Annotated in this window: 195 protein-coding genes, 1 tRNA gene and 1 pseudogene (2 of these 197 cut by a window edge); 83 read left to right on the top strand and 114 right to left on the bottom strand. The window is 67.0% G+C overall.

Translation table 11 applies throughout. From position 1 onward, the window contains the following. Both FDK12_RS02080 and FDK12_RS02075 read right to left on the bottom strand, forming a co-directional pair. Positions 1-62 carry the 5' portion of a P-loop NTPase fold protein gene (locus FDK12_RS02080; protein ID WP_137367989.1) on the bottom strand. Its footprint begins 2,011 nt before the window's first position, so the window shows 62 of its 2,073 coding nt (coding positions 1-62); the start codon lies at positions 60-62; its stop codon lies beyond the left edge, outside the window. Positions 63-417: 355 nt separating this feature from the next. After that, positions 418-1,509, bottom strand: coding sequence for a hypothetical protein (locus FDK12_RS02075; RefSeq protein WP_223263028.1), 1,092 nt, complete (start codon positions 1,507-1,509; stop codon positions 418-420). Positions 1,510-1,960: 451 nt separating this feature from the next. Between FDK12_RS02075 and FDK12_RS02070 the strand changes: the two genes are divergently transcribed. The 3 genes from FDK12_RS02070 to FDK12_RS02060 all read left to right on the top strand — a co-directional run bounded on the left by FDK12_RS02070 (position 1,961) and on the right by FDK12_RS02060 (position 5,564). After that, positions 1,961-2,653, top strand: a complete 693-nt coding sequence (locus FDK12_RS02070; protein WP_137367987.1) for a hypothetical protein — start codon at positions 1,961-1,963, stop codon at positions 2,651-2,653. Between the two features lie 65 nt (positions 2,654-2,718). Next, on the top strand, positions 2,719-3,165 hold the full coding sequence (locus FDK12_RS02065) for a hypothetical protein (protein WP_137367986.1): 447 nt from the start codon (positions 2,719-2,721) through the stop codon (positions 3,163-3,165). After that, the gene (locus FDK12_RS02060; RefSeq protein ID WP_137367985.1) at positions 3,153-5,564 is read left to right on the top strand and encodes a hypothetical protein; all 2,412 of its coding nucleotides are present in this window, start codon (positions 3,153-3,155) and stop codon (positions 5,562-5,564) included. The genes FDK12_RS02065 and FDK12_RS02060 overlap by 13 nt, the downstream gene beginning before the upstream one ends. A 412-nt stretch (positions 5,565-5,976) precedes the next feature. On the opposite strand, the gene FDK12_RS15430 is transcribed toward FDK12_RS02060, so the two are convergent. Then, positions 5,977-7,158 carry an HNH endonuclease gene (locus tag FDK12_RS15430; RefSeq protein WP_223263062.1) on the bottom strand — a complete coding sequence of 394 codons (1,182 nt, stop codon included), beginning with the start codon at positions 7,156-7,158 and terminating at the stop codon, positions 5,977-5,979. 409 nt (positions 7,159-7,567) lie between these two features. Between FDK12_RS15430 and FDK12_RS15425 the strand changes: the two genes are divergently transcribed. From FDK12_RS15425 to FDK12_RS02045, 3 genes are all read left to right on the top strand, one after another. Continuing rightward, positions 7,568-7,696 carry a helix-turn-helix domain-containing protein gene (locus FDK12_RS15425; RefSeq protein WP_411266148.1) on the top strand — a complete coding sequence of 43 codons (129 nt, stop codon included), beginning with the start codon at positions 7,568-7,570 and terminating at the stop codon, positions 7,694-7,696. A gap of 94 nt (positions 7,697-7,790) precedes the next feature. Then, complete coding sequence (locus tag FDK12_RS02050) at positions 7,791-8,081, top strand: hypothetical protein (protein ID WP_137367983.1); 291 nt, start codon at positions 7,791-7,793, stop codon at positions 8,079-8,081. A 1,688-nt stretch (positions 8,082-9,769) separates the two neighbouring features. Further along, positions 9,770-10,363, top strand: coding sequence for a recombinase family protein (locus FDK12_RS02045; protein ID WP_137367982.1), 594 nt, complete (start codon positions 9,770-9,772; stop codon positions 10,361-10,363). Positions 10,364-10,516: 153 nt separating this feature from the next. Here the strand turns inward: FDK12_RS02045 and FDK12_RS02040 are convergent, their stop codons facing one another. Beyond that, entirely contained in the window at positions 10,517-12,160 is a 1,644-nt protein-coding gene (locus FDK12_RS02040) for a recombinase family protein (RefSeq protein ID WP_137367981.1), read from the bottom strand. Further along, positions 12,132-13,082: pseudogene (locus tag FDK12_RS02035) on the bottom strand (CpaF family protein); the annotation flags it as partial. The pseudogene FDK12_RS02035 and the gene FDK12_RS02040, both read right to left, overlap by 29 nt. A 319-nt stretch (positions 13,083-13,401) precedes the next feature. Between FDK12_RS02035 and FDK12_RS02030 the strand changes: the two are divergent. Both FDK12_RS02030 and FDK12_RS02025 read left to right on the top strand, forming a co-directional pair. Continuing rightward, positions 13,402-16,173: a hypothetical protein gene (locus FDK12_RS02030; RefSeq protein ID WP_137367980.1), complete on the top strand. Its 2,772-nt coding sequence runs from the start codon at positions 13,402-13,404 to the stop codon at positions 16,171-16,173. Between the two features lie 395 nt (positions 16,174-16,568). Then, a complete protein-coding gene (locus FDK12_RS02025) occupies positions 16,569-18,665 on the top strand; it encodes a GH25 family lysozyme (RefSeq protein ID WP_223263026.1) in 2,097 nt (698 codons plus the stop codon). 604 nt (positions 18,666-19,269) lie between these two features. On the opposite strand, the gene FDK12_RS02020 is transcribed toward FDK12_RS02025, so the two are convergent. Then, positions 19,270-20,190: a glycosyltransferase family 2 protein gene (locus FDK12_RS02020; RefSeq protein WP_137367978.1), complete on the bottom strand. Its 921-nt coding sequence runs from the start codon at positions 20,188-20,190 to the stop codon at positions 19,270-19,272. A gap of 105 nt (positions 20,191-20,295) precedes the next feature. Continuing rightward, positions 20,296-21,159 carry a glucose-1-phosphate thymidylyltransferase RfbA gene (gene rfbA, locus FDK12_RS02015; RefSeq protein WP_137367977.1) on the bottom strand — a complete coding sequence of 288 codons (864 nt, stop codon included), beginning with the start codon at positions 21,157-21,159 and terminating at the stop codon, positions 20,296-20,298. A 150-nt stretch (positions 21,160-21,309) separates the two neighbouring features. Between rfbA and FDK12_RS02010 the strand changes: the two genes are divergently transcribed. Continuing rightward, positions 21,310-21,993 carry a glycosyltransferase family 2 protein gene (locus tag FDK12_RS02010; RefSeq protein ID WP_189636249.1) on the top strand — a complete coding sequence of 228 codons (684 nt, stop codon included), beginning with the start codon at positions 21,310-21,312 and terminating at the stop codon, positions 21,991-21,993. 4 nt (positions 21,994-21,997) lie between these two features. After that, positions 21,998-22,351 (top strand): DUF2304 domain-containing protein, encoded by a 354-nt coding sequence (locus tag FDK12_RS02005; RefSeq protein ID WP_137367976.1) that lies wholly within the window; start codon positions 21,998-22,000, stop codon positions 22,349-22,351. A 39-nt stretch (positions 22,352-22,390) separates the two neighbouring features. On the opposite strand, the gene FDK12_RS02000 is transcribed toward FDK12_RS02005, so the two are convergent. After that, positions 22,391-23,275, bottom strand: coding sequence for a glycosyltransferase family 2 protein (locus FDK12_RS02000; protein ID WP_137367975.1), 885 nt, complete (start codon positions 23,273-23,275; stop codon positions 22,391-22,393). Positions 23,276-23,470: 195 nt separating this feature from the next. Here FDK12_RS02000 and FDK12_RS01995 point away from each other — a divergent pair, with 195 nt between their 5' ends. The 4 genes from FDK12_RS01995 to FDK12_RS01980 are packed head-to-tail and all read left to right on the top strand — an operon-like array spanning position 23,471 to position 27,371. Continuing rightward, entirely contained in the window at positions 23,471-24,199 is a 729-nt protein-coding gene (locus FDK12_RS01995) for a glycosyltransferase (RefSeq protein WP_137367974.1), read from the top strand. Next, the gene (locus tag FDK12_RS01990; protein WP_137367973.1) at positions 24,192-25,181 is read left to right on the top strand and encodes a glycosyltransferase; all 990 of its coding nucleotides are present in this window, start codon (positions 24,192-24,194) and stop codon (positions 25,179-25,181) included. The genes FDK12_RS01995 and FDK12_RS01990 overlap by 8 nt, the downstream gene beginning before the upstream one ends. Beyond that, a complete protein-coding gene (locus tag FDK12_RS01985) occupies positions 25,178-26,089 on the top strand; it encodes a glycosyltransferase (protein WP_189636233.1) in 912 nt (303 codons plus the stop codon). The genes FDK12_RS01990 and FDK12_RS01985 overlap by 4 nt, the downstream gene beginning before the upstream one ends. Positions 26,090-26,147: 58 nt before the next feature. Beyond that, the gene (locus tag FDK12_RS01980) at positions 26,148-27,371 is read left to right on the top strand and encodes a lipopolysaccharide biosynthesis protein (protein ID WP_137367971.1); all 1,224 of its coding nucleotides are present in this window, start codon (positions 26,148-26,150) and stop codon (positions 27,369-27,371) included. 54 nt (positions 27,372-27,425) lie between these two features. Here the strand turns inward: FDK12_RS01980 and FDK12_RS01975 are convergent, their stop codons facing one another. The 5 genes from FDK12_RS01975 to glf form a co-directional block, all read right to left on the bottom strand. Further along, positions 27,426-29,405: a DUF6541 family protein gene (locus FDK12_RS01975; protein WP_137367970.1), complete on the bottom strand. Its 1,980-nt coding sequence runs from the start codon at positions 29,403-29,405 to the stop codon at positions 27,426-27,428. A 78-nt stretch (positions 29,406-29,483) separates the two neighbouring features. Beyond that, positions 29,484-30,215, bottom strand: coding sequence for an ABC transporter ATP-binding protein (locus FDK12_RS01970; RefSeq protein WP_137367969.1), 732 nt, complete (start codon positions 30,213-30,215; stop codon positions 29,484-29,486). A 2-nt stretch (positions 30,216-30,217) separates the two neighbouring features. Then, positions 30,218-31,108, bottom strand: coding sequence for an ABC transporter permease (locus FDK12_RS01965; RefSeq protein ID WP_189636255.1), 891 nt, complete (start codon positions 31,106-31,108; stop codon positions 30,218-30,220). Position 31,109: 1 nt separating this feature from the next. Continuing rightward, positions 31,110-33,119: a glycosyltransferase gene (locus tag FDK12_RS01960; protein ID WP_137367967.1), complete on the bottom strand. Its 2,010-nt coding sequence runs from the start codon at positions 33,117-33,119 to the stop codon at positions 31,110-31,112. Beyond that, entirely contained in the window at positions 33,116-34,303 is a 1,188-nt protein-coding gene (gene glf / locus FDK12_RS01955) for a UDP-galactopyranose mutase (protein ID WP_137367966.1), read from the bottom strand. The genes FDK12_RS01960 and glf overlap by 4 nt, the downstream gene beginning before the upstream one ends. Positions 34,304-34,626: 323 nt before the next feature. On the opposite strand from glf, the gene FDK12_RS01950 reads away from it, so the two are divergent. After that, complete coding sequence (locus tag FDK12_RS01950; RefSeq protein WP_137367965.1) at positions 34,627-38,856, top strand: FtsK/SpoIIIE domain-containing protein; 4,230 nt, start codon at positions 34,627-34,629, stop codon at positions 38,854-38,856. On the opposite strand, the gene FDK12_RS01945 is transcribed toward FDK12_RS01950, so the two are convergent. After that, positions 38,831-39,253 carry a hypothetical protein gene (locus tag FDK12_RS01945; RefSeq protein WP_137367964.1) on the bottom strand — a complete coding sequence of 141 codons (423 nt, stop codon included), beginning with the start codon at positions 39,251-39,253 and terminating at the stop codon, positions 38,831-38,833. The genes FDK12_RS01950 and FDK12_RS01945 overlap by 26 nt on opposite strands. Positions 39,254-39,493: 240 nt before the next feature. Between FDK12_RS01945 and FDK12_RS01940 the strand changes: the two genes are divergently transcribed. After that, positions 39,494-39,742: a WhiB family transcriptional regulator gene (locus FDK12_RS01940; RefSeq protein WP_055769355.1), complete on the top strand. Its 249-nt coding sequence runs from the start codon at positions 39,494-39,496 to the stop codon at positions 39,740-39,742. A gap of 116 nt (positions 39,743-39,858) precedes the next feature. On the opposite strand, the gene FDK12_RS01935 is transcribed toward FDK12_RS01940, so the two are convergent. The 4 genes from FDK12_RS01935 to FDK12_RS01920 form a co-directional block, all read right to left on the bottom strand. After that, complete coding sequence (locus tag FDK12_RS01935; protein WP_104117069.1) at positions 39,859-41,337, bottom strand: sensor histidine kinase; 1,479 nt, start codon at positions 41,335-41,337, stop codon at positions 39,859-39,861. Positions 41,338-41,472: 135 nt separating this feature from the next. After that, on the bottom strand, positions 41,473-46,311 hold the full coding sequence (locus FDK12_RS01930) for an NAD-glutamate dehydrogenase (RefSeq protein ID WP_137367963.1): 4,839 nt from the start codon (positions 46,309-46,311) through the stop codon (positions 41,473-41,475). 47 nt (positions 46,312-46,358) lie between these two features. Continuing rightward, the gene (locus tag FDK12_RS01925) at positions 46,359-47,684 is read right to left on the bottom strand and encodes a CpaE family protein (protein ID WP_137367962.1); all 1,326 of its coding nucleotides are present in this window, start codon (positions 47,682-47,684) and stop codon (positions 46,359-46,361) included. Continuing rightward, complete coding sequence (locus FDK12_RS01920) at positions 47,681-48,337, bottom strand: hypothetical protein (RefSeq protein WP_223263025.1); 657 nt, start codon at positions 48,335-48,337, stop codon at positions 47,681-47,683. The genes FDK12_RS01925 and FDK12_RS01920 overlap by 4 nt, the downstream gene beginning before the upstream one ends. Before the next feature lie 183 nt (positions 48,338-48,520). On the opposite strand from FDK12_RS01920, the gene FDK12_RS01915 reads away from it, so the two are divergent. After that, entirely contained in the window at positions 48,521-48,748 is a 228-nt protein-coding gene (locus FDK12_RS01915; RefSeq protein WP_104117073.1) for a helix-turn-helix domain-containing protein, read from the top strand. 56 nt (positions 48,749-48,804) lie between these two features. On the opposite strand, the gene FDK12_RS01910 is transcribed toward FDK12_RS01915, so the two are convergent. Continuing rightward, complete coding sequence (locus tag FDK12_RS01910; protein WP_137367961.1) at positions 48,805-49,365, bottom strand: hypothetical protein; 561 nt, start codon at positions 49,363-49,365, stop codon at positions 48,805-48,807. 222 nt (positions 49,366-49,587) lie between these two features. On the opposite strand from FDK12_RS01910, the gene FDK12_RS01905 reads away from it, so the two are divergent. Together FDK12_RS01905 and FDK12_RS15155 are read left to right on the top strand one after the other, a co-directional pair. After that, on the top strand, positions 49,588-50,388 hold the full coding sequence (locus FDK12_RS01905; RefSeq protein WP_137367960.1) for a LysM peptidoglycan-binding domain-containing protein: 801 nt from the start codon (positions 49,588-49,590) through the stop codon (positions 50,386-50,388). Between the two features lie 200 nt (positions 50,389-50,588). After that, on the top strand, positions 50,589-51,200 hold the full coding sequence (locus FDK12_RS15155; protein WP_223263024.1) for an Rv3235 family protein: 612 nt from the start codon (positions 50,589-50,591) through the stop codon (positions 51,198-51,200). Here the strand turns inward: FDK12_RS15155 and secA are convergent, their stop codons facing one another. The 7 genes from secA to mtrA form a co-directional block, all read right to left on the bottom strand. Next, complete coding sequence (gene secA / locus FDK12_RS01895) at positions 51,201-53,909, bottom strand: preprotein translocase subunit SecA (RefSeq protein WP_137367959.1); 2,709 nt, start codon at positions 53,907-53,909, stop codon at positions 51,201-51,203. It lies immediately after the preceding gene. Positions 53,910-54,028: 119 nt separating this feature from the next. Further along, positions 54,029-55,240, bottom strand: coding sequence for a winged helix-turn-helix domain-containing protein (locus FDK12_RS01890; protein ID WP_137367958.1), 1,212 nt, complete (start codon positions 55,238-55,240; stop codon positions 54,029-54,031). A gap of 94 nt (positions 55,241-55,334) precedes the next feature. Further along, the gene (gene hpf, locus FDK12_RS01885) at positions 55,335-56,069 is read right to left on the bottom strand and encodes a ribosome hibernation-promoting factor, HPF/YfiA family (protein ID WP_137367957.1); all 735 of its coding nucleotides are present in this window, start codon (positions 56,067-56,069) and stop codon (positions 55,335-55,337) included. A gap of 106 nt (positions 56,070-56,175) precedes the next feature. Continuing rightward, positions 56,176-57,231: a ComF family protein gene (locus FDK12_RS01880; RefSeq protein ID WP_189636232.1), complete on the bottom strand. Its 1,056-nt coding sequence runs from the start codon at positions 57,229-57,231 to the stop codon at positions 56,176-56,178. Positions 57,232-57,292: 61 nt separating this feature from the next. Beyond that, positions 57,293-59,047 carry an LpqB family beta-propeller domain-containing protein gene (locus FDK12_RS01875; protein WP_137367955.1) on the bottom strand — a complete coding sequence of 585 codons (1,755 nt, stop codon included), beginning with the start codon at positions 59,045-59,047 and terminating at the stop codon, positions 57,293-57,295. Beyond that, entirely contained in the window at positions 59,034-60,932 is a 1,899-nt protein-coding gene (gene mtrB, locus FDK12_RS01870; RefSeq protein WP_223263023.1) for an MtrAB system histidine kinase MtrB, read from the bottom strand. The genes FDK12_RS01875 and mtrB overlap by 14 nt, the downstream gene beginning before the upstream one ends. Continuing rightward, entirely contained in the window at positions 60,904-61,581 is a 678-nt protein-coding gene (gene mtrA, locus FDK12_RS01865) for an MtrAB system response regulator MtrA (protein ID WP_104117081.1), read from the bottom strand. Before mtrA ends, mtrB begins: the two co-directional genes overlap by 29 nt. A 170-nt stretch (positions 61,582-61,751) precedes the next feature. Between mtrA and FDK12_RS01860 the strand changes: the two genes are divergently transcribed. The 6 genes from FDK12_RS01860 to FDK12_RS01835 all read left to right on the top strand — a co-directional run bounded on the left by FDK12_RS01860 (position 61,752) and on the right by FDK12_RS01835 (position 68,493). After that, positions 61,752-63,176 (top strand): hypothetical protein, encoded by a 1,425-nt coding sequence (locus tag FDK12_RS01860; protein ID WP_137367954.1) that lies wholly within the window; start codon positions 61,752-61,754, stop codon positions 63,174-63,176. A gap of 127 nt (positions 63,177-63,303) precedes the next feature. Continuing rightward, positions 63,304-63,951, top strand: a complete 648-nt coding sequence (locus FDK12_RS01855) for a DUF4129 domain-containing protein (protein WP_189636231.1) — start codon at positions 63,304-63,306, stop codon at positions 63,949-63,951. 158 nt (positions 63,952-64,109) lie between these two features. After that, entirely contained in the window at positions 64,110-65,273 is a 1,164-nt protein-coding gene (locus FDK12_RS01850) for a DUF4350 domain-containing protein (protein ID WP_137367952.1), read from the top strand. Next, the gene (locus FDK12_RS01845; protein ID WP_137367951.1) at positions 65,270-66,364 is read left to right on the top strand and encodes an AAA family ATPase; all 1,095 of its coding nucleotides are present in this window, start codon (positions 65,270-65,272) and stop codon (positions 66,362-66,364) included. Before FDK12_RS01850 ends, FDK12_RS01845 begins: the two co-directional genes overlap by 4 nt. Positions 66,365-66,427: 63 nt before the next feature. Continuing rightward, complete coding sequence (locus tag FDK12_RS01840) at positions 66,428-67,720, top strand: DUF58 domain-containing protein (protein WP_137367950.1); 1,293 nt, start codon at positions 66,428-66,430, stop codon at positions 67,718-67,720. Positions 67,721-67,824: 104 nt separating this feature from the next. After that, positions 67,825-68,493, top strand: coding sequence for a DUF4166 domain-containing protein (locus tag FDK12_RS01835; RefSeq protein WP_137367949.1), 669 nt, complete (start codon positions 67,825-67,827; stop codon positions 68,491-68,493). A gap of 31 nt (positions 68,494-68,524) precedes the next feature. Here FDK12_RS01835 and FDK12_RS01830 read toward each other — a convergent pair whose 3' ends face one another. Genes FDK12_RS01830 through FDK12_RS01815 form a run of 4 tightly spaced genes read right to left on the bottom strand, consistent with a single transcriptional unit; the run spans position 68,525 to position 72,386 of the window. Beyond that, positions 68,525-69,556, bottom strand: coding sequence for a hypothetical protein (locus tag FDK12_RS01830; RefSeq protein WP_137367948.1), 1,032 nt, complete (start codon positions 69,554-69,556; stop codon positions 68,525-68,527). Continuing rightward, positions 69,549-69,977, bottom strand: a complete 429-nt coding sequence (locus FDK12_RS01825; RefSeq protein WP_223263022.1) for a chorismate mutase — start codon at positions 69,975-69,977, stop codon at positions 69,549-69,551. Before FDK12_RS01825 ends, FDK12_RS01830 begins: the two co-directional genes overlap by 8 nt. A gap of 43 nt (positions 69,978-70,020) precedes the next feature. Continuing rightward, entirely contained in the window at positions 70,021-71,163 is a 1,143-nt protein-coding gene (mnmA, locus tag FDK12_RS01820) for a tRNA 2-thiouridine(34) synthase MnmA (protein WP_137367947.1), read from the bottom strand. Beyond that, positions 71,160-72,386 (bottom strand): cysteine desulfurase family protein, encoded by a 1,227-nt coding sequence (locus FDK12_RS01815; protein WP_137367946.1) that lies wholly within the window; start codon positions 72,384-72,386, stop codon positions 71,160-71,162. Before FDK12_RS01815 ends, mnmA begins: the two co-directional genes overlap by 4 nt. A 105-nt stretch (positions 72,387-72,491) precedes the next feature. On the opposite strand from FDK12_RS01815, the gene folP reads away from it, so the two are divergent. Both folP and FDK12_RS01805 read left to right on the top strand, forming a co-directional pair. Beyond that, positions 72,492-73,436, top strand: a complete 945-nt coding sequence (folP, locus tag FDK12_RS01810) for a dihydropteroate synthase (protein ID WP_223263021.1) — start codon at positions 72,492-72,494, stop codon at positions 73,434-73,436. Next, positions 73,433-74,176 (top strand): pyrimidine reductase family protein, encoded by a 744-nt coding sequence (locus FDK12_RS01805; RefSeq protein WP_189636230.1) that lies wholly within the window; start codon positions 73,433-73,435, stop codon positions 74,174-74,176. Before folP ends, FDK12_RS01805 begins: the two co-directional genes overlap by 4 nt. 27 nt (positions 74,177-74,203) lie before the next feature. Here FDK12_RS01805 and FDK12_RS01800 read toward each other — a convergent pair whose 3' ends face one another. Next, positions 74,204-74,914 (bottom strand): hypothetical protein, encoded by a 711-nt coding sequence (locus tag FDK12_RS01800; protein ID WP_137367944.1) that lies wholly within the window; start codon positions 74,912-74,914, stop codon positions 74,204-74,206. 335 nt (positions 74,915-75,249) lie between these two features. Between FDK12_RS01800 and FDK12_RS01795 the strand changes: the two genes are divergently transcribed. From FDK12_RS01795 to FDK12_RS01775, 5 genes are all read left to right on the top strand, one after another. Continuing rightward, positions 75,250-76,224 carry a J domain-containing protein gene (locus tag FDK12_RS01795; protein WP_137367943.1) on the top strand — a complete coding sequence of 325 codons (975 nt, stop codon included), beginning with the start codon at positions 75,250-75,252 and terminating at the stop codon, positions 76,222-76,224. Positions 76,225-76,233: 9 nt separating this feature from the next. Continuing rightward, positions 76,234-76,701, top strand: a complete 468-nt coding sequence (locus FDK12_RS01790; RefSeq protein WP_137367942.1) for a tRNA (cytidine(34)-2'-O)-methyltransferase — start codon at positions 76,234-76,236, stop codon at positions 76,699-76,701. A gap of 19 nt (positions 76,702-76,720) precedes the next feature. Continuing rightward, positions 76,721-77,542 carry a class I SAM-dependent methyltransferase gene (locus tag FDK12_RS01785; protein WP_137367941.1) on the top strand — a complete coding sequence of 274 codons (822 nt, stop codon included), beginning with the start codon at positions 76,721-76,723 and terminating at the stop codon, positions 77,540-77,542. 177 nt (positions 77,543-77,719) lie between these two features. Then, a complete protein-coding gene (locus FDK12_RS01780; RefSeq protein WP_137367940.1) occupies positions 77,720-78,337 on the top strand; it encodes a sigma-70 family RNA polymerase sigma factor in 618 nt (205 codons plus the stop codon). 16 nt (positions 78,338-78,353) lie between these two features. Further along, positions 78,354-79,208: an anti-sigma factor gene (locus FDK12_RS01775; protein ID WP_189636229.1), complete on the top strand. Its 855-nt coding sequence runs from the start codon at positions 78,354-78,356 to the stop codon at positions 79,206-79,208. Positions 79,209-79,311: 103 nt separating this feature from the next. On the opposite strand, the gene FDK12_RS01770 is transcribed toward FDK12_RS01775, so the two are convergent. From FDK12_RS01770 to FDK12_RS01755, 4 genes are all read right to left on the bottom strand, one after another. Then, positions 79,312-80,064, bottom strand: a complete 753-nt coding sequence (locus FDK12_RS01770; RefSeq protein WP_137367938.1) for a PIG-L deacetylase family protein — start codon at positions 80,062-80,064, stop codon at positions 79,312-79,314. A 3-nt stretch (positions 80,065-80,067) separates the two neighbouring features. Further along, positions 80,068-81,015, bottom strand: coding sequence for an electron transfer flavoprotein subunit alpha/FixB family protein (locus FDK12_RS01765; protein ID WP_137367937.1), 948 nt, complete (start codon positions 81,013-81,015; stop codon positions 80,068-80,070). A 40-nt stretch (positions 81,016-81,055) separates the two neighbouring features. Continuing rightward, on the bottom strand, positions 81,056-81,883 hold the full coding sequence (locus FDK12_RS01760) for an electron transfer flavoprotein subunit beta/FixA family protein (RefSeq protein ID WP_189636227.1): 828 nt from the start codon (positions 81,881-81,883) through the stop codon (positions 81,056-81,058). Between the two features lie 230 nt (positions 81,884-82,113). Beyond that, entirely contained in the window at positions 82,114-83,691 is a 1,578-nt protein-coding gene (locus tag FDK12_RS01755) for a S1C family serine protease (protein WP_137367936.1), read from the bottom strand. A 309-nt stretch (positions 83,692-84,000) separates the two neighbouring features. Between FDK12_RS01755 and FDK12_RS01750 the strand changes: the two genes are divergently transcribed. The 3 genes from FDK12_RS01750 (at position 84,001) to FDK12_RS01740 (ending at position 88,453) form a co-directional block, all read left to right on the top strand. Continuing rightward, on the top strand, positions 84,001-86,106 hold the full coding sequence (locus FDK12_RS01750; protein WP_317616701.1) for a TPM domain-containing protein: 2,106 nt from the start codon (positions 84,001-84,003) through the stop codon (positions 86,104-86,106). A 57-nt stretch (positions 86,107-86,163) separates the two neighbouring features. Beyond that, complete coding sequence (locus FDK12_RS01745) at positions 86,164-86,958, top strand: PspA/IM30 family protein (protein WP_137367935.1); 795 nt, start codon at positions 86,164-86,166, stop codon at positions 86,956-86,958. Between the two features lie 106 nt (positions 86,959-87,064). After that, a complete protein-coding gene (locus FDK12_RS01740) occupies positions 87,065-88,453 on the top strand; it encodes a cryptochrome/photolyase family protein (protein WP_137367934.1) in 1,389 nt (462 codons plus the stop codon). 208 nt (positions 88,454-88,661) lie between these two features. Here the strand turns inward: FDK12_RS01740 and FDK12_RS01735 are convergent. From FDK12_RS01735 to FDK12_RS01725, 3 genes are all read right to left on the bottom strand, one after another. Beyond that, positions 88,662-88,735: transfer RNA gene (locus FDK12_RS01735), tRNA-Met, on the bottom strand. A 67-nt stretch (positions 88,736-88,802) separates the two neighbouring features. After that, positions 88,803-91,745, bottom strand: a complete 2,943-nt coding sequence (locus tag FDK12_RS01730; protein WP_137368260.1) for a UPF0182 family protein — start codon at positions 91,743-91,745, stop codon at positions 88,803-88,805. 340 nt (positions 91,746-92,085) lie between these two features. Further along, a complete protein-coding gene (locus FDK12_RS01725; protein ID WP_223263020.1) occupies positions 92,086-93,180 on the bottom strand; it encodes a PDZ domain-containing protein in 1,095 nt (364 codons plus the stop codon). A gap of 367 nt (positions 93,181-93,547) precedes the next feature. On the opposite strand from FDK12_RS01725, the gene FDK12_RS01720 reads away from it, so the two are divergent. Then, on the top strand, positions 93,548-95,029 hold the full coding sequence (locus tag FDK12_RS01720) for a zinc-dependent metalloprotease (protein ID WP_137368258.1): 1,482 nt from the start codon (positions 93,548-93,550) through the stop codon (positions 95,027-95,029). Positions 95,030-95,127: 98 nt separating this feature from the next. On the opposite strand, the gene FDK12_RS01715 is transcribed toward FDK12_RS01720, so the two are convergent. Genes FDK12_RS01715 through nudC form a run of 3 tightly spaced genes read right to left on the bottom strand, consistent with a single transcriptional unit; the run spans position 95,128 to position 98,754 of the window. Continuing rightward, a complete protein-coding gene (locus tag FDK12_RS01715) occupies positions 95,128-95,703 on the bottom strand; it encodes a M48 family metallopeptidase (protein ID WP_223263019.1) in 576 nt (191 codons plus the stop codon). Then, on the bottom strand, positions 95,690-97,798 hold the full coding sequence (locus FDK12_RS01710; protein WP_137367933.1) for an ATP-dependent DNA helicase UvrD2: 2,109 nt from the start codon (positions 97,796-97,798) through the stop codon (positions 95,690-95,692). The genes FDK12_RS01715 and FDK12_RS01710 overlap by 14 nt, the downstream gene beginning before the upstream one ends. Then, a complete protein-coding gene (nudC, locus tag FDK12_RS01705) occupies positions 97,798-98,754 on the bottom strand; it encodes an NAD(+) diphosphatase (protein ID WP_137367932.1) in 957 nt (318 codons plus the stop codon). The genes FDK12_RS01710 and nudC overlap by 1 nt, the downstream gene beginning before the upstream one ends. 162 nt (positions 98,755-98,916) lie before the next feature. Here nudC and FDK12_RS15390 point away from each other — a divergent pair, with 162 nt between their 5' ends. Further along, positions 98,917-100,398, top strand: coding sequence for a phosphotransferase (locus FDK12_RS15390; protein ID WP_317616700.1), 1,482 nt, complete (start codon positions 98,917-98,919; stop codon positions 100,396-100,398). Positions 100,399-100,449: 51 nt separating this feature from the next. Here the strand turns inward: FDK12_RS15390 and FDK12_RS01695 are convergent, their stop codons facing one another. Genes FDK12_RS01695 through FDK12_RS01685 form a run of 3 tightly spaced genes read right to left on the bottom strand, consistent with a single transcriptional unit; the run spans position 100,450 to position 107,827 of the window. After that, positions 100,450-103,851, bottom strand: a complete 3,402-nt coding sequence (locus tag FDK12_RS01695) for an ATP-dependent helicase (RefSeq protein ID WP_137367930.1) — start codon at positions 103,849-103,851, stop codon at positions 100,450-100,452. A gap of 11 nt (positions 103,852-103,862) precedes the next feature. Then, positions 103,863-107,309, bottom strand: coding sequence for an ATP-dependent helicase (locus FDK12_RS01690; RefSeq protein WP_223263018.1), 3,447 nt, complete (start codon positions 107,307-107,309; stop codon positions 103,863-103,865). A gap of 29 nt (positions 107,310-107,338) precedes the next feature. After that, positions 107,339-107,827 carry an MGMT family protein gene (locus FDK12_RS01685; protein WP_137367929.1) on the bottom strand — a complete coding sequence of 163 codons (489 nt, stop codon included), beginning with the start codon at positions 107,825-107,827 and terminating at the stop codon, positions 107,339-107,341. A 74-nt stretch (positions 107,828-107,901) separates the two neighbouring features. On the opposite strand from FDK12_RS01685, the gene FDK12_RS01680 reads away from it, so the two are divergent. After that, positions 107,902-108,699 (top strand): 3'-5' exonuclease, encoded by a 798-nt coding sequence (locus FDK12_RS01680; RefSeq protein ID WP_137367928.1) that lies wholly within the window; start codon positions 107,902-107,904, stop codon positions 108,697-108,699. A gap of 170 nt (positions 108,700-108,869) precedes the next feature. On the opposite strand, the gene hemL is transcribed toward FDK12_RS01680, so the two are convergent. From hemL to hemE, 8 genes are all read right to left on the bottom strand, one after another. Continuing rightward, complete coding sequence (gene hemL / locus FDK12_RS01675) at positions 108,870-110,195, bottom strand: glutamate-1-semialdehyde 2,1-aminomutase (protein WP_104117282.1); 1,326 nt, start codon at positions 110,193-110,195, stop codon at positions 108,870-108,872. Between the two features lie 37 nt (positions 110,196-110,232). Beyond that, positions 110,233-111,219 (bottom strand): porphobilinogen synthase, encoded by a 987-nt coding sequence (gene hemB, locus FDK12_RS01670; RefSeq protein WP_137367927.1) that lies wholly within the window; start codon positions 111,217-111,219, stop codon positions 110,233-110,235. Beyond that, positions 111,216-112,067 (bottom strand): uroporphyrinogen-III synthase, encoded by an 852-nt coding sequence (locus tag FDK12_RS01665; RefSeq protein WP_189636226.1) that lies wholly within the window; start codon positions 112,065-112,067, stop codon positions 111,216-111,218. Before FDK12_RS01665 ends, hemB begins: the two co-directional genes overlap by 4 nt. Before the next feature lie 27 nt (positions 112,068-112,094). Continuing rightward, positions 112,095-113,042, bottom strand: coding sequence for a hydroxymethylbilane synthase (hemC, locus tag FDK12_RS01660; RefSeq protein WP_137367925.1), 948 nt, complete (start codon positions 113,040-113,042; stop codon positions 112,095-112,097). A gap of 13 nt (positions 113,043-113,055) precedes the next feature. Then, the gene (locus tag FDK12_RS01655) at positions 113,056-114,210 is read right to left on the bottom strand and encodes a ferrochelatase (RefSeq protein ID WP_137368255.1); all 1,155 of its coding nucleotides are present in this window, start codon (positions 114,208-114,210) and stop codon (positions 113,056-113,058) included. 47 nt (positions 114,211-114,257) lie between these two features. Further along, entirely contained in the window at positions 114,258-114,977 is a 720-nt protein-coding gene (gene hemQ / locus FDK12_RS01650) for a hydrogen peroxide-dependent heme synthase (RefSeq protein ID WP_137367924.1), read from the bottom strand. A gap of 72 nt (positions 114,978-115,049) precedes the next feature. Beyond that, entirely contained in the window at positions 115,050-116,573 is a 1,524-nt protein-coding gene (gene hemG / locus FDK12_RS01645) for a protoporphyrinogen oxidase (RefSeq protein WP_137367923.1), read from the bottom strand. Positions 116,574-116,575: 2 nt separating this feature from the next. After that, positions 116,576-117,652, bottom strand: a complete 1,077-nt coding sequence (gene hemE, locus FDK12_RS01640) for a uroporphyrinogen decarboxylase (protein WP_137367922.1) — start codon at positions 117,650-117,652, stop codon at positions 116,576-116,578. 183 nt (positions 117,653-117,835) lie between these two features. Between hemE and FDK12_RS01635 the strand changes: the two genes are divergently transcribed. Then, positions 117,836-119,230 (top strand): glutamyl-tRNA reductase, encoded by a 1,395-nt coding sequence (locus FDK12_RS01635; RefSeq protein WP_137367921.1) that lies wholly within the window; start codon positions 117,836-117,838, stop codon positions 119,228-119,230. Between the two features lie 78 nt (positions 119,231-119,308). On the opposite strand, the gene moeB is transcribed toward FDK12_RS01635, so the two are convergent. Continuing rightward, positions 119,309-120,577, bottom strand: a complete 1,269-nt coding sequence (gene moeB / locus FDK12_RS01630) for a molybdopterin-synthase adenylyltransferase MoeB (protein WP_137367920.1) — start codon at positions 120,575-120,577, stop codon at positions 119,309-119,311. A 143-nt stretch (positions 120,578-120,720) separates the two neighbouring features. Here moeB and FDK12_RS01625 point away from each other — a divergent pair, with 143 nt between their 5' ends. After that, positions 120,721-121,350: a TetR/AcrR family transcriptional regulator gene (locus tag FDK12_RS01625; RefSeq protein WP_104117120.1), complete on the top strand. Its 630-nt coding sequence runs from the start codon at positions 120,721-120,723 to the stop codon at positions 121,348-121,350. A 48-nt stretch (positions 121,351-121,398) separates the two neighbouring features. Then, complete coding sequence (locus tag FDK12_RS01620) at positions 121,399-121,623, top strand: DUF3107 domain-containing protein (protein WP_104117121.1); 225 nt, start codon at positions 121,399-121,401, stop codon at positions 121,621-121,623. Between the two features lie 146 nt (positions 121,624-121,769). On the opposite strand, the gene FDK12_RS01615 is transcribed toward FDK12_RS01620, so the two are convergent. After that, a complete protein-coding gene (locus FDK12_RS01615; RefSeq protein WP_137367919.1) occupies positions 121,770-122,621 on the bottom strand; it encodes a ferritin-like fold-containing protein in 852 nt (283 codons plus the stop codon). A gap of 159 nt (positions 122,622-122,780) precedes the next feature. On the opposite strand from FDK12_RS01615, the gene FDK12_RS01610 reads away from it, so the two are divergent. The 4 genes from FDK12_RS01610 to FDK12_RS01595 all read left to right on the top strand — a co-directional run bounded on the left by FDK12_RS01610 (position 122,781) and on the right by FDK12_RS01595 (position 127,827). Continuing rightward, on the top strand, positions 122,781-123,227 hold the full coding sequence (locus FDK12_RS01610; RefSeq protein ID WP_137367918.1) for a YdeI/OmpD-associated family protein: 447 nt from the start codon (positions 122,781-122,783) through the stop codon (positions 123,225-123,227). A gap of 71 nt (positions 123,228-123,298) precedes the next feature. Continuing rightward, the gene (locus tag FDK12_RS01605) at positions 123,299-124,870 is read left to right on the top strand and encodes an RNB domain-containing ribonuclease (RefSeq protein ID WP_317616699.1); all 1,572 of its coding nucleotides are present in this window, start codon (positions 123,299-123,301) and stop codon (positions 124,868-124,870) included. 275 nt (positions 124,871-125,145) lie between these two features. Further along, positions 125,146-126,951 (top strand): DEAD/DEAH box helicase, encoded by a 1,806-nt coding sequence (locus FDK12_RS01600; protein ID WP_411266143.1) that lies wholly within the window; start codon positions 125,146-125,148, stop codon positions 126,949-126,951. A gap of 6 nt (positions 126,952-126,957) precedes the next feature. Then, positions 126,958-127,827: a DNA-methyltransferase gene (locus FDK12_RS01595; protein ID WP_411266142.1), complete on the top strand. Its 870-nt coding sequence runs from the start codon at positions 126,958-126,960 to the stop codon at positions 127,825-127,827. 15 nt (positions 127,828-127,842) lie between these two features. On the opposite strand, the gene FDK12_RS01590 is transcribed toward FDK12_RS01595, so the two are convergent. The 3 genes from FDK12_RS01590 to FDK12_RS01580 form a co-directional block, all read right to left on the bottom strand. Then, positions 127,843-128,685 (bottom strand): PHP domain-containing protein, encoded by an 843-nt coding sequence (locus FDK12_RS01590; RefSeq protein ID WP_137367916.1) that lies wholly within the window; start codon positions 128,683-128,685, stop codon positions 127,843-127,845. 96 nt (positions 128,686-128,781) lie between these two features. Next, positions 128,782-129,216, bottom strand: a complete 435-nt coding sequence (locus tag FDK12_RS01585; protein ID WP_137367915.1) for a DUF1772 domain-containing protein — start codon at positions 129,214-129,216, stop codon at positions 128,782-128,784. Continuing rightward, positions 129,213-129,809: an NmrA family NAD(P)-binding protein gene (locus FDK12_RS01580; RefSeq protein ID WP_137367914.1), complete on the bottom strand. Its 597-nt coding sequence runs from the start codon at positions 129,807-129,809 to the stop codon at positions 129,213-129,215. Before FDK12_RS01580 ends, FDK12_RS01585 begins: the two co-directional genes overlap by 4 nt. Before the next feature lie 290 nt (positions 129,810-130,099). Here FDK12_RS01580 and FDK12_RS01575 point away from each other — a divergent pair, with 290 nt between their 5' ends. Then, a complete protein-coding gene (locus FDK12_RS01575) occupies positions 130,100-131,074 on the top strand; it encodes an AraC family transcriptional regulator (RefSeq protein WP_137367913.1) in 975 nt (324 codons plus the stop codon). Between the two features lie 85 nt (positions 131,075-131,159). Then, positions 131,160-132,740, top strand: coding sequence for an aminopeptidase P family protein (locus FDK12_RS01570; protein ID WP_411266141.1), 1,581 nt, complete (start codon positions 131,160-131,162; stop codon positions 132,738-132,740). Between the two features lie 121 nt (positions 132,741-132,861). On the opposite strand, the gene FDK12_RS01565 is transcribed toward FDK12_RS01570, so the two are convergent. Next, complete coding sequence (locus FDK12_RS01565) at positions 132,862-133,773, bottom strand: general stress protein (RefSeq protein WP_189636225.1); 912 nt, start codon at positions 133,771-133,773, stop codon at positions 132,862-132,864. 177 nt (positions 133,774-133,950) lie between these two features. On the opposite strand from FDK12_RS01565, the gene FDK12_RS01560 reads away from it, so the two are divergent. From FDK12_RS01560 to FDK12_RS01550, 3 genes are read left to right on the top strand one after another with little or no spacing between them, the layout of a single operon-like run. Beyond that, entirely contained in the window at positions 133,951-135,234 is a 1,284-nt protein-coding gene (locus FDK12_RS01560) for a magnesium transporter MgtE N-terminal domain-containing protein (protein ID WP_137367912.1), read from the top strand. After that, positions 135,227-135,826 (top strand): DUF1003 domain-containing protein, encoded by a 600-nt coding sequence (locus tag FDK12_RS01555; RefSeq protein ID WP_137367911.1) that lies wholly within the window; start codon positions 135,227-135,229, stop codon positions 135,824-135,826. The genes FDK12_RS01560 and FDK12_RS01555 overlap by 8 nt, the downstream gene beginning before the upstream one ends. Continuing rightward, a complete protein-coding gene (locus FDK12_RS01550; protein WP_137367910.1) occupies positions 135,823-136,953 on the top strand; it encodes an Mrp/NBP35 family ATP-binding protein in 1,131 nt (376 codons plus the stop codon). The genes FDK12_RS01555 and FDK12_RS01550 overlap by 4 nt, the downstream gene beginning before the upstream one ends. Before the next feature lie 29 nt (positions 136,954-136,982). Here the strand turns inward: FDK12_RS01550 and FDK12_RS01545 are convergent, their stop codons facing one another. From FDK12_RS01545 to sigE, 3 genes are all read right to left on the bottom strand, one after another. Further along, positions 136,983-137,384, bottom strand: coding sequence for a Sec-independent protein translocase TatB (locus tag FDK12_RS01545; RefSeq protein WP_137367909.1), 402 nt, complete (start codon positions 137,382-137,384; stop codon positions 136,983-136,985). Between the two features lie 125 nt (positions 137,385-137,509). Beyond that, entirely contained in the window at positions 137,510-138,469 is a 960-nt protein-coding gene (locus FDK12_RS01540) for an anti-sigma factor family protein (protein WP_137367908.1), read from the bottom strand. A gap of 5 nt (positions 138,470-138,474) precedes the next feature. Next, positions 138,475-139,122: an RNA polymerase sigma factor SigE gene (gene sigE / locus FDK12_RS01535; RefSeq protein WP_137368251.1), complete on the bottom strand. Its 648-nt coding sequence runs from the start codon at positions 139,120-139,122 to the stop codon at positions 138,475-138,477. 329 nt (positions 139,123-139,451) lie between these two features. On the opposite strand from sigE, the gene FDK12_RS01530 reads away from it, so the two are divergent. Then, positions 139,452-140,090, top strand: a complete 639-nt coding sequence (locus FDK12_RS01530) for an O-methyltransferase (RefSeq protein ID WP_104117133.1) — start codon at positions 139,452-139,454, stop codon at positions 140,088-140,090. Positions 140,091-140,231: 141 nt separating this feature from the next. Here the strand turns inward: FDK12_RS01530 and FDK12_RS01525 are convergent, their stop codons facing one another. The 5 genes from FDK12_RS01525 to FDK12_RS01505 all read right to left on the bottom strand — a co-directional run bounded on the left by FDK12_RS01525 (position 140,232) and on the right by FDK12_RS01505 (position 143,725). Beyond that, a complete protein-coding gene (locus tag FDK12_RS01525; protein WP_104117134.1) occupies positions 140,232-140,399 on the bottom strand; it encodes a DUF3117 domain-containing protein in 168 nt (55 codons plus the stop codon). Between the two features lie 164 nt (positions 140,400-140,563). Further along, positions 140,564-141,802, bottom strand: a complete 1,239-nt coding sequence (locus tag FDK12_RS01520) for a hypothetical protein (RefSeq protein WP_223263016.1) — start codon at positions 141,800-141,802, stop codon at positions 140,564-140,566. After that, entirely contained in the window at positions 141,799-142,407 is a 609-nt protein-coding gene (locus FDK12_RS01515) for a DNA-3-methyladenine glycosylase I (RefSeq protein WP_137367907.1), read from the bottom strand. Before FDK12_RS01515 ends, FDK12_RS01520 begins: the two co-directional genes overlap by 4 nt. Further along, entirely contained in the window at positions 142,404-142,811 is a 408-nt protein-coding gene (locus tag FDK12_RS01510; RefSeq protein ID WP_137367906.1) for a DivIVA domain-containing protein, read from the bottom strand. The genes FDK12_RS01515 and FDK12_RS01510 overlap by 4 nt, the downstream gene beginning before the upstream one ends. Before the next feature lie 35 nt (positions 142,812-142,846). Continuing rightward, on the bottom strand, positions 142,847-143,725 hold the full coding sequence (locus tag FDK12_RS01505; protein ID WP_137367905.1) for a TIGR00730 family Rossman fold protein: 879 nt from the start codon (positions 143,723-143,725) through the stop codon (positions 142,847-142,849). A gap of 117 nt (positions 143,726-143,842) precedes the next feature. Here FDK12_RS01505 and FDK12_RS01500 point away from each other — a divergent pair, with 117 nt between their 5' ends. The 4 genes from FDK12_RS01500 to FDK12_RS01485 all read left to right on the top strand — a co-directional run bounded on the left by FDK12_RS01500 (position 143,843) and on the right by FDK12_RS01485 (position 147,138). Further along, a complete protein-coding gene (locus tag FDK12_RS01500) occupies positions 143,843-144,619 on the top strand; it encodes an amino acid ABC transporter ATP-binding protein (protein ID WP_137367904.1) in 777 nt (258 codons plus the stop codon). Between the two features lie 58 nt (positions 144,620-144,677). Beyond that, complete coding sequence (locus tag FDK12_RS01495; RefSeq protein ID WP_137367903.1) at positions 144,678-145,520, top strand: glutamate ABC transporter substrate-binding protein; 843 nt, start codon at positions 144,678-144,680, stop codon at positions 145,518-145,520. A gap of 77 nt (positions 145,521-145,597) precedes the next feature. Then, on the top strand, positions 145,598-146,275 hold the full coding sequence (locus FDK12_RS01490) for an amino acid ABC transporter permease (RefSeq protein ID WP_137367902.1): 678 nt from the start codon (positions 145,598-145,600) through the stop codon (positions 146,273-146,275). Then, a complete protein-coding gene (locus FDK12_RS01485) occupies positions 146,272-147,138 on the top strand; it encodes an amino acid ABC transporter permease (protein ID WP_137367901.1) in 867 nt (288 codons plus the stop codon). Before FDK12_RS01490 ends, FDK12_RS01485 begins: the two co-directional genes overlap by 4 nt. A 159-nt stretch (positions 147,139-147,297) precedes the next feature. Here FDK12_RS01485 and dapE read toward each other — a convergent pair whose 3' ends face one another. Then, the gene (gene dapE, locus FDK12_RS01480; protein WP_137367900.1) at positions 147,298-148,389 is read right to left on the bottom strand and encodes a succinyl-diaminopimelate desuccinylase; all 1,092 of its coding nucleotides are present in this window, start codon (positions 148,387-148,389) and stop codon (positions 147,298-147,300) included. A gap of 33 nt (positions 148,390-148,422) precedes the next feature. Between dapE and dapD the strand changes: the two genes are divergently transcribed. Both dapD and FDK12_RS01470 read left to right on the top strand, forming a co-directional pair. Continuing rightward, on the top strand, positions 148,423-149,400 hold the full coding sequence (dapD, locus tag FDK12_RS01475) for a 2,3,4,5-tetrahydropyridine-2,6-dicarboxylate N-succinyltransferase (protein WP_137367899.1): 978 nt from the start codon (positions 148,423-148,425) through the stop codon (positions 149,398-149,400). Positions 149,401-149,466: 66 nt separating this feature from the next. Further along, positions 149,467-150,282, top strand: a complete 816-nt coding sequence (locus FDK12_RS01470; protein ID WP_189636224.1) for a hypothetical protein — start codon at positions 149,467-149,469, stop codon at positions 150,280-150,282. Between the two features lie 51 nt (positions 150,283-150,333). Here the strand turns inward: FDK12_RS01470 and FDK12_RS01465 are convergent, their stop codons facing one another. After that, on the bottom strand, positions 150,334-150,948 hold the full coding sequence (locus FDK12_RS01465) for a hypothetical protein (protein ID WP_137367897.1): 615 nt from the start codon (positions 150,946-150,948) through the stop codon (positions 150,334-150,336). A 125-nt stretch (positions 150,949-151,073) separates the two neighbouring features. On the opposite strand from FDK12_RS01465, the gene galE reads away from it, so the two are divergent. Next, positions 151,074-152,099: a UDP-glucose 4-epimerase GalE gene (galE, locus tag FDK12_RS01460; protein WP_137367896.1), complete on the top strand. Its 1,026-nt coding sequence runs from the start codon at positions 151,074-151,076 to the stop codon at positions 152,097-152,099. Between the two features lie 122 nt (positions 152,100-152,221). On the opposite strand, the gene FDK12_RS01455 is transcribed toward galE, so the two are convergent. The 3 genes from FDK12_RS01455 to fdxA all read right to left on the bottom strand — a co-directional run bounded on the left by FDK12_RS01455 (position 152,222) and on the right by fdxA (position 155,140). Beyond that, a complete protein-coding gene (locus tag FDK12_RS01455; protein ID WP_137367895.1) occupies positions 152,222-153,505 on the bottom strand; it encodes a citrate synthase in 1,284 nt (427 codons plus the stop codon). A gap of 154 nt (positions 153,506-153,659) precedes the next feature. Continuing rightward, entirely contained in the window at positions 153,660-154,814 is a 1,155-nt protein-coding gene (gene dapC, locus FDK12_RS01450; protein ID WP_223263015.1) for a succinyldiaminopimelate transaminase, read from the bottom strand. Continuing rightward, complete coding sequence (gene fdxA, locus FDK12_RS01445) at positions 154,814-155,140, bottom strand: ferredoxin (RefSeq protein ID WP_137367894.1); 327 nt, start codon at positions 155,138-155,140, stop codon at positions 154,814-154,816. Before fdxA ends, dapC begins: the two co-directional genes overlap by 1 nt. Before the next feature lie 144 nt (positions 155,141-155,284). Between fdxA and FDK12_RS01440 the strand changes: the two genes are divergently transcribed. Continuing rightward, a complete protein-coding gene (locus FDK12_RS01440; protein ID WP_317616698.1) occupies positions 155,285-155,542 on the top strand; it encodes a hypothetical protein in 258 nt (85 codons plus the stop codon). A gap of 17 nt (positions 155,543-155,559) precedes the next feature. Here the strand turns inward: FDK12_RS01440 and FDK12_RS01435 are convergent, their stop codons facing one another. Further along, entirely contained in the window at positions 155,560-155,826 is a 267-nt protein-coding gene (locus tag FDK12_RS01435) for a hypothetical protein (RefSeq protein ID WP_137367893.1), read from the bottom strand. A 199-nt stretch (positions 155,827-156,025) separates the two neighbouring features. On the opposite strand from FDK12_RS01435, the gene FDK12_RS01430 reads away from it, so the two are divergent. Further along, positions 156,026-156,520, top strand: coding sequence for an ArsR/SmtB family transcription factor (locus FDK12_RS01430; protein ID WP_137367892.1), 495 nt, complete (start codon positions 156,026-156,028; stop codon positions 156,518-156,520). Between the two features lie 10 nt (positions 156,521-156,530). On the opposite strand, the gene FDK12_RS01425 is transcribed toward FDK12_RS01430, so the two are convergent. The 7 genes from FDK12_RS01425 to FDK12_RS01395 all read right to left on the bottom strand — a co-directional run bounded on the left by FDK12_RS01425 (position 156,531) and on the right by FDK12_RS01395 (position 166,909). After that, complete coding sequence (locus FDK12_RS01425; protein WP_137367891.1) at positions 156,531-156,935, bottom strand: hypothetical protein; 405 nt, start codon at positions 156,933-156,935, stop codon at positions 156,531-156,533. A gap of 94 nt (positions 156,936-157,029) precedes the next feature. Then, complete coding sequence (gene typA, locus FDK12_RS01420; protein ID WP_104117152.1) at positions 157,030-158,946, bottom strand: translational GTPase TypA; 1,917 nt, start codon at positions 158,944-158,946, stop codon at positions 157,030-157,032. Positions 158,947-159,154: 208 nt separating this feature from the next. Further along, positions 159,155-160,918, bottom strand: coding sequence for an ABC transporter ATP-binding protein (locus FDK12_RS01415; RefSeq protein ID WP_223263014.1), 1,764 nt, complete (start codon positions 160,916-160,918; stop codon positions 159,155-159,157). Further along, on the bottom strand, positions 160,915-161,991 hold the full coding sequence (locus FDK12_RS01410) for an ABC transporter permease (RefSeq protein WP_137367890.1): 1,077 nt from the start codon (positions 161,989-161,991) through the stop codon (positions 160,915-160,917). The genes FDK12_RS01415 and FDK12_RS01410 overlap by 4 nt, the downstream gene beginning before the upstream one ends. After that, positions 161,984-162,910 (bottom strand): ABC transporter permease, encoded by a 927-nt coding sequence (locus FDK12_RS01405; protein ID WP_137367889.1) that lies wholly within the window; start codon positions 162,908-162,910, stop codon positions 161,984-161,986. Before FDK12_RS01405 ends, FDK12_RS01410 begins: the two co-directional genes overlap by 8 nt. A gap of 135 nt (positions 162,911-163,045) precedes the next feature. Then, positions 163,046-164,683, bottom strand: a complete 1,638-nt coding sequence (locus FDK12_RS01400) for an ABC transporter substrate-binding protein (RefSeq protein ID WP_137367888.1) — start codon at positions 164,681-164,683, stop codon at positions 163,046-163,048. A 396-nt stretch (positions 164,684-165,079) separates the two neighbouring features. Next, positions 165,080-166,909, bottom strand: coding sequence for an ABC transporter ATP-binding protein (locus FDK12_RS01395; RefSeq protein WP_137367887.1), 1,830 nt, complete (start codon positions 166,907-166,909; stop codon positions 165,080-165,082). A gap of 86 nt (positions 166,910-166,995) precedes the next feature. On the opposite strand from FDK12_RS01395, the gene FDK12_RS01390 reads away from it, so the two are divergent. Next, on the top strand, positions 166,996-167,622 hold the full coding sequence (locus FDK12_RS01390) for a PH domain-containing protein (RefSeq protein WP_137367886.1): 627 nt from the start codon (positions 166,996-166,998) through the stop codon (positions 167,620-167,622). An 8-nt stretch (positions 167,623-167,630) separates the two neighbouring features. Here the strand turns inward: FDK12_RS01390 and FDK12_RS01385 are convergent, their stop codons facing one another. The 3 genes from FDK12_RS01385 to FDK12_RS01375 form a co-directional block, all read right to left on the bottom strand. Further along, positions 167,631-168,665 (bottom strand): ABC transporter permease, encoded by a 1,035-nt coding sequence (locus tag FDK12_RS01385; RefSeq protein ID WP_137367885.1) that lies wholly within the window; start codon positions 168,663-168,665, stop codon positions 167,631-167,633. Further along, positions 168,662-170,203, bottom strand: coding sequence for an ABC transporter permease (locus tag FDK12_RS01380; RefSeq protein WP_137367884.1), 1,542 nt, complete (start codon positions 170,201-170,203; stop codon positions 168,662-168,664). Before FDK12_RS01380 ends, FDK12_RS01385 begins: the two co-directional genes overlap by 4 nt. Before the next feature lie 233 nt (positions 170,204-170,436). Next, a complete protein-coding gene (locus FDK12_RS01375; RefSeq protein ID WP_137367883.1) occupies positions 170,437-172,233 on the bottom strand; it encodes an ABC transporter family substrate-binding protein in 1,797 nt (598 codons plus the stop codon). A 369-nt stretch (positions 172,234-172,602) separates the two neighbouring features. Between FDK12_RS01375 and FDK12_RS01370 the strand changes: the two genes are divergently transcribed. Then, positions 172,603-172,917, top strand: coding sequence for a hypothetical protein (locus FDK12_RS01370; RefSeq protein WP_104117161.1), 315 nt, complete (start codon positions 172,603-172,605; stop codon positions 172,915-172,917). A gap of 63 nt (positions 172,918-172,980) precedes the next feature. Here the strand turns inward: FDK12_RS01370 and FDK12_RS01365 are convergent, their stop codons facing one another. Further along, positions 172,981-174,399, bottom strand: coding sequence for a glycosyltransferase family 39 protein (locus tag FDK12_RS01365; RefSeq protein ID WP_189636223.1), 1,419 nt, complete (start codon positions 174,397-174,399; stop codon positions 172,981-172,983). A 653-nt stretch (positions 174,400-175,052) separates the two neighbouring features. On the opposite strand from FDK12_RS01365, the gene FDK12_RS01360 reads away from it, so the two are divergent. The 4 genes from FDK12_RS01360 (at position 175,053) to FDK12_RS01345 (ending at position 176,916) form a co-directional block, all read left to right on the top strand. Continuing rightward, positions 175,053-175,568: a tetratricopeptide repeat protein gene (locus tag FDK12_RS01360; RefSeq protein ID WP_223263013.1), complete on the top strand. Its 516-nt coding sequence runs from the start codon at positions 175,053-175,055 to the stop codon at positions 175,566-175,568. Positions 175,569-175,804: 236 nt separating this feature from the next. Beyond that, entirely contained in the window at positions 175,805-176,428 is a 624-nt protein-coding gene (locus FDK12_RS01355; protein ID WP_137367881.1) for a maleylpyruvate isomerase family mycothiol-dependent enzyme, read from the top strand. Positions 176,429-176,470: 42 nt separating this feature from the next. After that, on the top strand, positions 176,471-176,782 hold the full coding sequence (locus FDK12_RS01350; RefSeq protein ID WP_137367880.1) for a hypothetical protein: 312 nt from the start codon (positions 176,471-176,473) through the stop codon (positions 176,780-176,782). Then, the gene (locus FDK12_RS01345; RefSeq protein ID WP_137367879.1) at positions 176,761-176,916 is read left to right on the top strand and encodes a DapH/DapD/GlmU-related protein; all 156 of its coding nucleotides are present in this window, start codon (positions 176,761-176,763) and stop codon (positions 176,914-176,916) included. The genes FDK12_RS01350 and FDK12_RS01345 overlap by 22 nt, the downstream gene beginning before the upstream one ends. Before the next feature lie 202 nt (positions 176,917-177,118). On the opposite strand, the gene FDK12_RS01340 is transcribed toward FDK12_RS01345, so the two are convergent. After that, positions 177,119-177,742 (bottom strand): DUF7010 family protein, encoded by a 624-nt coding sequence (locus FDK12_RS01340; RefSeq protein ID WP_137367878.1) that lies wholly within the window; start codon positions 177,740-177,742, stop codon positions 177,119-177,121. Between the two features lie 1,837 nt (positions 177,743-179,579). Continuing rightward, positions 179,580-180,665 (bottom strand): redox-regulated ATPase YchF, encoded by a 1,086-nt coding sequence (gene ychF / locus FDK12_RS01330; RefSeq protein ID WP_104117173.1) that lies wholly within the window; start codon positions 180,663-180,665, stop codon positions 179,580-179,582. Between the two features lie 84 nt (positions 180,666-180,749). On the opposite strand from ychF, the gene rmuC reads away from it, so the two are divergent. Continuing rightward, a complete protein-coding gene (gene rmuC / locus FDK12_RS01325) occupies positions 180,750-182,087 on the top strand; it encodes a DNA recombination protein RmuC (protein WP_137367876.1) in 1,338 nt (445 codons plus the stop codon). 14 nt (positions 182,088-182,101) lie between these two features. On the opposite strand, the gene FDK12_RS01320 is transcribed toward rmuC, so the two are convergent. Then, on the bottom strand, positions 182,102-183,199 hold the full coding sequence (locus FDK12_RS01320; RefSeq protein ID WP_137367875.1) for a 4-hydroxy-3-methylbut-2-enyl diphosphate reductase: 1,098 nt from the start codon (positions 183,197-183,199) through the stop codon (positions 182,102-182,104). Between the two features lie 61 nt (positions 183,200-183,260). Continuing rightward, the gene (locus FDK12_RS01315; protein WP_137367874.1) at positions 183,261-184,103 is read right to left on the bottom strand and encodes a hypothetical protein; all 843 of its coding nucleotides are present in this window, start codon (positions 184,101-184,103) and stop codon (positions 183,261-183,263) included. A 199-nt stretch (positions 184,104-184,302) separates the two neighbouring features. Between FDK12_RS01315 and xseA the strand changes: the two genes are divergently transcribed. Both xseA and FDK12_RS01305 read left to right on the top strand, forming a co-directional pair. Continuing rightward, positions 184,303-185,598, top strand: coding sequence for an exodeoxyribonuclease VII large subunit (gene xseA, locus FDK12_RS01310; RefSeq protein WP_223263012.1), 1,296 nt, complete (start codon positions 184,303-184,305; stop codon positions 185,596-185,598). A 144-nt stretch (positions 185,599-185,742) separates the two neighbouring features. Next, positions 185,743-185,979 carry an exodeoxyribonuclease VII small subunit gene (locus FDK12_RS01305; RefSeq protein WP_137368244.1) on the top strand — a complete coding sequence of 79 codons (237 nt, stop codon included), beginning with the start codon at positions 185,743-185,745 and terminating at the stop codon, positions 185,977-185,979. Positions 185,980-186,018: 39 nt separating this feature from the next. Here the strand turns inward: FDK12_RS01305 and FDK12_RS01300 are convergent, their stop codons facing one another. The 9 genes from FDK12_RS01300 to FDK12_RS01260 all read right to left on the bottom strand — a co-directional run bounded on the left by FDK12_RS01300 (position 186,019) and on the right by FDK12_RS01260 (position 194,852). Beyond that, positions 186,019-186,393 carry a VOC family protein gene (locus tag FDK12_RS01300; RefSeq protein WP_137367873.1) on the bottom strand — a complete coding sequence of 125 codons (375 nt, stop codon included), beginning with the start codon at positions 186,391-186,393 and terminating at the stop codon, positions 186,019-186,021. Positions 186,394-186,484: 91 nt separating this feature from the next. Next, positions 186,485-187,339, bottom strand: a complete 855-nt coding sequence (locus tag FDK12_RS01295; protein WP_411266140.1) for a PPK2 family polyphosphate kinase — start codon at positions 187,337-187,339, stop codon at positions 186,485-186,487. Positions 187,340-187,383: 44 nt separating this feature from the next. Further along, entirely contained in the window at positions 187,384-188,601 is a 1,218-nt protein-coding gene (locus FDK12_RS01290; RefSeq protein WP_137367872.1) for a pyridoxal phosphate-dependent aminotransferase, read from the bottom strand. Positions 188,602-188,693: 92 nt separating this feature from the next. Beyond that, positions 188,694-189,662, bottom strand: coding sequence for an ABC transporter substrate-binding protein (locus tag FDK12_RS01285; RefSeq protein WP_137367871.1), 969 nt, complete (start codon positions 189,660-189,662; stop codon positions 188,694-188,696). Next, positions 189,659-190,405, bottom strand: coding sequence for an ABC transporter permease (locus FDK12_RS01280; RefSeq protein WP_223263011.1), 747 nt, complete (start codon positions 190,403-190,405; stop codon positions 189,659-189,661). The genes FDK12_RS01285 and FDK12_RS01280 overlap by 4 nt, the downstream gene beginning before the upstream one ends. Beyond that, the gene (locus tag FDK12_RS01275; RefSeq protein WP_137367870.1) at positions 190,405-191,100 is read right to left on the bottom strand and encodes an ABC transporter permease; all 696 of its coding nucleotides are present in this window, start codon (positions 191,098-191,100) and stop codon (positions 190,405-190,407) included. The genes FDK12_RS01280 and FDK12_RS01275 overlap by 1 nt, the downstream gene beginning before the upstream one ends. A 2-nt stretch (positions 191,101-191,102) precedes the next feature. Next, on the bottom strand, positions 191,103-192,221 hold the full coding sequence (locus FDK12_RS01270; protein WP_137368241.1) for an ABC transporter ATP-binding protein: 1,119 nt from the start codon (positions 192,219-192,221) through the stop codon (positions 191,103-191,105). Positions 192,222-192,509: 288 nt separating this feature from the next. Further along, positions 192,510-193,496, bottom strand: a complete 987-nt coding sequence (locus FDK12_RS01265; RefSeq protein ID WP_137367869.1) for an N-acetylglucosamine kinase — start codon at positions 193,494-193,496, stop codon at positions 192,510-192,512. 114 nt (positions 193,497-193,610) lie between these two features. Further along, a complete protein-coding gene (locus FDK12_RS01260; RefSeq protein WP_137367868.1) occupies positions 193,611-194,852 on the bottom strand; it encodes an MFS transporter in 1,242 nt (413 codons plus the stop codon). A 168-nt stretch (positions 194,853-195,020) separates the two neighbouring features. Here FDK12_RS01260 and FDK12_RS01255 point away from each other — a divergent pair, with 168 nt between their 5' ends. Together FDK12_RS01255 and FDK12_RS01250 are read left to right on the top strand one after the other, a co-directional pair. Then, positions 195,021-195,503 (top strand): Lrp/AsnC family transcriptional regulator, encoded by a 483-nt coding sequence (locus FDK12_RS01255; RefSeq protein ID WP_223263010.1) that lies wholly within the window; start codon positions 195,021-195,023, stop codon positions 195,501-195,503. A 34-nt stretch (positions 195,504-195,537) separates the two neighbouring features. Beyond that, positions 195,538-196,410: a metal-dependent hydrolase gene (locus FDK12_RS01250; RefSeq protein WP_137367866.1), complete on the top strand. Its 873-nt coding sequence runs from the start codon at positions 195,538-195,540 to the stop codon at positions 196,408-196,410. A gap of 42 nt (positions 196,411-196,452) precedes the next feature. Here FDK12_RS01250 and FDK12_RS01245 read toward each other — a convergent pair whose 3' ends face one another. The 4 genes from FDK12_RS01245 to galU all read right to left on the bottom strand — a co-directional run bounded on the left by FDK12_RS01245 (position 196,453) and on the right by galU (position 200,438). Further along, the gene (locus FDK12_RS01245) at positions 196,453-197,736 is read right to left on the bottom strand and encodes a phosphotransferase family protein (protein WP_137367865.1); all 1,284 of its coding nucleotides are present in this window, start codon (positions 197,734-197,736) and stop codon (positions 196,453-196,455) included. Between the two features lie 62 nt (positions 197,737-197,798). After that, positions 197,799-198,782, bottom strand: a complete 984-nt coding sequence (locus FDK12_RS01240) for a hypothetical protein (protein WP_189636222.1) — start codon at positions 198,780-198,782, stop codon at positions 197,799-197,801. Positions 198,783-198,899: 117 nt separating this feature from the next. Then, positions 198,900-199,505, bottom strand: coding sequence for a GNAT family N-acetyltransferase (locus FDK12_RS01235; protein WP_411266139.1), 606 nt, complete (start codon positions 199,503-199,505; stop codon positions 198,900-198,902). A gap of 30 nt (positions 199,506-199,535) precedes the next feature. Further along, positions 199,536-200,438: a UTP--glucose-1-phosphate uridylyltransferase GalU gene (galU, locus tag FDK12_RS01230; protein ID WP_104117188.1), complete on the bottom strand. Its 903-nt coding sequence runs from the start codon at positions 200,436-200,438 to the stop codon at positions 199,536-199,538. A 56-nt stretch (positions 200,439-200,494) separates the two neighbouring features. Between galU and FDK12_RS01225 the strand changes: the two genes are divergently transcribed. The 3 genes from FDK12_RS01225 to FDK12_RS01215 all read left to right on the top strand — a co-directional run bounded on the left by FDK12_RS01225 (position 200,495) and on the right by FDK12_RS01215 (position 202,375). Next, complete coding sequence (locus tag FDK12_RS01225; protein WP_189636221.1) at positions 200,495-201,148, top strand: 5-formyltetrahydrofolate cyclo-ligase; 654 nt, start codon at positions 200,495-200,497, stop codon at positions 201,146-201,148. A 111-nt stretch (positions 201,149-201,259) separates the two neighbouring features. Beyond that, positions 201,260-201,595, top strand: a complete 336-nt coding sequence (locus tag FDK12_RS01220) for an FmdB family zinc ribbon protein (RefSeq protein WP_137367862.1) — start codon at positions 201,260-201,262, stop codon at positions 201,593-201,595. A 108-nt stretch (positions 201,596-201,703) separates the two neighbouring features. Beyond that, positions 201,704-202,375, top strand: coding sequence for an RcpC/CpaB family pilus assembly protein (locus FDK12_RS01215; protein WP_137367861.1), 672 nt, complete (start codon positions 201,704-201,706; stop codon positions 202,373-202,375). A gap of 34 nt (positions 202,376-202,409) precedes the next feature. Here the strand turns inward: FDK12_RS01215 and FDK12_RS01210 are convergent, their stop codons facing one another. From FDK12_RS01210 to FDK12_RS01165, 10 genes are all read right to left on the bottom strand, one after another. Continuing rightward, positions 202,410-206,495, bottom strand: coding sequence for a DUF4011 domain-containing protein (locus FDK12_RS01210; RefSeq protein WP_137367860.1), 4,086 nt, complete (start codon positions 206,493-206,495; stop codon positions 202,410-202,412). Between the two features lie 93 nt (positions 206,496-206,588). Beyond that, positions 206,589-208,175: a glutamine-hydrolyzing GMP synthase gene (gene guaA, locus FDK12_RS01205; protein WP_137367859.1), complete on the bottom strand. Its 1,587-nt coding sequence runs from the start codon at positions 208,173-208,175 to the stop codon at positions 206,589-206,591. A gap of 102 nt (positions 208,176-208,277) precedes the next feature. Continuing rightward, a complete protein-coding gene (locus FDK12_RS01200) occupies positions 208,278-208,784 on the bottom strand; it encodes a DUF3817 domain-containing protein (protein ID WP_223263009.1) in 507 nt (168 codons plus the stop codon). After that, entirely contained in the window at positions 208,777-209,682 is a 906-nt protein-coding gene (locus FDK12_RS01195) for an SURF1 family protein (RefSeq protein WP_223263008.1), read from the bottom strand. Before FDK12_RS01195 ends, FDK12_RS01200 begins: the two co-directional genes overlap by 8 nt. Positions 209,683-209,789: 107 nt before the next feature. Further along, positions 209,790-210,281, bottom strand: a complete 492-nt coding sequence (locus FDK12_RS01190) for a PTS sugar transporter subunit IIA (RefSeq protein WP_223263007.1) — start codon at positions 210,279-210,281, stop codon at positions 209,790-209,792. A 19-nt stretch (positions 210,282-210,300) separates the two neighbouring features. After that, complete coding sequence (locus tag FDK12_RS01185) at positions 210,301-211,440, bottom strand: GuaB3 family IMP dehydrogenase-related protein (protein ID WP_137367856.1); 1,140 nt, start codon at positions 211,438-211,440, stop codon at positions 210,301-210,303. Positions 211,441-211,571: 131 nt separating this feature from the next. Next, on the bottom strand, positions 211,572-212,066 hold the full coding sequence (locus tag FDK12_RS01180; protein ID WP_137367855.1) for an FBP domain-containing protein: 495 nt from the start codon (positions 212,064-212,066) through the stop codon (positions 211,572-211,574). Between the two features lie 336 nt (positions 212,067-212,402). Next, positions 212,403-214,232: an ABC transporter ATP-binding protein gene (locus FDK12_RS01175; RefSeq protein ID WP_137367854.1), complete on the bottom strand. Its 1,830-nt coding sequence runs from the start codon at positions 214,230-214,232 to the stop codon at positions 212,403-212,405. 57 nt (positions 214,233-214,289) lie between these two features. After that, positions 214,290-215,816, bottom strand: coding sequence for an IMP dehydrogenase (guaB, locus tag FDK12_RS01170; RefSeq protein ID WP_137367853.1), 1,527 nt, complete (start codon positions 215,814-215,816; stop codon positions 214,290-214,292). Between the two features lie 119 nt (positions 215,817-215,935). After that, entirely contained in the window at positions 215,936-217,990 is a 2,055-nt protein-coding gene (locus FDK12_RS01165) for an acyltransferase family protein (RefSeq protein WP_223263006.1), read from the bottom strand. 304 nt (positions 217,991-218,294) lie between these two features. On the opposite strand from FDK12_RS01165, the gene FDK12_RS01160 reads away from it, so the two are divergent. Next, on the top strand, positions 218,295-219,929 hold the full coding sequence (locus FDK12_RS01160) for a ribonuclease J (RefSeq protein ID WP_137367852.1): 1,635 nt from the start codon (positions 218,295-218,297) through the stop codon (positions 219,927-219,929). A gap of 192 nt (positions 219,930-220,121) precedes the next feature. Here the strand turns inward: FDK12_RS01160 and groL are convergent, their stop codons facing one another. Both groL and groES read right to left on the bottom strand, forming a co-directional pair. After that, complete coding sequence (gene groL / locus FDK12_RS01155) at positions 220,122-221,735, bottom strand: chaperonin GroEL (protein WP_137367851.1); 1,614 nt, start codon at positions 221,733-221,735, stop codon at positions 220,122-220,124. A gap of 74 nt (positions 221,736-221,809) precedes the next feature. Then, complete coding sequence (gene groES, locus FDK12_RS01150; RefSeq protein WP_055768411.1) at positions 221,810-222,106, bottom strand: co-chaperone GroES; 297 nt, start codon at positions 222,104-222,106, stop codon at positions 221,810-221,812. A 326-nt stretch (positions 222,107-222,432) separates the two neighbouring features. Between groES and FDK12_RS01145 the strand changes: the two genes are divergently transcribed. The 6 genes from FDK12_RS01145 to FDK12_RS01120 all read left to right on the top strand — a co-directional run bounded on the left by FDK12_RS01145 (position 222,433) and on the right by FDK12_RS01120 (position 228,271). Further along, entirely contained in the window at positions 222,433-223,380 is a 948-nt protein-coding gene (locus tag FDK12_RS01145) for a siderophore ABC transporter substrate-binding protein (protein WP_137367850.1), read from the top strand. A gap of 33 nt (positions 223,381-223,413) precedes the next feature. Continuing rightward, entirely contained in the window at positions 223,414-224,427 is a 1,014-nt protein-coding gene (locus FDK12_RS01140; protein ID WP_137367849.1) for an ABC transporter permease, read from the top strand. Between the two features lie 46 nt (positions 224,428-224,473). Then, the gene (locus FDK12_RS01135; protein ID WP_137368238.1) at positions 224,474-225,430 is read left to right on the top strand and encodes an iron chelate uptake ABC transporter family permease subunit; all 957 of its coding nucleotides are present in this window, start codon (positions 224,474-224,476) and stop codon (positions 225,428-225,430) included. Continuing rightward, positions 225,427-226,185: an ABC transporter ATP-binding protein gene (locus FDK12_RS01130; RefSeq protein ID WP_137367848.1), complete on the top strand. Its 759-nt coding sequence runs from the start codon at positions 225,427-225,429 to the stop codon at positions 226,183-226,185. The genes FDK12_RS01135 and FDK12_RS01130 overlap by 4 nt, the downstream gene beginning before the upstream one ends. A 9-nt stretch (positions 226,186-226,194) precedes the next feature. Beyond that, positions 226,195-227,409, top strand: a complete 1,215-nt coding sequence (locus FDK12_RS01125; protein WP_137367847.1) for a class I SAM-dependent methyltransferase — start codon at positions 226,195-226,197, stop codon at positions 227,407-227,409. Between the two features lie 148 nt (positions 227,410-227,557). Continuing rightward, a complete protein-coding gene (locus FDK12_RS01120) occupies positions 227,558-228,271 on the top strand; it encodes an HAD family hydrolase (RefSeq protein ID WP_137367846.1) in 714 nt (237 codons plus the stop codon). A gap of 72 nt (positions 228,272-228,343) precedes the next feature. On the opposite strand, the gene FDK12_RS01115 is transcribed toward FDK12_RS01120, so the two are convergent. Then, on the bottom strand, positions 228,344-228,637 hold the full coding sequence (locus FDK12_RS01115) for a DUF503 domain-containing protein (protein ID WP_137367845.1): 294 nt from the start codon (positions 228,635-228,637) through the stop codon (positions 228,344-228,346). Between the two features lie 250 nt (positions 228,638-228,887). On the opposite strand from FDK12_RS01115, the gene ybaK reads away from it, so the two are divergent. Next, positions 228,888-229,382: a Cys-tRNA(Pro) deacylase gene (ybaK, locus tag FDK12_RS01110; RefSeq protein ID WP_137367844.1), complete on the top strand. Its 495-nt coding sequence runs from the start codon at positions 228,888-228,890 to the stop codon at positions 229,380-229,382. 119 nt (positions 229,383-229,501) lie between these two features. After that, the gene (locus FDK12_RS01105) at positions 229,502-230,071 is read left to right on the top strand and encodes a GNAT family N-acetyltransferase (protein WP_262983223.1); all 570 of its coding nucleotides are present in this window, start codon (positions 229,502-229,504) and stop codon (positions 230,069-230,071) included. 25 nt (positions 230,072-230,096) lie between these two features. Here FDK12_RS01105 and FDK12_RS01100 read toward each other — a convergent pair whose 3' ends face one another. Then, a protein-coding gene (locus FDK12_RS01100) for an APC family permease (RefSeq protein WP_137367843.1) crosses the window boundary here: on the bottom strand, positions 230,097-230,686 show its end. 865 nt of this gene lie beyond the right edge of the window; only the last 590 of its 1,455 coding nucleotides appear in the window; its start codon lies beyond the right edge, outside the window; its stop codon occupies positions 230,097-230,099.

The following is a 230,686-nucleotide window of genomic DNA, read 5'->3' as shown; positions in this document are numbered from 1 at the left end:
GCCAGCTTCACGTACTCCCCGCGCACTTTGTTGATGTCCGGTGGAGAAAAGCCAATACTCATCAGTGCCGCTTTCGTCTAGAATCATGTCCAGCCAACCATCGCCGTCACGGCTTAGGTAACTCTATCTAAGGGATCGGAGCCATGGCGGCTCATATTGCAAGGATGCAGCAGTCAGAGTTAAGCTCTGTCGCCAAGGAATAGCTCAAGAACGGGCCCGTCCGCTCGTCATCCTCTCACGTCAAGTCGCGCGCGCCGGGCGCATCCAGGAAAGCACCGGTCGATGTTCAATAGCACTTCACCTCAGGCTCAAGATCCTGCTGACGGTCTGGTGAGCCTGTCATCTTTGGTAGTCCGGGGTTCAGGCTGCTTCTAAGATGCATTCAGGGCCGTTACCGGATCTGAACGGCCGAGCAGATCAAACAGGCGGCACGACCGCGAAGCCCTCTGTGTCCGTTAGCGGGTGGGCGAGGGTTATGCCCACGGAATGGATAAGCTCGACGAGATCGCCCGCTGGCGCGGCCGGAAACAGGACGACCGGTGTTGCGTCGATGCTGAAGCGTCGCGCTACGTGCACGTAGTCGAGAACCTGACCGATTGCGGTACGGACATGAGCCCGGCTGACTGAGCGTTTGGCCTCCACGATCCAGCCCTGGGTGGGCACGTACAAGTCAGGCTCAATAGCAGAGCCATCGATCGGCAAACTGAGGCGCTTGGGCGCGTGTCCCGTTGTCGTCAGCCATTGGCCGAAGCCACTCTGAAGCTTGAACTCAGTCCGGGAAACAGTACGCCCCTCAGGCCCGACCGGGAGCTCACCGCCCTCCACGACTATGTCTGAGAAGTTGGGAGGGAACCAGTCCCTCATCGCGGGCGACGTAAGTTCCTCGCCGCCGTATGCCGGCAACAGCTGCGTGTCGGCATCGATGGGTTCGAGGTTGAAGATGTACCCGCGGCGATCATCACCATTGATGTCCGGAATTGTGGACTCCCAGTAAGCGGGTTCGCCCAGAGTGAAAGAACCGACATAGGTGGCATAGGTCTTTTTCGTGCGGAACAGGCGGATGATGCGCCCTTGCGCAGCGGACCGAATAAGCGCGGCATTTCCGCGCTTATCGATCACTTGGTCGCCGACCTGGCCCTCTCCGGTGTAGGAATAGTTTCCGTCTTCGCGGAGACCCTCGAACTTGTCATACCCGTACCTCGCACCCTTGTCGGGGTCGGTGAAGATGAACACGTCAGAAGTGGACTTGGGGGTTGAAATTCCTCCTTGCTCCTGCCCTCCGAAGGCGGCATGAAGAGAAACGCGCAGGACCTCATCGCCCGGCTGAAGAACCCACTTCCGCTTACCAGAGTGGGCGCCTACACGAGCACGGACTGCGTCGGCCTGATCTGTGTCGAGTAGCCAGCGAGTTTTCTCGGGCGGGAGTTTATCGAAGTGTTCACGCAACAGGGCGCGGACATACCTGTCAGTGACGTTGAGCTCAAGGGCGAGCTGCGCGGGAGTGATCATGACTTCCTCTGGGTAATAGCTGCTAACGCGATGCTGCAGCGGCGGCGACACCATCGGATGAAACCTGACCGGCCGAGATCTGCGCTTCCGCTGCCGGAGCCCCATCCAAATGAGGACTCTGACGAGCTGATCCTCCTTTGCTGCGTCTGAGCTGCCGGTACATCGTATGCGGGGGAAGGCGCACAAACAGATAGGACGTGGCGCCGCTGCGCGTCGCACAAAGCGGGCTCGACTAACTCTCGAGCCTCTCATCGCTGCTGGCAGTTTCGCATTTCCGGCAGCCCGAAGATTGCTTAGGCGCGCTTCACGCAAGGAGCCGACGGCAGGGCGCTATCGCGCCAGCCCGAGAGATGAGCGCATCCTCAGCGGTGGTCGTCGCGTTCTCCTTTCTCAACTTTATGCGTAAGACAAGCCGCCTTCGTGGGCCTCTTACGTCGCATACGATGACCGAGTGAGCGTCTCAACTCTTGATGAACAAGCACGTGCCCTTATTGCCTCGTACCGCGCCGACGCCGACAGGTATCGAGATCGGGCGCGAGCCGTCGCCACTTTGCTTGCCACCGCCGCAGGAGCTCTGGCAGCGGGCCTCGTTTTCTCCGCCGAGGGCCAATCACTCCCGACGGCAGTGAGGCTAGCCGGCTATGTCGGGATCGTCCTCCTCTCCATCGCCGTCTGCTTGTTTCTCAGTGCATCCATGTACAGCCTCCGCGCAAAGAGTGGGGACGGAAGGCCGTCACCCGATACAGTCGCTGGAGAGTCAACCCAGCAAACAATCGATTCTTCCGAGGAAAATGTCGTCAAGGTAGTAAACGCCATTTCGCGTCGAATGAATTTTGGAAAGTTTTTCGGGCTTGCTGGACTACTAGCATTGATTCTGATGCCGCCGATTGGCGCCGTCTTCCCCGACGACCAAATCAATGTTTCCATCCAAATCACCGAACTCCCTCCGGATGCTTCGGAGACATGCCCAGCGATCACAGACAATATCGACGGCACAGTAGCTCGCGATGACCTAAAAGGTATAGCAGCACTCATTCCTATCGAGGTCAGCTCTCAAGAATGCGGCAATCCTGAACACGACTCGAAAGCGGTGCTATACCTCGATCGGAGCAAGGTCATTGTGACGGTCTTGGCGGAATCGTGACAAGCTCTAGGCCGATTGTCCACTATCGCGTCCTACTTATGCTCGGGATAGAGTGGGAGGAAGCAATGGAAGATGCGGCCGCAGTTGTTCAATCAGACGTCCATCCAATAAAGCTGGACTCGCAGACGGGACGAAACGCTATTCTGCACTTTCTTCTCTACCCGGCCAGCACTCACGATACGATTGCTAGTGGCAGTTATCTAGAGGATGCTCTAAGTCATTTTGATTTGGAGTCTCAGGCACGCGTCGTATTGGTTGCATGCCAGCCCGCCTATCCTTCGCTAGAGGAAGATTCCATTGCTGCCTTGGCACACACGAAACTTAGCCACGTGATCAAGAAAAATGTTCTTCGAGTTCTAGAGCCACAGCAGATGAAAGTACAGGCAGAAAAACACATTCGACTAGCCCTACGTCAACTCGGCACGGTGAGCGCACAGTCGAGTGAAACACAAAGCATAGAAGAGGACTACGTTTCACTGATGGGTTATGAGAGGGCACCATGGAGAATTTAGGAGACGGAGCATGGATCGCTGCTATCGCTGCACCGTGGGCGATAGCCCCGCATCCGAACTTCTCCGACGAGACAGTTACTGGTCCAAGTCTTTTGGCCTTGGTGGCTCAATCCAGACTGGTAGATCTCGACCAACATAGGAGTCGACTATCCGAAGGGCATGCGGGCTGGATGCTCGAACTAGTCGACGCTGCACAAAGGTCGGTCAAGTACAACACCGTCCGCAGCGGCGCCGATGATCTCTGGATACTTGCTGAGAACGAGACGATTACACCAGGCGGCCGCATAGGAGCGGCCCTGTTCGCCGCCGTCGCTGAGGTAGAGCTAGATGAGCTTGGTGTCGCAATTGAGCGGCTGCAGTCGCTCGCCGCCGGTCTGCAAGATGTCCCATCGTCCAAGAGTTCCGCTCTCGCCTTAGCCTTGTTGCACCAGCAAATTGCTGCGCGTCAATTCGAGCTATTTGACTACGCCGAGGCAATGGAGACTCTTAGAAAAATAGACATCTTCCTCGGGGTGGAGGGCGAATGGGACGCCTATTTGGTGTCACTGGGCATCAGTTGGGACTCTTCGCGAGTTCAGGATGACATCCATCGTTCCATAACGGCGCACAGCACACAGTTGCGTGCTCGTATGGAGGGTTTTCAAGGAACCACCTGGGTAGACGTCGTTAAAGCGCGATCCACCTGGCCCGACCACCGAGTGGCGCTAGCGGCCGGAACTCGTGACCGTAAATTCGTCGAGCAGATGTTCGAACAGGCAATCGGATCTCAAGTTAAGCGACGCACTTGGTCTACTACCGACCCTGTACTCTCGCCCGCCCTCGAGACGCTCCTCGTTTCGGAATTGTCCGGCGACGCTAATGCGTTCATGAGAGGGAGGGAGGCCCTCGCCCAGCATAGAATTCTACAAATCCTTCGTAATCCCACAGATGACGCCCCCTGGGCTGTACAGGACGCAATCCGATTATTTAGAAGAGCGAGGGCTAAAGACAGCTTAAAGCGCGTGCTGGAATGGATCTATCTTCAAGGACCAGAGGCTGCATTGTTCAATGATGCTTCCATGATCCTTGAACGTAGAGATTTTCCCCGAGACGCATCGGCTTTGGACTTCATGGTACTTTCTTGGGCAGCGCAATATTTGTCTACCGACATGTTAAGCAGAGCTTTAGGCGGGGCGTTCGAATATATTCGGGCGCCTAAGGGCACCCCTGGCGCCCAGTCCGAGAACGAACGGATTGTTTGGAGCGCCATCGTCAAACTCCTACCGGGCAGCGGAAAGGATAATGAAACGGCTCAGGTGGCATTTGACGCCACCAAACAGACATCTTCCCTCGAGTTGGTTGAGAGAGACTTTGTCAGGCTAATGGATCTAATTGACTGGGACGAAGTGGACCCAGATCTGATTTCCGCATGGAGAACCTGGGGTGCACAAAACGTCGAACGGTTCGCTGTGCGAGATCTAGCCCGCCGGGCCCGCGGACTGCAGGACACACTCGATCACGAAGAGATCATTAGCGAACTGACCGGTCAAGATCTAGTCCTTTATTTGGTCAATGGTAATGTGGGCGCTGCCTCACTTACGGCAGAAACGCTGTTATCTGCTGATGCAACTTGCATAAAGGACCTTGATAGGACGCGTGAAAGCGCTAGTAAAGGAACCTTCTCCTATGGTGGTGTGGACACTGGAGAGTTGAGCATTGTTTATGCAAAGACTTATGCTCGGCCAGCAGTATGGGATTCTTTAACCTCATTCTTGACTGACCCGAACGTCCCGCGTGAGTTCAAGGCGAGATCTCTTAGCCGCGTTGCTGAGTATGGCATGGAAGGCGTGCCGGACAGCGTTAGGTCAAGTTTGGCGTCTACTTGGCACGCTGTCGTTGCGTCGAGCCAAGTGGATATGTTTTCGGATCCAGACCCTCGCTCCAAGTTTAGTGAGGCTCTCCGCGCTGGGGCTGTCCTCGGTATTCTAAGTCGAGATGAAGCCTTGGCTTCGGCTACCGAATTGGCGGGAAGCACATTGTCTGAGGAACGAATTGCTGCTTGTGGGATGCTGCCCGACGTCGCTGCCTTCCACGGGTCATGGGAGTGGGCGCAGCTACTACTGCTTCATCTGACTCAAGACGCTGATGCGACTGTGCGTTCAGAGGCTGCTAAACAACTAGCATTTGTCGGCAATATACCTACTGGCATCAGATCCCTCGTGCACGCCGCAATACTCAAGGCGTTGGGTAGCGGCGGCGTCCGGACTCCGTTGCTAACGCTTCACGGGTTGCAGAAGCTCTCGAAGGATGAGGACTGGAGGCAGTATGGGGCGGAGGTCGCCTGTGTAGTCGAGGCGTTGGCGACAAAACATCGTGCTCGTGTAATCAGGGAAGCGGCGGGTCACCTGATCGCCTCCTGAGTTTAAGTTGGCACCACTGAAGACACCGAGTTCTGAACACCTGGACCCCGTTGGCGCCACAGACTCTCAAGAACGGCAGCCTAGGACCTACTGCAGCACACTCAAAATAGGCTAACGAACCTCCAGAACTACTCTCCCGATAGGGCTTCCGCGGCCTTGATTACCCTATTGCACCTCCGCATCGTGCCAGCCACGCTCAGTCTTTGGAGAGCGTCGCAGGCGCCAGGGCTGGCGGTAGCAGCATTCGGCATCGCACTACTCAGCTTCGTCAGGAGCGTAATCGGCACGCTCCTTCGTTTTTCTTACATCCACGTGGCAGCTTCGCCGAATGCTTGGTAAACGCCAAAGCCGTCAAGTGCACCCCCGACCTAATCGTAAGTAACACCGGGGCGGAGTATGCCCCCCACTCCTCCTAGGCCCGCCAGGTGACGTTATCTCGGATGTTAGTGATCACCGTTTTCGTCACACCGTACTCCCGAGCAAGGCGCGCGATCGTTCCACGGGGGCCGGGCAGTTGAGCGCGGATTGCCCTAGCCTTCTCCTGCGTTAGTTTCGCGTTGGCGTGATTTTCACCTCTCGGCACTGTTCCGTGCCGCAACCTGTCGCGCCCTATGTTCTCCAAGGGTGTGGCCCAACGAAGGTTGTCAGCTCTGTTATCCAGCGGGTTCCCATTGTAGTGGGCAGCGTGCATCCCAGGTGCGGGGGGCGGACCGTGCCATGCTTCGCATACGAGCGCATGTACCCCCTTTGGGTTTGAACGCCCGCAGTGCACAACCGCGTAGCCGGCTACAGTGATGTAAGGCTTGAGGACCGTTTTCGTCCGACCGCGAACCCGCCCGAGGGAACTGACCCAATATCCGTCAAACCGAGTTTGCCGCCACTCTTCCCCCTCGATCTCATCCTCTGGATGGATAGTCGCGGTGATTTCGACAATCCGGGTTCGGCGGGCCTGAGCCTTGGTCTTCTGCTCCAAATTGGCCAGCACGTGTTGTGAGGGAACTGTCGTTGGTTTAGACCTCAGCTTCCCCTCGGCAATCAAGCGCACGTAGCCTCGAGTGCACTCGAACATTCCGGCGATGTCCCCAAAATCAACTCCGCGGCCAATCATGCTTCGTATGTGGGCGACGTCTTCGTCACTGAATCGGGCAAAGGGGTTGTTCGCTCCCCGGGATGTGTTGTAGTGGCCTCGGGCCTTTCTGTCCGCCATGTTCTCCTCGTGTGTTCCTATCCTCAGGTGCGTAATTTCTACGCAGAGGCGGGTGTCACAGGAGTGCAGCACGAATTGGTCGGAAGACAGCACTTCGCCGTGCGTCAACATCCATGCAGCTCGATGGGCTGAAATCGTCTTCCCATGCAGCGAAAATTTCCCATACCCCGCAGTGGTTACACCGGCAGTCCACAGCAGGCAGCCGCTCTCCGCAGGGGAAGTCTTTTCGTAGAACCGAGCCCGGTCCGAAGCGCTGAACTGGTTCGCCCCGGGGATCTCGCTTGACCGGGGTGCAATCTCGCAGTCTTCCGCATCCCTGCCCGATCTCGTCGAGGAGACGGAGTCGGGACCTACGGACACGGTTGCCTTCACTTGACCGGTTTCCATCGTTTGCACCCGACCTTACGCTCCGCTCGCACCTGATGCGCCTGCCTGTGGCACTAGTAGAGCAGAGGGGTCCGACACTATCCGCTGACACAGGTTGAGGCCCTCCGCCCGCACCAGTCTTACAAGGAGCAAACACGCAAGTGGGCAACGGAGAAAACCTGTGACGTGAGTCGAGTAGCGGCGAATCGCTTGCGCCCCTTGTGCCGACCTGTCTCGCATCGTGAGACTTTTCGGGGTGATGTTCTGTTTCCGAGTTCTGAACAGTATTTACCTATTGACAGCAGCTGCCTACGGGCGAGTGCTGTGGCCTGCGTTAGACAACCGAGAACAACAAACTTGAGAGGAGGAACCCTCGTTGCCATCACTACGGGGTGAGTCTCACCCGTCCGCGAAACTCTCGGATGACGCCGTGCGTGCGATCCGCGGGAGCTATAGCCCAGGGCTGATCAGTCAGCGCGACCTTGCCGAACTGTTCGGCGTCACACAGCAGATGATTGCCCGGATTCTGACCGGGCGTGCGTGGGCCCACGTGTCCTAAGCGCTGCACGTTCTACTGCCACTACTGGCCGGGTTCCTCCGCTGAGGAGCCGGCCTTTTTTATGCCTTCAACTTGACCAGGAGCAACCATCACGATGTTCACCAACGACTACCGGGACCGCTGGCGCGCCGCCGTGTGCGGTGATCCCACCCTCTCCCCGGCGATAGAGTCGGTCGCCTCCGTCCTGGCCGCGGCGACTGCCACAGGGACTATCGCCATGACCAACTTCCGGCGATGCAATCAGGCACTAGGACGGCCACACAATGATGGGGCCGTGTTCTCGTCCGTGCGAGAGCTACGCGACGCAGGCTATCTCGGTTCCTACCGGTCCTCGGGACCGGGGTACAGCAACGGCTGGGAACTGACCCTGCCAATGGAGCAGTGACAGAGGCACCGCTGAAGACTCGTGTTGCCCGGTACTGCCCCGAGCGATACCTTGCCATAGTCCAGGGTTCTCCTGTCTCACCGTCCGTGCAGCGGACGCTGACCGCGTTGATCAACTATGCCGACCGTTCCGGGGAAACGTTCGTAAGTCGCGAGACGGTAGCGCGGAGCGTGGGTCTCACCAGCGTCCGCACAATCACACGGCATTGGGATGCCGCCCGGGACGCAGGACTCTTGCAGAGCACTCCACGGTTCAACTCCAGCAGTATCCACGTCCTCGTTATACGGGAAGCCGTTCCCGATGGTGAGACGATCACGGGCTGTTTGGGACTGGATTGGTTTGTAGAGAACCCCGGGTGGTTCAACACCGACACGTGGACACTCCCCGGTAAGCACGACCCGATCCCGCCATGGATCACGGACCAGGGTGCCCCGCCGTTCTGACCGGCGGTCACACCGAATGTCCTCCTATCTATAAAGACCTAAACGGCTCACTCTCGCTCGCCGAGGCTGGCCCCCAAGGCCAGCCCTTCCCGTGCAGAGGCTGGCCCGCAGGCCAGCGTTCTGCTGGCTCGTCCCTCACCTACCAGAACCAGGGAAACGGCGGCATCACCGCCGCTACTCCGCTTGGGCTCCGTAACGGCTGAGGTAGAAGCCTGAGACGTCATTCGCCTACGCCTTGAGGGCTCCGACCGTGACCACGTAGGAGCCAAGCGGAGCGCCGCGTAGCCCGCAGGGCGGAGCAAGCTCCGCGTCTCTCACCGATCTTCCTTCCATCACTCAACCTGAGAGGGTCCTATGACCAACCCCAAAAACACCAGCACGCTCAGCGCCGCACGCGAGTGGGACAAGACCAAAGCTCATTACATGCGTCTTGGTCTAGACAGCCGTTGTGCGGCCCAAGCCGCTTACGGCTCCCAGGACGGGTTTGCCGAGATTCATCCTCCGTGTGGAACCTGTCTCTCCGTCGTCAGCACCTTCCCCACCAAGGAGCCGGGGCTATGGCGCAGCCACAGCCGTAGGCACAGTCGTAGGCACGGCAGGGCAATGCCCCGGATCATGCCGTCAACGCCCGAGGGCTCGTACTTTAAGGGTGGACGTTACGCCTCCCCCCTCCCACCACCCCACTAACGCCCAGTCCACCCTCATTTCCCCATACCTCACCAACTTGGTGGCTGAAGATAATCACCAAGACGACCGGCGTGAGGTTGATCCTCGCGAGATCAACTGCCGGGGCTCGTCGTGGAAGATCTCCTACGTGGGACCGACTCGTGCACGAGTCGGTCCCCAAGGCGCTAAGGGCTCCCCCTAGCGCCGTCCGTTCCATCGGACGAAGAGTCTGGCAGGACCGTCGGCTTCGGGCCAGTGCTTCCGCCCATCCATACACGTGCCAGGGAGCCCGAAAACTTTTCATCCTGTAAGCGACCGGAGCGGCTAGGACGGCCGGGGCCAGCGGGTGATCGAGGGGGGTGTACCCCCCCCTCCTAAATGGGCCGTTCGACAGAACGATCCCTTCCCTGGTTGCCCATACCATCTGTCTTTCAACCCAAGAGAACTGAGACACTTTGGTTAAGAGACAGATATGCCCTGAGGGTAGGCCCGAAAGCGTCTCGCTGGACTGTCTCGCAAGTTCTTGCTACGTTCGGTGTAGTCGAACACTGTTGCGAGACACATCAAGGAGGAGCGGGCATGGGAAAGCTCATCGGGTACGCGAGGGTATCAACCCGGGCGCAGGACACGGATCGACAGGAGAGCGACCTGCTGGCCGCTGGTGTGCGGCGAGACGATCTCTACGTGGATCACGGCGTCAGTGGTGCGAAGGCCTCTCGGGTGGCGCTCGATAAGGCGTTGGCTGCCCTGCACGAGGGAGACACTCTGGTCATTACAACGCTGGACCGCTTGGGGCGCTCCACTGGAAACATGCTGGCGCTGGCTGAGGAGATTAGGGACAGGAGCGCAGGGCTCCGCGTACTGAATCTCGGCGGGGGTGACGTAGACACCGGCACGCCGATGGGTGGCATGGTTTTCACAGTGCTGGCGGCGCTGGCTCAAATGGAGTTGGAGATCAAGAAGGAGCGGATCACGGACAGCGTGTCCAAGCGACGTGCGGCGGGCAAGGATCTCGGTGGACGTAAGGCCAAGTTCACGGACTCGCAGATCAAGAAGGCGGCACGCCTGATCGCATCCGGCGAATCAGCGGCAGGGGTGGCACGTGATCTAGGAATGTCCAGGGCAACCCTGTATCGACGCCTGGATGCCCTCGAAGCGAAGGCAGGGGCATAACTGCGGGGCGGGCTCGACAGCCCACCTAACACGCCCCCACTGCCCCTGCAGGGGGCCTAGGAACGCTCAGGCCCCCTGCCCTTCATGGGACAGCGGAAGGCTATGTGCGGCCCTCTACGGGGCGTACATGGCGATCGGTAGGGCTGTAACAGCTTATTCCCTGCGCCCCGCGTCGCCTGAGCGCGCAACGAACGTCAGCCCTTGAAACAACTCAGAGCCAGAAGGGGGCGGCTGGTTGACGCCATCGTCCAGACGATAGGTGAATTCCTCGCCGTCTCCGTGGAAGGTGATGAAGACGCCGTCGCCTACACCCCTGAAGTTCTCCCTTCTGGTCCTCAGTCGCTGAATCTGACGCTCCTCCAGAGGCCCCTGGCCCTCCCCCGGGGCCTTCACTACTACCTGTACGGTATCGCGATCAAAAACCTTCGTAGAGCTCTTCCCATGTGGAAGTAACACGACGTTGCAGACGCGGCGCAGGTAGTCCTTGCGGTCATCAATGTGCATGCTTATCCACTCCGCAGCTTCGGGGCTGTTCATGGAGACTGGGCGAATGTCTTCCTCTGCTGGCACATGACGAGCCGCGGCCTCCTCCAAACGGACCATCGCCGCCGTCACAGCCTCCAGTTCCCTTTCTATGACGGCGTTGATGCTTCCAAGCATCTGCATCGGTATCTGTCCCAGCGCAGCCTGGACCCCTGCCTCTTCTTGGCGCTTGCGAAGCGCCGTAGCTTCTACCTGCAGTTGTTCGGCTTCCGGGTCCGGTCCAGTCGGGGCTTTCTTCGTCGCGGCCTCTGCGGCCCTTACTGCGATGATCGCCGTGTTTACGACGTCATCGACGAAAGCTACCCGCTTACTCACATGTCCGGAGCCTCGCACCGGGCATCGGTAGATCTTGTGCCGCGTGCCGTCGCGTGCAGTAACACCAGCCGTCCGAACGTAAGCACCACAGTGGCATTGGGCTATGCCTGCCAGTAGGTGTACTGCTTTGTTGGACTGCGAGCGCCTTCGAGCAGGATCGCGAAGGACAGCGCAGACTCCCCGCCATACGTTCTCGGACACGATCGCCGGGAAGGTCGACTCTCCAACAATCTCCCCGTGGTAGGACGCTAAACCAGCGTTCCGGGGGCGCTCCAGCGCCTGAGCTAGCTGTGCGTATCCCCACGGTTTTCCCCGTGTGGTGGTCAAGCCTTGATCGTTCATCTCCCGAATGATCGACCCTAAGCTGTCCCCCCTGAGCACGCGAGCGCAGGCGCTTGCGATCGCGGCAGACTCCTCAGGATGCAGCGCAGGAGTGCCATCCGTTATCGTCCAGCCGAAAGGGCGCGTGCCACCCGTCCATTTCCCTGCTCGGGTCGCTTGCTCCGAGGCTCTGCGAATCCTCGTCGCCTTCGTATCCGATTCATACCTTGCCGCAGCCCCAAGCATCCTCGCTATCATCTGCCCCGCGTCCGTAGCGAGGTCCATCTCACCGGCTTTCACGGACAGCGTGATCGCCTTGCCGTCACGGCATGCGTCTATGTAAGCCTCCAGTTCGACCGGACGCCTATGGAGCCGGTCAGGGTGCCAACACAGCACAGCGTCCACCTCGCCAGTCGCAACCCGTGCCACCATCGCTGAATACTCCGGACGGGCCTTGCCTGAGTAGGCACTGATGTCGTTGTCCTGAAAGACGCGAACTACCTCGTAGCCCTTCTCCTCCGCCAGTGCCCGGCAATCCTCCTCCTGGCGCTGCACGCCAAGCTTCTCCCCTGTCTTGTCGTCACTGATCCGGCAGTAGATGAAGGCTTTTGACCGCATTGGAGCAGCTTACTTTGTGCTGTGTGTGAGACATAATCGGGAACCCGCTGTTCAGGGCGATCAGCATGTCGAGGCTCTCGGCCTCGCGGACCTCGCCGACGATCAGCCGGTCGGGACGCATCCTGAGCGCCTCCTTCACGAGTCGCCGCAGTGGTATCTCTCCGTGGCCTTCGAGGTTGGGTTGCCGACACTGCAGTCCGACGACGTCCCGCAGCGGCAGTTGCAGTTCGAAGATCTCTTCGACGGTGATGACCCGCTCGCGGGGCCCGATGGACGCGCCGAGGCAGTTCAACAGGGTGGTCTTGCCAGCCTGCGTAGCCCCCGAGACGAGGATGTTGAGCCCGCTCGCGACCGCAGCTCCCAGGAATCGCGCCGCTTGGGGGGACAGCGATCCCAGCTCCACGAGGTGCTCGAGCCTCGAGGCACGTGCAATGAACTTCCTGATGTTCACCGACCAGTGGTTGCGTGTGATGTCGGGAATCACGACGTGCAGGCGCGAGCCGTCAGGAAGGGACGCATCGACGAACGGCGACGACAGGTCGAGGCGACGCCCGGACGACTTCAGCATCTTCTCGACCAGATCACGGACCTGCTGATCGGTCAGGGAGAGGGTCGTGAGCTCCGATTCGCCGTTTCGGGCGATGTACACCTCAGCAGGAGCGTTGATCCAGATCTCCTCGACAGTCGAGTCGTCGAGGAACGGCTGCAGTGCGCCGAAGCCAGCAACGGCGTCGTATATCTGTTTCCGTGCGAGATCGAGCCTGCCCAGGGGCGGAAGAACGCCGAGCGCCGATCGTTCCTCGTAGTCGGCTACGGCGTCGTTCACGAGGAGTTGCACCTCGGTCATCTCGCGGGCGGGGTCCAGTCCGCGTCTTCGGACGAGCTCACGCACCTCGCCCTCGACCAAGCGCACTGCATCCATCGATGTCCCCCAACATGTCTGCGCGCTGCGGTCGGCATGGTGCCGTTGCCCCGTCAGCTTCTGCTGCCACCACCCTACTGATGGTCACCCTCCACGACCAGAGTGCAGGCGCCCTGTGCATAAGTGCTCGAATCTCACGAACGCAGGGGCATGAGGGCTTGCGGCGACGCGACACGCGCAGCGAAATACTGCGACACGCGCAGGTTTTACTTAAGATTCCTCTTTCACTTCCGAATCGTTAGTCACACCAGTAACAGGAATGTAGGCTTCTCGGGATTCACTCAGCTGGCTGACGCCCGGATTTCGCTGGAGAAACCTCGTGACCTTGCCCTTCCCCGCCCGGCTTCTTTATGCCGCTGCGCTGTCCTTCGGTCTCCTGGCCGGCGCAGTGCCTGCAGTGGCGAATGACGCGGTACCTGCACCCTCACCCTCCGCGACCGCTGCGCCTCTTGCCCCCGCCGAGCAGGAGCCCACCGCTGCGCCGGAAACTGCGCCGACCGCTCCGAGCAAGGCGCCCGAGGCCCACGTCGGCGGAGAGAGCACCGCGTCGACCTCTGAAGAGCCTGCTACCGAGCCCGCGCCGACTTCCGCAGCGCAGGACGACGTCACTTCCTTCGTTCCTGACCTGAACTGGAACCCGCTGGACGACCCGAATTCGAATGCACGGTATGGCGAGCACTTCGCGCAGCCCGTGACCCCGATGAAAGCGGCCTCGCCACTGGCTACCGACGGCAGCATGGGAACCGCAGCCATCGGTCCCCGCACAGGGGACTTCAAAGTCACCCTCGTCACTGTGCAACTCTCCGGTAAGACGGTCGCTGATACAGACGCCATCAACATGACAGCGGCGCGCAACTCGATCACCAGCGCGAGTGCGTACTGGAAGTCGGTGTCGGACAACCGGCTATCGATGACCAAGGTGAATGAATACCGTCATGTGTCCGCGGCCAGGATCACCGATTCGTACGGAACGATCATGGCCACTGTGACGCGTGAGCTGAACTGGCAGTACCGTCCCTACGAAGCCCTCGTCATCTTCGTTCCGCATGCGGACCTGAACTACAACGGCTCCTGGGGCATCCTCGGTGGAGGCTTCACGGACAGCGCGACCAGCGGCCGCGTGATCATGCCCTACCCGTCGGCGCTGACCAACAATGTTGTTACCCATGAGTTCGGCCACGTCCTCGGACTGCACCACGCGAACTCCCTCGCCTGTTCCAACGGCCGTTTCGACGTCGCGCGGTCCGGCGCCTCCTGGGCCGACACCGCCTGCTACTCCTCGGAATACGGCGACACGACCGATCTCATGGGATTCGCACAGATCAGTTCGCCCGTGATCAACGCGTTCATGTGGGAATACGGCGGATTCGGCCGCGGCGACGAGATCCGCAACCTGGGAGATGCGTCGGGATCGGTACAGCACGTTCTGAGGCCCTGGGCCGGAACGGAGCCTGGTCGGGCCGTGAAGTTCACCGACCCGGTCAGCAAGGAGGTCTACTACCTGGAGCACCGCGCACCGGTGGGGTATGACGCGGCGACGGCCAAGAACGGCAATCAGGGCGTCAAGATCACCAAGAAGGACATTCTCGGCTGGAGCGGCAACGCGTCGGTGGTCCTCACTCCGAACAGCAAGGTCTCCGGATACAACAACCCGAACCTCACCTGGCAGGCCGGCCAGACCTTCACCACGCACAGCGGCACGAAAGTGCGCGTCGATTCGGTCGACGGCGCCAGCGCCCGCGTGACTGTCACAGCACCTGGAGCCAGCGCTTCGAATGGTAGTGCTGAGATTGCTGCTGTGGCTGCGCGTACTTCTGGTCTGGGTGCGGCTACCTCGGGCGTGGTGTGCGGACTCGTCAACGGCGGGTGCTTCCAGGACTACAGTGGCGGCGCGGTCATCTGGTCCCCCGCGACAGGAGCGCACGCGAGCCTGAACGGCGGCATCCGCTCCACGTGGAAGAACACAGGCTATGAGACCGGGCCCCTCGGCTACCCCACCGGAGCCCAGGTCTGCGGCATCCGAGACGGCGGCTGCTACCAGAACTTCCAGGGCGGGGCAATCCTGTGGTCTCCCGCAACAGGAGCCCACATCAGCACCAACGGAGCGATCCGCACCGCCTACCAGGGCAGCGGCTTCGAGAACGGGCCCCTGGGCTACCCGACCGGTAGCCAGGTCTGCGGGATCCGCGGCGGCGGGTGCTACCAGAACTACCAACGCGGAGCGATCCTCTGGTCAGCCTCTACCGGAGCCCAGATCAGCCCCAACGGCCCTATCCGCACCACCTACGCCGCGAACGGGTACGAAAACGGCGGTCTCGGCTACCCCACCGGACCCCAGATCTGCGGCATCACCGCCAATGGCTGCTATCAGGACTTCCAGGGCGGCGCCATCCACTGGACCGCGGCCACCGGAGCACACGCAACCGGCGGAGAGATCCGCCGAGCCTGGGCCCGGACCGGCTTCGAAACAGGCAACCTCGGATTCCCCACCAGCGCCGAGACCTGCGGACTGATCAATGGCGGCTGCTCCCAGAACTTCCAGGGCGGCGCCATCCACTGGACCCCGACCACCGGAGCCCACGCCACCGTCGGAGACATCCGCCGCACCTGGGCCAGTACCGGCTACCAGAACGGAACCCTCGGCTACCCCACCGGACCGGAAACCTGCGGCATCCGCGGCGGCGGCTGCTTCCAGAACTACCAGCACGGAGCCATCCTATGGTCTCCCGCTACCGGAGCCCAGATAAGCCCCACGGGCCCCATCCGCACCGCCTACCAGGCAACCGGATTCGAAGCAGGGAACCTCGGCTACCCCACCGGCCCCCAAACCTGCGGCATCAAGAACAACGGCTGCTACCAGAACTTCCAAGGCGGAGCAATCACCTGGAACCCCACCGCAGGAGCACACCCCACCGGCGGAGAAATACGCCGCACCTGGGCATCCACCGGCTACGAAAACGGACGACTCGGCTACCCCACCACCAACGAAACCTGCACCACAACCACAACCACAACCCGCTGCACCCAAACCTTCGACGGCGGCACCATCACCTGGACACCCACCACCGGAGCCACCATCCAATACACCTGAACCACCCCATGAGCCCGACCAGAACCCCTCAATCAGCCAGAACCCGCACCGCACACTTGGAGATCCTCGTGACACCCTTCAAAGTCAGGACAGCCGCAGCGCTCGTTGCATTGAGCGCTGCGATCATCCTCGGACCCAGCCCGGCGGTCGCGCAGACGCAACCTTCGCCAGCTCCAAGCAACGGCGATCAGACTGCACCACCAGCCGCTCCAGTCGATCCGACCAAACAGGCGATTCCTCCGGCCTCACCGCAACCGGCCGCCACGTCGGTTACTGAGGCCCCTAGCGCATCCACGAATACGAATACAGAGGGACCGGAAGGCGCGCTCTCCGACGAGCAAATGCTCGCAAACAAACGCGCGGTTGCCAGCCAGATAGGTTCCGACGGTGCTTCCTTGGGTCAGGGCGTCCTGCGATTGTCACGGACGGGTGATCCTCAGGTTCCCGCCCCCGAGGAAGAAGGCTCCACAGCGATCGAGGAAGACGGCGGGGGCGGTCTGGCCGCAGTCAATTACTGGAAACCCAGCGGTGTGCTAGGGGTGGACGTCAGCAGCCACCAGGGCACCGTCAACTGGCAGGCAGCGTGGAATGAAGGCGCCCGCTTCGCTTACACCAAAGCGACGGAATCGACCAACTACCGAAATCCCTTCTTCGGCGAGCAATACCAGGGCTCGACGAACGTCGGGATGCTTCGCGGCGCCTACCACTTCGCGATACCGAGTGTGAGCTCAGGAGCCGAACAAGCCAACTACTTCGTCAACAACGGCGGAGGCTGGTCGGCAGATGGAAAGACCCTTCCTCCCCTGCTCGACGTCGAGTACAACCCCTACTCAACGCTCGGCAACTCCTGCTACAACATGTCACCGGTTCAGATGGTGAACTGGATCCGCGATTTCTCCAACACGGTGCTCGCGCGCACGGGACGCGTTCCCATGATCTACACGACGGCCGACTGGTGGAACACCTGCACAGGCCGCTCCACAGCTTTCGGGAACCATCCCCTGCATCTTGCGAGTTACAGCAACGCCGCTCCGACCACCATGCCTGCAGGATGGTCGGGCTACGAGCTGTGGCAATACACGAGCCAGGGGCCTGTCGTCGGTGACTGGAACCAGTGGCCAGGCACTCTTTCCGCACTTCAAGCTTTCGCGCGGAACAATCAGGCGGCCGCTTCGAATGGTAGTGCTGAGATTGCTGCTGTGGCTGCGCGTACTTCTGGTCTGGGTGCGGCTACCTCGGGCGTGGTGTGCGGACTCGTCAACGGCGGGTGCTTCCAGGACTACAGTGGCGGCGCGGTCATCTGGTCCCCCGCGACAGGAGCGCACGCGAGCCTGAACGGCGGCATCCGCTCCACGTGGAAGAACACAGGCTATGAGACCGGGCCCCTCGGCTACCCCACCGGAGCCCAGGTCTGCGGCATCCGAGACGGCGGCTGCTACCAGAACTTCCAGGGCGGGGCAATCCTGTGGTCTCCCGCAACAGGAGCCCACATCAGCACCAACGGAGCGATCCGCACCGCCTACCAGGGCAGCGGCTTCGAGAACGGGCCCCTGGGCTACCCGACCGGTAGCCAGGTCTGCGGGATCCGCGGCGGCGGGTGCTACCAGAACTACCAACGCGGAGCGATCCTCTGGTCAGCCTCTACCGGAGCCCAGATCAGCCCCAACGGCCCTATCCGCACCACCTACGCCGCGAACGGGTACGAAAACGGCGGTCTCGGCTACCCCACCGGACCCCAGATCTGCGGCATCACCGCCAATGGCTGCTATCAGGACTTCCAGGGCGGCGCCATCCACTGGACCGCGGCCACCGGAGCACACGCAACCGGCGGAGAGATCCGCCGAGCCTGGGCCCGGACCGGCTTCGAAACAGGCAACCTCGGATTCCCCACCAGCGCCGAGACCTGCGGACTGATCAATGGCGGCTGCTCCCAGAACTTCCAGGGCGGCGCCATCCACTGGACCCCGACCACCGGAGCCCACGCCACCGTCGGAGACATCCGCCGCACCTGGGCCAGTACCGGCTACCAGAACGGAACCCTCGGCTACCCCACCGGACCGGAAACCTGCGGCATCCGCGGCGGCGGCTGCTTCCAGAACTACCAGCACGGAGCCATCCTATGGTCTCCCGCTACCGGAGCCCAGATAAGCCCCACGGGCCCCATCCGCACCGCCTACCAGGCAACCGGATTCGAAGCAGGGAACCTCGGCTACCCCACCGGCCCCCAAACCTGCGGCATCAAGAACAACGGCTGCTACCAGAACTTCCAAGGCGGAGCAATCACCTGGAACCCCACCGCAGGAGCACACCCCACCGGCGGAGAAATACGCCGCACCTGGGCATCCACCGGCTACGAAAACGGACGACTCGGCTACCCCACCACCAACGAAACCTGCACCACAACCACAACCACAACCCGCTGCACCCAAACCTTCGACGGCGGCACCATCACCTGGACACCCACCACCGGAGCCACCATCCAATACACCTGAACCACCCCATGAGCCCGACCAGAACCCCTCAATCAGCCAGAACCCGCACTGCACGATTTTTGAGCGCCTTCCGCTTGTTCGGTAGGCATCAGGTCTGCGCTAACTGCTAGTAAACTGCTAGTAGTAGGGGAGGAGGGCTTGAGGGGACAAGCACTGCCCCTGCCCGCGGCTACAACGGAGACCTCCGAAGACAACGCTTGAACGGAGGTCTCCGATAACACAGGCTGGCACATGTGGGACCTGCGCCTCGTCCATTCTTTAGGGCACGCATCATCGGCAATAGGAAGTGCCTGCATCATCTCGACGGACTCCGGGAGACAGGGACTAGGCCGGGCGCAGTACCGAAGCTGCTCGCTTCGTAGGTGGTCGCTGTGCGGACGGGATCTGTAAATGCCATTTTGCTGCATCGCATATAGGCGCTCCGCCTAGCACGACTCCTTGCGACGCTGCTGCCGGAACCCGCGCGCACAACACCGTTGGCAAGCCACGCTCAGAACGGTGGCCGGCACCCCCTGCACCGTCTAACAATCGGAGCACCTAGCGCAGCCCCCACCGTGACTTTGGATGAAGCACCCAGCGGGAGACGTCTGTGCCGGAAACACGATCAGGGAAGAATTTCAGATCGGCGATGCGCAGGAAGCGACCGAACGAGCGACCCGACCGGCTCTTCACGGGGTTTGCGGAAGAGCGCTTCGAAAATACCCTTGGCAATCGATCTGGCCCATAGCCCCTTGTCCGCGGCGTGCGGACCTTGCCCCAAGGCATGGACAACGTAGAACGTCGAATCGAAGATTTTCCGCGGAAGTGACAGTTCCGGGTTGCTCTTGATTACCCAGATCTGATTCCGAAGGTGGTAGAAGAGGCGGCCCTTCATGTCCTTCGAGCCGCCGGCGTTCATTGGGTGCTTGATAGTGCTCTTGCTGACCATCACTGCGGGAGCAAGTCGCGATAGCCTCAGCGTGTACTCCATGTCATCGATCCAGATGAAGTAATCGCGCTGCGGCAGGTGTGTCGTGCGGGCGACTGCCACATTGACGAGAACTCCCACGAAGGTTGCAGCGCGGACCGCAATGGTACCGTTCCTCTGCGCCTTCAGCTGATGCTGCATGTCAGTGCTCAGCACCGGGAGGTTCCCGACATTCGGTGTGCCCGTGTCATGAGTAGTGACCATTGAGGCAGCGAACGAGAGAGTGTCGTCACTGGTTTCCACTGCCGCCATCAACTCCTCGAACGAGTTGAGATCGGGCTCTCCATCGTCATCCATGAGCCAGACGTAGTCGTGCCCTCGTTCAGCCGCGAGCTCTACGCCCCAGGCAAAACCCCCTGCCCCGCCCAGATTCGCCCCGGTCTCGAAGAGGAAGACTCCAGGATATAGCTTTCGCACCATGTCTGGACCACCATCGGTCGATCCGTTGTCGACGACAATGATCTCGTCGAGCGGGCGCGTCTGCTGTGTGAGAGCCGATATACACTTCTCAAGCAGTTCTCTCCGGTTGTAGGAGACAACAACTGCTGCGTTCGACATAATTTCCTTCGCTTTTCCCTTGCATCAACGCTTCGATACTAACGGGCTGAGGGCGCGCACGGCGCCACCGCCGGGCACACCGGGTCGACAGGTGCGCGCATACTGCTACTGCGACAGAAGGCTCATCAAATACTGCCCATAGCCGCTTTTCACCAGCGGCCTCGCACGTTCCAGGAGTTCGTCGTCCGAAAGGTTGCCGAGGCGCCAGCTGATCTCTTCAGGACAGCCGATGGACAACCCTTGGCGTTTTTGGACCGTTCTGATGAAGTCCGATGCTTCGTTCAGGGAATCGAAAGTGCCGGTATCGAGCCAGGCAGTACCTCTGGGCAGGATCTCCACGTGCAACGCGCCCCGGTCGAGGTACGCTCGGTTGATGTCGGTGATTTCCAGTTCCCCACGGGGGGACGGTTTGAGATTCGCCGCTATGTCGATGACGTCGTTGTCATAGAAGTAGAGTCCAGGAACTGCGAAATGGCTCTTGGGGTGCTCCGGCTTTTCTTCCAGCGATACCGCTCGCCCCTCGGCATTGAACTCAACGACACCGTATGCTGTCGGGTCCGCAACCCAGTAGCCGAAGATTGCTCCGCCGTCGATATCGGCGAACCGGCGGAGCTGCGTTCCCATGCCCTGACCGTAGAAGATGTTATCGCCAAGCACGAGGGCGACCGGACCGGATCCGATGTGATCCGCCCCAAGCACGAACGCTTGGGCCAAGCCGTCAGGGGAAGGCTGCTTCATGTAGGTAAGGCTTACGCCGAAGCGGCTGCCATCCCCCAGCAATCTCTCAAACTGCTCGGCGTCGTGGGGCGTCGTGATGATCAGGATGTCCTTGATGCCTGCGAGAATCAGCGTGGACAGCGGATAGTAGATCATCGGCTTGTCGTAAACAGGAACCAGCTGCTTGCTGACGCCTAGTGTGATGGGGTGCAGCCGGGACCCTGTTCCGCCGGCAAGGATGATTCCACGCATAGCCGCCATCATTCCGGTGAAGGAGCACTAACAGCAAGTCGCCACCAGCAGAGGGCTGCGGGTCATGGTCGCTAGGAACCAAGGAGCGACCGGGGACTACTGCCATGCGAGCTCCGTCCGAGCGGTCGCGCTGACGGCCAGATGAGGGCGATGTGGGATACTGAGGCAGTGAATCGCACCTGGGTCGTTATCCCGATGTACAACGAAGCAACTGTGGTCCGCTCGGTGATCGAAAGTCTCAGGCCAGTCTTCCCGAATGTCGTGTGCGTCGACGATGGAAGTTCTGATGGATCTCAGGAGATTGCTCGGGCAGCCGGAGCTGTGGTCGTGCAGCACCCCATCAATCTCGGGCAGGGGGCCGCCCTTCAAACCGGCATAGAGTTCGCCCTCCAGGATCCGGACACGCGAAATATTGTCACGTTCGACGCCGACGGCCAGCATCGCGTCGTCGATGCCGCGGCGATGGTTGCCAGGCTGGACGCAGGGGAAGCCGACATCATCCTCGGGTCTAGATTCCTGGACGACAGGACCCAGATCGGCCCCATGAAGAGGCTTGTGCTGAAGACAGCTGCCGTCCAATCCCGTCTGGCGACCGGACTGGATCTGACGGACGCCCACAACGGGCTGCGGGCTCTGAATCGTGACGTTGCATCGAAGATCCACCTCACGCAGAACCGCATGGCCCACGCGTCCGAACTGGTTCACCAGATCGCAGAGATCAAGCCTCGCTGGGCCGAGCACCCTGTCGAGATCATCTACACCGATTACTCGAAGTCCAAGGGTCAGTCGCTGCTCAACTCCGTCAATATCCTCGCCGAACTCTTCTTTAGGTGATCCCGTGCTGCTGATCGTCCAAATCGTCCTGGTACTCGCCGTCATCCTGGTGTCACTGGTGCTGATGCGCGGGGGGGCCAATGCCCGGCATCTGGCAATCCGCCGCATCATGCTCATGATCTTTGCCGTCGCTGCGGTCGCTTCGATCTTCCTCCCCGAAGTGCTGACAGCAGTGGCTTCGTTCCTCGGGGTGGGGCGAGGCACCGATCTGGTCCTCTACGCCACGATCGTGAGCTTCTTCGTTTTCATGGCAACGACCTACCAGCGCTTTCGGCATGCCGAGAACGCCCTGACAGCTTTGTCCCGCCGTATCGCACTGGACGAAGCCCCGAAGCCCTGGATCGACGGGCGTAGCTGAGACCGCGTACCACTGCCGGAACGACGGCGGTGGGAAGACTCAGCTGAGGACGTGACGCGTAAGGCTCGAAATCGATGCCTTGCGCCCCTTGAGGAGTGAGCTTGCGAGCAGCGACACCGCGTTCAGCCGCGAGGTAATGTGCAGCGATGCCGCTCGGGCTGCCTTGGGCCATCCGAGGGCCGCGAATCGCTCAGCCTCGATCTCGAAGAACCGGCGTTCCTCGTCGAACCGCCGGCCGTCGAGTGCCCGTACCGATGAGTCCGACCCGGAGTGGCGGCGGTACAGGAAGGCCAATTCGGGCTGTAGCACCATCGTCCCTCCGTCGGCTGCGATGTCGAGCAGTAGCGCAAGGTCCTGCACGACGTCGAACTCGGGACGGAAACCGATGCGCGTGATGGTCTCGGAGCGCCATGCAAGGGAGGGGAAGTAGTGCCAGCCCGCATGCAGCAGGCTCGTGGCGAGACGCTCGCCCTGCAGCACGGTCGGCGTCGTAGCGTTGGGCATCGCGATGCTCTTGACCCTATCCACGAGAGGCGCGACAACCGCTCCATTCTCGTCGATCACCTGCACGCCGGGCTGCACTACGTCGGCAGTGGGATAGGCGGAGAATGTGTCGACCACCGTCTGCAGGTAGTTCGGCAGCATCAGGTCGTCCGCGCCCATGATGACGGCGATGGGTGCCTCGACGAGCTCGAGTGCGCGCCTGTAGTTCCCGTTCGCGCCCAGATTCGACTCATTCCGCTGGTAGGAAACCCGCTCGTCGTGGATTTCCCCGAACCAACGGGCTGGTTCAGGATCGGGGTAGCCATCGTCCACCACAACCAGCCTCCAGTCCTGGAATTGCTGGCTCATCACGCTACGTGCGGCCTTCTTCATGAGATCGACATCCCCGTAGTAGGGAAACAGGACGTCAACGGAGGCCATGGCAATCTTTCTGCAGTGGGACGGCGGCGGGGACGGATGCGTCCCAACGACACCTCAACTATAGAGAGGCGGGTTGTGCGAAGTGAAAAAGCCGTTCGGTAGACTCGTTCGGGATCATTGGCAGCTAGGACGGGAATGGGCATGGGACCGGACACACACTCCGGCGATGAGCGCGTGATTCGCGCTAGCGTATGTATGGCCGTCTACAACGGCGCCGCTCATGTCACTGAACAGCTCGATTCCATCGTGGCGCAGCTGGGACCTGACGACGAGGTGATCGTCGTTGATGACGCCTCGACCGACTCGTCCCTCGACATCATCGAGGATTTCAAGGACGACCGGATCCGGCTCGTTCGCTCCGCGGTCAATCGCGGTTATGTCCGCACGTTCGAAGCGGCGCTGACAGCGAGCCGGGGCAGATACATCTTTCTCTCGGATCAGGACGATGTGTGGCTACCGGGACGGCTGGACGTCATGATCGATGCAATGAGCACGTCATCCGTCGTCGCGAGCAATTTCTCGTTCTTCGGTCAGCAGCCGAGATCCATAGAATCGCTGAGGTTGAGGGCGGTCGACAGCTCGAGGAAAAGGACAAATCTGCTGCTCCTGTGGGTTGGAGTACGCCCTTATTACGGGTGCGCAATGGCATTCCGTCGGGACGTCGCCCCGCTCATACTGCCGTTCCCTCAGTCCCTTTACGAGACACACGATCAGTGGATCGCTCTAGTGGGGAACCTGGCCGGCGAAATGCGTCACATCGAGCAGGACACGTTGTCCCGGCGCCTCCATGACACCAACACCACCCCGAAGAAAGCTCGATCCCCCTTCCTCATCGTGCGTTCCCGATTGATGCTTGCCCGAGCCTTCTTCGTAGCTGCCCGACGCATTCGCAAATATCGCAGCGGGGGAAACCCCAATGACTAGTGTCGGGTTCGGCTTCGGGATAGTGGCTCTTGCTGCTTACCAACCGCCTGCACAGCTTTTCGCCCGCCAGCTGTTGTCGATCCAAGCCCAGACGTACTCGAACTTCCGTTGCCTCATATCCGTGGACGGTGACCACGAGGATGTAGCTGCGACTGTCCGGAGCATCTGCGGGGACGACGATCGCTTCGAGGTTGTCGGCTTCGCCGAGCGCCTGGGATTTTACGGGAACTTCGAAAGGGTCCTCGCGGCAGTTCCGTCGACCGCACGTTGGATCGCTCTGAGCGACCAGGACGACTACTGGTATCCGGAGAAGCTGGCGACACTTCTTCCACACCTGGACGGACACTCGCTCGTGTCCGGCCAGGCACGTGTGACTAGAGACAACGGCGAAGTACTCACCGCAGGGACTGAACGACGTCAAGTGCCGCTTGTCGACCTCTTCAGCGAGAATCAGGTGACCGGTTCGCTCAGCGTGCTCCGGACCGAACTACTGTCCGTTGCGCTTCCATTCCCCCAACTGAACACGCCGGCGCAGTACCACGATCACTGGCTTGGGGTTTGCGCCGGGGCATCGCAGGGCTACTTCGTGGTCGAGACTCTCGTTCAGGACTACATTCAGCACCAGGACAACGTCGTCGGTGAGAATCGCACCGGCCTGAGGAACATCGCAGGCAGAGTGAGGACGCTGGCGCGCACCTTCGAGGGTTCGGCCTCGCCACCAGCGCTGGCTCGGTTCCTGTACAAGGCTGGCATCGGCTGGAGGAAGGTCATGGCCGACACTCTCGCCACAAGAACGCCAGCTGGTTCGGTTGAATTGGCCGGCGTGGTGGCGGCCTACTCGTCCAGTGCCGTGCCCGGAGCCGCGGCCGTCGCGGTAGTTCGTGGAGTCCGACGGAAGACAGTCCCGCTACGCCGAGCGGTCGAGCTCCTAGCCAGTCTCGCAGCAGCCGTCGCCGTCGGCCCTGGAAGGACGACCCCGTGAGCGATCCGGTCGTCGTCGCGGTGATCAGCAGCTTTCGTCCGTCTCTCGCGCTCGTCCATCGGTATACCGCCCTGGTCGGCCAGGTGTCCGCGGTCGTCGTTGCTGATGACGGGTCCGGGCCAGACGCAGAAGCAGTTCTCTCCCGATTGGAAGCACTCGGAGCCCATGTCATCCGGCGCGGTAGCAATGACGGGATCGCGGTCACGCTCAACGAGGGCATTGCGTGGGCGCGCGAGTACCATGCCGAATTCGTTCTGACCCTCGATCAGGACACCGACCTCGAACCCGGGTACGTCGATCACCTCCTGGACACCGCACACGAAGCGCGCAGGGCCGGGCTACCCGTAGGGACGGTCTCCTATGCTCGACAGAACCAGCGGCCAGTAGCCCTCTCAGGAGCGGAGCGAGGATTCGGCCTCGCCTACGATCCGATGCAGTCGGGCCTCCTGATCCCGGCGTCCACCCTCGACGCTGTCGGAGCGCTCCGCGACGACCTATTCATCGACTGGGTGGATACGGAATTCAACGAACGCGTGCGCGCAGCTGGTCTTTTCACCCTCGTCGCCGCCGGCACCAATCTGGAACATTCCCTCGGCTCCATGCGCCCACTGACCATTCTTGGACGGCCGCTGAGCCGGGCCGGGAGACAGCTGTCGATCGCCTACCATCCGCCCTTCAGAACCTATTACATCGCCCGCAACGGTGTACTGGTTGCGCGAGAGTCGTTTCGGCGCGCTCCTGGCTGGACCTTCTCGCGGCTTGGCCATGATGTCGTCGGGCACCTAGCCAGGGTGGCTCTAGGCCCGCAGCGCGGCAAGCACGTCCTCGCCCTCGCTCGCGGCACCGCGGACGGAGTGCGGGGCCGGACCGGAAAATTGCCTGGACATCTGCAGCGTCGCTTGACCTGACCGGCTCCAGGGCGCACAGACAAGGCAACGCCATATTCAGCACTATGAAGGGCACTCTGTGGGAGGGTTGATAGCGCGGCTTGGCTCCTATACCGCGGCCGTTGCGATCACGAGCATCATCGGGCTGCTTGCTATACCCGTCGTCGTCACGCAAGCAGGCGACGACGTGTGGGGCATCATTGCCGTCGCGCAAACACTTGCCGCGCTTCTGGGTGTCCTGGTGTCATTCGGTTGGGGCACGACGGGCCCGGCCATGGTTGCGGGGATGCCAGCCGAGGACCGGCCCCGGATGTTTCTCGATTCCTTAGTGTCCAGAGTGTATCTGGCAGCCCTCGTCGCTCCTTTCGCGGTATTGATACCGTTCGGTCTGACGACCGCGGAGTATCGCAGCGAGATGATCGTGGGATGCCTCGTCTACCTTCTGCCCTTCCTCGGAGGTACCTGGTATTTCGTGGGCGAGGCACGTCCGAAGCGGCTGATCCTCTGCGACGCGCTTCCCATAAGCATCGGTACCCTCGCCGGCGTAGCGGGCATCCTACTGACCCAGAACGTGTTCGTCTTTCTCGCTTGTCAGGGAGTCTTCAACCTGATCGCCGTCGTGGCCACCGCCCTGGTCATCAGCAATTCGGCACGTGAGAAACGGTCACCCGATCTGTCTGTTGCCGCAGCCTTCAGGCGTTTGCCCTCGCAACTCCACGGCGTCATCACGGCTGCCACGTCCTCGCTCTACGTCGGCGCACCACTGATCATGATCTCGGCATTCCTTCCCTCGGCGCGTGAAGTTTACGCCATGGCTGACAGGTTCATCCGGTACGGCCAGATCGCACTCGGGCCGGTAGTGCAGGTGCTGCAGGGCGCGATAGCCTCTCCTGACAAGGCTGTCCAGCGCCACCGCATCAAGCGGACAACCCTGATGGCGCCCTTCATAGGACTACTGGGCGGCGCCGGTCTTGCGGTCGTCCTGCCCTCGGGGAGCCGGCTCTTGTCCAACGGTCGCATCATCGTCGATTTCAGTCTCAGCGTTCCTGTAGGAGCGGTATTCGCTGGTATCGCGGTGTCCTCCGTCGTCGGCCTCGCCTGCCTGATCCCGCTTGGCCAAGGACGTGCGCTCGCTGCCTCGACAGTGCTGGGAGCTGCCGTCGGCGTTCCGCTGATCATCGTCGCCGCGGTGTTCGTGGGTCCAGTTATGGTCGCCTGGGCCGTTGCGGTCTCGGAACTGGTAGTCGCGTCCTATCAGTTAGCAGTTGTCCGTCGCGCTCTCGACGAGGGAACCCCACGGTAGACGACCTCTTTCATCCGGCATGCCAGCGCAACTCGCAGCCGCCACAGTGCCGAATCAGTCGACGCCACATGCTGTCACCTGGTAGAGCTTGGCTCTCCCGACGGACTCAACAAGCTCGACCGCATCACTCGTTTCGAGTTCTTCGAGGCCTGGGTGAGCGTGGTATCCGCCGTGCACCTCCCGATCACCGAAGTCCAGCACGTACTCGACTCCCTCCTCGAGAATTGCTGCACACGCTTCTGGATCCGTATCGGCGTCTCGCAGATCAGCGTAGACCTCCAGCGCCTCGGGCGGCAGTATCGCCAAGGTGTGGAGCTGCAGGGGACGGCGATCCGCGAAGGCGTATGCAAGGGAGCTCCCGGTCCAAGGATTGCCCGCGATCACCGCATCCTCCGGAATCAACTCGTCGAGTCGCTGCATCAGCTCGTACTCGTCGGACGAGACCAAGAGCGAGTCGGACGTCAGCTGGTATCCGGCCGCCGCGCTCCGAGCCGCCGCTCGGATGTTCTCGCCTTGCGTGAGGAGAGTCCCTGTCGCTACCAGAACACCGGCTGCAGCGACTGAGACGGCCACTTGCCAACGTCCCTCCGGACGGGGCGCATCGACACGGCGCCAGATTGAGATTGCCCACTCCACAAGTAGCCCTGCAATCGCGCCTCCTCCCACCGCCGCGATCGGGATGGTGACAATCGGCAGGAGCGACGCGAGCCGAACGGTATCGGTGTACCAGGCGCCAGTGATCAGGTCCCGGAAATCTCCATCAGGAGCCCCAGTGGCCACCACGAAGAGCCCGGCGCCCACGATATAGACACCAACCATCCACAGATGCCTCACCTGCGAGATCAGAACGCCGAGCCCGACCGCGGTCATGACGGCCACAGCCCAGATAGGGGGTGCTCCCAGCGGCCCAGCCAGCAGGAACTCCCCCACAGCCTGAGGCTGGGTCTGTACCGGCAGCCAGATCAACGACTCCTCCGCAGGCCGCAGGAGACCCCACACGATTGTCAGGAGGTACCAGAACACGGCGAGTGAAGCGACAGCGACCAGGGCGGAGACCAGGGACCGGCGGCGGGTAGAGCGCTGACGTAGCAGGGCCTTGGCGAAGACGACCAGAGCGAGTGGAACGGAGAACGCGATCAGGGCCGCGACAGCACTCGGGTGGGACAGGGCCAACCCCGGTAGCGAGGCCAGGAACAGGACCCACACGATCACACGCGGAGTTGCACCGGATGCGAGGCCAAGAGCATTGACCAGCAGAGCCAGGACGGCCGGAAGGAGGCAGACGCCGAGGAAGTTCGGGTAGAGCACGCCGAAATCCAATAGCAGGAGCGGGAAAGAGCCGAATGCGGCCGACAGGACACCCGTCAGCAGGAGCGTCGCCCACCGTGCCCCGACCATCGACTGCACCAGGTACAGACACCCTGCAGGCCAGACCACAGCGGCGACCACGAGGTTCACGGCGTTGACGCTGACGGGAATCGAACTTCCCGCGAGCATGTGCACAAGGGAGACGACGCCGTGCCAGCCAGCGGGGTAGAAATCGATGCCGGTCATGTCGCCGAGCGTCAGGGAAGAAGCTGATTTTGTCTGCGCGATGTACTGGATCGCGTTCAGATGAAAGATGTTGTCGAAGGTCTGCGAGAAGTTCTCGGGGCTGCCGAATGCGAAGAACAGCCGGCGTGCCAGGAGGAACACGGCGACTGCCAATCCCGCGAGGGGTAGGAGAAGATCACGACCGCTCAATGCTTCGCGCGGTTTCTCTGTCTTCCGGAGTGCCAGCAGAGGAACCAAGCCGACGAGCAGCGCAACGACCATCAGCACGACGACCGGCAGGAGAGACCAGTCGATGCCCGCAAGATCGGCCGCGATTGCCCCCAGTGCGATGAAGGACATCGACAGCAGTGGCGCCACCGCGAGGGCATTGAAGCCACGAAGACCGAAACCTGCGACGCCGACCGTCAGTCCCGGGAGGAAAAGGACTCCCAGAGCCAGGAGTATCTCCGGTACCGCTGCGGCCCACATGCCGTTCCCCATTCATTAGCTCATCGTTACTACCTGCCGTTTGACCCTGCTAGGTCCCTGTGCCGCCGTGCGACCGATGGCCGCGGCGCTTCAGTCGTTTCCGCGCAGCCTTGCGACGACCTCGTCGACCGGCCCATCCATCAGGAGGCGGCCGTGCTCCAGAAGGACGCCACGCTTGCAGATCTGCGCCACCAGGTCGAGGTCGTGGCTGACTACCACCAGCGTCTTGCCGTCGTCCGCCAGTTCTTTGATGCGGGCGATGCACTTCTTCTGGAACGGCTCGTCCCCTACCGCGAGGATCTCGTCGACGAGGAACACTTCGGGATTCGTATGGACCGCTACCGAGAACGCAAGCCGAAGATACATTCCGGAGGAGTAGAACTTCACCTCGGTGTCGATGAACTGCCCGATCTCGGAGAATTCGAGGATGTCATCAAAGCGCTCCTCGATCTGCTCCTCACTCATGCCCAGGATGGCGCCGTTGAGGTACACGTTGTCGCGACCCGACAGGTCAGGATGGAAACCGGCACCGACCTCGATCAGCCCTGCAACCCTTCCCCTGGTCTGCACCGTTCCCACGTCCGGCAGCATCACTCCGGAGATGTGCTTGAGTAGCGTGGATTTTCCCGATCCGTTCAGACCGAGCAATGCGACGGACTCGCCCTGCTCGATGGTCAGGCTCACGTCGCTGAGCGCATGGAACTTCTTGGAGAGATCCCCCTTGCGCCCCTTCATGATCCACACGAAGGCTTCCTTGATGGAGCGGGTATGCCTCAGGACGAATTCCTTCGATATCCCCCTGACCTCTATTGCCGTCGTCATAGTCAGAGCTCCTGAGCGAAACGGCCCTCGAGCCGCCTGAAGGTGAACTGGCCGAGGACGATCACGAGGACCGAGATCACGACCCCGATGGGCATCCATAGGTCGAGCAGGTTCGGCGGGACGGCTGTCAGCGGATCTGTCACGCCGCTCGTGGTCGGCATCCAGAAGGCGAAGTGGAACAGTTCCACAGCGATGGTGAGCGGGTTGACCTGGTAGATGGTGTGCAGGATTCCGCCGGTCCCCGCGCCGAAAGCATCGAAGAGTCCGTCCCGAACCATCGTCCACGAGTAAAGGACTGGCGACGCCCAGGTCGCGATCATCAACAACATGTCGACGAAGTTCTCGGAATCGCGGAAGTAGACATTGACGGAGCCGAAGAACAGTCCGAGGCCGATCGCCAACAGCGCGACGATGAGGAAACCGATAACAGCTGCACCGATCTGCACTACCCCTGGTGTCCAGCCCGCGATGAAGCAGGCAACGAGCAGGACGAACAGTTGCGGCACGAAGTGAATTGCGGATACCCAGACAGAGGCCACCGGGAACAACTCCCGGGGAAGATATATCTTCTTGATCAACCCGCCGTTGCCGACGATGGATCGAGACGCGTTGCTCAACGCTTCGTTGAAGAAGTTGATCAGGACGATGCCGGAGAACAGGTAGATCGGGTAGTTCTCCGTGTTGCGATTCATTCCCAAGAAGATTCCGAGGGCGAACCAGAACACGACGAACTGCACGCCCGGTTTCACATAGGACCACAGCAGACCGAGGACCGAGCCTCGGTAGCGAACCTTCAACTCCTTCTGCACCAGGAGCTTCAGTAGGTACCGCGACCGCAGCACATCCTTGAGACCACCTCCCAGGCCGGGGGTGGTCAGGTCGATCGTGCTCAATCTACTTGCCTTCCCCGGAATGCTGGTCGAAGGTCTTCTTCCAGGACTCGAAGGACGTGATGTCGTCGAGCGACGCCCGGTATTGTTCCCGGAGTTGTGGCCACTTCCTGAGGATCTCCGCATTCAGCCGACCAGCCTCAGCGAGGAGTGCACGAAGCTGCTGCGGGTCCCTGCGGTACCAGGACGCCCCGGTTCCTTCAGCATTCGAGACGATCGCGCTGTCGTATTGCGACATCCGCCACCACTTGTTGTCCTGGTGCGCGACGAATGCCTGGGGCCGCTCCTTGCTCTCCGAAGCGACCGGCTTGCTCAACTGGCGCGCAATCGTCTTCACTGCCCACGGCACGAGTGTCGTGTAGGAAGGAGCCTTGAAACCCTGTCCGTGACGCGGCGGTTTGTCCATTTTCGGAGCCGGAAAGTCGTCGGGGTTCGGCTTGAGCTGCGCATCGGAGTGCCCCTTACTCAGGGCCCGGATCTCGGGAAGCTTCGTCGCGAGAATGGCGTGCAGCTGATCGGGACCACGCAGGACATCGCGCATGGCCATCACGCGGCCACGAGCTGTGTAGTACTGCATCGACACGAGGTGCTTCACGTCCGAGTACCCGGACTCGCGGATCACCCTGCCCCCCCGTTCGTACGGGCTGTGGATCAAGGCCGCGATCATGCGGTTGCGAGTGTGGAAGTAAGCCTGCCACCCCACCATGTCGTCCTTGTCGATCCAGGAGACGTGCCAGACTGCCGATCCTGGCATCGACACGGTGGGATACCCTGCCTTCTTCGCCCGCAGGCCGTACTCCGCGTCATCCCACTTGATGAAAACCGGCAGCGACAGACCGATCTCGCGGATCACCTGAGTCGGAATGAGGCACATCCACCAACCGTTGTAGTCGACGTCGATCCGCCGGTGCAGCCACGGCGTGTGGCGGAGATTCGAGCGCATGAAGTCGTGCCCCAAAGTCTGCTCGGCGACAGGCTGGTCCGGCTGGAACCGGTAGGGGTTCACGATCTCGCCGAACGTATGCAGTACCGTCCGGTTGTAGAGGTCGAACATGTGACCGCCGACGATCGTCGGAGTCTTGCAGTGGTCGGCGAAGGCCAGGAGCCTGGTGATGCTCTCCGGCTCCATCACGACGTCGTCATCAAGGAGCAGCGCGTAGTCGCTGCCGTTCTCCACCGCCTCGTACATGCCCCGGGCGAAGCCGCCGGAACCACCTAGGTTCGCTTGGTCGATAATCCTCAGTTTGCCTTCGAGGGCGGCACTGATGCTCGCGAAGTTCGCTTCGTCGGCGACCTTCTTCGTGCCTTGGTCGACGATCAGCACTTCCTGCACGTTCTCGAGCACGTCCACATTCTCGGCAAGTATCGAGAGGTTGTTCGCGCAGAAGTCGGGCTTGTTCAGGGTCGTGATCTCGAGCGTGATCTTGCCGGGTGCCGGGGACTCTCCCGGAGCAAGCCATTCTGCATGATTGAGTACGAGCGGGGTCGATCCGGCCACCAGGTCGAACCAGTACCACCCACCGTCGCCGAAGGGCTCCAGTGAGAGGTCGAAGGTACTCGTGGCGGCGTCGGACACGCGCTTGGTCTCGACGTGTTGCAGTGAGCCGCGCGCGTTCGACTTGTAGACGCTGATGCCACCCGCGCCGCGTGTCTCGATGGACAGCCTCACGTTCCGAACAGTGGTCCAGCGACGCCAGTAGCTCGCAGGAAACGCGTTGAAGTACGTGCCGAAGGAGACCCGCTCTCCCGGACGAACGGACGTCGACCGCCTGGAGCGGAAGTCCTCGACATGGAGCTCCTGGCCGGGCGCGGCGAGACTCGTGACGTTCGACTGGGTGCTCGTGCTGCCATCTGTGGTGTTTACCTGGACACCGACCGCGCTGCCCGTGTCGACGTAGAGGGCCGCCGTGTCCATCTGGTTCTGATTCGGAAGAACCACCCGCTGGATGGCATGCCACGCCTGGGCGCTCTGGATCTGCTCGGCTGCGGCATCGGTCAGCGTGGCCTCACTCATGCGGCCACTCCCCCGCTCTCGAGCTTCTGCCCGCCCCTGAAGTGAGGCGTGATCTTGTTGTCGAACATGGACAGGGCTGATCCGATCGCCATGTGCATGTCGAGATACTTGTAGGTCCCGAGGCGTCCGCCGAAGAGCACCGACTTCTCGCCCTTCGCCAGGTCACGGTAGGCGAGCAGCTTGGCGCGGTCGTCGGAGGTGTTGATCGGGTAGTACGGCTCGTCGTCCTTCTCCGCGAAGCGCGAGTACTCCCGCATGATGACGGTCGCGTCCTTCGTGTAATCGCGTTCCGGGTGGAAGTGTCGGAACTCGTGGATGCGAGTGAAGGCTGCGTCCTCATCCGGGTAGTTCATGACGGAACAGCCCTGGAAGTCCTCGATCGGCAACACTTCCTCCTCGAGGTCGATCGTGCGCCAGGAGAGGTCGCCTTCTGCGAAATCGAAGTACCTGTCGACGGGGCCCGTGTAGATGACCGGCACCTGTCCCAGCGTCGTCGAGCGCGAGTACTCGTGGCCCTCGTCGAAGAAGTCCGTGTTCAGGTGGACGTCGATGTTCGGGTGATCGGCCATGCGCTCGATCCACGCCGTGTAGCCGTTGACGGGGAGGCCCTCGTACTTGTCGTTGAAGTACCGGTTGTCGTAGGTGTACCGGACGGGGAGCCGGGAAATGATCTCCGCGGGCAGGTCCTTGGGGTCGGTCTGCCACTGCTTGCCCGTGTAGTACTTGATGAAGGCTTCGTACAGGGGCCGCCCGATGAGCTGGATGCCCTTGTCGTTGAGGTTCTGAGGATCCGTGCCGGCGAGCTCGCCGGCCTGCTCCTGGATCAGGGCGCGCGCTTCCGTCGGCCCGAGGGCTGTCCGGAAGAACTGGTTGATGGTCCCGAGGTTGATCGGCATCGGGTACACCTCACCCTTGTGACGGGTGTAGACCTTGTGCACGTACTGAGTGAACTCGGTGAAGTTGTGGACATAGTCCCAAACGCGCTCGTTCGACGTATGGAAGAGGTGAGCTCCGTAGCGGTGCACCTCGATTCCCGTGCGCGCTTCGTTCTCGCTGTATGCATTGCCCCCTATGTGGTGACGCCGATCGAGCACGGCCACTTTGAGACCGAGCTGGGTAGCCGCCCGTTCAGCTATGGTCAGGCCGAAAAAGCCCGATCCAACGACAACGAGGTCAACGTTCACAGATGCTCCTGAATTTGATCCGAACAACAGACATGCGGGCTTAAGGCTACCCGACCTCAGGTGTAGCCCCTCCACCGCCGCGGAAGGAGGCCGATGAAGTCACTCGTCGACCGCACCGCCGCGAGCCCTCACGTCGTTCCGCACCCGCACTGTTGCCGGCGTGGTGACTGCCGGATGTCGGGAACGTGGGCTCACTTCACCGTCAGGTGTGACGACTCTCTCCGGGTGACGGCGGCGGCGTTATCCACAAGGAGCGTGCCACACCTCTCCGTGCGTCGCTGCACCCCTAGCCTCGGAAGCAGTCGTCGAACCAGGAGGCTCCGATGGAACTGCACGTCACGCTCGCGAGCGCTCCCCCGTCGGCTTTCCCCACTCGGGAGATCGTCGTAGACACCGACGTTCTGACCACCGGCGAGGCACTCACTCGTCAACTGGAAGCTGACGGGTACATTCACCCCTTCACCGTCGACGGCCTCCCGCTTGCCGAGTTGGTTCCTTTCGGCGGCGCGCTGTGCGACGGTGCAATCATCGTTTCCGGGAAGCACCAGCAGCCTGAGACCGCCCCTCGGATGCCCCACCTCCTGTTCGTCGTTCATTCGGGTCCGGACGCCGGTCAGGTGTTTCCCCTGGCCAGAGGCACCTACACCATCGGGCGCGCCGCCAGCGACATCGTGGTGTCCGATTCCGCGCTTTCCCGAAGCCATGCGCGCCTCACGGTGACCGAGGATGCGATTCTGCTCGAGGATCTCCAGTCCGCGAACGGAACGTTCGTGGACGGTGAGAGCATCAGTACAGCAGCCATCACCGTCTCCACGGCAGTTCGGCTGGGGGCGAGCCGATGCCGCATCGAACTGCTCGACGACGGCGCCTGGGACGACACCGCTCACGCGGAACTGCTCGAGGCACTCTCCGTAGACCAAGCAGTGCCCCGAAAGCCATCCCGGATCCTCATACTCACGGCCCTGCTGCCACTCGTACTCGGCGTCGCGCTCGCGCTCACCACTGGCATGTGGTTCTTCCTCGCCTTCAGTGCCTTGTCGGCGGTGACCGGCCTCGTGCCCCTCGTCACCTACCGGCGCAATGCCCACACCTTCACCAGCGCTGTGGCTAGGACCGCCGTCCAGGATAGGAGCCGCCGAGTGCACGGCGTCCCCGATCCCGGCCACATCGCCCTCGATGCTCTCCGGGCGCGGCCCGCCGTGGCGCCACGCCCCACACGCGGCAGGACCTCCCCGGACAGGGTCCTGCTCAGGCTGGGCACGGCCGATCAGCCCGCCAACATGACCGCCCAAAGGAGTGACGAGCCCTTTGTTCCTCCACTGCTCCTCGATGTGCCACTCGTCCTTGTTTGCCATGCAAGAGGCGAGGGAACCAGCGAGCGCAGCTTCATGATCACAGGCGAGGACGGCGCGGCGCGGAGCCTCGTTCGGGCGCTCCTGCTCCAGGTGTCCCAGCCATACATCGACACGCCACTGGTGGTTCTCTGGGGGCATGCTCACGAGGTTCCGCTCCAGGCCCGGTTCCTCCCCAATGTCCGCCTCACGATGGATGCACGGATCCTCACCTCGATCCTCACGCGATCGGGAGTCACCGTGGTCTTCCAGTTCTCCGACGGCTTGCCGGATCTGAGTGACACGGCGGGCGTTCTCGTGATCAGGATCTCCACCGGCCGCAGGACACCTGCCGGATCCGGTCCGATGATCGCCACGACGGCTGGGGCAGGAATGGTCGTCCACGCCGACAACAGTGCCCGGGCGCGCATCGCCGGGCAGGAGTTCGAGGTCACTCCCGATGGAGTGGCCGATGGAACGTTCGACCGCACGGTGAGAGCGCTGGCCCGGGCCGGAGCCCGCGGCGGGGCCCCCGACCGCGCCAACCCTTCGCCTTTCAGCGAGGACGCACCGCCGTCGTCCGCCTCCGTGTGGTCGGTAGAACTGGCGCCCGACAGCCTCACCGAATCCGTGTCCGCCCGATGGGCATCGTCCGACCCGGACCACCCCTCGGCGCTCGTGGGTGACTCGGGAACCGGCCACGTCTTCATAGATCTCGTGGACGACGGTCCCCATCTGCTGGTCGCCGGCACGACGGGGTCCGGTAAATCCGAGTTCCTTCGGACCCTGGTGCTCGGACTCGCCATGGATCAACCACCCGAGCATCTGGCGCTGCTCCTGATCGACTACAAAGGCGGCTCCGGCCTCGGCGTGCTCGCCGGTCTTCCCCACTGCGTCGGTAACCTCAGCGACCTCTCGTCCGAGTCGACTGCACGAGCGCTCGTGTCCCTGCGCGCGGAGCTTCGCCGGCGCGAGCACCTCTGCGCGGAGCACGGCGCGCACGACGTCGTCGAACTGCGCCGCGTGGCGCCCTCGTCATGTCCACCACGCCTCGTCGTCGTCATCGACGAATTCAGGATGCTGGGCGACGAGGTTCCGTCCGCGGTGCCCGACCTCATGAAGATCGCCGCACTGGGTCGCTCCCTGGGCGTCCATCTGGTGCTCGCGACCCAAAGGCCGCAGGGCGCGGTGACACCGGACATGAGAGCGAACATCACCTCGTCGATCCTCCTGAGGGTTCAGACCGCGATGGAATCGCAGGACCTGCTCGGATCCGGGTTGGCAGCAGACATACCGATCGACCTCCCCGGCAGGGCGTTCCTACGACGCGGGGCGGAGGCACCTGTCGCCTTCCAGGTTGCGTCCTGCAGCGAGCTGCCTCCGCCACGCACTACCCGTGGGTGGCAGGACATCACCACGTACCTCGGAGACGATCCCGCCCTTGCTGTCGAAGGTGACCCGCACACCCCCAGTCCGGAGCCGTACACACCCACTCGTTCCAGCACGGTCACGGCCAATCGCACGCCGGTCTCCCCCGACAGCGGCCTCCCTGCCGCTGCATCCTTGAGCAGAGAACGATCTGGATCAACCGACGAGGCCGCGACGGGACGTGAGCGGGTCGCGCAGAGCGTCCTGCAACGAGCGACAGCCGCGCTGCGTGGTGCAGCTGATGGTGTTGACTCCAGTGATCCTTTCGTTCCCGTCCTTCCGCCGCTGGCCGCGGTGCTCCCGTCGGCGGCATGTCGCGCCTTCCTGCCTGCGGACCCGGAGCCGCCTGTGCCATCGGCCGTGCGTCGTTCGGCCGGTGCTGGTACCCATGCCGTCGCCCTGGGCGTTGCCGATTACCCGGAGCACCAGGAACAGCGTCTGCTGCAATGGCGTCCCCAGGACCACTCCCATCTCGCGCTGGTCGGCCTTCCGGGGTGCGGTAGCGGGGCATCCCTTGCGTCCGTCATCTCCACGCTGCCTGTGGCCGACCCGGAGGTTCATCTGTATCTACTCGACGGAGACGGGAGCCTGGAGCGCGTTCCGCTCGGCGCGCACCTCGGTGCATATGTTGCGTCGCACGAGACGAAGAGGGCGGGGCGCGTGCTGGAACGACTCACTGCACTGCCTTCCGTGTCGACGCGAGATGCACCGCAGATCGTTCTGGCCATCTCGGGGTGGGGGCGATGGGTGAGCCAATTCCGGAACCTGCGCTCCTCGAGAGCGGAGGAGGACCTCTACTCACTCGTCCGTGACGGCGCCCGCCGCGGCGTCAGCGTCGTGATCACGGGAGACCGGGAACTGACGACGGCACGATTCTTTCCGCTGATGCCGAATCGAATCTATCTGCCCCTCGGTGCGCATCAGGAGACCATCATGACCTGGCCGAAGATCCCGAGTCTGGATGCAGTCGCCGGGCGGGGCTTCGCGCAGGGCCGCATTACGGGGAGCTCGGGGGACGGAGTGTGCCAATTGGTGCTGGAAGCGGCCTCGGCCGAAGCCCCGGAACGCATTCCGGCCCGCTTGCCCTTCCCCGTACATCCCCTTCCGCATTCCGTTCCAATCACCCGGCTCCTTCCAGCCATGACGGGTGCACCGGCAGGAGACGATGTCGTGCTGGGCGTGCAGGGCGACGATCTGCGCCCCTACACCATCCCGCTCCGCGCGGGTGAGACCTATCTCGTACTGGGCCATCGTTCGTCGGGGCGCAGCAACGCCCTCCGCGTGATCGCCGAGGCTGCACAGGTTCTCAAGAGGCGCGATGTCCTGGCGCCACCGCCCACCGCTGCCGGTTCCGGCATCGCAGAGTACTGGCGGCGACTCGCCGAGCAGTACGCCGCGACGAGCACCCTTGATCGATGCATCCTTGTCGTCGACGATGCGGACGATCTTCCCGGTGACGTCCAGCAGATACTGTCGAAATTCGTAGCCCGGGGCGCCGCTGCCGCCCTGTCGGCCGTACCCGGTCCCACGCTCATGACGCGCGTACCGCTTTCCCTGCAGTCCCGCAGCTCCGGCCGCGGGTTCGTCCTTTCACCGAAGTCGCCCTCGGACGGCGACATCTTCGGGGTACGGCTCGATCAGGACGGAACAACCATCCAGGGACGCGGATATGCGTGCGCACCGGCGGGGGTTTTAGAAGTCCAGATAGCGCGTGCGACGGGCAATGGGGAGGCAGGACCCGGAATCCATCGACCCGGGGCACCCAGCGCTACAGCGTTCTTGCGCTCCCTGTAGTCCGCACCGTGAAGTCCACGACCGGTTTCGAGAACAGGAGCACGATGACGCCCGCGGCGGGGACTATCAGCAACACGCCGATCAGCGGATCGCCGGCTGTGAAATAGGGGAACGCGAGGATCACCAGAAACAGCTGGACGACGAGGGACGGCGAGCGCGGCCACCGAAAGCCCACGGCAAGCTTCCTCGCCATCACGACCAGGGCCGACGCGACCAGCAGCAGCAGAACCGCCATGAAGACCGAACCTCCGACGGAGACGGGATCCACGCCGAAGATCGTGATGGCGAAGCCCACGGCGGTGACGACCAGCGCGACCGCCTCGAGTATCAGGACGACGCTGATCAGGAGAACGCCGAGCGGTCGGCTCGTGCCATCTGGCACTGGATTCGCAGCCACCCTCGAACCCTACCGGACCACTCCTGCCGGGCCCCGACACGTGGGCTGGTGCGTTGCTGTGACAAACCCCTCATCCACAGGGCCAATTGAAGCTGTAAAACCCTTGTTTACCGGTTGGTAACGTGACAGCCTTAAATGCAGTGCAAACCCGGGGGCCGAAGTCGGCCCCTTTACTATGAGCCCCCTCGTGAATGTTTTCACAAATCACGAGAAGCGAGGCTAGAGGAGAATGTGATCACCATGGATTGGCGTAGTCGCGCAGCCTGTCTGGACAAGGACCCGGAGCTGTTCTTTCCGGTCGGCAACACCGGGCCGGCGCTTCTTCAGATCGAAGAGGCCAAGAGCGTGTGCCGTCGCTGCCAGGTGCAGGATACCTGTCTGCAGTGGGCCATCGAATCCGGACAGGACGCTGGAGTATGGGGCGGACTGAGTGAGGATGAGCGCCGCGCGCTCAAGCGCCGGGCTGCAAGGGCCCGCCGCGCTTCCTGACGAAGGCCGGTACAGACACCAGGCACGCATCGAGAGGTCGGATCCCAGTTCCGGCGCAATGACGAAGGGCCGCCCATGGGCGGCCCTTCGTCGTTCGGCCCCTGTCCGGGCCCCGCTCAGCTCGACTGGTTCACATGCAAACCAAGCTCGAGCGTGACCGACGTGCCGCCGCCCGGCCGGGTGCTCCACTCGATCGTTCCCCCGAGTTCGCTCGTCACCAGGGTCCGGACGATCTGCAGACCGAGGCCTTCGGCGTGACCTCCGGCAGGTAGCCCGACCCCGTCGTCAGCAATCGTGACACGGAGTATCTCCTCGCCGTCGGCCTCCGTCCGCCGGTTGGCCATCAACCAGACTGTTCCGGTTCTGCCCGACAATCCGTGCTCGACGGCGTTCGTCACCAGCTCGTTGATCACCAGGGCCAATGGAGTCGCAAGATCGCTCGGCAACTCCCCGAAGTCTCCACTGCGCTCCGTGCGCACGGCTTGTGCGGGCGACGCCACTTCCGCGGACAACCGGAACTGTCGAGAGATCAGTTCATCGAAGTCGACGCTCTGCGCGAGGCCCTGCGAGAGCGTCTCATGCACCAGTGCGATGGTGGACACCCGGCGCATCGCCTGCTCCAGCCCGAGCTTGCCTTCCTCGCTGACCATCCTGCGCGATTGCATCCGGAGCAGTGCGGCCACTGTCTGCAAGTTGTTCTTCACCCGATGGTGGATCTCACGGATGGTCGCGTCCTTCGAAACGAGCTCCATCTCGCGACGCCGGAGTTCGGACACGTCCCTGCAGAGCACGAGCGCGCCGAACCGTTCCTTCTCATCGCGCAGGGGGATGGCCCGCAGCGAGAGGCTGACGCCCCGCGATCCGATTTCGGTGCGCCAGGGCATGCGTCCCGTGACGACCAGTGGCAGTGTCTCATCGACCATCCGTCGATCCTTCAGGAGTGCCGTCGTGATCTCGGCCAGCGGACGCCCTTCGAGGGTTTCGACGTCTCCGAGCCGCCGGAAGGCCGACACACCGTTCGGGCTCGCATACTGCACGATCCCGTCGACATCCAGGCGGATCAAGCCGTCTCCTACACGAGGAGCCCCCCTGCGGGAGCCCGTCGGCGTCGCGAAGTCCGGCCACAGTCCCAGCGTCCCCATGCGCAGAAGATCGTAGGCACACTGCCGGTAGGTCAACTCCAACCGGGACGGCATTCGTGAACTCGAAAGGTCCATATGCGTCGTCACGACGGCGAGAGTCCGCCCGTTACGCACCATGGGTACCGCCTCGACGCGCATCGCCATCTCAGTGGTCCAGTTCGTCTCACCGGACCGCTCGATCTTCTGGGAGGCCCATGCGAGATCGACGAGTGGCTGCAGGTCCGCGCGGATACGTTCTCCGACGAAGTCGCTATGGAACACGGTGTGCGACGTCGACGGCCGGGCATGGGCGAGCGCCACATAGCCACCACCATCCAGCGGGAACCACAGCGCAAGGTCAGCGAAGGCCAGGTCCGCCACCATCTGCCAGTCCCCCACCAGAAGGTGGAGCCACTCGGCGTCGCCGGGTTCGAACCCGGCGTACTCGCGGATGGGATCAGTGAAGATAGCCATGAAATCTCTCTGTAGCTCGGCAGCGACTCGTCGGCATGGCATGCACGCTCCGGACAGACCGGACCACGGGCGCAATGCCACCAGGTCCAGTCTGTCACCCTCGCCCCTGGGTCGGGAGACAGCAGCGGCCCGGCGCTACCGCACGATGGACCGCAGGAGCCGCAGTGCCACCGACAGGGAGGAGATGTCGTCCTGCTCCAGTTGATTCACCTCGGCGAACATGTTGCTGGCCCGTTGCAGCTGGTCCGCGTTCTGCTCCTGCCATGCCAGCAGTCGCGCGCCGGCGTCACGGTCCTTCAGCTCGCGGGAGGCACGCATGACCGCCACCGTGATGTCGGCCACCGTGGAGTAGAGATCATCACGCAGGGCCGCCCGCGCCAGCGCCTGCCAGCGATCCGTTCTCGGGAGCTTGGTGATCCGCTCGAGCAGGTTGTCCACCTCGAACCTGTCGTACACCGCGTAGTACACCTTCGCGATGTTCTCGACCGGCTCGTCCACCCTGCGAGTGCTGTACGCGATATCGAGCAGGGCGAAGGACTCGAACTGCTCGGCCCAGTGCCTGCCGAGCTCCTCCGGAAGCTGCCAGGCCTTCGCTGTCTCCATCGCATCCTGGGCACGCTCGAGGTCGCAGCCGCGCAGGTACTCGGACAGACGAGCCCGGAAGGGGGCGACGAGCGGCTTGAAAGCGGCGATGTCCTCATCGACCGATGTCCCCGGCTCGACGTGATGCACGAACCAGCGGACTGCCCGATCCAGGAGCCGACGCAGATCCAGGTGGACCGTCGTCCAGCGATCGGTCGGGAAACCGGCCGGAAGCGCAGCGAGGGTCTCGACGGTCTCGTCCAGCGAGTAGATCTCCCGCAGTGCCACGAAGGCACGCGCGACGACGGGCTCGGGAACCGAGGTCTCCTCCATGACCCTGAAGGCGAACGTGATACCCCCGAGGTTGATGATGTCGTTGGCGATGACGGTCGATATGATCTCCCGCCTCAGAGGATGCGTGTCGAGCAGGTCATCGAACCGCTCGACGAGCTGCTGCGGAAAGTAACGGCGGAGGGTCCCACTGAAGTACGGATCGTCCGCGAGGCTGCTGGCGGACAGGACCCGGGTCAGCTCGATCTTCGCGTAGGCCGCGAGCACCGACAGTTCCGGCGATGTGAGTCCCTGTCCGGCATCGATCCTTCGCCGTAGCTCGGCGGTCGTGGGCAGCGCCTCGAGGTTCCGGTCGAGGTCACCCTTCTTCTCCAGCCAGTCCATCATCCGCTCGTAGCTGGGACTCCACTCGACCACTCTCTGGCGGTCGTTGAGCAGGAGCACGTTCTGATCGATGTTGTCCTGCAGCACGAGGCGTCCGACCTCGTCGGTCATCGAGTGCAGGAACTCGGACCGTTCCTCGGGCTGCAGCCGCCCTGCCCGGACCATCCGGTCGACGAAGATCTTGATGTTCACCTCGTGGTCCGAGCAGTCCACACCGGCGCTGTTGTCGATCGCGTCGGTGTTGAGAATGACCCCGGACAGGGCAGCCTCGACGCGGCCCCGCTGCGTCATTCCGAGGTTGCCGCCCTCGCCGACGACACGCGCGCGCAGTTCGTTCCCGTTCACGCGGATGGAATCGTTCGCACGGTCTCCGACTTCGGCGTTCGACTCGGCCGTAGCCTTGACATACGTGCCGATGCCACCGTTGTAGAGCAGGTCTGCCGGCGCGCGCAGAATGGCCCGAAGCATCTCCGGCGGACTCAGCTTGGTGACGTCGGCCTCGAGACCGAGTGCCTCGCGCACTTCGGGCGATACCGGGATGGACTTCGCCTGCCGTGGGTATACCCCGCCGCCCTTGCTGATGAGCGAGCTGTCGTAATCCTCCCAGCTGGACCTCGGCAGCTCGAAGAGGCGCCGCCGCTCTGCGAACGACGTCGCTGCGTCGGGGTTCGGATCGAGGAAGATGTGTCGGTGGTCGAAAGCCGCCAGCAGGCGGATGTGCTCAGCCAGCAGCATGCCGTTCCCGAAGACGTCGCCGCTCATGTCACCGACACCGACGACGGTGAAGTCATCGGTCTGCGTGTCGACGTTGAACTCGCTGAAATGCCGCTTGACGGACTCCCATGCACCCCGAGCGGTGATTCCCATGGCCTTGTGGTCGTAGCCCACGGACCCACCGGAGGCGAAGGCATCCCCGAGCCAGAAGCCGTACTCGGCGGAGAGCTCATTGGCGATATCGGAGAATGACGCCGTTCCCTTGTCCGCGGCCACGACCAGGTAGGTGTCGTCGTCGTCGTGCCGGACGACGCGGTCTGGCGGCACCACCGACTCGGTGGTGCCGTTCGTGGTGACATTGTCCGTGATATCGAGTAGACCCCGGATGAAGGTCCGGTAACTGGCCTGCCCCTCGGTGAGCCATGCCTGGCGGTCGACGGCCGGGTCCGGGAGCTTTTTTGCGAAAAAGCCGCCTTTTGCTCCGGTCGGCACGATCACGGCGTTCTTCACGGTCTGCGCCTTCACCAGACCCAGTATCTCCGTACGGAAGTCCTCCCGCCGGTCCGACCAACGCAATCCCCCGCGCGCGACCTTGCCGAAGCGGAGGTGGACACCCTCGATCTGGGGCGAATACACCCAGATCTCGAACTTCGGGCGGGGAAAGGGTGCGCCGTCGATGCGCGACGTGTCGAACTTGAAGCTGACGTGGCGCTTGTCCTGGAAGTAGTTCGTCCGAAGTGTCGCCTCGATGAGGTTGGCGAACGTGCGCAGCACCCGGTCGGCGTCGAGGGTCGGTACTCCCTCGAGTCCCTCGTCGAGCGCAGTACGGGCCGCTGCCGAGGCCTCTGCGCGGTCGCCCTCGAGGTCCGGGTCGAATCGCGCCGAGAAGAGCGCGACGAGCGCACGGCTGACCGCGGGGTTCCTCAGCAGGGTGTCCGCGACAAAGCCGTAGGAATTCGTGTTCCCCATCTGTCGCATGTACTTGGCGTAGGCACGAAGAATCAGCACCTGGCGCCAGCCGAGCTCCTCCCGCAGGACGAGCCGGTCGAATGGATCCGATTCACTGTTACCGACGACTGCGGCCCGGAAGGCATCCTGCAGCAGCGACGCCGTCGCGAGGGGCTCGATCCCTTTCGGGTACTTCAGGCCCAGGTCGTACAGGAAGAAGGAACGATCGTCGGCACGCGTGATCTCGAAAGGCCGCTCGTCGAGCACCTCGAGCCCCAGATTGTGGAAGTACGGAAGGATCTGCGTGAGGCTCTTCGCCCCGGTCAGGTAGAGCTTGAGGCGGGCGTCCTCCGCACCATCCGCTTCCTTCCGCTCAGGCACGTAGACGTGCAGCTGCGGCACTCCTGCACCCGCCGCGGCGAGCTGTTCGAACCGGGCGATGTCCTCCAGGGCATCCTCGACCTCGTAGTCGACGCGGTAGCTGGGAGGAAAGGACTCGGCCCAGAGCCTGGCCAGGCGCTGTGCCGTATCCTGCTCGAACCTCTGTTGCGCGACTTCCACGATGCCCTCTGACCACGAGCGCGCCGCGCGCACCAGGCGTTCTTCGAGCTGCACCGCATCTACGGCAGGGATTTCCGCGCCTTTCTGAAGCCTGATGCGGAAGAACAGTCGCGCGAGGGCCGACTCGCTCATCCGCGCCTCGAAGTCGATCGAATCGGCGTTCAGCGCCGTCCGCAACTCCTCCTCGATACGCAGCCGCACGCTCGTCGTGTATCGGTCGCGCGGCAGGTAGACGAGAGCGGACATGAAACGTCCGTAGACGTCGGGACGCAGGAACAGCCGGGTGCGTCGTCGCTCCTGCAGCCTGAGGATTCCGAGCGCCGTGGTCACGAGATCGGAGACCTCGATCTGGAACAGTTCGTCACGCGGGTAGGTCTCGAGGATGGACAACAGGTCTTTCCCGGAGTGCGAGTCGGAGGGGAACCCGCAGCGGCGCAGCACCTCTGTGACCTTGTCCCGTACCAGGGGCACGTTGCGGACAGAACCCGTGTAGGCACTCGTCGCGAAGAGTCCGATGAAGCGGCGCTCGCCACTGACATTCCCCTGGGCGTCGAACGTCTTGACGCCGATGTAGTCGAGGTAGGCGGCGCGGTGCACGGTCGAGCGGGAGTTCGCCTTCGTGATGACGAGGACGCGACGCTCGCGGGCCTTCGCCCGCCCCGCTGCTGTGAGCTGCTGCAGGTGACCTCCACCGCTGCCGTGCCTCAGCAGACCGAGGCCGCTGCCTTCGCGCACGAGGAGGGCATCACCACCGTGCTCATCCGTCACGAGGTCGTATTCCTTGTACCCCAGGAAGGTGAAGTTGCCGTTGTCGAGCCACTGCAGGAGTTCCTGCGCCTGCCACAGGTCGGGAATGTCCTCGGCACCGGCGATGGACCCGAGGGAAGCCTCGATGGAACGAACCGTGTCCCGCATGGCCGGCCAGTCCTCGACCGCCGAACGGACGTCACGCAGCACCCGCTGGAGACCGTCGATGACCGACTGCTTCGCCTGGCTGTCCGGGAGGCGCGTGATCTCGACCGAGATCCAGGACTCGATATGCGCAGTGCGACCCGTCTGACCGACGAGAGCACCGATGTCGGGCAGCGCCGCGGTGTCTCCACTGGAGGCGCCGGCCGTCGACGGCACTCGCTTGAGGGCTGCGAGGGCGTGGGACTCGTCCTCACGCAACGCCAGGAACGTCGGATGGACCACCAGCTGGATCGCGGCGTTCTGGCGCACCAGCTCAGCAGTCACGGAATCGACGAGGAAGGGCATGTCATCCGTGACGATCATGACCACGCTCGACGCACCCTGGTCCATGATTCCGACCACCGCTGTCCCCGGTTCACGCGCTTCCGCCAGGTCGCGGTGAGCGAACGCCCGCTGGCGCAGGTCCGTCCGGAGATACCCCAGGGCATCCTCGCGGGCGAGGTGCTCGAAGTAGTGCTCTACGAAATCCTCCCGTGAAGTGTCCGAGCTTGACTGATCCGTTGTCCTGGATCGAGACGACATGGGGAGGGCCTCCGTAACGAAATGAAAGGCCGCTCCATTGCGACCTCTTACCGTGGAAGCCTAGCCTTGTTGCCTGAAAACTTCACGTTGCGCAGGCGCACCACAGGGGCACGACGACGCCGTTCGCCGCCGGGTACCTCGGCGAGCTCGGCGATGGCGAGTCGAAGTGGGGAAGCAGGCGCTGTCTCAAGTAGGGCGCTACCCGCCAGGAGGGCCTGATCGGCGGCAGCGAAGTCAGCGGGCAGGAAGGCGGCGATGCCCGCCGTGGGGCCGAAACGCTCCCATGCCTCGCGTAGCTGGGCCTCGGGCGAGCGACCGACAGCAGCGGCCCGCACCTTGTTGAACACAACGCGCGCCGCGGCTGTGGGGATGGCGTCGGAAAGAGCGCTGAGTGCCTTGACCATACGCGGCACACCGATAGCGTCCGCCCCGCCCACAGCGATGACGGAGTCTGCTGCCTCCAGGCACGTCAGCGTGGCACCATTGCGGCGCGGCGCAAGGGTGTCGAAACTCAGTTCCTCATCGGCTTCGAGGCAGAAGCCACAGTCCACGATAATGACCTCGGCGAGGGAACGAGCGGCAGCCAGTACCTGGCGGAGCGCAGCCGGTCGCAGTTCCGGCCAGCGGTCCGCCCTCGTGATGCCGGTGAGCACACGGAGCCGCCCGCCCTTCAGCGCGACGCTCACCGCTACCCGCTCCAGTGCCTCAAATCCGAATTCACCCTGGTCAGCGAGACGGCAGGCATGTGCAAGCCCAGCCGATTCGTCCAGGAGTCCGAGCGAAGCACCGATGCTCGCTCCGTAGGTGTCAGCGTCGACGAGCAGGACGGATGCTCCCGCTGCCGCCAGTTCCGCGGCGATGTTGACGGCCACGGTAGTGCGGCCTGGCGCGCCGACCGGTCCCCACACCGCGGTGATGCGCCCTTTTCCTGGATCCTGACTGCTCTGAGCCGGTGCTGGAACGGCAGGCTCAGGCAGGACCATAGGATCCGCATAGGCCAGGGAGCCGCGCTCGTGGGCAGCCATGGAGTCGAACCGTTCAACCGCGCGTGAAACTGCCTCCGCCAGTCCCGCAGGCTCGATCGACGACTCTACGTACTCGATCCCGACAATGCCGGCCGTGCGCCCCCCGGAATCGCTGTCGGCCAGTGCAACCACCACGACGCCCGCGAATCGGAGCCTGTCCACCATGGACGCCGAGATCTCGGCGTCAGGATCGACGATCGCGGCGCGGGCAATACCCGTCTGGCAGGCGGCGACCAGCTCCGGCAACTGCTCACACCTGCGCACGACAGTCACCGGCCCACGAAGTTGCTCGAGGCCTGGCACGTAGGCACTCGCCACCGCTCCGAGGGTGATCACGGGAATGCTCACGAACCTGCACCCGGGTTCAGCACGACGGCTATGTGGGCGTCATTCGAAAGAGCATTGAGCAGCTCGGGCATCGCGTCATCATCGACGAGGACCTGTACCAACGTCGAGTCACTCGCTCCGAGTGCGGATTCCCCTACCGTCAGTTCAGCGACCTCGGCCGCCTCCAAGAGCAATCGTGGTTGCTCGAAGGTGTTGGTATCGGCGCGCAGGGAAACCCAGACATCGACGCGATCGCCTGCCGTCGTTCCCGTGGGCAGTGGATCGTCGACGGTTAGGCCGACCGGTTTCCGGTCGAGGCCGTCGGCGCTTCCGACGGCGGCCGCCGGTATCAGTTCACCCTCCGTGATCAACCTCGTTGCCACCGCATCGGCGGGCACACCCCCTGAGACCGGCAGGTATGCATCCGCCGAATCGCCGAGGCGCACGGGGACGCGGGTGAAGTCCTCAGGAGACAGGGCAGACCCGACGGCGATATCCGCGCGCGCGGAGTACACCTCGGTCGTGGTGTTCTGACTCTCCAGCAGCGCGATCGTGCCTGCGGTCGAAGCGAGCACCAGCAGCAGGCCGATGAGGAGACGTGGATCCTTCCACGAAGGCTTCCTCAGCCGCGGCGCCTCGCCTGGCGGCTGCGCCGCTCGCATATCCGAACTCACTGTCGTCCCCCATAAGACCTGCGCCACCCTGAGCGGGCAACACTCCCGCGGCAATTCTCATGCACAGCTCGCACTAAGGGAACCGGCTGGCCACAAACCGGGACAAAGTGTGGATATCACCTGCAAACGACGGGCTGGGTGGCAGACTGGATTCGAGCAACACAGATCAGGAAGGGCGGACCCGTGGCCGAGCGGCGATTTCTCACTCTCGCGGATGTCGGAGAGGTGCTGAACATCAGCTCGTCACAGACGTACGCGCTCGTACGGTCCGGGGAGCTACCCGCAATACAGGTCGGTGGTCGCGGTCAGTGGCGCGTGGAGACGCGGGTGCTCGAGGAATACATTGCCAAGGCCTACGAGAGAACTGCCTCCGCGCTGAGGAACGAGTCGGAGAGCACTCCCCTCCTCTGACCGGCACCGATGAAGCACCTCTGACCGGCACTGATCAATCACGGGGACGCCTTCGGTCACTCCAGCGGAACTGCTGAGTCGACCGTGTCGATCGAAGCGAACGGCACAGTCAGTACTTCCCGGACGCTGCCCGTGCGTCGCTCATCGCCCGCTGCTACCGAACCGAGCTCCAGGAAGTCGGCGCCGACCCGATCCACGACCCCGGAACAGCGAGTCGCGGGGAGTCCCAGCCAGAGCGACACCTGTGCGCGGTCACGAGACAGCTCCCGCAGGACCGACCCCAGGCCGAGCCTCGCCTGAACTCCGGATAGCGGTTGACCCACCTCGCGCCGCAGCCCCCGCAGCACCTGGATGGAAGCCAGCGGAACGATCACCGTACGGTTCTCGACTCCCATCGCGATCCACTGCGATCCGACGTGAGCCAGAGCGCCGAAGAGTGACCGGCCGCCTCTCGTGACCACCCCGAGCGGATTTCCACGCTGCCCGTCAAGACGCTGGACGAGCGTGAGGCGCGACTGCTCCGAGCGCGTCCGTTCCCTGATCTCGCTCTCCTCTTCATCCGAAGACATCGATCGCAACTGCGATTCGAGATCGTTGAAGAGGGATTCCCATCGCACCTGCTCAACGTAGAACCTGCAGGCGGACAGGTCAACACGATCCAAATGCACAGGGGGCCGCCGGGTATGTACAAACGGTGTCAAAATGCATCAAACTAACTCAAAGAGGAGGTAGTCGCTATGAGAAGCTCGGATGCACTACAGGCGGGTCTGGTTCTGGCCTGCGGGATCGTGATGACGGTGGCGGGCCATGTTCTGACTCACACGCAAACGTCCGGAGGCGTGCGGGGACTGGACCACCTCCTCGGCGTGATTCTGTCGATCGTCGGTGTCGTTTTGACCGTGTTGTGGCTTCTCGCCCTGGCCGCCGCCCTTGTCGCCGGATGCCTCCAGCAAGGAGGTCGGCTGACCGCTGCCCGGTTCACCGGCGGGTGGACGCCTGCAGTCATGCGCCGCCTGGCCGCAGCGCTGCTCGGCGTCAACCTGCTGGCGGTGCCGGCGATGGCCAATGCGGCTCCTCAGACGCCCGGCGCCGGTGCCGCCTCCGCTGCTGCTGCTGCTGCTGCTGCTGCTGCTGCTGCCACCAGCTCTACCGTGAGCCATGCTGCGCCGCGAGCATTTTACGAATCTATTGCAGTACAGCCCGGAAGCGCGGGCGGAACCACTGCAGGCGCACCCGCTTCTCCGTATTGGTCACCACGGCTCGCCGAGGCGGGGAGTGCGGAGGGCCAAGAGTCACCGACGAGCCACCCTGTGTCGCCGGACGAGACGCACAGCGAGGCGCCGAACGAATCGCCGAACGTATCGCCCGACGTGTCACCGGCATGGGAGCCCGCCCCGGTGCCGCCTGATGGCGGGCTCCTGGTGCGGCCCGAGGCCAGGAAGACCGTGGACGTGCGGGAGGTGGTCGTCGGCCCGGGCGATTCCCTGTGGTCCATCGCGGCACAGCATCTGGGCCCACTGGCTACCGCAGCCGACGTGGCAGAAGCATGGCCCGCCTGGTATCAGGCGAATCGCAGCACGATCGGTGAGGATGCCTCCCTCCTTGTTCCGGGACAGCTCCTACGCGCGCCCACCCACTGAACCGAGTTCCCGGGCTGCGGTCCGATTCCTCATCCTTCGACCATGCACCAGCGCGGAGACGACTCCTCGCGCCCATCCGTCGCTCCGACGCGCACCTCTCAGTCGCTGGCCGAGCGCTGCCCGAGCGCTCGCCCAGCACCCAGCCAACACCTCAGCGCCTCAGCACCTCCGGCACCTATCCAGCACCAGGAAGGAATCGCATGTCCTCCGTAACCCAGCTTCGCCGCAACGCAACCGCCCGTCTCGCCGAGGTCAGCGGAGCCCCTCGCCCAGTCCTTACCCCGACAGCACGGGCGGTGGCTTCCGAGCCTGCACAGGTCATCCCGCTTCGCTCCGGGTCCGGCCTTTCCGGCGTGACCGACGAGCCGACGGGTCCCACCGAGGCGCTGGGACAGCAGGCGCCGGCAGCCTCCGAGCAACTCCGTGGCGCTCCCTCGGCGAGGACGGACGAGGCGAGCTCCTTGCGCATCTCCGGCATAGCCCGGTCGGTCACTCAAGGCGCACTCGAAGTCCTGGCCGGCACGAGGCCGCTGCAACAGATGGCGCGTTGGCTGGATCCCGAGAACTATGAGCGGCTTCAGCTCCGCGCCAACCTCGTGCGCTGCATCGACGCACCGGAGCTCCCGCGCGGGAAACCCCGCACGACAGCACACCGTCACGTCGTCGTCCGCTCCGCCCGCGTGTGCCCCGTCAGCCCGGGTGTCTACGAGGCATCGGTCGTCGCCTACGACCAGAAACGCATCCGCGCCGTCGCTCTTCGTATCGAGCAACGGCGCGGAGCATGGCGTGTGACGGCCCTTGAGATCGGCTGACTACTTCTTCTTGGCTTTCCTGCCGGTCGCCGGTACCGCCTGCGACTTGTCCCGCTCCACATGCACCTCTGCGTCACCCTGAGCGTTCGGGGCCGTGAAGTTCAGCGTGGCAGGCTTCGCGGGCGCGTCGAGTCCGGCCGCCTTGATGGTGGGCGCCTGGACGATCCCCCGCCCGTCGGTCACACCCGGAAGACCCGTCTGGGCCGGCGCCGAGACCTCGACCTCCAGATTGAACAGGTAGCCGATGCTCTCCTCACGAATGGACTCCATCATCGCCTGGAACAGAATGAAGCCTTCCCGCTGGTACTCGACGAGCGGGTCCCGTTGCGCCATGGCCCGAAGCCCGATGCCCTCCTTGAGGTAGTCCATCTCGTACAGGTGCTCCTGCCACTTCCTGCCGATGACCGAGAGAACCACTCGGCGCTCCAGCTCGCGCATCGTCTGCTCGCCGAGAGCCTCCTCTCGGGCCTGGTACGCAAGCTTGGCATCGGACAAGATCTCATCGTGCAGGAAGTCCCTGGTCAGCTTGGACTTGCCGCCTGCCTCCTCGATCACTTCGTCTGCCGTCAGCGTGATCGGGTACAGCGTCTTGAGATTCGTCCACAGGAGCTCGTAGTCCCAATCGTCGCCGTGGCCCTGTTGCGTGGCCTCGTCGACCATTGCGGTGATGACGTCCTCTAGGAAGAACTGCACCTTCTCCTTGAGGTCGCCGCCCTCGAGGATCCTGCGACGATCGCCGTAGATGGCCTCGCGCTGGCGGTTGAGGACGTCGTCGTACTTCAGCACGTTCTTGCGCTGCTCTGCGTTCCGGCCTTCGACCTGGCCCTGCGCGTTCTCGATCGCCTTGGATACCAGCTTCGATTCCAGCGCCACGTCGTCGGGCATGGTCGCACTGTTCATGATGCGCTCGGCGCCACCTGAGTTGAACAGCCGCATCAGATCGTCAGTCAGCGAGAGGTAGAAACGCGATCGGCCGGGATCGCCCTGGCGTCCGGAGCGCCCCCGCAGCTGGTTGTCGATGCGCCGCGATTCGTGCCGCTCGGTGCCGAGTACGTACAGGCCTCCGAGGTCGCGGACTTCCTCCTGCTCGGCCTTGACGGCTTCCCTCGCCGCCTCGAGAGCTTCAGGCCACCTGGCCTCGTACTCCTCGGGGTTGTCCGCCGGATCGAGACCCGCCTTCTCCAGTGCCGCGACTGCGTTGAACTCCGCGTTGCCTCCGAGCATGATGTCGGTACCTCGACCGGCCATGTTCGTTGCAACGGTGACCGCGCCCTTGCGTCCGGCCTGCGCGATGATCGCTGCTTCCCGTGCATGGTTCTTCGCGTTCAGCACCTCGTGGCGTACCCCGGCCTTGGCCAGCTGCTTCGACAGGTACTCGCTCTTCTCGACGCTCGTGGTGCCGACGAGGACTGGCTGGCCCGTCTCGTGACGCTCGACGATATCCTTCACGACGGCGTCGAATTTGGCGACCTCGTTCTTGTAGATGAGGTCGGAGAGGTCCTGGCGGGCCATCTCCTTGTTCGTGGGGATGGGAACGACGCCGAGCTTGTAGGTCGACATGAACTCGGCGGCCTCCGTCTCGGCGGTACCGGTCATGCCCGAGAGCTTCCCGTACAGGCGGAAGTAGTTCTGCAGCGTGACGGTGGCGAGAGTCTGGTTCTCGGCCTTGATCTCGACACCCTCCTTCGCCTCGATGGCCTGGTGCATGCCCTCGTTGTATCGACGGCCCGCGAGGATGCGCCCCGTGTGCTCGTCGACGATCATGACCTCGCCGTTGAGTACCACGTAGTCCTTGTCCCGCTTGAACAGCTCCTTGGCCTTGATGGCATTGTTAAGGAAGCCGATGAGCGGGGTGTTGGCGGACTCATAGAGGTTGTGGATGCCGAGGTAGTCCTCGACCTTCTCGATCCCGTCCTCGAGTACGCCTACGGTGCGCTTCTTCTCGTCCACCTCGTAGTCGCTATCGGGAGAGAGCTTCTGCACGACCTTTGCGAACTCGTTGTACCAGCGATTGACATCGCCAGAGGCCTGGCCGCTGATGATGAGCGGAGTACGGGCCTCGTCGATGAGGATCGAATCGACCTCGTCGACGATCGCGAAGTTGTGGCCGCGCTGGACGAGTTCGGCTGCGCTCCACGCCATGTTGTCGCGCAGGTAGTCGAAGCCGAACTCGTTGTTCGTGCCATAGGTGATGTCTGCGGCGTACTGCTCGCGACGCGTCGCGGGATCCTGCTTCGAGAGGATGCAGCCGCTCGTGAGTCCGAGGAAGCGGTACACGCGGCCCATGAGGTCCGACTGGTATTCGGCCAGGTAGTCGTTGACGGTCACGACATGGACGCCCTTGCCGGTCAGGGCATTCAGGTAGGCGGGCGCTGTCGCGACGAGCGTCTTTCCCTCACCCGTCTTCATCTCGGCGATGTTTCCGAGGTGAAGGGCCGCGCCGCCCATGAGCTGCACGTCGAAGTGGCGTAGGCCCAATGTTCTGCTCGACGCCTCGCGCACGGCCGCGAAGGCTTCGGGGAGGAGTTCGTCGAGCGTCGCGCCGTCTGCGTAGCGCTGCTTCAGCCGATCGGTTTCGCCACGCAGCTCTGCGTCGGACATCTCGCGGAACTCGTCCTCGAGGACGTTGATCGCGTCGGCGTAGTTGCGGAGTCGCTTCAGTGTCTTCTTATCGCCGGTGCGAAGTACTCGTTCAAGAAGTGATGGCACTGGTATCTGCTCCCAATCTGATGCTGCCCAAAGATGGCGTGTCTAGTCTACGTCGACGTTCGGGCCCCCCGTTCGGTTCCCTGCGGCACAGGAGCAACGACGCGGAACTCCGTGTCCGCTCAGACTAGCCTGCCGACCTCCGGAGCGAGCGCCGACGCGAGGTTTCCCCGCTCCTCGACGACGACGTCGGCCAGGCCGAGCCAGCCGGCGAGGAGCCGGAGTTCGTCCGCGAGTTCGGCGGCGGTATCTGCTGGCGCCCCGGGTTCTGCGTGGCTGGCCCGCACGATGAGTCGGCCGGCGGCGCGGTCCGCCTTGAGGTCCACCCGCGCGACGATCGAATCCCGGAGGAGGAACGGAAGGACGTAGTAGCCGTGGATGCGCCGCTCTGCCGGGGTGTAGATCTCGATGCGGTAGTGGACGTCGAAGAGCCTGTGCAGGCGGTCCCGGTCGAAGACGAGCGAGTCGAACGGGCTCAGCAGGGCCCTGCCACGTGCTTTGCGCGGCAACACCGCCGACGGATGCAGATACCAGGGCTCGATCCCGTCGTCGACGATCGCCGTTTCCAGGCGTCCGACTGCGACGAGGCCGTCGAGCGCGGCCCTGGTCTCGCGCACCGGGGTTCGGAAGTAGTCGGCAATGGATCGGGCGGGTGCGACGCCGAGGGCGCCCGCCGCGCGCTCGGCCAGTACGGCGAGAGCCTCCGTCGTGTCCGTGTGGCCGAGGGCCAGGGCGGCGCCGGGCAGCACGTCGCCTATGGGCGCGTAGAGCCGCTCGAACTGGGCCGTACGGCCCGCCGACCCTACCTCACCCCGGGCGAAGAGGTCCTCGAGGATGCGCTTCGAGGCCGTCCACCGCCAGCCCCACCCTTCGGCGGGGCGCTCGGCGCCACCGCCGAGCATCGCCTGGACGCTCGACGCCGTCAGGGGCCGGCCGCGCTCGAGGAGCTCCAGGATCGATGCCTCGAGCGGTCCGCGCAGCTCTGCAGGAACACCCGACGCACCCATCCAGGTGCGGCGCTGCCACACGCGCAGGTGCGGGAACAGCTCGGGAGGCACAAGGCTCGCCTCGTGCGCCCAGTACTCGACCAACCGGCGCGGCGCCTTCGAGTACAACGCATTGAGATCCGCCCGATCATAGGAACCGAGTCGGGAGAACAGGGGCAGGTAGTGGGACCGGACGAGGACGTTGACCGAATCGATCTGGAGAAGCTGCAGCCGCTGCACCGCGGCATTGACGGCGCGGCGCGAACTCGCCGCCGCGAGGCGGGGGCGGTGCAACCCTTGGGCGGCGAGGACGATGCGCCTGGCCTGGGCGGTGGTGAAAGACGGCAAGACGCTCCTGCGCGGAACTGCCTCCGCACCCTGTGCGGAGGCAGTTCCTGGTGTAGGGGTTGAACGTCCGGTGGAGACCGGCGTCGTGAACTCGCTAGGCGGTGGCTGCTTCCTTGGCCCGGTAGGCCAGGAGTTCCTCGTGGGGTTCCTCCGTACCCTCGGCACATTTCGAGTCGAGGGTGATGACGCCGTAGGTCCATCCCTGTCGGCGGTAGACCACCGACGGGGCTCCCGTCGCGGAATCGACGAAGAGGTAGAAGTCGTGCCCGACGAGTTCCATGTTGTCCACGGCATCGTCCAGGCTCATCGGTATGCCCGAGAAGACCTTTCGGCGGATCAGGACAGGAGAGTCCCCGGCCGGGACGTCATCGGCCGAGGAGTAGGCATCGATTTCCTCGGGCTGGTTCTCCGGCTCATGCGAGGTCGGCTCGATGGTCGGCGTCTCGAGGTAGATCGGCTGGGCCGGGTCTGCGGGTTCGAGGTCTGCCGTGGCGACCGCGACGGCGACTGGTGTGTGCCGGCCGTGGTGGACCTTCCGCCGGTCACGAGCACGGCGCAGTCGCTCGAGGAGTTTCCCGTAGGCGAGGTCGAACGCGGCGAACTTGTCGGCCGCCGACGCTTCGGCGCGGATGACCGGGCCCTTGCACAGCACTGTCAACTCAACCGTGAGGGAGGTGTCCGCCGCGCGCGCACTGGCTTCCTTGGTGATCTTCGCGTCGACCCTCTGCACCTTGTCGCCGAGCTGCTCTATCTTGTCGATCTTCTCCGTCGCGTACTCACGGAAACGATCCGATACCGCCAGGTTGCGGCCGTTGATCACAAACTCCATGGTGCCCTCCACATCGCTAGGTGACACGACGGCGACCGGGCTGTCTGCTGAGCCACCGCCGACGGGTACGTGTCGTCACTGTGTGGTACCCGTACTTCACGGTAGATCACCCCTGTCCTTTATTCATCCCTTGGCGCTCCGAAATCTCCGGTAGTTCACTGGACGTCCGGAGGGGTGCCCGACCCGTGTCGTGTGCCCGCGTACCCGTCGCAGCGGCACCCCTTCCTGCAGGGGCGGCCGTTGCCGCGATGACGACGGCACCGAGGACCCGGGCGCCACTGGCGACCAGGACACGGTGCACCTCGGCGATGGTCGCTCCCGTCGTCAGGACGTCGTCGACGATGAGGCAGTCCCTGCCGGCGACGGCGGGCCGCGCTCGTGGGGACGGCTCCATCGAGTGCAGGACGTTCATACGGCGGCGGCGGCGTCCGAGTCCCTTCTGCCCGCCGCCGACGGCGGAGAAGGCCGCTGCGAGAGCGGTTCGGGCCCCCGAGGCTCCTCCCCCGCACCCGACTGCGGATGCCAGGCGGGCCGGCAGCGGACGATGCCGAACGGCGGGAACGAGCTCAGTGCCTGCGGGAAGGTGCCCGCTGCGCTTGAGCCGGGACAGGAGCAGCATCAGAGGATCGTAGCCGCGCCGCCGACGGGACGACGCCCTGGTGGGCACGGGGACGACCAGGACGGATTCTGCACCGGTGCGTCCGGTGCGGAATGCGGGGACTGCGTGATGCAGGGCCCCGACCAGAGCTGCTGCGACGGGCGGAGCCAGATCGACGTGGCCATGGTTCTTGTAGGCCAGCAGGACCACCGAGACGGCTCGTCCGTACCGGCCGGCCGCGATCACCGGCAGGGGGCCGTAGGGCGCTTCGCGGGACCCGGTCGGGTACCCGGCGTCCGCGGTGGTTCCGCGGAGGAGGTCGCCTGCCGTCCGCTCGACGTCGGGCAACGATTCAGCCTCGGTCTCTGCATGGAAGGGCCGCGCCGTCGCTGCTCGGAAGAGGGCCGAGCACTCCTGGCACAAGGACGTGTCCCAGGCTCCACAGATCACGCACGAACAGGGCATGACGAGAGCGCCGAAGGCAGCGAGCGCATCGGTCAGCCGCTGAAAGCTCCGGCTGAAGACGACGTCGTCGAGGAAGAACGCGAGGTTGGCACGGATCACCCGCTCAGCGGACCACGGGAGAGCTCGGACTCGGGTGGACGCGGGAGCTATGTGGACATCCCTATCCGGGGAAGGCGGGATCCCTGACGTCGAGCTGCTCGTCGACCCAGCTGTTGCCGATGCGCTTGTAGAGCGTCGTTCCGGCCTGCGCATAGAAGGTGTCCTCGGCGTCGGAGCCCGCGCTGATCGCGAGCACGCCGTCCAGGGCGGCCATCTCCTCCTGTTCGCCGTCGAGCTGCAGGATCACGGGAGTCGCCTCCTCGTTCGCTCCGGTGGACGAGGCCGCGATCGTACTCTGGCCGGCCCACACGGCCGTGTCGATGGCCCCTGTCGTCGGCAGTGCGAGGGGCGTGGTGAGGGACTGCGGAGCGCCTTCGGCGGAGCGCGTGATGCCCGCAAGCAGCACCTCGCTCGTGCCATCACGATCCGTGACGACCAGCGCACGGGAGCCGTCCCGGGAAACACGCAGTTCCTTCACGTTCCGGTCTCCCAGCCAACCCGCTGCCAGCACGGACGCGTTGGCCTCCGTTCCTCCGGGTGGGATCGCGAGGACCTCGCTGCGGCCCTCGGTGACCCTGCTCGTCCAGACCCAGTTCTCGGGGTCGAAGGACGGCTGCGTCAGCGCGTTGCCCCTGACGACGTCGCGGGCCTCGCTGCCGGGCGCCGTGACATAGAGCGCGGTCGCGTCCGCGTTCAGGAAGGCGTAGGCGCTGCCGGAGACCGACGTCGCCGGATCGCGAGGTGCGACGTCGGCGAGGGGCGCCAGTCCCTCGATCGGGACGATGGCGCCGTTCCGCACCCGCACCAGTTCACCCTGCGCGACGGCGACCTGTTCGCCCCCGACGTCGGGGGTCAGCTCGGGCACCACCAGCTCCGGCGAAGGGGCCCCGAGCTCGATGCGCTGGCCACTGGTCATCTCGACCGAGGTGACGTCGTTCAGGCCCAGGAGGTTGACCTGCAGTTGCTGGTCCATCTGCTGCAGCCCAAGATCCGTGGCGTTCTTGAGTATCTCGGAGGAGAGCTCGACGGACGCCGTACCGGACGTGATGGGCACGGAATCCCTGGCGAGCGTCACGCCCTCGGGGAAGGCGCTGGTCACCGACCCCTGGAGGTAGGGCGCAGGACCGGCGAGCATGGCACTGACGATCCTCGCCGTCACGCCGGTCCTGCGAACGAACCAGCGGGCGTCGGGCACCCAGAAGCGATAGTTGCTGCTGTAGAAGTACAGGCTGTGCGAGATCAGGAGGTCCTGCGCAGCGCTCTGGGCGATCATGATGCCGTCGGGCACCTCCGCTATCCGCCACTCCCCGTTGACCTGCTCCATCCGGACGCCGAGGGTCTCCGTCGCGGGAACTGCACTGTCGGTCCGCAATCCGCGCGCGTCGACCGTGCCCGTCGTCTCGAGCTGGATCTGGTACACCCCCTCGGTCTCGCGCTTCTCCACCCGCGGGTCCGACCGGAACAGGACGATGCGTTCCTCGGGCTTCCAGGTCTGCGCCAGATCCCGGGTGAGGAACTGGCGAGCGACGCTGTAACCGTCCCCCGCACCTGTGCCCGCCGTGATGAAGTCCCGAAGGATACGCTCGGGTGCGGCACCGGGCGCGGGACCCTCCGGCGAGAAGGCGGGCGCGTCGGCGTCGGCCTCCCCCTGCGCAGCCGGGATCACGCCGACCGGCCCTTTCTCGGGTATGGCCGAACACCCCGTGAGGACCACGAGGCAGACCGCGAGGAGTGCGGCGAGGACCGACGTCAGTGACCCGCGGAGGGAGGCGTGATGCCTGCCCTGAGCACGCGCCGTCGAACTACTGCGTCGCATCGCTGCCCCTCCTGTCGGCTCCGGTGTCGGTACCGGCAGTGCTTCGGGTGTCGGTTCCGGTAGTGCTTCGGGTGTCGGTCCACGCGTGCGGCGTCGCGTCCTGCCCGGAGAGCACAGCCGTACGTGCAGTGGACGACGGCGGCAGTGGCAGGGGCGACGACGTCAGGTCCGCACCCTGGTGCCGTGGCAGCGTCAGGCGGAAGCACGCTCCCTCACCGGGCATCCCCCAGGCTTCCAGCCACGCGCCGTGGAGCCGGGCATCCTCCGTCGCGATCGACAGTCCCAGACCGCTGCCACCCGTGGTGCGGGCACGCGCTGGATCAGCCCGCCAGAACCGGTCGAAGACGCGGGAGGCCTCCTCCGGCGTCATGCCGATGCCCTGGTCGCACACCGCGACGGCGGCAGCTTCCGGACTGCAGGCGATATGGATGTCCACGGGTCGTCCCTCCCCGTGCTCGAGGGCGTTGACGATCAGGTTGCGGAGAATCCGGTCGATCCGCCGGGCATCGGCGTCGACGATGCAGCGCGCCTCACCGGACACGACGCGCAGTTCCGATCCGAGCCGCTCCGCGAGGGGTCGGGCCCCGTCGATCGCGTGCGTCACGAGCTGCACGAGATCCACCGATTCCGCTTCCAGCACCGCCGCGCCGGCATCGAACCGGGAGATCTCCAGGAGGTCCGCGAGGAGTGCCTGGAAACGTTCGACCTGGTCGAAGAGGATCTCCGCGGATCGTTTGTTGACCGGGTTGAACTCCTCCCGGGCGTCGTGCAGGACCTCCGCGGCCATGCGGACGGTGGTCAGGGGCGTCCTCAGCTCGTGGGACACATCCGACACGAAACGCTGCTGCATCTGGGACAGCTGCGCGAGCTGGGTGATCTGGTCCTGCAGGCTGCCCGCCATGTGGTTGAACGACGCGCCGAGGCGAGCGACCTCGTCCTCGCCGGTGACCTCCATGCGTTCCTGCAACTGGCCCGATGCGAGCTTCTCGGACACGGACGCGGCGTAGCTGACCGGCCGCACGACACTTCGGGTGACGTACCAGGCGATCGCGCCGATCACGAGCAGCAGCACGAGGCCCACCAGCCAGAGCACTCCGTGGATGTAGTCCAGCGTGGACTGCATCGAGGACAGGTCGTAGTACACGTACAGCGCGTAGGGGCTGCGCTCGGGCGGGAGTGTCACCTGGGTCCCGAAGGCGATTCCCGGCGCGTCCTGCTCCCCGGTCTGCGTCACCGGGATGGTGATCGGCGCCCAGTAGATGTCCTGGCCGGCGGCCACGGCAGCCTGCAGGTCGTCCGGGAGCATGCCCTCCGTGACACCCTCCTGGCTGACGGTGGTCGGGATGATCAGGCCCTCACCTCCCGAGATGGACATCAGGATGGCCTGCCGGGGCGCTTCCGTCTCGTTCCCCACGAGTGCGTTCACGGAGTCCAGGACCAACCGGTTGGTGGTGTTGCGGTCCGTTGCGGAGGAGTCCCTGAACACTGCTTTCGTGGACGTCAACGCGCGGCCGGCCTCCGCGCTGAACTGGTCGAAACGCTCCTCGTACAGCGCGCTGGCGATCTGGTTGGACAGGACCCCCCCGACGGCCACGAAGGAAACGGACGTGAGCAGCATCGTCGCGACGACCGTGCGGAACTGGAGGGACCGGCGCCAGTGACTCGGCACCTCACGCATCAGGGTCCGGACCCGCACGACCACGAAGTGCAGCCGCGCTCCTAACGAGCCGGGCCGATGACGGCTCTCCGCCGGTGTTCCGCCGGTCGCCTGTGGTGCCTGGTCGCCGTCGGCGGCTACGACTTCGGCCACGACGACGCCGGACGCATCGGGGGCGCGGACGTCGGCGCCCTCCGCATCAGCCCTGTCCGGCTTTGTAGCCGACACCACGCACCGTCAGGACGATCTCGGGTGCTTCGGGGTCGCGCTCGATCTTGGAGCGGAGCCGCTGCACATGGACGTTGACCAGCCGGGTATCGGCCGCGTGGCGATACCCCCAGACCTGCTCGAGCAGCAGTTCGCGGGTGAAGACCTGCCAGGGCTTCCGGGCGAGGGCGACCAGCAGGTCGAACTCCAGCGGCGTCAGGGAGACCCGCTCGTTCCCCCGCGTGACCTCGTGCCCGGCGACGTCGATGCTCACCTCTCCGATACGCAGCGTCTCGGGAGCCTTCGAGTCGGCCGGACGGAGCCTTGCGCGCACCCGGGCCACGAGTTCGGCCGGCTTGAAGGGCTTCGGGACGTAGTCGTCGGCCCCCGACTCGAGTCCGCGCACGATGTCCGAGGTGTCCGACTTGGCGGTGAGCATCACGATCGGGACGTCGGACTCGCTGCGGATCTGCCGGCACACCTCGATGCCGTCCATGCCCGGGAGCATGAGGTCCAGCAGGACGAGGTCCGGATGGCTCGTACGGAAGACGCCGAGCGCTGCGGCACCGTCGGCGCAGAACACGGGGTCGAAGCCGTCGTTGCGGAGGACGATGCCGATCATTTCGGAAAGAGCCTGGTCGTCGTCGACGACCAGTATGCGAGCCTTCATACCCCAATACTGTCCCATCGTGCCCGCAAAGTCCCACCAGCCCCACCACGTATGGCACGGGAGGGGCAGCACGCACAGCTGCGCGACTGCCCGGAAAGGCGGTAGGCCTCACTATGATGCAGGGGGGACGCTGCTGGTATGCCTCCCGGAGTACCGACCGAGGGGACGCTATGAGTGATCAGGTGAATGGTCAGCCGGACGACAGGGCGACGCCCGACGGGGAGCTTGCCGGCGCAGCACCGTGGCAGTCGCCCGGCCCGCAGAACCCGCCCATCAACCCCTATGACACAGCCCGGCCCAGCCGTCCTGCCGAGTTCAATCCCTGGGAACAGCCCGATCGCCGGCCTCATGAGGCCGACCCGGCGAGGCCCGGCGACTACTTCGGCAGCCACGGCGCGAACCAGGGCCCTGCGCTCCCCCCGGGTGCGATCCCGCCGCCACCCTCCGGCCAGCAGAACCAGGGCTGGGGCTGGGACTCGACGTATCCGCCCCACGGGCAAGGATCCGGCGGCTTTCCCGGTGGCGGCGCCTTCGGTGCTGGTCCCTACGGTGCTGGTCCCTACGGTGCAGCCCCCCAGTACCAGGCCCCGCCGAAGCCGGGTGTCATTCCACTGCGCCCGCTGGGTCTCGGGGAGATCCTCGACGGCGCGTTCCAGGCCTGCCGCAGGAATCCCCTCGCGACCTTCGGTATCGCCGTCCTCCTCCAGGCGGTGGTGGCCCTCGTGACCGTCCTGCTCATCGGTAACGTCCTGTCCTCCTTCGAGGTGTTCGAGGCGCGGAATCCGACCCCCGACAGCATCATCGGCGCTTTCGCCAGCCTGGGCGTCTTCGCCTCGGTCGCAGGTGTCGTGTCCGCTGTCGCGTTGCTCGTCCTGCAGGGCATCCTCGTCATCCCGATCGCACGCGCCGTCATCAACCAGAGGACGTCCTTCGGACAGGCATGGCGGCTCGCGCGCCCGCGCTTCCTCTCCCTGCTCGGGTTTGGCCTCCTGTCCTTCGTGGCCGGCCTCGTGGGCCTCGTACTCCTCGTCGGGATCTCGACGCTGGCGATCCTGGGCCTCGACGAGTACTCGGTGGTGGTCATCCTCCCGCTCGTGATCGGCGCCGTCGTGCTCATGGTCTGGGTGACCGTCAAGCTCGTCGTAGCGCCGGCGGCCCTGATGCTGGAGGGCACCGGGCCATGGACCTCCGTCAAGCGTTCGTGGCTGCTGACCCGAGGCAACTGGTGGCGGACGTTCGGCATCGTGCTGCTGACGAGCATCATCGTCTCCATCATCGCGTCGGTCATCTCCACGCCGCTCACCTTCGCCGTGTCACTCATCTTCGGATTCAGCTCGACGTCGTCCACCGCGCCAGATGCCCTGGCTTCGCTGCCGATCCTCGTCGCGACCCAAGCGATCACCGCCCTGTTCACCGCCATCGGTTACGCCTTCCAGGCGGGCGTGACATCACTGCTGTACGTCGACCTCCGCATCCGCCGCGAAGGCTTCGACGTCGTGCTCATGCGTGAACACGAGCAGGCCGCGTCCGGACGGACGGACGTCCTCCCGGGCGGCACCGCCTCGTTCGGACACCGACCGGACGACGTCGGCTGATGCCGCACCACCCTGCCGACGGATCACCCGGCCCCGAGACCCCGTGGTCACCGTGACGGCCCCGCTGCCGGCACCCGTGATGACGCCGCCCACATCACCGTTCACGACACCGTTCACGACATCGTTCATGACACCGCGCCTGGTGCCGGACGCCGACGAGGCACGCACTCTCCTCGAACAGGAACTGGCCAAGCCGTCCTACGTCGAGGCGCAGCCCAGCATCTTCGAGCGCATCATCGGGGACGCGCTCCGAGGCCTCGCGAGACTGTTCGACGGGCTCGGCGGCCTGGGCGCCGGTCCGGGGACCCTCGTGGTCGCGGTCGGTGCTGCGCTCATCATCATCGTGGCCATCGTGCTCATCAAGCCACGCCTCAACGCCCGCGGAAAGCAGCAGGAGGAAGCAGTGTTCGACGACGGCGCGCGGCGATCGGCGAACCACCACCGCAGCCGTGCAGCAGCCCACGCCCACGCCGGGGAGTGGAACGGCGCCGTCGCCGAGCTGCTGAGGGCTGTCATCCGCTCGGCCGAGGAACGCGTCGTGATCGATGAGCAACCCGGCAGGACGGCGACGGAGGCGAGTCTTCAGCTCGGTGCCGTCTTTCCACCCGTGTCTCCGGACATCGAGTGGCTCGCCGACCTGTTCAACGAGACCCACTACGGCAGTGGCACCGCAACGGCGCAGGATTACCGCCGCGCGTCGGACGTCGATGCTCGCCTGTCCTCCGAACGTCCTGCCCAGAGCGCCAGTCCCACGACGTTGGCGGCGCCGCGGTGATCACCGGGAGTGGGAAGCCGCCCTCCGTACCGGCCGCAGCCACGGCCGGAACCACGCCCGCAGCGACGGCTGGAACCACGCCCGGAGCCACGGCCGGGCGCACGAGTGCAGGAAGTGTGCGTTCTCCGGGGGATCCGGGACGTCCGAGGGACGAGGTGATGGGCGACGGCAGCACTGCGCTGGCGACCGTCCGTTCCCGGCTGCGGCGCGCCGTCCCGCTCCTGGTCGGCGCCGTCGTCCTCGCCGTGGTGGTGCTGGTCAACCTGTTGTCCGGACAGGAGGAGGACGACCGCCCACTGTCCCCCGGCAACCCCGCTCCCGACGGTGCGCGCGCGGTGGCAGAGGTGCTCGAGTCGGAGGGGGTCGACGTCGTGCGTGTCCACACGTACGAGGAGGCGATCGAGGCCCTCGGCGACGGTTCCGCGACGTTGTTCCTGAACGACGCCCAGCAATACCTCAGCGCGGACCAGCTGTCCGAGCTGACGGCGGGCGCGGAGCGGGCCGTCCTCGCGGCGCCGGGCGAGCGGCAGTTGACCGCCCTCGACGAGGAGTTCGCCCTCGTCGGTGCCGTTCCTCTCGACTTCGCCGGTGAGGCGTCCGCAGTGGCCGCCGAGTGCTCCGATCCCGATGCCCTCGCAGCAGGCACACTCTCCGGGAACGGGACGGCCTATTCAGGCGCCGTCATGTGCTTCCCGTCGGCGGTCGACGGCGAGACGGGCGGCCTCTACATCACGGACACCGACGGTTCGGTGGCCGTTCTCGGGGCGCCGGAGATCCTGTCGAACGGCCTGATCTCGGACGAGGGGAACGCGGCCCTCGCCCTCAGGGCTCTCGGGTCCACCCCGACGCTCGTCTGGTACGAGCCCAGCGGGGCGGACGTCGCATCGACCGGCGAAGGCATCGATCCCCTGACGCTCCTGCCCGCATGGGTGGACTTCCTGCTCATCTCACTCCTCCTCTGTGCTGTCCTGGCGATGGTGTGGCGGGGACGCCGTGTGGGTCCCCTGGCCGTCGAGCCGTTGCCCGTCGTCGTCCGCGCCGCCGAGACAGCAGAGGGGCGAGCACGCCTGTACCAGGACTCCGGCTCGGTTGCGCATGCCGCTGCCACGCTTCGCGCAGCAACGCTCGCCCGCCTGGCCCAGCGCCTGCGGGTGGACCGCTCGGCGTCCCCCACCGAGGTCCTCCAGGCAGCTGCCCGTTCCAGCGGACGAAGCCAGGTGGAACTGGAGCAGAGGCTGCTGGGCCCGACACCGACCACGAACCGCGAGCTTGTGCTGTGGGCACAGGAGATCCTCGACCTCGAGAAGGAGATCACGTCATGAACCCATCCGACGGCTGGCAGGACGGCTCCCGGCAGGCGCCGCAGGCAGCACCGCAGGCAGCACCGCAGGCGACCCATTCGTCGACGCGCACGGAGGACCGTGGGCAGGAGGCAGGGCTGCCCGGGTCTCCCTCCCCCGACGGCGAAGGCGCCCGGGAGGCGCTCCTGCGGGTGCGCACCGAGGTCGGGAAGTCGATCGTCGGTCAGGACTCCGCGGTGACGGGACTCCTGATCGGGCTCCTCGCCGACGGGCACGTGCTGCTCGAAGGTGTCCCCGGCGTAGCCAAGACCCTGCTGGTGCGCACCCTCGCGGCCGCCCTGGACCTCGACACAAAGCGCGTCCAGTTCACGCCCGACCTCATGCCCGGTGACATCACGGGCTCGCTCATCTACGAATCGAAGACCTCGGAGTTCACTTTCCGGGAGGGCCCGGTCTTCACGAACATCCTCCTCGCCGATGAGATCAACCGCACGCCGCCCAAGACGCAGGCCTCGCTGCTGGAAGCCATGGAGGAACGACAGGTCTCCGTGGACGGCGTCTCACGGCGCCTTCCAGCGCCGTTCATCGTCGCGGCGACGCAGAATCCCGTCGAGTACGAGGGCACTTATCCCCTGCCGGAGGCCCAGCTGGACCGCTTCCTGCTCAAGCTCACCCTTCCGCTTCCTGGGCGCGACGACGAGATCGAGGTGGTCCGCCGTCACAGCGTCGGTTTCGATCCGCGCAACCTCCGCTCGGCCGGTGTGCGGGCCGTCGCCGGCGCAGAGGACCTCGCGAGGGCCAGGAGCGCAGTGTCGCGGGTGGCGATCGCGCCCGAAGTAGTCGCCTACATCGTGGATCTGGTCCGGGCAACCCGGGCCTCGCCGTCGTTCCAACTCGGCGTGTCCCCCAGGGGTGCGACGGCGCTGCTGAACACCTCCCGGGCCTGGGCATGGCTCTCGGGCCGCTCCTTCGTCACTCCCGACGACGTGAAGGCACTCACCCTGCCCGCACTGCGGCACCGTGTCGCGCTGAGGCCCGAGGCGCAGATGGACGGCATCGACGTGGACGACGTGCTCGGCGGCATCCTCAGCACCGTGCCCGTCCCGAGGTAGTGCCAGGCCCGAACGCACGATCCGGTCGATGCAACCACGCCGCCGGATCCGGAAGGAGAATTCGTGGTCATCACCGGGCGTCTCGTCCTGCTGGCGCTGATCGGCGTCGTTCCCGTCGTCCTGTACCCGGGCATCGTGTCGATCCTGCTGTGGGCCGGTCTCCTCGCAGCGGTGTGCGGCCTCGACGTCGCGCTCGCCGCTTCGCCCCGCCGGGTCGGGATCGTCCGTACCCTGCCGGACGGCGTCCGCCTGGGCGAGGGATGCAGCAGCACCATGGTGCTGCGCAATGACAGCCGACGCCCCCTGCGCGCCACGGTCCGCGAGGCGTGGCAGCCCTCGGCGGGGGCCACCGATCCCGAGCAGTTCGTGGCGGTCCCGGCGGGCGAGTCCCGGCGCCTGTCGGTGTCGCTGCGGCCCACACGGCGCGGCATACGCCGGGTGGAGACGGTGACGATCCGCAGCACAGGCCCCATGGGAGTGGCCGCCCGCCAGGTGACGGTTCCGGCTCCCGGCGTGCTGCGGGTCCTTCCACCGTTCAACTCCAAACGGCACCTGCCCTCGAAACTGCGCAGGCTGCGCGAACTCGACGGGCAATCGGCCGTCCAGATCAGGGGGGCGGGAACGGAGTTCGACTCCCTGCGCGACTACGTGCGCGGCGACGACGTGCGGTCCATCGACTGGCGCGCGACGGCTCGACGGCAGGAGACCGTCGTGCGGACGTGGCGTCCCGAGCGGGACCGGCGCGTCGTCGTCGTGCTCGATACCTCGCGCACCTCCGCAGCTCGGGTCCTCGACGAACCGCGGCTGGATACGGGCATCGAGGCCGCGCTCCTGCTGTCGGTCCTGGCCGAGCGCGGCGGCGACAAGGTGCACTTCCTCGCCTTCGACCGCAGGCTGCGGGCCCGTGTCGACTCCACTGCCAAGGGCAGTCTCCTGGGGGCCCTCGTCACCGCCATGGCACCCCTCGACGCCGAGCTGATCGAGGCCGACTGGTCAAGGCTTCCAGCGCATGTCCGGAGCGCGTCCGCACACCGCTCCCTCGTGGTGCTGCTGACGTCGCTCGATGCGGGGGCAGTGGAGGAAGGCCTGCTGCCTGCACTGCCGGCGCTGACCGAGCGCCACGTCGTCGTCGTCGCCTCCGTCCGGGACCCGCGGCTCGAGGAGTTGAGCATCGACCGCTCGACGGCCGCGGCGACGTTCCGCGCAGCGGCAGCCGAACGGGCGCTGCTCGACCGCGCTGCAGTGGCGAACCAGATCCGTCTCCTCGGCGCGGAGGTCGTCGATGCGGTTCCCGCGGACCTTCCGCCGCTGCTCGCGGATACCTACATCCGGCTGAAGGCGGCCGGGCGCCTGTAGCAGGAGCGAGGCCGCTGGTCCCGGCACGTCCGTCCCTCTGGCAGCACGGCCGGTTCCGCTCGCGTCATGGTTGACTGGTTGTCCGAGCGACGGAAGTGGGCGGAATGATCTCGATCTACCAGCAGGCGATGGGCAGTGCCTTCGGCCGCCTGCAGCCCGAGCTGCGCTCGTATTTCGGTCTGCATGCCGGAAGCGGGCTGTCCGGGCACGGGCGTGGCGTGTTCGAGGTCGCCGGATGTCCCGCCTGGTTCGCCCGCCCGGCCTTCCGGCTCACTGCTCGCGAGAACGCCTTCTTCCCCGAGTACGACAACGATGTGCCCTTCGAGATCAGGAACTACCCCCACGTCGATCCCTTCGGACGGCAGGCTCTCACCGCGCGTCGGGAACTCGACTTCGGCACCGCGCTGCGGGTGTTCGAGGACACGACATCGCTCCAGGACGGCATCCTGACGGACTACGTCGGCAAGCACCGGCGCATGGCCACCCTGCTGACCTGTTCGGCCACGGATGAAGGGCACATCCGGATGGTCTCTTCGCGGACCCGGGTGTTCGCCGGCCTGCGGCTGTCCGTGCCCGATGCCCTCGGAGCGCTCGCGTACGTCGAGCAATGGTGGGATGACGAGTCCGGGTCCTTCCGGATCAAGACCCGGGTGGTGCACCGCCAGCTCGGCACCCTGCTCGTGTATGCGGGCCGGTTCGACTACACGCTCGAGGAGTTCGACGGCGAGCTTCCGACCGACGCGCAGCCGCGGCGCTGGGAGCAGCGCGTCTGATCCGACGTCCCGCCGCACCGTCGTCGCGCTGTCATCCTTCGGCGCGGACCTGCTCCAGTGCATCGGCCACCTGCACCAGGCGTGCGAGAAGGCGCACGGCGTCGCCCTGCGATCGCGCCTCAAGCCCCGGCAGGGTGGTGACGGTCAACGCGCCGAGCGCCCGCACCGGCAGTCCGACACGCTGCCAGCCCGCCAGTACCGATTCCACGAGCGCGGTCACCTGCGGCAGGGGCGCGCCCGGGTCGACGACGGCCAGCTCCAGGCGGCGTCCGGCCTCGATGTCCTCCGCGAGATCCTCCCAGCGACGGTCGGAGATGCGATGCACGGCGAGGGACAGCGCCGACGCAGCACTCGTACGGGCCGCGTCGATCGCCACGTCTCCGGTGCCCGGCGCCACGACGGAACCGGTGGCTCCGGCCGCGACCGCCGATGCGGTCACGAGGTCCCATGCTTCGGTGGCCTCGCGCCGGTCGACGGCCCGGAGCGTGCGGTAGCCGCTCGCGGTGGGCACGCGGCCCGTCAGGACGTCGTCCGCCTCCGGTTCGTCTAGCTGCAGCAGGATCTCCGCGCCCCGTGCCACGGTGGACACGCGGCGCACGAGGTTCCCCACGCCAGCCGCCAGCGACTCGTAGAGCTCACGGCGCGCACCGTGGTCGACCAGGACGCGTTCGCCGCCGTGGAGGTGCGTGCCGGCGGCGAGCGACAGGGGCCCCTGCAGGTGCAGTCTCAGGCGCTGCGCGGGCTGTTCCTCCGCACCGGCTATGTCGCCGAGCGCGTTGATGTCGGAGGACAAGGCGGACTCCGCGCGCCGCTGATCCCTGCCCGGCCGTTGGACGAGGCGCCAGCCGTGCGGTTGAAGATCGAACGGCAGGTCGACGAGCACACCGAGGGTGCGCCCGACGGCGTCACTGCCGGGTCCCCGTGCGGGCAGGAACGGGAGGAACGGCAGATGTGCTCCTCCGAGTTCACCGCGCACCGCCCGGTTGGCTTCCAGAGGGTCCGTCCCGGGCCAGTCTCCGGCAGCCGTCGCTCCGACCGTCCGCGGTTGCAGATCGTCAGGCATGGGTGCCGCGGGCTTCCGTTCCTGATGGCGCCGAGGCCGACGGTGCGCCCTGCCGTGACGGATCGCCCGCAGGCCTCCGGTTCTCGGAGATCGCCTGATGGTGGCGGATCACCTCGGAGATGATGAAGTTCAGGAACTTCTCGGCGAAAGCAGGATCGAGCTGCGCCTCCTCAGCCAGCGCGCGGAGCCGGGCGATCTGCGCGGCCTCACGCTGCGGGTCACCGGCAGGCAGGCTGTGCTCGGCCTTGAGGTGTCCGACCCGCTGCGTCGCCTTGAAACGTTCGGCGAGGAGATACACGAGCGTCGCGTCGATATTGTCGATCGAGCTCCGCACCGAGAGCAGTTCGGCCATCACCTCGGGAGCCACGTCTCCTGCGAGTGAACTGGCTGCCGGGTCGAAGCCACTACGGGGATGCGTCATGACTCCAGTCAAGCAGAAGCCGGCGGGGCTCCGTGAACTGCGACTAGGCCTGCGTCGCCGCCAGTTCGGGCCGGAGCGCGGACCGTGCGGAGTCGATGGTCGCCTGACCCAGCACCCGCGTGCCCTGGTACAGCACCACCGTCTGACCCGGCGCAACTCCGCGCATCGGCTCGACGAGGCGTACCACGAGGTGCTGATTGCCGTCGTCGCCGACCTCGACCACTGCTCGCGCAGCTACGGGGTCCCCGTGCGCCCGGACCTGCGCCATGCAGTCGAACTCCGCACCGGTGCGCACCTCGTCGATGGGCAAGCCGGCCCAGGACACCTTGATCCCCCGCATCTCGTCGATGGCGAGCAGGTGCTCGGGCCCGACGACTACCTCGTTCTGCTTCGGCCGGATCTCGAGCACGAAGCGGGGCTTGCCGTCCGCAGCGGGAGTGCCCAGCTTGAGTCCTCGACGCTGGCCGACCGTGAAGGCGTTAGCGCCCGGATGGCTGCCGATCTTCTCGCCGTCGACGTCGAGGATGTCGCCCTCCGTCAGGTCGATGCGCTCCTCGAGCCACCCCCGCGTGTCGCCGTCCGGGATGAAGCAGATGTCGTGGCTGTCCGGCTTGTTGGCGACGGACAGTCCGCGCCGCTCCGCCTCGGCCCGGACCTCCGCCTTCGACGGCGTCTCGGCGAGCGGGAACATGGAGTGCTTGAGCTGTTCGTGCGTGAGCACCCCGAGGACATAGGACTGATCCTTCGCCCAGTCAGCGGCGCGGTGCAGTTCGGGGTTGCCGTCCGCATCCTCGACGACCTTCGCGTAGTGGCCCGTGCAGACGGCGTCGAAGCCCAGCGCGAGAGCTTTCTCGAGCAGCGCCGCGAACTTGATGCGCTCGTTGCAGCGCATGCACGGGTTCGGCGTGCGCCCGGCTGCGTACTCGGCGATGAAGTCGTCGACTACGTCCTCCTTGAACCGCTCGGAGAAGTCCCACACGTAGTACGGGATGCCCAGGATGTCGCATGCGCGCCACGCGTCCCGTGAATCCTCGATGGTGCAGCAGCCGCGACTGCCTGTACGGAGCGTCCCGGGCATACGCGAGAGCGCGAGGTGGACGCCGACGACGTCGTGACCCGCCTCGACCGCGCGCGCCGCTGCCACCGCGGAATCGACGCCGCCACTCATCGCTGCCAGTACCCTCATGATCCGAATCCCGTTCCTGCCGTCTGGATGGTTGATGCGTGTCCCGCCATACCCGCCTTGCGGGCACGGCGATAGGCCTCGCCGATGGCGCCCACCACCGCGTCAACGTCGTCGCGGGTCGATGTATGCCCCAGGCTGAAGCGCTGGGCTCCCCGGGCCTCGTCCTCCGTCAGGCCCATGGCCAGCAGGACGTGCGAAGGGCGCGGAACACCGGCGGTGCAGGCGGAGCCGGTGGAGGATTCGATACCGGCGAGGTCGAGGAGGAACAGGAGCGAGTCCCCCTCGCAGCCGGGGAAGGTGAAGTGCGCGTTGCCGGGGAGCCGCGCGCCTTCCGGCGCCGGGTGCGGGACGCCGCGCAGCACGGCCTCCGGCACCTCCCGGAGGATCCCCTCGATGAGTGCGTCCCTCAGGCCCGCGAGCCGGGGTGCCTCGATGGGTAGCTGCGCGGCGACGTCCTCGGCCGCAGCGGCGAACGCGGCGATGCCCGCGCCGTCGAGCGTGCCCGACCTAATGTCCCGCTCCTGGCCGCCGCCGTGCTGCACGGGCGTCAGGGCGACGGCGCGTCCGACGAGGAGGGCGCCGACCCCCACCGGGCCACCCATCTTGTGGGCGCTGATGGCCATGGTGGCCAGTCCGGACTCAGAGAAGGACACCGGAAGGGACCCGAAGGCCTGGACGGCGTCACTATGGACGGGGACGCCGTACCGCTTCGCTTCGGTCACGACGTCGCGCACCGGCTGTACTGTTCCCACCTCGTTGTTGGCCCACATCACGGTCACGAGCGCGACGCGCTCGGGCGCGTCGGCGAGTGCAGCACGAAGCGCGTCGAGGGACACGACCCCGGCCGGGTCGACGGGTAGCCAGACCACGTCGGCGCCCTCGTGGCGCTCGAGCCACTCGACGGTGTCCTGCACCGCGTGGTGCTCCACGGAACTGCAGATGATGCGGGTGCGTGCGGGGTCCTCGGCGCGTCGGGCCCAGTAGAGCCCCTTGATGGCGAGGTTGTCCGCCTCGGTGCCGCCCGAGGTGAAGATGACTTCCGAGGCGTGCGCTCCCGCCGCGGCGGCGATCGTCTCCCTGGCGTCCTCCACCGACCGCCGGGCGCGGCGGCCCGAGCCGTGGAGGGAGGACGGGTTTCCACTCCGGCTGAGTTCGCGGGTGAGGGCGGCGAGCGCCGGCGTCGAGATCGGCGTGGTCGCCGCGTGATCGACATACACGGGCATCCCTCAAATCTACCGGCGCCACGCCGCGGTGCCGATTCCGGTGGTGCCGGTCACGTGCGGTTCGATGCAGGGGGTGCGTCCAGCCCCCGGTGGTATGAATGCAGGGTGGACAGTCAAGCAGCGGATCCTTCCCCCTCGGGCACCTACAACCCCACGTTCCGGCACCCTGTGCATACCTTCGGCTCCAGGACCCTCGATTTCGACCACCAGGTAGCCCTGATGGCGGTGATCAACCGGACACCGGACTCGTTCTACGACGGCGGCGCGACCTTCGCGCTGCAATCCGCCGTCGACGCGGCCCTGAAAGCCGTGGACGACGGCGCCGACTGGGTCGATATCGGAGGAGCGCCGTTCTCGCCCGGTGACGCGATCCCGGCGGCCGAGGAAGCCGACCGGATCGTTCCCCTCATCGCCGCCGTACGTGCCACATCGGACGTGGTCATCTCCGCCGACACCTTCCTGCCCGACGTGGCCCGGCTTGCCCTTGCGGCCGGCGCCAACGTCATCAACGACACCACCGGGCTGCGGGACCCGGACATGGCGGCCGTGGTCGCCGAAGCAGGAGCGCACCTGGTCATCACCCACAGCCTGGCCGAGCCCCGCACGGTGTACCCGAGGCCCACGTATGGCGACGTGGTCCGGGAGATCGCGGACTTCCTGCTGCGCAAGGTGGACGACGCCGTTCGGCTGGGCATCCCTGAGGACCGGATCCTCCTCGACCCCGGGCACGACCTCAACAAGAACACCCTGCACTCCCTGGAGATCACGCGGCGATTCTCCGAGATAGCCGGCTTAGGCTTCCCCACCCTGGCAGCCGTCTCGAACAAGGACTTCATCGGCGAGACCCTCGACCGGCCGAAGCGCCAGCGCGTCGAGGGCTCCCTGGCCGCCGCCGTGATCTGCATCCTCGGCGGAGCCCGTGTCGTCCGGATGCACAACGTCGAAGCCTCACGCGCGGCGATCAACATCACCGAGGCAGTGCTGGGCTGGAGGGCCCCGGTCTACCTGCGGCACAACATGGGCGACTTCAACGAGCCGGTCGCTCCGTGATCACGTCCCTCCTGCCGACCTCCCCCGGCGCGCTCGACGACGACGCCCTGCACCGGCTCTACGCGTATCCCGCCGTCGAACGTCCGTATGTCCGGTTCAACTTCATTGCCGCCGCCGACGGCGCCGCGACGAGCGGAGGCCTGTCGGCAGGCCTCGGGAACGACGGCGACAAGCGCATCTTCGTCGTGCTGCGTCGCCTCGCCGATGTCGTGCTGGTGGGCGCCGGAACCGTTCGTGCGGAGGGTTACGAGGGCGACCTCGTCGACGACGCCGCGAAGTCCTGGCGATCCGCCCGGGGCCTCGCTGCGCACCCGGGAGTCGCCGTCATCTCCGGCAGCCTGGACCTCGACCCGACCGCCCGTTTCTTCCGCAAGGCCCCGGTCCGTCCGCTCATCCTCACCTGTGGGCGGGCTCCCGCGGGGAGACGGGCCGCGCTCGAAGCGGTCGCCGACGTCGTCGACTGCGGCAGGGACACCGTCGAAACCGCCGGAATCCTCGCGGAACTGGAGAGGCGCGGGCAGCGGCGGGTGATCTGCGAGGGCGGTCCGGCCGTGTTCGGGAACTTCACGCGCGCGGACGCCGTCGATGAGCTCTGCCTCTCGATCAGCCCGCTGCTCGCCGGCGGCGAGGGGCCCCGGATCTCGGTGGGCGGCGGCCCGGATCAACCACGGGCGTTGGCCCTGGTATCCCTGCTCACGGAGGACTCGGCCCTGTACACGCTGTACCGGAGGATTCCCTGACGGGACAGGTTCGGGATCGGCACGGGATCAGGACCGGGGCGGCACCACGGAGACGCGGCTGCGGACATCGGAGACGGCTGCCGTCAGCTGCTCGTCCGACGGGCAGGAGACGGTGACCGCCAGTCCCGTGCGCAGCTGGTGGAACAGTCGCAGCGACACGGCGCTGGCCGGTGCGGACCCGGTGGCGGGTTGGACGTACGTCAGGAACTCGATGCCCGCCGTGGACTCGCCGGGGTTCTCCCCCCACACCCAGGTCGTCGCCAGGAGGTACTCCGGCAGGATGCTCGGGTCGAGGAACTGGAAAAGCGCCTCGGTGGAGGCCCTGTCATCTCCTTCCACGACGAGCGGCGTCTGCAGGCCCGTGGAGCGCAGCGACGCGATGCACCCGGCTCCGTTCTCGTACACGGATTCGCCGTTGACCATCCTGGTGCGCTGCGACCACCCGTCAGACTGCGTCATATCGTCAGCGAGGACCAGGTTCGCCTCCGCTTCGATGTAGCCGCCGCGCGCGAACGTCATGTCCTCGCTCGTGATCTGGGCCCGGGTGAGCGGAGGCAGTTCCGGCTCGGCGACGGCGGACCCGGGGATCGATGCCGGGGTCTCCGAAGAGGCCGCGGATGGACCGGCTTCCGGAGTGGCGTTCGGTGCGAGCGGAACCTCGACGGTGCATGCGGACAGCAACAGTGCCAGCAGCGCCATGCTCCCCCAGCGCGCTTCGGTCCAACGGTCCTGCCGCACGTCCACCGTCCCCTCTCCCGCTCCCCCGCCACCCAACGGGGCGCCGTTCCAACTCTAGTGCCGCCCACCGGGGCACCAGGGGTGAGGTCTCCCCATCCGGCTGTGCGCACCCGACAGGCCGAGCGAACTTCCGGAACGCGTGCACCGTTGTACCCGGTAGGAGCCGCGTCCCACCCCTTCGGTGTCCGCTGCGCTCGGAGGCTTTGGATCAGACCCGCCTGTGCCTCTAGTCTCAGGTGGTATCGACGCGGGGCGACACCCTCCACAGCTGTGGAGCACCGTGCAGCAGCGAGCGGTTCCCCGCCCACACCGCTCTACCCAGGAAGGCCGGATGGATGGCAGAGGCACCACGGAAGTCGTACTACGACGTTCTCGGCGTGCCCGCGGAAGCCGATATCAAGGACATCAAGGATGCCTATCGTCGCGCAGCCCGCGCCTCGCACCCGGACCTCGGCGGCAGTGCTGCCCAGTTCCATGACGTGGCCGTCGCGTATGAGACGCTGAGCGACCCGCAGCGCCGCGAACGGTACGACGCCGAGACCGGGCGCGGCCGCCCCACCGCTGGCGGCTCGGCAAGGAACACCGCGGCAGGAAGCGCAGCGGGGGGACCAGGGCGGCCGGGATCGGCGGGAACGACACGGACGAGTGTCGAGGACGAGGACGCCGCGAAGTCCCCGCCTGTCTATCTGCCTCCGTTCTCACCGTCGAATCCACCGACGGTACCCCTGATCCTCGCGGGTCGGCACGTCCACGGAGAACCGCGACAGCCCGGCATGTTCGCCCGGTTGTCGTCCGGTGTCCGCTCCCGCGTCGACGGCGAACTGCGCACGTCCAACCTGATCGAACGTGCCCTGCTGCCTTCCTACCCTGCCGCGCGCCTGGTGAACGGGGTGCAGTTCGATGACAGGAACAGGACCTCGGCAGGGCATGTCCTGCTCGCCGGCTACCGGATGGCCGTCATCGACTCCTTCACCGGCCCGCCCGGCAACTTCTCCTGGGACGGCCGGTCGTTGCGACACCAGGGCAGGCCTGTCGATCTCCGACTGCCCACGACGTTGAGGGCCGTGCAGGAACTGTTTCCCGAATGCAACGTGGCCGGCTGGGTCGTGATCCATGGAGCACCCGACAACCCGTTCGCACCCGTCATCGACGTGCCGCCGGGCTTCGACCGGACCTCGCCCACCGTCACCCAGGTGGTCAATGCCGGCACCGCCGTGCGGACGATCCGCTCGTTCCTGTCCTCCGGCCCCTCGCCCAACGTGGTGCAGCTGCCCGTGCTTGCGCGTCTTCTCACTTCGGCCGGAAGCTAGGATGGAGCGGTGTTCCGCATCCTCTTCCACACTCCCGAGATACCCGGCAATACCGGGGCCGCCATCAGGCTCGCCGCGGTCGCAGGCGCGGAACTGCACCTCGTCGAGCCGTTGGGTTTCAGCCTCGAGGATTCGAAGCTGAAGCGGGCGGGCCTGGATTACCACGACCTCGCGGTGCTGCACGTCCATGCGAGCCTCGACGAGGCCTGGAGCGCGCTGAAGCCGGAGCGGGTGTTCGCCTACACCTCGGACGGGGACGTGTCCTACACGGACATCTCCTACCGCCCCACCGATGTGCTGATGTTCGGCCGTGAGTCCGACGGGCTGCCGCACGACGTCAAGCACGACACCCACGTCACCTCGCGGGTCCGTGTCCCCATGCTCCCCTCACGCCGTTCGCTCAATCTCGCCAACACCGCATCGATCGTCCTCTACGAAGCCTGGCGCCAACAGGGCTTTGCGGGCGCCCAGCGATGATCCACGCCTAGGAGCCCCAATGCCCGCTCGCCACGCCGCCGCCCTGCCCGACAGTGGCGCCGAGGACTACGACCGCCTTGCTCCCGCTGTGTGGAATCCCGTGAGCAACGCGGTCGTCGCCGCAGCGGACGTCCTCGTGGGTGAGCGCGTCCTGGACGTGTTCGCAGCGACGGGCTCCGGGACGATCCCCGCCGCTCAACTCGCCGGACCGAGCGGCCACGTCGACGCCGTGGACCGCTCATCGGCGATGCTCGACCTCGCCGAGGCCAAGGCGGAGGCGTTGGGCCTCGGCAATGTGTCCTTCCACCGGTCGGACCCGGCACGATGGGTGCCGGACGCCGCGTACGACGCGGCTGTCAGCTGCTACGGCGTCCTCCTGCTCGAGGAGATGGACGCCGGGATGGACCACATCGTCCGCATGCTGCGACCCGGCGGAAGGATCGCGATCAGCGTCTGGGACGAGGGCGCCCTCGACGCGTTCGAAGGCCTCCTCCTGGACAGCATCGCAGCGGGCCGGGACGGCGGCGAGTCGGGCTCGGACCGGATCGACGCGCCCGTCGTCGGGAATCGGGCGCGGTTGGCCTCGTCCGACCGGCTGCGGGACTGGCTCCAGGCGCGGGGCCTGACGGACGTCGCCGTGGAGAAGCTCGGGCTGACAGTGCCCCTCGAGCCCGGGCACGCCTGGTCCTTCGCCCTCGGCAGCGGCTACCGCCGGCTGCTCCCCGGCTCTGCGGACGCCCTGCAGCGCGTCCGCAGAGCCTTCGAGGAACGCCTGGGCGAGGACTTCGTACTGGATGCCGGTTCGCTCATCGCCGTCGGACACCACCAGCCCGACAGCTAGCGTCCGGCACGGGCCATCCGGTGGCCGTCCAGCTCCGAATATCAGGTGTCAGCGAAAAGCTCGAACCGATAGGGGTGTGGGATGGTGCTTCTGCAGCAGGGGCGCGTTCGTCCCACACGGCACGAACGAGTCGATGCTGTTCGGTTTGGCACCACCGGCGCTTTATGCTGGACCCCTATGGAAACGCCACGAGTAAGCCGGGTCGGTCCCATCTCACCCGCAGCAAGCGAGTCGGCCGTTGATCCCAGCGCCGGTCCCACCCTGACCGATCTGCTGTTGCGGGTTGCACGGCAGGATCAGGCCGCGTTCGCGATCTTCTACGAGCAGACATCACGACGCGTCTACGGACTCGCCCGGCGCGTGCTCATAGACCCGGAACTGAGTGAGGATGCGACCCAGGAGGTCTACCTCCAGGTCTGGAACAGCGCTGACAGGTTCAACCCGGCGATGGGGAGTCCCATGGCCTGGCTGATGACGCTGGCCCACCGCCGCGCGGTGGACAAGGTGCGTTCGGAACAGAGCGCGAGCGACCGGGAGGCTCGTTACGGCGCTGCAACCCAGACCATCGATCACGACGACGTCGTGGACACCGTGACGCAGCGCCTCGAGGCGGAAGGCGTCGTCAGGTGTCTGGATACCCTCACGGAGACCCAGCAGGAATCGGTGAGGTTGGCCTACTACGGTGGCCTCACCTACCGGGAAGTGGCCGAGAAACTCGGAGTGGCAGTACCGACGATCAAATCAAGAATCCGAGATGGACTCATCCGACTCAAGACGTGTCTGGGGGTGATCTGAGATGCAGGACAAGGATATGAACAGACAATTTGCAGATGACCTCGACACGGACCTGGCTCGCGGCCACGTTCTGGAATGGGCCGAGATCTACGCGCTGGACGCCATCAGCGCGGCTGAGCGGCGCATCATCGATGCGTTCCTCGATGACGCCGATCCGACGATCAGCGCCACGTTCGCGGACCGGGTCCGGACCTGTCGGGAGACGGTGACATCGGCGTATGCGACCGATGAGGTTGAGCCGCCGGGAGACCTCTTCGAACGCATCGTCGCGCAGCTGCCCGCCAAGGAAGGTTCCGGCACGGGTGCAAGCGGCCGTACCGTGCCGCTTGCACCCGTTGCAGCGGATCGGGAGGAACGCGGTGGTGGTGCTCCGGCCGCGGAACAGGACGAGTTGGCCAGGCGCCGTTCGGCCAAGGCATCGATGTCGTCACGGGCTGCACGGTGGGTCGTCGCTGCGGCGGCTGCCGTCGTCATCGCCGTCGGCGGCGTCACGATCGCGCAGAACCTTCAGCCGACGACGGTCGAGCAGCAGGTCCTGCAGGCCTCCGACGTCCGTACCGAGCAACTCGTCCTGGAGCCGGGCGGCGTCGCCGATGTGGCCGTGTCCGGTGAGGAAGACGCAGCCGTCGTCACCCTCAGCGGAGTACCGGCACCGGCCGAGGGCTTCGTCTACCAGATGTGGCGCATACCTGCCGACGGGCGAGCGCCGATCTCTGTCGGGACGATGTCCGGTGAGGACGTCGCCGGCACCAAGGTCACCGAGCTGACCGGCATCAACGGTGTCAGCGCAATCGCCATCACGGTGGAGCCCGAAGGCGGCTCGGACGAGCCGACCCTGCCCATCGTCGCCCAGATCCCGCTCGGAGCCTGACAGCAAGGAAAACGTGGAGGCCCTCGGCGAACCACCGTCGGGGGCCTCCGTGCAACTGCTGCTGCCCGACCGGACTGCCATGCTCCCCGGCCGGACTGCGGGGCTAGAAGCCCGCGATGGTCTCGTCGGTGTTGATCCCCACGACATGGAACCCCTCGGCGCTGCGGCCCTCGGGCAGGCGCGCGCGGCGGGCGTTCTCCTGCAGGATGGCGCGGACCCGCTCCTGCATCCGATCGACATCGGGGTGCTGGCTGCGGTGAGCGGTGATAGCTGCGATCTTGAGGTCCTCGGATCCCGTCACGTCGACGTACCGGTTCTCCAGATGCGCGGGCCCCCCATAGAACCACAACCAGGGGACGCGGAAGCTCGCAAGACCAGCGGCTTCCAGCTCCGGGTAGGCGAAGGGGTTCTCGACCGCCGGGTACACGGCCCGCGTGACTGCTTCGCCGCACGCGAGGTGGTCCGGGTGGCTTTTCTGGATACGGTCCCACGCCCGCTCGGGATGCATCGACACCACGATGTCCGGCCGGACTTCGCGCATGCGCCTCACCACTTCGCGGACCACGGCATCCGACGGTTCGAGATATCCGTCGGGCTCTCCCAGGAACGTGACATCCGAGACGCCGACGATCTTCGCGGCGGCTCGTTGCTCTTCCCGGCGAAGGCCCGCTATTCCCGGCCGATCCTCGGCCGAGAACCCGCCGGCGTCCCCATCGGTCATGATGCAGTAGCTGACCGAGGCACCCCTGGCCGTCCAGCCGGCGATCGTCGCCGAAGCCCCGAAGTCGATATCGTCAGGGTGCGCAGCGAACACCAGCACCCGCTCGGGAGGCGCAACAGCGTGTTCCGTCGTCATGTCCTACAGGCCGCGCTTCCGGATCTCCTCGGTGGCCTGTGGCAGGACGGTGAAGAGGTCACCTACGATGCCGAAGTCGGCGATCTCGAACACAGGCGAGTCCGCATCCTTGTTGATGGCCACGATGACCTTGGAGGTCTGCATGCCGGCTTTCTGCTGGATGGCCCCGGAGATCCCCACGGAGACGTACAGCTGAGGCGACACCGTCTTGCCCGTCTGGCCGATCTGCGCCGAATGTTCGATCCAGCCGGCGTCGGTCGCTGCCCTCGACGCTCCGACCGCTCCCCCGAGTGCGTCCGCCAGCTCCTCCAGCGGCCCGAAATTCCCGTCCACTCCCCGTCCGCCGGCCACGATCACGCGTGCCTCGGTGAGTTCCGGCCTGCCACTTGCAGGCTTCTCCGCACGGCCGGTGATACGTGCGGCGGACGACGGGAGCTCGACCGGGATGGGAACCTCCCGCGGCGAGGAGGGCGTCCCGGCCTCCACGGCCTCGAAGCTGTTGGGCTTCACCGTGAGGATCGCTACATCGGTGGTGACCCGGCAGTTCACGGTGTAGGAACCGGCGAAGTCCGCTTTCGTCGCGACCAACCCGCTCTCCAGGCCGACGACGTCGGTGATGACGCCGGCCTCCAGCCGGATGCCCACACGCGCAGCGATCTCCTTCGCCTCGTAGGAGTTCCCGAGCAGGACGATGCTCGCACCCGACGTTCGCACGGCCTCGGCGAGGAAGGCTGCCTTCCCGGCCACCAGCACCTCCGCGACCGCGGCGGAGTCCGGGCGGTAGTACTCCTGCACGCCGTACGACCCCACTCCGTCCAGGTACGCCTGGCCCGCGGTCTCTGCGAGGGCGACGGCTACGTCGCCGAGCGATGCCCCCAGTGAGAGAAGCTCCCGCTCGCTCTTGGCGAGGCTGGCTCCGGGATGATCGAGGAAAACGAGGACGGTGCTCAAGGCGATGCCTCCTGGGACGAGTGGGCGAGCGGGGATAGGACTAGAGGAGTTTCTGCCCGGCGAGGAAGTCGACGAGCCTGATGCCCGCGTCGCCTCCATCGGTGATGATGATCCCCTGGCTGCGTGGTGGCCGCGGAGATGCTGCTTCGACCCGCGTCCACGAGCCCGCAAACCCCACCTCGTCGGGCTGGAGACCGATATCGGCGAGGGCGAGTACCTGCAGCTGCTTCTTCTTCGCGGCCATGATGCCCTTGAAGTTCGGGTAGCGGGGCTCGTTGATCTGATCCGTCACCGAGACGACGGCCGGCAGGGTGGCCTCGATGGTCTCGGCGAACGAGTCGTTGTCGCGGCGCGCCGCGAGCGTCCAGCTGCCGTCGTCGTTCGTCAGCTCGATCGACGCCGCGAAGGTCACCTGCGGCAGCTCGAGCCGCTCAGCGAGCTGCGCCGGCACGAGTGAGGTCTCACCGTCCGTGGACGCCATGCCCGTGAGGATCAGGTCGAAGGGTCCGACGTGCCGCAGGAGCGCGGCCAGGGCCTTCGAGGAGGCAGCTGCGTCGGATCCGCGCAGGGCCTCGTCGGTCAGGTGCACCCCGTCGTCGGCACCGATCTGAAGCGACTTCTTCACGGCGTTGACGGCGGGCGCGGGGCCCATCGTGAGGGCGGTGACCCGGTGCCCGGCTGCAGCTCCCCCGTGGGCCTCGACGATCTGCAGCGCCGCTTCGAGCGCGTACTCGTCCAGTTCGGAGAGGATGCTCTCGGAGCGCACCGTCGTCAGGTCGTCACCGCCGATGTGGCGGTCGAACTGGGCGTCGGGAACATGCTTCACCAGGACTGCAATGCGCAGTCCGTCTGCTGTGGCCTCGTCCATTGACGACCTTCCTCGTTCAGGGGATTTTCCCATCGACTAGCTAACCATAGTGGGGCCCTGCGGATCGCTGCGGGTGCCGGCGGGAAACGGCGGGTAATGCCAGGCAACGGCAGGTCATGGCAGGTAGTGCTGGTAACCGGCCGGCACGGGGGTGCCGTCACAGAAGGCGGTCCCGCACGCAGGACCGCCTTCTGCTCACTGCGTCGCAGTACAGGTTGTCGCAGTACAGGCTAGGGTGTCGGCGCCTGGGCGAGGGTGACGTCCACGGTGCGCGACTGCCCGCTGCGGACGATCTCCACCGGCACCTGCTGGCCGACGGTCTGGATGCGGACGGCTGCCGTCAGCGACTGCGGGTCGCTGATGGTGAAGGTGCCCACCTTGGTGATGACGTCCCCCACCTGCAACGAGGCGTCCTCCGCGGGCGATCCCGGCTCCACCGATTGGACGAGGGCACCCGTCGAGAAGGTCGACTCGGTCCGGGAGCCGTCCCCGGCCGCCGCCGTGACGCTCACTCCGAGGAAACCGTGTGTCGCCTCGCCGTTCTCGATGATCTCCGTCGCGATACGGTCCGCGTAGTTGATGGGGATCGAGAAGCCCACGCCGATGTTGCCGGTCGATTCGCCGGAGCCGGCGGACGCGATGGCGACGTTCACGCCGATGATCCTGCCGTCTACGTCGACAAGCGCACCGCCCGAGTTGCCCTGGTTGATCGCGGCATCGGTCTGGATGACGTTCAGGTAGATGGAGCCCTGCGACTGGGTCTGCTGACCGCTCGAACCGCCCGGCGGCAGGAAGTTGAATCCCTCACCGTCGTCGGACTCGGTGGTGTCCGGCTGCTCCTCCGGCACGGCAGAGGAGGCGACGCTGATGGTCCTGTTCAGGGTCGAGACGATGCCGTCGGTCACCGTGCCGCTCAGGCCGAGCGGAGCACCGATGGCGATCGCGGTGTCGCCGACGTTCAGTTCGTCCGAGTTGCCGAGTGTGGCGGCTTTCAGGTCCGGAGCGTCGATCTTGATGACGGCGAGATCGCTCAGGGGATCGGTTCCGACGACGGTCGCCGCGAAGACGCGCCCGTCATTCAGCTTGACCTCTACCGTCGGGTCGGAGACCTGGCCCCCGAGCGTCACGACGTGCGTGTTCGTGAGGATGTGCCCGTCGGTGTCCAGGATGATGCCGGAGCCGGAGCCACTGGAACTGCCGCCGTTGACGGCGATCGTGACGACGCTCGGCGACGCCGTCACCGCGGCCCCCGTGATGGCGTTGACGTTGTCGGTGTTGTTCACCACGATCGACTCCGGGGCGGCCTGCGACGTGCCGCCGGTCGATGTGCCGTCCAACGCGGTGTAACCGGCCGTCGCGACACCTCCGCCGATGAGCCCCGCGGCGAGGACACCGGCGGCGAACGTGCCGAGCCCGACACGCTTCCGGTCCTTCACGGCCGTCCGTCCGGTGCCGTTCCGGGAGTCGCCCCACGCGCTCTGCTCTCCGTAGAAGGGCTGGTGCCCGGCGTACGCGGGGTGGGGCGCCGCGGCGCTCTGCCCGGCACCGGGTTGCTGACTGCCGCCGGATGCAGGATGCCCGACGGCGGGGTGCTGCGCGGTGGGCGGACCCGCGACCGGGTGGACCGCCGTCTCCGGATACCCCTCCGTGCGCTCGGAGTCCCGGTGGTACCTGTCCGTTGCCGCGGCCTGGTCGGAGGTCGCGGCCGGCTGCTGACCGGTCCAGCCGGCCCCCCACGACGGCGGGGTCTGCGGCTGTGGAGGGAGGGTACGGTCCCCGTTGCCGGGAGTACCTGGCTGCTCGTTCATGGGAGGTCCTTTCGTTGCTGTTGACCACATCATGGCAACCTTCGCTGAGCCTCAAGCATGCGTCCGCTGTGCGGATTCTGAGAACTCGCTAAGTTGTACTCAGCCGTCCGAACCCCACGGCGGGTGCCGCACAACACTATGCCCTCTCCCGTCGTCGTGTCGCTTTCGCTAGGGGCATAGGCGGGGTGGTGGACTGCCCCTGACCCCGACCATAGAATCGGGAACACAGGGAGCCTCCGGCGTCCGCCGACACCAGTCCTGGGACCGGTAGGGTCCGGGGGACGTGCTGAAGGGTCGAAGATGCGAATGATGAGCAGGCGCACCCGCGTCTCTGCTGTCCTGGGTGCCGTCGTGGCGATCCCGTTGTTGTCCAGCTCGGCGGCTTTCGCCGATGCTCCGATCACTTTCCCCGCCGGCGACTATGTCACCGACACGGCGGGAGTCCTCACGCCCCAGGAGGAGAGCGAGCTCGAGGCCGCCATCGCGGACCTGCGTTCGCAGCAGGGCTTCACCATCCGCGTCGCGTACGTCGATACCTTCGAGAATCCAGCGGACGCGGAGCAGTGGGCGTCCGCCACCGCCAGCCTCAACGCGTCGAGTGCTGATGAGGCCGTCCTCGCCGTCGGTGTGGACCAGAAGTCCGCCGGGTACGCCCCCGGCAACCGCTCCGCGCTCGGCGGACAGGGCCAGGAGCTCTACGACGAGCACATCCGGCCCGAGCTCAGCGACGGCGACTACCTCGGTGCAGGGCTCGCGGCGGTCGAGAGCAGCGAACAGGCATTGACGGGCGGCGGCTCCACCAGTGGCGGCACGTCGACGGGCACCGGTGCAGCGACCGGTGGCAGCGGTCTCGGCGGGCTCGTGCTCGTCGGTGGGCTCGTCGCCGTTGCGGGCGCCGGCGGGTACATGCTGCTCAAGAAGCAGGGCGGCAACAGCGCACAGCGCCAGCGCGAGGAGTACGGCTACGGCCCGGTACCGTCCGCCACGGGCGAGGTGGTGGATCCCCTCTCCTCGGTGAGTGTCGAGGACCTGCGCAAGCGCGCGGGCAGCCTGCTGGTCGCCGCGGACGATGCGATCAAGTCCAGCGAGCAGGAGCTGGGCTTCGCGGAAGCCCAGTACGGCAGCGAGGCCATCGCGACGTTCTCCCAGGACATCGCTGCCGCCAAGCAGCACATGAGCGAATCGTTCAAGTTGCAGCAGCAACTCGACGACCATATCCCCGACACCGAGCAGCAGCAGCGGCAGTGGCTCGGGGAGATCATCCGCCGTTGCGAGGACGTGAACGCCTCGCTCCAGGCGCACAAGGCGGACTTCGATTCCCTCCGGGAGCTGGAGAGGAACGCGCCGGATGCCCTGCGCCGGGCGCAGTCCGCAGCGGATGACGCCCGCCGGCGGTTCGCAGCGGCCGAGCAGTCCCTGCGTGCCCTGCAGGGCCGGTACCTCGAGACCGCCACCTCCCAGGTGGCGGACAACATCGAGCAGGCCCGCGAGCGGCTGTCCTTCGTCGACAGCGCCGCGCAGGAGGCACAGACGCGCATGGCAAGTGGTGACACGGGACGTGCCGTCGTTGCAGTCCGCGCTGCGGAGGAGGCGGTGCACCAGAGCATGGTCCTCCTGGACGCCATCGACAAGCGTGCGGAGGAGCTCGCAGTAGCCGAGCGCGAGCTCGAGCGTGCGCTGCCCGAGACCGAGCAGGACCTCGCCCAGGCCCAGGCCATGGACCGCACGGGGCAGTACCGTGACCTCGCCGGCCCCATCGCCGCGGTGCAGGCTGCTGTCTCGACAGTCCGGCAGGAGCGGCAGAACGCGCGCAGCAATCCGCTGGCCCTGCTGCAACGGCTCGAAGCGGCGCATGCCCAACTCGACGCCGCACTGGGTGGGGTCCGCGACCAGGCCGAGAACGCGCGGCGCGCGCAGGAGTCCCTCCAGCACGCGATCATCGCAGCGCAGTCCGGCATCTCCGGTACAGCGGACTACATTCGCGCCCGCCGCGGCGGTGTGGGCAGCGAGGCGCGCACCCGCCTCGCAGAGGCCGAGCGGAACCTCGACTACGCCGTGGAGCTCCAGCGCACCGATCCCGTGACGGCCCTGTCCCACGCTCAGCAGGCAGCCATGCTGGCCGATCAGGCGGCGCAACTGGCCGAGCAGGACGTCGACGGTTTCGGCCGCCAGGGCGTGGGCATGGGTGGCATGTACGGCGGCCGGGGCGGTGACGGGATGGGTGGAGCCCTGTTGGGAGGCATCCTGCTCGGGTCCATCCTTAACGGAGGCGGTTTCGGCGGAGGTTTCGGAGGCGGCTTCGGCGGAGGATACGGCGATGGCGGCGGCAGCGACTTCGGAGGCGGCGGCTTCGGTGGCTTCGACGGCGGCGGAGGCGGATTCGGAGACTTCGGCGGTGGTGGCGGCGACTTCTAGCCGCGTCGCTCCGGCAGCAGGACCCAGGACTATCACGAAGAATCGAAAGGGAAATCAATGGTAAAGCAGTCAATTTTCGGCAGGATCGCCCAGCTCACCCGAGCCAACGTCAATGCGTTGATCGATCAGGCGGAGGATCCGCAGAAGATGCTCGACCAGATGGTCCGCGACTTCACCAACAGCATCGCCGAGGCGGAAAGCGCCGTGGCCCAGACCATCGGCAATCTCCGCATGATGCAGGACGACTACAACGAGGACGTCGAGAACGCGCGCAGCTGGGGCAACAAGGCACTCGCTGCGTCACGCAAGGCCGACGAGTACCGGGCGTCCGGTGACACCGCCGACGCCCAGAAGTTCGACAATCTGGCGAAGGTTGCCATCCAGCGCCAGATCGCGGCGGAGAACGAGGCGAAGGGTGCCGAACCCACCATCGCGTCGCAGACCGAGATCGTCGACAAGCTGAAGGACGGCCTCAACCAGATGCGGGGCAAGCTCGGCGAGCTGACGACGAAGCGCGACCAGCTCATCGCCCGGTCCCGCACCGCCCAGGCACAGCAGCAGGTCCACGACGCCGTCAAGAGCATCGACTTCATGGACCCGACGAGCGAGGTCGGCCGTTTCGAGGAGAAGATCCGCCGCGAGGAGGCCAGGGTCCGCGGCCAGCAGGAGCTGGCGTCGTCGAGCCTGGACGCCCAGTTCGAGAGTCTCGAGGACCTCGGCGAACAGACCGAGATCGAAGCGCGTCTCGCCGCCTTGAAGTCCGGCTCCGGCACGCAGTCCGCGATCGGGCAGGGTACGGGCAGCGAGACCCCGACCGCCACACCGTTGTCGACGGGTGAGACGACGTACTGATCCGCCCCACCGCACCTCCTACAGGGGAACCGCGCCTTTCGGGTGCGGTTCCCCTGTCGCTTTGATCGCCCTGCACGGGTTCGCACCTGCAGGCTAGATTGGGCTCATGGCCCTGACACTGGTGTGGTTCCGTGACGATCTGCGAATCTCCGACAACCCGGCACTCGTCGCGGCTGCGGACCATGGGGACGACGTCGTCGCCTGTTACGTGCTCGACGAGGAAACGGACGGCATCCGACCGTTGGGGAGCGCGTCCAGGTGGTGGCTGCACCACTCGCTCGAGGCCTTGGCGGGCACCCTCGAAGCACTCGGGATCCCGCTCGTCCTGCGCCGCGGAGCTGCAGGAGAGGTGCTGCCGCAGCTGGCCGACGAATGCTCCGCCGAGGCCGTCACCTGGAACCGCCGGTACGGGTTGGCCGAGCGCACGGCGGACGCAGCCCTCAAGGAATCCTTCGCCGCGCGCGGAGTTGAGGCGACGAGCTACCAGGCGAACCTCATGTACGAGCCCTGGGAGGTCACCTCCGGCTCGGACGAGGCCTACAGGGTGTTCACGCCCTTCTGGCGGGCATGCCTGGCTTTCCGGACACCCCGCGCCCCGCTCCCGGCACCGGCGTCCCTCCGCGGCCCTCGCCTCGCCTCCGACGACCTCGATACCTGGGGGCTTCTTCCCGCCGCTCCCGACTGGGCGCAAGGGCTCCGGAACACATGGACGCCGGGCGAGGCAGGAGCACATGCCCGGCTGACCGATTTCCTCTCCAGGCTCCGCGGATACAAGGACAACCGAAACTTCCCTGCTGTCCACGGCACCAGCATGCTCTCCCCGCACCTGCGATTCGGCGAGATCAGTCCCTTCGAGGTCTGGCACGCCGCACAGGATCACAGGGACAGCTCGACGGCGGACGACCTCCGCGCCTTCAAATCGGAATTGGGCTGGCGGGAGTTCAGCTGGCAGCTGCTGTACTTCAACCCCGAACTCGCGACCGTGAACTATCGACCGGAGTTCAATGCGTTCGCCTGGGAGAGCTCCACCCGGAGCGAGTTGAAGGCCTGGCAGCGTGGAAGGACGGGCTATCCGCTCATCGATGCCGGGATGCGCCAGATGTGGGAGATCGGGTGGATGCACAACCGCGTGCGCATGGCGACGGCGTCATTCCTCATCAAGAACCTCCTGATCGACTGGAGGGTGGGCGAGAGATGGTTCTGGGACTGCCTCGTGGACGCCGATGCCGCGAGCAATGCTGCCAGCTGGCAATGGGTCGCAGGCTCGGGGGTGGACGCCAGCCCCTATTTCCGCATCTTCAACCCAGTGTTGCAGAGCAAGAAGTTCGACCCGGACGGCACCTTCCTCGTGCGGTTCGTGCCCGAACTGGCCGACGCGGAGAATGTCCACGAACCCTGGAAGGGAGTCGCGCCCGGATATCCCGATCGCGTCGTGGACCTCAAGGAGAGCCGGGAGCGCGCGCTGAGGGCCTACAAAGCGCTGTCGGAGAGTTAGGGGGAGGTCCCCCTCCCCTTCCGGACGCGCCGTCGTCCGCCTGGTGCCCCTAGCCCTTGGCTGCGACAGATCGGTTGGGGCCCGGGGAGGCGCCCCACGGCGCAATCAGGAGCGCCTGCGACCAGCCCCTGACGGGGACCAAGGCGGCCCACTCAGGGGGAAACCAAGAAGTCCGGCCGATTAGATGGTCGACCGGACTTCTTATTCGTTGCGGGGACAGGATTTGAACCTGTGACCTCTGGGTTATGAGCCCAGCGAGCTACCGAACTGCTCCACCCCGCGGCGTGTAACTAACGTTACCGGCCGCGGGGCCAAGAGGCAAATCGAGCAGCTGCCCGGTCCATCCGGACTACTCTCCGGCGCTTCCCGAGACACGCTCTTCGGCGTCGAGCGCCCTCTGGAGCGCGTCCTGCAGACGTTCCTGCGCCTCACCGTAGGCAGCGAAGTCGCCGGCTGCGAGGGCCGCGTTGCCGTCCTGGATCGCATCGTTCGCGTCATCGAGGGCGGCGCGGAGGTCAGCCGCGGGATCATCCGTGGTTCCACCGGGGGTTCCCCCCTGCGAGGGCGTCGGGGTCGGGGTCGGCGTGGCTCCTCCCTCTCCGTCCGTCGGAGGCGTCGCGGGATCCTCAGGGGTCTCACCGACGTTGTCGCTGTCGCCGGTCGTCGCGCCGGAGTCGCCGGCGAAGACCTGGTCGAGCGCCTCGGCGAGAGTCGGAGCGAAGCCGACGGTCTCCCCGAAACTGACCAGGACCCTCCGCAGGACCGGGAAGGACGAACTGCCCGAGGACTGCACGTAGACGGGCTGCACGTAGGCGATCCCGCCTCCGATCGGCAGGGTCAGCAGGTTGCCGTTGATGACCTCCGACGCGCCCTGACGCAGGAGGTTCAGTTCCTGCGAAACAGTGGTGTCCGAGTTGAACAGGTTCTGCGCCTGGCCCGGGCCGACCACGGAATCCTGCCCGGAACTGTCCAGCAGCGTCAGCTGGCCGTAATTCTCACTCTTGACGCCGTCCTCACCCGTTCCCGCATCGCCATTGGCCGCTAGGAATCCGTACAGCACATTCCTCGGGGTCTGCCCGGCCGGCACATACGGGATGTACGGCGTCGTGAGGGAGAACGCGGCCTCCTCCTGGTCGGGCATCTGCAGGGTCAGGTAGAACGGAGGCTGCCGCGGCGTCGTCTCCGTCGTCGCGCCGTCGGAGGCGGCTCCAGGATCGGCGGGCACGCTCCAGGCCTCGCTGTTGTTGAAGAACTCGAGCGTCGTCGTGACGTGGTACCGCGCCAGCAGTTCACGCTGCACCTTGAAGAGGTCCTCGGGGTAGCGCACGTGGGCCATCAGATCGGCCGACATCTCGCTGTAGGGCGTCAGCGACGACGGGTACACCTTCTGCCAGGACTTCAGCACCGGGTCCTGATCGTCCCAGGCGTACAGCTTCACCGAGCCGTCGTAGGCGTCCACGGTGGCCTTCACCGCGTTCCGGATGTAGTTGACCCGCTCGGCCGGGAGCGCGGTCGCAAGGCCTTCCGCCGTCTGCGAGTCCTGCGTCGCGGACTCCAGTTCCTGCTGCTGCGAGTACGGGAAGTTGGCGCTCGTGGTGTAGCCGTCGATGATCCACTTCACCCGACCATCGACGATCGCGGGGTAGCTGTTGCCGTCGAGCGTCAGGTAGGGCGCCACCTTGCGCACGCGCTCCACGGGGTCGCGGTCGTACAGGATCTGGGACTCGCTGTTGACCTGGTCGGACAGCAGCAGGTCCGTGGACTGGAACTTCAGCGCGTACACGAGCCGGTTGAAGGGGTTGCCGACCTCCGGTCCGCCGTTGCCGCTGAAGGTCGTCCTGGACTCCGTGTCGGAGTTCTCGTCCTGCGGGCGGTCGATCTCCGCGGGCTCCTGTCCGTCCGGCGCTCCCACCACGGAGTACTCCGGCGAGTCCTCACCGAAGTAGATGCGTGGTTCGTAGGTCGATTCATCACCGAGGACGCCGGTGGAGGGAATACCCGACTGCAGGAACTGGGGACGACCATCCGGCTGGACCGTCGAACCCGCCGCTGCCACGACCCCGTATCCGTGCGTGTAGAAAGCGTGCTCGTTGACCCAGCCTTCCGGCACGCCGTCGGTGTCGAGCTCACGCACGGCGATGACGGTGTCCTGGATCTCGCCGTCGATCTCGTACCGGTCGACGTTCAGGGTCTCGGGGAACTGGTAGTACTGGCGGAACTGCTGGAGCTGACTGAACGCGTCGGAGACGAGGTTCGGGTCGAGCAGGCGGATGTTCGCCGTGGTCTCGCCGTCGCTGTTCAGCGCGCCTGCCTGGGGGTCGGCTTCCGGGGTGTAGTTGGCGGTCTCCACCTGATCGAGCCCGTACGCCTCCCGCGTCATCGCGATGTTCCGGTCGATGTACTCGCCTTCGGCGCTGAGCTGTGACGGGTCGACCTGGAAACGCTGCACCACCGCGGGATAGACGCCGCCGGCGAGCAGAGCCGTGACGATCAGCATCGCCGTTCCGATCAGGGGCAGGCGCCACCGCCCGATGAAGGCGGACGCGACGAACAGGACCGCGACGATGACCGCCGCGACGGCGAGGATCGCCTTCGTGGGGATGACGGCATTGACGTCCGTATAGAGCGCACCGGCCCAGGTGTCCTGGTTGAGCAGCGTGTCGTACCGGTCCAGCCAGTAGTTGACGCCCTGCAGCACGAGGAAGAGCGCCGCGACGACGGCTATCTGGACCCGAGCGGCCTTCGTGGTGAACAGGCCCTTCTCCTCGAGCCGGATGCCGCCGTACAGGTAGTGGGTGAGGACCGTCGCGATCGCGCTGATGATGACCACGCTGATCAGGAACCCCGTGACGAAGCTCAGGAACGGCAGCGTGAACATGTAGAACGCGTAGTCCATGCCGAACTCGGGGTCCTGCTTGTTGAACGGCTCCTGGTTCACGAACAGCAGCACCTCCTGCCACTGCGAGGACGCGGCCGTGCCGGCGAACGCTCCGAGCACCACGGGGATACCCAGCATCAGCAGGCGGCGGATGGGCTCCAGCTGCGCCTGGTAGCGGTTCAGGTTGTCCTGGATCGCGCTGTCCGGTGCATAGATCGGCCTGCTACGGAACGCGATGCGCAGACTGAAGAACACGGCGCCGGCCATGACGAGGAACGCGACGACGAAAAGCACGATCCGCGACAGGTTCTCCGTGACGAATACCTCGAGGAACCCCAGCTGGTTGTACCAGAGGACGTCCGCGTAGACCTGGGACAGGTAGACGAAGGCGATGACGATCACCGCCACGACGATGATCGTCGGGATCAGCGGGCTTCTGCGCCGGCTTGATGCTGCACTTGCTGGGCTCGGCCTACTGCCGAACGGACGGTCTGGTCCGGATGTCACATCTACCTCATCGTTAGCTGCTGCGGGTCACGATGACCGGTATTCCGCTTCGCTCCCCAGCCCGCACACGGGCAGAAGACAGCGTGCAGTCACGCCCTTCGTGTTTTCATTCTGCCCTGTTCACGCTCAGCCGGACCAATTAGGTTCCCCCGGTTCCGACTACGACCCGAGATTGTCATACAACCGTGTCTTCCGTTGCGCTTTCCATCGCCTCGAGCCCGTTGGCGACGACCCAGCGACCGCGGAATCAGCAGGCGGGCAGACCTGCTGATCCGCCGCCTCCGCCGAGTGTCTCTACGGCATCGACGGCCTGATCGAGCGTCTCGACCTTGACGACGGTGAGCCCGTCCGGGATGTTGCCGACCACCTCGTCGCAATTCCCGGCGGGTGCGAGGAAGAACTCGGCCCCGGCAGAGCGCGCTCCTACGAGCTTCTGTGCGATTCCCCCGATGGGCCCGACGACGCCGGCCGAGTCGATCGTCCCGGTGCCGGCGAAGTGGCGACCACCGGTCAGGTCGCCCTCGGTCAGCGTGTCGATGATTCCCAGTGCGAACATCGTGCCGGCGGACGGGCCGCCGACGTCGTCGAGCTTGATCGTCACCTCGAAGGGGAAATCGAACGTCGAGGCCAGCAGGATGCCCAGCTGGTAGTCGCCATCCTCCGATCGGGCGGGGGTGACGGTGACGTCGACAGGCGCGCCGTCCCGGATGATCGAAAGGTCGGCGGGCGCTCCGCCGGCGTCCGCCAGTCGGGAGCGAAGCGTCTCGATGTTCTCGATCTCCGCGCCGTCGATCGTCAGCAGGACATCGCCCTCCTCGAGGACGCCCTCGGATGCGGAATCCGCGGCCAGGCCGGCGATGGACAGCTCCTCGGTGAAGTCGATGTCCTCGTGCAGCAGTGCGGCGGCGATCGCCGACTCCTGGGACGACGTCATGGCGACCGCATTCCGCTCCTCGAGCTGGGAGGACGTCGTGCCCTCGGGATACACCAGTTGCTCGGGCAGGACGTTCTCGTTCGGGTTCGCCCACGCGCGGAACGTGTCGAGGACGTTCACCCGCCCGTTCGGGCCCCCGCTCACGAAGACCGTGGTGAGGTCGAGTTCGCCCTCGGGCGGGAAGCTCTCCCTGCCCTCCACCGTGATGAGGGGTGTGCCGTTCACCTCGCCGATCGTGTTGAAGGTCGGCCCGGGCGACTCGATCACGTAGGGCGAAGGAAGCAGCACTGCCGCTGCACACAGGACGACGGCGAGACTGCCGGAGACTGCCATCGCGCGGAAGCGCGGATCCCTGGGCCGGGTGGGCTCCTCTGGGCTGTACGTCTCGAAGTGGCCGGACTGCGTCACTGTGCTTCTCTCTCTAGGGCGCGTGGGGGTGTGCCGTTCCTCGGCGTGGACCGCACCATGCAGGCACACCCAGAGTAGACGCTCGGCGGGACTCCTCCCGTAGCGGTTCCTGCCCTCCGATGCTTGCCTGCCCGCTCCCCTTGACCCCGAACGGCCTGCTTGAGGCAACGCTTTGCCCTCAGCGAACGGTGTACGGCGCGAGGGACATCGGCGACGAGTGGCCGGTAGCGTGGTGTGCACAGCCGGTAGGGATGCGTCTGCCTCCCCGCCCGGACCCGCGAAGCTACTCCCAGGACCGGTGGTATCAGTGACCAACCCTTCCAACCCCTCGAACGACGACGACACGCCCCAGGATCCGCTGTCCGAGATGCTGTCCAGGATGTTCGGCGGTGGGGCCGCGGGGTTCGACCCGCAGGAGATCGCGAAAGCGGCGGGCCTGCCATCGGATCCGGCGGCGATGGCGATGATGATGCAGCAGGTCCAGGCGATGTTCTCGACGCCGAGCGAAGGCCCGGTCAACTGGAAGATGGCCCACGACCAGGCGCGCCGGATCGCTGCGTCCGATGGCGACCCATCTGTCACTCCCCTCCAGCGACGCAGCGTGGACGAGTCGCTCAAACTCGCCGAGATGTGGCTCGATCCCGTTACGGACTTCCCGAGCACCGGGCAACTCGGTCGTGCCTGGTCACGCGCGGAGTGGGTCGAAGCCACGATGCCGACCTGGCGTCGCTTGACCGAGCCGGTCGCATCGAGCATCGCGAAGGCGCTGTCCGATGTCATCTCCGAGCAACTCCCGGAGGAGATGAAGTCGATGATGGGCATGATGGGCGGTCCGGCATCGATGCTCCAGAACGTAGGCGGAGCGATGTTCGGCATGCAGCTTGGACAGGCGGTCGGTGCGCTGTCCAAGGATGTCGTCGGCTCCACGGACATCGGCGTTCCCCTCGCCGATGGACGGATGGCCCTGCTTCCCGCGAGTGTCGCGGCCTTCGGTGAGGGCTTGGACATTCCCGAGCAGGAGGTGCAGCTCTTCCTTGCAGTTCGCGAAGCGGCCCACGTCCGTCTGTTCACCCACATCCCGTGGCTCACGGGGCACCTCCTCGGCAGCATCGAACGCTATGCCAGGGGCATCCACATCGACATGGGCAAGATCGAAGAAGCCGCCCGCGACATCGATCCGACGAACCCGGAGAGTCTGCAGGGCGCCCTCTCCCAGGGCGTCTTCATGCCGGAGCGGACGCCTGAGCAGGACGCGGCGCTCGTCCGGCTCGAGACGACTCTTGCCCTCGTGGAGGGATGGGTGGACGAATTGACGGCCGCCGCCGCGGCGAACCTGCCCTCGGCAGGTGCCCTCCGCGAGATGGTGCGACGTCGCCGCGCGACGGGCGGACCGGCCGAGCATGCGTTTGCCTCACTCGTCGGACTGGAACTGAGGCCGCGCAGGCTGCGCGATGCCGCGTCCCTCTGGTCCCTCCTCACGAAGGAACGCGGAATCGAAGGACGCGACGCGCTGTGGCAGCACCCGGACCTGCTGCCCACCGCCGAGGATCTCGACGATCCGGCAGGCTTCACGGAGCGACGCCGGCTGATCGAATCTTCCGACGCCGACGTCGATGCCGCGCTCGAGCGTCTCCTCGCGGGTGACTTCGAGCCGGGTGCCGATGATGCCGTCCCGGATACCGCCGGTGGGGGCGGAACCGATGACGTTACGACGCAGGGTGCGCCGGCGAGCGATACCGCTGGCAGGACCGACGGTGGACCTACTGACGGTGGACCTACTGATGGTGGGACCAGCGAGGGCCCGGCGACCGGCGACGACCCTGATGTTGACGGACCCAGCTCGCGGTAGTCGGCCCAGCAGCAAGTGAAGCGACCCAGCTCCCGGTAACCCGCCCGCCTTCCGGCACCACAGTGCCTGGAAGCTTGCCGGGGCCCTTGGGACAGGCTTTACAGGCTGTCCTGGCCGCCCGTGAGATTCCTCTGCGCTGCGAAGGCGGCACCGTCCAGGAAGGCCTTGGCCGTCTCGGTTCGCGGATACGTGGTGAGCAGGGCCCAGAACGCCGCATTGTGTGAGGGCTCTATCAGATGCGCCATCTCGTGGAGCATGACGTAATCGACCACCCACTCGGGCATGCCCTGCAGCTTGTGTGACAGGCGGATCGATCGATGCGCGGGCGTCGCGGACGCCCACCGTGTGTTCTGGTTCGTCACCCATCCGATGGTCGAGGGAATTCCTCTGCCGCCCAGGTACTGCCGGGCGAGCCGCTCCGCCCGCTGCAGCAGAGCCTTTCCTGCCTCATCCGGGGAAGATCCGGCAGGGGGAAGATGCTTGGCGGTCATGCGCTCCACCATGCGATCCACCCAATGCCGCTCCTGCGTGACGGAGAAGTGCCCGGGGATGGATACGCGGATGACACCGTCCCGTATGTCGGCGCTGACGGTCCGCTTCCGCCGCGCCGAACGTCGTACCTCGACGGGCATCCGCGCCGGTTCGGACGGCGTCCCCGCCTCAGGAATTGTCACTGATGATCTCCAGGACGGCCTCGCCGTACCGCTCGAGCTTCGCGGACCCGACGCCGGCCAATTCGCCGAGCTCGTCGAGCGTCTGCGGCTTCGCCTCGGCGATGGCCACCAGCGTGGCGTCCGTGAAGACGACGAAAGCGGGGACGTCCTTCTCGCGAGCCTCCACGAGCCGCCAGGCACGGAGCGCCTCGAACGTCTCTTCCTCGTAGCTCGCGGGACAGTCGTTGCATCGCCCGATCTTGCGCTCCGACCCGGTCAGCAGCGGACGTCTGCACACCCGGCAGACGACAGGTCCTGATGCCTTGCGGCTGGCCTTCGCCCTCGGCTGACGAAAGGAGGACCGACCGGAGTGTTCGGGCCGCAGAGCGTCCAGGAAGCGCGAGGGCTTCCGACTGGCTCGTCCGCCCGGCGAGCGCGACGTGGACCAGGACAGGGCCAGGTGGATGCGCGCCCGGGTGATGCCCACGTAGAGGAGCCTTCGTTCCTCGTCGATCGCCTCCTGCGTGTCGGCGAAGGAGATCGGCATGAGCCCCTCGCTCAGGCCGACGAGGAAGACCGCATCCCACTCGAGCCCCTTCGCGGAGTGCAGTGACGCGAGGGTCACTCCCTGCACGGTCGGCGCATGCTGCGATGCTGCCCGTTCCTCCAGCTCGGCGACGAACATCTGCAGGGTGAACGTCTCGGGCCCGCGGACCCGGTTGAGTTCGTCCGCGAGGCCCACGAGCGCTGCGAGCGACTCCCACTTCTCCCGGACGGCCCCCGAGTTCTGGGGCGCGACGGAGGTGTAGCCGAGAGACGCCAGGACATCGCGAACTTGCTGCGGGACGTCGTCGTCGCCCTGGGTGCGGGCAGCAGCGCGCAGCTGCAGCAGTGCGTCGCGGACCTCGCGTCGTTGGAAGAATCTCTCGCCACCACGCAGTTGGTACCCGATGCCTGCACTGGCAAGGGCCTGCTCGTACGCCTCCGACTGGCCGTTCGTGCGGTACAGGATGGCGATCTCGCTCGCCTTGACCCCCTGGTCCAGCAGGACGCCGATGCGCCTCGCGCACTCGGTCGCCTCCGCTTCGTCATCGCTGCACTCCGTGAAGACGGGTTTCGGACCGGCGGGTCGCTGTGCGATCAGCTCCAGTGGCGCCGACCACGTGGTGCCCCCGGCCCGACTATCCGCTTCGTTGTTCCTCGCCGCGAGCAGCGTGTTCGCTGCCCTCACCACCTGAGGGGTCGAACGGTAGTCCCGCACCAGCTTGACGACCTGCGCGCCTTCGTATCGCTTCGTGAAATCCAGCAGGTGCCGCGATGTGGCGCCCGTGAAGGAGTAGATGGTCTGGCTGGCGTCGCCGACGACGCACAACTCCCTCCGTTCGCCGAGCCAGAGGTCGAGCAGGCGCTGCTGGAGCGGAGACACGTCCTGGTACTCGTCCACGACGAAGTGTCGGTACTGGGCCCGCACCGTCGCCGCCACCTTCTCGTCCTCCTCGAGGATCGCGACTGTGGTGAGGAGGACATCCTCGAAATCGATGAGGTTGCGATCGATCTTCAGGTCCTCGTAGGCCGAGAAGATACGTGACACCGTGGTGAGGTCCATCCCGGCGGGCTCGGCCCGCCCTGCCGCCGCAGCGGCGTAGGCATCGGGCGTGAGCATCGACACCTTGGCCCATTCGATCTCCGCCGCGACGTCCCGGATGGCGGCACGATCGGTGGATAGGCGCAGCCTCCGCGCCGACTCCGCGATCAGCTGCGCCTTGTGGTCGACGAGCGCCGGCAACGGCCCGCCGACGGCCTGCGGCCAGAAGTACTGCAGCTGGCGGAGTGCTGCGGCGTGGAAGGTCCTGGCCTGCACGCCTCCGGCGCCGAGGTCCCGCAGGCGCGTGCGCATCTCGGCAGCCGCCCGCGCGGTGAACGTCACCGCGAGCACCTGCTGCGGTTTGTAGACTCCGGTGTGGACACCGTAGGCGATGCGATGCGTGATGGCGCGAGTCTTGCCGGTGCCCGCTCCCGCGAGTACGCAGAGCGGTCCGGCGAGCGTGCTGGCCACGGTCCGCTGTTCGTCGTCGAGCCCCTCCAGGATGCTCTCCTCGAGCAGTAGTCCTGACACTAGGGACGCGCCTCCGACGGCTCCTCGTCCAGTGGGCCCCCGTACCAGCGCTCGATCAGCGCCCGGGCGATGGAGACACCTCCGGCAACGGCGATCTTCCCGTCGCGCACCTCCACGAAGAGTTGCTCCCGGGTGAACCACCGCAGCGACCGCATCTCCTCGCGGTCGGGCACTGCGTCCGTGGTGAGGGCACGCGCGGTGAAGCCCAGCATGAGGGACGCCGGGAACGGCCAGGGCTGTGACCCGAGGTACTGCGGGGAGTCGACGGCGATACCCGCTTCTTCTCCGACTTCGCGGAGGACGGCGGCCTCCAGCGACTCACCGGGCTCGACGAAGCCGGCGAGTGTGGAATAGCGATCCTCCGGCCATGCCACGGCCGAACCGAGCAGCAGGCGGTCGTCGTCGTCGACCACCGAGACGATGATCGCCGGATCAGTGCGCGGGTAGTGCTCCGAACCGTCCTTCGGGCACCGGCGCACCCACCCGGCGTCGCGCACCTCCGTCCCGGTACCGCACCGGGGACAATGCGTGTGGGTCGAGTGCCAGTTCGCGATAGCAGCCGCCTCGACGAACAGACCGGCGTCGCGCGCATCCAGGGATCCTGCGATCTCCCGCAGTCCGAGCCACTGGTCGAGGGGCGCCAGCGAGGCATCCTCCTCGTCGAGGACCGCGAGGACGATCCGCCGTCCTGCATCCGCGGCGCCCTCGTTGACGCGCCCCAGATAGACCAGGACCTCGGGCCGCTGCACGTCCACCGGAGCGACCAGCCGGAGCGTGTGTCCCACCACCGGAGCTTTTCCCCGCACGAGGGGCAGCACCAGGGTGTCCGCCGCCGTCCAGAGCAGGTCCAGGAAGTTCTCGGCGGTCCTCGAGTCGCCGTCCCGGTCGGAATCGGCCCGCGACAGCGGTAACGATCCGAGGGGCGGGAGCACGAGGGTCCGGAGGGGATCGGTCATGGCTCTACGGTACGTTCTCGCTCTCCCAAAACCCATTCTGGAAGGCGCGGGTGGAGGAGGAGTGGAGCGCTGGTGCGAGCAGTGCATCTGGCGACTCGCCGCGCCGGAAGGGCGCAGGCGGAACAGGAACGCCCTACGGTGGAGTTTGTGAAACGGACACCCATGGAACTTGCTGCCATTGCCAGCGCCGCAGTACCTGGCCTGGCTCCGACGGGCGTCGCCGGTGCTCCGGATGATGCAGCCGACTTCGACTCCGCCCTCCTCGTGGATGACGCAGGGAAACAGTGGAGGGTCCGCTCGCCCAAGCACGCCGAGGCGAGCATGAGGCTCGAGACCGAACTGCAGGCCCTGCGTGCCTTCACACCGGCAGTCAAGGCCGAGCTGCCCTTCCTCATCCCCCACATGGCCGGCAGCGTCCGCCAGGGCGAACTCAGCACGTTCGTCTACTCCCACCTCGCCGGGGCGACACGCACACTCGACGCCCTCACCTCCGGCGGCCGCACGATGGCGCAGGAACTCGGCCGCGTCCTCGCAGCCATCCACGAGTTGCCGAAGGAGATGGTGCAGCGGGCCGACCTGCCGAGTTACGAGGCCAACGAGTACCGCCAGCGAAAGCTCAACGAGCTCGACCAGGCCGCGACCACCGGCAAGATCCCACCCATCCTCCTGCGCCGGTGGGAACACGCTCTCGAAGACGTCGCCCTGTGGCGCTTCGGACCCACGGTCGTCCACGGGGACCTTCACGAGGACCACCTCCTCGTTGCCGCCGGCCGGGTTTCGGCCGTGACCGGCTGGACGGACCTGAGCATCGGGGATCCGGCCGAAGACTTCGCCTGGCTCGCCGCCGCGGAGGACACCACGTTCGTCGACGCCGTCCACGCGGCGTACGCCGAAGCGCGGGCAAGCGCCGTCGACCCCCATCTGGCCCGCAGGGCCGCCCTGGCAGCCGAGTTCGCCCTCGCGCAGTGGCTCGTGCGCGGAGTCGCCCTTGCCGACGCCTCGATGATCCTCGAGGCCGAGGGCATGCTCGCCACCCTCGCCGCGGACGTGGAGTCGATCGAGCACGAACAGCATGAAGCCGCCGAACGTGATCGCCGAGCGCACGAGGAGCGCGTCGAATGGGGCTACGCGATGGGCACCGACTCGGCGGACGGTGACTTCGACGATGACTTCAACGAGGATTTCAACGATCACTTCGACGATCTCGACGACCCTGACACGCAGCACGGCGTGAACCGCGGGGACGGACCGGCACGCTCCGGGAGTTCGAGCGTTCCAGCGGACGGGGAGACGCGCGATGCCGGGACCGACGCGTCGGACAGCGATCCAGCCCGCGCTCCCGAGACGGACCCGCGGGCGAGGACCGGCAGCCACAGCTACGAAACGGACACCCCGACCGGCCGGGACCGACGGCAGCAGCCGGGCACGGCGACAGGGCACGACGAGCGCCCCGGGGAGGAGCACGTGCTCCGCGGGGGCGCCGTCGAGGAACCGACCGGACCGTCAGCGGCCTACGAGCGCCTGAAAGCCGGCCGCCAGCAGTCGTCGTCGAAGGTCACGCTGCTCAGGAGCAGCGGAACGGGTTCGGGATCTCCGGATGACGTGGCGACATCGGCGATGCCGATCGTCTCCTTCGGCAGCTGACACCGGGCCCGCCAGGAGCTGGACCGTGTACCAGCCGAACGGGCAGGACGATTATGCGGGCGCAGCAGGACCGGCAGCAGCGATGATCGACTCGAGTTCCGCCGCGTCGGCCAGGTCATGTGGCCGTACGACGAGGTTGTCGGAGACATAGAAGAACGCTGCACGCACCGTCCCGAGCGGTACCTCCTTCAAACGTGACCAGGCCAGGCGGTAGACCGCCAGCTGCACGGCCTTGGCGGCTCGCCGGTCAGGAGCCGGCGGGCGTCCGGTCTTCCAGTCGATCAGGTCCCAGCCGCCGTCGGCGTCGCGGAAGACGGCATCGATCCGGCCACGGACGACGACGTCTCCGATTCTCGTCTCGATAGGAGCTTCGATCGCGGCCGGTTCCCGCAGCGCCCACTCGGACTGCTCGAAGATCGCGGCCATCTCGTTCAGGCCGAGCGTCTCGTCGACGTAGGCGTCGGCCCCGCCGGGGTACTCACCGAGGTCGAGCATCCCACCGGACCCGTAGAACTCCTCGATCCAGGCGTGGAACGCGGTGCCCTTACGCGCCGCAGTCCCGGGCCGCCGCGGAAGCGGCCGCCGCAGTTGCTGCATCACGGCTGCGGGATCCTCGCGCAGCTCGACCAGTGTCGAGGCGGAGATGTGCGATGGCAGCGTCAGCGGCATCCGCTCGCGTTCCCGCGCCTGCCTGGCCAGCGCAAGCCGGACCTCGCGGCCCCATCGACCGCCGTCGACGTCGACCTCGAGGGCGGGTGCCGCTGTGTGATCGAGGACGGCCTGCGCGGCGCTCTCCATGGCGGAGCGGCGCGGACCGAGCGGATCGAAGGGCCAGGTAGCCCGCTCAGGGCTCGCATTCGCAGGATTGGTGTCGCCTGCATCGTCCTCGGAGATCCAGTGCGGGCTGCTGAATCCCGCTGTGCCCGACTCCGCCAGTTCCACGAGGTCCGTCAGGTAGGACGACGGCCCGGACGGCCTGGACCGACCACCGCCCCACACCGACGATGTGCAGACGAGGGCGTGCTTGGCCCGGGTGAACGCCACATAAGCCAGGCGTCGTTCTTCCCGCTCGGCATGCACCCTTGCCTCGTCCGTGAACACCTTCTCGCTGGCCAGCCATTCCTTCTGGTCCTGCTGCTCCCAGTCCCACTGCGGCAGTTCTGGGGCGTCTCCCCTCAACGGCCAGGGAATGGATGAATCCCCGCTGCTCCATCGGGAGTCCTTGCCGCTGGGGAAGGACCCCTCATTGAGGCCTGGGACGAAGACGACGTCCCACTCGAGTCCCTTCGATGCATGCACGGTGAGGATCTGCACGGCGTCCCTGCTTGCTTCGAGCTGCGTCACCGGCAATCCGTCCTCCTCCTGGTCCGCGGCTTCGAGCCACGCGAGGAATGCCGGCAGGTCGACCCGTTCCGCGGAGGATACGAACCCCGCGACGGCTTCGGTGAAGGCATCGAGATTTCGGCGTGCCTCGTGGATGCTCACCCCTGGTTTCGCGGCTACCTCGATGTCGAGCAGGATGGTGCGCTCCACCTCCCCGATCAAGCTGCCGAGGTCATCGCCGACGAAGCTGCGGAGGGCGCGAAGCTCCTGCCTCAGGGCATCGAGTCGCTGCCGTGCGGTGTCGCTGAGCGCACGGCCCGACGAGGACACCCACCCCGACGGAGGCAGGTAGTCCACGGCCTCGACGAGACTGCCGGCTTCGGCGAGATCGGGAGCCACGACGGCGTCCCTGCTCTGGTCACCATCGAGCTCCTCCCCCGCCCGAGCACCGCGACGGAACATGGCTTCCCTGGTACGGGCGAGCTGCCTCGACCAGTCGCCGAGCGCCATCAGGTCGGCCGGTCCCAGGCGCCACCGCGCCCCGGACAGGAGCCTCAGCATCGAGTCCGAACGGTCGGGGTCACCCAGTACGCGGAGGGTGGCGAGCAGGTCGACGATTTCGGGAGTGCGCAGCAGGCCGCCCAGTCCGACGACCTGCACCGGAACCCCTACGCGCTCGAGTTCGGTCCGGATCGGGTCGAACTGCTTCCGGCCTCGGCAGAGCACGGCCATGGTAGGCCGCAGAGGCGTGCCGTCGTCGTCGGTTTCGAAGCTGCGCCTGCGCTGGCGCAGAACCTCCCGTGCAACCGCCTCCGCCTCGCTCAGCGGGCTACCGGGGGCTGTCGGAGGTGCGCCCTGCCCGTCGGTTCTGGCCGGGGTGAACGGACCGTCGGTGAGGAAGCGTCCCAGCAGGACCTCGCCGAGCGGTGCGCCTGGTCGTGCCACCAGACCGGGAACCTGCTGGATCGAGGTGTTGCGAAGCCACGGAGCAGGCACGTTCAGGGGTGCCGACACCGTGTTCGCTGCCTCGAGGATCGAGGTCGAGTTGCGCCACGCGACGGAGAGGTGTGCCACCTCCGACGGCATGCGCCCTTCACGGGTGACTTTCGGGAAGGCGGTCCGGAAGGTGCCGAGCTGCCCGGCCGACGCTCCCCTGAAGCCGTAGATCGACTGGTGCGGGTCGCCGACCGCTGTCACGGAGCGCCCGTCGGCGAACAACCGGGAGAACAGGACCATCTGCGCGTGGGACGTGTCCTGGAACTCGTCGAGCAGCACTACCTTGTACTTCTCCCGTTCCAGCTCTCCTGCCTCCGGTATGTCCTGCGCGATGCGCGCAGCCAGAGACACGAGGTCCCCGAAGTCGAGCTGCCGTCGCGCGAGTTTGGCAGCGGCGTAGCGCTCGACGAGCTCGGTGACGGTGATGCGGGTGCGGAGCTTGTCGAGGAGTTCGCCGACCTTCTGGGTTGCCGGCCTGTCCGCACCCGCGACGTAGCGCTGCGCCATGACGTAGTCGACATGGCGGCGCAGCTCGTTCCGCACGGTTGCAGGGGCGACGAGGTGCTCGGCGCACTCCCCCGCCATGTCGAGCACGGCCTTCACAAGAGTGCTCTTCGCGGCCGTGAAGTGCTGCCACTCGCCGTCATAGGCCTCGACGACGGAGTGGGCGAGCTGCCAGGACTGGGCCGTACCGAGCATGATCGAATCCCGTTCCACCCCGATCCGAAGGCCGTAGTCCTGCACGATTCCGTTCGCGAAGGAGTGGTAGGTCGAGATGGCCGGGTCGAGCCTGTCGAGTGCATCACTGCCGGAGGGAGCGATGCCGTCCTGCGCGAGCGCCGCATAGAGCTGGGCCAGTCGCTGCCGGACCCGAGAGGCGAGCTCGCCTGCCGCCTTCCGCGTGAAGGTGACTCCGAGGATCTGCTCGGGACGCACGAGCCCGTTCGCGACGAGCCATACGACCCTGTCCGCCATGGTCTTCGTCTTCCCCGAACCCGCGCCGGCGATGACGAGGAGAGGTTCGAGCGGAGCCTCGATGACACGCGCCTGATCCTCCGTCGGGTACTGGACCGGAGCGTCCTGGTCGGTGTGCAGCAACTCGGCCAACCGCCGTGCGGAATAGGCTGGGGTCATCCTGGAAGCCGTCACTGCGTCACCTGCCTGCCCTCTTCGCAGAGCGGGCAGATCTCAGGCAACCGACAGCCGTGTCCGCCAAAACCCGAGCGCCGAGGATCGTGGACCGTCTCGAACCTCGCTGCCGCCATGAGCGCGGCTGCGTCCTCGATCATCGTCCTCGCCCACGAATCCTCGGGACCGACCGGCGCCTGCTCCTGGACGGACACGTTCTTCGACTTCGTGCCCAGCTGGACGAGCGCGGCTCCTCCCGACACTCGGCTCCCGGCCTCGGTGGCACCCGCATCCGCGAGGGCGCCGGCGCCCGCGCCATCCTCAGCGCCGGCACCGCCCCCGGCACCTGCTGCGCCCCCGTCCGACAGGGCGCCGCCGGCAACAGCCGTCTGGTAGGCGGCGAGCTGCGGATGCCGCTCGATGTCACCTGTTGCGGGTGCGCTCTTGCCCGTCTTGAGGTCGACGACGACGAACCGTCCATCGGCGTCGAGCTCGAGCCGGTCGATCTGCCCCCGCAACCGCGCGACCCGTTCCGTGCCGTCGACACGCACGTCGAGGTCCGTCGAGAAGTCCACCTCCGTGGCGTGGAGAGCGCGGCCGGTCTTCCGCATCCACAGGACGTACGCAGCCAGTTTCCGGACCATCCCTTCAGCTCGCCTGAAGTCGGCCTGGCCCTCCCAGGTGTCCTTGATGCCCAGTTGCGGCCACCGCCGTTCGAGCTCACGGACGTACTCGTTGCCGGTGGCCTCCGGGATGTCCTGTGCGATCTGATGGACGAGCGTGCCCAGCGACCGGGCGAAGTCCGTGGTCCGCTCTCCCCCCGCCGCCGACACGAACCAGCTCAGCGGTGACGTGAGCACTGCCTCTACCTTGGAGGGCGACACCGGGATGGGCTGGTCCTCCGGCACCACAGGATCCTCGCTGCTCAGACCGAGGACGCCCCACCACTGTGCTGGATGGGCTCCCGGGACCGGCGGATCGAGGGCCGCCATGCGTCCGAGGTGCAGAACCGCCTCGCGGGACAGAGCCGGGTTCGTCTGCGGATCCTGTGCGAACTTCCGAAGCTCGGCCACGAGGGCGCGAAGCGTCACCGGCCGAAGCACCTCGGTGCGCGGCCGCTCAGCCGTACCGGCCGGAAGCGGGTCGAGGACGTCGAGGAACGGGGAGGGCTGCTCGTCCTGGGACGAGACAGCGCAGCAGACCAGCTCCTGCGTGGCACGCGAGACAGCGAGCGAGAACATGCGCAACTCGTCGAAGCGGATGTCCTGCAGCTGGGAAACGGGATCACGCGTGCTCCGGAAGGACTCGCCGTGATCGAGCAGGGCACGCAGGTCGCCGGATCCGAGGAGTTCACCGCGCAACCTGAGATTGGGCCAGACGCCGTCCTGCACGCCCGCGACGATCACGAACGGCCAGTGCCTGCCCGCCGCACTCGCTGGAGTCAGCACCGACACCGATGCCTGACGCTTGGTGCGCTGCGCGAGGGTGTCCATCGGGATGTCCTGGCTGAGGATGTAGTCGAGGAACAGCTCGGGATCCGCACCCGGCAACTGCTCGACGAAACGCTCCGCCGTGTGGAAGAGGGCCATCATCGCGTCCAGGTCCCGGTCAGCGCGGGCGGAGGACGGCCCCTCGGACAGCGCCGCCCCCGACCACTGCTGCGCGAGCCCTGACGCCGACCAGAGCGCCCACAGGACCGACTCGGGGTCGGCTCCGGCTGTCTCGACCGCGGCTTTGCCTGCCTCCAGCATCCTGTGCAGGCGGCGCACGGGTGCACCTTCGGCGGACAGCGCGGCGATCTCGTCGGGCGCTGTGAAGAGGGCGGTGAGGAGCTCGTCGCTGGTGCGGCCTCCACCCTGCTGCAGCTCGGTGCGGCGCAGGACCTGGCGCAGGCGGCGGAGATCCAGGCTGCCCGCGCCGCCGATGCGCGACGTGAGCAGTGAGATGCAGAGCTCGGTATCCAGTTCCGCACGTCCCACGACCACGGCGTACAGGTCCAGCAGGGGGCGGACCGCGGGTTCCTCCCGGATGGCCGTCTCCGCGGCGGGCACGTTCACGGCGATGCCCTGCGCGGTCAGGAAGCGCTGGACGGCGGATACCTGGGCGCCGTTGCGGACGATTACGGCGATGTCATCGAGGCTGCGCTCTCCGAAGAGGTGCGCCTCGAGCACTCGCTGCGCGATGAAACGCTGCTCGTGGAAGATGCTGTCCAGCACATGGGCCGATACGCCGGGAGCTCCAACTGCGCCGCCGCCCCGTTCGCGGTCCCTCCGACTCTCCTGCAGGCCCTCCCGCCGACCGTCGGGACCGCCTGACCGTGCGGTCCGGCGCACAGCGTCACGGCTGCCGCGCTGGTCATCCTCGGAACCGCCCTGTGCGGAGCGGTAGGCGGTGCTGACACCGGTCGTCGCGATGCGGCCGGCCACGTTCCCCCATGCCGCCATGAGGGGGCCCTGCAGCGTGAGGGACGCGGGCAGGGTTACCGTGGTCAGTCCTCCGCCGCGCCGGAACAGCCGTGACAACCGTCCCGTGAGTTCGGGACGGGCTCCCCGGAATCCCTGCGCCACGGTGTCGGGGCAGGAGGTGACGACGACGTCGTTCCCCGCCCCGATCAGTCCCAGCAGCGCATGCACGGCCGGGTTCGCCTCCTGGTAGTCGTCGACGAGGATCAGCTGCAGGCGCTTCCGTTCCCTGTCGAGGTAGTCGCGGTCGGTCTCGAGGATCTCCCGCGCAGCAGTGAGGATTCCGGCGGGGTCGAACGCCTCGGGCATCCTGAGGTCGAGCACGTCGCGGTATTCGCGGTACAGGGCCGCTGCGGCGAACCAGTCCGGGCGGTCGAACCGCGCTCCCCAGGCGGCGAGGTCGTCCGCCTGCACGCCGTACTCGCTCACGCGATCGAAGAGGTCCCTGATCTCCTGACGGAAGCCCCTGGTCGACAGTGCCAGCGCGAGGTTCGCGGGCCACGCGATCTCGGGAGCGCCGTCCCGCCCGTGCCCCGCGAGGAGCTCCTTGATGATGAGGTCCTGCTCGGCTCCGGACAGGAGGCGAGGGGCGCGGGTGATGCCGGGCGTCCGCCCTTCGGCCCTGGCCCGCCGGATCAGATCGAAGGCATACGAGGCCCACGTGCGCGCCGGCGCCGTGCTGATGCTGCGGTCGAGCTTCGCGGTCAGCTCATCACGCAGCCGTGTCGCGGCGGCACGCGTGGGTCCGAGGAGGAGGAGCCCTTCGGGCTGGACGGCTCCCGCAGTGATTCGCCGGACCGCGAGATCGGTGAGCAGCGACGACTTCCCGCTGCCGGGCCCGCCGAGCACCAGGACCTGCCCCTGGAGGCTCTCGAGCGACTCGAGGACATCGAGGTAGCCCTGATAAGGGCGCGAGAGGCCCTCGTCCGGGCTGTCGTCCGAGGGGTCGCCCAGGGCATCGCCGAAGGACGCCTGCGGAGCATCATCGAGGGTGCTGGTCATGCCTCAACACCATCACACGCCACGGACAATCAGCGGGACCGCAACGGCGACCCGCCCTCCTGTCCGGCGTGCCGCAGGGACGCGCCGAGTTCGGCGACGAAGGACTGTTCGGCGTCCGAGGGCCACCAGTGGGCGCGCGTGAGATCGACCCGGTATTCCCCGTCCCCTGCGGGTCCGGAAGGTCCGGAGGGAACCGACAGGGCGGTGCCCTCCTCGTCGTAGTGGGAGCGTGCCTGCAGCTCGAGTCCGCGTGGCGGATGTCCTCCCGCCCGCAGGACGCGCCACCACGGGACCCGCCGCGTGCTGCGCGAGAGCGCCCGGCCGACCTGGCGCGGTCCGCCGCACTGCAGAAGTTCGGCGACGTCGCCGTAGGTCAGCACGTGCCCCGCCGGGATCAGTTCCGCCACGGCCAGGACGGCGTCCGCGTACGCCGCCGGATCGACACGCTGCAGCCCCTGGCCAGGATCGAGGGTGCCCTGCGGAACGACTTCCGGCCCGGGGCCACCGCGTGGATGCATGCGCCCACCCTAGCCCGGCGCACCTGTCGGAGCGGCTACGCCATTAGGTCGGACCCCGCCAGTACGGTGGGGCCATGACGATTTGGCATGAGGGCCGGAGAGCCGCTTTCGACCTGGAGACGACGGGACGCGATCCCTTGTCGGCACGCATCGTCACCGCGACGATCATGCTGGTCGACTGCGACGGCGAGGTGCTGGAACACCACGAGTGGCTGGCGGATCCCGGGATCGACATCCCGGACGGCGCCGCCGCGATCCACGGCGTCAGCACGGCTCACGCGCAGGCCCACGGGTCGCCCGCCGCCGCCGTCGTCCGCGCGATCGCGGCGGTCCTCGGCAGGCTCTTCGGTGCAGGCGTACCCGTGCTGGCCTACAACGCGCGGTACGACTTCACGGTGCTGGCCCAGGAGGGCCGCCGGTACGGGGTGGACACGCCCGAGCCGTCACTCGTCATCGATCCCTACATCATGGACAAGCAGGCGGACCGATACCGCCGGGGGAAGCGGACGCTGACGGCCCTGTGCGAGCACTACGGGGTCCGGTTCGAGAACGCCCACACCTCCGCGGCAGACGTCCTCGCCACGCTGCAGGTCGGTCGGATCCTGGCCGAGCAGTACGGCTTCCTGCAACGTCCCGCAGCGGACCTGCACGCCTCACTGGTCGTGTGGGCGGACCGGCAGGCGGCCAGCTTCGAGGAGTACCTCCGGCGCACGGATCCGGATGCGGTGATCGAGCGGGCGTGGCCCATCGTCCAGCCGTGCGTCCAGTCACTCGTGGCGTCTGCTGCGGAGCCCCTCGTCGCGGTGGTCGATCAGACCCTGGCCGGCGGCGCCCTGCCGCGCGATCAGCAGGCGGCACCCGCCGTCGCCTGAACGGACTGCGGCTATAGCCTGAGCAGACACGGCAGAACAACGGCACCCCGGCCGACCGTGGCGGACGATGGCGCACCCCGGCGCACCCGGGGGCCGACGGCGTACCCAGCCGACCACGGCGGGCCGCGGCGGACGACGGCGCACCCCGATCGACCACGGCATCCGACGCGTCAGTCGACCGGGACCGCTTCCGCTGCGGCACGCGCCGCTGCCGGGAGAGCCGCGTGGACACGTTCCATCGCAGCATCGTCGTGTGCCGCCGAGAGGAACCACGCCTCGAACACCGAAGGCGGCAGGTAGACGCCGGAGTCCAGCATCGAGTGGAAGAACGGTCCGTAACGGAACGCCTCCTGGCCCTGCGCGTCGGCGTAGTTCCAGACACCGTGTTCGGCGGTACCGAAAGCGACGCTGAACAGGTTGCCGGCCCGCTGGATGGAGTGGTCGACGCCGGCCTTCGAGAGCTCGGCGGACAGGGCGTCACTCACCTCGAGCGAGCGGGCGTCGACGTGGCGGTAGACGTCGTCGGTGGCGGCCGTCAGGGTGGCCACACCGGCCGCCATGGCGAGCGGATTGCCGGACAGCGTACCCGCCTGGTAGACGGGACCGATCGGCGCGAGGTAGTTCATGACGTCGGCACGTCCGCCGAGGGCAGCAGCCGGGATCCCGCCGCCGATGACCTTGCCGAAGGTCAGCAGGTCCGGCGTCCACGGGTGCTCCGCGTCGTCGGCACCACCGGTGAGCTTCCAGTAGCCGCCCCGGTGGGTCCGGAACCCGGTCATGACCTCATCGACGATGAAGAGCGCTCCGTGCTCCGAGGTGATGCGGCTCAGGAACGCGTTGAAGCCGGGAGCCGGTGTGACGACCCCCATGTTCGCAGGTGCCGCTTCGGTGATGACGGCCGCGATCCGGTCACCGTGCGTCCGGAATGCCTCCTCCACCGCCTCGACATCGTTGTACGGCAGCACGAGGGTCTCCGCCGTCGTCGCTTCCGTGACACCGGCCGAGCCGGGCAGTGCCAGGGTCGCAACACCGGATCCGGCGGCGGCCAGGAGGCTGTCGACATGACCGTGGTAGCACCCGGCGAACTTGACGATGAGGTTGCGCGACGTGAACCCGCGTGCGAGGCGCACAGCCGTCATGGTCGCCTCGGTTCCCGTGGACACCATGCGCAGGAGCTCGACGGCGGGCACGCGCTCCTTGACGAGCTGCGCGAGGTCGGCTTCGGCAGGCGTCGACGCACCGAAGGTCAGCCCGTGATCCACGGCGCGATGGACCGCAGCGATGACGTCGGGGTGCGAGTGCCCGAGCAGCGCCGGGCCCCAGGAGCACACGAGGTCAACGTACTCCCGTCCGTCCGCGTCGGTGACATAGGCGCCGTGCGCGTCGACGAGGAACCGGGGGGTCCCGCCGACCGAGCCGAAGGCCCTGACGGGTGAGTTGACGCCGCCGGGCATCAGGGCACGGGCACGTTCGTACAGGTCTTCCGACGATGTCATGGGGCTGGTCACGGGGTTCGTCATGGGGAGCGGTTCCTTAGCTGTGGTTGTCATCGAGCCAGAGCGCAAGCTCGGAGGCCCAGTAGGTGAGGATCATCTGCGCACCGGCCCGTTTGATGCCCAGCACCGACTCCTCGATGGCACGCCGGCGATCGATCCAGCCGTTCGCCGCTGCGGCCTCGATCATGGCGTACTCCCCCGAGATCTGGTAGGCCGCCACGGGTACGGGAGACATGGCTGCGACGTCGGCGAGGATGTCGAGGTAGCTCATGGCGGGCTTCACCATCACCATGTCAGCGCCCTCCTCGATGTCGAGCTCTACTTCGAGGATCGCCTCCCGGCGGTTCGCCGCGTCCATCTGGTAGGTCCGGCGGTCGCCCGTGAGCTGTGAATCCACCGCCTCCCGGAAGGGTCCGTAGAAGGCAGAGGCGTACTTCGCCGCGTAGGCGAGCACCACCGTGTCCTGGTGCCCGGCCTCGTCCAGCGCCTGACGGATGACTGCCACCTGACCGTCCATCATCCCGGACGGGCCGAGGACGTGCGCCCCGGCGCGCGCCTGCTCGACGGCCATCTGCGCGTAGAGCGCCAGCGTGGCGTCGTTGTCCACCGAGCCGTCCTCCGCGAGGACTCCACAGTGCCCGTGGTCGGTGAATTCGTCGAGGCAGACATCGCTCATGACGACGAGCGCGTCCCCGACCTCGGATCGGACGTCGGCGATCGCCCTGTTGAGGACGCCGTCGGGATCGACACCTGCACTGCCCGTGGCGTCACGGTGCTCGGGGATGCCGAACAGCATGATGCCGCCGACACCGCGCTCGACGGCCTCGGACGCGGCCCGCTTGAGGGAATCCGTGGTGTGCTGCACGACGCCGGGCATCGACAGGATCGGCGACGGCTCGGTGAGTCCCTCGCGGATGAAGGCCGGCAGGATCAGCTCGGACGGGTGCACGCGGTACTCCGCGACCATGCGCCGCATGGCGGGGGTCGAGCGCAGCCTCCGTGGCCGGTGCTGGGGGAAACTCATGGCTGATCTCCGTTCAGTGGTGGTGCGGGTACGCGCGTGACGGCGGAGCCGCGCGACAGTGCTTCATCGACGGCCCGGGCGATCCCGAGCGGTGTCGGATCCGCCGCCGTCGCTCCCGGCTCCCAGCCCTGTTCACGCAGTGCGGTGGCTGTGGCCCGCCCGATGGCGACCGGAAAGAAGGCGAGGGATCCCTCGCCCAGCTTTTCATGGAACTGACGCACCGTGCTGGGTGCCGTGAAGACGATGGCCGGCTGGACGCCGTCGGCAGCCATCGTCGCGAGTTCCCGGAGGGCGATCAGCGGTGGCGGCGTGCCCTGTTCCACGACACCGGCGACGCGGCGCTCGGGCTCCGCCGGGTAGGGGACGGTGCGGTAGGCCTCCACGCGCTGCACGGTCCAGCCGAGTGCTGCGAGGCCGGCCCGCAGGTCATCGGGAGCGAGATCGGCCTGGGGAAGGAGCACCGCGTCCCTGCCGCGCGGGAACTCCGCCAGGAGCCCGGCCGAGGAGGCGTCCTGCGGCACCAGGTCGACGGCGATGCCCGCCTCCGCCAGCGATCGGGCGGTGGCCGAGCCGACGGCGGCGACCAGGGAGCCTCCCGCGCGGACGACCCGCGCGAGGGAGGTGCCCTGTGACGCGGCGACCATGCCGAGCGCCGTGACGGTGTTGGCGCTCGTGATGGTGAGCCAGCGGTACCGGCCGCTGCCGAGCAGGTGGAGTTCCGCCCCGACCGCGTCGACGTCGGCGGGCAGCTCGCTGTCGGTCAGCGGCAGTGCGAAGGAGGCCAGGCCGAGAGCACCGAGCGCTTCGGCGATGCGCACTGCCCGCTCGGGGTGCCGGAGGACGAGCACGGGTTGGCGATCCCTGGCCACGGGGACCTAGCTGTTCAGCGGGGCGATGCCGGCAGCACCGGCCGCGAGCAGGTCTTCGGCGAGGTCGAGCCCGAGCTGCGCGGCGGCGACGGCGTCCGCGGCCGGCGCCGTACGCGTCAGCCGGAGGATCGATCGTCCGTCGAGGCTGCACACCACGGCCTCGAGGGCGAGTTCGTCACCGCGCAGGTGTGCGAGCGCGCCGATCGGCGCAGCGCACCCTGCTTCGAGCTGCAGTAGTACGGCCCGTTCAGCCGTCACGGCGAGCCGCGTCGGCAGGTGGTCGTAGGCGGCGAGGGCCTCGCGCATCCGGGGAGCCGAGTCGACTTCCCGGCATTCGACGGCGAGCGCGCCCTGCCCGGGGGCGGGCAGCATGACGTCGGTGTCGATCAGCTCGGTGATGGCGTCGTCGCGCCCCAGCCGCCGCAGCCCTGCCGCGGCGAGGACGACGGCGTCGAGGTCGCCGGGCGCGCCGATGACGAGTCCGGCCACGCGCCCCAGCCGCGTGTCCACGTTTCCGCGGATGTCGACGACGTCGAGCCCCGGACGGGCGGCACGGAGCTGCGCCGCACGCCGCGGCGAACCGGTGCCCACCCGCGCGCCGTCGGGAAGCGTGGCCAGCGTCAGGCCGTCCCGTGCGCACAGGGCGTCACGGACGTCCTCGCGCTCGGGTACCGAGGCCACCGTGAGTCCCGGCGCGGGCAGCGTGGGGAGGTCCTTCAGCGAGTGCACCGCTATGTCGCACCGCTCCTCGAGCAGGGCGTCCCGGAGCGCCGCGACGAAGACGCCCGTGCCCCCGATCTGCGAGAGCGACCCGCGGGAGACATCCCCCTCCGTCCGCACCCGCACGAGCTCGTACGGGAGCCTGGCGAGGTCGGAGAGGCGCTCGGCGACCGTCGTCGTCTGGGTCATCGCGAGGGCGCTACCCCGCGTCCCCACCCTGATTCCGTGATCCATGGTCAGCGGCCCGTCACAGCCCGGGGTTGGGCAGCGGTGTTCCCACGGTGGAGTCGACGGCCGCGATGGTCGGCTTCTCCCCGCGGCGGTTCGCGCAGCAGTTGGGCCGGCAGACGTCGTACCAGGGACCCAGTGCAGTTGCCGCCGGACGGTCCGCGATGTTGTTGTCGATGGTGCGCTCCAGAATGAGGTCCACCAGCCCCTCCACGAACTTCCGGTGCGTGCCGGGCGTGGGGACGCGATCCGCCACGATGCCGAGCTCACCGCAGGTCTCCATGGCCTCGGTGTCGAGGTCCCAGGCGACCTCCATGTGGTCGGACACGAACCCGAGCGGCACGATGACGACGCCGCGGGTGCCGTTCTCGTAGCGGTCCCGCAGCGCGTCACTGATGTCCGGTTCGAGCCACGGGATGTGCGGCGCGCCCGAGCGGGACTGGTACACCAGCGACCACTCGACGCCCGCGGCCTCCGGGATCCTGTCCAGCACGGCCTGGGCCGTGGCGAGGTGCTGCGCCACGTAGGCGCCCTCCTCATAGGCCGGCCCACCCTCGGCGTCGCGGGGGCCGGCGGCCTCGGCGTCGCCCATCGGGATCGAGTGGGTGGAGAACATGATATGCACCGGAGCATCGGGGCTCCCCTGCTCGGCGAGGCCCGCGCGGACCTTCGCCAGGCCCTCGGTCACTCCCTCCACGAACGGCTCCACGAAGCCCGGGTGGTCGAAGTACTGACGCACCTTGTCCACTTCGAGCCGACCCTCGAGGCCCGTCTTCACGAGGGCCATGCCGAGGTCCTCCCGGTACTGCCGGCAGCTCGAGTAGCACGAGTAGGCGCTCGTCGTGACGGCGAGGACCTTGCGATGGCCGGCGTCGTACGCTTCCTGCAGGGTGTCGGCGATGAACGGCTCCCAGTTGCGGTTGCCCCAGTAGACCGGCAGGTCGATCCCTCGGCGGCGCAGTTCTGCCTCCATGGCGGCACGCAGGGCACGGTTCTGGCTGTTGATCGGGCTCACGCCGCCGAACGCCCGGTAGTGGTGCGAGACCTCCTCGAGCCGTTCGTCGGGGATGCCGCGACCGCGCGTCACGTTCCGGAGGAAGGGGATGACGTCGTCCTGCCCCTCGGGACCGCCGAACGAGGCGAGCACGACGGCGTCGTACGCCTTCGGAGCCATCCGGCCGTCCTGGTCGACCCCGTCGAGTGGGTTGAATGCCTGCGTCGTCACTGGAGCACCTCTGCAATCTCGTCGTGGTTGATCCGTCGGCCGGTGTAGAACGGCACTTCCTCACGGACGTGGCGGCGCGCTTCGGTCTCCCGGAGGTACCTCATGAGGTCCACGAGGTCCACGAGTTCGGGAGCCTCGAGCGCCAGGATCCATTCGTAGTCGTTGAGGGCGAAGGATGAGACCGTGTTGGAGATGACCTGGGGGTACTTCCGGCCCTTCATGCCATGGTCCATCAGCATTCCGCGGCGCTCCTCGGTGGGAAGGATGTACCAGTCGTAGGACCGCACGAACGGGTACACGCAGACCCACTCGGCGGGAGCGACGCCGCGGGAGAATGCGGGGCTGTGGGACTTCGAGAACTCAGCGTCGCGGTGGACACCCATCGCCGACCAGACCATCGTGGTCTCCGCGAACGTCTCCGTGCGGCGCAGCCGGCGCACCGCGGCCTGAAGGTCTTCCGGGCGCGGGCCGTGCAGCCAGACCAGGACGTCGGCGTCGGCGCGCAGGGCCGAGACGTCGTAGAAACCGCGGAGTACGACGCCGTCCTCCTCGAAGGAGGAGAGGACCTCCTCGAGCGTCCGTGCGCCGGACGTCGTCGTCGCCGTTCCCCGCTTGAAGACGGTCCAGAGAGTGTAGAAAAGCTCGCCGGGGGCGTCGTCGCCCTCCCCGGTCTGCTGTGGAGCGTGGGCGGGTGTGCTACCGGTTAGCTCAGTCATGGTACTAGTTTGCCCCTTGCCCGGAGACGATCCGACATCATTTTTTACTACAGGCCGTAGAAGAGAGGAAGCTCACACGGAGGCTCCGGGTGCGTCCGGACCGAGGGCGTCGGCGAGGGCGTCGGCGCGTGCCTTCGCATCGTCGATGACGGCGACGAGCCCGGTGCCCGAGAGCCAGCCGCCGGTGACCGCGAGGGATGCTGCCTGCTCCGCGACGACCGATCGGATGCGCGTCACCCGCTCCCGGTGCCCCACCGACGCGTGGGGCAGCGCGCCGGCCCAGCGCACGACGTCCCAGTCGAGCACGTCCGCCTCGTCGATGGACACGCCGAGCAGCGAGGAGGCGTCGGCGAGCGCATGGCGGTAGAGGACGTCGTCGGGCGTTGCCAGCCCGACGTCGGCCGGGGTGTCACCGACGCGCCCGAAGGACAGCCGCAGCACGTGCGACCCCGGTCCGGCCTGGTCGCGCAGCCATGCCCACTTCGCGGTCGAGTGCGTCAGGGCCTTGGCCGCGACACCCTCGACGCCGCGTGCCACGAGCACACCGGTTCCGCGCGGTCGGGCATCGAGTTCCGGCACGTCCACCACGAGGGTCACGAGGGCGACGCCGGGTACGGCGTCCGGTCTGTCCGCCGCCACGGCGGGAATGGTGTGGGCCAGGAGGTCGACGGCGGCCCGGCCCTCCGTCGCGACGAGCACGCCGTCGGCCGCGATGCGGCGTGCCAGGGCCGAGTGCTCGGTGGTCACCGTCCAGCCGGAGGCAGCGCGGGCGAGGCCCGTCACGTGCTCCCCCGTCCGGAGATCGGCGCCGTCGGCCCTGAGCTGGTCGACGAGGGCGTCGCGCAGCTGGGCCATGCCACCGGCGAGGCCTCCGACCGCGGCTCCGGCCGGCGCTGCCTTCCGCAGCGCTCCCGCTGCCGCCCCCAGGGACCCGAGGCGGCCCATGGTCGTCCGCAGCCCTGGGGCCACGGAATCGACGTCGAGGTCGTCGGGGTCCGCGGAGAAGACTCCGCCGGCGACGGGGGCGACGAGGCGATGGAGCACCTCCTCCCCCATACGGGCCCGTACGAGCTCGCCGAGGCTTACGTCCCTGCGCGTCGCGAGGGAACCGACGGGCAGGACTTTGTCGAGGGCTGCACGGAGGGCGCCGGCACGACCGATGACGGCGGTGATCGCGGCATCTGCGGGATCGGCCGGTATGCCGAGGACGCCGCTGCTGGGCAGCGGCTGGGCGCTGGCTCGGAGGTCCTTACCGGGCAGCTGCACCCAGGCCCCGGCGGCATCCGGTGCCACGACGCGTCCGCCGAGTCCCAGTTCGTCGGCGAGCGCCGGAACCGTGGCGGACCGCGTCGAGAAGGACTCGGCGCCGCTGTCGAGCTGGAACCCACCGAGCACGCGCCCGTCCACGGTCCCGCCGAACCGGTCGGAACGCTCGAGCAGGGTCACGCGGAGTCCCCGCTTCAGCAGCGTCCGTGCCGCGACCAGGCCGGCCATGCCGCCGCCGATGACGACGACCCTGCGGCCCTCGCGCTCTGCCCGCGGAGCGACGGGCCGGGTTCCGGCACGCGCGTCGTCGTCCCCCTTGCTCCGCACCATCGCTACGGCTCCACCGAGTGGATGAGGTCCACGACGCGCGTCAGGACGTCCGGGTCGGTCTCGGGCGGCACTCCGTGCCCGAGGTTCACGACGTGCCCGGGGGCGGAGGCACCGGCCGCGAGCACGTCGCGCACATGCCGCTCGAGGATCGGCCACGGGGCCGGAAGCAGGGCCGGGTCGATGTTGCCTTGCAGGGGTACGGTGCCGCCGAGCCTGCGGTTCGCCTCGTCGAGGGGCAGGCGGTAGTCGACCCCGATGACGTCCACCCCGACCTCGTGCATGGCCACGAGCAGTTCCGAGGTGCCGGTACCGAAATGGATCAGGGGCGCACCCAGTCCGCGGACGTGGTCCAGCGCGCGGCGCGACGCCGGAGCGACACGCGCGCGGTAGTCGGCGAGCCCGAGGGAGCCGGCCCAGGAATCGAACAGCTGTGCGGCGCTCGCTCCTGCTTCCAGCTGTGCGCGGAGGAACATGCCGGAAGCGTCGGCAGCCCACTCCGTGAGCGCGCGCCAGGTCTCCGGATCGGCGTGCATCATGGTGCGCGGGCCGAGGTGGTCGCGTGACGGCCGTCCCTCCACCATGTAGGCGGCCAGCGTGAAGGGCGCTCCGGCGAAGCCGATGAGCGGGGTGGAACCGAGCTGTGCGACGGTGAGCGCCACGGCCTGGCGGATGGGCTCGAGCGCCTCGGCCGTCAGCGTGGGCAGGGCGGCGACATCCGCGGCCGAACGGATGGGGGCTCCGAGGACGGGTCCGACACCCGGCACGATATCGACGTCCACCCCTGCCAGCTTCAGGGGGATCACGATGTCGGAGAAGAAGATGCCCGCGTCGACGTCGTGCCGCCGCACGGGCTGCAGGGTGATCTCGGACGCCATCTCCGGGTCCAGGCAGGACTCCAGCATGTCGGTGCCCTCACGCAGTGCGCGGTATTCCGGGAGGGACCGGCCCGCCTGGCGCATGAACCATACGGGGCGCCGATGCGGGGTCTGCCCCCGGTACGCGCTGATGAGTGCCGAGCCCGATGTGCGTCCGTCGACCAGTGGGTGCGATGCTCCGAGGCCAGTGCTGCCGATGTCCATACTGCCGATTCTGCCGAAGATCACGGCGGATGGTTAACCGGCAGCCAGGCCGCGGAACGAGGCGTGGCCAACATCACCACCGGCACCCAGGGGCAGAATCCCGCACCATTCCGCGGATTGCAAGCCCCGGTAAGGATCGCCTATTCAGTGGAAGAGCCTGGTCCTCGGTATGATTTAAGGGCCGTGGTACTTCTTTCACTTGTAGCGACACACTCGAATGTGGACCTGGAAACCGTTGCCCGACTGAGCGTCGGGGCCCCCCAGGTCCCTTCCGCCGTGCTCGCCGAGGACAAGGCGGTCGCCGGTGCCGTCGTCCTGGCGACCTGCAACCGTTTCGAGATCTACGCAGAGGCCCCGTCGGAGGACGACGTCGAGGCCGCGCGTTCTGCGATCGTCTCCACCATCAGCGAGTACTCGGGAATCTCCGAGCAGTCCGTGTCCTCGTCCTTCGAGACGCACACGGGCCAGGACGTCGCGGAGCACCTCTTCGCCGTCGGTGCCGGTCTGGACTCCGCCGTCATCGGCGAGCGGGAGATCGCCGGGCAGGTGCGCCGCGCACTCACGGATGCCCAGGGCTCGGGTGCCGCCAGTGGCGGACTCGTGCGCCTCTTCCAGGCCGCCTCCAAGACCGCGAAAGACGTCGGTGCCCAGACGGCCCTCGGCAGTCGTGGCCGGTCCATCGTCTCCGTCGCACTCGAGCTCGCCGGGGACCTGTCCGAGGACGCCGACTGGTCGCGGAAGGCCGTCGTCCTCTTCGGTACCGGGGCCTACGCGGGCGCCACGATGGCGGCTCTGAAGGACAAGGGCTGCACCGATATCTCCGTCTTCTCGTCGTCGGGACGCGCCGAGGCCTTCGTGGCGACGCGCGGCGGGACGGCCCTCGCTGCTGCCGACCTGCCTGGTGCCATGGGCCGGGCGGACGTGGTGATCGGCTGCAGCGGGAGCGACGCGCGCATCGATGCCGCCGATATCGAGCGCGTCCGCGAAGGCAGCAACCGCTCGCTCGTCATCATCGACCTCGCCCTGAGCCACGACTTCGATCCTGCCGTCGCCACGCTGGACGCCGTCGAACTCATCACCCTCGAATCCGTGCGGGCGGCCGCTCCCGAGGAGCAGGCCGACGCGCTCGCCCAGGCGAGCGACCTGGTGCGGACGGCAGCACGGAACTTCGAGGAGCAGCAGACCACACGTGCGATGAACGCCGCGATCGTGGCACTGCGGCAGCACACGCAGGCGGTCCTGGACTCCGAGATGGAACGCGTCCGCGCCCAGCACGGCTGCACGGCCGCCGCGGAGGAGGTCGAGTTCGCCCTGCGGCGCATGGTGCGCCAGTTGCTGCACGTCCCGACCGTGCGCGCCCGCGAGCTCGCGGCGGAAGGACGTCAGGACGACTACACGGCAGCGCTGGAGGCCCTTTACGGAATCGACGTGGCACCCGCCACGGGAGACACCGCCGCAGGAAGGCAGCAGGAGACGCCGGCTGCGTCAGGGCCTGCCCGTGCCGCCCTGCCACACCACACGCATGCCGACGGAGCGGTATGCCCCGTGGACCACGAACGGCCCGCACAGAGCGCCTGACCAGGGCCCCTGATCGCAGGGGCTCCTGATCGAAGGGCCCCGAGCGAAGCGCCACACCAGGACCTCCGCAGGAAGGCGCTAGTAGGTCATCTTCCGGGGTTCGATCCTGCGGACCCACTCGAGGATCCCCCCGTCCACCGAGTGCGCGTCCGGGTGTCCCTGAGCACGCAGGAACCGGACGACGTCGGACGAGCGGACGCCGGACTTGCAGTGCACATAGACGGCCCTCGCGTTCCCGATCGGGACGTCGCCGTCCAGGATCAGGTTCTTCGGCACCAGCTCGGCGCCGTCGATGCTCACGATGGCGTACTCCTCCGGATTACGGACATCCAGCAGGTCGAAATCCGCGCGCCCGGCCGCACGTTCTGCCAGGAGACCTGCGAGCTCGTCGACCGACACGGTCGGAACCGTCTCGTCGGCGTCCCCGCTCGCCTGGTCGCCCGAACCGGCCGGGGGCAGGCCGCAGAACTCCTCGTAGTCGATGAGCTCCGTGATCCGGGCGGCCGAAGGATCGGGACGCACGCGCAGTTCCCGCCAGCTCATGTCCAGTGCGTTGAACACCAGGACCCTGCCGAGCAGGGTGGTTCCGACACCTGTGATGAGCTTGACGGCCTCGTTGACCATCACGGATCCGATCTGCGCACAGAGGACGCCGAGCACGCCGCCCTCGGCGCACGACGGCACGGATCCGGCCGGCGGCGCCTCCGGGTAGAGGTCACGGTAGGTGGGCCCGCGATCCTGCCAGAAGACGCTCACCTGGCCGTCGAAGCGGAGGATCGAACCCCAGACGTACGGCTTCCCGAGGATGGCGGCGGCATCGTTCACAAGATAGCGCGTGGCGAAGTTGTCCGTCCCGTCCACGATCAGGTCGTACGCGGCGAAGAGCGACAGTGCGTTGTCGCGGTCCAACCGCTCCTCGTGCAGCACGACCTGCACCAGCGGATTCAGCTCCAGGATGCTGTCGCGTGCCGACTCGGCCTTCGAGCGACCGAGGTCGGACATGCCGTGAATGACCTGGCGCTGCAGGTTGGACAGCTCCACGTCGTCGTCGTCCACGATGCCGAGCGTGCCGACCCCGGCCGCGGCGAGGTACAGCAGCGCCGGCGAACCCAGCCCTCCGGCCCCGATCACGAGTACGCGGGCGTTCTTGAGGCGCAGCTGCGCATCGATGCCGAAGCCGGGGATGATGAGGTGCCGAGAGTACCGCTGCGTCTCCTCCCGGCTCAGGCTCCCCGCCGCATCGACGAGCGGCGGCAGCGGTGCCGGCACGGCGGACGACGGCGGCGTCGGGACGGAAGTGCCACGCGGCGTGGTCGGCGACGGGGAGCCCGACGGTGAAGCGGTCATGCCCAAGGGTATTCCGCGCGGCTGCAGCGGTGCCAGTGCTCGCGGGGGCAGCGGTACGGAGGAACCCGCGGTGTTACCGCCGCACCGCCGCCCCGCCACCGGTGGGTAAACTGGATCGACCTCCGCCCACCCTGAACCGAGGAATGCCCTACGTGAGCGCTGAACCGACTGCCGCAGGAAAGGCCCTCCGGCTGCCCCGCGACGAACGCCGCCGGCAGCTCCTGGCGGCCGCGCAGGAGGTCTTCGTGGGCAACGGCTACCACGGGGCAGCGATGGATGACATCGCCGTCGCCGCCAAGGTGAGCAAGCCGGTGCTGTACCAGCACTTCCCCGGCAAGCGGGACCTCTACCTGGCCCTGCTCGACAGTCATCTCGCCGAACTGACGCAACTGCTCGTCGACGCCCTCCGCTCGACCGACGACAACAAACTCCGCGTCCATGCCACGATGCGCGCCTACTTCCAGTTCATCGCCCAGGACAGCCAGGCGCACCGGCTGGTCTTCGAATCGGATATCAGCAACGAGCCTGATGTGAGCAGCCGGCTCGAAGCGTTCAATGCGCACTTCGCGAGCGCTATCGCCGGAGTGATCGCCGGTGACACCCAGCTGTCGATGGTCGAGGCGACGCTCCTCGGCCGCGGCCTCGCCGGCATGGCCCAGATCAGCGCGCGCTACTGGCTCGAGACGGACGGCAGCCTCGACATCGATGCCGCTGCGGAGCTGATCTACCGTTTAGCTTGGCGCGGAATCAGCCGCTTTCCCAAGGAAATCTAGAGTAGGTTTCGAAGGAATGACACGTTCACTACACAGGAGGCATGCGCCGTGGAAGTAAAGATCGGTATCCAGAACGTCAACCGGGAGATCATCCTCGATTCGTCCGAGAGCGCCGACGCCATTGCCGAACTCGTGGCGCAGGCGATGACCAGCGGCTCGGAGTTGCGCCTCAAGGATTCCAAGGGCCGCCAGGTGATCGTTCCGACGTCGGTCCTCGGCTATGTCGAGATCGGCGCGGAGGAAACCCGACGGGTGGGCTTCGGCGCGCTGTAAGCCCGAGGGCACGTCGCGAAGACCCGCAGCCACGGCTCATGCCGCTGGGTGCGGGTCTTTCTCGTAGGTACCGAAGAGCTTCCGGCAGAGAAGCTTCCTACACCGTGCGGTCCCGCCCGGCGTGAGTGGGTCATGCCGTGAGTGGGTTAGGCCGTGAGGCCCAGGGCACTCATGCGCCGCGAATGGTTGCGGGTCAGCTGTGAGAAGAGGGCTGTCGTGTGCTGCGTGTGATCGGCTTCGTCCGCGAAGAGCAGACCGGCAAGGTACTCGCGCTCGATGCCCACACGCTGCGCCTGGGTGAGCGCCTCCCCCACGAGCCGGCGGCCCCAGAGCGCCAGGCGCGAGGCCAGCCTCGGATCATCGGCGAGCGCCTCCTTCAGCCGGCGCTGCAGGTGTGCCGCTCCCTCCCCGGAATCGATGGTGCCGATGAGGTTGCGTGTGCGCGGGTCGAGGGTATCGGCGAGGGAGCGATAGAAATCCCCGGAGAACGCATCGATGACGTATGCCTTCATGAGTGACTCGTACCAGTCACCGGGCCGTGTGCGCTCGTGGAATGCGTCGATGGACGCCTGGAAGGGGCTCATTGCGTCCTCGACCGTCACGCCGAGGTCCGCAAGGAACGCGCCGACCAGCTCGAAGTGCTCGAACTCCTGCACGGCGAGCCGACCCAGGCTGGCGCGGTCGGCGAGGCTGGGCGAGAACCGCGCGTCGGACGACAATCGTTCGAAGCCTGACAGTTCCCCGTAGGCCATGACACCGAGCAAGTCGGTCACGAAGCGCGCGTAGCGCGGATTCGCGAGGGCGTCGTCGGATGCACTGGCAGGAAGGGCGGCACGTGACGAAAGGGTGGCAGCGGCGGTCGGAGCGGCCGGGACCGAATCAGTGGAAGCACCACCCTCACCGGGGTACGGAGCTGCAGCCGTGGCAGGTCCGGCGGATGTCGTGTGCTCCGGCCCGGCGGCGGAGAGGGCCGTGTTGTCGGAGGAGCCGTTGTTCATTCTGCTAAGAGTACGCAATCGAGGGGTCGGGGCAACCCGCGGCTCTCGCCCGGGGGTCTGGTGCTGTACCCGCTTCCGGTCTACGCTCGAACGCGTCGACGGCCCGTGAGAGCGCTCGGGCACCGGTGATCCCGGCCCTGCCGGTGAAAGGAGTCGGACATGGAATTCACCGCTGTCCTCCTTCTCTCAGGGCGCACGGCCACCGGTATAGAGGTTCCTGAAGAAGTCCTCGCGGAGCTCGGCGGCGGCCGGCGGGCTCCCGTACGCGTGGGTCTTGGCGACTACACCTACCGCACCACGATCGGTTCGATGGGCGGGCGGGCCATGATCCCCGTCAGTGCCGAGCACCGCACCGCGGCCGGGCTGGAGCCGGGGGCGACGCTGAGGGTCAGCCTGGACCTGGACACGGAGGAACGCACGGTGGACGTGCCCGAGGACCTGGCCGCAGCACTGACGGTGGAGCCATCGCTCGCCCGCGCCTTCGACGCACTGTCCGTCAGCCGCAGGAAGGCGCTGGTCCTACCGATCGAGCAAGCCAAGAGCGCGGATACTCGGGGACGGCGCCTGGCGAAGGCTCTCGAGAGCCTTCGCCGGCCCTCCCCCTAGCAACGGCGCCCGACTGCGCGTCACCCGTTCGGAAATGCCCGATGCATGTGACGTGCATTACCGTAAACCCTGTGCCAGCACAGCATATGGACCTCAGGGACCGTGAGTCCCAGCAGCGCCTCACCGAGTCGCTGCGAACCCTGCGTGAGGAACTCGGCATCCGCGAGGAATTTCCGGAGGAGGTGCTGCGGGAAGCGGAGGCCGCTGTTCGCAGTCACGAGCTCCCCGCGGCCGACCTGCGGGAGCTTCCGTTCCTCACGATCGATCCGCCCGGTTCCACGGACCTGGACCAGGCCGTGTGCCTTGCCCGGAGCGGTACCGGCGGCGAAGGCGACAGCGGGAATGCCCGCGGAGATGCCCGCGGAAATGCCGGTGGAAACGACGGCGACAACGGGCCCGGCGGCTACGAGGTCTGGTACGCCATCGCGGACGTACCCCTCTTCGTCCGTGCGGGGGGCGCCATCGACGCAGAAGCGAGGCTGCGCGGCCAGACCATGTACGCGCCGGACGGCCGCATCTCGCTGCATCCTGAGGTCGTCTCCGAGCACGCTGCCAGCCTCCTCCCGGAGCAGGACCGGCCGGCCTTCGTCTGGCACTTCCGCCTTGATGCGGATGCTGTCGTCCGGTCCGTCACCGTCAGCCGGGCGACCGTCCGCAGCCGGCGCCAGCTCACCTACGCGCAGGTCCAGGCCGACATCGACGCGGGCACGGCGGACGAGCAGCTCGCCCTCCTCGAGGAGATCGGATCCCGTCGCATCCAGCTGGAGCTCGACCGCGGAGGCGCCAGCCTCAACCTCCCGCGGCAGGAGATCACGCACGAGGGCGACAGCTACGGCATCATCACCGAGCCCGCTCTGCCCTGCGAGGACTGGAACGCGCAGATCTCGCTGATGACCGGCATGGCCGCTGCCAGCATGATGATCGACGGCGGCATCGGCATCCTCCGGACCATGCCCGAGCCCGACGACGGCGCGCTCGGCAAGTTCCGGCGCCAGTCGGAGGCGCTCGAGCACCCCTGGCCGGAGGGTATGGCCTACGGCGCCTTCCTCCGCACACTGGACGTCACCGACCCTCGGCAGCTCGCGTTGATGCACGCGGCCGCTTCGCTGTTCCGGGGTGCGGGCTACACCGCGTTCGACGGCGCACTGCCGGATGCCGTCGTGCAAGCCGCCATCGCTGCTCCCTACGCCCACACCACCGCTCCCCTGCGCCGTCTCGTGGACCGGTTCGTCCTCGTCATCTGCTCCTCGCTGTGCGCGGGTGAGGAAGTACCCGGCTGGGTCCGCTCGGCTCTTCCGGAACTCAACGCCCTGATGTCCTCGTCCAACCAGACGGCGTCCCGGCTTGACTCCGGCGCCATGGACGCGGTGCAGGCCGCACTCCTGAGCAACCGCATCGGTGAGGCGTTCTCCGCCGTCGTCCTCCAGGGATCGCCGCCCGCTGTCGAGGAAGCACCGGGCAAGCAGGCGCCGCGGCTGTCCGGAACCGTGCAGGTGACCGAACCACCGCTCGAGGCGAAGTGCTACGGCGAGCTCGTTGCGGGCGAACGCGTGACGGTGGTCCTGCTGGAGGCGGACATCGCCCGGCGGCGCCTCCGCTTCGAGGTCAAACCGACGGACGCGCCGCAACGATACGCGCAATGACGCCGCTGCGGGGCCGGCAGGGTAGTCTTTAAGGCGTAGTAATGGATGACCGGTCGTTATCTTCTCCTCGATAACCCGCAGTACCTACTCGATCCCGAGTTTTTCCGCAGGCGCGAGGTCTCACTCCGCAGCCCGCACGCAGTCGCAAGCCCGCGATCGGCTTCCACTGGACGCCCTGCGCCCGCCGATACGCTCCGCACGGTATGAATCCATCGCGATGAATCCACTCCGGCGTCGAGCCTCAGCGGCCGCACGGCCTGAATGAACGGTAGAACGTGCACAACGCTAAGACAGATTCAGACATCACCACGGCCACGGGTGCGCACCACCTCGTCGCCGACGACGCCCCCGATGCCATCGACGTCGAGGAGACCCTGGTCACGACCGAGGAGCCGCATGCTCCCGTCGCCGAGACCTTCGCGGACTTCAACGTCCGCCCGGACATCGTCGAGTCCCTCGCGGACGCCGGCATCATCCACCCCTTCCCCATCCAGGCGATGACCCTCTCGATCGCCCTCGGCGGTCACGACATCATCGGCCAGGCGAAGACCGGAACCGGCAAGACGCTCGGGTTCGGCATCCCGGCCATCCAGCGCGTCGTGGGTCCTGATGACGCCGGTTACGACAAGCTCCCGGTCCCCGGCGCACCGCAGGCCCTGGTCATCGTGCCGACCCGCGAACTCGCCGTGCAGGTTGCCAACGACCTCACGACGGCGGCGAAGAAGCGCAACGCGCGCATCGTCACCATCTACGGCGGCCGTGCCTACGAGCCCCAGATCGAGGCGATCAAGAAGGGCGTCGAGATCGTCGTCGGTACGCCCGGCCGCCTGATCGACCTGTACCGGCAGAAGCTGCTGGTCCTGAAGAACGTGAAGATCGTGGTGCTCGACGAGGCCGACGAGATGCTGGACCTCGGCTTCCTGCCGGACGTCGAGACGCTGATCGCCGCCACGCCGCCCGTGCGCCAGACGCTCCTGTTCTCCGCGACCATGCCTGGCCCCGTCATCGCGATGGCCCGCCGCTATATGACGCAGCCCACCCACATCCGCGCGGCTGACCCCGAGGACGAGGGCATCACCAAGAAGGACATCCGCCAGGTCATCTACCGTGCGCACAACCTGGACAAGGCCGAGGTCGTGGCCCGTATCCTGCAGGCCCGGGGCCGTGGACGCGCCATCATCTTCTGCAAGACCAAGCGCACCGCGGCGAAGCTCTCCGAGGAACTGATCGACCGCGGTTTCGCGGCCGGTGCAATTCACGGCGACCTGGGCCAGGGCGCACGCGAGCAGGCCCTGCGCGCCTTCCGCGGCGACAAGATCGACGTCCTCGTCGCCACCGAGGTCGCTGCACGCGGTATCGACGTCGAGGACATCACGCACGTCATCAACTACCAGTGCCCCGAGGACGAGAAGGCATACCTGCACCGCGTGGGTCGCACGGGCCGCGCCGGCAAGAAGGGCACCGCCGTGACCTTCGTCGACTGGGACGACGTCCCCCGCTGGGGCCTGATCAACAAGGCCCTCGGACTCGACGTGCCCGAGCCCGTCGAGACGTATTCGTCCTCGCCCCACCTCTACACCGACCTCGACATCCCCGAGGGCACCAAGGGGCGCCTGCCCCGCAAGGACCGCAAGCTCGCCGGCATCAACGCCGAGGTGCTCGAGGACCTCGGTGAGACCGGCAAGCGTGGCGGCGGCCCCCGCTCGGACAGCGCGGGGACCGACGGCGGACGCGGTCGGTCCGGCGGACGCTCCGACAGCGCCGGGAACGACGGCGGACGCGGTCGTTCCGGACGTGGCGGCCAGTCCCGCGAGGGCGGCGAGTCCGGCGAGGGCCCGCGCGGTTCACGCGGCCGCGGTCGCGGAGCCAGCCGCTCTGGTGGCGCCGATGCGCCTGATGCACCCGCGGCGGCCCCTGCTGACGCCGGAGCCTCGAGCGACGCGGTCGAGAGCGGCGGACGTCGTCGTCGGTCCGGCGGCGGCGAGAGCGAGACGCCGACGAGCGAGCGTCCGCGCCGCAGCAGGACCCGTCGACGCAACGGCGAGGTCGTCGGGAAGCCCGCCGGCGGCACGGAGGATTAGCCCTCGGTGACGGAACTGCCTGTGCCGTCCGCGCCTCCTGTGTGGAGTGCGGACGGCGCCAACCTCGTGGTCCAGGCCGAGAACGCGGAATACCTGGCATCGCTGCCGGACGCGGCCTTCACCATGATCTACGTCGACCCGCCGTTCAACACGGGACGCGCCCAGCGCCGCCAGCAGACCACGATGGTGCGCGCGGTGGAGGGCTCGGGCGACAGGATCGGTTTCAAGGGCCAGTCCTACTCGACCGTCAAGGGCATCCTCGCGAGCTACGACGACGCCTTCGACGACTACTGGGACTTCCTCGCACCACGGCTGGCCGAGGCGTGGCGGCTCCTGGCCGACGACGGGACGCTCTACCTGCACCTCGACTATCGCGAGGTCCACTACGCGAAAGTCATGCTCGATGCCCTGTTCGGCCGCTACTGCTTCCTGAACGAGATCATCTGGGCGTACGACTACGGCGCGCGGACCAAGCGGAAGTGGCCGGCCAAGCACGACAACATCCTCGTCTACGTGAAGAACCCGTCCGGCTACTACTTCAACAGCGAGGAAGTGGACCGGGAACCGTACATGGCGCCCGGGCTGGTCACGGCCGAGAAGGCCGCGCTCGGCAAGCTGCCCACCGACGTCTGGTGGCACACGATCGTCTCGCCCACCGGTCGGGAGAAGACGGGATACCCCACCCAGAAACCCGAGGGCCTGCTACGGCGGGCTGTTGCAGCCAGCAGCCGCGAAGGCGACTGGGTACTGGACTTCTTCGCGGGCTCGGGGACACTCGGGGCGGTCGCGGGGAAGCTCGGCCGGCGATTCGTGTGCGTGGACCGCAATCCGCAGGCCATCGACATCATGCGCGCGCGACTGGCTCCCTGGACCTAGTCCCAGCATGCGTCCTCAGCGGACTGCAGTGCCCGTGGCGAGCCCGATGATCATCTCCAGGGTCTCGCTGCTCGTGACGTTCTCGCCGAGCATATTCGGCTTCCCGCTGCCGTGGTAGTCGCTGGAGCCCGTCACGAGGAGGCCGTTGTCCCGGGCGATCCTCCTCAGTTCGACGCGTGCTGCCTCCGGGTTGTCGCGGTGCTCGACCTCAAGCCCCAGCAGTCCGGCGTCGATCATCTCGTTGATGACGGCTCCTCCGACGACCGCTCCACGGTTGAACGCGGAAGGGTGGGCGAAGACCGGCACGCCGCCGGCATCACGGATCAGTGCTACGGCGTCGGCAGGGTGCGGCGCGTAGTGGCTGACCCAGTACGGCGAGCGCGCCGTGAGGACGCGTTCGAAGGCCTCGGATCGGGTGCCCACCACACCGAGGGCGATGAGCGCGTCGGCGATGTGGGGGCGTCCGACCGTGGCACCTTCCGTGACATGCTCCTGCACCAGGTCCCAGCTGATGGGGAAGTCGGCCGACATGAGCTCCACCATGCGCTGGGCCCGCGTGAGCCGTGCCTCCCGTGACCTGGCGATCTCGTCGAGCAGTCCCACGTGCGCGGGGTCGTGCAGGTAGGACAGCACGTGCACGCTGATACCGGTGTCGGTGCGACACGACACCTCCATCCCGGGGACGAACGTGATGCCGTGCTCCGTCGCCGCCGCCCCCGCCCTGTCCCATCCGGCTGTCGAGTCGTGGTCGGTGAGCGCAACGGCGTCGAGCCCTGCGGCGGCCGCTGAGGCAATCAGGACATCAGGGTCCTCGGTGCCGTCCGAGACGTTGGAGTGGGTGTGCAGATCGATCCTCACCGGTCCAATCTACGCGCCGCCGGCCGAAGGGGCCGCCACCGTGCCCGGCTGCGAGCGGCCCGGCGGACGGTGAGTGCGCTTCCGCGGCTTACGCAGCTACGGAATCCGTAGCGGGTCCACGCCGGCAACGAGCACTGCCGTCGTGGCCAGCGCCGCCCGTAGGGTGTTGAACGCGACCCAGCGGCGGCGGTAGTGCACCCAGAAGCCCGGTCCCTCCCGTTCCAGCCGTCGGTTGAGTGGGACATTGACCGACACCGTCACCAGCGTGCTGGCGAGGGATGCCCCTGCGACGACCATTGTCGTCGTGTCGCCGCGTGGTGCTGCTGTAGCTGCCAGCCCGATGGCTGCTGCCGCGGCGGATGCGAAGAGCAGGATGAAGGGACCGCGCTCGGCCGAACGGTTGATGCCGACCATGGCCAGCGTCGCCTCCCTGTCGTCGAGCCGTCCGAGGGCCGGCATCACGATGGCGCTGAAGCCGGCGTAGACGCCTCCGACGAGACCCGCCCCGACGACGGCGGCTGCCAGGATCATGACCACGCACCTGACGCGGCAGCGCGCCGGACATAGCGGCGAAAGGGGGACGCCGGTCGTCCGAGGAGCCGCTCGATCCCGTCCGCGAGGAACGCATTCCTTCCGTCGAGGATGTCCGTGAAGAGGTGTGCGAGGGGCTCCCCTTCCTCTGCCGGCACTCCATCGATGGCAAGGTCCCTGACGAAGCTCGGAACGTCCACGGCCTCGAACGTGACCGTCCGGCCGCTGACTGCGGAGATCAGAGCGGCGGCCTGGGCGAACGTCAGCAGTTCCGGCCCTGAGAGTTCGTACGTTGCGTCCTCGGGGACCGCTCGGGTGAGGGCGACGACGGCTGCATCGGCGACGTCGTCGAGGTCCACGAACGCCTCAGGGACATCCGGCGCAGGCAGCCGCAGGCGGCCGCGCCGAACGGGACCGGTCAGGAAATGCTCGGAGAAGTTCTGCTGGAACCACGAACAGCGCAGCACCGTCGTCGGGATGCTGCCCTCGCGGAGCGCCGTCTCACTCGCCCGGGCCCCCTCCTCCCCGCGTCCCGAGAGCAGAGCGAGTCGCTCCACACCCTCGGTGGCGGCGAGCCTGCCGAGGTCGCCCATCGTCTCGGGGACACCGGGGAGAGCGAGATCGGGGGTGAAGCACCATACGCGGCGGTGGCCCCGCGCAGGGCACCTCGCCAGGTCGAGGTGTCGTCCCAGTCGAAGCCCGTTCGGCGCGATGCGGGCCGTACCGGATGTGCAGCAGCGGTAAGGCGGTCGGAGATGCGGGAGCCGGAGCGTCCGGTGCCGCGGAGAATCACAGTGGTCATGGACCAAGTACAGACCGAATGCGGAAGACGGAGAATGGGTGATCGTCGCGCAGGGCTTCGCGAGCGTCTAGTGTTCATCGCGTGGATCCCCTCGCACACTTCCTCGACGGACCGCGTGCAGCACGAGCGTTCGCTCTGTCGATGCACATGAGTGCCCCCTGGGGTGTCTCCATCCGCGACGGCGCCGCACTGACGATCCTCGCCGTCGTCCACGGGAGGGTCCGGATCGACGGCACCCTGCTCGAGGGAGGCGACGTCGCCCTCGTACGCGGCCCCGAGCCGTACCGGGTGACGGATGCTGCCGCCTCCACGCCCACGATCGAGATCGGTCCCGACCAGCGCTGCACGACCCTGGAGGGGCGGAGCGTGCGCGAGGAATACCGGCGAGGCATCCGGAGATGGGGTAACGCCGCCGACGGAGAGACGTCGCTGCTCGTCGGCACCTACGAACGCCCCGACGAGGCCGGCCGCTTCGTCACCCGGGCCCTCCCCCGACTCGCCGTCGTGCGGCGCGACCGTACCGACACCACGCTCGTGGACCTGCTCGGGCAGGAGATAGCCCACGACGACCCCGCCGCCCAGATCGTCGTCGACCGCCTCCTCGACGTGCTCGTCGTCAGCACCATCCGCCGGTGGCTCAGCGGTCCGGACCGCCCTCCGGGAAGCACCTGGCTCACGTGCGATGACGCGCTCGTGGTCCGCGCCCTCGAGTACCTGCACGCCGACCCCGCAGCGCCATGGACGGTGGAACGCCTTGCGCAGCACGTCAACACCTCCCGTGCCTCGCTCGCCGCCCGGTTCCGTGCCGGCGTGGGCCGGTCCCCGATGAACTACCTCACGCACTGGCGCCTCACCCTCGCGAGCGATCTGCTGCAGGACCCTGCCGCCACCGTGGCGCGGGTAGCCCGCAGTGTCGGATACCAGAACGCCTACGCCTTCAGCACGGCTTTCAGGCGTGAACTCGGGGTGACGCCGTCGGAGTATCGTCAGCGCCGGCCGGAACTCTCCGCAGAGCTTCCGGTGACGCTCCCACGGAAGGCCGGGTCCGCAGTCTGAACGACCACGGTAGGGGCGGGATGGCGCAGAGCCTGCTACGACGCCGGGCTTTCATGCTGCACCGCGACGGTGAGACGATGACGGGGTGAGCACCGACGACACCGCACCCGCATCCCTGACCCCGACCGACGCCCCGGAGGGCCAACCGCTCTCCGACCGCAACGAGAACCGCTCCCAGCGGCCGGATTCGGAGGCCTTCAAGGCCTTCATGGCCGGCAACTGGGCGCCGGCGTCGGACGAGCTCCCCGCCGAGTCCCCGGTCGCTGCGCACGCGGCCCGGCGTCGTCGTGCAATCTCGGACCGGTTCCCCGGCGAGCGCATCGTCATCCCCGCGGGGCCCTTCAAGGTCCGGTCCAACGACACCGACTACCGGTACCGCCCCCACTCCGGTTTCGCGCACCTGACCGGTTTGGGCCTGGACCACGAGCCCGACGCCGTCCTGGTCCTCGAACCGGTCGAGTCCGGCACGGGCGACGACGGCGGAAACCACACGGCCACGCTGTACTTCCGCGAACTGGCCGGGCGCGAGAGCGCCGAGTTCTACGCGAACGCCCGCTACGGGGAATTCTGGATCGGCCAGCGCCTCTCGATGGCGCAGATCACGGCCCAGCTCGCCCTCGAGACGGCAGACCTCAGCGAGCTCGAGGTCGCCATCACCAAGGATGCGGGAGTCCCCGAGATCGGCGGCATCAGCATCCGGCTGCTGCGCGAGGTCGACCTGAATGCCGACGCCCTCGTGGATACCTCGCGCATCAACACCGGAGTGGACCTCGAGAGGGCCGACTCCCTGGACGCCGTGCTCGCCGAAGCACTCTCGGAGCTGCGGCTCATCAAGGACACGTGGGAGATCGAGCAGATGACCATCGCCGTCGCCGCCACGGTCAACGGCTTCCATGACGTGGTCCGCACCCTCCCCCGCGCCATCACGCACCCGCGCGGCGAGCGCGTCGTCGAAGGTGCGTTCTTCGCCAGGGCTCGCGAGGAGGGCAACGACCTCGGCTACGACACCATCGCCGCTTCGGGCAACAACGCCACCACGCTCCACTGGATCCGCAACACCGGCCAGGTCAGGGCTGGGGAGCTGCTCCTGCTGGATGCCGGCGTCGAGGCAGAGAGCCTCTACACCGCCGACATCACCCGGACCATCCCGGTCAACGGGCGGTACACCGAGGTCCAGCGCAGGATCTACCAGGCGGTGCTCGACGCCGCCGACGCCGGTTTCGCCGCCGCCCAGCCAGGACGCCGCTTCCGCGAGGTCCACCTCGCCGCGGTGACGGTCCTGGCGGAGAACCTCGACCGGTGGGGCCTCCTGCCCGTCCCACTCGAGGAGGCACTGGCTCCCGAGGGCCAGCACCACCGCCGGTGGATGCCCCACGGCACGAGCCACCACCTCGGCATGGACGTGCACGACTGCGCCCAGGCCAAGCGCGAACTGTACCTCGACGGCATCCTCACCGAAGGGATGGTCTTCACCATCGAGCCCGGCCTCTACTTCAAGGCGGAGGATCTCGCCGTACCGGAAGAGTACCGGGGCATCGGCGTCCGCATCGAGGACGACATCCTCATGACAGCGGACGGCCCGGTCAACCTCAGCGCAGCTCTTCCGCGCAGTCCCGACGACGTCGAGGACTGGATGGCGGGCATCTGGGGCAGCACGGGCGACTAGCCTCGGCACCTGTACCCGGGCCGCCGGACGGAAGGAGGCAGGGACCGTGGGTCCCTGCCTTCGCTGTGCATCCTCCGCCGCGCGTGCTGCTGCGCGTCCGTCGGTAAGGAGATCCTCGTCGTCAGCCCTGCTTCGGGCCGCCCGCGGCCGAGGAACCACCGGTAGCCGAGCCGCCGTCGTCCGCGGCCAGGTCCTGGCCCTGCTGGACTGTCATGCCGCCGGGCTGGCCGACGCCGCCCGCCGCAGCCGAGGAGGGCCGGCCGGGCTCCTCCTGCGCCTCCACGCGCACGCCGTACTGCGGACGTCCATCGGGGAGGTCGGGGAACTGGCCCCGCCGGGGCCCGCTGGTCCCCGGGCCGGCCGTCTGCGCCTCGGCGGGACCGGACTCGGGAGATCCTGCCTGCTGGGACCGGCTGCCCGCGTAGGGATCGTTCCAGGACGCGGGGCGCTCGGGAGCCTGGTGCTGGCCGGCCGGTGCGGCAGGGTATCCCGGGCCCTGCACCGAGGCCGACGGGTCGACCCCCGGATGCTGGGCCTGGCCGTTCATGGGAAGCTGCTGGAGCAGGCGGCGGGCGTCCGCTGCAAGGCTCGGCTCGACGATCACGTCGTAGCTGGTCGCGATGACCTGGCTCGTGGACGTGAAGTCGCGCTTCCCTCGCTGGAAGGCGTAGGTGAGGACGCCGAAGAGCAACCAGAAGATCGCCCCCAGGGCGATCGACGAGGTGATGGTGATCCCGGACTCGCTGCCGGCGAAGAGGCTCAGGATGAGTCCGACGAACAGCCCGAACCAGGCTCCGGTCGCCGCGCTGCCGAGCGCGACGCGCGGGTAGCTGAGCCGCCCGGTCACACGCTCCACGGTCTTGAGGTCGTTACCGATGATGGACACCCGCTGGACGGCGAACTTGTGGTCCGCGAGGTAGTCCACCGCTTTCTGGGCGTCCAGGTAGCTGGTGTACCGGCCGATGGTCTCGCCCGTGGGCAACACCCGGCCAAGGTCACGGGAGGCAGTGGTTCCAAGTGGTGGTGTCGACATGGTTCCATTCTTGCCTACCGCCCGTCCGTGCGGGAGGCAGTATGCCGCAGGTGAACTCCCGCCGTGCCGCGAGCCCGGCACCGACGAACCGGTCGCAGGTGGGTGTATCCCGGCAGCGGTCGGCGCCCGGCACAGCGGGATGCCATGTCGGCTTGCCGTGGCCGATAGCCTAGAGCGGTGACTACCAACCCGACCCGAGTCTTCGTCGCCCGACTGCTGGGCCTCGACGTCTTCGACCCGCTCGGCGACCGTCTCGGACGCCTGCGGGACGCCGTCGTGCTCGACCGCGGCCCGGCCAAGACGCCACAGGTCATCGGCCTCGTGGTCGAGGTTCCGGGCAAGAAACGTGTCTTCGTCCCGATGACCCGCATCACGTCGATGGACCCGTCGCAGATCATCTGCACCGGCCTCGTGAACCTCCGCCGCTTCGAACAGCGCGGCGCCGAGATGCTGGTGGTCGCTGAACTGTTCGATCGCCGCCTGACCCTGCGTGACGGCAGCGGTAGTGCCGTCGTCGAGGACATCGCGATGGAGCGCAACCGCGCGGGCGACTGGCACGTCTCCCAGCTGTTCGTCCGTCGCGGCGGGTCCACCTCGCCGTTGCGCGGGCTGCGCCGCGGGGGCGAGCGCCTAATCATCGATTGGCTCGACGCCTTCCACGGCACCACCGACGAACCGCAGGGCGCGACGCAGTTCGTCGCCCAGCACGACGACCTCAAGGCCGCCGATTTCGCGGACGCCCTGCACGAGATGAACGACAAGCGACGCATCGAGGTGGCGGGCGAACTGCAGGACGACCGCCTCGCCGACGTCCTGCAGGAACTTCCCGACGACGACCAGGTGCAGATCCTCACGTCCCTGACGCGTGAGCGCGCAGCCGACGTGCTCGAGGAAATGGATCCCGATGACGCCGCCGACCTCCTCAACGAGCTGCCCGAGGCGCAGAAGGAGGAGCTCCTCCAGCTCATGGAGCCCGACGACGCGGAGGACGTGCGCCGCCTGCTCGAGTACGAGGAGGACACCGCGGGATCCCTGATGACCACGGTGCCCGTCATCCTCCCGCCGGAAGCCACCGTAGCCGAGGCACTGGCACACGTCCGGCGTGAGGAACTGACGCCGGCCCTCGCGTCGTCCATCTTCGTGTGCCGACCGCCGCTCGAGACGCCGACCGGTCGCTACCTCGGCGTGGTGCACATCCAGCAGCTGCTGCGGTACCCACCACCCGAGCCGCTCGGCAACATCATCGACACGGACCTCGAGGCCGTCGGCGACCAGGCGAATGTCAGCGAGGTGTCGCGCATCCTGGCGACGTACAACCTCAACTCGCTGCCCGTGGTCAACACCGACGGCAGGCTGGTCGGTGCCGTGACCGTCGACGACGTGCTCGACCACCTGCTGCCCGACGACTGGCGGGCACAGGACGACACATCCGTAGCAAAGCGAGGTGACCGCCGTGGTTGAGAAGATCAGGTCGAATTCCCGTGGGCTCGATACGCCACGAGAGGCACGCAAACGCATCCTCCCGCGGCTGAGACCGAACCCCGACCGTTTCGGCAGCGGCACGGAGAACATCGCCCGCTTCATGGGCACTCCGCAGTTCCTCTTCTACATGACGGTCTTCGTCGCGGTCTGGCTGACGTGGAACACCGTGGCTCCGGAGAACCTGCGCTTCGACAGCGCGGCGCTCGGGTTCACGGCCCTGACCCTCATGCTGTCGCTGCAGGCCTCCTACGCAGCCCCCCTGCTACTGCTCGCGCAGAATCGCCAGGACGACCGCGACCGGGTCTCCATGCGGGAGGACCGCCAGCGCGCGGAGCGGAACCTCTCCGACACGGAGTACCTCACACGGGAGATCGCCGAACTCAGGATCGCCCTGCGGGAAGTCGCGACGCGTGACTACGTGCGGTCGGAGCTTCGCTCGATCCTCGAGGAACTGCTGGAGACGACGGATGGCCAGGAGCTCACCCTGCAGAAACGGAAGGCGCGGCGGCCCTCGGACAACACCGTGGCGCTTGCGAAGGTCCAGCCGGCCGGGAGGAAACCGTCCCAGTGAACACCAACCTGCCCTCGGAGGAGGCTGTACGGTCCGCCCTCCACACGGTGATCGACCCGGAACTGCGCCGCCCCATCACCGACCTCGGCATGCTCGACGCCGTCTTCATCGAGGGGCACGCCGTCCGCATCAGGGTCCTGCTGACCATCGCCGGCTGCCCGCTGAGGGACACGATCACGCACGACGCCGAGGCGGCGCTGTCCGCCGTCGACGGCGTCGACAGCGTCCAGGTGGAACTCGGCGTCATGAACCAGACCCAGCGCGACGCACTGAAGGAGCAGCTGAAGGGGGCAGGTGGTCGCCGTGGCGTTCCGTTCAACGATCCTTCCTCCCTGACGCGCGTCTACGCCGTCGCGAGCGGCAAGGGCGGTGTCGGCAAATCCAGCGTCACGGTCAACCTGGCGGTCGCCATGGCGGCGCAGGGTCTGAGGGTGGGAATCGTCGACGCCGACGTCTACGGCTTCTCGGTGCCTGCCCTGCTGGGCATCACGCAGCAGCCCACGCGCGTCGACGAGCTGATCCTGCCTCCCGTGGCCCACGGTGTGAAGGTCATCTCGATCGGCATGTTCGTCGAGGGGAACCAACCGGTCTCCTGGCGCGGCCCGATGCTCCACCGGGCGCTGGAACAGTTCCTCACCGACGTCCACTTCGGCGATCTGGACGCACTGTTCCTCGACCTGCCCCCGGGCACGGGCGACATCGCCATCTCGGTTGCGCAACTGCTGCCGTCCTCGGAACTCCTCGTGGTGACGACGCCCCAGAGCGCCGCCGCGGACGTCGCCGAGCGGGCCGGAGCGATGGCCGCGCAGACCGGGCAGCGGGTCTCCGGCGTGATCGAGAACATGTCCTGGCTCGAGCTGCCCGACGGCGGGCGGCTGGAGCTCTTCGGTGCCGGCGGTGGGAGCACACTCGCGGCGCGGTTGTCGACGACGCTGGGCACCGCTATCCCACTGCTCGGCAGCATCCCTCTCCACATGGCCCTGCGGGAGGGCGGCGATGCGGGCCTGCCCCTCGTCCTCGGTCGGCAGCCCTCGGTCGCGCGCGATGAACTCATCAGGATCGCGACGGACCTCGCGCGCAGGCCCAGGGGCCTGCAGGGCGTGAAGCTGCCGGTCAGCGTCTCCTGACGCAGACGAGACACGGGGCGGTGCGCTCGCTAGGTCGCTTCGAGATCGTACGGAGCTGCCTGCCCTGCCTCGAGGCGGGGCCCCAGCTGCAGGGACACCGGAGGCCGTGCGGCGACAGCGGGAGAAACCGCAGCTGCGGCAGGCGCGCCCGGGCTGACGGGCTTGAACACGTCCTCGATGTCGTCGAGGAGGGCTTCCTTGATGATGCGGCGCGGATCGTACTGGCGCGGGTCGAGCTTGCGCCAGTCGACCTCGTCGAGCTCGGGGCCCACTTCCTCGCGGAGCTGCTCCCGCGCACCCGTAGCCATGCGCCGGAGGCCCTTCACGAGGCGTGCGAGCTGGGCGGCGTACTCCGGTAGGCGCTCCGGCCCGAGCACCACGACGGCGATGATCGCCAGGACGACGAGTTCGAGGCCGTTGATTCCCAACACGTGAAAAAGACTACCTTCCCGGACTACGCCCGACACATTCGCACAGCTTCCACGGGCGGCGGCCGAACACCGGACGTCAACCCTTCATGTCCGCGACACCGCGGTGTCACCCGGCCGCCATCCTCCTACGGCTGGGTGATCGTGGAGAGGCCCCGGACGATGCGGTCCACCATCGAGTCGTCGGGGGTCTGCGGGGAGAGTGACAGCTGCGCGTGCTCGGCAGCGACCAGCTGGCTGAGGGTCTGCGGCATGGCGGCGGCCGGCAGGCTGGAGACCACGGTGTAGGTGACGGACGGCGAGTCGAGGACGACCTGCCACGGCTCACCCGAGCGTACCCAGACGTCCCGCTCGGCACCGCCGATGTGGTCGAAGCCGTCGGCAGTCACCGTATTTCCCGTCATCGCGTTGACAGGTCCGGCGTCCGCCTCGCGGCCCTCGTCGACCTTCCTCTGCTCGTACACGGTGACCGTGTCGCCGTCGTTCTCGAGGACGAGCTCCAGCGTCGGCATGCCCCCGACCGTGATGCCTTCGGCGCCCTTCAGCGTGAAGCCCAGGGACTCGAGCTCGGGACAGTACCAGCCGCCGGCCCGGAGCGTCTCCAGCTGGTCGTCGTCGAGGTAGGTGGGTGTTCGCGGAGCCACGGACTCCCACCCGGCACGCAGGGCTGTCGCTCCGGTCGCGGCTTCGACCGTGACTGATGCGGACTCGGTCCCGATGACGTAGGCGCTCGCGAGGACGGCGGTCGCGGCGACGGCGGATCCGCCGACTACGGCGATGACCGTGTGCCGCCGCCGGTGCGTGCTCGTCCGTTCATGGTGCTCGCGCACGAACGCCGCACTGGAGCCAGTACGGAGGTCCGCCGGACGAGGAGCACTCCCCTGCGCCGACGAGAGCAGCCGGAGCTGGAACTCGGGATCGGGCTCAGGGTTCCGTAGGCCGAGCAGCGCGCTCTTGAATCCCCGCAGGCGCGCCACAGCAGTCGAACAGGCCGAACACCGCGACACGTGGCGCTCGACGGCCATGCGCCGCCGGTCGGACAACTCACCGTCCACGAGATCCTGCAGGGAGCGATGGGGGTGCCGCATCGGTCCTAACCCAAACCGGCGATCCGTGGGACCGCCAGGGCCGCTCCGTTGCCGCCCGATCGACGAGGATCGCGATGCGCGAGCTTCTCCCGGAGCATCGTCCGCCCGCGGTGGATGCGGGAGCGGACCGTTCCGAGCTTGACTCCCAGCACCTGGGCCACCTCGTCGTAGGCGAGGCCCTCGAGGTCGCAGAGCACGACGGCGGCGCGGAAGTCCGGCGGCAGTTCCTCCAGCGCGGACTGCACATCGATGTCCAGGTTGTTGAACTCGAAGCTGCGCTCCGGGCCCGGGTGCCCGCTCGGCAGGCGGCTCTCGGCCTCATCCGTGAGGCCATCGAAGCGGATGCGCGTCTTCCGCCGGGCCTGGTCGAGGAAGAGGTTGGTGGTGATGCGGTGCAGCCAGCCGTCCAGCGTTCCCGGTTTGAAGTTGGCGAGGGACCTGAAGACCCTCACGAAGACCTCCTGCGTGAGGTCCTCGGCGTCGAACCTGTTGCCGGTGAGCCGGTAGGCCAACCGGTACACCTTCGGGGAATAGTTGGTGACGACCTCTTCCCAGGAGGGCGCTACCCAGGGGTTCCCGTGCTCGTCGAGGATCGGTGCGTCCGCTCCTGGAACAGCCTGCGCGGCGTTCTGTGCCGCTTTCACGCTAGACATCATCTACCCCTTCTTGCAGCAAACCCTCGACGGACACTCCAGACGGCCCGCAGGCCGAGTGCTGTAGTACCAAGGGTTCGGGACGGCTTTCCTGCTGGATGCCCCGAGCGAAAAGTCTTTCGCATCAAGCTGGGAAGAAGCTGGCAGCATCAACCGTGTTGCGTCCCGCCTCGGGCGCCTCCGTCGACTACCCTGTCAGTCCTTTCAGGACCGCCAGGAGCCCCACCACGGCGCGTGTCACCGCATGGCAGGGCCGGCGCGGCGGGCAGTAGTGTTGGGGCGGGGCTCCCGCCTCCCGACTATCGCAGCAACCCACAGAACGGACGTCCATGGCCGCCGACAAACACAGCAGCTGGTCCTACACGGAAGGCCTCCCCGAGGAGGACGACATCCTGCTCCGGGCACGGGACCGCTCGCATGAACTCGGCGTCACCCCTGTGACCCCTGCCGTCGGCGCGGCCCTGACGGTGCTGGCGTCCGCGTCCAAGGCGACGACGGCCGTGGAGGTAGGAGCAGGAGCGGGAATCTCGGGCGTCTGCCTGCTGAGGGGCCTCGGACGGAACGCCGTGCTCACGACCATCGACTCCGACGTGGACCACCTGCGCGCAGCTCGGGAGGCGTACGCGGAGGCAGGTATCCCCTCCAACCGCACGCGCACCATCTCGGGACGCGCCGCCGACGTGCTGCCGCGGCTGACCGATGCCGCCTACGACCTGGTGTTCATCGACGCGGACAAGCCCGGGCTGCCGGCCTACGTCGAGCAGGCCACGCGCCTGCTGAAGGGCGGGGGCATCATGATCATCAACGACGCCCTCGACCAGGACAGAGTCGCGGAACCTGCTGTACGGGAGCAGTCGACCAATACCCTGAGGCAGGTCGGCAGGATGATCCGGGACGACGAGTCGCTGGTGTCTGCACTCCTGCCGACCGGCACCGGGCTTCTCCTGGCCGTCAAGCAACGCCCCTGACCGCGTTCTTTGGCGGAGGCGGCTCGACGGTACCAGGCGGCCAGGCGAGGAACCGCGCGACCAATCGCGCGACGGCGAGCGCTGACGACTAATGGTTCGGATCACTCGGTGCGGACGCCCGGGGCTCGCGAAGGCTCGCGCCTAGTTGGTGACGGTGAGCAAGCAGTCCTTGAGCTTGCCGGCTTCCTCGGCGTTGAGCTCCACGACGAGGCGTCCGCCGCCGTCGATCGGCACGCGCATGATGAGGCTGCGCCCCTCCTTGGTGACTTCCATCGGTCCATCGCCGGTACGCGGTTTCATGGCAGCCATGGGGAGTGTCCCTTTCGACAGGGCGCAACCGCGATCAGCGGCAGCGCGACAGTAAACGGTGCTCCGCGCCGGCGCCTCTTGAAAGGTCCGGCTGTGCACGTCATCACCTTCATTATTCAGCACAAGGCCTGCACCTGCTAATTCAGGTGCGGCGTGAATCACACTCAGGGTGGATAATCCCCGTCCGGTCCGGACGGGCTCCACGCCCACAGCCAGTCCACCCACAGGAACTGGAGCACGACCGAGACCGGCAGGAGCAACCAGACCGCGCGGGCCCCGGCGGCGTTCGCGAGGGCAAGGGCCAGGGGGAACAGCGGCAGCAGGATGCGCCACGTGCTCGATTGCGGGTCCCAGAATGCCGCCAGGTACAGGAGGTACCCGGCGCACCAGTAGACCTGGACGGGCCCCAGCGAATGCACCGCGGGCGCGAGGAAGAGGACGGCGGCGCCCACCAGGAGCGCTACCACGACCAGCGCTGCGGCGGCGGGCCCGAGCACCGAGGCCGGTGCCTCGAACCAGGGCAGGAAGGGAGCGAGGGCTTCCCCCCGCCATGCGGTCTCGGTCGCGACGTAGGCGTCGCGCTGCCCCGTCACGACCCAGGCGATGAGGGGCCAGGCAACAGCGCCGATCGATGAGACCACGCCCAGGAGGAACAGGGGCACCAGGGGCACCCCCGCCGGGTCGCGCGCGTCCTCTGGCACACTCCGGTGCCACCAGGACGGCATCCTCTTCTTCCGGGCCCAGAGTGCATGGAGGAAGAGGGCCCCCACCATGATCGCGAAGGGGACACCGGCAGGGCGCGCGAGGCACATGAGAAGGACGACGGGCATTGCCGCGTAGTACCGGTTCGTCGAGACCAGGTAGAGCGCCCCGGCAAGCAGCAGCAGGTGCACGGATTCGGCGTACGGCACCTGAAGGATGGCGGACACGGGCGTGAAGGACACGACGGCGACGCCGGCGAGGGCCGTGCGGTGCTCCGCGCGCAGACGGAACAACCGGTAGACCACCAGCGATGCACCCGCGGCGGCCGCGACCGCCACCAGGGGCGCGAGGAGCCCCCATCCGAGCCCGGTGACGACGTGGAGCAGGCGGACCAGCCCGGGGAAAAGGGGGTAGAAGGCCCACTGGTTGTGGCTGACCTCGCCCAGCGCGTCCTGCGGCAGTTCGGTGGGATAGCCCTCCCGGAAGATGCGCTCGTACCAACCGCTGTCCCAGTAGTTGATGAAGGTGCCGTAGGCGGGAGCGGGGCCGGACCACGGGCTGGCGCCCTGCCGTGCGGCGGCGACGAGCAGCAGGACGGTGGACACCAGGCGCCCGGCAACGAAGACCGCGAGGACCTGCAACGACCAGTGGACCGATGCCGGGCGCATCCTGCGCGTGGCGGAGGAGCCGGTAGGGCTCACCGGGCAGCTTCAGGAACGGCGGCGCGTGCGACGTCGAGCCGGACCCAGCAGTCGCGGAGATGGTCGTTGACGTAGCCCGTGGCCTGCAGCATCGCATACGCCGTCGTCGGGCCGACGAACCGGAACCCGCACGTCTTGAGCTCACGGGCAAGGGCAGTGCTCCCGGGCGTGGTGGCGGGCACGTCCGAGGGGTTCACGGGCGGGGGCCCGCCCGGAAAGCGATAGCGCGCGAGGATCGACCCGAGGGTCACCTCGTCGGGCAGGGCGAGCAGCGCTCCCGCGTTGGCGATCACCGCCTCGATCTTCCGGCGGTTCCTGACGATCGCGGCGTCTGCCATTAGTCGCTCCACGTCCTCCTCGCCGAATGCCGCAACCGTCAGGGGGTCGAACCCGGCGAAGGCACGACGGAACGCCTCACGCTTGCGCAGGATCGTGATCCAGCTCAGGCCGGACTGGAACGCTTCGAGGCTCAACCTCTCGAACAGTGCTGCCTCGCCCTGCACGGGTCGGCCCCACTCCTCGTCGTGGTAGCGCTCGTACTCGGTGGACGAGGTTGCCCAGCCGCACCTCGGTCGGCCGTCGGAGCCCGGGACCGCACCGTTCACTTGTCGGTGTCCCTTCCTGCCAGCCGCGAGCGCAGCTCCCTGATCACGGCGTCGCGCTGCTCGATAGCGGCCGCAAGCCGGTCCAGTACCTCGTCCACCTGGTCCATCCGGTAGCCGCGCAGCCCGAGGCCGAACCGCACGGCGTCGACGTCCCGGGCCGAGGGAGGATCGGGCAGGAGGACGGGCGGGAGGGAGGCTACGGGCTCCACGAGGCCGAGGCTCAGGGACGGCCCCGAGTGCCCATCGGCGGCTTCGTCGGTGGTTCCCGGAGCTCGCCCGACCCGATCCGAGGATCCTGACCCGCCCCCGAGTCGCTGGAGTGGCGCCGGCAGCGCGCGCCCGGATGCGAGCAGCGCGGTTCCCCCGACCAGCAGGATGGCGAGGATCACCAGGAAGATAGTCACACGGCAATGGTGCCAGAGTCGTCCCGGCGCACCGCTCAGGAAGCGTGCTCGTGACCTGCCGAGGCCGCCACGATCCGCACCGCTTCCTCGGCGGTGTCCACGAGCTGCAGCAGCGACAGGTCCTTGGCCGAGATGGTGCCCTCCGCGAGCAGGGTGCCCTTGATCCAGTCCAGGAGCGGTCGCCAGTAGTCGATGCCGATGAGCACGATGGGGAAGGAGGTCACCTTGCCGGTCTGCACCAGTGTCATCGCCTCGAAGAGTTCGTCGAGGGTTCCGAAGCCGCCCGGCAACACGACGAAACCGCTGGCGTACTTCACGAACATGGTCTTGCGGGCGAAGAAGTACCGGAAGTTGATGCCGAGGTCCACCCACTCGTTCATGCCCTGCTCGAACGGCAGCTCGATGCCGAGTCCCACAGAGGTCCCGCCCGCCTCGCAGGCACCTTTGTTGGCAGCCTCCATGGCGCCCGGTCCTCCCCCGGTGATGACGGCGTAGCCGGCTTCGACGAGCCGGCGGCCCACCTCCTCACCTATGGCGTAGAAGGAGGAATCCCGGTCCGTCCGGGCCGAACCGAAGACACTGATGGCGGGACCGAGGTCGGCCAGGGTTCCGAAGCCCTCCACGAACTCGCTCTGGATACGCAGCACGCGCCATGGATCGGTGCGGACGAATCCGCCCGTATCGTCGGCATCGAGCAGCATGTTGTCCGACTGAGGGATCGCGGCCTGGCTACGCCTCAGCTCGACCGATCCCCTGCGCCGGGCCGGCTGTCCCGCTGCGATCCTGGTCGGGCGGTCGCCGCCCGTGCCGTTCGCACTGCCCGCGGGAAGCCTATCGGAGCCCGCGGGGACGTCGTCGTGCGTGGTGGAGGGCCGGACATCGTCGTTGGCCGCCGGGTGCTGGGAGGGAGACATCCACCTAGGCTAACCAACCGGGCGCGCCGCGGGGATCTTTGATTGCTCTTGAATCACAATCCACGCCATTCCGCTGCTTCGTATTGCCGGGAAGGAATAGTTCGCTACATTTCTCCCATGACCAGTGAACCGCAACCGACTACGCCCGCGTCCTCGGGAAGCCCCCTCGTCTCGCTCAGGAACGTGAACAAGCACTTCGGGGACCTGCACGTCCTCCGCGACATCAATCTCGATGTAGCCCGCGGCGAGGTCGTAGTCGTGATCGGCCCGTCCGGCTCCGGCAAGTCAACCCTCTGCCGCGCGATCAATCGCCTCGAGACGATCGACGACGGCGAGATCACCATCGACGGCAAGGTGCTCCCCGCAGAGGGCAAGGCGCTGGCGAAACTCCGGGCCGACGTCGGCATGGTGTTCCAGTCCTTCAATCTCTTCGCGCACAAGTCGATCCTCGAGAACGTGACGCTCGGACCGATCAAGGTGCGGGGCATGAAGGGCGGCGAGGCCAAGGATCTCGCGATGTCCCTGCTCAAGCGCGTCGGGGTCGACAACCAGGCGCAGAAGCTCCCCGCCCAGCTGTCCGGCGGCCAGCAGCAGCGCGTGGCCATCGCCCGCGCCCTCGCCATGAAGCCCAAGGTCATGCTGTTCGACGAGCCCACGTCCGCTCTCGACCCGGAGATGATCAACGAGGTCCTCGATGCCATGGTGTCCCTGGCCAGGGAGGGCATGACCATGATCGTGGTGACCCACGAGATGGGCTTCGCCCGCAGGGCCGCCGACCGCGTGATCTTCATGGCCGACGGCCAGATCATGGAGCAGGCCACGCCCGAGGAGTTCTTCGACAACCCGAAGAGCGACCGCGCCAAGGACTTCCTCGGCAAGATCCTCTCGCACTGACCCCCACTCATCACCAGCACCCATCAGGCCCTCGAAGGCCGCAACACAAGGAGAACCCATGCAGAAGACCCGATACGCAGCAGCCGCGGTGGCCGCGGTGGCCGCACTGACACTGTCCGCCTGTGGCGGCGGCGACAGCGCCGAAGGAGAGAGCGGCGGCGAGGCCGGCGGTGAGACCGTCCGCATCGGTATCAAGTTCGATCAGCCCGGGCTCGGTTTCGACGAGGGCGGCTCCTACTCGGGCTTCGACGTCGACGTCGCGAAGTACGTCGCGGGCGAACTCGGCTTCAGCGAGGACCAGATCGAGTTCGTGGAGGCCCCCTCCGCCAACCGCGAGAACCTGCTGTCCAACAACCAGGTGGACATGATCTTCGCGACCTACTCCATCACGGACACCCGCAAGGAGACGGTCGATTTCGCCGGACCGTACTTCGTGGCAGGCCAGGACCTCCTCGTCCCCACCGACAGCGACATCGCGGGTCCCGAGGACCTCGAGGGCAAGAACCTCTGCTCCGTGACCGGCTCCACCTCGGCCCAGAAGATCAAGGACCAGTACCCGGGCGTGCAGCTCGTCGAGCAGCCGGGCTACGCCGAGTGCGTCACCGCGATGGGCGGCGGCCAGATCGACGCCGTCACCACCGATGACATCATCCTCGCCGGCCTGGCCGCGCAGGAGTCCAACGCAGGCAAGTTCAAGGTCGTCGGCAACACGTTCTCCGAGGAGAACTACGGCGTCGGACTGCCGAAGGGCAGCACCGAGCGTTGCGAGCAGATCAACGAGGCCATCACCAAGATGATCGACGACGGTGCATGGGAAGAGGCGATCACCAACAACACCGAAGGTGCCGACTACACCTTCAACGCGGAGCTCAACCCGCCCACCCCCGCACCCTGCGCCTAGCATCGCTTCCATTGGTGGGGTGGTCCGCACGGACCACCCCACCAATGCCATGTTCCCCACCACGAAAGAGGTGAACCGTGGAGAACTACCTGTCTCTGTTCGAGACGTACAACGTGCCCGCGGCCTTCTGGGTCAACATCCAGCTGTCCTTCTGGGCAGCCATCATCGCCCTGGTCATCGGCACGGTGCTGGCGCTGTTCCGCATCTCCCCGATCGCGAGCCTGCAGTGGTTCGGCGCGGCATACGTCAACATCTTCCGCAACACGCCCCTGACGATCATTCTCGCGTTCGGTTTCCTCGGTCTGTTCTCCGTCATGCAGATCAGTCTCGCGACCGACCTGAACGTCAGTCTCTTCCGGATCGCGATCGTCGGGTTGGCGCTCTACCACGCGGCCTTCGTGTGCGAGGCGATCCGCAGCGGCGTCAACACCGTCCCGCTCGGCCAGGCGGAAGCGGCCCGGGCCATCGGCCTGAGCTTCCTCCCGGCAGCGCGCCTCATCATCCTGCCGCAAGCCTTCCGCGGAGCCATCGCACCGCTCGGCAACGTGCTGATCGCCCTCATCAAGAACTCGACGGTAGCGGCTGCAGGCTCCGTCGCCGCCGAGTCGTCGAGCCTCATGAAGACCATGATCGAGTTCCGCTCGGACCTCGTGATCCCGATCTTCCTCACCTTCGCCCTGGGCTTCGTGGTCCTGGTGATCCCCATCGGGCTCCTCACCACCTGGGCCTCACGGAAACTGGCGGTGGCACGATGAGCGCTCAGCAGGTCCTCTTCGATGCGCCCGGTCCCCGCGCCCGGCGCATCATCCTGATCGGCAACATCATCGGTGTGCTGATCGTTCTCGCGATCGTCGCCTGGATCATCTCGGCGCTGGCGGACAAGGGCCAGTTCGCCGGCAGCATGTGGGCCCCCTTCCTGGAGTCGCGGACCTGGGAGTTCTTCATCCTGCCCGGACTGCTCAACACGCTGAAGGCCGCCGGCATCTCGATCGTGACGTCGGTCCTGTTCGGACTGGTCTTCGGCGTCGGTCGCCTTTCGCACTCCGCCCCCATCCGCTGGGCAGCGGGCGTCGTCGTCGAATTCCTCCGCGCCGTGCCCGTGCTGCTGATGATGATCTTCTTCTGGCTGGCGCTCGGCAGCTCCGGGTCGGTCAAACCCCAGGATGCACCCCTCATCGCGGTGGTCGTCGCCCTGACGCTCTACAACGGGTCGGTCATCGCCGAACTCGTGCGCTCCGGCGTGCACGGGCTGCCCAAGGGCCAGCGCGAGGCGGGGATGGCCATCGGCCTGACGAGGAACCAGTCACTGCGGAACGTCGAGGTGCCGCAGGCGCTGATCGCGATGCTTCCTGCCCTGATCAGCCAGTTCGTGGTGATCCTCAAGGACTCCGCGCTCGGCTTCATCATCACCTACCCCGAGCTGCTGCAGTACACGCGCCGCCTCGGGGTCGGGGAGGGCAACGTGATCCCGTCCCTGTTCGTGGCTGCGGCGATCTTCATCATCATCAATTTCGCCCTGTCGACGCTCGCCACGCGGCTCTCCGTCCTGCTGAGTTTCAGGACGAAGGCGAAGCCTGCAGCGAAGGGGTCCATCGTCATGGACGCCGCGTCGACCTGATCCACGCATAACGCGGGTACGGCACGACGACGAAGGGCCCGGCAGCCGCCGGGCCCTTCGTCGTCTTCCGTCCTTCGTCGTTTCGCCTTCGTCGTCTCCGTGCTGCGGCCGCTCGTGCCGGCCGGTGCCGGCTTCGACCCGGCCGTCACAGCTGCGAGGTCACGACAACCAGGTGACCATGGCCTGGAGGCACGCCCGTACGGCGTCGGCGTGCACGTGCTCGTCGTCCGTGTGTGCGAGGAGCGGATCGCCCGGGCCGAAGTTGACCGCGGGCACGCCGAGGGCGCTGAAGCGCGCGACGTCCGTCCAGCCGTATTTCGGTTTGGGCTCGGCGCCCACGGCGGCGACGAAGGCGGCCGCTGCAGGGTGATGCAGCCCCGGCCGGGCTCCGGCAGCAGCGTCCGTGCGCTCGATCGCGAAACCCTCGAGCAGCACATGGACGTACTCCTCGGCCTGCTCGGGAGACTTGTCCGGTGCGAAACGGTAGTTCACCTCGATGACCGTGCCGTCCGGGATCACGTTGCCGGCCGTACCGCCCGAGATCCTCACCGCGTTGAGGCTCTCCCGGTAGTCGAGGCCATCAACGTGAACGGTGGCGGGCTCGTGGTCGCGCAGCCGCACCAGCACCTCGGCGGCGCCGTGGATCGCGTTGACGCCCATCCAGGCGCGGGCGGAGTGGGCGGCCTTGCCGGCTGTCCGCACCTCGAACCGGGCGGTTCCGTTGCAGCCGCCCTCGACCGTACCGTCCGTCGGTTCCAGGAGGACCGCGAAATCGGCCCTCAGCCACTCCGGCTGGGAGCGTGCAACCCGCCCGAGGCCGCTGAGGGACGCTTCCACCTCCTCGTGATCGTAGAAGATGAAGGTGATGTCGCGCGTGGGCTCGGTCAGGGCAGCCGCAAGTGCCAGCTGCACGGCCACCCCGCCCTTCATGTCGGTGGCACCCCGGCCGAACAGGGTCTCCCCCTCCCACGACGACGGCACGATCCCGCGGGATCCGGGAACGCCTGGCAGCGGCACCGTGTCGATGTGTCCCGCGAGGATGACCCTCTCGGAACGCCCGAGCTGCGTCCTCGCCATGATGCAGTCGCCGTCGCGGATGACCTCGAGGTGTTCCAGCGGACGCAGCGCACGCTCGATGGCGTCGGCGATGCCTGCCTCGTTCCCGGAGACGCTCTCGACGTCGATCAGTCGGGCGGTCAGGTGAGCGACGTCGGAGGTGAGATCGAGCTCCAGCGGGGGTGTCTGAATCATGCTGCAACACTATCCCTCGGTAGACTTCTGCCCATGACTTCTTCCCTGCCCAGCTCATCCCTGCCCGCCTCCCAGCGTGCCGCCGGCGGTACCGGCCTCGCCACCGTGGCTGCGGACGGCGTCGTCCTGGACACCTGGTTCCCCGCTCCGTGGCTCGGGGAGGACACGCTGGACGACGGAGGGAAGCAGGAGCTGCGCGACACCCTCGAGGCCCTCGCCCAGCAGGGTGTGGACAACGCGCGGAAGGTCACGCAGCGCGTCGTCGACGTCGAGCTGGACCTCGACGCCGCACCCGCCGGCACCGAGGATGCCTACCTCAGGCTCCACCTCCTCTCCCACCGGCTCGTGCAGCCCAACACGATCAACCTCGACGGCGTCTTCGGGCTCCTTGCCAACGTCGTCTGGACGAATCACGGTCCGGCGTCCGTGCAGGGCTTCGAGACCGTTCGGGCGGCCCTCCGGGCACGCGGGCCTGTCGCCGTCTACGGGGTGGACAAGTTCCCCCGCATGGTGGACTACGTCGTGCCGACCGGCGTGCGGATCGCGGACGCCGACCGCGTGCGCCTCGGAGCGCACCTTGCCGACGGCACCACGGTCATGCACGAGGGATTCGTGAACTTCAACGCGGGAACACTCGGTCACTCGATGGTCGAGGGCCGCATCTCGGCGGGCGTCGTCGTCGGCGACGGCTCTGATGTCGGTGGTGGCGCCTCGATCATGGGCACCCTCTCCGGCGGCGGAAGAGAGCGCGTGACGATCGGCGAGCGCTGCCTGCTGGGAGCCGAATCGGGCGTGGGCATCTCCCTCGGGAACGATTGCGTCGTCGAGGCGGGCCTGTACCTGACGGCGGGAACGAAGGTGACGCTGCAGGACGGAACGCTCGTCAAGGCGAAGGACCTCTCCGGCGAGCACGGCATCCTGTTCCTGCGCAATTCCGTCACGGGAGCGGTCGAGGCCCGCCCGCGCACCGGTGAGGGCATCGCGCTCAATCCGGCCCTGCACGCCAACTAGGGCATGACCCGGTACCCGCCCTCTGCTGCCGTCCGCCGTCGTCGTCGACGGGTACGCAGCGCAGCCATGCTCACGGCGCTCGCAGCCGTCGTCGTCGGCGGAGCCGTGGTCGCCGTTCACCAGCTCGAGGACAGCGAGGTCCTGGTCCGGGAGCACTGCAGTGCCACCGTGGGCTCGGACACCTTCGAACTCACGCCCACGCAGGCCGGGAACGCGGCCCTCATCTCCGGCGTGGCCGTCAGCCGCGGCCTTCCCGCGCGGGCTGCCTCGATAGCCATCGCGACCGCCATCCAGGAGTCACGGCTCGAGAACATCGACTACGGCGACGACGCCGGGCCGGATTCCCGCGGCCTGTTCCAGCAGCGCCCCTCGCAGGGTTGGGGCACGGAGGAGCAGGTCATGGCACCGCTCTACGCCACCGGCGCGTTCTACGACGCGCTCGTCCAGGTGCCGGGCTACGAGGCCCTGCCGATCACCGAGGCGGCCCAGACCGTGCAGCGGTCGGCCTACCCGGAGGCGTACGCGGATCACGAGCCGGAGGGCCGTGCGTTCGCCTCTGCCCTGACGGGGAACTCCCCTGCGGCACTCAACTGCACGCTGCGCGAACCGGACGGGTCCGGGGACGTCCTGGCGGTCTCGTCCGCCCTGGACGAAGTGTTCGGACCGCTCGGTGGCGTGGCCGACGGCCACCGCCTGACGATGCAGGTCACCGGCACCACGGGCTGGGCGGCCGCCCAGTGGGCGGTGGCGAATGCCTCGACCCACCGCATCACGTCGGTGGCCTACTCGGGCCTCGAGTGGGTGCGGGAGGACGACGGCTGGACGCCGACGACGTCCGCCGACGGCACGCTCACTGTCACTGTCGCAGCAGCCACGCCCTGAGCACGATTCATGCAGAGGGCCGCAGCGGTGCCGTGGAAGCCCGAACGGGCCTCAGGCCAGCATCCTGACCACGGGCTCCACGTAGCTGCGAAAGGAGCGTTCGTCGTCGAACAGTTCCTGACACATGAGGAGCTTGTCCGGTTCCACCCACCACGCGCGGTGGACGCCCAGCGGCAGCTCGATGACCTCGAGGGTGAAGCGCCGCGCAGCTCGGCCGAGTTCCAGTTCACGTTCTTGCACCATCCGCGCCAGCAGGTACTCGACGGTCTCCACCCCGCGGGCACCGACGTGCAGCGCATACTCGGCACACCGTTCCTCCGCCCACTCCATCGCCGCGCCGACGTGTGCCCTCAGCAGCGCCTTCAGCGCATCCATCCCGTCGAGGGCCTCGAACAGCGGAGGCATGGGCAGCAGGGCGTCGCTGATGCGGTGCCGCAGGAGCCCGTGCCACCATGCGTCCCACTCGACCCTCAGGGCGGCCGGACCCCCCACGGGTCCGGTGAGGCGCCGGGTGTCGACGACCCGGACCGGCGGGATGACCGGTGGAAGCGCCGGGCGCCCTACCCCCCGCAGCCCCGCGCAATCGCGCAGGTAGAGCGCCACGAGGAGGACCTCGGACGTGTCCACCGTGAAATGGGCGCCGTAGCCGGGTTCGGAGTACGACATGGGCCTCCTTCGTACCACTCAGGCTGCTCCTACAGTAATCCCCGGGCGCGCTCCGCTCCAGAGCCGGGCCGACACCGCAGGAGCGTAGGAGGAGCGCAGGCAGGGCACCGACCTAGGATGGAGGAATGAGAATCCTCGTTACCGGTGGAAGCGGCTATATCGGCTCGCACACCGTCCTGACCCTCCTCGACCACGGCCATGACGTCGTCGTGGTCGACAATCTCCTGAACTCCACGCGGACCTCCCTCGAGCGCGTCGCCGCTCTTGCCGGCCGCACCCCGACGTTCCACCAGGCGGACCTCCTCGACGAGCCGCGCCTGCGGGCCATCTTCGCGGAGGAGCACGTGGACGCCGTCATTCATTTCGCCGGGCTGAAGGCAGTGGGCGAGTCGGTCGAGAAGCCGCTGTACTACTACCACAACAATGTGGGCGGCACGCTGAACCTGCTGCGCGTGATGGATGACGCCGGCGTCCGGACCCTCGTCTTCAGCTCTTCCGCGACGGTGTACGGCGCCTCGGAGGAGGTGCCGCTGACCGAGAAGCTACCGCTGGACGCCACCAACCCGTACGGACGCACCAAGGAGCAGATCGAGGACATCCTCTCCGATCTCGGGGCAGCGGACGGCCGCTGGAACATCGCGCTGCTGCGGTACTTCAACCCGGTGGGCGCGCACGCCTCGGGCACGATCGGCGAGGACCCGACCGGTATCCCCAACAACCTCCTGCCCTTCGTGGCACAGGTCGCGGTGGGCCGGCGCGAGAAGGTCCTGGTCTTCGGCAATGACTACCCGACCCCGGACGGCACGGGCGTCCGCGACTACATCCACGTCGTCGATCTCGCCGAGGGTCACCTCGCCGCTCTCGACTACCTCGTGTCGCATGGCGGCGTGCGCACCTGGAACCTGGGTACCGGGAACGGCTCCTCGGTCCTCGAGGTCCTCTCCGCGTTCTCCGCCGCCGTCGGCCGGGACATCCCGTACGAGTTCGCTCCCCGCCGTCCAGGAGACGCCGCGGTGAGCTACGCCGATCCGTCGTCGGCCCTCGCCGACCTCGGCTGGTCAGCGACACGCACTCTCTCCGAGATGTGCGAGGACCACTGGCGCTGGCAGAAGAACAACCCGCAGGGCTACGCGGCGGCTACCGGCGAGTAGACGCGCCGGTCCCCGGTAGGTAGCGGTAGACCGCGACCCCGCCGTCATGGCCCCCGCAGGTACGGAAAAGGCCGCCCATCCGACGGGATGGGCGGCCTTTCGCGTTCAGACCCTCGACGGGGTCAGCTCGCCGGGTAGTGGCGCTCTCCCTCGCCCGTGTACAGCTGCCTCGGGCGGCCGATCTTGGTCTGCGGATCCTGCATCATCTCGCGCCACTGGGCGATCCACCCGGGCAGGCGGCCGATGGCGAAGAGGACGGTGAACATCTTCTCCGGGAACCCCATGGCCTTGTAGATGAGGCCGGTGTAGAAGTCGACGTTCGGGTACAGCTTCCGCTCGATGAAGTAGTCGTCGGCGAGGGCCTTCTCCTCGAGCCGCATGGCGATGTCGAGGAGCTCGTCGTTCCCGCCGAGCTTCGAGAGGATGTCGTGCGCGGTCGCCTTGACGATCTTCGCGCGCGGATCGTAGTTCTTGTAGACGCGGTGCCCGAAGCCCATGAGCTTCACGCCGTCTTCCTTCTTCTTGACCTTCTCCATGAAGTCCTCCGGCTGCATGCCCTTGGCCTGGATGTCGCGGAGCATGTTCAGCACGGCCTCGTTCGCACCGCCGTGCAGCGGGCCGAAGAGCGCGTTGATACCGGCGGACACCGACGCGAACATGTTGGCGTTCGAGCTTCCGACAAGACGCACCGTCGACGTCGAGCAGTTCTGCTCGTGATCCGCGTGCAGGATGAGCAGCAGATCCAGCGCCTTCACCATCATGGGATCGAGATCGTAGGGCTCGGCGGGCAACCCGAAGGAGAGCCGCAGGAAGTTCTCCACGAGGTTCATGGAGTTGTCCGGGTAGAGCATCGGCTGGCCGATGGACTTCTTGTGGGCGTAGGCCGCGATGACGGGGAGCTTCGCCATGAGGCGGAAGGTGGAAAGCTCCACCTGCTCGTCGTCGAACGGGTCCAGCGAGTCCTGATAGAAGGTCGACAGCGCGGAGACGGCGGAGGACAGCACGGGCATGGGGTGCGCGTCGCGCGGGAAACCGCCGAAGAAGCCCTTGAGCTCCTCGTGCAGGAGGGTGTGGCGCCGGATGCGGCCGTCGAACGCGCTCAGTTCCTCGGGCGTCGGCAGGTTGCCGTAGATGAGCAGGTAGGACACCTCGAGGAAGCTCGAGTTCTTGGCGAGCTCCTCGATGGGATACCCGCGATAGCGGAGGATACCGGCGTCACCGTCGATGTAGGTGATCGCGGACGTCGTGGCCGCCGTGTTCATGAAGCCGGGGTCGAACGTGACCTGGCCCGTCTGCTTCAGCAGTTTCGACACGTCGTAGCCGTTGTTGCCTTCGACAGCGGGCACCAGCGGCAGGCTGAGTTCCCCGCCGTCATAGTGGAGGGAAGCAGCATTCTGCTCGGTCATTGATTCTCCTTCAGGAGCCGGAGCGAGGTTGTCGCCACGAATCATCGCTGCGCAGGAGGACACGGGTCACTCCGGCGCTCGCACAGTCAGCAAGAACGCTACCGCCCACGGTGCCCTGATCACTAATCCTCCTGCCTTTCGCAGGGACCGGCGCTCAGCGCCTCGCGCCGTCGAGTCGGGCGACGGCTGCTTCGATCCTCTCGTCGCTGCCTGTCAGCGCTACACGGATGAAGCCCTCACCCGCGTCGCCGTAGAACGTGCCCGGCCCGGCGAGGATCCCGAGCCCGGCGAGCCACCCGATGGTGTCCCACGTCGGCCTGCCGTCGGACGCCCAGAGGTAGAGACCGGCCTCGGAACCACTGATCGTGAAGCCCGCGGCTTCCAGGGCCGGGATGAGCAGGGCACGACGACGGCGGTACAGGTCCTTCTGCTGCGACACGTGCACATCGTCCCCGAGCGCCACACGCATCGCTTCCTGGACGGGGTAGGGAACGATCATGCCGGCGTGCTTGCGGGTGTTGACGAGATTTGCCACGATCTTCGGATCGCCCGCCGTGAAGGCAGCGCGGTAGCCCGCGAGGTTCGACTGCTTGCTCAGGGAGTACACGGCGAGCAGGAGGTCGTGGGTTCCACCGCACACTCTGGGGTCGAGCACGCTGGGCACGGCTTCGCCGCCGTCCGCGGGGTCCCACCGACCCCACCCGAGTTCGCCGTAGCATTCGTCGGAAGCGACCACGACGCCGAGGGAACGGGCATCGGCGACGATGGCGCGGAGGGCATCGACGCCGAGCACCTCGCCCGTCGGGTTGCCCGGCGAGTTAATCCACACGAGGCGCACGCGCGCGCGGACGTCCGCCGGGAGGTCGGCAAGCGAATCGGCGGCGACCGGCGTCGCACCGGCGAGGTGAGCACCGATGTCGTAGGTGGGGTAGGCGACGGAGGGGCGGACGACGACGTCCCCCTCGCCCAGCCCGAGCAGCAGGGGCAGCCACGCAACCAGTTCCTTGGATCCCACGGTGGGCAGGATGTCCTTCGGGTCCAGCCCGGGGACACCCCTCCGTCGCGCGAACCAGGCGCTGATCGACTCGCGCAGCGCGGCCGTCCCGTGCGTGGTCGGGTACCCGTGGGCGTCGGCTGCGGAGGCCAGGGCCGACCGGATGAGCTGGGGTGTCGGATCGATCGGCGTGCCGATGGAGAGGTTGACCACGCCGTCGTCGTGACGCGAGGCGATCTCCTGGTAGGGCGCCATCGCGTCCCACGGGTAATCGGGCAGGTGCAGGCCGAACGCGGTCGGCTCCCCGTCCGCCACTAGGCGGGCTGGTTCTGGGGCGGCAGGGCGGCGATGATCGGGTGGTCGAACCCGGTGTTGCCGACCTTGGCCGCTCCGCCGGGTGAACCGAGGTCGTCGAAGAACTCCACGTTCGCCTTGTAGTACTCGGCCCACTGCTCCGGGGTGTCGTCCTCGTAGTAGATCGCCTCGACGGGGCACACGGGCTCACACGCGCCGCAGTCCACGCATTCATCCGGGTGGATGTAGAGCGATCGATCGCCCTCATAGATGCAGTCCACAGGGCACTCTTCGATACAGGCCTTGTCCTTGACATCCACGCATGGCTGCGCGATTACGTAGGTCACTTCCCACGCCTTTCCTTGTGACTGGGTCCGCTGCCGCACCCGCGGTGCGGTTTCCAGCTTAACGCAACGGCCCACCACGGCAGGACGACGGACCGCCGGCCGGCCACGGACCACGATCGGCGCGGATGCGCCTACCCTTGATGCGTGCAGACACCCGCCGCCCTCCTCGCATCGCTCCCCCTGATGACGAGGGTCGTCGTCCGCCGGCGCCTCGAGGACGGAGCGACGGACTCGCTCGGTGACCTCGTCGCCCTCGATGCGACCACATGTACCGTGCGCACCCGCAGGGGTGACGACGTCGTCCTGCTCGCCGACGTCGTGGCAGCGAAGCCCGTGCCGCCTGCGCCACCGCGGCGGGCTCCACGAAGGCCTCCGTCAGGTTCTGAGCCAGGAGTCCAGTGACACGCAGGTGCAGCCGCTCAGTCGGTCGGCGCCTCCGACACAGGCGCCTCCCCTACGGGGGCCTCCGCATGACGCATGACGAGCGCCGCGCCGATCAGGACGGCCGAGAAGAGCGGGAGCACCGTCATCAGCGCCGAGTAGCCGGCAGTGACCAGGGTGGCGACGGGTGCACTCTGCCCAGGATCAGGCAACCCGACGTTGGCGAGGATCAGTGGCCCCGCCATCAACAGCACGACAGCCGCGACTCCCAGGCCGACTCCCCACTGGAATGTGCGTCTCCTCAAGCTCACTGCGTCGCTGCGGTCCATACAATCCCCCGTTGATTCATCCGCCACTGGTGCATGCCTACCGAAGCACGATTGGCCCAGGAGGGCAACGCCTGGGAGCGGAACTTACCTGATCCGCGATGAATCTGTCCCGCAGCGGACCCTTCAGTGATTGGGACCTGTCAATGGGGCAGCTCTTTCCCCGTACAATCGACGGATGGAAAGAGACGAGGACCTCCAGGCACGGAGCCGGGCGCTCAGCTCCCCCGTCAGGCTCCGCATCCTCCGACTGTGCCTCCACAAGCCGAGGACCAACAAGGAGATCTCGGGGATCCTCGACCTCAATCCGGCCACGGCACTGCACCACGTCCGCACTTTGCTGTCCACCGGATTCCTCGCCGCCGAGGACGCCAGGACGGGTAACCGCGGCGCGAAGGAGATCCCCTACCGGGCAACGGGTCTCTCCTGGGGGAGCCGCATGCCCAACGCGGCTCCCGTCCTCGTGGAGACGTTCCTCCAGGAGATCGAGGGACTGCAGCCGTCCGAGATCGACGTGTGGCGACTGGGGGTCAGACTCAACGACGAGCACCGCGCAGAGATGATGGGTCGGATCCGGGAGGTCTTCGAGGACTACGTCCAGCGAGGGCCTGACGACGACGGCACGGCCACCTCGATCATGCTGGCCCATCATCTCGACCGAACGGCCGACTGAAGCCTCCCGGTCAGGGACGCCGCAAGGGGCGTAGCACGACGGCGCCGAGCGCGACCGCCCCGAGCGTCACCACCAGGACGCCGAAGAGCCAGATATTTCCTGCGAGGGCCAGGCCCGGCGCGGCTTCGGACGAACCCGTGAGGATCAGCGTCTTCGACGACGTCGACAGCAGCGCCACCACACTGTAGGCGACCGCTCCGGCGACCGCCGCCAAGATGACGTTCCGCGCCCAGAGTCCGCACAACAGGAACAGGCACCCTGCGAGCACCAGAGCCGCGAGGGCACCGACCGGCAGCGCGGCTCCGCCCGCGTACAGCACGTGCCCGTGCAGGAGGGTGCCGAGCACCCCCGCAGCGATTCCCGCTCCGACGGCGGCCAGCACTGCGGCCGACCGCCGGGGTGGGGATGTACCCACGTGTCCCGCAGCCCTCCGGGCCGCGAACGACGAACGCCGGCCCTCCCCCACTGGGAAGGTGCCGGCGTCGTCGTCTACCACGTGCAGCTGGTGATCAGGCGCGGGCGCGCGAACGCGATGCTCGCATGCGCTCGTTGGCATCCAGGATGACCTTGCGGATACGGATGGACTCGGGCGTCACCTCGACGCACTCGTCCTCGCGGGCGAACTCGAGGGATTCCTCGAGCGTCAGGTTGCGCGGCGGGGTCAGGTTCTCGAAGGTGTCGGAAGAGGCCGCACGCATGTTGGTGAGCTTCTTCTCCTTCGTGATGTTGACCTCCATGTCGTCGGCGCGGGAGTTCTCGCCGACGATCATGCCCTCGTACACCTCGGATGTGGGCTGGACGAAGAACGAGCCGCGCTCCTGCAGGTTGATCATGGCGAACGGCGTGACGACGCCGGCGCGGTCGGCGATCATCGAACCGTTGGTGCGGTACTCGATGTCGCCGGCCCACGGCTCGTAGCCCTCGGAGATCGACGCAGCGATACCGGCACCCCTGGTGTCGGTCAGGAAGCGGGTACGGAAGCCGATCAGGCCACGGGCGGGAACGATGAACTCCATGCGGACCCAGCCGGTGCCGTGGTTCGCCATGTTGGTCATGCGGCCCTTGCGCGCGGCCATGAGCTGGGTGACGCCGCCGAGGTACTCCTCGGGCACGTCGATGGTCATGTGCTCCATCGGCTCGTGGATCTTGCCGTCGATGGTCTTGGTGACCACCTGCGGCTTGCCGACCGTGAGCTCGAAGCCTTCGCGGCGCATCTGCTCGACCAGGATGGCGAGGGCGAGCTCACCACGGCCCTGGACCTCCCAGGCGTCGGGACGCGCGGTGGGCAGGACACGGAGCGAGACGTTGCCGATGAGCTCCTTGTCGAGGCGGTCCTTGACCTGGCGGGCCGTGACCTTGGCACCCTTGACCTTGCCTGCGAGCGGCGAGGTGTTGATACCGATGGTCACGGAGATCGCTGGATCGTCGACGGTGATGAGCGGCAGCGGCTGGGGGTTGTCGACATCGGTGAGCGTCTCGCCGATGGTGATGCCCTCGATACCGGCGACGGCGACGATCTCGCCGGGTCCGGCGGACTCGGTGGGAACACGGTCGAGCGCCTTGGTAGCGAGGAGCTCGGTGATCTTCACGGACTTCAGTTCGCCGTTCTGGCGAGCCCAGGCGACGGTCTGTCCCTTACGGAGGGTTCCGTTGAAGATGCGGAGCAGTGCGAGGCGGCCGAGGAACGGCGAGGCGTCGAGGTTGGTGACATGCGCCTGCAGAACACCCTCGGGGTTGTACCGGGGCGCGGGGATGTGCTCGATGATCGTCTGGAACAGCGGCTCGAGGTTATCGTTCGCGGGCACGGTGCCGTCCGCGGGCTGCTCGAGCGACGCGGCACCGGCGCGGGCCGCGGCGTAGACCACGGGCACGTTGAGGATCGCGTCGAGGTCGAGGTCGGGAACCTCGTCCGCGAGGTCCGAGGCGAGTCCGAGGAGGAGATCCATCGATTCGCTGACGACTTCCTCGATGCGGGAGTCGGGACGGTCGGTCTTGTTGACCAGCAGCACCACGGGGAGCTTGGCCGCGAGGGCCTTGCGCAGCACGAAGCGGGTCTGGGGCAGCGGGCCCTCGGACGCGTCGACGAGGAGGACGACGCCGTCGACCATGGACAGTCCGCGCTCCACCTCGCCGCCGAAGTCGGCGTGGCCCGGGGTGTCGATGACGTTGATGGTGATGGTCTCGCCATTGGCCGAGGGGCCGTCGTAGAACACCGTGGTGTTCTTCGCGAGGATGGTGATGCCCTTCTCGCGCTCGAGGTCGCCGGAGTCCATCACGCGGTCGGCGACGTCGCCGTGCGCCGCGAACGAGTTGGTCTGCTTCAGCATGGCGTCGACCAGGGTGGTTTTTCCGTGGTCAACGTGAGCCACGATGGCTACGTTGCGGAGATCGCTGCGGACAGCGGTGTTGCCTGTGGTTTCAGACATGCGTAATGACTCAATTCGGTATCTACTGCGGGGAAAGTGGCGGCGGCTGCACTGCACGCCCTCTTACCAGTCTAGGTGCTGGACAAAAACAGACCTAATGCGCGCTGTCAACGGTGGTCCGAATCAGCTGTGGGCGCACAACGACGGCGGCCCTCCCCAGGGAGGACCGCCGTCGTTGTGTCGTCACCGTCCGGCGCAGGGCCGCGTGCTAGGCGACCTCGGGTGGGAGGACGAGCCCGGCGCCGGGGATCGCCGCGAGCAGGGCCTGGGTATACGCCGTCTGCGGGTTGTCGAACACCTCGTCCGTCGTGCCCTGCTCCACGAGCCTGCCCTTCTCCATCACGGCCACGTGGTCGGCGATCTGCCGGACCACCGCGAGATCGTGCGTGATGAAGAGATAGCTCAGGCCGAGTTCGGACTGCAGGTCGGCGAGCAGGTTCAGGATCTGGGCCTGGACCAGCACGTCGAGTGCCGAGACCGCCTCGTCGCAGATGACCACTTCCGGGTCCAGCGCCAGCGCACGGGCGATCGCCACTCGTTGGCGCTGGCCGCCGGAGAGCTCGTTCGGGAAGCGCTGCATCATCGAGGACGGCAGCGCCACCTGCTCGAGCAACTCGCGGACCTTCTTCTCCCGGCTCTTCGCGTTGCCCACCCCGTGGACGCGGAGCGGCTCCTCGATGGTGCGGTAGATGTTGTACATCGGGTCGAGCGAACCGTAGGGATCCTGGAAGATGGGCTGCACGCGGCGCCGGAAATCGAACATCTCCTTCCGTCCGAGCGTGGTGATGTCCACGCCGTCGAAGCGGATACTGCCCGACGTCGCCCCTTCCAGGCCGAGCACCATCTTCGCGACGGTGGACTTGCCCGAGCCGGACTCCCCCACGACGGCGGTGGTCGTGCCGCGGGCGATGGAGAAGGAGACCTTGTTCACGGCGGTGAAGTCCGTGGACTTCCCCCAGCTGCCGCGGATCTTGAAGACCTTCGTCAGGTCCTCGACCTCGATCACCTTGTCCACCACAGCACCGGGAGGCGTCGCCGGAGCGAGCAGGTCCCCGGTCTCGACACCGGCGCGCTTCGCCGATGCGATGCGGCGCGAGGCGATCGACGGAGCCGACGCCACGAGCTTCTGCGTGTAGGGGTGGCGGGGGTTGGTCAGCAGTTCGAGGGCCGGCCCTGCCTCGACGACCTGCCCCTTGTACATCACGATCACCTTATGGGCGCGCTCGGCGGCGAGGCCGAGGTCGTGCGTGATGAGTAGCACCGCGGTGCCGAGCTCCTCCGTCATGGTGTCCAGGTGGTCGAGGATCTGTCGCTGGACGGTGACGTCCAGGGCGGATGTCGGTTCATCGGCGATCAGCAGTCGGGGTCGGCATGACAGGCCGATCGCGATCAGGGCGCGCTGGCGCATGCCCCCCGAGAACTCGTGCGGGTACTGGCTGGCCCTCGACGCGGCGTCCGGGAGCCCCGCCTCGGAGAGCACCTTGGCTACGTCCTGAGGAGTGCTCGGGAGTCCGTTGGCCCGCAGGGTCTCCTTCACCTGGAAGCCGATCTTCCACACCGGGTTCAGGTTGGACATCGGGTCCTGCGGCACCATGCCGATGGAGGATCCCCGGAGCTCGACGATGCGCTTCTCCGAGGCGTGTGTGATGTCCTCGCCGTCGAAGATGATGCTGCCGTTCGAGACACGCCCGTTCGCGGGCAGCAGTCCGATGGCGGCCAGCGCCGTCGTCGACTTGCCCGAGCCGGACTCCCCCACGATCGCGACGGTCTCCCCCGGCATCACGGTCAGGTGCGCGTCGCGCACCGCCGGGACGTTCCCGTTCGACGTCGAGAAGGTGATGGCGAGGTCGCGGAGTTCGAGCAGCGGCCGCGGAGCGCCGGACGACGCCGGGATTCCCTCGGTGCGCGCTGCCCGGCGCCGGCCGTCGCTGCCCTTTCCGGCATCCACTTCGTTGCCCATGCTGTGGCTCATCGTTTGCGTGCCTTCGGATCGAGAGCGTCACGCAGGGCATCGCCCAGCATGATGAAGCTCAGAACGGTGATCGACAGTGCGAGTCCCGGCCAGAAGATGGCCATCGGATTGCTCCGCAGGGACGGCTTCGCCGAGAAGATGTCATTGCCCCAGGACATGACGTCCGGCGGGAGGCCGATGCCGAGGAACGACAGCGTCGACTCCGCGACGATGAACGTTCCGAGGGAGATCGTCGCGATGACGATGACCGGCGCGAGGGCGTTCGGGATGACGTGCTTCACGAGGGCACCGAGGGGTGAGACCCCGAGCGACCTGGCCGCGGTGACGAAATCCGCATTTCGGACCTCGATGACGGCCGCGCGCGTGATGCGTGCGATCTGCGGCCAGCCGAACGCCACGAGGATCACGACGAGCGTCCACACGTTGCGGTTCTGCTGGAACACCGGAAGCTGCACGACGACGATCGCGCCGAGGATCAGCGGCAGCGCGAAGAAGATGTCACCGATCCGGGCGAGGACGGCATCGATCCAGCCCCCGAAGAAGCCGGCCAGCGCACCGATCAGGCCGCCGATGAGGACGACGCCGATGGTCGCGAACAGGCCGACCGTCAGCGACGACTGCGTGCCGTGGACGACGCGGGACAGGATGTCGCAGCCCTGCACCGTGAAGCCGAGCGGGTGCCCGGGGGCCGGTCCACCGTCGGAGTTCTCGAGCAGGCAGTTCTCGTTCGGCGGCTCGCTCGTGAAGAGGCCCGGGAACAGCGCCACGAAGATGACCGCGAGGATCAGGACCGCGCTGATGATGAACAGCGGCTGGCGCCTCAGGCTGCGCCACGCCTCGCCCCACAGGCTGCGCGGAGCGGCATCGGAGACGGCACTGTCGGTTGCCCTGACGGGGTTCTCGTCGGGGTCCGCTACGAAGTGCTCGATCGGGTAGGCGGACTTCTTGGTGCGGCCGACGGGCGTCGGTGCCTCTGTCGCCAGGGGGGCCTGCGGCTTCGACCCGACCGGTCCTTCCGCCGACAGCGGGGTCGAGGCCGGGGCCGGAGCGTTTGATGATGTTGGTTCAGGCATATCGAATCCTTGGGTCCAGCCACGCATACAGGAGATCCACCAGCAGGTTGGCGAGGCAGAAGATGAGGATCAGGAACGTGACGATCGAGACGACCATCGGTCCGTCACCGTTCAGTACGGCGCGGTAGAGGGTGTTGCCGACGCCGTTGACGTTGAAGATGCCCTCGGTGACGATCGCGCCGCCCATGAGTGCGCCGAGGTCGGCGCCCAGGAAGGTCACGACCGGGATCAGCGAGTTGCGGAGGACGTGCACGACGACGACGCGCCTGCGGCTCAGGCCCTTGGCCGTGGCCGTCCGGACGTAGTCCGCATTCACGTTCTCGATGATGCTCGTGCGGGTCAGGCGCAGGACATAGGCGAAGGACACCAGCCCGAGCACCACGGCCGGCAGGAGGAGTTCCGCGAACGTCGCGTCACCGCTGACCGTCGGGTTGGTCCACTGCAGCTTGACTCCGATCAGGAACTGCATCAGGAAACCCAGCACGAAGATCGGCACGGCGATGACGATCAGGGACAGGACGAGGACCGACGAGTCGAAGATCTTCCCCTTCCGGAGACCCGCGACGAGGCCGAAGACGATGCCGAAGACCGCCTCGATGACGAGGGCCATGACGGCGAGCTTCGCCGTGGTCGGGAAGACCTCGGCGATGATGGTCGCGATCGGACGGCCAGAGAAGTTCGTGCCCAGATCGAAGGTCAGGACGCCCTTGAGGTACAGCAGGTACTGGATCCAGAAGGGCTGGTCGAGGTTGTACTGCTCGCGCAGGCCGGCGACGACGGCCGGGGTGCAGCCGCGCTCGCCGCAGATGGCAGCGGTGGCATCACCGGGCAGGCTGAAGACCAGGAAGTAGACGAGAAGCGTCGCGCCGAGGAACACGGGAACCAACTGCAGGAAGCGTCGGACGATATACCAGGCCATCAGTGCGCACCTCCCGGCACGGCGAGCGTCCGGACCGGACGCAAAGAGGGGTTGCTCATGAGGTGTTGAACCTTTTCGTGGGAGCACGGAAAAGGGGCCTGCCCTGTGCCGGGCAGGCCCCGAGACCGCTAGGGGTTACTTGCCGGTGATGGCGTAGTAGAGCGGAACACCGTTCCAGCCGAACTCGACGTTGTCCACGTTGTTGCTCCAGCCGCCCTGGGCGACCTGGTACCACAGCGGGATGGCCGGGAGGTCTTCCAGGAGCTGCTCCTGGGCCTTGTTCATCGCCTCGTTGCCCTCCTCGACAGAGCTGGCGGCGAGTCCGTCGGTCAGCTGCTGGTCGAACTCGGGGTTGCTGTAGCGGGCATCGTTCGATCCGGCGCCCGTGGCGTAGATCGGCCCGAGGAAGTTGTACAGCGACGGGTAGTCGGCCTGCCAGCCGGCACGCAGGGCGCCGGTGAGGGTCTCCTCGGTGGCTTCGGTACGTGCTTCCTTGAACGTCGCGTACGGCTTGCCCGCTACGTCGATGCCGAGGTTGTTCTTGATGTTGTTGACGACCGCCTCGACCCACGTCTTGTGGTCACCCTTGTCGGCGTTGTAGCCGATGGTCAGGGGCTGCGATTCGTCGTAGGGTGCGATCTTCTCGGCATCGGCCCAGAGCTGCTTGGCCTTCTCGGGGTTGTAGTCGAGGTTCTCGCTGCCCGGGAGGTCCTCGCTGAAGCCCTCGAGGACGGGAGCCGTGAAGTCCTTCGCGGGGGTGCGGCCGTTATTGAAGATCACCTCGGTGATCTCCTCCCGGTTGATCGCCATCGAGATCGCCTGGCGGCGCAGCTTGCCGGCCTCGCCTTCCCAGTTCGGGAGGTAGTACGGGATCGCGATGGTCTGGTTGCCTGCATAGGGCGATTCGATCGAGCGCTCACCGAGGTCGTTCTTGAAGTTCTTGATGTCGCTGGTCGGAATCGTCTTCAGGACGTCCAGGTTGTCCGAGATCAGGTCCTGGTAGGCCGTCGTGTCATTCTGGTAGATCTTGAAGGTCACGCCGGCGTTCTGCGCGGCCTGCGGGCCCTCGTACTCGTCATTGGGCACGAGTTCGATCTGCTGGTTGTGCTGCCAGGCGCCCTCGGAGGCGAACTTGTACGGTCCGTTGCCGATCGGGTTCTCGCCGAAAGCGGCGGGGTCCTCGAAAGCCACGGCGGGCAGCGGGAAGAACGCGCTGTAGCCGAGGCGCAGGGGCCAGTCGGATTCGGGCTGGGAGAGCTTGACGGTGAACGTCAGGTCGTCGACGACGGTGAGGCCGCTCATGGTCTCCACCGTGGAGCCTTCGGCGCTCGCCTCGTCGTAGCCTTCGATGCTCTCGAAGAAGTAGCTCGAGAGCTGCGCGTTCTTCGCGGCAGCACCGTAGTTCCAGGCGTCGACGAAGGAGCTCGCGGTAACGGGGTCGCCGTTGGTGAACGTCTTGCCTTCCTTAAGCTTGATCATGTAGTTCTGGGCGTCCTCGGTCTCGATGGACTCGGCCATCTCGTTCTGGGACGTGCCGTGCGCGTCGTAGCTCACGAGACCGGCGAAGATCAGGTCGAGGATCGCTCCGCCGCCCACCTCGTTGGTGCTCGTGGGGATCAACGGGTTCTGGGGCTCGGAGCCATCCACCACGATGACGGCATCTGTGGTGCCCTCGCTCGTGCCGGACTCACTGCTTCCGCCGCCGCATGCACTCAGTGACAGAACGGCGATGGCCGCGACGCTGAGCATTTTGGAAGTGCGCGTGAAACGCATTCCGCCTCCTAGGTATCTGGGTCGTTCCGGCGCTGTTGTGGCCGGGATAGCGGCTCCGCAGAGAGCGAGAGCCAACTCACACCGGAAGATCATATGCCCATTCCGTTGCTTCCCTGAACATCTTGAAGGGACGGCGCTCTCAAGCGGTTTTCAGAATGCCCGCGCGATGACCGTGATTCCGCGGACGACGGCCTGCGCCTGGGGCACGTCACGCTTGGATAACGGGAGCGTGGGGGCTTCCGGCGTGGGAAGGCCGACGTGGCGTCCATGCCCCCGTCCGGTCCCGGGTTCCACCGTGGCACGTGGCGTCGGAACCGGACACAGCGACGTAGCCCGCCCTGCCTCAGCAGGACGGGCTACGTCGGGTGCAACCCCCTACAGGGGACGCGACCGAACTCAGTCGGTGGACGCCATCAGCTTCGCTCGCAGCTCGCGGCGCTCTCTCTGCTTGGCCGGATCCGGCAAGGGCACGGCCGCCAGCAGGCGCTGGGTGTAGGGGTCCTGGGGGCTGCGCAGGATCTGGTCACGCGTGCCCTGCTCCACGATCCGCCCACGCTTCATCACGCAGATGTAGTCCGCGAGCACGTCGACGACGGCGAGGTCGTGCGTGACGAACAGGCAGGCGAATCCGAGTTCGCGCTGCAGGTTCTGGAAGAGTTCCAGGACCTTCGCCTGCACGGACACGTCCAGGGCGGACGTGGGCTCGTCAGCAACCATCAGCTTCGGTTTGAGCGACAGCGCTCGCGCGATGCCGACTCGCTGCTTCTGGCCACCGGACAACTCGTGCGGGTACCGGTTGCGATAGGAGCGCGGCAATTCGACCTGGTCCAACAGCGTCTCGATGCGCTTCTGCAACTCGCCACCCTTGGCCTCGCCCGCCAGGAACATGGGCTCGCCGATGCTCTCACCGATCGGGAGCCGGGGGTTCAGGGACGACGACGGATCCTGGAAGACCATGCCTACGTGCCGCCGCACCTGCACGAGTTCCTTCGACGTGGGCCGGAAGCCCGAGATGTCCGTTCCCACGACCTTGAGCGAACCGTGCGCGACCGGCAACAGCCCGACGGCGGCACGCCCGATCGTGGTCTTCCCGGAGCCCGACTCCCCCACCAGTCCGATGACCTGGCCCGGATAGACGGTGAGGTTCGCACCCTCGACAGCCCGGAACGCCGGGACCCGGCCCTGCTTCGGATACTCGATTGCCACGTCCACCAGCTCGAGGACAGGCTCCGCAGCGGGCGACGCCGTGTGCGCTTCCTCGTGGAGCTGCGCGAGTACCTGCTGCTCGCGCCGCTCCAGCTCGTCGTGGTCGACGGTCTGCAGCTCCGTGTGGGTCGCTGCCGCCAGGGCGGCGGTGATGTCGACGTCGTCGTTCCCGTCCCCCTGCCCGAGGTGCGGCACGGCGGCGAGGAGCGCCCGCGTGTACTCGTGCTGCGGGTTGTTGAAGATCTGCTCCGCCGTGCCCGTCTCCACGATGCGGCCCTTGCGCATCACGGCGATCCGGTCCGCGAGGTCTGCCACCACTCCCATGTCGTGCGTGATGAGGACGATCGCGCTGTTCAACTGGGTGCGCAGGTTGCGCATGAGGTCCAGGATCTCAGCCTGGACCGTCACATCCAGTGCCGTCGTCGGTTCGTCGGCGATCAGGAGCTTCGGATCGCACGACAGTGACTGGGCGATCATCGCGCGTTGGCGCTGCCCTCCCGACAACTGGTGCGGATAGGAGCGGAACGCCTTGTCGGGATCCGGCAACTCCACCATCTGCAGCAGGCGCAGCGCACGCTGCTTCGCCTCGTCCGGCGAGATCTCGTTGTGCAGGCGCAGCGTCTCCACGATCTGGAAACCCACGGTGTAGACGGGGTTCAGTGCGGTCATCGGCTCCTGGAAGATGACGGCGACGTCGTTGCCGCGGATCTGCCGGAGCTTCGCCGGCGACATCGTCAGGACGGACTTGCCGTTCAGCAGCACCTCGCCGGTGACCCGGCTGTTGGACGGCAGCAACCCGAGAAGCGACATGGAGCTGGCACTCTTGCCGGAACCGGACTCGCCCACGATGGCGAGGACCTCGCCGGCACGCACCTCGTAGTTGAGGTCGATGGCGGCAGGGACCCACTTCTTGTCGACACCGAAGTCGACGCTGAGGTTCCGGACCTCGAGCACGGGACCCTGGAACGCCGGCCGGTCCGGGCCGGCGCCGCCTGTGCCACCGATTACCTGAGTACTCATGAGGGGGTCTCCTTCGTGATGGAGGCGCGAGACTGTCCGCGCTCCGGGATTGCCGTGGTCGGCCGCACTGCTGGGACTATTGAGCCATGGAAAGCTCGAGGGATGTGGCCGGGGCCACCGTTTTCAAACCGCGGACCAGCGTCTGGTTCACGGGTATCGCGGTCGTCGTCGCGTTGGCCGGGCTTGTGTCGATCCTCGCCACCGAGGGTCCGTCCGGCCTGCTCGCGGGGTGGCCGCTGGCAAGCATCGGCTATCTCGGCTGGTGGCTCTTCTGGTACCCCGCCGTCGTACTGTCCGACGCCGCCGTGACACTGCGGAACCCGCTGGCGACCATCAGGGTCCCCTGGGCCGCCCTGATCGACGTGGATACGAGGTACGCCCTGAAGCTGGTGACGCCGACAGGCTCGTTCACCGCCTGGGCCGCACCCGCTCCCGGGGTCTGGGGAACCCATGCCGGCAAGCCCGAACACGTGACGAACCTGCCGTCCACGAGCTACGGCCCCGGCGGGTCTATCCGCCCGGGGGACCTGAAAAACACGGACTCGGGACTGGCGGCTTACCTCGTGCGCTCCCGCTGGCAGGAGCTGGTGGAGTCCGGCGCCATCGACGTAGACTCCCCCGACCGTGCGCGCCGCGCGTGGAACTGGCCGCACATCGCCGTGGCGGTGCTGCTGGCCTCGGCGGCTGCCGCGTCGCTGACTCTCGGCTCCTAGCGGTCCGGTCACGCCGCTGCGGGCTTCTCTGCGTCCTTCGCCCGACTGGCGTTGAATTTCTTCTGCCGAGGGTCGAAGGCGTCGCGCAGGCCGTCGCCGATGAAATTGATGCAGAGGCAGATCAGCACGATGAACAGGCCGGGGAACCAGAACAGCCACGGCCGCGTCTGGAACGCCTCCTGGTTCTGGCTGATGATCAGGCCCAGGGACACATCGGGAGCCTTCACACCGAATCCGATGTAACTCAGCGCCGTCTCGAGCAGGATGCCCGCGGACATCAGCAGCGTCGTGTTCACGATGATGACTCCGACGGCATTCGGCAGGATGTGCTTGAAGATGATGCGCGCGTTGGACGCACCGGCGATCTTCGCCGCATCCACGAACTCACGCTCGCGCAGCGTCAGGAACTCGCCTCGCACGAGGCGCGCCAGTCCGGTCCAGGCGATCAGCCCGAGGAAGATGCCGAGCAGCCACACCTGCGCGCCGCTACCGACGAAGCGGTTGACGGACTCACCCAGTGTCGCTGCGATGAGGACGAGCGGGATGATGATGATGACGTCGGTGAATCGCATCAGCACGGCCTCGGTCCAGCCGCGGAAGTAGCCGGAGCTGGCACCTATGACCACTCCCACGAGGCACGCGAGCGCTCCGATGAGGAACATGATGATGATGGAGTTCTGAGCTCCGCGCATAGTCATCGCGAAGTAGTCACGGCCGATCGAATCCTGTCCGAACGGGTGCTCTCCCCAACTGAACGGTCCGGTGACGGTCGGCGCGCCACCGTTGAGCAGGGGGACGAACTCGGTGTGGTTGTACTTCCACCAGCCCGGGATCCCGGCGAAGCCCACCGAGGTGAAAGCCAGTACGAAGATGACGACGAACACGATGAGGCTGACGATCGCGGCGGTGTTGTCGAAGAACTTCCTGCGGACGATCTGGCCCTGCGACAGGCCCTTCGCCTCGGCATCGGGAGCCGGATGCGTAGGACCGGTGACGGTCGCTGCCTCACCGCCGGGAAGGTCGGAGGGAGTCTGAGTGGTCATGCTTTCACCCTTACGCGAGGATCGAGGAACGAGTACACGATGTCGGCCACCAGGTTGAAGACCAGCGCCAGGATGCCGGCCACCAGGAAGAAGCCCATGATCGGATCCGGGTCGGTGCGCTGCAGCGCCTGGACGAAGAGCTGTCCCATCCCCGCGAAGGCGAAGACCTGCTCGGTGATGATCGCGCCGCCGATCAGGGCGCCGATGTCGAAGGCCACCAGGGTCGCGAGGGGGATGAGCGCGTTGCGAAAGGCGTGCCGCATCACGACGGTCCGCTCGCTCAGGCCCTTGGCCCGGGCGGTGCGGATGTAGTCCATGTTCATGATCTCCAGCATGGAGGCGCGCGAATACCGGCTGTAACTGGCGAGGGATGCGAGGAGCAGGGCCAGCGTCGGCAGCAGCAGGTGCGTGAATGTGTCGAGGCCGTTCACCCAGAACGTGCCGTCGAGGCCCGGCGTCTCCGCTCCCACCGTCGCGATCGGCCTGCCGCGGACACGCGAGTTGTTGACGTAGGAAGGCCAGGTGACCATGAAGCGGTCGACGACGATCAGGAGCCCCATCAGCAGCCCGGTCAGGGCCGCCGCTCGCATGCTTTGGCCCCGGTCGTAGCCGCCCATGAAGTATCCGACCGTGCAACCCACCAGAACCGTGATGACCGCGAAAATGACGATCATCCAGGCGGTTGCCGCATTCAGGACCGGGTTCACGACGTAGTAGGCGACGAGGCCGATGGCCACCATGATCAGCGACGAGTACAGCGCCTTGCGGTTGCGGAGACCCGCGGTGAGCAGCACGATGCCGAAGGCGATACCGACACCCGTCACGAGGATCACGATGGGTCCCAGGCCCGGCCGGGTGAACCAGTCCACAAGGTCCAGGACGAACAGGAGCGCCGCGGCGACGACCGCGCCGAGGACGAAGGCGATTCCCTTGCTCCGCCAGGACCTGCTCGCGAACAGCGCCCAGATGAGCCCGCTCGCTATCGCGACGACCAGGATCGTCGAACCCGGGATCTGCGGGTTCGCGAGGAAGTTGTTGAACCCGATGGCGCCGAATTCCTTCAGCAGGACGGCCAGCCAGAAGATCGGCAGCGAGAAGAACAGGAACGACATGAACGTCACGCCGTAATCGAGTCCGCTGTACTGGCGCAGTGCCGTGATGATGCCGAGCGAGATGCCGATGATGATGGCAAGCACCGTTGCAGTGGTGACGAGCGTGATGGTGTTACCCATGGCCCTCACGAGCGCTGTGGTCACCGCCTCGCCCTGAATGCTCGCGCCCAGATCGCAGGTCGCCGCGAACGGGACGAGGCACTTCGCCGCTCCGGCGAGCCACCCGAAGTACCGGAGCGGTGCCGGCGTGTTGAGGTCGAGGAGCTCCGTCCGGGCCTGGATCAGCTGATCGCGGTTCGGCGCGTTGCTGGCGCGCAGGTCCTCGAGCGGGTCGCCCGAGAGAGCGGTGAGCTGGTACACGACGAACGACGCGCCGATCAGGATGAGGACGGCCGTCACCAGACGCCGAACGATGTAGGTCACCATAGATTTCGAACCTCAATGTTTGATTTCGGGTGGGTGTTCCCGTGCTATCGCAGAGTGTAGTGCAGCCTCCGTAGCCGGAGGAACGCCGGGGCCGGCAGCCACCGCGGGTCCTCGCCATGGCGCCGAAGCGGAACATCGTCCTTCCGCGACCTGCACAAAGAGAGGCGCCGGAACGGGCGAGTTCCCCTGTCCCGGCGCCTCTTTGCTACTGACGTGCGTTACTCAGTGACGGACTACTGGACGACTTCCCAGTCCCAGAAGTTCCACCAGACGCCCGTCTGGTTCGGCATGTATTCGATGCCGGTGATGTTGTCGCTGTAGGCGTCGACACCGGGAACCTGGAACAGGGGCAGTCCGTACTTGGAATCCCAGATCAGCTTGTCGATCTGGATCTGCAGGTCGTCCTGCGCGTCCGGATCAGTCGTCACGATCAGTTCGTCCATGAGCTCGTCGGCCTCGGGGCTGGAGAACCCGTTGAAGTTCGAGCCGTTGCCCGTCTTGAAGATCTGCGGCACGCCGGACACGCCGACGCCCGAGTTGATCCAGCCGAAGATGGTGGCATCGTAGGTGCCGTTGCCCAGAGCGGCGCTCCAGTCAGAGGCACCGAGACCGCCGTCGATGACCTTGAATCCTGCCTTCGCGGCGGATTCCGCGATCAGCGTGTAGGAGTTCAGGCGGTTCGGGTTGTCACGGTTGTACATGATCCGGACCTCCGGAGTCGCTCCGGCGAGCAGCTCCTTCGCACCCTCGATGTCTACCTCGGCGTAGGCTTCCGAACCGTTGTTGGCGGCCGACTCCTCGTAGGGCTCCTGGTCGGTCAGGAAGAGCTGCGAGTCGAGAGGCTCGGCGTCGGGGTTCAGCTTCTTGACGATCGTCTCGACCAGCTGCTGGCGAGGCACCGTCTTCATGAAGGCCTCGCGGACACTCTCCTCGGCGAAGACTCCGCTGAAGTTCAGGTCGAGGTGGTCGTAGGAGAGCTCGTTGCCGCGAGAAACGGTCACGCCCTCGATGGCTTCCAGCTGCTCGACGGTGTCAGCGGACGCCTGCGGAGCGATGATGTCCGCTTCGCCGTTCTGCAGCGCCTGGACCTGGGCCGGTGCCTCGCCGATGTAGCGGACAGTGATCTCGTCCACCTTCGGCATCGGGCCCCAGCTGTAGTCCTCGTTGCGGGTCAGCGTCATGGACTGGTCCGGCGTCATCGCCGAAGCGATGAACGGGCCGTTGGACAGGTAGAGCGACGGATCGCTCGGCAGCGACTTCGTGTCGAAACCGGCGTTCCAGAAGTCGGCGACCGCCTGGAGTTCAGGGCGCTCCACCGGATTCTCGGGGTCGCCCTCCGGCGAGGTCTGGATGAGCTCGATCAGCGCGTCCTCATCAGCGAGGCCGCCTTTCTCGGCGACGACGTGGGCGGGCGAGGAGATGCCACCCTCACTCATGAGGCCGAAAGCGACCTGGTAGTCGGCAAAGGGCTCCGAGTAGTTCAGGGTGATGGACCGGCCGTCATCGCCGATCTCGGGGAGCTCGGTGAGACCGAGTCCGCCGGTGTCGCCGGCGTAGTCGAAGTAGGTGGCACCCGATACGACTTCACCCGCTTCATCGGTCTTCGCGTCGTTGAAGTGTCCTGAACCGATGGCCCACGAAAGCAGCAGGTCGCCGCCGTCCACGGGCTCGCCGTCGGACCAGTTAACGCCCTCGTTAACTGTGTACTTCACGCTCAGGGGATCCTCGGAGAGGACCTCCATCGAACCGAAGTCCTCGTTCTCGACCACCTCGAGATCGTTGTTGATGTAGACGAAACCGGAGTGGGTTGCATAGGCAATCCTGCCGTTGATGTCCGAGTTGCCCTCTGAGCTGTTCGAGTTGAACGAGCTGAAGCCGTTGACCTCGACAACACGGACGTTTCCGCCCGTTGCTTCGCCTTCAGCGCTTTCCTCGGGTGTCTCGGCACCCGTGTTGGCAGCGCAGGCGCTCAATGCGAGCGCTGCTACAGCAGCGACCCCCACAGCTTTGGAAGTACGTCCGAAACGCATTCCGCCTCCTATTTCATAGTGTGGATCCAGCTTCACGCGGTCTTGCATGACAGCCGATACGCAACCCGAAAGGGTGACGCTACTCACGTGAGCAAAAGCCTAAGTGCACTTTGTTACCAATAGGTATCCAATGCCACGCCGGTCCGGTGTTGTTATCGAGCTGCAACCAAATGTTCACCGAACCTTCCGAGGTCCTCTCCAGCGGTACGGGCGGTGGCGCCGTCCGACCAGCCCGGCGCTGGAATCAACGCTTGATCAGGGGCGTCGCGCGGTGTTTCGTTAAGAGACCCGGCCGCCCGCTGGTGTGGCCGGAGCGCCGCTGACCGCACCTGGTCCGCGGTGGAACCCGCAGGGCAGGCGAGGAGCACCATGGCTTGGCTTTTCGTGGACAGGCACGCGGCGATCTGGGACGACGACGCCGACGTGCAGGCTGCGATCGGGGCGATCAAGGCCCGGCTCGACCAGCACGCCGAAGTGCACCTGTCGATCCAGAGCAGGGGCTTGAAGGGCCCTGTGTTCGTGATCACGAAGGAGACCGCCCTGACGTCCCCGGAGCTCAGCAACCGGTTCAACGCGGATCTGTTCTCCGATCTCACGACGCCGACGGCGCGGAACAGCCCGACCATCCACTGGTTCTCGGACGGGCGGGGATTCGTGTCGGAGACCAACAGCCGCATGTGGTGACCCTCGCCGGCGTGCACGTCGGCAGGAGCGACGCAGCGCTCCTGCCGGACCAGGGACCCTACGTCAGGGCTGCGTCCACAGGGTGACGGTGTGCGCAGGGCCGCTCGAGGACGACGTCGGACGGAACCCCAGGTTGTTGAGCTGGGCAGCATAGGCGCTGTCCTGCTCGTTCTTGGTCACAAGCCAGACACGCGGCGGTACGGCGCGTTCTGCGATGTCGACCACCGGAGGATCCGAGGCGAACACCCAGCCGAGCGGCGGGCGTTCGGGCTGGGCTATGTCCACCAGCCGATCGAACTCCTGCGGGTACAGGTCGACGGCGTTGCGGGCGGAGTCGATGGAACCGACACCCGGTTCGATCAGTAGGCCGTCCCCGTTCTCCGCCTGGTCGTGCAGGGCTGAGGCGATGAAGGAGTAGTCGTAGCCGGGAATCTTCGCGTACGGCTGGCGCTGGGCCACGATGAGGACGATGCAGCCTGCGACCAGTAGCGACGCCAGGATCTGCTTGGCGTAAGGCCGGAGCACCATGATGCACTCCGCCAGCAGCATCGCGACGAACGGTGACGACGACGTGAAGTAGCGGCCCAGCAGCATGGGTTCATGCGCGATCGATATGCCCCACAGAACGGCGACCGCCAGTGCGGGTGGCACCGCGGCTACGAGCAGGCGGTCCTTCGGCAGCGGACAACCAGTGATCAGCGCGAGTGCGATGGTCAGCGCGGCGATGCCGGCCACCGCGACTGCGACGTACTGCAGCGCCACTTCGGAACCGGCCGGCTCGATGTTCCAGCGCGAGGTGAACCAGGACTCCACCAGCGCCTGGTCGGCGATGTTGTACCCTCCGTCCCCGATCCAGCTCACCTGGGACTGCTGGGGAAGCGCGGCGAGGGCGAGCGGAAGGCACACGAGCCCCGCCACTACCGAGGTCACGAGCAGTGCCAGCCGGGACCTGCCCCGGAAAAGGATGAGCGCGACAGCCACCAGGCCGACGACGGGCAGCGCGGCGAAGAGGTGCGCGCCGACGGCGCCGATCATCGACGCCCCCAGCAGTAGCCAGTACCCGATCGAACTCCTCTCGCGGAGCTTGACGACCGCGAGCAGGGCGAATGCCATGAACATCGACGAGAGCGCATAGGGTCTCGCCTCGATCCCCATCGCGGTCATGCGGGGCAACAGCGCGAACGCCGCGGCGTAGAACAGTTGCGCCCTACGACCGCCGACGGAACGGCCGGCGGCCGCCATCGCAGCCGTGCCTGCCCCCACAGCCAGCAGGCTGGGCATCCGCAGCCAGAGCGGCGTGACCCCGGTCACGCTCACCCAAGCGCTCATGAAGACGTAGTACGGAGCGAACACGGCGTCGGTCTGCTGCCACAGGACCGCCATGTCGGCGAAGGGATAGCTGATGATGTGGGCTGTCGCTGCCTCATCCAGCCACGGGGAAGGAATCCATGCACCCGCAAAGCTGATCAGGAAACCGAGCACTCCCAGGAAGAGGCTGCTTCGGACGGGAGCGGAGAGCCCTGACGAAGGGCCCCTCCCGATCGCTCTTCGGGACGGGTGCCTTGCCGCGGAATGCCGGGCCGGAAGCTGCGAAGTCACCCCGCGACTATAGATGATGCGCGTCGGCCCCCCACCATTCCTCCACTTCCCTGGACTCGAGCTTCCCGACGTGGCAGGGCCGATCATGTCCCCGCTCCCTCCGGGACGGGCGGTCGGCAACGATCGCTCCAGGGCGGGCGGTGCGTGCGACCCGTTCCCATCCACATCGCAGCACCAGCCACTCCTTATATACAGGGGCCACGCCTTCGTCCCCTGCCCCTCCGTGTATAAGGAGTGGTCCACGCCGTCGGGTCCGCCTTCTCAGTCACCGGTCGCGGGCTCCAGGACGAGCAAACCCCTGTCGTTCGAGAGGGTGAGTGTCGTGCCGTCCAGGGTGTAACTGATCGGCAGTCCGGCGATGCTCGACCTCCAACCCTTTTGGGTGTCCGGGCACGACCGTCGTCCGGAGCGGCACGGCGGATCAGAGGAGGAGCTGCCTAGCTTGCTCTGCCCCCGAATCTGATGCGCCCCATTGGTTCGCTCCGGCATCAGTTCCACGATATGGACGTACTGCGGTGACATGGAAGGCTGGTGGGATGACGGACACAGCGTGGCAGCAGAAGATCGATCGCTTCTACGAGCAGGACTTCGACGACGATGATCCGCTGGGCTCCATCGCGAAGATGGGCGAGTTGCTCGCCGAGCGGCCCGAGGATGATGCAAAGGCTTTGTTCGAGTTGGCCGGTGTGCACGATGCCCTGGGTTTCGAGAACCAAGCGATTCCGCTGTACAGGCGAGCTATCGCAGCAGGGCTGGAGGGCACGAGCGCGCTACGGGCGTCCATTCAACTCGCGAGTAGCCTGCGCAACGTAGGCGCGTCCGCCGAGGCTGTGTCGATCCTCGAATCCATGCCAGATGCCGGCATCGACGAAGGGGCGCGCCGAGCCTTCCTCGCCCTGGCGCTGCATGACGAATGCAGATATGGCGACGCACAGAAGACCGCGCTGCTCGCCCTCATTCCGACCCTCGATGGCTACAAGCGGTCCCTCACCGCTTACGCGACAGAACTGCCAAGCACCGCCACGATGCCCCAAAGCGGGCAGCCCAGGTAAGGGATCCCTCAGCCGGCACGACCACAGATGCTCAGGGCCGCTCGGACCTTGCCTGCCCGATTTTGCGAGCGTCTTCCATGCAACAGTCCTGCCAACCCCATGACTCGCACGCGACACCTGCATCACCTCGCGCAGCGGAACCGCGCCATCGTCAGTCGTAGTGGGTTGATCGATGACTCCGAGGGTCCGACTGCGTCTACTGAGTGTCTGTAAGCCACATAAGACGAAGGATGAAAATGATCAGCGATTGGCACACTGTGCACCAGCAACGGCAGGCCCTTGCAGATGATCTGGCATCGTTGACGGATGCGCAGTGGGCGACGCCCTCGCTATGTCAAGGCTGGGACGTTCACGATGTCGTCGCGCACCTGACCGGCTCAGCAGGAACCACCCACCGCAGCTTCTGGCTGTCCCTCATCAGGTCGGGCTTCGACTTTGACCGCGCTAATGCCCGGGAGGTAGAAACCGAACGAGCTCCCACTCCTGCCGAGACCCTCCAGCGATTCGAATCCACCATCACCAGCACCAGAACCCCTCCCGGACCCTTCATCACTCGGCTCATCGAAATCGTCGTGCACGGCGAGGACATAAGGCGCCCGCTCGGTATAGAACACGCAGCCCTGCCGTCGAAGCTGCGAGAGGCTGTGGCCTACTTCGCCCAGGACCGTCTGTCCGGTGGGAAGAAGCGGCTGACAGGCCTGGAACTCACCGCAACCGACGAGGGATTCACGCTCGGGTCGGGTCAGATGATTGCGGGGCCAGCGTTGTCGCTTCTGCTTGCGGCGTCCGGACGGCCGGCAGCCCTCCACGACCTCCGAGGACCCGGCGTCGCGCTTCTCCGGAGCCGCTTGAACCTATGATCAGAACAAGCCTGAGCATCAAGGGCACGATATCGAGGGCGCATGGCCGACATTCGGAGTCCCGACGAACTGCTGGCTGCTCTCAACTCCGGGGAGACAATCCCCGGAGGTTCACCGCACCATGCGGCCATGCATACCGGGAGCCAGGACGCGCTGCGCATCACCGCCGAGCTCAACGGGCGGTACCACTCCCCCGGGAAGGTGAGGGCCCTGGTGGGCGAACTGACCGGGCGCGAGGTCCCCGAGTCCTTTCAACTTTTCCCGCCGTTCAGCGCTGACTTCGGCAGGAACATCCGATTCGGCGCGGAGGTGTTCGTGCACAGCGGCTGCCGATGTGGTTCGGGGCCAACGTGACGGTCCTGCCCGGGGTGTCCGTCGGCGATGGGGCTGTAGTTGGAGCGGGTGCAGTCATGACGAGGAATGTTCCCGCGGGGGCACTGGTCGTTGGGGTGCCTGCACGGCAGGTCGGCACAGTCCCGGAAGGGTAACGACCGGCGCTGACGCTGCTGTTCTGGCTGGTTACCCTGCGCGTTCTTCGCCGTGTTCCTCGCCGTGTTCCTCGCCGGGCTCGCGTACGAGCATTCCCACCAGCTACGGCACCTCGCCGCGGCTACGGAGACATCTGCGGACGTCAGGTGAAAGGACTTCACGATGATGGTCAGGGCTACCGGAGGAAAGTCCCGGCTGCGCTCAAGCAGTGAAGGTGGTTCGGTATGGGAAGCCTTGTTGGTGACGTGGTGGCAGGCTAAGGAGCTGCGACCCGTTGGTTGTACTGACCCGACGACCCTGACGATCACGGGTGAACTCCTTGATGCCGAAGGAGGCGAGCAGCACCACGGTGAACCAGGCTCCGATGACGGAGGACGAGGGGAACAGCAGTCCGACGGCTACGCCGGTGACGATCATCGGAATCGCCAACAGCAGGAACGAGCGCATGCCGTAGAGGAAGACGAACGGCAGGTAGTGCGCCCCGACGAGCACCATTGCTGCAGGGAAGAAGAGATCCGCGTCGAAGGCAGCAAGCGTCAGGGCCACAAGGAATCCCAGTGGCACCTGCATTGCAGTCTGGAAAGCCAGCGCTGACATCCGATGTCCAGCCGGCAACGCGGAGGGCCCACCGAGGAAACCGAGACCGAGGGTCGTGAGCGGGAAGATGAGCATCCCGCCGACGAACAGCACGAACGGAGCGATATCAGCGAGCCCGCTCGACGCGGCAGCTGCCGAAGCAGCCCACATCAGTGCTGTCACGATCTGTCCCACCGAACCGCGTCTGTAAACGCGCCGAATGTCCGTCTGGGCTGCGGAGATGTCCATAGTCAGATTCTGTCAGTTCACGCCGCGGTGTCGAACTCGTTCGGCGTTACTGTGAGCTCGACGACGACTGGATTCCTCGCGTCCTGGCGGAGCCCATCCAGGATGGAGCGCGACCTCCCATAAGGCGTTGCACGCTTTCTGGTCCCGTCGGGTCGAGGATCCCCCCGCTGAACTGATCCGTCTGGCGGGCGAGAACGTCGACGGCGGGTTGGTCGGATACGTGGATCTTCACCGTCTGAACCCGGGCGAGAAAGGGCTCGGGTTCGTCGAAGAGCCCTCAAACCGCTGGACAGGGACTTGGGCGGTAGTCCGCCGAAGCTGGAGTCTTGGACGGCTTCAATGAACCTCCAGTGCAACAGGCTTCTCCTCCTGCGCCCAGGTAGCGAAAGCTATCGCACCTGAAACCACCCCGAGGATGAGGAAGACCAACATCGGCGTTTTACCTCAAGCCAGCCCGCCGGAGAGGCCGATGATGCCACAGCTGCCGGCCGAGGCCAGACACTTCAACGTCGTGTCCTCCATGCCTACTCTCCCCCGCCGCCGGCGCCGCCCCCACCGTCGAAGCCTCCCCCACCCGAGGATGAGGATGAGTCGCCGCCGGAAGGGCCCCCGCCAGGGTGCGACTCGTGACCGCCCATGAGCGCTGCCCCACCCAGGACAGCCGCGGAGGATCCGCCCCCGCTGTCGGGCTGACTTGCGGCTCTCGCCGTACGCCTGCTCGCTTCCTGGTTACCCTGGCTCGTCTTCCGTGAGGATCTTCGGGCGATCGCCACTAATGCGAGGACGATAACCACCGCCACCAAAATGAGGGCGAGTATCAGTGCACCAGATAGGTCCACGGTCAGACTCCTGTCGGCTCGATGAGGTTGCACGGGTGCTGTACGGGGATTGCCCCTCACATAGCACAGCAGCAGCGAGCCCGCACCGAAACAGCCCTTGGGATGATATCCAGGGGACCAGCATCGGTGCCGGTCCGTCGCCTCCTGGCACAAGGACATTCACCGAGGCGGAGCACTTCGATCTCTCAGCTGGGTATTCAGCAATGCGGTCCCGCTGAAATCTTCGAGTTACGACAAATCAGGATTCCGCGGGATTACCTCAGAACGGAAGCAATCACGTCGGTTCACACGTTGAAGCGGAACTCCACCACGTTCCGTAGCTGAACAACATGACAAACTGGCCGCTTCCGCGACAACGCCCTCAGGCTCATCGGGCGGAGACCCCCCGGCGGCGTCACTGGCCGGGGCGCCTGAATGGGTCGGGCCACCACCAACGATGCCGCGATCGGCGCTCGCGCTCGGCCCTGCGCCGGGCCGTGTCGTGATAGTCCTCGCGCGCTGCATCAAAAAGTGCCTGAGGCAGACTCAGCGGTGCCGCGTTCAACTCACGTCCTGACAGCAGATCGCTGATTGCCCTCGGGACCATCCGCATCCCACCAGGACCCTTGACCGACCGCCGGAGGTGTCCGCCCTGCTCCGTGAGCCGCATCCCCCAGGATGAGTCCACCTCAGCGAGACCGGAACCGACCAGGATCGACATTGCCGTCTCTATCTGTTCCCGTGAAGGGACGTCGGCTTCCAGCATGTCCCACCCCGACAGCAGCGCACGGACCGACGAGGGGCGCTTCCCATGGTGCAGCAGGGTCATGAGCGTCGCAGCGTCATCTACGTCTCTACGGTTCATGCCGTTCAGGCTAGCGCGCTTCGAGCCCCCGATCTTCCGGGGAGCGATCACCGTCACGAACGTACTTCACGTTCCGATCGGGCGAGGCAGCGAAAACAAAGAGGCCCGGGATGCAGTCAGCACCCCGGGCAACTCTCAAGCAACTGGTCGAAATCTACACATTGAATCTGAACTCCACCACGTCGCCGTCGGACATCACGTATTCCTTGCCCTCGATGCGGACCTTGCCGCGTGACTTCGCCTCGCTCATCGAGCCGGCGTCGACCAGGTCGTCGAAGGACACCACCTCGGCCTTGATGAAGCCACGCTGGAAATCGGAGTGGATGACGCCGGCGGCCTCGGGCGCCGTGGCGCCCTTCCTGATCGTCCACGCGCGGCTCTCCTTGGGGCCCGCCGTGAGGTAGGTCTGCAACCCGAGGGTGTGGAAGCCGACGCGCGCCAGCTGGTCGAGGCCGGACTCCTCCTGGCCGTTCATCTCGAGCATCTCGCGAGCCTCCGCCTCGTCGAGTTCCACGAGGTCGGCTTCGAGTTTGGCGTCTAGGAAAATGGCGTCGGCGGGCGCCACGAGCTCGCGCAGCTCCGCCTGACGCTGCGGATTGCCGAGGACGGCGTCGTCGACGTTGAAGACGTAGATGAACGGCTTTGCCGTGAGCAGGCTCAACTCACGAAGGTGCTCCATCTCGAGCTTGTCGCTCGCTACGGACGAGAAGATCGTGTCCCCGCGTTCCAGGACGGATTGCGCCGCCTGCATCGCGCTGAGCTGAGCCGCCTCGCGCTTCTTGATTTTCACTTCCTTCTCGACGCGAGGGATGGCCTTCTCGAGCGTCTGCAGGTCGGCGAGGATCAGTTCGGTGTTGATGGTCTCCATGTCCGACCGCGGATCGACCTTGCCGTCCACGTGGATGACATCGGGATCATCGAACACTCGGATGACCTGAGCGATGGCTTCGGCCTCACGGATGTTCGCGAGGAACTGGTTGCCCAGCCCCTCCCCCTCGGACGCGCCCTTGACGATGCCTGCGATGTCGACGAAGGACACGGTTGCCGGCAGGATGCGCTGCGAACTAAAGACCTCGGCGAGCTTCGCAAGGCGTGAATCGGGCAGGTTGACCACCCCGACGTTCGGCTCGATGGTCGCGAACGGATAGTTCGCCGCCAGCACGTTGTTGCGCGTCAGCGCGTTGAAGAGGGTTGATTTGCCGACGTTGGGCAGTCCGACGATGCCGATAGTAAGAGCCACGGGAGACAAGTCTACCGGGCAGGGAGGACCCGCTTCGCGGTGTCGCCACCCCTGAATGTCGGAGGGTGCTGCAACAGTGTGGGCATGAGCACCACCACGCTTCTTCTCGTCCTCCTCGCCTTCGTCTTCGGGTGCGCACTCGGCGCGTTCCTGGTGGCGCGCCCACTGCGGCATCGTGCGGACGAGCTCCGCTCCGAGCTCGACGACGCCGCAGCGCGCTTGGGGAGCACGACGACGGACCTCGCGGCAGCAGTGGCCCAGCGCGATCTCCTGCAGCAGCACAACCGTGAGTTGTCCGGTAAGACCTCGACGGACAACGACGTCCTGCGCGCCTTGGCTCCGGTAGCGGAGAAACTGACGCAGGTGCAACGGCAGGTGGGCCTTCTCGAACGTGATCGCGTGGAGCAGTACGGACAGCTTGCGCGGCAGCTCGAGGAGTCGCGCGAGGCCGACGCGCGCCTCTTGGCGACGACCCACTCGCTGGCCGGCGCGCTGCGTAGCAACAGTGCGCGCGGCCAGTGGGGCGAGGTCCAGTTGCGGCGGGTGGTCGAGGCGGCAGGCATGCTCTCCCGTGTCGACTTCCTGGAGCAGGTCTCGATTCCGACGGGTAGTGACGGCGAGCGCGCACGCCCGGACATGGTGGTCCAGCTCCCGGGCGACAAGCAGCTCGTCATCGATGCGAAAGTACCCTTGACGGCGTTCCTCGCCGCGCAGGAGCTGCAGGGAACGGCCGAAGGGCAGGCCCAGGCCGACGGCGGCACGGAGTTCCGCCGGGACGAACTGCTGCGGCAGCATGGAAAGGCTTTGCGCGCGCATATCGACGCGCTGGCCCGCAAGAAATACTGGGAGGGCGTGGCCAATTCGCCGGAGCTGGTGGTCTGCTTCATCCCTGTCGAGTCCGTCCTCTCGGAGGCTCTGCGGGCGGACCCCGAACTGATGGACTACGCCTTCGGCCGGAACGTGGCGCTCGCCTCACCGGTGTCCCTGCTCGGCATCCTCAAAGGCGCTGCCTTCAGCTGGCGCCAGGCCGTCCTCACCGACAATGCCCGCGAACTCTTCGATCTGTCCAAGCAGCTGTACGAGCGCCTCGGCACGATGGGCGGACACGTGACGCGGCTCGGGGCCTCGCTGAAGACGTCCGTCGAGCGTTACAACTCGTTCGTAGGGGCACTCGAATCGAGGGTTCTGCCCACCGCGCGCCGTATCGGTGCCTTTGACTCCGCATCGCTGGACGTCGTCGACGCTGCGGTCGGGGGAACGGACGGCCTGCGCGACTCGCAGGGCGCCGACGTCAGTCTGCTGGGCACAGCTCGCGCGCAGAGGGCCGGCAGCCCGGCATCACCCGGTTACTCGGGAGCTGCCATCGATGCCACGCCCCGCTCACTCACCGCCCACGAGCTCCTCGACGGCACTGACGGCTAGCGGCAGCACTACGATCAGTTCAGGGTTGTCCGGTCCTGCCGCTGGCCGCGACCGCCGCGGCCCTGCGACGAATCGCCCATGGCCTTCAGCGCTGCGCGGATCTCCTTGGGCAGGGAGAAGATGATGTCCTCCTGCGCCGTCACGATCTCCTCAACCTCTCCATAGCCGTACTCGGCGAGCAGCCGGAGCACGTCCTGCACGAGGTTCTCGGGTACGGATGCTCCGGAGGAGATACCGACCGTGCGTACGCCCTCGAACCAGGTTTCGTTCACCTCGTTCGCGAAATCGACGCGATGCGCTGCTTTCGCCCCGTACTCCAGCGCCACCTCGACGAGGCGCACGGAATTCGAGGAGTTCGCAGATCCCACGACGATGACGAGGTCGGTCTGCGGTGCAATCTTCTTGATTGCTGCCTGGCGGTTCGACGTGGCGTAGCAGATGTCGTCGCTGGGTGGGTCCTGCAGTGTCGGGAAGCGTTCCTTGAGCAGGTTCACGGTCAGCATTGTCTCGTCCACGCTGAGCGTGGTCTGCGACAGCCAGATGAGCCGCTCCGGATCGCGGACCTGGACCTTGTCGACGTCCTCAGGACCATTGACGATCTGGATGTGGTCGGGGGCCTCTCCCGCGGTGCCCTCTACTTCCTCATGGCCTTCATGGCCGATCAGGAGGATGTCGAAGTCGTCGCGGGCGAACCGCTGCGCCTCCTTGTGCACCTTGGTGACGAGCGGGCAGGTGGCGTCGATCGTGCGCAGCCCCCTGTCCTCGGCGGACTGCACGACGGCGGGTGAGACACCGTGCGCCGAGAAGACCACGAGCGCTCCCTCGGGAACCTCGTCGGTTTCCTCGACGAAGATGGCACCCTTAGCCTCGAGCGTAGAGACGACGTGCAGGTTGTGCACGATTTGCTTGCGCACGTACACCGGCGGGCCGTAGTGCTCCAGGGCCTTCTCGACGGCGATGACCGCGCGGTCCACGCCGGCACAGTATCCGCGGGGGGCAGCCAGCAGTACCTTTTTCTCACCCAGGACCGGCGCTGCTGCCAGCACGTCCTCGGGAGAGCGGCGCCTGCGCGGAATGGTGGGCATGGGGACCTGAACGGTGGTACTGGTCATATCCCAATTCTACCGGGTCGCAACGTTCGGGCCGGGTGTTCCGGCGCTGCTCGGCTGTGAGCTAGGCCCTACGCCGACGCTCGAAACCGATCCGGAAGACGACGCCGATCACGACCGCGATCGATCCCGCGACGATGACAGGGACGCTGGAGCCTGCGATGTCCGATCCCGCTCGTTCCGCAAGTCCCCGGATGAACACGTCGGCTATGGCACTCGTTCCCGGCGCCCGGGCCGCAATCCCCGGCACCCACTCTCCTGCGAAATGGCCGATCACGCCGAGCCCGGCCACGCCGAAACCCAGCAGCGCGAGCGTCGTGCCCCTCCGCCGTGCGATGACGAGCGCGAGTAGCGCCAGGACTCCCGCTCCCGCGAGGTAGAGCCGCCAGCTCTGCACCCCATCGGCGAGACCGCTCAGAAGCCCGCCACGCTCGATGGATCCGACGTCGATCGTGGTGTCCTCAGGCACCGGCACATCCACCCCCAGGCTTTCGCTGACGCTCTCCGCCACGAGCCCCACCACCGGACCGACGTCGAGGGTCAGGATGGCCGGAGCCAGCTCGGACGGTTCGGGCGCCTGCGCGAAAGTGAATGCATGGGACAGTCGCAGTGTCTCCCGCCATGCTGCCGGATAGCCGGAGGAGCCGGTCACTGCTCCCGCGGCGTCCCGGACCAAGGGTTCGACGAAGGAGTCGAACTGCTCCGGCAGCCCCGTGGTCGCCGTGACCTCCTGCGCCAGCGAGTCGGTGAGCGCCGCCTGGAAATCGGCATCGTCAGCCAGCGGTGCTGCAAGCGCCACGAACCCGGACTCCTCCACGAGGTTCTCGTCGATCCAAGCAGACGTGAGACCGGCAGCAGCGACGGCAAGGGCGAGGAGTGCCAGGAGGGCAGAGACGAGGGTCCGCATGGAATCCTTTGATGGAGATCGGATGCACGATTATGCCCGGAGTGCGTTGCCGGGCATAACCAGCAGGCAGCGAACCACCCTGCGGCTTCCACAGACATAAGCTGGGCTCCGCGCCTGTGGGTCCGGGATGGTACAGATGGACAATGCCCGAACGACGTGCGGAACCGGAGGCAGTTGCCTCCCGAAGGACAGGACAGGAATGACGAGCGAGGGAAGCCGCGCCCAGCCGATGGCCCAGATTCCGCAGCAGAGGTCATCCGTCCCGGCGACGGCGGCCGAGACGTCTCCTGAAACCCCGTGGCCGCTGCATCTTCTGTCCGAGAAGCTCAAGGCCCACATCGATCGTGCACCTGCGGCATGGGTGGAGGGACAGGTCATAGAACTCAACCGTCGATCGAGCATGTGCTACATCACCCTGCGGGACGTCGATTCGGAGGTCTCTCTGTCGTTGTCCGTGTACGGAACCGTGATGGATCGGGTCTCGTCCCCCTTGGACCGCGGGTCGCGGGTGGTGGCCCGCCTGAAGCCGGACTTCTGGGTCAAGACGGGTCGCTTGTCGATGCAGACGATCGACATCCGGCCTGTGGGCATCGGGGACCTCCTGGCGCGGATCGAGCGACTCAGGCAGGCGCTGGCGGCGGAGGGGCTGTTCGCCGCAAACCGCAAGAAGCAGCTCCCCCTCCTCCCTCATCGGATCGGCCTGATCACCGGTCGCGATTCCGATGCGATGAAGGACGTGATGCGCAACGCGGCCCTGCGGTGGCCCGCCGTCGAATTCGAGGTACGGGAGGTCGCGGTGCAGGGCGTGAACAGCGTCGCCCAGGTGACCGCGGCGCTCGCGGCGCTGGACGCAGATCCCCGCGTCGACGTCATCATCATCGCGCGCGGTGGTGGGGCGCTCGAGGATCTCCTCCCCTTCAGTGACGAATCCCTGGTCCGGGCGGTTGCGCTGGCCATCACTCCGGTGGTGAGCGCGATCGGGCACGAGGCGGACCGCCCGCTCCTGGACGAAGTGGCAGACCTCCGCGCGTCGACCCCGACGGACGCAGCGAAGCGGGTGGTGCCCGATGTGTCCGAGGAGCTGGCTCGCATAGGCCAGGCTCGTGCTGCCCTCGAGCGATCGATCCGCGTGCTCGTCCACCGCGAGACCGAGAGCCTCGCGAATCTCCGTTCCAGGCCGTCGCTGTCCAAGCCCGAGGGGATGATCGACGTCCGTGAGGCCGACATCGAGCGCCTGAGGTCGCGGGCGCTGCGGTGCACCACCGCTGCCGTGGAGCGCGAGGCGGATTCGATCCATCACCTGCGTGAGCGTGTCAGGTCGCTCTCGCCCCAGAAGACCCTGGACCGCGGATACGCCGTGGTCCAAACACGAGACGGTCATGTCGTGACGAATCCGCAGGAGGTACAGGGCGGGGAAGCCCTGAGCATCCGCGTAGCCGGCGGCCGGTTCGGGGCAGTCGCCCAGAGCCTGTCAAACGGCGAACCCCTTCCATGAGGGGGCGGAGTTCCCCGGGTTCCAGCTCGATCCCGGGCGTGTCCGGCCGCAGGTTCGGCACCGTCGGTCACACCTCGAACCATTCCGGCCGGAACACCTCGGCCACCAGCAGATAACGACAACGAAGTGACGGAGAACAACGAGATGACCGAGAACATCCAGCCGGAACCGGGACGGGCGGACGTCGCCGCACTGTCCTACGAGCAGGCCCGCGAGGAACTCGTGGCCGTCGTGTCTCGGCTCGAGGCAGGTGGCGTGAGCCTCGAGGAATCGCTGGCGCTATGGGAACGTGGCGAGAGCCTCGCAGATCGCTGCGAGGCATGGCTGGAGGGCGCGAAGGCGCGGCTCGCGGCTGCCCGGGACAAGGCCGAGGGCCAGTAGCGCCCTGTCGGCGGGCAGCACGGCGCCATGGCCCGCGGGTCAGTCCGTGCGGACAGGCAGCTCCTGCAACGCCCACTGGTTTCCGTCCGGGTCGGCGAAGTAGACGAAACTACCCCAGGGCTGCACGTCCACCTCACTCGCCTCGACTCCTCGGTCCAGCAACTCCTTGCGGGCCCGGGCGGCGTCGTCCACGACCACCTGGATCCCGTGCAGCGATCCGGGCGCCATGGTGCTGATTCCCTCGCCAAATGCGATGGAGCAGGCGGACCCGGGCGGGGTGAACTGGACGAAGCGAAGCCCGTCCTCGACCCGGTGGTCGTGATCCAGGGTGAATCCCGCCCTGTCTCGGTAGAAAGCGATCGCCCTGTCCACGTCGCTGACGGGTAGTGCGATGAGTTCGATCTTCCAGTGCATGTGTACCTCCGTCGTGTCCGATGCCCCCACCCTAGGAGGTATCGCGGACGGATTCGGTCCTCGTTCCTGACCGTCTCGACAGTCAGGATGGTCAGGACGCAGAGAGCCGCTGCTTCTCCAGCTCGACGTCGAAGGTAGCGCGGGGCCAGCTCAGCTGCATGTCCTCGAGTGTCGCGGTGAGCAGGTGCTGGACGGCGAGCCGGGCGAACCACTTCCGATCCGCGGGCACCACGTACCAGGGGTTGTCGGGCGTGCTCGTCCGCTCGACCGCGAGCTGGTACGCCTCCTGGTACTGCTCCCAGTGGCCGCGTTCGTCGACGTCCCCCGGGTTGTACTTCCAGTACTTGTCCGGGCGCTCGAGCCTTTCCGCCAGCCTGGCTTTCTGCTCGTCCTTGCTGATGTGCAGCATGACCTTGAGCACGCGGGTGCCCGATGCCACCACTTCGTTCTCGAAGGACCTGATCGCGCCGTACCGTTGCTCGATCTCCTCGGGTGCGGACAGTCCGCGGACCCGGTGGATCAGCACATCCTCGTAGTGCGAACGGTCGAACACACCGATCATGCCGGGCTCGGGAAGCTCCCTGCGAATACGCCAGAGGAAGTCATGGCTCCGTTCCTCGTCCGTCGGCGCTTTGAACGCGTGGTGCTGCACACCCTGCGGATCCACCAGTCCCACCACGTGCCGGACTATGCCGCCCTTGCCCGACGTGTCCATGCCCTGCAGGACGAGGAGGACCGATATCTCGCTTCCGGCCCGGCTCTCGGCGAACAGCTTCTCCTGGAGCCCCGACAGTGCCTTCGCGCCGGCCGCGAGTGCGGCCGTGCCCGCCTTCTTCCCGCCGTCGAACCCGGGGGTGGAGCGAGGGTCGACGGCGTCCAGTGAGAAGTCCGGCCCGGCCAGGAGAAGACGCCGCATCTCGGCCGTGCTGTCGGTCTGCGCTGCCATGATTCCTCCTGCTGTCGAAGTGCTGTCGAGATCGTCCCGTTGGGTCAGGGCTTGTAGGTCGAGAGGAAGTCGGCGAGCCTGCCGATGGCGTCCTCGATGACCTCCACGCTGGGCAGCGTGACCATGCGGAAGTGATCGGTGGCGATCCAGTTGAAGGCGCTGCCGTGCGAGATCAGGATCTTCTGCTGCTTCAGGAGGTCGAGGGCGAACTTTTCGTCGTCCTTGATGGGGTAAACCTCGGGGTCGAGCTTCGGGAAGAGGTACAGGGCGCCCTGCGCCACCTCGCAGCTCACGCCCTCGATCGCATTGAGCATCTGGGCGGCCTTGTCGCGCTGCTGCTTGAGGCGCCCGCCCGGCAGGATCAGGTCGTTGATGCTCTGGTATCCGCCGAGGGCCGTCTGGATGGCATGCTGGGCCGGCACGTTCGCGCACAGTCGCATGTTCGCGAGGAGGTTGATGCCCTCGATGTAGTTCGCGGCGTCGCGCTTCGGTCCCGAGATCGCCATCCACCCGCTACGGAATCCGGCGATGCGGTATGCCTTCGAGAGCCCGCTGAACGTGAGGCACAGGACGTCGTCCCCCGCCACCGACGCCGCGTTGATGTGGACGGCGTCGTCGTAGAGGATCTTCTCGTAGATCTCATCCGCGAACAGGATGAGCCCGTGCTCGCGCGCGAACCTGACGATGCCCTCGAGGATAGACCTCGGGTACACCGAGCCCGTCGGGTTGTTCGGATTGATCAGGACGATGCCCTTGGTGTTGGGCGTGATCTTCGACGCCATGTCCTCGAGGTCCGGCCACCAGTGGTTGTCCTCGTCGCACAGGTAGTGCACGGGAGTGCCGCTGGCAAGGGCCACGGACGCCGTCCACAGCGGATAGTCGGGGGTCGGGATCAGCACCTCGTCACCCGCGTTGAGGAGGGCCTGCATCGAGAGGGTGATGAGTTCGCTGACGCCGTTGCCGAGATAGACGTCGTCGACATCGATCGAGTTGATGCCGCGGCTCTGGTAGTACTGCACGACGGCGGTACGCGCGGAGAAGATACCGCGGGAGTCGCTGTAGCCCTGCGACCTCGGGAGGTTGCGGATCATGTCGACCAGGATCGCGTCCGGTGCTTCGAAGCCGAACGGGGCCGGGTTGCCGATGTTGAGCTTGAGGATGCGGTGGCCCTGGGCCTCCATGGTCATCGCGTGTTCGAGCAGCGGCCCCCTGATGTCGTAGAGGACGTTACGGAGCTTTTCCGACTGCTTGTAGGTGGCCATTGGATCAGGATGCCACAGCAGGGGCCCGTTACGCGGCATCGAAATGCTGCTTAACGGGCCCCGGCCTTCCCACGGATTCCGGTGCGGCGGTACTAGCCCGCAAGCCCCTTCTCGGCGAGCCAGTCGGCGGCGGCGTCGGCGGGGTTCCGCTTCTCGTCGCCACTGACCTCGCGGTTCAGAGCCAGCAGGTCCTCGGTGGTCAGCTGCGCCGACACCTCGTTGAGGACCTTCTGGGCCTCCTCGCTCACCGTCTCGGTATTGATCAGCGGCAGCACCTGCTGGGCGATGAAGTTGTTCTCCGGGTCCTCGAGGACCACGAGGTCGTTGTCGGCGATCGACGGCGTCGTCGTGTAGATGTCGGCTGCCTGCACGTCGTCGTTCAGCAGTGCCTGCAGCGTGATGTCTCCACCGCCGTCGTTGATGGCCTCGAAGCCGCCGGGCTCGCAGTTGTACTTCGCCTTGAGACCGGGCAGGCCGTAGGCGCGCTCCTGGAACGTGCTGGGAGCGCCGATCGTGATCTCGCCACAGACCTCTGCCAGATCGGCGATGGACTTCAGGTTGTACCTCTCTGCTGTCGCCGCCGTCACCACGAGCGCGTCCTTGTCCTCGGCCTTGGAGGGCTCGAGCACGCCGAGCTTCACGTCGGGCGACTTAGCGGTCAATGCCTCGGGGAGCGCAGCGACGATGTCCTCGGCAGATTCGGCGGTCGCATCGGGATCGGCGAACAGCAGCAGGTTGCCGCTGTAGTCCGGGATGATGTCGATCGACCCGTCCTCGACCGCGGAATAGTAGATCTCGCGGGAGCCGATGTTGAGCTTGGTGGTGGCCTCGACACCGGCTGCATTGAGCGCACCGGCGTAGATCTCGGCGATGATCTGGCTCTCCGCGAAGTCAGCTGAACCGACGACGACGGAGCCGCTCGCCTGGGTGGCGGTCTCCTCCGACTGTCCCTGGGGGTCGCTGTTGGCACCGCAGGCAGTCAACGCCAGCGCGGCCGTCAGGCCGCCAGCCAGTCCCATCAAAGCGCGCCGACCGGCGCGTCGTGCTGACAGGTTCTTCATGTTGTTCCTCCTTGTGCACTGGCGACGGCCTTCTGCCGGCCAGATCCTTGTGCCTTCCCGGGGCCCGACGTGCGCAGCCCCGGCGAGATGGCGATTCTCTGCAGCAGTCCCATGAGCAGATCGACGGCGATCGCGAGGACGGTGATGACCACGGCGCCACCGAAAAGGCGCCCGTAGTCCGCTAGCTGTGTTCCCTCGACGAGGAAGACCCCGAGGCCGCCGAGGTTGATGAAGGCGACGACGGCCGCGGTCGCGATGACCTGCAGCACGGCGGCGCGTACACCCCCGAGGATGACCTGCAGACCATTGGGCACCTCGACCCGGAAGAGGATCTGCATCTCGCTCATGCCCATGCTGCGCGCGGCATCGACCACCGCACGGTCCACCGAGGAGATGCCGGCGTAGATGCCGCTCAGCAGCGGGGGGACGGCCAGGAGGACGAGCGCCCAGATGGGCGGCATGAGCCCGAGGCCCGCGAGGAGCACGAACAGGAAGACCATGCCGAGGGTCGGCAGGGCACGCAGTATGCCGACGCCGGACACGATCACGATGCGCCCCCGCCCCGTGTGGCCGACGTAGAGACCGATCGGTACGGCGATGACGAGCGCGATGAGCATGGTCAGCCCGGTGTAGCCGAGGTGCTCGACGACGCGCGTGGGAATCCCGCGCGCCCCCGCCCAATTCTCGGAAGCAGTCAGCCACTCCCACATCTGGATGAGGAGATTGTTGCTCGAGTAGTCCATCAGGCTCCCGCCACCCTCGCCTCGAGCGCCACGGTGTCCGGTGCCGGTTTCGCGCCGGCGGCCGTCCTGCGCGTCCACGGCGTCAGCAGGCGTTCGGCCAGCACGAGCACGAGGTCCATGACGAGAGCCAGCAGCAGGATGATCACAATGCCGACGGCGATCTCCGTCGGGAACGACCGGAAGAGCCCGTCGGTGAACAGCGTGCCCAGGCTCGGGACCCCGATGAGCGCGCCGACGCTCACGAGTGAGATGTTCGTGACCGAGACGACGCGGAGTCCGGCGAACAGCACGGGCAGCGAGAGGGGGAGGTCGACGGTCAGGAACCTGCGCACGGGCTTGTAGCCCATGGCGACCGCGGCCTGCCGGACGCCGTCGTCGATCGAGTTGAGGGCATCCAGCGTTGAGCGGACGAGCAGGGAGAAGGCGTAGATGGACAGCGCCACGATCACGTTGATCGGGTCGATCACCTTCGTACCGAGGACCACGGGGAGGAACACGAACATCGCGAGCGACGGGATCGTGTACAGGATGGAGGAGCCGGTCAGCAGGACCGATCCGACGGCGCGGTTGAGCCGGGCGACCTGCGCCATCGGCACGGCGACGAGGACCCCCAGCAGCAGCGGCACGATCGCCTGGAACAGGTGCAGGCGCGCGTGGAGCCAGATGTAGTCGAGGTTGCCGAGGAACCAGTCCACGCTCAGACCGCCGTGTTGTGGTCGGCGCGCCCGCGGTCGAGCCTGGCAGCCTCGATGAGCTCGAAGACCTCCGCGGCCCTCACCACCCCGAGGGCGCGCCCGTCGGCGTCGACCGTCACACCCAGGCCCGACGGCGAGGACAGCGCGGCATCCAGCGCGCGGCGCAGGGTGTCGCCGCGCGTGTACAGGGAACCTCCGGGAACGGCCTCGGCCTGCTGCGTGATGCTGCCACGTCTAGCCCGCGGGATCCAGCCGTGGGGACGACCGTCCGCGTCGACGAGCAGCGACCAGGGCGACCGCACGGAGACCGTCGGATCCCCGAGCCGCTCCACCTCGATGGTCTCGATCGGGTGGATCACGACCTGGTCCCCCGGCTGGAAGGACAGGTGGCGAAATCCGCGATCCCTTCCCACGAAGGACGCCACGAAGTCGTCCACCGGCGCGCGCAGGATCTCCTCGGGAGTGGCGTACTGGGCGAGCCGCCCCCCGACGGCGAGGACGGCCACCTTGTCACCCAGGATCGTCGCCTCGTCGATGTCGTGCGTGACAAAGACGATCGTCTTGGCGAGGTCGCGCTGCAGGCGCAGCAGTTCCTCCTGCAGTTCGGCGCGCACCACCGGGTCCACTGCGCTGAAGGGCTCGTCCATGAGCAGCACCGGCGGATCCGCTGCGAGGGCGCGTGCTACACCCACCCGCTGCTGCTGGCCGCCGGACAGCTGGCCGGGGTAGCGTCGGCCGAGGTCCGACGCGAGGCCGACGACGTCGAGCAATTCCTGCGCCCGTTTGCGGGCGTCTGCCTTGCCGACCCCGTTGAGCCGGGGCACGGTCGCTATGTTGTCCAGCACGGTCCTGTGGGGCAGGAGGCCCGAGGCCTGCATGACGTAGCCCATCGAGCGCCGCAACTCCGCGGCATTCTGCTGCGAGACGTCCTGCCCATCGAGAAACACCTGACCCGACGTCGGTTCCACCATCCGGTTGATCATGCGCATGGACGTCGTCTTGCCGCAGCCCGAGGGTCCTACCAGGACCGTGATCCTCCCCCTGTCGATGGCCATGGTGAGGTCGCTCACGGCGGGGCGCCCGCCGTCGTACGTCTTCGTGACGTGGCGGAACTCGATCATGGGATGCCGGCTGGACGCCTGCTCGGTGGAAGTCATGGCAGCTGTGCCTTTCGTGGCAGGAGCTTCTCGGCCGGGCTACACCCGCGGGCCGCACATGATGCGGTTCCGGCTTGCCGTCCGAGTGGTCGATGAGCGGGGCGCTCAGCGGTCAGTTCAAGCTGTCGGAGGTTCTGAGTCTAACCATGACTTCGGAGCAGACAAGGCCTCATATGGGTCGCGGCTGCGTCACACTGCGACACCCGCCCCCGGGTGGACCTTGTGCCCGGCTCGGAAACGGTCCCGGCCCGGCTACGCCCGCCCTCCGGCCAGGAACTTCGCCCCCATGACCGGATCCTCGGTGAGGAAGACGACCGCGGTCACTCCCTCGGCGGCGAGGCGGGCCCGGAGGCGGGCCTGCAGATCGGGCTGGTGCATCGCGAGCCCTCCGCCCAAAACGATCGGACCAGGTACTCCGATCACCGTCGCGACATCGAGCACGAGGCGCGTGAGGTCTGCTGCCGCTCGGTCCACGATCGCTGCGGCGTCCTCGTGTCCGTCCCGTGCGGCGTCGAACACCGCCCGGGACTGTGCTGCCCAGTACGTGCGCCCCGCTCCTGAGTGGAAGAGTCCGATCAGTTCCGGCACGGCACCCACTCCGTTGAGCGCCAGGACGGCCGTGTCGAGCGTATCCGGACGCATCCCGAGGTCGTGGCGATGCAGCGCACGGCGGACTGCTTCACGCGCCACCCAGTAGCCGCTGCCCTCGTCCCCGAGGAGGTAGCCCCAGCCGCCCGACCTGGCTTCCCTGCCGTCGTCCCCCACGCCCCAGGCCACCGACCCGGTTCCGGCGATGACCGCGATCCCGGTTCGTGCACCGCCCGCCGCGAGGATGAGCCGTGTGTCATGGACGACGTCGATGGCGGCGTTCGGCGTGTTCGGGGCGATCAGGCCCCGGAGGCGTTCGGCATCGGCTGCCGTGTCCACTCCCCCGGATCCAGCGACGACGAGGCCGACATCATGTGCCTGCGTGGGTGCCAGGAGTTCCTCGAACAATGCCCGCAGGTTACCGGTGGCTTCCGCGGGAGTGACGTTCTGCACGTTCGCACTCCCCGCGCGCGCCTCCCGGACGAGCGTGCCGCCGACCCACAGCGCACCGTGCGTCTTGGAACCGCCGATGTCGAGCCCGACGACGACCGGTCCGTCACCGTTGCCTCCGACTCCTCCGAGCGCTCCGTCCTTCCCGTTCCTGTCGGCTCGGATGGTCGGGAGGGACTCGTGCGCGGGCGTGTTCGACATGCCTACAGCCTACAAACAGCGGACCCCGTCCGGGTCGAACCCCGGGGGATCGAACCGGGCGGCCCACCTACCGGGCGGCCCACCTACTGGGCGACCCACCTATCGGGCGGCCACTTACCGGGCGGCTCGGCTGCGGACGATCAGGGAAGCGATGGCGAGCACCGCGCATACGGCGGAGACAGCCGCCGCGAACACCGTGACGGACTCGTTCAGCCCCCACGCCCCGGCGGCGGCGCCGAGGCCCAGCACGGGGATGGCGCTGCCGAGGTAGGTGATGACGTACACGGCACTGACGGTCTGGGCATGCAGGGCCGGGTCGACCTTCACGGACACCTCGTTGAAGACCACCCGGAAGGCCATGCCCTGCCCGAAACCGGCAACGACGCACGCCCCGACGAGCAGGGAAATGCTGCCTGTACCCTCGGCGACCGGCAGGATGCCCACCCCCACGGCCATGCCCGCGAGGCCCAGCGGCACCACGAACCGTCCGCGGGGTGACAGCAGCTGGCTGACGGCGGACGAGCCGAGCACGAGGGCCGCGAGGAGGCCGATGAGCGGTCGCGACGACGTACCGGCCATCCCCGCGAACCAGGTCGGAGCAAGGCTCAGCGTGAAGCCGAAGACCGCGAAACTGAGGAAGCCGACGGACGACGCCGTCCAGAAGGACCGTCGCGCGTCCGGTGATACCGCAGGACGTCTGGGTCGCAGTGCCGACAACGGATTGTCCAGGGCCGCGGGTTTGATCGCCGGCCGCGCACGGAGCAGCACGAGAGGCATCAGAAGACTCGCGAGCACCACCAGGTAGACGAGGAAGGGCGTCCTCGTGGGAGTGGGCAGGAGCGAGAGGAGCCCGCCGATCACCGGCCCTGCGGCCACTCCCCCGGCGGAGGCCATCAGCGTGAAGCGGGATGCCCAGTCCGGCCGGGTCGGAAGGAGGTCCCGGAGCGCGGCAGAGCTCGCGCCGGTGGCCAGGGCGACGGCAGCACCCTGCAGGACCCGCCCGGCGGCCAGCATCGGCAATGAGGTCGCGAACCCGAACAGGGCGGCGCCGAGCAGTCCGAGAACGACGGCGAGGACCAGCGCGGCGCGCCGCCCGATGTAGTCCGACCAGTGCCCAGCCAGGACGAGCCCGACGATCAGCGCCACGACGTAGGAGGCGAACGCGACCGTGACGGCGAACGATGTCAGCCCCAGTTCCGCCTGAATGAGCGGGTAGATGGGCGTCGCGAGGTTGGCCCCGATCAGGAGCGTCGAGATCACCGTCACCGCGAGCGCGAGCCGCACCGCCAGGGACGCGTCCCAGCTGCGGCGTTCAGCGGAGGCCGGTTTCATCCGGAGCTCGTTGATGACGCTCATCCCACCGCTTCTCCTCGCTCGCACGCGCCCAGACTATGGCCCTTCCGCGCGCTCTTCCGCCCGGACATCTATAGGATGAGGTCGAGTGCCGTCGTCCAGCAGCACTGGACGATCATTTTGCGCAGCATGCGCAATACAGGCAGCGCCGATTGACCGGAAGTGAGCTCCGTGAGCAAGTTGGACAACCTCGACATGCGCCTGCTGCTCGAGCTCGTACGGGATCCCAGGGCCCAGGTCAGTGAGCTCAGCGAACTCCTCGGCGTGGCCCGCAATACGGCGCAGAGCAGGATTCGCAGGCTGCTCCGGGCGGGGACGCTCCGCAGGAGCGGACGCGAGATCGACCTCGAGACCCTGGGCTACGACGTCATCGCCTTCATCACCATCGAGGTGTCGCACCGCGAACTCGACGGCGTCATCGCCGGGCTGCGCACCCTCACCCAGGTGTTGGAGGTCCACGAGATCTCCGGACGCGGTGACGTGTGGTGCCGCGTCGCCGCGACGGACACGCACAACCTGCAGGTCGCACTGCGCTCCGTGCTCAAGATCAAGGGGGTCATCCGCACCGAGACGGTGCTCGCCCTGCACGAGCACATCCCCTACCGCACAGAACCCCTCCTGGAACGCCTGGCGCAGCTGCCGGCCGACGCCTGACCCGCCCCAGCACGCCCGACCACAAGGAGCACCCATGGTTCTACCGACGTCCGACACCCTCGTCACCTATCCCCAGGGGGCCGTCGGATCGGCCTCGCGCGTGATCCACGTCGAGATGCGCGACGACGGTCGACGTGCGGTCCTGCTCGACACCACCGCGTTCCACCCTGTGGACCACGCCTGGCCCGACCAGGGACCGGACCGCGGCGAGCTGGTTGTCGACGGGAGCAGCTGGCCCGTGGTCGATTGCGTGGTCGGAGCCACCGAGGGGACCACGCTGTACCTGGGCGGGGAGGCGCCCGTGCGCAAGGGCACCGAGGGATGGGCGTTCGTCGTCGTGCACCTCCTCGACGGCGACGGGCCCGCGGAAGGCGACGCCGTCGTCGTACGTGTGGACGCGGCACACCGGGCCGCGCTGTCCGCGGGGCACACGGGGTGCCATCTCGCCTCGCTGGCCCTGAACCGCGCGCTCGCCGGGCGCTGGAAGAAGGACGTGGCACCCGATGCCCTTGGCGCCCCGAACTTCGACGCCCTCGCGATCGACACCACCGTCATCGGCGAGTTCGGCTCGGTCGACCGGTACCGCCTGGGGAAGTCCCTGCGCCGCAAGGGCTTCGGCACGGAGGGCCTCGACATCGACGCCACAGCCTCCATCGTCAACGCCACGCTCGCCGCCTGGACGGCGACGGGCGCACCGATAGCCATCGGCGCGGAGGGGCCGGGCCTCACCGATCGGCGGCGGTGGATCTGCGACCTCCCCGGCGAGCAGGCCGAGATCCCCTGTGGCGGGACGCACCTGGCGTCGCTGGCGGGCGTCGCGATGTCCGTCCACCTGGACCTGGCCGACGTCGACGGGACACCGGTCCTGCGGATGGAGACGCGCGTGGAGGTGCCTGCTGCGGCGTGAGGCCTGCCTTCGAGCCCTCGGGCCGGCATGGGGGCGCCGGTATCAGCGCTCGCCGGCCCTGCCCGACCGACCGGCACGCAGCGCCCGCGCCTCCGCAAGGAACTGCTCCGCCACCTCCAGTCGGGACAGCGCCTCCGTCATCTCCCCCTCGTCCCCGGGGCGGCTCCGGGCTCCGGCGACGAGGGTGAGGCTCACGGCGGCGGCGCGACTGCGCAGTGCGGCGGGGTCCACGTGCCGGTCGAAGGCCCGCATGAAGCGCACCAGGGCCTGGGGCACGTGGACGTAACCGTGGTGCAGGCCGGGTAGGACGGCGACGTGGCCGAGGAAGCAGGCGAGGTCGTCGACGAGGCGGCCCGGCCCGAGCGCGTCGACATCGAGGACACCCGAGACGGCGCCGTCCGTGATGAGGAGGTTGCCCTCGTAGAAGTCGCCGTGCGTAGGGACCAGGGGGCCGCTCTCACTGGCACGGACGGCGTCGTCGATCCCCTGCGCGAGCCGACGGATGCGCTCCGCCTCGGCCGGGAGGACGGCCACCGCGCCTTCGCCGTAGTCGCGCACGCGGGCGGCCCATGGCGGACGAACCGGCAGCGTGAGGACGGCGGGCGGGAGCGACCTGAGGAGCTGTACGAGCGCCTCGGGATCGACGTCGGCGGCACCGTCGCGCATGAGCAGCTCGGCGAGCGGCGTCCCGGGGGCCGCGTGCATCGCGACGACGTCCTGCACCGGTTCGCCTGCGAGCACCGGCGCCGGAACGCCCGCGGACTGGAGCATCCTGTGCCGCTCCGCCAACTGCACGGCCGCGTTCCGGCGCAGCACCTTGAGGTAGCGGGCGTCGTCGCGGTTCCGCGCCATGACGACTGCTCGCCTGAGCGGCCGGTAGCTCCTGAGCTCGACGACGGTGTCCGCGGGATGATGCTGCGGACCGAACGCCCACCGGGTCATGCCCGCCGGATCCAGTGCCAGGGGAAGCCCGGGCAGCAGTGGATCGGCGGGATGCACCCAGACGAAGAATTCCTGGGTGCCCTGACGATGAGCAAGTACGGTGCGGCCGCTCGATCCCGGACGTGCGCTCGAGGTGATGCAGGCGTGGGTCGGTACGCAAGGAGAGGCGCTGCGACGCCGTCCCCCGGGAGCGGGCTGCACAACTATCGAGAAGACTCCCGTTACCCCGGCGCCGGGCCGGTGATGCACCGGTCCGAGCTGCCAGGACACGAGGTCCCAGCCGTCCGGGGCGAGCACCTTCCGCAGGAGCTCGCCGGGCGCATCCGACTCCAGATAGGCGATGGCCTCCTGCTCGCGGATGATGCGCGCTTCCCTGGACCTCATGCGGTGGCTAGGCGGCGGTTACGGCCATCGTGGCGACAGCGCCGGGCCATGGCACCGCTGCCTCAGGCGCGGCGTCGCTGCAGCACGTCGTCGAGGTTGATGCGCCCCGTGGCGGGAGCGGACCCGGAGGTCGTGGTTGCGGGATCGGCTGTCGCCGATGCGCTCCGCGCTGCAGCCTCCGCGGCCTTGATGGGGGTCTTCGACGAGGGCTTCGGCGCCTCGGGCAGATCGAGTGGAGCGGGGGCCTGGCGTTCGGCCTTCACCGAGTCGACGTAGGTGGGACGCGGGACCTCGACCGGCGCCCAGGCTGTTGCTCCGGCGGGCTGCGTAGCGGCTTCCTCGGTGCCCGCCTGGATCCCGCTGTGCACCGACACCGCGGTGGCTCCGTGAGCTACTGCGAGGGCTGCTGTGCGAAGCTCCATCGCCGTCAGCGGCCGAACCGCCTGGTCCTCGGCGTCGAACAGTGCCGTGGGACGTTGAGGAGCAGCGCGACCGGCGGTTCCGGTCGTCTCGGACGTCTCCGACGTTTCGGATGTACCGGAAGTCCCGGGTGCGGTGGTGCGCACGGGCGCCATCGCAGCGGCGAAAGCGTTGTTGATGCGTGCCCGACGGGATCGGATGGCGAGGAACCTCAGCACCCCGACGGCGGCGGCGGTCAGTGCGGCGCAGGCGAGTGGAACGAGCGGGGACACGACGTTCAGGGCCGCGAGAACCAGCGTGACGGGTACGGCGACCAACGCCATGAGCCCCACCAACGCAACGGCGATGCGTCCCCAGCGGGGCGTGAACGACGTCGTGGGTGCGGACGCGCCGGGGTGCGCCGGCGCGGGCACTTCCTGGAACGCCGGGGAGTGGGTTCCCTGGATGCTCCACCAGCGACGCGGCGCGCTCTCGGGCTGGGTCATTGCCATCGTGCTGCCCCACGCACCGCGAGTCGTGGCCTTCCGCGAAAGAGCCGCGGTTCCGGCTGTGGCCGGCACGTTCGCACGGAGGACGAACGGGGCTACCCACACCAGCCACAATCCGACGATTGCAGCGAGTACCAACGAACTATCCAGAGAAAAGACCACATCTAGAACCGTAGGAGCAATCACCCGCAGGCCGCGGCATTGGCACCGGTGTGTCGTGATCGAATATGCCCTTCAGGGCATTGGACATCCAGGTCACCCCAGGCGAGGTGGACTGCCCTCGAGCCACGGAGTCAACAGACCGCGGGGCACTTCCTCCGCAGTGAGGGCGAAACTCCTGTGATCTGCCCACTGACCTGCTATATGCAGATACCTGGGGCGCAGCCCCTCGTCGCGGAAGTGCAGTTTCTCCACGACCCGGAGGCTCGCGCGGTTCTCCGGACGGATGTTGATCTCCATTCGGTGCAGCCCGAGGTCACCGAAGCAGTAGTCGGTGGCAAGAGCCACCGCGGTCGGCGCGATCCCCCGCCCGGCCCGCTCGGAGTCGACCCAGTAGCCCAGCGTCGCCGTCATCGCCGAACCCCAGGTGATGCCCGACACCGTCAACTGTCCGACGAGGCGCTCGTGGCCCGAGCCCGGCTGCTGCTCGAGGATGAGAAACGGAAGGGCCGTTCCTGCCCGTGCCTGTGCCGTCAGCGAGCGCACCATCTGGTGATAGGTGGGCAGGAAGCCCTCCGGGTCGGGGTTCGACGCCTCCCACGGGGCCAGCCAGCGGGCGTTGCGGTGTCGCAACGCAGTCCAGGCCGCCTTGTCCCTGTGGCGAATGGGCCTGAGGACCAGCGAACCGGCCCTCAGGGTCACGGGCCAGCTGGCTGCCGACCACACGGCGGATCAGTCCGGAATGTTCTTGCTGAAGTCCTTGATCCAGGCGCAGAGGTCCGGTCCGAGATCCTCGCGTTCGGACGCCAGCGTGACAACCGCCTTCAGGTAGCTCAGCTTGTCACCCGTGTCGTACCGACGGCCACGGAAGACGACCCCGTAGACGCCGGAGCCCTCTCCCTCGGCCGCAGCCAGGGTCTGCAGGGCGTCGGTCAGCTGGATCTCGTCCCCGCGACCGGGCTGGGTGGTCTCCAGGACCTCGAAGACCCGGGGGTGCAGCACGTAACGCCCGATGACGGCGAGGTTCGACGGCGCGTCCTCCACGGCGGGCTTCTCGACCAGCTGGTTGACGCGGACGTGGTCCTCCCCGTCCAGCTCGGTGATATCGGCGCAGCCGTAGGCGCTGATCTGCTGCGGGTCGACCTCGATGAGGGCGATCACTGAGCCACCCGTCTTGGCCTGGACCTCGATCATCGTCTCCAGCAGGGGATCACGCTCGTCGATCAGGTCGTCTCCGAGCAGGACCGCGAACGGCTCGTCGCCCACGTGGAGCTTGGCCCGGAGTACCGCGTGGCCGAGGCCCTTGGGGTCCCCCTGGCGGAGGTAGTGGATGTCGCCCAGCTCGGACGGGCGCCGCACGGCGGCGAGCTTGTCGAGGTCACCCTTGGCCTCGAGGGTCTGCTCGATGAAAGGAACACGATCGAAGTGGTCCTCCAGCGCCCGCTTGTTGCGCCCCGTGATCATCAGGACGTCGGACAGTCCTGCGTCCACGGCCTCCTGGACGACGTACTGGATGGCCGGCTTGTCGACGACCGGAAGCATTTCCTTCGGCATCGCCTTGGTTGCGGGAAGGAAACGGGTTCCCAGGCCGGCCGCGGGGATAACGGCCTTCGTCACACGTGATCGCAAAGTCATGGGCACCACACTACATAATGGGCGTGGACTCGCGAGGCTGCGAGCACAATGGTGGAATGACACGCTCCCTCCGTGCTACGGAAAAGGCCCGCCTGCGCGCCTCACTGCGGACGGCACGCGCCGCCATTGATCCGACGGAGCGGCAGGACCAGTCGGACGCCCTCGGCGAGGCCGTGGTCGCGCATGTCGGTCGACCGTTCGCGGACAGCGCCGGCGCCACCCCCCGCCCCACCGTCGCCGCATACCTCGGCGTCGACCCCGAGCCACGCACCGCTTCCCTCCTCGGGGAACTGCACCGGCTAGGGTTCGGCGTCGTCGTCCCCATCTGCGAACCCGCCTACGAGCTGTCCTGGGGTGCCTGGACTCCCGGGATCGCCCTCGAGCGCTCGGTGCGAGCCCCGGTGGATGAACCTGTGGGTCCACGCCGTCAGTTCGGCGACCTCGCCCCGCAGGTCGCGCTCATCCTGGTCCCCGCGCTCGGAGTGGACGTCGAGGGCAACCGCATCGGCCAGGGCGGCGGGTACTACGACCGTTTCCTCGCCCGGCACCCCATCGACGAGCCCGGGGCCGTACCCCGGCTCGGGGTCGTCTACCGCTCGGAGATACTGCCGAGCGGAGTGATCCCGGCAGAGCCCTACGATCAGCAGCTGACAGGAGCGTTCACCGCGGACGGCCTGCTGCGCTTCGACAGGACCCGCGACGCGCGATAGTCGGACACGGCGCCCGCTCTCGGGGTGTAGACTGGCACTCGACCCCGGAGAGTGCCAATCGACGGTCCAGAGAGCCATTCGGGTCCACGACGTTCGTCCAGGAGGATTTCCATGCCGATGTACGCCTATGCCTGCAAGGACTGCGGCCACGCCTTCGATATCCAGCAGTCGTTCTCCGAAGACTCGCTGACGGTATGCCCCGAGTGCGGCGGCGCCCTGCGGAAGAAGTTCAACAGCGTCGGCGTCGTCTTCAAGGGGACTGGCTTCTACCGCAACGATTCCAGGGACACCAAGACCAGCGTGGAGGCCGGTTCGTCGTCCGCGACGTCCGATTCGGGTACCAAGGCCAAGGTCACCTCCGATTCCTCGGCGGGCACGGGTTCCTCGTCGAGCTCCCCGTCAACCTCCTCGGCCACCCCGAGCGGTGGAGCCACCGCCTCCTCCTGAAGGTGCAGGGAGGGACTTCCCTACGTCGCCACCGCGTCGGGAGCGCTGATGTCCACATACGCCTGATCGCAGGACCACGCACGCGGAGGCCCGGCCTACGGTCGGTCCATGAACCAGACGAATCACGCCGGACGCCCCCCGATCCGGTATCGCCTACGCAGGCGCATCCAGCGACACAGGCGCCTGATCGCCTGCCTGCTGCTCAGTGCCGCCGCGGGTGTCGCCGTTGAAGCCGCCGTGGGTGAGGACTACGCAACGACCACCGTCGTCAGCGCTGCACACGACCTCCCCGTCGGAAAGGTCCTGAGCGACGCCGACGTCGCACTCATCGACCTTCCGGAACAAGCGATGGGCGGGCCCGCCTACCAGGACCGGTCCCAGGTGGTCGGCCAGCAGCTGGCTGCTCCCCTGTCCCAGGGGTCCCCGATCCCGCCCACGGCGCTCGTGGGTGACGGCCTGCTGACGGGTACCGCGCCGGGAACTGTCGCCGTGCCCATCCGGCCGGCCGATCCGGCCACAGTCCAGCTCCTGGCCCCGGGTCAGATCGTCGACGTCATCCTGAGTACGGGCAACGGCTACGACGTCGCGTCGGAATCGACGGTCCTCGCTCGCTCCGTCCCGGTCGTGTGGGCTGCTCCGGGCGGCTCGGGAGGAACGTGGCCAGGGGCCGACGACGACGCCGGACTCGTCGTCGTCGCCGCCGGAGCGGAGGAGGCCGCTGCGCTCGCCGGAGCGTCGAGCTCAGGGGATGTCCACCTCGTGTTGAGAACAGCCCCGTGAGCCCGGCGGACTCACAAGAGGAGCGTCGACGCGATCAGCCCCAGTGCGGGGGACGCTGCTCCTGAAGCCACTCGTCGTGATTCTCCTCGGCGTCGCCCCACGCTCGGGGGTCGTCCTCGCCCGCGGTCGTCGGAAGCGCAGGAGAGGCATCCTCTGCTGCTCCTGCTTCACGGCCGACGATGATGCCACGTCCCGGGTGCTGCTCGTCCTTCCGCATCCTGGCGGCGTCCTTTCGCGTTCGCGGCTGCTCTGACATCTCACGCGGGGGGAGGCCGATGAGGGCCGAAGCCCGCAGGGCGCACCCATCGGGATCGGTGAACACCTCGATCGTCCACAACGGCATGTAGCGCCACCCCATACGCTCGAGGACCTGGGGGCGCAGGCGGCTTCGCTCCCTCACGGACATCGATCCGTAGCGGGTCGTACCGTCGGATTCGATCGCGAGCGGCGCCGGGCGCTCGTCCGACACCGTCGCAGCGCTGCCGTCGGCACTTCCTTCGACACTGACGCCTGGAGGCCGCACCGCGACGATGTCGAGGACGCCCGCGTAGTGGTCCCACACGTCCGCGCCACGGTACCTCAGGCGGTCCACCAGATCCGCGACCAGCGGATCCTCGTTGCCGCCCGACCTGACCGCGTTGTGTCCCGCGTCGCCCCCGAGTTCGCGCTGCAGGAGTTCGAAGAAGTCCAGCGCCCCCGTCGTGAGGCGGTCGGGATCGAGGTCGGAGGGCTCGAAGCACGTCAGCACATGCTGCAGGCGCCGCGCCCTCGTCATGGCCATGACGAAGTTCTGGCGACCGTCGGAGCCGGACAACGGACCGAAGGAGTGCAGTGCACGTCCGTGCGGGGTCCGTCCGTAGCCGAGCGAGAAGATGATGTCGTCGCGCACCAACCCACCGGCACGCTGGACGGGAACCACACGGAAGGCTTCCCTGCGCGGTGTGAAGAAGTCGGCCGCCCAGGGGAATTCCGCCATCTGCAGGCGGATCGCCTCTCCCACCCGCGCTGCATGCCGTGCACTCGCCGTCACGACCGCGAGCGAGAAGCTCGGGCGGCGGCGGATGTGGTCGAAGACCAGTTCGACGACACGGTTCACCTCGACGTCGACGCTCTCCACGCCGTCGTGCTCCGAGCTCGGCATGCCGGTGCCGTTGGGCAAGTACTCGACCACGAGCCCTCGACCCTCACCCGTCACTTCGGAGGCCTGCGGCAGCCGCGAGAGCTTCCCGTCGTAAAACGATTCGCTCAGGTAGGTGTCGAGGCCGCGATCGACCCCCCGGTAAACCTCTGTCAGCCCGCGGACAGGCAGTACCTCGCGCAACGAGTCGAATGCACTCGGTAGCGGCTCGAGGGTCGTCGCCCGGTCGGCGGCCTGCACCTCGATGCTGAAGCGGGTCGGGTGGGCGAGGCGATCGTCGCCGAAGACGACGACCTGCGCCGCGCGCGCCACGCAGGGCACCGCGCTCTGCAGGGACATCGACTCACCGTCGAGGACAACCGCCGTGTCGAACGTGTAGCCCTCGGGCACGGTGCCCCTGATCGTCAGCGGGCTCACGGCCCAGACGGGCAGCAGTGCCGCGACCAAGTCCCGGTGAAGGCTCGCGAAGACCTCGAGGGTGAGGGTGCCGTCCTTGAGTTCCTGCCGCAGGCGGCCGGCATCATCAGGGTGATCCGCCACGGCGTTCCGCCACCGTTCCGCGAGCGTCCAGCGGATCCGGGCAGGTCCGGACGCGATGTGGGCGTTGTCCGCCAGACGGTACTCGGCCTCGAGCTTGCGGAGGCTGGCGCCGTCGGACATGGCGAGGTAGTCGTCACCGCTGATCATCGCCTCCAGAGCGGACTGCCACCAGGCGAGCTCCAGCTCCGGGCCGACCCCTTCCGCAGGAACCTCGCGGGCTGCGAGGTCGGCGAGCAGTTCGCCCAGTCCCTGCTCACGCATCTCGTCGAGCAGCAGCGTGCGCTCCGGCAGCGTCTCCAGGGTCTCCCGGTCCAATGCGAGGCCGCTCAGGATCGCCTCGAGCCCGTCCAGTTCGAGGGACGCGAGGTCCGGGTGCCGTGACGTGGGCCGCAGTATCTCGGTCAGGTCGGCGAGGCGGGCCTCGACGGCCTGGTAGGACGCGTTAATCTCGGCGAGCCCGGTCGGCACCGAGGGATGCCGCTCGGTCAGCGCGTAGCGCGTCCACAGCGTGCGTTGCTGCTGCACTTCGAGAAGGGAGGTGTGGAGGTCCGAGATGTGCACGCCGGGCCGGATGTACTCCTTGGCGACGCGCCGGAGCCGCGACCTCGTCATCGAGCTCATCTCGATGTCGCGTTCCTTGCGCCACGATGAAGGCGCGGTCGCCGAGATCAGGTCGGTCACGGGTCGGTCGAAGATGTCGGGCGTGAACTTGTCGAGGCTCCCCCGCACCGCCACGAGGAGCTCGAGCTGCTCGCCCCATTCCCTGAAGGTCGCGCCGAGCGTGATGTGCGAATGCTCTGCTACGCGCTGCACCCGATTCCGCAGGTCGGGGATCTCCGTCGAGAGCTGCTGCGCCAGACCGTGCGCGTGCTCGGTCTCCTTGCGGTTGAGCAGCTGCGCGCCGTACCAGGGGCTCTCGGTCGAGGCCTTGCTGAAGCTACCCAGTTCCGCTGCACGGCGGAGGCGCTCGCTCAGTTCCTTGCGGTCGGCGATCGAGTCGAGGACGCTGCGCTTGAGGCGCACCGTGGTGGAAGGCGCAGGGTCGAGGGCGGTGAGGCCGGCGAGGGACTGCATGGCCTGATAGGGCGAGCACGCCCAGCGGCTCCGGACGTTGTGGAGGCTTCGCACGTGCTCCATGAGCTGGTGGCGGTGACCCGTCAACGTGGAGTGCAGGGATTCGAGGTGCGGCTCCGTCGCCTTCTCGTTCCGCACCAGGGCACGGATGACGGCCTCCCGCAGCTGCGCGGGGCCGGTCTGGCTGCCGAGCTGGAGCACGAGCGAGCCGAGGTTCAGCCCGTCCAGATCCTGCACCAACTCGTTGAGGGTGCCCCGGCGCTCGGCCGCGACGACGACGCGGCTGCCGGCAGCGGCCGCCCGTGCAACGACGTTCAGCGCGGTCTGTGTCTGCCCCGTTCCCGGCGGTGTGGCCACTGCGAGGCTCACGCCGGCGGAGGCCAGGTCCAGGACCTCCTGCTGCGCCCGGTCCGCGTCGAGGATCAGCAGCTCGTGCGCGGGATCCCGCTCGTCCGCGGGCGGGAAGGACAGTCCGTCCGCTGCCCCGGAAAGGACCGAAGCTGCCTCTGCGTCACCCCGCGCCGACGCGATGAGGGCAGCGAGCACCGGGTGTTCGGGGCGGAGTGCCGGATCGCCCTTGACGCCTGCGAGGTCGGCGAACGTCGACACGAGGATCCGGTGCTCGACCGACATCCCGCGGACGCCGTCCGCCAGGACCCGCATGCGCTCGAGCACGGGGTAGGGATCGAAGCGCGCGGTGCCGTAGGCCAGCCGGGCGATGCCGGTCGGGTCCACCTGCAGTCCCTGGTGGTCCCGCAGATGGCGCACGAGGGCCGGATTCATCCGGGCCTGCTCGGTGATCTGCAGTTCGTAGTCGTCCTGTGAGGCGTGCACCGTCAGTGACACAGCAGTGAGGAGCACCGGTGCATTCAGTGTCTCGGAACGTCCTGCATCGTCCACCGATCGCCAGGACGCCGTTCCGGCGGCGAGGTACCCGACGTCGATGCCGCGCTCGGTTCCGAGTTCGAAGATCTTCGCCCGCAGGGCCCGTGCGGCCGCCTTGGCCGCACTGTACTGGACGGGGTCCCGCAGAAGCGTCGACAGGCGCGTCCGGCGACCGGCGAGGAGTTGAGCGAGCCCGGAGGGGTGCGCGTGGGTCAGGTCGATGCTCGTGCCAGCCGACGGCCGGAAGTGGAGCAGCGTGTCCCCGCTCGCCTGCGCACCGAGGCCCTCGAGCCACGGAACGAGGAAGTCCTGCGCGGACGACCGATCCTCGGACCCGGCAGCATCCTGCTGGCCGGTCCCGGTGCTTCGCTGGTCCTCCTGCAGCTGATCCGCCGGCGTCGCTGCCGCATCCCGCTGGTCCTGCTCCGGCACGACGGCCTTCTTCCCTGCATTGTCACGTGCTGATCTCGACCAGATTGGCATGTCTTCCAAGCTATCCGAAAAGCGGACGGTCCCCGCGGATAGCAACGCTGCCCGGGCGGACCGAAGTAGGTTTATCGCCGCCCGGACCGCTGCCTATTCCCATTCGATGGTTCCCGGCGGCTTGCTCGTGACGTCGAGCACCACGCGGTTGACGCCGTCCACCTCGTTGGTGATCCGGTTGGAGATGCGGGCCAGCAGATCGTACGGGAGGCGTGACCAGTCGGCCGTCATGGCATCCTCGCTCGATACCGGGCGGAGGACGATCGGGTGCCCATAGGTGCGGCCGTCACCCTGCACGCCCACGCTGCGCACGTCCGCCAGCAGGACCACGGGCATCTGCCACACCTCGTTGTCGAGTCCGGCAGCCGTCAGCTCGGCACGGGCGATCGCGTCGGCCTTCCGGAGCAGCTCCAGGCGCTCCTCCGTCACCTCGCCGACGATGCGGATCCCCAGTCCCGGACCGGGGAACGGCTGGCGTCCCACGATCTCGGCAGGGAGCCCGAGCTGGGCCCCGACGGCTCGGACCTCGTCCTTGAAGAGGGTGCGGAGCGGCTCGACGAGCTCGAACTGGAGGTCCTCGGGCAGGCCGCCGACGTTGTGGTGGCTCTTGATGTTGGCGGCTCCTTCGCCGCCCCCGGACTCGACCACGTCGGGGTACAGGGTGCCCTGCACCAGGAAGCGGATGGGCTCGCCCTCCGCCTCGGCCTCGCGCATGATGGCGCGTTCCGCCTCCTCGAAGGCGCGGATGAACTCGCGTCCGATGATCTTGCGCTTCGTCTCCGGATCCGACACGCCGGCGAGCGCCTCGAGGAACCGCTTCTGCTCGTTGGCGACGTAGAGCCGGACGCCGGTCGCGGCCACGAAATCACGCTCGACCTGCTCGGCCTCGCCCTCGCGGAGCAATCCGTGGTCGACGAAGACACACGTGAGCTGGTCGCCGACGGCGCGCTGCACCAGTGCTGCCGCAACGGCGGAGTCGACGCCTCCGGAGAGTCCGCAGATGACGCGCGAGTCGCCGATCTGTTCACGGATGCGCTCCACCTGCTCCTCGAGGATGTTGCGGGTCGTCCAGTTCGGATCGAGCCGCGCGCCCCTGAAGAGGAAGTTCTCGATGACGGCCTGGCCGTGCTGGGAGTGCTTGACCTCGGGGTGCCACTGCACGCCGTAGAGGCCCTTCTCCTCGTTCGCGAAGGCTGCGACCGGCGCCCCTGCCGTGCTCGCGAGGACGTCGAAGCCCTCCGGCGCCGACTGCACGCTGTCGCCATGGCTCATCCAGGCGTTCTGCTGGTCGGGCGTGCCGCTCAGGATCGAGCGGGACCCGCCGTCGGAGCGCACGTCGGTGGAACCGTACTCCCTCAGGCCCGTCCTCGCGACGGTGCCGCCGAGCGCATTGGCCATGGCCTGGAAGCCGTAGCAGATGCCGAGCACCGGCACGCCTGCCTCGAACAGGTCCGCCTCGACCTTCGGGGCGCCTTCCGCGTAGACACTGGACGGGCCGCCCGAAAGGATGATCGCTGAAGGATTCTTAGCGAGGATCTCCTGCGTACTCAGCGTGTGCGGCACGATCTCGGAGTAGACATCGGCCTCGCGGACGCGGCGCGCGATCAACTGGGCGTACTGCGCGCCGTAATCCACGACGAGGACAGGGCGGTGTTCGGAACCGTTCTCGGGGGTAGTCACCTATCAACAATAGTCCGCGTGCACCGGCGTCGCACACCGGGATGACGGTCCACCGAGCAGTTGGAAGCCGTCCGTGACTACTCCCCGCCGGTCACGGGGGCATCAGTAGCGCGGCGCGGCCTCGGGGTGTGCCGTCAGGTCCTGCTCCGCCTGCCGGTGGACCCGCTTCTCGACGAAGAACGACAGCAGGGGCACCACGCCGCCGAGCGCGATCAGGACGAAGCGGCTGAACGGCCACCGCATGAACTGCCAGAGCCGGAAGTCGGCGATCAGGTACACGACGTAGAGCCAGCCGTGCACGATCAGCACCGCCGTCGAGAGGTTGAACCCGCCCGCCGTCTCGGCGACGACCTCGGGCAGGAACTGGATGGCTGCACCGCCGCCCGCGACGATCTCGGAGTCGAAGCCGTACTTGGCGACCATCTCGACGACGACGAGCAGGAGCATGACGCCCGTGGCATAGGCCAGCACCTTGTAGAACGCGAGCGCGGACCTGATCTGCCGGTGGGTTCCCCCGAAGCGCCGCTTCGGCGTGCCCTTCGATGGCGTAGGTCCAGGACCTCCGGTTGCTCCGCTTGCTCCGGTTGGTTCCAGGGTGGGCTCAGTCACTGTGCGCGCTTCTTTCGGTGTCGGACGTCGGGTCGGGTGACGCATGGGTGGACGGGCCGGCACCGGTGACGACGGCGGAGGCGTCGGGCCGTCGGTCGGCGCCCTCCGCCTGCGCTGCCTCGGCGGCATCGGCGGCGTCCTCGAGGGAGCGGCGGTAGTCGTCGGCAACCAGGCGCCACCACAGGAAGAAGGCGAAGCCGGCGAAGACGACCCACTCGATCGCGTAGAAGATGTTCAGCCAGTTGATCGGCGTCTCCTGCGGCTGCGGACCGACGACGACCTGCCGCATGCCCTCGGCGAAGGGGACGTCGGTACCGCCGACCGTCACCTCCGACGCGACGACGAAAGCGGAATAGGACTCGCGTTCCCACAGGTTGGTCAGTTCGGCAGTGGCCAGCGTGGGCACCTGCCCTTCCACGGGCCGCTGCACCTCGGGGGCTTCCGGTGGCAGGAGGCGACCGACGACGGAGGCCGGGCCCTGCTGTTCCTCGATCGCAGCGGCTTCATCGGCCTCCGGCACCCACCCGAGCACGACGGGGATGACGGCACCGCCGACGCCCGGTTCCGGGTCCCCGTCCGATCCCTCGACCGCGAAGGCCTCGACGACCCAGAGGCCGTCCTCGCCGTCGGACAACCGGTTCTGCACCAGGACCCTGGTGCCCGGCAGGAAACTGCCGTCCAGCGAGACCATCTGATCGGCAGTGCTCGAATACAGCGGAGTGAGGGGTTGCAGCACCTCGGTCAGCGGGCGGACGTTCTCGGTGGCACTCGGCGCAGGCGGCGGTGCGTCGCGGGAAGAGCTGAACTGCCACTGGCTGAGGAGCACGAAGACCGCGGCGATGGCCATGGCGAGGATCAGCATGAGGATCCATCGAGGCTTGAGCGCGGTCTTCAACACCCCTCAACGGTACTTCGTACGGCTGTAGAACAACGAATGCCCGCGGGCCTGATCGCTAGCGGCCGAGCCGGCGGAGGAGTGATTGGACTATGTCCGTCGCCCCGTCGCTAGTGGTCGAAGAACACCAGGGACGAGTTGATCAGCTCGGCGATGACCTCGGCGTCGTGCGCCCGGCGCAGCGACTCCCGGAAGTTCTCCTTGAACAGGCTCCGAGCGATCGTGGCCAGCACTTCGAGATGCTCCGAGAAGGATTGTGCCGGCGTGGCCATGAGGAGTACGAGCGTTGCCGGACCGTCCACGGCGCCGAAGTCGAGGCTGTGCCCGAACCGGGTGACACCGACCGCGATGGAGGTCTGGTTGACGTACTGGCTGCGGGCGTGCGGCAGGCCCACACCGCCAGGCAGTCCCGTCGCCATCTGGTGCTCGCGGGAATTGACCTGGTCGAGGAAGGCCTCCAGGTCCGAGATGCGCCCGGCCTCGTACATGCGTGAGGCGAGTTGCGCCGAGGCGTCCTCCTTGGAGGTCGCCTCCATCTCGAGGATCACGAGTTCGGGAGTGGTCAGTCCGGCGTCGTGCAGGTCAAGAGACAGGTCGCTCACAGTATGCCTTTCGGAACCATCAGTCGGTGGAGATGTACGGCGAGAGGACGACTTCCACGCGCTGGAACTCCTTGAGGTCCGAGTAGCCGGTGGTGGCCATCGCCCGCCGCAGCGCGCCGATGAGGTTCGACGTGCCATCCGTGTGGTGGGAGGGGCCCCACAGCACTTCCCGGAGCGGACCGACGGTGCCGATGTTCACCCTGTCGCCGCGTGGCAGTTCATGGTGGTGCGCCTCCTGGCCCCAGTGCCAGCCCTTGCCTGGTGCCTCCTCGGCACGGGCGAGCGCCGAACCGAGCATGACGGCGTCCGCGCCCATGGCGATCGCCTTCACGATGTCGCCACTGGCCCCCATGCCGCCGTCGGCGATGACGTGGACGTACCGGCCTCCGGATTCGTCCATGTAGTCGCGGCGGGCTCCGGCGACGTCGGCGATGGCGGAGGCGAGCGGCGAGTGGATACCGAGCGCTCGGCGCGTCGTGGTGGTCGCCCCGCCGCCGAAACCGACGAGCACACCGGCGGCACCGGTCCGCATGAGGTGGAGGGCGGGCGTGTAGCCGGCCGCACCGCCGACGATCACGGGGACGTCGAGTTCGTAGATGAACTTCTTCAGATCCAGCGGCTGCTCGTTCTTCGATACGTGCTCCGCGGAAACCGTCGTGCCGCGGATGACGAAGATGTCGACGCCCGCCGCGAGGACCGTCTTGTAGAACTGCTGGGTGCGCTGGGGCGTCAGGGCACCGGCGACGGTCACACCCGCCTCACGGATCTCGGCGAGGCGGCTCGTGATGAGGTCTGCCTGGATGGGTGCGTCGTAGAGCTCCTGCATGCGCCGGGTCGCTGCGGGGCTGAAGTTCTCGGTGCTCAGTCCCGCGATCTCGTCGAGGACGGGCTGTGGATCCTCGTAGCGGGTCCACAACCCCTCGAGGTTCAGTACACCGAGACCGCCGAGCCTGCCCATGGCGATGGCCGTGGCGGGTGACATCGCCGAGTCCATGGGGGCTGCGACGACGGGCATCTCGAACTGGTAGGCGTCGATCTGCCAGCCGACGGAGACGTCGAGCGGATCACGCGTGCGCCGCGAGGGCACCACCGCCACGTCGTCCAGCGAATATGCCCTGCGTCCGCGCTTGCTTCGGCCAATCTCGATCTCGTAAGTCACTGCTCTAGGTTAGCCCAGCGCGGCCCGCGGACGAGCGGCGCGTCATGCTGCGACGGGCACGCACCCGCCCGCTTCTGCGGGCGGGTGCGCCCTCGGTGCATCGTGCCGCGGTGTCCGGTCCGATTGCGGTACTAGCGCTTCAGCACGCGGGAGTGGAACCTGTCGGTCCGCTCGCGCAGTTCGCCCACCTGGCGGGCGACGACCGCAGCAGGGTCCGGCTGGATCTCGCTGGCGGGCGGCTCCCTGCGCACGTTCGCGGAGCAGATGAAATCGGCGCAGATCAGCGTACCGACCGTGTTGCCGTCGCGGCCCGACTGGCCGGCGCGGCGTGCGACCCACAGGAGGACGTCCTCCTTGGAGAATACGTCACGGCAGAGTTCGCACAGGACGGCCCGGTTCTTCCGTGCGCCGGACTCGGGTGCCCGGAGGAGGATGCCCGAGGGCCCCTGGTCGGTGGGCACCACGAGGTACCCCCGGAGCGGCATCTTCTCGTCACGCCAGCCGAGGAAGTCCAGGTTGTCCCAGTCGAGGGAGTCGAAGTTCCCCGGTGGGGTCAGTTTCGCCGCCTCGGAGCGCGTCGCGTTGATGAAGGATGAACGGATGTCCTTGATGGAAAGGGGGTGCATGGAGGAGCGCCTTAGCAGTTGGAGGATCGGGATGATCGGTCTCTGCCGGCTGGTGGCATGCGGGAACTACCGTGCCATGACGGGTATCGGTGTCGGTGACGCACAGGGCGTCCGACGCGGGGGTTCAGGAGTAGGAACGACCCGCCGCATGCTGGGGTGCCGGCCTGGCCGCGGGCGCACAGCAGGCCATCGAGGCCACCCCGCTCACCGTGGCACTTCGGGGCCAAGCGGTCCGCAGCATGCTCATCTGTCCTTGATCGTCGACGCTTCGTGCGGAGCCATCTTCGCAGAAACACCCGCCGGGGAGCAAAGCGTCCCACACCCCGCCATGAGCCCCTACACCTCGGGCAACTGGCTCTCGAACATCCGGTAGTAGCGACCCCGGAGCGCCACCAGCTCGGGGTGGGTGCCGGATTCGACGACGCGGCCGTTCTCCAGCATGTACACGATGTCCGCCTTCTCGATCGTGGCGAGCCGATGACTGATGGCGATGATCGTTCGGGAGCGGTCGGCGAACAGCCGCGTGAAGATCCGGTGCTCTGCGAGAGCGTCGATGGCCGACGTCGGCTCGTCCATGACGATGAAGGGAGCGTCCCGGTAGAAGTTGCGAGCCATCGCGAGGCGCTGCCACTGCCCGCCGGACAGGCCGCTGCCCTTCCGCCCGCGGGGGTCCTCCATCCAGTTGCTCACGTAGTTGTCGAAGCCGTTGGGCATCTTCTCGATGAACTCCACGGCCTCGGCGTCCTGCGCTGCCCGACGCACGCGGTCGTCGTCACGCGGGCGGTGCACGTCGCCGAAGTAGATGTTGTTCGCGGCCGTCGCGAACTCGTACCGCAGGAAGTCCTGTGACATGACGGCGAGGTACCGATGCCAGTCGTCGATGCTGATGTCCCGCAGGTCCCGCCCGTCCACCAGCACGCTTCCACTGCTGGGCTGGTACAGCCCCGCGAGGACCCGGATGAGCGTGGACTTACCCGCTCCGTTCTCCCCCACGATCGCCACGTGGGCCCCGCGCTCGAAGGACATCGAGATGCCCTTGAGCACCTCCGCCTCGCCGCCCGCATAGGTGAAGTGGATGTCGTGGAGCTCGACGACGGAGGGTGCCGCCTCGAGCCGCCCGACGGCCGCCGTCGAGAGGGGGAACTCCATGAACTGCTCGTAGTCCTTGAGGTTCGCCAGGTCCTCGTCGATGGAGCTGAGCGAGGACACGAGGTTGTTCGCGGTGCTGAGGGCCCGGCTGACGATCTGCTGGACGTAGAGGAACTGACCCACGGGCTGGGCCCGGGCGATGATCTGGCCGACGATCCAGACGAGCGCGAGCAGTTCCGCCCCGTACTGCAGAGCATCCGCGAGGAGCTGCTTGGGGATGTAGCGCTTCTGGAAGTCCAACCGCCGTTTCTCGTCGGCGTCGCGCAGGGTCGAGCGCAGGTCCATGAGGTGGCGGACGATGCCGTAGAGGCGCATCTCGGCGATGTGCTGCGGCTTCATCAGGTTGTTCTCGATCATGCGGCGCTGCCGGCGCGAGTCCACCTGCGTGTTCCAGTGGGCCATCTGCTCCCGGGACAGGCGGAACTGCAGGTAGACGCTGGGGATGATCGCCACCAGGACGATCAGCGCGATCCACCAGCTGACCAGGAGCAACGCGCCGATGGCGAGGACCACGGACACCAGTTGCGTGAAGATCGCCGCGATGCGGTCGAGGACCCTCGCGTAGGAGTCCGAGAAGCGGCGCGCCCGGTCGTAGAGATCCACCGTCTCCTTGTCGTCGTACCGCCAGAACTCGAGGGCGAGGAACCGCTCGTACATGCGGTCGCCCACGATGGCACCGACGCGGAAGCTCAGGACCTGCTGGATGTAGCGGTCGACGCTGGTGAACGCGCCCCAGAGCAACCCGAGCACGGCAGTGACGATCACGTAGGTGACCGCGGACCGGCCGGCGTCGGGGTCACCCGCGTAGGCGGCGGCGAGCGCCGTCGTCGTCAGGGACGCGAAATAGGTGGTGACCAGCGGCAGGACCGCCGAGATGAGCGAACCGGCGATCTTCATGGCGACGGCGCCGGGTGACGCCTTCGCACTGACGACCAGCACCTGCCCGACGGCACGCGCGTAGGGGGCGAGCCGGAGCTTCCGACGCGCGCCCGCTTCAGGCTGCGGCAGGCTGCTCATACGGCGCCGACCTGCTTTCCGTGGCCGACGCGGGCGGCCCGACGCGGCGCGGGGCTGCTACTTGGAGCCGTAGTTGGGTGCCTCGACCGTCATCTGGATGTCGTGCGGGTGCGACTCCTTGAGCCCGGCGGCCGTGATGCGGACGAACTTGCCCTTGGCCTTCAGCTCGGGGATGGTGCGCGCACCCGTGTAGAACATGGTCTGGCGCAGGCCACCGACGAGCTGGTAGGCCACCGAGGCGAGGGGGCCGCGGTAGGCGACCCTGCCCTCGATGCCTTCGGGGATCAGCTTGTCGTCGCCCGTGACGTCCGCCTGGAAGTAACGGTCCTTCGAATAGGAGGTGTTCTTGCCCCGCGTCTGCATGGCACCGAGCGAGCCCATGCCGCGGTAGGTCTTGAACTGCTTGCCGTTGACGAAGATCAGCTCGCCCGGGGCTTCGGCGGACCCGGCGAGGAGCGAACCGAGCATCACGGTGTCCGCTCCGGCCACGATCGCCTTGCCGATGTCGCCGGAGTACTGGAGGCCGCCGTCGGCGATCACGGGCACGCCTGCCGGGATGGCCGCCTTCGCCGACTCGTAGATGGCCGTGACCTGGGGGACGCCGACGCCGGCGACGACACGGGTGGTGCAGATGGAACCGGGACCGACGCCCACCTTGATGCCGTCGGCGCCGGCGTCGATCAGGGCCTGGGCACCCTCGCGGGTCGCAGCCTGGCCGCCGATGATGTCGACGTGCGCGGCCGACTTCTCCGCCTTCAGGCGCGCGATCATCTCGAGCACGCCCGCACTGTGGCCGTTCGCGGTGTCCACGAAGAGCGCGTCCACGCCGGCCTCGACGAGCGTCATGGCGCGCTCCCAGCCGTCCCCGAAGAACCCGATGGCGGCACCGACACGGAGGCGGCCGTCGTCGTCCTTCGTGGAGAGCGGGTACTGCTCGGCCTTGGTGAAGTCCTTCACGGTGATCAGGCCGCGCAGGATCCCCTCGTCGTCGACGAGCGGAAGCTTCTCGATCTTGTTCGACGCCAGGAGGTTGATGGCGTCGTCGCCGCTGATGCCCACCTTCCCGGTGACGAGCGGCATCTTCGTCATGACGTCGCGCACCAGCGTCCGCTGGAAGTCGCGCTCGAGGACGAAGCGGGTGTCGCGGTTCGTGACGATACCGAGGAGGTGACCGGTCTCATCGACGACCGGCAGGCCCGAGACGCGGTAGTGGCCGCACAGCTCGTCGAGCTCCCTGAGCGTGGCGTCGGGGCCGATGGTGAGCGGGTTCGTGATCATGCCGGACTCGCTGCGCTTCACCCGGTCCACCTGGTCTGCCTGGTCCTGGATGGACAGGTTGCGGTGGATGACCCCGAGGCCGCCCTGCCGGGCCATCGCGATCGCCATGCGGGACTCGGTGACCGTGTCCATCGCCGAGGAGAGCAGCGGCGTCCTCACGGTGATGCGCTTGGAGATGCGAGAGGAGGTGTCGGCCTCCGAGGGGATGACGTCGGTATGGCCGGGGAGCAGGAGCACGTCGTCGTACGTCAGGCCGATGAATCCGAAGGGGTCGTGGGTCTCGTTCTGGCCGGACTGCTGGCTCACTGCTGCGCCTCTTTCGGTGTCACCGGGTGGGGAAGGGGCCTTCGGCTCGGGTGCGCCGGCGGGCTCTTCCAGTCTAGAACGGATCGTGGAAGCGCCCTATTCCGGTGACTGTCCTCACGTCACCACCCGAGCGCCGCCTTCAGCCGCTCCTCGAAGACCGGGACGGTGGTCTCGACGTACGTCCTGCTCAGGTGGTCGCGGTCCATGTAGACGCGCACGTTCCCGACGATGCCGGAGCAGGTGCCCTCCGCGCACACCAGATCGGTCAGATCCAGGTGCTCGAGTCCCGGCATGCGATCAGCGACGGGTGCGAGGGGCGACGACGGCGCCAGCACGTCGGCCCTGGGGACATCGCAGACCGAGGGGTCCGCAGCGTGCCGTGCCGTGCACTCCGCCATGTCCTCGTCGAAGCGCGGGGTGTCCCGCAACCCGACCACGGGGATGCCCGCGTCGAGAAGCGGCTGGATGCCCGCTTCGAAGCCGGCGGGCACCTCCTCGTCCGGGGAGCTCCAGTCCGTGCGCGTGCTGACCGTCACGACGGCGTCGGGGTGGAGCTCCAGGGCGTAGTCCCCGACCGCGTCGTTGAACGCCTGGCACTCCGGGAACTCCGGCATCGGAGCGTCCACGAACCTGCAGTTCGGCTTGTGCACCGACACGGCCAGCCAGTTGTTCGCGGTCGCCATGGCCCCGATCGCCGTCATCCACATGTGCGAGTGGGAGTCCCCGAGAACCAGCACGGTGCGCTCCGCGGTCGCCTCGGTGCCCGTCTGCTCGCACGAGGACAGCTGCGGGTCGGCGGGCATGAGGGCGTCCGAGCACGGCCCGTCCACCGCGGCCCATTCGGCGCCGAGACTGCTGGCCAGCGGCTTCACGAGGGCGTCCTCAGCACCCTCGAACTCGAAGTCCGGATCCAGGGCGGCCGCACCAGGGTTGTCGGCCGGGGTTTGCTGCTCCACCGCGGCCTCCCGTGCCTGTACGCGGTACTCCCAACCGGTCAGGGGCACGGCCACGAGGGCGAGTGCGACCGCCGCGACCAGGCCCGTGCGCCGGCGCTTGACCGAGGGCCACAGCCAGGAGCGCACCGGCTCCTCGACGTACCGAGTGGTCAGCGCGGCGAGCACCAGTGAGGCGGCAATGACCAGGGCGCCGTCGACCAGGCCCGCCGCGTCCTGGTCCGCGACGATGAGCCAGATGATCAGGACCGGCCAGTGCCAGAGGTACAGCGCATAAGACGCTCCGCCCAGCCGTTGCAGGGGCACCGAGGACAGCCAACGGTCGACGCCAGCCGGGCTTCCCGTGCGACCGGCCACGATCACGGCCGCTGCAGCCAGGGTGGGCCACAGCGCGATGTAGCCCGGGAACTGCTGGTGCACCTGCAGGAGGACACCACAGGCCAGCATCATGCCCACACCGGCCCAGCCGAGGAGGATCCGGACCCGCGTCGGAAGCACCAGGTAGGGCAGGACGAGCGCCACGAGCGATCCGAGCGCGAACTCCCACAGCCGGGCACGCGTGTCGAAGTAGGCCGCGGCCTGGTGCTCACCGGTCTGCCACACGGAGAACCCGAGGGAGACCACGAATACCGCTCCGAACACAGCGACGAGGACGCGTCGTGGCCGAAGGCTCGTGACCGCGACGACGACGGCGCAGGCCGCGAACAGCAGCGGCCAGAGCAGGAACACCTGGCCCTGGATCGACAGGGACCAGAAGTGCTGCAGCGGACTGGCTCCGCTGTTGTCCAGTGCGTGGTAATCGACGGCGTTGCCGGCGAGTTCCCAGTTCTGCCGGTAGGTCAGCGACGCCCACGTCTGGTCGATGACGGACCGCCAGCGCGAATCGGGGACGACGGCCGCCGTCGCCGCAAGGACGGACAGGAGGACGACGACGGCGGCAGGGAGCAGCCGCTTGAGCAGTCCCAGCCAGTACGCCGGAAGGGCGAGCGGCTGGCCGGACTCGAGGCGTCGGGTGAACGTGACGGTGAGCAGGAACGCCGAGACGAGCAGGAAGACGTCGACCCCTCCCGACACGCGGCCGAGCCATACGTGATAGACGACCACCATGGCGACCGCGAGCGCCCGCAATCCCTGCACCTCGGGCCGGAAGGTGCGCTCACCCGACGGCTTCCGTACCGTTCGACCGGGCCGGCCCGGAGGGGACTGCAGGACGGAGACCACGCTGTTCCTCCTCGGGAGCCGGGTGATACTGGGCGGACGCAAACGTCCAGTTTACCGCTCCGCGGACGCCACGGACCGCCTGGGGCCGTCGGAGGAATAACCCGCGCGGCGCCCGACCACGTAGTCTTGGAGGAGTATGTCCCCGGAAAGCGGGGACCACGCGAATGGAATTGCCGGGTGGATGGCCTCGACGACGTACGTCTGACGGCCGCTGGCCCCGCTTCCCTCACCAACGAGAGAAACCTAATCTGTGAATAAAAGACCTGCCGCACTGAAAGCACCACGGGAACTGGCCAAGGGAGCCATGCGCATCGTCGCTCTCGGTGGCATCGGTGAGATCGGCAGAAACATGACCGTCTTCGAGTTCGACGGGAAGCTGCTGATCGTCGACTGCGGCGTCCTGTTCCCCGAGGAACACCAGCCCGGCGTCAACGTCATCCTGCCCGACTTCTCCTACATCCGGGACCGGCTCGACGACGTCGTCGCCGTGGTGCTCACGCACGGGCACGAGGACCACATCGGGGCCGTGCCGTATCTCCTCAAGGAGCGCGCGGACATCCCCCTGGTCGGCTCGAAGCTCACGCTCGCGTTCATCTCGGCCAAGCTGCAGGAACACCGCATCACCCCGAAGACCGTCCAGGTCAAGGAGGGCGACCGCCGCACCATGGGCGGCTTCGACCTCGAGTTCGTGGCGGTGAACCACTCGATCCCCGACAGCCTCGCCGTCGCCATCCGCACCGCGGCCGGCATGGTGCTGCACACCGGCGACTTCAAGATGGACCAGTTCCCGCTGGACCGCCGCATCACGGACCTCGGAGCGTTCGCCCGGCTCGGCGCCGAGGGCGTGGACCTCTTCCTCACCGACTCCACGAACGCGGACGTCCCCGGCTTCACGACGTCGGAGAAGGACCTCTCCCCCGCCATCGATGCCGTCTTCCGCACGGCGCCGCGCCGCATCATCGTCTCGAGCTTCGCCAGCCACATCCACCGCATCCAGCAGATCATCGACACCGCGCACCGGCACCGCCGCAAGGTGGCCTTCGTGGGCCGCTCCATGGTGCGCAACATGACGATCGCAGCGGATCTCGGCTACCTGAACATCCCGCAGGGCCTGCTCGTGGACTTCAAGAAGCTCGAGCGCAGCGACGACCACAAGGTCGTCCTGATCTGCACCGGGTCCCAGGGTGAGCCGATGGCCGCCCTGTCGCGCATGGCCAACAACGACCACGCGATCCGCATCACCGAGGGTGACACGGTCCTGCTGGCGAGCTCGCTCATCCCGGGCAACGAGAACGCCATCTACGGGATCATCAACGCGCTGACCGAGATCGGCGCCAACGTGGTCCACAAGGGCAACGCGAAGGTGCACGTCTCCGGACACGCCAGTGCGGGTGAGCTCGCGTACTGCTACAACATCGTCAAGCCCCGCAACGTCATGCCGGTCCACGGCGAGTGGCGCCACCTGCGGGCCAACTCGGAGATCGCCGTCGCCACCGGCGTCGATCCCCGCAACGTCGTCATCGCTCAGGACGGCGTGACAGTCGACCTCGTCCGCGGGCGCGCGACCCTCTCCGGCAAGGTGGAGGCCGGCCTGGTCTTCGTCGACGGCGACAGCGTCGGCGGAATCACGGAGGAGGACCTCCGCGAGCGCCGCCGGCTGGCGGAGGAGGGCGTGGTCACGGTCCTCGCGATCATCGATCCCGACAACGGCGAGATCGTCGAGGCTCCCGAGTTCTTCACCAAGGGCTTCTCCTGCTCGGACGAGGACCTCGACAAGGCAGGAGCCGCCGTCGAGAAGGCGCTGCGCGATTTCGCGTCGAACCGCCAGGGCGGACGCCGACAGGATCCGGAGGAGATCATCGAGCGGGCCACGGCCAACTGGATGCGCCGGTTCTACAACCGCCAGCCCGTCGTCACGGCGATCGTCGTCGACGCCTGACCGGACGCCCGACCTGTTGCACCGGTACTCCTCGGAGTACCGGGGCCTTCGTGCTCCCGACGGGCCGCGCCATGGATGGGACGGCCCGCCGAAGGACGGCCCCATAAGAAGCACCCCGGTAAAGAAGAAGCACCCCGGCTCCGAGGAACCGGGGTGCTTCCGTGACACGGGTCGGACCGGAGCCCGGATGTCCTAGTGCGAGTGACCGTGGCCCTCGTCGTCGGACTCTTCCGGCTTCTCGACCACGAGGGTTTCCGTGGTGAGCACCAGCGCCGCGATGGAGGCGGCATTGCGCAGAGCGGAACGCGTGACCTTCACCGGGTCGATGATGCCGGCGTCCACGAGGTTCTCGTACTCGCCCGTGGCGGCGTTGAAGCCGTGACCCACCTCGAGGTCCGAGACCTTGGAGACGACGACGTAGCCCTCGTGGCCCGCGTTCTCGGCGATCCAGCGCAGCGGCTGGGCGATCGCGCGGCGGACGAGGCCGACGGCGGTCGCCGCGTCGCCTTCGAGGGCCAGGACGTCGGCGTCGGTGTCCAGCGCCTTGCCTGCGTGGACCAGGGCGGTACCGCCACCGGCCACGATGCCCTCTTCGAGAGCGGCACGCGTCGAGGACACGGCGTCCTCGATGCGGTGCTTCTTCTCCTTGAGCTCGACCTCGGTGGCCGCGCCGACCTTGATGACGCCGATGCCGCCGGCAAGCTTCGCCAGGCGCTCCTGAAGCTTCTCACGGTCCCAGTCGGAGTCGGTGCGCTCGACCTCGGCGCGGATCTGCGCCACGCGATCGGCGACGTCGGACTCACTGCCCGTGCCGTCGACGATGGTGGTCGCATCCTTCGTGACCGTGATGCGACGGGCGGAGCCCAGCACCTCGAGTCCGACCTGGTCCAGCTTCAGACCGAGGTCGGGCGAGACGACCTGCGCACCCGTAAGGGTCGCGATGTCCTGCATCATGGCCTTGCGGCGGTCACCGAAGCCCGGCGCCTTGACGGCGACGACGTTGAGCGTGCCGCGGATCTTGTTCACCACGAGTGTCGAGAGCGCTTCGCCCTCGATGTCCTCGGCGATGATGAACAGCGGCTTGCCGGCCTGCAGCGCCTTCTCCAGCAGCGGCAGGAATTCCTGCAGCGAGGAGATCTTGCCCGAGTTGATCAGGATGAGCGCGTCCTCGAGGACGGCCTCCTGGCGCTCGGCATCGGTGACGAAGTAGGGCGAGAGGTAGCCCTTGTCGAACTGCATACCCTCCGTGAGGACGAGTTCGGTCTGCGTGGTCGAGGACTCCTCGATGGTGATCACACCATCCTTGCCGACCTTCTCGAACGCCTCGGCGAGGAGGTCTCCGACCTCGGTGCTCTGGGCGGAGATGGAGGCGACGTTGGCGGTCTGCTGGCCGACGACCTCGCGGGCGTTCTCGAGCAGGCGCTTGGCGACCGCCTCGACCGACACCTCGATGCCGTGCTTGAGCTGACCTGGTGCGGCTCCGGCGGCCACGTTGCGGAGGCCCTCCTTGACGAGTGCCTGCGCCAACACGGTAGCCGTGGTGGTTCCGTCACCGGCGACGTCGTTGGTCTTGGTGGCGACCTCCTTGGCGAGCTGCGCGCCGAGGTTCTCGTAGGGGTCGTCGAGCTCGACCTCGCGGGCGATCGTCACGCCGTCGTTCGTGATGGTGGGGGCGCCCCACTTCTTGTCGAGCACGACGTTGCGTCCGCGGGGGCCCAGCGTCACCTTGACGGTGTTCGCGAGCTTGTCCACGCCGGCCTCGAGGGCACGGCGGGCGGCGTCGTTGAATTCCAACTGCTTTGCCATTGTTGGTTCCTTTCAGGCTTGTGCAGCGAGAAAAACCCCGGCCACTGCGGGCCGGGGCTTTTCCAGTCGGGGTACTACTTGACGACGACTGCGAGGACGTCGCGGGCGGAGAGCACCAGGTACTCCTGGCCGCCGTGCTTGACTTCGGTTCCGCCGTACTTCGAGTAGATGACGATGTCGCCTTCGGCAACGTCGACGGGGACGCGGTTGCCGTTGTCGTCGACGCGACCCGGTCCAACTGCTACAACTTCGCCCTCCTGGGGCTTTTCCTTGGCCGTGTCCGGGATGACGAGGCCGGAAGCAGTGGTCTGCTCGGCTTCGAGCGGGCGGACAACGATGCGATCCTCAAGAGGCTTAATAGAGACCGACACTCGGGCTCTCCTTTGCGTTCGATACCAATGGAATGTAGGCCGTCGGGCTGGGCGTGAACCGTCGTCGCGGTGCCGGCGAACGCTTCCCTCGGGATTAGCACCCACATCGAGTGAGTGCCAACTCCGACTGTATGCAACGGCTAGCACTCGGTCAAGGCGAGTGCCAGCCTTCGTTCCACGCGTACCCGCAGGTGACTGAGGTCACGTTGATTACGTTACGGATCGTTTGCGTAATTCGTGGGCCGCCGCTTAGATTCGAAGAGGTAAGGCACTCCTTACTTCAACGACATCCGGCCTTCCCGGCCCTTCCCTCCGGAGTTCACCCCATGGCACATGTGCGCCTCGCCGTCCTCTCCGCCGCCGCCGCGGCTACCCTGGCCCTCACCGCGTGCGGTGGATCCTCCGAAGCGGCCGACGAGCCGGCAGCGGCCTCGACCGTCGTCGAGGTCGCTCACGCCCAGGGCACCACGGAGGTTCCGGTGGACCCCGAGACCGTCTTCACCTTCGACCTCGGCGCCCTCGACACCCTGGACGCGCTCGGCGTGGAGGTGGCCGGCGTTCCCCAGGGAACCCTGCCTGCGCAGTTGTCGGACTACGAGGGTGGCGACATCACGAACATCGGGTCGATGAAGGAGCCGGACTTCGAGGCGATCGCCGCTGCCGCCCCTGACCTGATCATCATCTCGGGCCGCGTTGCGGACTCGTACGACGAACTCTCGGAGATCGCACCGACGATCGACCTCAGCGTCGACGCGGCCGATCCGATCGCCAGCTTCACCGAGCACACGGAGTCCCTCGGCCGTATCTTCGGCGCCGAGGACGCAGTGGCCGAGCGCCTCGCGGCCCTCGACACCAAGATCAGCGAGACGAAGGAAGCCGCGGCGTCCGCAGGGAACGGTCTGATCCTGCTGACCAGCGCCGGTGAAGTCACCGCCTACGGCGCCGGGTCACGCTTCGGCCTGATCCACGACGTCCTCGGTGTCGCGCCCGCCGCCGACGTCAAGGCCGAGGGAACGCACGGAGAAGCTGTGTCCTTCGAGTACGTCGCCGAGATCAACCCCGCCCACCTGTTCGTCATCGACCGTGACGCCGCGGTCGGCGAGGCCGGAGCCGCGGGCTCGGCCGTCCTCGACAACGAGCTCGTGAACGGGACGGACGCCGCGAAGAACGACGCGATCACCTACCTCGACTCCGCGAGCTGGTACCTCATCGGTTACGGGCTGAACAACCTCGACGCCATGGTGTCCGCCGTCAACGAGGCCGTCACGGCCTAGGACCCCTCCGCCTCGGAGCCCGCGCCTCCTTTCATGGCAACGCTCTCCCTCCGGTCGCGACGATCGGTACAGCAGCACGGTTCCACCCGCACGTCGGCCCTCTGGCCGGCCGGTGGAGCCGTGCTGCTGCTTGCCTTCGTGAGCCTGTTCGTCGGAGTCTCGGACATCTCCCCGGCGGACCTGCTGGCAGGAGATGCCGGAGTCTGGCAGACCTTCCTCGTGAGCCGGGTTCCACGCACCCTGGCTCTCATCCTCGCGGGAGTGGCCCTGAGTATCGCCGGATTCGTCATGCAGCTCATGGCCCGCAACCGGTTCGTCGAGCCCTCGACCGTCGGGACGGTCGAATCGGCCACGGCAGGCATCCTCGTGGCCACGCTGTTCCTTCCCGCCGCCCCGATCGTGGTGAAGATGCTCATCGCGGCGCTGTTCGCCATGGCAGGCACCGCGCTGTTCCTCTCCGTCCTGCGGCGGATCCCGCTGCGCAACACGCTCATCGTGCCCCTCGTGGGCATCATGCTCGGTGGTGTCATCGCGGCCGTCACCACATTCTTCGCCTACCGGTTCGATCTGCTGCAGACCCTCAACACGTGGATGATCGGGGACTTCTCGGGGCTCATCCGCGGCCGGTACGAGCTGCTGTGGATCGTGGCCGCGCTCGCCGTGGTCGGCTACGTGTGCGCCGACCGGTTCACCGTTGCCGGCATGGGCGAGGAGTTCACGACGAACCTCGGGCTGAACTACCGCAGCACCATGAATCTGGGCCTCGTCCTGGTCAGCCTGATCAGCGCAGTCGTGGTGGTCGTCGTCGGCGCCATCCCGTTCCTCGGCCTGATCGTGCCGAACCTCGTGTCCCTCCTGATCGGGGACAACGTCCGTCGGGCCGTGCCCTGGATCGCGATCTTCGGAGCCGGTTTCGTGCTGGCCTGCGACATCCTGGGCCGGGTCATCCGCTTCCCGTACGAAGTGCCGGTCGGCGTCATCGTCTCCGTCGTCGGGAGCGCACTGTTCATCACCCTGCTCCTGAGGAGGACCGCCGGTGCGCGCTAGGACCAGCGCCCTGCCCACCGCCGTCGTGCAGTCCGGGAGGACGCCGATGGGATCGCTGCCCCCCGCAGCCTGGATCGTGGTGCTCGGCGTCACCGCGGCGGCGCTCATCGCGGCGTTCCTGCTGATGGGTCTCGAGGGCAACCTCGGCTATGTCCTGCCCCGGAGGCTCAACCGTGTGGGAGCCATGGTGCTCGTCGCCGTCGCCGTCGGCGTGTCCACCGTCCTGTTCCAGACCGTGACGGGGAACCGGATCCTGACGCCTTCCATCATGGGACTGGATGCGCTGTACATCCTCATCCAGACCGTGCTGGCCTTCTCCCTCGGCGCGCAGACCCTCCTGACGCTCGGGGCGCCGGTGCGTTTCATCATCGAAGTCGGCCTCATGGTGGCCTTCTCCTGGCTGCTGTACCGCTGGCTCTTCACGGGTGGCGGGCGCAGCCTCCACCTGCTGCTGCTGGTCGGCATCGTGTTCGGCGTGTTCTTCCGCGGAGTGTCGTCGCTGCTGCAGCGACTGATGGATCCGAGCGAGTACATCATCCTGCAGGACCTGTTCTTCGCGAGCTTCAACCGGGTGGAACCGGCCCTGCTGCTCATCTCCGCGGTCGCCGTCGCCGCACTCTGCCTTCCCGCCTGGCGCCTCCGTCACCGCCTCGACGTCCTGGCCCTCGGCCGCGACACCGCGGTCGGGCTCGGCGTCGACCACCGGCGCACCGTGACGCTCGTCCTGGTCATCTGTTCGGTGCTGGTCGCCGTCTCCACCGCCCTCGTGGGTCCGGCGACGTTCTTCGGGCTCCTCGTGTCGGCACTCGCGTACCAGCTGTGCAACCAGTTCCGCCATGCCATGGTGCTTCCCATCGCCGTCCTGCTGGGTGTGATCGCCCTCGTGGGTGGCCAGCTCGTCCTCGAGCAGGTCTTCGCTTTCGACACCGCGCTGAGCATCGTCATCGAGTTCACCGGCGGGATCGTGTTCCTCGCCCTCCTCCTGAAAGGTCGTGTCCGGTGATCACCATCGACCACGCCAGCAAGCGCTACGGCACCACCACGGTGGTGGATGACGTCAGCTGCACCATCCCGCGCGGTGGTGTCACCTCGATCATCGGACCGAACGGCGCGGGCAAGTCCACACTGCTCTCCATGATGAGCCGGCTGCTTCCCCTGGACGCCGGCACGGTCGAGGTCAACGGTCTCGATGTCAGCACGACGCCGGGGCCGACGCTCGCACGGACCCTCTCCATCCTGCGGCAGGAGAACCAGCTGACGGTCCGGCTCTCCGTCCGCGACCTCGTCGGATTCGGGCGGTTCCCCCACAACAACGGGCGGCCCACCGTCGTCGACCGCGAGCACATCGATCGGGCGCTCGACTATCTCGATCTCACGCACCTGGCGGACCGCTTCGTCGACGAGCTCTCGGGCGGGCAGCGCCAGCGCGCCTTCATCGCCATGGTCCTCGCACAGGACACGGACTACATCCTGCTCGACGAGCCACTCAACAACCTCGACATGAAGCACTCCGTGGACATGATGCGACTGCTCCGCCGGCTCGCCGACGACCTCGGGAAGACCGTGGTGCTCGTCATCCACGACATCAACTTCGCGTCCTGCTACTCCGACTCGATCGTCGCGATGCGCGACGGAGCCCTCATCCACCAGGGCACGCCGGAGGAGATCATGACGCCGGAGGTGCTGCACGACGTGTACGACGTCGAGATCCAGGTGGAGCACATCCGCGGCAACAGGATCGGCGTCTACTTCGCCTAGGCTGGCTGCATGGCTTCGGACAACATCGCGGACATCCTGACCTCCGAAGGCTGGGAGCTCCTCAACTCGCTCGGCCCCTACTCCGAGGCCGACAGCCTGAGGCTCACCGGGCAGCTGCGCAAGGCCGGTTACTCCCCCGAGGTGGTCGCGGCGGCCCTCACGCAGTCACGGCTCCGCGCGAAGGCGTCGGCCAAGTTCGGCCCCTTCGCTGCCCACATGATCTTCACGGCCGCCGGCCTCGAACAGGCAACGCGCCTGTCCGTCGCGGCGCGCCATGCCCAGCGGTTCGTGGACGCGGGACTCCTGAAGGTCGCCGACCTCGGCTGCGGGCTCGGTGCCGACAGCATGGCCCTGGCCACCCTCGACCGCGAGGTGACGTCCGTCGAGCTGGACGAGACCACTGCCGCCGCCGCGACGATGAACCTGCTCCCCTTCCCCAACGCGCGCGTCGTCAATGCCGATGCATCCTCCGTGGACACCGCGGAGTTCGACGGCGTGTGGCTCGACCCGGCACGCAGGACGACGACGACGTCGGGCACGTCGCGCCTCTTCGATCCGGAAGCCTTCTCACCCCCGTTGTCCTTCGTCCAGGAGCTCGCCGACAGCGGGAAGCCCGTCGGCGTCAAGATGGGACCTGGGATGCCGCACGAGTCCATTCCCGCGACCTGCGAGGCGCAGTGGGTCTCGGTGGATGGCGACGTCACAGAGGTGGCTCTCTGGTTCAACGCGCTCCGCCGGGACGGAGTCCGGCGCGCGGCGCTCACCCTCGGTCCGCAGGGCGCCGCGGAGATGGTGTCCGGCGCGGAGTTCGGCGAGGGACCGATCGCGGCGATCGGCGAGCCCGCCGGCTACCTCTACGAGCCCGACGGCGCCGTCATCCGCGCCGAGCTCGTGGCCGACCTCGCGGCCCGGCTCGGTGGTCACCTGCTCGACCCGATGATCGCGTACATCTGCGCGCCAACACTGACGGACACACCCTTCGCCCGCGCCTACCGCGTGCTCGAGGTACGTCCCTACAGCGTCAAGGCGCTCAAGGCCTGGGTCCGCTCCGAGGGCATCGGCGTGCTCGACATCAAGAAGCGCGGCACGTCCGTCACCCCCGAGGAGGTCCGCAAGCAGCTGCTGACCAGTTCGGGAAAGGGCCGTAAGAAGGCCACCCTCGTACTGACGCGCATCGGGGACGAGCGCGTGGCGATCGTCGTCGAGCCGGTTCCGGCTGCGTAGGCGGAAGAGCACCGCCTCCCGGACCACACACTTCCCCTCCCGCCGCAACCGGCCGGTCCGGTTGGGCAGGCATCCGCCGGCTTCCTAGACTCGGACACGGTAGAAGAACGATGCGGCAGGACGATCGCGCGAGCGGAAGGTGGACCACATGGCCGATGGAACGACGCACTCCCCCGAGGTACGGCACGGCGTGCTCTTCGACGTGGACGGAACCCTCGTCGATTCCAACTACCAGCACACCCTCGCGTGGTGGCAGGCGTTCCGCCGGTTCGGGCACGACGTCCCGATGGCCGAGATCCACCGGGCCATCGGCATGGGTGGCGACAAGCTCGTGGCTCACCTCCTCGGCGAGGACCGCGACGCCGAACAGGACGCCGAGCTCGATTCCACGCACGGCGCGATCTTCTCGACCTACTGGCCCGGCCTCCGCCCCTTCGCGGGTGCGGGCGAGCTGGTACGGCGCTGTGCCGACGACGGCCTGACGGTGGTGCTGGCCTCGTCCGCCTCGAAGCAGGAGCTCGGCGTCCTCCGCGGCATCATCGACGCCGACGAGGCGATCAGCGCGGCCACCAGCTCCTCGGACGCCGAGAACAGCAAGCCTTCCCCGGACATCCTCGAGGCCGCGCTCGACGCCGGTGGACTCAAGGCGGCCAACGCCGTCTTCGTCGGCGACTCGGTGTGGGACGTCCTCGCCGCGTCGGAGCTCGCCATCCCCACGATCGGCCTGGCGTCGGGCGGCACGAGCGAGGCTGAATTACGGGAGGCGGGTGCCGTCGAGGTGTACAAGGACATCCGGGCGCTGCTCGACGCGTTCGACGACGGCGCTCTGCACAGGCTCGCCACGTCCTCCGACGAAGCCTGAGCGGGCAGGTTCAGCACCCGGTAGCGCCGGGCTCGCGTCCGCATCCGCCGGCCTGGTGGGCCCCTGCCGACGCTAGTCCTCGCTGCTGAGGAGCTGCCGGTGGGCGCTCAGCAGTTCGATCTCCGGCCTCGCTGCGACGTACCGCTCCACGCGGTCCAGCACGTCCACCACGTGCTGCCGATCTCCGCCGACGACCGCAGCCCCGACGACGGCCCGGCGGTGCAGGTCCTGGTGGCCGACCTCGGCAACGGACAGCTCGAATGTCCGGCGGAGGTCCGACACCAGCGGACGCACCACCGATCGCTTGCCCTTCAGCGAGTGCACGTCACCGAGCAGGACGTCGAACTCGATGAAACCGATCCACATGACGGTCCTCCCTGTAGTGCCCCCGGGGCCAGTCCTTCGTACTGTAGCGGAGGCACGACACTGTGACGGAGGCTCGAAGGACTCCGCGTCCGAGGGCTGGAGAGCGCGCAGCGACAGGGCGTAGATTACGTCGAAGGACCCTGGCCGGCAGGGCCGGTGGTAGCTGGTCCCGCTCCCGAGCGTGGGTTCAGCGGCGATCGGGGCCGGACGGGCATCGCGGACTCGAGTGCCGCCGGAGAGGGAGGCGCGAGTGGGCAAGAAACCGAACCGGTCCACCGGTACACCTGCGGTGGCCGCGCTGACGGCAGCGGGGATACCGTTCGTCGCTCGCCCCTACGTGCACGACGACGGCGCCCCCTCCTACGGGCTCGAAGCCGCGGCCGCGCTGGGGGTCGAGCAGGAGCGGGTCTTCAAGACGCTCATGACGAGCGTCGACGGATCCCTCGTGGCCGCCGTCGTGCCGGTCAACGGGTCGCTCGACCTCAAGGCTCTGGCGCATTCGCTCGGAGCGCGGAAGGCGACCATGGCGGATCCGGCAGTGGCGCAGCGCCGTACGGGCTACGTACTCGGGGGGATCTCGCCGATCGGACAGCGGCAGCCGTCGCCCGTGGTGCTCGACGAGTCCGCCCACGCGCAGTCCACGATCTTCGTATCCGGCGGCCGGCGGGGGCTGGACATCGAACTGGCCCCTGCTGACCTCATCGCCGCCACGCAGGCCCTGACGGCGGCCATCGCCGGTCCCTGAGTGCCGCGGGTGACGGGCTACGGTAGCTGTGTGAAGACCATCACCGGTGCCACGCCGTGACGGCGCCCGCGCGGCTCCTTCTTCCAGCCTGGCCCCGAGAGCCGCCCACCTCCGGGCGCGTGGCCCTCCGTGCGTTCGAGGACCGGGACGCCGCCATGGTCCGTGACCTCGCGACGGATCCCTACGTGCCGCTCATCGGCACACTTCCCGCGCTGTGCAATCAGGCGGAAGCTCTCGCGTACATCGGACGCCAGCGTCAGCGGCATCCCGAGGGCACGGGTTTCTCCTTCGCGATCTGCGACGCCTCCTCGGGGGACGCGCTGGGCATCATCGGGCTTTGGCTCCGTGACTACGGCCTGGGTCGCGCCCAGGCGGGGTACGCCGTCGCACCGGCCGCCAGGGGTCGGTCAGTGGCCTCGGACGCACTGCGAGCGCTCTCCTTGTTCGCGTGGACCCTGCAGGATCTCCACCGCGTTGAACTCCATATCGAACCCTGGAACACAGGCTCGATCGCGGTCGCCCGGAACGCGGGCTTCACCTACGAGGGACTCCTGCGCGGCTATCTGGAGATCGGCGGTAAACGGCGGGACCTCGGTTCCTACTCACTGGTCCGGACGGTGCGTCCTGAAACCGTCGTTCCGCCGGCGGATGGGGAAGACCGCTTCACCTCGCCCTGTCCTCAGAGGTAGGCGGGCGAGGCGGATGCCGTACGGCTCAGCCGTCGACGCCCGTCGGATCGCCGGCGCGCGTGTTGGTCTTCCTGTTGATGAGCCAGGTCACGAGCCACAGGACGACGCCGATCGCCATCAGGCTCCCGGCGATCTGGTACTGGATGACGTCGCGCCCCACCCACGGTCCCGCGAGGAACGCACACAGCAGCGCGGCCACGACAGGGAGCGGGCCCGGCGAGGTGAAGAACACCTTGCGGTTCAGGTCCCGCTTCCGCCGCAGGACCACGCAGGCGAGGTTCACCACCGTGAACACGCACAGCAGCAGGAAGGCGGTCGTACCCGAGAGATTGGCGACGATGTTGCTGTCAGGATCGCTCGTGACGTACAGGATCAGGCCCAGCGCGAGGATGGTGGAGAAGGCGATCCCCGCCCAGGGCGTGCACCGGACGGGCAGCACCTTGGCGAGCGGCCGGGGCAGGACGTCCTGCCGGGCCATGCCGTAGATCAACCGACTCGCCATGAGCATGTTGATCAGGGCGGTGTTCGCGACGGCGAAGACGGCGAGGAACGGGAAGATCCTGTCAATGGGGAAGTCCGGAGACCCCTTGTGGACGACCTCGAGCAGGGCCGCTC

Origin of the sequence: Arthrobacter sp. NamB2, from assembly GCF_005281365.1 — a bacterium.
Lineage (GTDB): Bacteria > Actinomycetota > Actinomycetes > Actinomycetales > Micrococcaceae > Arthrobacter_D.
Note: the sequence above shows the minus strand (reverse complement) of the source record. Positions and strands in the feature narration are given on the sequence as shown.

What these genes read in the sequence shown, in the direction of transcription:
- FDK12_RS15430 (WP_223263062.1), bottom strand. Translation starts at nt 7,158, where the DNA reads ATGGAAACCGGTCAAGTGAAGGCAACCGTGTCCGTAGGTCCCGACTCC.
- dapE (WP_137367900.1), bottom strand. Translation starts at nt 148,389, where the DNA reads ATGATTCAGACACCCCCGCTGGAGCTCGATCTCACCTCCGACGTCGCT.
- galU (WP_104117188.1), bottom strand. Translation starts at nt 200,438, where the DNA reads ATGACTTTGCGATCACGTGTGACGAAGGCCGTTATCCCCGCGGCCGGC.
- nudC (WP_137367932.1), bottom strand. Translation starts at nt 98,754, where the DNA reads ATGACCGATCCCCTCCGGACCCTCGTGCTCCCGCCCCTCGGATCGTTA.
- FDK12_RS01935 (WP_104117069.1), bottom strand. Translation starts at nt 41,337, where the DNA reads ATGGCTATCTTCACTGATCCCATCCGCGAGTACGCCGGGTTCGAACCC.
- FDK12_RS01360 (WP_223263013.1), top strand. Translation starts at nt 175,053, where the DNA reads ATGACGGACACAGCGTGGCAGCAGAAGATCGATCGCTTCTACGAGCAG.
- FDK12_RS01580 (WP_137367914.1), bottom strand. Translation starts at nt 129,809, where the DNA reads ATGGGCGACCTCGGCAGGCTCGCCGCCACCGAGGGTGTGGAGCGACTC.
- FDK12_RS01995 (WP_137367974.1), top strand. Translation starts at nt 23,471, where the DNA reads ATGGCCGTCTACAACGGCGCCGCTCATGTCACTGAACAGCTCGATTCC.
- FDK12_RS01500 (WP_137367904.1), top strand. Translation starts at nt 143,843, where the DNA reads ATGACCAGTGAACCGCAACCGACTACGCCCGCGTCCTCGGGAAGCCCC.
- FDK12_RS01380 (WP_137367884.1), bottom strand. Translation starts at nt 170,203, where the DNA reads ATGGTGACCTACATCGTTCGGCGTCTGGTGACGGCCGTCCTCATCCTG.
- FDK12_RS01260 (WP_137367868.1), bottom strand. Translation starts at nt 194,852, where the DNA reads ATGAGCGTCATCAACGAGCTCCGGATGAAACCGGCCTCCGCTGAACGC.
- FDK12_RS01975 (WP_137367970.1), bottom strand. Translation starts at nt 29,405, where the DNA reads ATGGGGAACGGCATGTGGGCCGCAGCGGTACCGGAGATACTCCTGGCT.
- FDK12_RS02050 (WP_137367983.1), top strand. Translation starts at nt 7,791, where the DNA reads ATGTTCACCAACGACTACCGGGACCGCTGGCGCGCCGCCGTGTGCGGT.
- FDK12_RS01625 (WP_104117120.1), top strand. Translation starts at nt 120,721, where the DNA reads ATGCCCTACGTGAGCGCTGAACCGACTGCCGCAGGAAAGGCCCTCCGG.
- FDK12_RS01970 (WP_137367969.1), bottom strand. Translation starts at nt 30,215, where the DNA reads ATGACGACGGCAATAGAGGTCAGGGGGATATCGAAGGAATTCGTCCTG.
- xseA (WP_223263012.1), top strand. Translation starts at nt 184,303, where the DNA reads ATGACGAGCGAGGGAAGCCGCGCCCAGCCGATGGCCCAGATTCCGCAG.
- FDK12_RS01495 (WP_137367903.1), top strand. Translation starts at nt 144,678, where the DNA reads ATGCAGAAGACCCGATACGCAGCAGCCGCGGTGGCCGCGGTGGCCGCA.
- FDK12_RS01125 (WP_137367847.1), top strand. Translation starts at nt 226,195, where the DNA reads ATGGCTTCGGACAACATCGCGGACATCCTGACCTCCGAAGGCTGGGAG.
- FDK12_RS01470 (WP_189636224.1), top strand. Translation starts at nt 149,467, where the DNA reads ATGCTCACGGCGCTCGCAGCCGTCGTCGTCGGCGGAGCCGTGGTCGCC.
- FDK12_RS01610 (WP_137367918.1), top strand. Translation starts at nt 122,781, where the DNA reads ATGGAATTCACCGCTGTCCTCCTTCTCTCAGGGCGCACGGCCACCGGT.
- groL (WP_137367851.1), bottom strand. Translation starts at nt 221,735, where the DNA reads ATGGCAAAGCAGTTGGAATTCAACGACGCCGCCCGCCGTGCCCTCGAG.
- FDK12_RS01135 (WP_137368238.1), top strand. Translation starts at nt 224,474, where the DNA reads ATGGGATCGCTGCCCCCCGCAGCCTGGATCGTGGTGCTCGGCGTCACC.
- FDK12_RS01140 (WP_137367849.1), top strand. Translation starts at nt 223,414, where the DNA reads ATGGCAACGCTCTCCCTCCGGTCGCGACGATCGGTACAGCAGCACGGT.
- FDK12_RS01505 (WP_137367905.1), bottom strand. Translation starts at nt 143,725, where the DNA reads ATGTCTCCCTCCCAGCACCCGGCGGCCAACGACGATGTCCGGCCCTCC.
- FDK12_RS01225 (WP_189636221.1), top strand. Translation starts at nt 200,495, where the DNA reads ATGACACGCTCCCTCCGTGCTACGGAAAAGGCCCGCCTGCGCGCCTCA.
- hemE (WP_137367922.1), bottom strand. Translation starts at nt 117,652, where the DNA reads ATGGACATCGGCAGCACTGGCCTCGGAGCATCGCACCCACTGGTCGAC.
- FDK12_RS02045 (WP_137367982.1), top strand. Translation starts at nt 9,770, where the DNA reads ATGGGAAAGCTCATCGGGTACGCGAGGGTATCAACCCGGGCGCAGGAC.
- FDK12_RS01375 (WP_137367883.1), bottom strand. Translation starts at nt 172,233, where the DNA reads ATGCGTTTCGGACGTACTTCCAAAGCTGTGGGGGTCGCTGCTGTAGCA.
- FDK12_RS01740 (WP_137367934.1), top strand. Translation starts at nt 87,065, where the DNA reads ATGGCCCTGACACTGGTGTGGTTCCGTGACGATCTGCGAATCTCCGAC.
- FDK12_RS01430 (WP_137367892.1), top strand. Translation starts at nt 156,026, where the DNA reads ATGGAAAGAGACGAGGACCTCCAGGCACGGAGCCGGGCGCTCAGCTCC.
- FDK12_RS01250 (WP_137367866.1), top strand. Translation starts at nt 195,538, where the DNA reads ATGGTTCTACCGACGTCCGACACCCTCGTCACCTATCCCCAGGGGGCC.
- FDK12_RS01345 (WP_137367879.1), top strand. Translation starts at nt 176,761, where the DNA reads ATGTGGTTCGGGGCCAACGTGACGGTCCTGCCCGGGGTGTCCGTCGGC.
- FDK12_RS01770 (WP_137367938.1), bottom strand. Translation starts at nt 80,064, where the DNA reads ATGACGACGGAACACGCTGTTGCGCCTCCCGAGCGGGTGCTGGTGTTC.
- FDK12_RS01305 (WP_137368244.1), top strand. Translation starts at nt 185,743, where the DNA reads ATGACCGAGAACATCCAGCCGGAACCGGGACGGGCGGACGTCGCCGCA.
- FDK12_RS01340 (WP_137367878.1), bottom strand. Translation starts at nt 177,742, where the DNA reads ATGGACATCTCCGCAGCCCAGACGGACATTCGGCGCGTTTACAGACGC.
- FDK12_RS01290 (WP_137367872.1), bottom strand. Translation starts at nt 188,601, where the DNA reads ATGGCCACCTACAAGCAGTCGGAAAAGCTCCGTAACGTCCTCTACGAC.
- FDK12_RS01845 (WP_137367951.1), top strand. Translation starts at nt 65,270, where the DNA reads ATGAACCCATCCGACGGCTGGCAGGACGGCTCCCGGCAGGCGCCGCAG.
- FDK12_RS01990 (WP_137367973.1), top strand. Translation starts at nt 24,192, where the DNA reads ATGACTAGTGTCGGGTTCGGCTTCGGGATAGTGGCTCTTGCTGCTTAC.
- FDK12_RS01825 (WP_223263022.1), bottom strand. Translation starts at nt 69,977, where the DNA reads ATGACGCATCCCCGTAGTGGCTTCGACCCGGCAGCCAGTTCACTCGCA.
- FDK12_RS01410 (WP_137367890.1), bottom strand. Translation starts at nt 161,991, where the DNA reads ATGCCTGAACCAACATCATCAAACGCTCCGGCCCCGGCCTCGACCCCG.
- galE (WP_137367896.1), top strand. Translation starts at nt 151,074, where the DNA reads ATGAGAATCCTCGTTACCGGTGGAAGCGGCTATATCGGCTCGCACACC.
- FDK12_RS01415 (WP_223263014.1), bottom strand. Translation starts at nt 160,918, where the DNA reads ATGAGCCACAGCATGGGCAACGAAGTGGATGCCGGAAAGGGCAGCGAC.
- FDK12_RS02000 (WP_137367975.1), bottom strand. Translation starts at nt 23,275, where the DNA reads ATGGCCTCCGTTGACGTCCTGTTTCCCTACTACGGGGATGTCGATCTC.
- FDK12_RS01350 (WP_137367880.1), top strand. Translation starts at nt 176,471, where the DNA reads ATGGCCGACATTCGGAGTCCCGACGAACTGCTGGCTGCTCTCAACTCC.
- FDK12_RS01220 (WP_137367862.1), top strand. Translation starts at nt 201,260, where the DNA reads ATGCCGATGTACGCCTATGCCTGCAAGGACTGCGGCCACGCCTTCGAT.
- FDK12_RS01395 (WP_137367887.1), bottom strand. Translation starts at nt 166,909, where the DNA reads ATGAGTACTCAGGTAATCGGTGGCACAGGCGGCGCCGGCCCGGACCGG.
- FDK12_RS01315 (WP_137367874.1), bottom strand. Translation starts at nt 184,103, where the DNA reads ATGCGGACCCTCGTCTCTGCCCTCCTGGCACTCCTCGCCCTTGCCGTC.
- FDK12_RS01750 (WP_317616701.1), top strand. Translation starts at nt 84,001, where the DNA reads ATGAGCAGGCGCACCCGCGTCTCTGCTGTCCTGGGTGCCGTCGTGGCG.
- FDK12_RS01690 (WP_223263018.1), bottom strand. Translation starts at nt 107,309, where the DNA reads ATGACCAGCACCCTCGATGATGCTCCGCAGGCGTCCTTCGGCGATGCC.
- hemL (WP_104117282.1), bottom strand. Translation starts at nt 110,195, where the DNA reads ATGACATCGTCGGAAGACCTGTACGAACGTGCCCGTGCCCTGATGCCC.
- FDK12_RS01465 (WP_137367897.1), bottom strand. Translation starts at nt 150,948, where the DNA reads ATGTCGTACTCCGAACCCGGCTACGGCGCCCATTTCACGGTGGACACG.
- FDK12_RS02010 (WP_189636249.1), top strand. Translation starts at nt 21,310, where the DNA reads ATGTGGGATACTGAGGCAGTGAATCGCACCTGGGTCGTTATCCCGATG.
- FDK12_RS01540 (WP_137367908.1), bottom strand. Translation starts at nt 138,469, where the DNA reads ATGCGGCACCCCCATCGCTCCCTGCAGGATCTCGTGGACGGTGAGTTG.
- moeB (WP_137367920.1), bottom strand. Translation starts at nt 120,577, where the DNA reads ATGACCGCTTCACCGTCGGGCTCCCCGTCGCCGACCACGCCGCGTGGC.
- FDK12_RS01160 (WP_137367852.1), top strand. Translation starts at nt 218,295, where the DNA reads ATGCGCATCGTCGCTCTCGGTGGCATCGGTGAGATCGGCAGAAACATG.
- mnmA (WP_137367947.1), bottom strand. Translation starts at nt 71,163, where the DNA reads ATGAGGGTACTGGCAGCGATGAGTGGCGGCGTCGATTCCGCGGTGGCA.
- FDK12_RS01285 (WP_137367871.1), bottom strand. Translation starts at nt 189,662, where the DNA reads ATGAAGAACCTGTCAGCACGACGCGCCGGTCGGCGCGCTTTGATGGGA.
- FDK12_RS01180 (WP_137367855.1), bottom strand. Translation starts at nt 212,066, where the DNA reads ATGCACCCCCTTTCCATCAAGGACATCCGTTCATCCTTCATCAACGCG.
- FDK12_RS02020 (WP_137367978.1), bottom strand. Translation starts at nt 20,190, where the DNA reads ATGTCGAACGCAGCAGTTGTTGTCTCCTACAACCGGAGAGAACTGCTT.
- FDK12_RS01370 (WP_104117161.1), top strand. Translation starts at nt 172,603, where the DNA reads ATGGCTTGGCTTTTCGTGGACAGGCACGCGGCGATCTGGGACGACGAC.
- FDK12_RS01950 (WP_137367965.1), top strand. Translation starts at nt 34,627, where the DNA reads ATGGAACTGCACGTCACGCTCGCGAGCGCTCCCCCGTCGGCTTTCCCC.
- FDK12_RS01835 (WP_137367949.1), top strand. Translation starts at nt 67,825, where the DNA reads ATGATCTCGATCTACCAGCAGGCGATGGGCAGTGCCTTCGGCCGCCTG.
- FDK12_RS01145 (WP_137367850.1), top strand. Translation starts at nt 222,433, where the DNA reads ATGGCACATGTGCGCCTCGCCGTCCTCTCCGCCGCCGCCGCGGCTACC.
- FDK12_RS01280 (WP_223263011.1), bottom strand. Translation starts at nt 190,405, where the DNA reads ATGGACTACTCGAGCAACAATCTCCTCATCCAGATGTGGGAGTGGCTG.
- FDK12_RS01485 (WP_137367901.1), top strand. Translation starts at nt 146,272, where the DNA reads ATGAGCGCTCAGCAGGTCCTCTTCGATGCGCCCGGTCCCCGCGCCCGG.
- dapD (WP_137367899.1), top strand. Translation starts at nt 148,423, where the DNA reads ATGACTTCTTCCCTGCCCAGCTCATCCCTGCCCGCCTCCCAGCGTGCC.
- FDK12_RS01785 (WP_137367941.1), top strand. Translation starts at nt 76,721, where the DNA reads ATGCCCGCTCGCCACGCCGCCGCCCTGCCCGACAGTGGCGCCGAGGAC.
- FDK12_RS01120 (WP_137367846.1), top strand. Translation starts at nt 227,558, where the DNA reads ATGGCCGATGGAACGACGCACTCCCCCGAGGTACGGCACGGCGTGCTC.
- FDK12_RS01565 (WP_189636225.1), bottom strand. Translation starts at nt 133,773, where the DNA reads ATGTCGACACCACCACTTGGAACCACTGCCTCCCGTGACCTTGGCCGG.
- FDK12_RS01780 (WP_137367940.1), top strand. Translation starts at nt 77,720, where the DNA reads ATGGAAACGCCACGAGTAAGCCGGGTCGGTCCCATCTCACCCGCAGCA.
- FDK12_RS01860 (WP_137367954.1), top strand. Translation starts at nt 61,752, where the DNA reads ATGAGTGATCAGGTGAATGGTCAGCCGGACGACAGGGCGACGCCCGAC.
- FDK12_RS01775 (WP_189636229.1), top strand. Translation starts at nt 78,354, where the DNA reads ATGAACAGACAATTTGCAGATGACCTCGACACGGACCTGGCTCGCGGC.
- hpf (WP_137367957.1), bottom strand. Translation starts at nt 56,069, where the DNA reads ATGGAGTTTGTGATCAACGGCCGCAACCTGGCGGTATCGGATCGTTTC.
- FDK12_RS01455 (WP_137367895.1), bottom strand. Translation starts at nt 153,505, where the DNA reads ATGACCGAGCAGAATGCTGCTTCCCTCCACTATGACGGCGGGGAACTC.
- FDK12_RS01265 (WP_137367869.1), bottom strand. Translation starts at nt 193,496, where the DNA reads ATGTCGAACACGCCCGCGCACGAGTCCCTCCCGACCATCCGAGCCGAC.
- FDK12_RS01215 (WP_137367861.1), top strand. Translation starts at nt 201,704, where the DNA reads ATGAACCAGACGAATCACGCCGGACGCCCCCCGATCCGGTATCGCCTA.
- FDK12_RS01685 (WP_137367929.1), bottom strand. Translation starts at nt 107,827, where the DNA reads ATGCATCCACGCGGTGGCCCCGGGCCGGAAGTCGTTCCGCAGGGCACC.
- FDK12_RS01815 (WP_137367946.1), bottom strand. Translation starts at nt 72,386, where the DNA reads ATGCCCGTGTATGTCGATCACGCGGCGACCACGCCGATCTCGACGCCG.
- typA (WP_104117152.1), bottom strand. Translation starts at nt 158,946, where the DNA reads ATGTCTGAAACCACAGGCAACACCGCTGTCCGCAGCGATCTCCGCAAC.
- FDK12_RS01530 (WP_104117133.1), top strand. Translation starts at nt 139,452, where the DNA reads ATGGCCGCCGACAAACACAGCAGCTGGTCCTACACGGAAGGCCTCCCC.
- FDK12_RS01680 (WP_137367928.1), top strand. Translation starts at nt 107,902, where the DNA reads ATGACGATTTGGCATGAGGGCCGGAGAGCCGCTTTCGACCTGGAGACG.
- FDK12_RS01320 (WP_137367875.1), bottom strand. Translation starts at nt 183,199, where the DNA reads ATGACCAGTACCACCGTTCAGGTCCCCATGCCCACCATTCCGCGCAGG.
- FDK12_RS01615 (WP_137367919.1), bottom strand. Translation starts at nt 122,621, where the DNA reads ATGAACAACGGCTCCTCCGACAACACGGCCCTCTCCGCCGCCGGGCCG.
- FDK12_RS01930 (WP_137367963.1), bottom strand. Translation starts at nt 46,311, where the DNA reads ATGTCGTCTCGATCCAGGACAACGGATCAGTCAAGCTCGGACACTTCA.
- FDK12_RS02065 (WP_137367986.1), top strand. Translation starts at nt 2,719, where the DNA reads ATGGAAGATGCGGCCGCAGTTGTTCAATCAGACGTCCATCCAATAAAG.
- rfbA (WP_137367977.1), bottom strand. Translation starts at nt 21,159, where the DNA reads ATGCGTGGAATCATCCTTGCCGGCGGAACAGGGTCCCGGCTGCACCCC.
- FDK12_RS01655 (WP_137368255.1), bottom strand. Translation starts at nt 114,210, where the DNA reads ATGGCTCCGAAGGCGTACGACGCCGTCGTGCTCGCCTCGTTCGGCGGT.
- FDK12_RS01115 (WP_137367845.1), bottom strand. Translation starts at nt 228,637, where the DNA reads ATGTGGATCGGTTTCATCGAGTTCGACGTCCTGCTCGGTGACGTGCAC.
- FDK12_RS01270 (WP_137368241.1), bottom strand. Translation starts at nt 192,221, where the DNA reads ATGATCGAGTTCCGCCACGTCACGAAGACGTACGACGGCGGGCGCCCC.
- FDK12_RS01720 (WP_137368258.1), top strand. Translation starts at nt 93,548, where the DNA reads ATGCTGTCCAGGATGTTCGGCGGTGGGGCCGCGGGGTTCGACCCGCAG.
- FDK12_RS01405 (WP_137367889.1), bottom strand. Translation starts at nt 162,910, where the DNA reads ATGGCCTGGTATATCGTCCGACGCTTCCTGCAGTTGGTTCCCGTGTTC.
- rmuC (WP_137367876.1), top strand. Translation starts at nt 180,750, where the DNA reads ATGAGCACCACCACGCTTCTTCTCGTCCTCCTCGCCTTCGTCTTCGGG.
- FDK12_RS01855 (WP_189636231.1), top strand. Translation starts at nt 63,304, where the DNA reads ATGACACCGCGCCTGGTGCCGGACGCCGACGAGGCACGCACTCTCCTC.
- FDK12_RS01245 (WP_137367865.1), bottom strand. Translation starts at nt 197,736, where the DNA reads ATGAGGTCCAGGGAAGCGCGCATCATCCGCGAGCAGGAGGCCATCGCC.
- hemB (WP_137367927.1), bottom strand. Translation starts at nt 111,219, where the DNA reads ATGAGTTTCCCCCAGCACCGGCCACGGAGGCTGCGCTCGACCCCCGCC.
- FDK12_RS01175 (WP_137367854.1), bottom strand. Translation starts at nt 214,232, where the DNA reads ATGAGCAGCCTGCCGCAGCCTGAAGCGGGCGCGCGTCGGAAGCTCCGG.
- FDK12_RS01355 (WP_137367881.1), top strand. Translation starts at nt 175,805, where the DNA reads ATGATCAGCGATTGGCACACTGTGCACCAGCAACGGCAGGCCCTTGCA.
- FDK12_RS01940 (WP_055769355.1), top strand. Translation starts at nt 39,494, where the DNA reads ATGGATTGGCGTAGTCGCGCAGCCTGTCTGGACAAGGACCCGGAGCTG.
- FDK12_RS01850 (WP_137367952.1), top strand. Translation starts at nt 64,110, where the DNA reads ATGGGCGACGGCAGCACTGCGCTGGCGACCGTCCGTTCCCGGCTGCGG.
- FDK12_RS01385 (WP_137367885.1), bottom strand. Translation starts at nt 168,665, where the DNA reads ATGACCACTCAGACTCCCTCCGACCTTCCCGGCGGTGAGGCAGCGACC.
- FDK12_RS01295 (WP_411266140.1), bottom strand. Translation starts at nt 187,339, where the DNA reads ATGGCAGCGCAGACCGACAGCACGGCCGAGATGCGGCGTCTTCTCCTG.
- hemQ (WP_137367924.1), bottom strand. Translation starts at nt 114,977, where the DNA reads ATGACTGAGCTAACCGGTAGCACACCCGCCCACGCTCCACAGCAGACC.
- FDK12_RS01525 (WP_104117134.1), bottom strand. Translation starts at nt 140,399, where the DNA reads ATGGCTGCCATGAAACCGCGTACCGGCGATGGACCGATGGAAGTCACC.
- FDK12_RS01755 (WP_137367936.1), bottom strand. Translation starts at nt 83,691, where the DNA reads ATGAACGAGCAGCCAGGTACTCCCGGCAACGGGGACCGTACCCTCCCT.
- FDK12_RS01830 (WP_137367948.1), bottom strand. Translation starts at nt 69,556, where the DNA reads ATGCCTGACGATCTGCAACCGCGGACGGTCGGAGCGACGGCTGCCGGA.
- hemG (WP_137367923.1), bottom strand. Translation starts at nt 116,573, where the DNA reads ATGGTGCGGAGCAAGGGGGACGACGACGCGCGTGCCGGAACCCGGCCC.
- FDK12_RS01760 (WP_189636227.1), bottom strand. Translation starts at nt 81,883, where the DNA reads ATGGACGAGGCCACAGCAGACGGACTGCGCATTGCAGTCCTGGTGAAG.
- FDK12_RS15390 (WP_317616700.1), top strand. Translation starts at nt 98,917, where the DNA reads ATGGAACTTGCTGCCATTGCCAGCGCCGCAGTACCTGGCCTGGCTCCG.
- FDK12_RS01795 (WP_137367943.1), top strand. Translation starts at nt 75,250, where the DNA reads ATGGCAGAGGCACCACGGAAGTCGTACTACGACGTTCTCGGCGTGCCC.
- FDK12_RS15155 (WP_223263024.1), top strand. Translation starts at nt 50,589, where the DNA reads ATGTCCTCCGTAACCCAGCTTCGCCGCAACGCAACCGCCCGTCTCGCC.
- FDK12_RS01300 (WP_137367873.1), bottom strand. Translation starts at nt 186,393, where the DNA reads ATGCACTGGAAGATCGAACTCATCGCACTACCCGTCAGCGACGTGGAC.
- FDK12_RS01585 (WP_137367915.1), bottom strand. Translation starts at nt 129,216, where the DNA reads ATGATCCTGGCAGCCGCCGTCGTCGGGGCGGGTCTCGTCGGAGGCGTC.
- FDK12_RS01745 (WP_137367935.1), top strand. Translation starts at nt 86,164, where the DNA reads ATGGTAAAGCAGTCAATTTTCGGCAGGATCGCCCAGCTCACCCGAGCC.
- FDK12_RS02060 (WP_137367985.1), top strand. Translation starts at nt 3,153, where the DNA reads ATGGAGAATTTAGGAGACGGAGCATGGATCGCTGCTATCGCTGCACCG.
- FDK12_RS01400 (WP_137367888.1), bottom strand. Translation starts at nt 164,683, where the DNA reads ATGCGTTTCACGCGCACTTCCAAAATGCTCAGCGTCGCGGCCATCGCC.
- FDK12_RS01390 (WP_137367886.1), top strand. Translation starts at nt 166,996, where the DNA reads ATGGAAAGCTCGAGGGATGTGGCCGGGGCCACCGTTTTCAAACCGCGG.
- hemC (WP_137367925.1), bottom strand. Translation starts at nt 113,042, where the DNA reads ATGGATCACGGAATCAGGGTGGGGACGCGGGGTAGCGCCCTCGCGATG.
- FDK12_RS01695 (WP_137367930.1), bottom strand. Translation starts at nt 103,851, where the DNA reads ATGACCCCAGCCTATTCCGCACGGCGGTTGGCCGAGTTGCTGCACACC.
- FDK12_RS01875 (WP_137367955.1), bottom strand. Translation starts at nt 59,047, where the DNA reads ATGCGACGCAGTAGTTCGACGGCGCGTGCTCAGGGCAGGCATCACGCC.
- FDK12_RS01210 (WP_137367860.1), bottom strand. Translation starts at nt 206,495, where the DNA reads ATGCCAATCTGGTCGAGATCAGCACGTGACAATGCAGGGAAGAAGGCC.
- FDK12_RS02075 (WP_223263028.1), bottom strand. Translation starts at nt 1,509, where the DNA reads ATGATCACTCCCGCGCAGCTCGCCCTTGAGCTCAACGTCACTGACAGG.
- mtrA (WP_104117081.1), bottom strand. Translation starts at nt 61,581, where the DNA reads ATGAAGGCTCGCATACTGGTCGTCGACGACGACCAGGCTCTTTCCGAA.
- FDK12_RS01960 (WP_137367967.1), bottom strand. Translation starts at nt 33,119, where the DNA reads ATGAGTGAGGCCACGCTGACCGATGCCGCAGCCGAGCAGATCCAGAGC.
- FDK12_RS02040 (WP_137367981.1), bottom strand. Translation starts at nt 12,160, where the DNA reads ATGCGGTCAAAAGCCTTCATCTACTGCCGGATCAGTGACGACAAGACA.
- sigE (WP_137368251.1), bottom strand. Translation starts at nt 139,122, where the DNA reads ATGTCTAGCGTGAAAGCGGCACAGAACGCCGCGCAGGCTGTTCCAGGA.